This window comes from Aquitalea sp. USM4 (assembly GCF_004328945.1).
Classification (GTDB): domain Bacteria; phylum Pseudomonadota; class Gammaproteobacteria; order Burkholderiales; family Chromobacteriaceae; genus Aquitalea; species Aquitalea pelogenes.
In genome coordinates, this window is record NZ_CP029539.1 from 3,033,937 (window position 1) to 3,258,874 (window position 224,938).

Annotated in this window: 212 protein-coding genes, 5 tRNA genes and 1 pseudogene (2 of these 218 running past the window's edge); 108 read left to right on the forward strand and 110 right to left on the reverse strand. The window is 59.1% G+C overall.

Going from position 1 to position 224,938, the window contains the following annotated elements:
* The 4 genes in view from DKK66_RS13980 to DKK66_RS13995 are tightly spaced (at most 21 nt apart) and all read right to left on the reverse strand, a layout consistent with a single transcriptional unit that may run on beyond the window.
* On the reverse strand, positions 1 to 872 hold the 5' portion of the coding sequence (locus DKK66_RS13980) for an MgtC/SapB family protein (protein WP_131359153.1). It extends 421 nt beyond the left edge of the window; the window shows 872 of its 1,293 coding nt (coding positions 1-872); its start codon is at positions 870 to 872; its stop codon lies off the left edge, out of view.
* Positions 873 to 893: 21 nt separating this feature from the next.
* Positions 894 to 2,744 carry a 1-deoxy-D-xylulose-5-phosphate synthase gene (dxs, locus tag DKK66_RS13985; protein ID WP_131359156.1) on the reverse strand — a complete coding sequence of 617 codons (1,851 nt, stop codon included), beginning with the start codon at positions 2,742 to 2,744 and terminating at the stop codon, positions 894 to 896.
* A 16-nt stretch (positions 2,745 to 2,760) separates the two neighbouring features.
* Entirely contained in the window at positions 2,761 to 3,657 is an 897-nt protein-coding gene (locus DKK66_RS13990) for a polyprenyl synthetase family protein (protein ID WP_131359159.1), read from the reverse strand.
* Positions 3,647 to 3,880, reverse strand: coding sequence for an exodeoxyribonuclease VII small subunit (locus DKK66_RS13995; RefSeq protein ID WP_045845349.1), 234 nt, complete (start codon positions 3,878 to 3,880; stop codon positions 3,647 to 3,649). Before DKK66_RS13995 ends, DKK66_RS13990 begins: the two co-directional genes overlap by 11 nt.
* Before the next feature lie 162 nt (positions 3,881 to 4,042).
* Between DKK66_RS13995 and DKK66_RS14000 the strand changes: the two genes are divergently transcribed.
* Both DKK66_RS14000 and DKK66_RS14005 read left to right on the forward strand, forming a co-directional pair.
* Entirely contained in the window at positions 4,043 to 4,876 is an 834-nt protein-coding gene (locus DKK66_RS14000; RefSeq protein WP_045845275.1) for an SDR family oxidoreductase, read from the forward strand.
* 453 nt (positions 4,877 to 5,329) lie between these two features.
* Positions 5,330 to 6,580: pseudogene (locus DKK66_RS14005) on the forward strand (PAS domain-containing methyl-accepting chemotaxis protein); the annotation flags it as partial.
* Positions 6,581 to 6,647: 67 nt separating this feature from the next.
* Here the strand turns inward: DKK66_RS14005 and DKK66_RS20185 are convergent.
* Both DKK66_RS20185 and DKK66_RS14020 read right to left on the reverse strand, forming a co-directional pair.
* A complete protein-coding gene (locus DKK66_RS20185; protein ID WP_165494180.1) occupies positions 6,648 to 7,325 on the reverse strand; it encodes a hypothetical protein in 678 nt (225 codons plus the stop codon).
* 1,242 nt (positions 7,326 to 8,567) lie between these two features.
* Positions 8,568 to 9,530, reverse strand: a complete 963-nt coding sequence (locus DKK66_RS14020) for a hypothetical protein (RefSeq protein WP_131359170.1) — start codon at positions 9,528 to 9,530, stop codon at positions 8,568 to 8,570.
* A gap of 404 nt (positions 9,531 to 9,934) precedes the next feature.
* Between DKK66_RS14020 and DKK66_RS14025 the strand changes: the two genes are divergently transcribed.
* Positions 9,935 to 10,465 carry a transposase gene (locus tag DKK66_RS14025; protein ID WP_045845272.1) on the forward strand — a complete coding sequence of 177 codons (531 nt, stop codon included), beginning with the start codon at positions 9,935 to 9,937 and terminating at the stop codon, positions 10,463 to 10,465.
* Positions 10,466 to 10,622: 157 nt separating this feature from the next.
* Here DKK66_RS14025 and DKK66_RS14030 read toward each other — a convergent pair whose 3' ends face one another.
* Together DKK66_RS14030 and DKK66_RS14035 are read right to left on the reverse strand one after the other, a co-directional pair.
* Positions 10,623 to 12,572: a methyl-accepting chemotaxis protein gene (locus tag DKK66_RS14030; protein WP_131359173.1), complete on the reverse strand. Its 1,950-nt coding sequence runs from the start codon at positions 12,570 to 12,572 to the stop codon at positions 10,623 to 10,625.
* Positions 12,573 to 12,978: 406 nt separating this feature from the next.
* Positions 12,979 to 15,795: a valine--tRNA ligase gene (locus DKK66_RS14035; protein WP_131359176.1), complete on the reverse strand. Its 2,817-nt coding sequence runs from the start codon at positions 15,793 to 15,795 to the stop codon at positions 12,979 to 12,981.
* 220 nt (positions 15,796 to 16,015) lie between these two features.
* Between DKK66_RS14035 and DKK66_RS14040 the strand changes: the two genes are divergently transcribed.
* On the forward strand, positions 16,016 to 17,242 hold the full coding sequence (locus DKK66_RS14040) for a diguanylate cyclase (RefSeq protein ID WP_242673496.1): 1,227 nt from the start codon (positions 16,016 to 16,018) through the stop codon (positions 17,240 to 17,242).
* Between the two features lie 52 nt (positions 17,243 to 17,294).
* On the opposite strand, the gene DKK66_RS14045 is transcribed toward DKK66_RS14040, so the two are convergent.
* Both DKK66_RS14045 and DKK66_RS14050 read right to left on the reverse strand, forming a co-directional pair.
* Entirely contained in the window at positions 17,295 to 17,630 is a 336-nt protein-coding gene (locus DKK66_RS14045; protein WP_045845268.1) for a multidrug efflux SMR transporter, read from the reverse strand.
* Positions 17,631 to 17,646: 16 nt separating this feature from the next.
* Positions 17,647 to 18,102: a multidrug/biocide efflux PACE transporter gene (locus DKK66_RS14050; RefSeq protein WP_131359182.1), complete on the reverse strand. Its 456-nt coding sequence runs from the start codon at positions 18,100 to 18,102 to the stop codon at positions 17,647 to 17,649.
* 98 nt (positions 18,103 to 18,200) lie between these two features.
* Between DKK66_RS14050 and DKK66_RS14055 the strand changes: the two genes are divergently transcribed.
* Positions 18,201 to 19,064: a LysR family transcriptional regulator gene (locus tag DKK66_RS14055; RefSeq protein ID WP_131359186.1), complete on the forward strand. Its 864-nt coding sequence runs from the start codon at positions 18,201 to 18,203 to the stop codon at positions 19,062 to 19,064.
* A gap of 48 nt (positions 19,065 to 19,112) precedes the next feature.
* Here DKK66_RS14055 and DKK66_RS14060 read toward each other — a convergent pair whose 3' ends face one another.
* The 3 genes from DKK66_RS14060 to DKK66_RS14070 are packed head-to-tail and all read right to left on the reverse strand — an operon-like array spanning position 19,113 to position 22,275.
* Positions 19,113 to 20,903, reverse strand: a complete 1,791-nt coding sequence (locus DKK66_RS14060) for a hypothetical protein (RefSeq protein WP_131359189.1) — start codon at positions 20,901 to 20,903, stop codon at positions 19,113 to 19,115.
* Positions 20,903 to 21,295, reverse strand: a complete 393-nt coding sequence (locus tag DKK66_RS14065; RefSeq protein WP_165494181.1) for a GtrA family protein — start codon at positions 21,293 to 21,295, stop codon at positions 20,903 to 20,905. Before DKK66_RS14065 ends, DKK66_RS14060 begins: the two co-directional genes overlap by 1 nt.
* An 8-nt stretch (positions 21,296 to 21,303) precedes the next feature.
* Positions 21,304 to 22,275, reverse strand: coding sequence for a glycosyltransferase (locus tag DKK66_RS14070; RefSeq protein WP_233160831.1), 972 nt, complete (start codon positions 22,273 to 22,275; stop codon positions 21,304 to 21,306).
* Positions 22,276 to 22,477: 202 nt separating this feature from the next.
* Between DKK66_RS14070 and DKK66_RS14075 the strand changes: the two genes are divergently transcribed.
* The gene (locus DKK66_RS14075; RefSeq protein WP_131359193.1) at positions 22,478 to 23,182 is read left to right on the forward strand and encodes a glutathione S-transferase N-terminal domain-containing protein; all 705 of its coding nucleotides are present in this window, start codon (positions 22,478 to 22,480) and stop codon (positions 23,180 to 23,182) included.
* A 42-nt stretch (positions 23,183 to 23,224) separates the two neighbouring features.
* Here the strand turns inward: DKK66_RS14075 and DKK66_RS14080 are convergent, their stop codons facing one another.
* Together DKK66_RS14080 and DKK66_RS14085 are read right to left on the reverse strand one after the other, a co-directional pair.
* On the reverse strand, positions 23,225 to 23,467 hold the full coding sequence (locus DKK66_RS14080) for a GlsB/YeaQ/YmgE family stress response membrane protein (protein WP_131359194.1): 243 nt from the start codon (positions 23,465 to 23,467) through the stop codon (positions 23,225 to 23,227).
* A 143-nt stretch (positions 23,468 to 23,610) separates the two neighbouring features.
* On the reverse strand, positions 23,611 to 24,345 hold the full coding sequence (locus DKK66_RS14085; RefSeq protein WP_045845263.1) for a peptidylprolyl isomerase: 735 nt from the start codon (positions 24,343 to 24,345) through the stop codon (positions 23,611 to 23,613).
* 254 nt (positions 24,346 to 24,599) lie between these two features.
* Here DKK66_RS14085 and DKK66_RS14090 point away from each other — a divergent pair, with 254 nt between their 5' ends.
* Complete coding sequence (locus DKK66_RS14090; protein ID WP_165494182.1) at positions 24,600 to 25,901, forward strand: ferric reductase-like transmembrane domain-containing protein; 1,302 nt, start codon at positions 24,600 to 24,602, stop codon at positions 25,899 to 25,901.
* Between the two features lie 13 nt (positions 25,902 to 25,914).
* Here the strand turns inward: DKK66_RS14090 and DKK66_RS14095 are convergent, their stop codons facing one another.
* From DKK66_RS14095 to coaBC, 3 genes are all read right to left on the reverse strand, one after another.
* Positions 25,915 to 26,898, reverse strand: coding sequence for a GGDEF domain-containing protein (locus DKK66_RS14095; protein WP_165494183.1), 984 nt, complete (start codon positions 26,896 to 26,898; stop codon positions 25,915 to 25,917).
* Between the two features lie 146 nt (positions 26,899 to 27,044).
* Positions 27,045 to 27,497: a dUTP diphosphatase gene (gene dut / locus DKK66_RS14100; protein WP_062791246.1), complete on the reverse strand. Its 453-nt coding sequence runs from the start codon at positions 27,495 to 27,497 to the stop codon at positions 27,045 to 27,047.
* 78 nt (positions 27,498 to 27,575) lie between these two features.
* Positions 27,576 to 28,754 (reverse strand): bifunctional phosphopantothenoylcysteine decarboxylase/phosphopantothenate--cysteine ligase CoaBC, encoded by a 1,179-nt coding sequence (coaBC, locus tag DKK66_RS14105; RefSeq protein WP_131359201.1) that lies wholly within the window; start codon positions 28,752 to 28,754, stop codon positions 27,576 to 27,578.
* A 170-nt stretch (positions 28,755 to 28,924) separates the two neighbouring features.
* On the opposite strand from coaBC, the gene radC reads away from it, so the two are divergent.
* The 3 genes from radC to DKK66_RS14120 all read left to right on the forward strand — a co-directional run bounded on the left by radC (position 28,925) and on the right by DKK66_RS14120 (position 30,501).
* Positions 28,925 to 29,599: a DNA repair protein RadC gene (radC, locus tag DKK66_RS14110; RefSeq protein ID WP_045845259.1), complete on the forward strand. Its 675-nt coding sequence runs from the start codon at positions 28,925 to 28,927 to the stop codon at positions 29,597 to 29,599.
* Between the two features lie 119 nt (positions 29,600 to 29,718).
* Entirely contained in the window at positions 29,719 to 29,970 is a 252-nt protein-coding gene (locus DKK66_RS14115) for a hypothetical protein (protein ID WP_045845258.1), read from the forward strand.
* A gap of 156 nt (positions 29,971 to 30,126) precedes the next feature.
* On the forward strand, positions 30,127 to 30,501 hold the full coding sequence (locus tag DKK66_RS14120; protein ID WP_131359203.1) for an oxidoreductase: 375 nt from the start codon (positions 30,127 to 30,129) through the stop codon (positions 30,499 to 30,501).
* Between the two features lie 77 nt (positions 30,502 to 30,578).
* On the opposite strand, the gene DKK66_RS14125 is transcribed toward DKK66_RS14120, so the two are convergent.
* The 4 genes from DKK66_RS14125 to DKK66_RS14140 all read right to left on the reverse strand — a co-directional run bounded on the left by DKK66_RS14125 (position 30,579) and on the right by DKK66_RS14140 (position 35,542).
* On the reverse strand, positions 30,579 to 31,187 hold the full coding sequence (locus tag DKK66_RS14125) for a 3'-5' exonuclease (protein ID WP_062791242.1): 609 nt from the start codon (positions 31,185 to 31,187) through the stop codon (positions 30,579 to 30,581).
* On the reverse strand, positions 31,187 to 32,992 hold the full coding sequence (locus DKK66_RS14130) for a putative nucleotidyltransferase substrate binding domain-containing protein (RefSeq protein WP_131359205.1): 1,806 nt from the start codon (positions 32,990 to 32,992) through the stop codon (positions 31,187 to 31,189). Before DKK66_RS14130 ends, DKK66_RS14125 begins: the two co-directional genes overlap by 1 nt.
* Positions 32,993 to 33,130: 138 nt before the next feature.
* Positions 33,131 to 33,907, reverse strand: coding sequence for a class II glutamine amidotransferase (locus tag DKK66_RS14135; protein WP_131359207.1), 777 nt, complete (start codon positions 33,905 to 33,907; stop codon positions 33,131 to 33,133).
* A 177-nt stretch (positions 33,908 to 34,084) separates the two neighbouring features.
* The gene (locus DKK66_RS14140) at positions 34,085 to 35,542 is read right to left on the reverse strand and encodes a PLP-dependent aminotransferase family protein (RefSeq protein ID WP_045845253.1); all 1,458 of its coding nucleotides are present in this window, start codon (positions 35,540 to 35,542) and stop codon (positions 34,085 to 34,087) included.
* Positions 35,543 to 35,782: 240 nt separating this feature from the next.
* On the opposite strand from DKK66_RS14140, the gene DKK66_RS14145 reads away from it, so the two are divergent.
* Positions 35,783 to 36,415 carry a LysE family translocator gene (locus DKK66_RS14145; RefSeq protein WP_131359209.1) on the forward strand — a complete coding sequence of 211 codons (633 nt, stop codon included), beginning with the start codon at positions 35,783 to 35,785 and terminating at the stop codon, positions 36,413 to 36,415.
* Positions 36,416 to 36,556: 141 nt separating this feature from the next.
* On the forward strand, positions 36,557 to 37,942 hold the full coding sequence (gene gltX, locus DKK66_RS14150; RefSeq protein WP_131359211.1) for a glutamate--tRNA ligase: 1,386 nt from the start codon (positions 36,557 to 36,559) through the stop codon (positions 37,940 to 37,942).
* An 87-nt stretch (positions 37,943 to 38,029) separates the two neighbouring features.
* On the opposite strand, the gene kynU is transcribed toward gltX, so the two are convergent.
* A complete protein-coding gene (kynU, locus tag DKK66_RS14155) occupies positions 38,030 to 39,280 on the reverse strand; it encodes a kynureninase (RefSeq protein ID WP_131359213.1) in 1,251 nt (416 codons plus the stop codon).
* 137 nt (positions 39,281 to 39,417) lie between these two features.
* Here kynU and DKK66_RS14160 point away from each other — a divergent pair, with 137 nt between their 5' ends.
* The 4 genes from DKK66_RS14160 to arfB all read left to right on the forward strand — a co-directional run bounded on the left by DKK66_RS14160 (position 39,418) and on the right by arfB (position 42,435).
* Positions 39,418 to 39,879: an Lrp/AsnC family transcriptional regulator gene (locus tag DKK66_RS14160; protein WP_131359214.1), complete on the forward strand. Its 462-nt coding sequence runs from the start codon at positions 39,418 to 39,420 to the stop codon at positions 39,877 to 39,879.
* A gap of 186 nt (positions 39,880 to 40,065) precedes the next feature.
* A complete protein-coding gene (locus DKK66_RS14165) occupies positions 40,066 to 41,310 on the forward strand; it encodes a nitronate monooxygenase (protein WP_045845249.1) in 1,245 nt (414 codons plus the stop codon).
* Between the two features lie 137 nt (positions 41,311 to 41,447).
* Positions 41,448 to 42,053 carry a hydrolase gene (locus DKK66_RS14170; RefSeq protein ID WP_131359215.1) on the forward strand — a complete coding sequence of 202 codons (606 nt, stop codon included), beginning with the start codon at positions 41,448 to 41,450 and terminating at the stop codon, positions 42,051 to 42,053.
* Complete coding sequence (gene arfB / locus DKK66_RS14175) at positions 42,034 to 42,435, forward strand: alternative ribosome rescue aminoacyl-tRNA hydrolase ArfB (protein WP_242673497.1); 402 nt, start codon at positions 42,034 to 42,036, stop codon at positions 42,433 to 42,435. Before DKK66_RS14170 ends, arfB begins: the two co-directional genes overlap by 20 nt.
* A gap of 15 nt (positions 42,436 to 42,450) precedes the next feature.
* Here the strand turns inward: arfB and DKK66_RS14180 are convergent, their stop codons facing one another.
* Together DKK66_RS14180 and infA are read right to left on the reverse strand one after the other, a co-directional pair.
* The gene (locus DKK66_RS14180) at positions 42,451 to 43,650 is read right to left on the reverse strand and encodes an EAL domain-containing protein (RefSeq protein WP_165494184.1); all 1,200 of its coding nucleotides are present in this window, start codon (positions 43,648 to 43,650) and stop codon (positions 42,451 to 42,453) included.
* Between the two features lie 369 nt (positions 43,651 to 44,019).
* Entirely contained in the window at positions 44,020 to 44,283 is a 264-nt protein-coding gene (infA, locus tag DKK66_RS14185; RefSeq protein WP_045845245.1) for a translation initiation factor IF-1, read from the reverse strand.
* 607 nt (positions 44,284 to 44,890) lie between these two features.
* Here infA and DKK66_RS14190 point away from each other — a divergent pair.
* Complete coding sequence (locus DKK66_RS14190; protein ID WP_131359218.1) at positions 44,891 to 46,411, forward strand: amino acid permease; 1,521 nt, start codon at positions 44,891 to 44,893, stop codon at positions 46,409 to 46,411.
* Between the two features lie 213 nt (positions 46,412 to 46,624).
* Positions 46,625 to 47,320: a MarC family protein gene (locus DKK66_RS14195; RefSeq protein ID WP_242673498.1), complete on the forward strand. Its 696-nt coding sequence runs from the start codon at positions 46,625 to 46,627 to the stop codon at positions 47,318 to 47,320.
* On the opposite strand, the gene DKK66_RS14200 is transcribed toward DKK66_RS14195, so the two are convergent.
* Complete coding sequence (locus DKK66_RS14200) at positions 47,306 to 47,899, reverse strand: ACP phosphodiesterase (protein WP_131359220.1); 594 nt, start codon at positions 47,897 to 47,899, stop codon at positions 47,306 to 47,308. The two genes, DKK66_RS14195 and DKK66_RS14200, sit on opposite strands and share 15 nt — an antisense overlap.
* Positions 47,896 to 48,486, reverse strand: coding sequence for a HutD family protein (locus DKK66_RS14205; RefSeq protein WP_131359221.1), 591 nt, complete (start codon positions 48,484 to 48,486; stop codon positions 47,896 to 47,898). Before DKK66_RS14205 ends, DKK66_RS14200 begins: the two co-directional genes overlap by 4 nt.
* A 276-nt stretch (positions 48,487 to 48,762) precedes the next feature.
* Between DKK66_RS14205 and yiaY the strand changes: the two genes are divergently transcribed.
* Positions 48,763 to 49,893 (forward strand): L-threonine dehydrogenase, encoded by a 1,131-nt coding sequence (gene yiaY, locus DKK66_RS14210; protein ID WP_131359223.1) that lies wholly within the window; start codon positions 48,763 to 48,765, stop codon positions 49,891 to 49,893.
* Positions 49,894 to 49,950: 57 nt separating this feature from the next.
* Here the strand turns inward: yiaY and DKK66_RS14215 are convergent, their stop codons facing one another.
* Positions 49,951 to 50,865 (reverse strand): LysR family transcriptional regulator, encoded by a 915-nt coding sequence (locus DKK66_RS14215; RefSeq protein ID WP_131359224.1) that lies wholly within the window; start codon positions 50,863 to 50,865, stop codon positions 49,951 to 49,953.
* A 96-nt stretch (positions 50,866 to 50,961) separates the two neighbouring features.
* Between DKK66_RS14215 and DKK66_RS14220 the strand changes: the two genes are divergently transcribed.
* Positions 50,962 to 51,738: a TSUP family transporter gene (locus tag DKK66_RS14220; protein WP_197077105.1), complete on the forward strand. Its 777-nt coding sequence runs from the start codon at positions 50,962 to 50,964 to the stop codon at positions 51,736 to 51,738.
* A 280-nt stretch (positions 51,739 to 52,018) separates the two neighbouring features.
* On the opposite strand, the gene DKK66_RS14225 is transcribed toward DKK66_RS14220, so the two are convergent.
* Positions 52,019 to 52,327, reverse strand: a complete 309-nt coding sequence (locus DKK66_RS14225) for a glycine zipper domain-containing protein (protein ID WP_131359226.1) — start codon at positions 52,325 to 52,327, stop codon at positions 52,019 to 52,021.
* Positions 52,328 to 52,617: 290 nt separating this feature from the next.
* On the reverse strand, positions 52,618 to 52,947 hold the full coding sequence (locus tag DKK66_RS14230) for a DUF2249 domain-containing protein (RefSeq protein ID WP_045845342.1): 330 nt from the start codon (positions 52,945 to 52,947) through the stop codon (positions 52,618 to 52,620).
* A gap of 241 nt (positions 52,948 to 53,188) precedes the next feature.
* On the opposite strand from DKK66_RS14230, the gene DKK66_RS14235 reads away from it, so the two are divergent.
* From DKK66_RS14235 to DKK66_RS14270, 8 genes are all read left to right on the forward strand, one after another.
* A complete protein-coding gene (locus DKK66_RS14235) occupies positions 53,189 to 53,827 on the forward strand; it encodes a paraquat-inducible protein A (protein ID WP_131359229.1) in 639 nt (212 codons plus the stop codon).
* A complete protein-coding gene (locus DKK66_RS14240; protein WP_045845236.1) occupies positions 53,809 to 54,450 on the forward strand; it encodes a paraquat-inducible protein A in 642 nt (213 codons plus the stop codon). Before DKK66_RS14235 ends, DKK66_RS14240 begins: the two co-directional genes overlap by 19 nt.
* 64 nt (positions 54,451 to 54,514) lie before the next feature.
* Positions 54,515 to 56,107, forward strand: coding sequence for an intermembrane transport protein PqiB (locus DKK66_RS14245; RefSeq protein WP_131359231.1), 1,593 nt, complete (start codon positions 54,515 to 54,517; stop codon positions 56,105 to 56,107).
* Positions 56,104 to 56,706 carry a membrane integrity-associated transporter subunit PqiC gene (locus DKK66_RS14250; protein WP_131359233.1) on the forward strand — a complete coding sequence of 201 codons (603 nt, stop codon included), beginning with the start codon at positions 56,104 to 56,106 and terminating at the stop codon, positions 56,704 to 56,706. Before DKK66_RS14245 ends, DKK66_RS14250 begins: the two co-directional genes overlap by 4 nt.
* 255 nt (positions 56,707 to 56,961) lie before the next feature.
* The gene (locus tag DKK66_RS14255; RefSeq protein ID WP_131359235.1) at positions 56,962 to 57,924 is read left to right on the forward strand and encodes a DMT family transporter; all 963 of its coding nucleotides are present in this window, start codon (positions 56,962 to 56,964) and stop codon (positions 57,922 to 57,924) included.
* Between the two features lie 424 nt (positions 57,925 to 58,348).
* Complete coding sequence (locus DKK66_RS14260; protein ID WP_045845232.1) at positions 58,349 to 59,077, forward strand: pseudouridine synthase; 729 nt, start codon at positions 58,349 to 58,351, stop codon at positions 59,075 to 59,077.
* Between the two features lie 74 nt (positions 59,078 to 59,151).
* Positions 59,152 to 60,126, forward strand: coding sequence for an alpha/beta fold hydrolase (locus DKK66_RS14265; RefSeq protein ID WP_131359237.1), 975 nt, complete (start codon positions 59,152 to 59,154; stop codon positions 60,124 to 60,126).
* 58 nt (positions 60,127 to 60,184) lie between these two features.
* Positions 60,185 to 61,243 carry a hypothetical protein gene (locus DKK66_RS14270; RefSeq protein ID WP_131359239.1) on the forward strand — a complete coding sequence of 353 codons (1,059 nt, stop codon included), beginning with the start codon at positions 60,185 to 60,187 and terminating at the stop codon, positions 61,241 to 61,243.
* Here the strand turns inward: DKK66_RS14270 and DKK66_RS14275 are convergent.
* Both DKK66_RS14275 and DKK66_RS14280 read right to left on the reverse strand, forming a co-directional pair.
* Positions 61,235 to 61,615 carry a putative zinc-binding protein gene (locus tag DKK66_RS14275; protein WP_131359241.1) on the reverse strand — a complete coding sequence of 127 codons (381 nt, stop codon included), beginning with the start codon at positions 61,613 to 61,615 and terminating at the stop codon, positions 61,235 to 61,237. The genes DKK66_RS14270 and DKK66_RS14275 overlap by 9 nt on opposite strands.
* A gap of 58 nt (positions 61,616 to 61,673) precedes the next feature.
* Entirely contained in the window at positions 61,674 to 62,891 is a 1,218-nt protein-coding gene (locus DKK66_RS14280; RefSeq protein WP_242673499.1) for an alkaline phosphatase family protein, read from the reverse strand.
* Positions 62,892 to 62,966: 75 nt separating this feature from the next.
* On the opposite strand from DKK66_RS14280, the gene DKK66_RS14285 reads away from it, so the two are divergent.
* A complete protein-coding gene (locus DKK66_RS14285; RefSeq protein ID WP_045845228.1) occupies positions 62,967 to 63,314 on the forward strand; it encodes a YkgJ family cysteine cluster protein in 348 nt (115 codons plus the stop codon).
* A gap of 217 nt (positions 63,315 to 63,531) precedes the next feature.
* Here DKK66_RS14285 and DKK66_RS14290 read toward each other — a convergent pair whose 3' ends face one another.
* Complete coding sequence (locus DKK66_RS14290; RefSeq protein WP_045845227.1) at positions 63,532 to 64,713, reverse strand: acetyl-CoA C-acetyltransferase; 1,182 nt, start codon at positions 64,711 to 64,713, stop codon at positions 63,532 to 63,534.
* Between the two features lie 82 nt (positions 64,714 to 64,795).
* Positions 64,796 to 66,496: a PHA/PHB synthase family protein gene (locus DKK66_RS14295; RefSeq protein WP_370303009.1), complete on the reverse strand. Its 1,701-nt coding sequence runs from the start codon at positions 66,494 to 66,496 to the stop codon at positions 64,796 to 64,798.
* A gap of 447 nt (positions 66,497 to 66,943) precedes the next feature.
* On the opposite strand from DKK66_RS14295, the gene DKK66_RS14300 reads away from it, so the two are divergent.
* Genes DKK66_RS14300 through DKK66_RS14310 form a run of 3 tightly spaced genes read left to right on the forward strand, consistent with a single transcriptional unit; the run spans position 66,944 to position 69,243 of the window.
* Complete coding sequence (locus tag DKK66_RS14300) at positions 66,944 to 67,597, forward strand: fumarylacetoacetate hydrolase family protein (RefSeq protein ID WP_131359245.1); 654 nt, start codon at positions 66,944 to 66,946, stop codon at positions 67,595 to 67,597.
* Complete coding sequence (locus DKK66_RS14305; protein ID WP_062789956.1) at positions 67,594 to 68,004, forward strand: RNA-binding S4 domain-containing protein; 411 nt, start codon at positions 67,594 to 67,596, stop codon at positions 68,002 to 68,004. The genes DKK66_RS14300 and DKK66_RS14305 overlap by 4 nt, the downstream gene beginning before the upstream one ends.
* Before the next feature lie 57 nt (positions 68,005 to 68,061).
* Positions 68,062 to 69,243 (forward strand): MFS transporter, encoded by a 1,182-nt coding sequence (locus DKK66_RS14310; protein ID WP_131359247.1) that lies wholly within the window; start codon positions 68,062 to 68,064, stop codon positions 69,241 to 69,243.
* On the opposite strand, the gene DKK66_RS14315 is transcribed toward DKK66_RS14310, so the two are convergent.
* Positions 69,230 to 70,009 carry a helix-turn-helix transcriptional regulator gene (locus DKK66_RS14315; RefSeq protein ID WP_131359249.1) on the reverse strand — a complete coding sequence of 260 codons (780 nt, stop codon included), beginning with the start codon at positions 70,007 to 70,009 and terminating at the stop codon, positions 69,230 to 69,232. The two genes, DKK66_RS14310 and DKK66_RS14315, sit on opposite strands and share 14 nt — an antisense overlap.
* A 240-nt stretch (positions 70,010 to 70,249) precedes the next feature.
* On the opposite strand from DKK66_RS14315, the gene leuC reads away from it, so the two are divergent.
* The 15 genes from leuC (at position 70,250) to DKK66_RS14390 (ending at position 88,204) form a co-directional block, all read left to right on the forward strand.
* Positions 70,250 to 71,656 (forward strand): 3-isopropylmalate dehydratase large subunit, encoded by a 1,407-nt coding sequence (gene leuC / locus DKK66_RS14320; RefSeq protein WP_131359251.1) that lies wholly within the window; start codon positions 70,250 to 70,252, stop codon positions 71,654 to 71,656.
* A gap of 21 nt (positions 71,657 to 71,677) precedes the next feature.
* Positions 71,678 to 71,830: an entericidin EcnAB gene (locus DKK66_RS14325; RefSeq protein ID WP_131359253.1), complete on the forward strand. Its 153-nt coding sequence runs from the start codon at positions 71,678 to 71,680 to the stop codon at positions 71,828 to 71,830.
* Positions 71,831 to 71,856: 26 nt separating this feature from the next.
* The gene (leuD, locus tag DKK66_RS14330; protein WP_045845220.1) at positions 71,857 to 72,501 is read left to right on the forward strand and encodes a 3-isopropylmalate dehydratase small subunit; all 645 of its coding nucleotides are present in this window, start codon (positions 71,857 to 71,859) and stop codon (positions 72,499 to 72,501) included.
* A gap of 13 nt (positions 72,502 to 72,514) precedes the next feature.
* Complete coding sequence (locus DKK66_RS14335) at positions 72,515 to 73,276, forward strand: class I SAM-dependent methyltransferase (protein ID WP_131359255.1); 762 nt, start codon at positions 72,515 to 72,517, stop codon at positions 73,274 to 73,276.
* A gap of 44 nt (positions 73,277 to 73,320) precedes the next feature.
* Complete coding sequence (leuB, locus tag DKK66_RS14340) at positions 73,321 to 74,385, forward strand: 3-isopropylmalate dehydrogenase (protein ID WP_045845218.1); 1,065 nt, start codon at positions 73,321 to 73,323, stop codon at positions 74,383 to 74,385.
* 142 nt (positions 74,386 to 74,527) lie between these two features.
* Complete coding sequence (gene asd, locus DKK66_RS14345) at positions 74,528 to 75,634, forward strand: aspartate-semialdehyde dehydrogenase (RefSeq protein ID WP_082086297.1); 1,107 nt, start codon at positions 74,528 to 74,530, stop codon at positions 75,632 to 75,634.
* A 139-nt stretch (positions 75,635 to 75,773) separates the two neighbouring features.
* Complete coding sequence (locus DKK66_RS14350; protein ID WP_131359257.1) at positions 75,774 to 76,775, forward strand: aspartate-semialdehyde dehydrogenase; 1,002 nt, start codon at positions 75,774 to 75,776, stop codon at positions 76,773 to 76,775.
* A gap of 153 nt (positions 76,776 to 76,928) precedes the next feature.
* On the forward strand, positions 76,929 to 79,274 hold the full coding sequence (locus DKK66_RS14355) for a FimV/HubP family polar landmark protein (protein ID WP_242673500.1): 2,346 nt from the start codon (positions 76,929 to 76,931) through the stop codon (positions 79,272 to 79,274).
* A gap of 152 nt (positions 79,275 to 79,426) precedes the next feature.
* Positions 79,427 to 82,108 carry a FimV family protein gene (locus DKK66_RS20355; protein ID WP_207389787.1) on the forward strand — a complete coding sequence of 894 codons (2,682 nt, stop codon included), beginning with the start codon at positions 79,427 to 79,429 and terminating at the stop codon, positions 82,106 to 82,108.
* A 198-nt stretch (positions 82,109 to 82,306) separates the two neighbouring features.
* Positions 82,307 to 83,095 (forward strand): tRNA pseudouridine(38-40) synthase TruA, encoded by a 789-nt coding sequence (gene truA, locus DKK66_RS14365; RefSeq protein WP_131359259.1) that lies wholly within the window; start codon positions 82,307 to 82,309, stop codon positions 83,093 to 83,095.
* A 1-nt stretch (position 83,096) separates the two neighbouring features.
* Positions 83,097 to 83,720, forward strand: a complete 624-nt coding sequence (locus tag DKK66_RS14370) for a phosphoribosylanthranilate isomerase (protein ID WP_131359261.1) — start codon at positions 83,097 to 83,099, stop codon at positions 83,718 to 83,720.
* Entirely contained in the window at positions 83,707 to 84,909 is a 1,203-nt protein-coding gene (gene trpB / locus DKK66_RS14375; RefSeq protein ID WP_045845215.1) for a tryptophan synthase subunit beta, read from the forward strand. The genes DKK66_RS14370 and trpB overlap by 14 nt, the downstream gene beginning before the upstream one ends.
* Positions 84,910 to 84,927: 18 nt before the next feature.
* Complete coding sequence (gene trpA, locus DKK66_RS14380) at positions 84,928 to 85,716, forward strand: tryptophan synthase subunit alpha (protein WP_045845214.1); 789 nt, start codon at positions 84,928 to 84,930, stop codon at positions 85,714 to 85,716.
* A gap of 83 nt (positions 85,717 to 85,799) precedes the next feature.
* Positions 85,800 to 86,669, forward strand: a complete 870-nt coding sequence (gene accD / locus DKK66_RS14385) for an acetyl-CoA carboxylase, carboxyltransferase subunit beta (protein ID WP_045845213.1) — start codon at positions 85,800 to 85,802, stop codon at positions 86,667 to 86,669.
* Between the two features lie 125 nt (positions 86,670 to 86,794).
* On the forward strand, positions 86,795 to 88,204 hold the full coding sequence (locus DKK66_RS14390) for an FAD-binding oxidoreductase (protein WP_131359263.1): 1,410 nt from the start codon (positions 86,795 to 86,797) through the stop codon (positions 88,202 to 88,204).
* A 364-nt stretch (positions 88,205 to 88,568) separates the two neighbouring features.
* Here DKK66_RS14390 and DKK66_RS14395 read toward each other — a convergent pair whose 3' ends face one another.
* Together DKK66_RS14395 and tsaD are read right to left on the reverse strand one after the other, a co-directional pair.
* A complete protein-coding gene (locus tag DKK66_RS14395) occupies positions 88,569 to 90,482 on the reverse strand; it encodes an ATP-binding cassette domain-containing protein (protein WP_131359265.1) in 1,914 nt (637 codons plus the stop codon).
* A gap of 42 nt (positions 90,483 to 90,524) precedes the next feature.
* The gene (gene tsaD, locus DKK66_RS14400) at positions 90,525 to 91,550 is read right to left on the reverse strand and encodes a tRNA (adenosine(37)-N6)-threonylcarbamoyltransferase complex transferase subunit TsaD (RefSeq protein ID WP_045845210.1); all 1,026 of its coding nucleotides are present in this window, start codon (positions 91,548 to 91,550) and stop codon (positions 90,525 to 90,527) included.
* A 122-nt stretch (positions 91,551 to 91,672) separates the two neighbouring features.
* Between tsaD and DKK66_RS14405 the strand changes: the two genes are divergently transcribed.
* From DKK66_RS14405 to flgL, 12 genes are all read left to right on the forward strand, one after another.
* Positions 91,673 to 92,089, forward strand: a complete 417-nt coding sequence (locus DKK66_RS14405; RefSeq protein WP_131359267.1) for an OsmC family protein — start codon at positions 91,673 to 91,675, stop codon at positions 92,087 to 92,089.
* 254 nt (positions 92,090 to 92,343) lie between these two features.
* Positions 92,344 to 92,754: a flagellar basal body rod protein FlgB gene (gene flgB, locus DKK66_RS14410; RefSeq protein ID WP_045845336.1), complete on the forward strand. Its 411-nt coding sequence runs from the start codon at positions 92,344 to 92,346 to the stop codon at positions 92,752 to 92,754.
* Between the two features lie 2 nt (positions 92,755 to 92,756).
* Complete coding sequence (flgC, locus tag DKK66_RS14415; protein ID WP_045845208.1) at positions 92,757 to 93,167, forward strand: flagellar basal body rod protein FlgC; 411 nt, start codon at positions 92,757 to 92,759, stop codon at positions 93,165 to 93,167.
* A gap of 15 nt (positions 93,168 to 93,182) precedes the next feature.
* Positions 93,183 to 93,878, forward strand: a complete 696-nt coding sequence (locus DKK66_RS14420) for a flagellar hook assembly protein FlgD (RefSeq protein WP_131359269.1) — start codon at positions 93,183 to 93,185, stop codon at positions 93,876 to 93,878.
* A gap of 40 nt (positions 93,879 to 93,918) precedes the next feature.
* The gene (flgE, locus tag DKK66_RS14425; RefSeq protein WP_131359271.1) at positions 93,919 to 95,157 is read left to right on the forward strand and encodes a flagellar hook protein FlgE; all 1,239 of its coding nucleotides are present in this window, start codon (positions 93,919 to 93,921) and stop codon (positions 95,155 to 95,157) included.
* Between the two features lie 39 nt (positions 95,158 to 95,196).
* Entirely contained in the window at positions 95,197 to 95,937 is a 741-nt protein-coding gene (locus DKK66_RS14430; RefSeq protein ID WP_045845205.1) for a flagellar basal body rod protein FlgF, read from the forward strand.
* Between the two features lie 51 nt (positions 95,938 to 95,988).
* Positions 95,989 to 96,771: a flagellar basal-body rod protein FlgG gene (gene flgG / locus DKK66_RS14435; protein WP_131359273.1), complete on the forward strand. Its 783-nt coding sequence runs from the start codon at positions 95,989 to 95,991 to the stop codon at positions 96,769 to 96,771.
* A gap of 126 nt (positions 96,772 to 96,897) precedes the next feature.
* Positions 96,898 to 97,578, forward strand: a complete 681-nt coding sequence (locus DKK66_RS14440) for a flagellar basal body L-ring protein FlgH (protein ID WP_207389788.1) — start codon at positions 96,898 to 96,900, stop codon at positions 97,576 to 97,578.
* Positions 97,579 to 97,599: 21 nt separating this feature from the next.
* Positions 97,600 to 98,697 carry a flagellar basal body P-ring protein FlgI gene (locus DKK66_RS14445; RefSeq protein ID WP_131359275.1) on the forward strand — a complete coding sequence of 366 codons (1,098 nt, stop codon included), beginning with the start codon at positions 97,600 to 97,602 and terminating at the stop codon, positions 98,695 to 98,697.
* A gap of 89 nt (positions 98,698 to 98,786) precedes the next feature.
* Positions 98,787 to 99,752: a flagellar assembly peptidoglycan hydrolase FlgJ gene (gene flgJ, locus DKK66_RS14450; RefSeq protein WP_131359277.1), complete on the forward strand. Its 966-nt coding sequence runs from the start codon at positions 98,787 to 98,789 to the stop codon at positions 99,750 to 99,752.
* Between the two features lie 46 nt (positions 99,753 to 99,798).
* On the forward strand, positions 99,799 to 101,598 hold the full coding sequence (gene flgK / locus DKK66_RS14455) for a flagellar hook-associated protein FlgK (RefSeq protein WP_131359279.1): 1,800 nt from the start codon (positions 99,799 to 99,801) through the stop codon (positions 101,596 to 101,598).
* A gap of 15 nt (positions 101,599 to 101,613) precedes the next feature.
* Positions 101,614 to 102,528, forward strand: coding sequence for a flagellar hook-associated protein FlgL (flgL, locus tag DKK66_RS14460; protein ID WP_131359282.1), 915 nt, complete (start codon positions 101,614 to 101,616; stop codon positions 102,526 to 102,528).
* 72 nt (positions 102,529 to 102,600) lie between these two features.
* Here the strand turns inward: flgL and astE are convergent, their stop codons facing one another.
* The 3 genes from astE to DKK66_RS14475 all read right to left on the reverse strand — a co-directional run bounded on the left by astE (position 102,601) and on the right by DKK66_RS14475 (position 105,321).
* Positions 102,601 to 103,608 carry a succinylglutamate desuccinylase gene (astE, locus tag DKK66_RS14465; protein WP_131359284.1) on the reverse strand — a complete coding sequence of 336 codons (1,008 nt, stop codon included), beginning with the start codon at positions 103,606 to 103,608 and terminating at the stop codon, positions 102,601 to 102,603.
* Positions 103,609 to 103,708: 100 nt separating this feature from the next.
* Positions 103,709 to 104,494, reverse strand: coding sequence for an enoyl-CoA hydratase-related protein (locus DKK66_RS14470; protein WP_045845199.1), 786 nt, complete (start codon positions 104,492 to 104,494; stop codon positions 103,709 to 103,711).
* 38 nt (positions 104,495 to 104,532) lie between these two features.
* Positions 104,533 to 105,321, reverse strand: coding sequence for an alpha/beta fold hydrolase (locus tag DKK66_RS14475; RefSeq protein WP_045845198.1), 789 nt, complete (start codon positions 105,319 to 105,321; stop codon positions 104,533 to 104,535).
* A gap of 207 nt (positions 105,322 to 105,528) precedes the next feature.
* Here DKK66_RS14475 and DKK66_RS14480 point away from each other — a divergent pair, with 207 nt between their 5' ends.
* From DKK66_RS14480 to speA, 4 genes are all read left to right on the forward strand, one after another.
* Complete coding sequence (locus DKK66_RS14480; RefSeq protein ID WP_239689498.1) at positions 105,529 to 107,316, forward strand: GGDEF domain-containing protein; 1,788 nt, start codon at positions 105,529 to 105,531, stop codon at positions 107,314 to 107,316.
* A 586-nt stretch (positions 107,317 to 107,902) separates the two neighbouring features.
* Entirely contained in the window at positions 107,903 to 109,084 is a 1,182-nt protein-coding gene (locus DKK66_RS14485) for an ABC transporter ATP-binding protein (RefSeq protein WP_131359286.1), read from the forward strand.
* A gap of 110 nt (positions 109,085 to 109,194) precedes the next feature.
* Positions 109,195 to 110,484 carry an FAD-binding oxidoreductase gene (locus DKK66_RS14490; protein ID WP_131359288.1) on the forward strand — a complete coding sequence of 430 codons (1,290 nt, stop codon included), beginning with the start codon at positions 109,195 to 109,197 and terminating at the stop codon, positions 110,482 to 110,484.
* 356 nt (positions 110,485 to 110,840) lie between these two features.
* Positions 110,841 to 112,721 carry an arginine decarboxylase gene (gene speA / locus DKK66_RS14495; protein WP_045845195.1) on the forward strand — a complete coding sequence of 627 codons (1,881 nt, stop codon included), beginning with the start codon at positions 110,841 to 110,843 and terminating at the stop codon, positions 112,719 to 112,721.
* A 71-nt stretch (positions 112,722 to 112,792) separates the two neighbouring features.
* Here the strand turns inward: speA and DKK66_RS14500 are convergent, their stop codons facing one another.
* Together DKK66_RS14500 and DKK66_RS14505 are read right to left on the reverse strand one after the other, a co-directional pair.
* A complete protein-coding gene (locus DKK66_RS14500) occupies positions 112,793 to 114,127 on the reverse strand; it encodes an APC family permease (protein WP_131359290.1) in 1,335 nt (444 codons plus the stop codon).
* 85 nt (positions 114,128 to 114,212) lie between these two features.
* A complete protein-coding gene (locus DKK66_RS14505) occupies positions 114,213 to 115,028 on the reverse strand; it encodes a carbon-nitrogen hydrolase family protein (RefSeq protein WP_131359292.1) in 816 nt (271 codons plus the stop codon).
* A gap of 180 nt (positions 115,029 to 115,208) precedes the next feature.
* Between DKK66_RS14505 and DKK66_RS14510 the strand changes: the two genes are divergently transcribed.
* The gene (locus tag DKK66_RS14510) at positions 115,209 to 115,985 is read left to right on the forward strand and encodes a helix-turn-helix transcriptional regulator (protein WP_131359294.1); all 777 of its coding nucleotides are present in this window, start codon (positions 115,209 to 115,211) and stop codon (positions 115,983 to 115,985) included.
* A 45-nt stretch (positions 115,986 to 116,030) separates the two neighbouring features.
* Here the strand turns inward: DKK66_RS14510 and mnmA are convergent, their stop codons facing one another.
* Genes mnmA through DKK66_RS14525 form a run of 3 tightly spaced genes read right to left on the reverse strand, consistent with a single transcriptional unit; the run spans position 116,031 to position 118,131 of the window.
* Positions 116,031 to 117,107 carry a tRNA 2-thiouridine(34) synthase MnmA gene (gene mnmA, locus DKK66_RS14515; RefSeq protein ID WP_045845191.1) on the reverse strand — a complete coding sequence of 359 codons (1,077 nt, stop codon included), beginning with the start codon at positions 117,105 to 117,107 and terminating at the stop codon, positions 116,031 to 116,033.
* Positions 117,104 to 117,661: a hypothetical protein gene (locus tag DKK66_RS14520; protein WP_052693739.1), complete on the reverse strand. Its 558-nt coding sequence runs from the start codon at positions 117,659 to 117,661 to the stop codon at positions 117,104 to 117,106. The genes mnmA and DKK66_RS14520 overlap by 4 nt, the downstream gene beginning before the upstream one ends.
* A gap of 23 nt (positions 117,662 to 117,684) precedes the next feature.
* On the reverse strand, positions 117,685 to 118,131 hold the full coding sequence (locus DKK66_RS14525; RefSeq protein WP_131359296.1) for an NUDIX hydrolase: 447 nt from the start codon (positions 118,129 to 118,131) through the stop codon (positions 117,685 to 117,687).
* A gap of 81 nt (positions 118,132 to 118,212) precedes the next feature.
* Here DKK66_RS14525 and DKK66_RS14530 point away from each other — a divergent pair, with 81 nt between their 5' ends.
* On the forward strand, positions 118,213 to 118,413 hold the full coding sequence (locus DKK66_RS14530; protein ID WP_045845189.1) for a (2Fe-2S)-binding protein: 201 nt from the start codon (positions 118,213 to 118,215) through the stop codon (positions 118,411 to 118,413).
* An 87-nt stretch (positions 118,414 to 118,500) separates the two neighbouring features.
* On the opposite strand, the gene DKK66_RS14535 is transcribed toward DKK66_RS14530, so the two are convergent.
* On the reverse strand, positions 118,501 to 120,102 hold the full coding sequence (locus DKK66_RS14535; protein ID WP_242673501.1) for a YdgA family protein: 1,602 nt from the start codon (positions 120,100 to 120,102) through the stop codon (positions 118,501 to 118,503).
* 142 nt (positions 120,103 to 120,244) lie between these two features.
* Between DKK66_RS14535 and DKK66_RS14540 the strand changes: the two genes are divergently transcribed.
* A complete protein-coding gene (locus tag DKK66_RS14540; protein ID WP_131359300.1) occupies positions 120,245 to 121,420 on the forward strand; it encodes a fatty acid desaturase in 1,176 nt (391 codons plus the stop codon).
* Between the two features lie 65 nt (positions 121,421 to 121,485).
* On the opposite strand, the gene DKK66_RS14545 is transcribed toward DKK66_RS14540, so the two are convergent.
* The 3 genes from DKK66_RS14545 to DKK66_RS20190 form a co-directional block, all read right to left on the reverse strand.
* Positions 121,486 to 122,190 (reverse strand): MgtC/SapB family protein, encoded by a 705-nt coding sequence (locus DKK66_RS14545; RefSeq protein WP_045845186.1) that lies wholly within the window; start codon positions 122,188 to 122,190, stop codon positions 121,486 to 121,488.
* 120 nt (positions 122,191 to 122,310) lie between these two features.
* On the reverse strand, positions 122,311 to 123,951 hold the full coding sequence (locus tag DKK66_RS14550; protein WP_131359302.1) for an NRAMP family divalent metal transporter: 1,641 nt from the start codon (positions 123,949 to 123,951) through the stop codon (positions 122,311 to 122,313).
* 383 nt (positions 123,952 to 124,334) lie between these two features.
* On the reverse strand, positions 124,335 to 124,481 hold the full coding sequence (locus tag DKK66_RS20190; protein WP_165494185.1) for a hypothetical protein: 147 nt from the start codon (positions 124,479 to 124,481) through the stop codon (positions 124,335 to 124,337).
* 657 nt (positions 124,482 to 125,138) lie between these two features.
* Between DKK66_RS20190 and DKK66_RS14555 the strand changes: the two genes are divergently transcribed.
* Complete coding sequence (locus DKK66_RS14555; RefSeq protein WP_062788479.1) at positions 125,139 to 125,486, forward strand: RidA family protein; 348 nt, start codon at positions 125,139 to 125,141, stop codon at positions 125,484 to 125,486.
* Positions 125,487 to 125,549: 63 nt separating this feature from the next.
* Here the strand turns inward: DKK66_RS14555 and miaA are convergent, their stop codons facing one another.
* The 9 genes from miaA to tgt form a co-directional block, all read right to left on the reverse strand.
* A complete protein-coding gene (gene miaA / locus DKK66_RS14560; protein WP_131359304.1) occupies positions 125,550 to 126,527 on the reverse strand; it encodes a tRNA (adenosine(37)-N6)-dimethylallyltransferase MiaA in 978 nt (325 codons plus the stop codon).
* A gap of 70 nt (positions 126,528 to 126,597) precedes the next feature.
* On the reverse strand, positions 126,598 to 128,025 hold the full coding sequence (sbcB, locus tag DKK66_RS14565; protein ID WP_131359306.1) for an exodeoxyribonuclease I: 1,428 nt from the start codon (positions 128,023 to 128,025) through the stop codon (positions 126,598 to 126,600).
* A gap of 78 nt (positions 128,026 to 128,103) precedes the next feature.
* Entirely contained in the window at positions 128,104 to 128,658 is a 555-nt protein-coding gene (locus tag DKK66_RS14570; protein WP_045845181.1) for a thymidine kinase, read from the reverse strand.
* 29 nt (positions 128,659 to 128,687) lie between these two features.
* Positions 128,688 to 130,586, reverse strand: a complete 1,899-nt coding sequence (gene mutL / locus DKK66_RS14575; protein WP_131359308.1) for a DNA mismatch repair endonuclease MutL — start codon at positions 130,584 to 130,586, stop codon at positions 128,688 to 128,690.
* A gap of 78 nt (positions 130,587 to 130,664) precedes the next feature.
* Positions 130,665 to 131,309, reverse strand: a complete 645-nt coding sequence (locus DKK66_RS14580) for a DedA family protein (protein ID WP_045845179.1) — start codon at positions 131,307 to 131,309, stop codon at positions 130,665 to 130,667.
* Between the two features lie 80 nt (positions 131,310 to 131,389).
* The gene (secF, locus tag DKK66_RS14585; protein ID WP_131359310.1) at positions 131,390 to 132,325 is read right to left on the reverse strand and encodes a protein translocase subunit SecF; all 936 of its coding nucleotides are present in this window, start codon (positions 132,323 to 132,325) and stop codon (positions 131,390 to 131,392) included.
* A gap of 14 nt (positions 132,326 to 132,339) precedes the next feature.
* Positions 132,340 to 134,181, reverse strand: coding sequence for a protein translocase subunit SecD (secD, locus tag DKK66_RS14590; protein ID WP_062788492.1), 1,842 nt, complete (start codon positions 134,179 to 134,181; stop codon positions 132,340 to 132,342).
* Positions 134,182 to 134,253: 72 nt separating this feature from the next.
* Entirely contained in the window at positions 134,254 to 134,577 is a 324-nt protein-coding gene (gene yajC / locus DKK66_RS14595) for a preprotein translocase subunit YajC (protein ID WP_045845176.1), read from the reverse strand.
* 120 nt (positions 134,578 to 134,697) lie between these two features.
* Positions 134,698 to 135,813, reverse strand: a complete 1,116-nt coding sequence (tgt, locus tag DKK66_RS14600) for a tRNA guanosine(34) transglycosylase Tgt (RefSeq protein WP_131359312.1) — start codon at positions 135,811 to 135,813, stop codon at positions 134,698 to 134,700.
* 223 nt (positions 135,814 to 136,036) lie between these two features.
* Between tgt and DKK66_RS14605 the strand changes: the two genes are divergently transcribed.
* The 10 genes from DKK66_RS14605 (at position 136,037) to DKK66_RS14650 (ending at position 143,866) form a co-directional block, all read left to right on the forward strand.
* Positions 136,037 to 136,113, forward strand: a tRNA-Val gene (locus DKK66_RS14605).
* A 164-nt stretch (positions 136,114 to 136,277) separates the two neighbouring features.
* A complete protein-coding gene (gene thrS, locus DKK66_RS14610) occupies positions 136,278 to 138,179 on the forward strand; it encodes a threonine--tRNA ligase (RefSeq protein WP_131359314.1) in 1,902 nt (633 codons plus the stop codon).
* Positions 138,180 to 138,217: 38 nt separating this feature from the next.
* On the forward strand, positions 138,218 to 138,742 hold the full coding sequence (gene infC, locus DKK66_RS14615) for a translation initiation factor IF-3 (RefSeq protein WP_082086295.1): 525 nt from the start codon (positions 138,218 to 138,220) through the stop codon (positions 138,740 to 138,742).
* A 156-nt stretch (positions 138,743 to 138,898) separates the two neighbouring features.
* Positions 138,899 to 139,096 (forward strand): 50S ribosomal protein L35, encoded by a 198-nt coding sequence (gene rpmI / locus DKK66_RS14620; RefSeq protein ID WP_045845173.1) that lies wholly within the window; start codon positions 138,899 to 138,901, stop codon positions 139,094 to 139,096.
* A gap of 12 nt (positions 139,097 to 139,108) precedes the next feature.
* Positions 139,109 to 139,465 carry a 50S ribosomal protein L20 gene (gene rplT, locus DKK66_RS14625; protein WP_045845172.1) on the forward strand — a complete coding sequence of 119 codons (357 nt, stop codon included), beginning with the start codon at positions 139,109 to 139,111 and terminating at the stop codon, positions 139,463 to 139,465.
* A gap of 210 nt (positions 139,466 to 139,675) precedes the next feature.
* The gene (pheS, locus tag DKK66_RS14630; protein WP_045845171.1) at positions 139,676 to 140,659 is read left to right on the forward strand and encodes a phenylalanine--tRNA ligase subunit alpha; all 984 of its coding nucleotides are present in this window, start codon (positions 139,676 to 139,678) and stop codon (positions 140,657 to 140,659) included.
* Positions 140,660 to 140,678: 19 nt separating this feature from the next.
* Positions 140,679 to 143,051, forward strand: a complete 2,373-nt coding sequence (gene pheT / locus DKK66_RS14635; RefSeq protein WP_131359316.1) for a phenylalanine--tRNA ligase subunit beta — start codon at positions 140,679 to 140,681, stop codon at positions 143,049 to 143,051.
* Between the two features lie 71 nt (positions 143,052 to 143,122).
* Complete coding sequence (locus DKK66_RS14640) at positions 143,123 to 143,425, forward strand: integration host factor subunit alpha (RefSeq protein WP_045845169.1); 303 nt, start codon at positions 143,123 to 143,125, stop codon at positions 143,423 to 143,425.
* The gene (locus DKK66_RS14645) at positions 143,406 to 143,759 is read left to right on the forward strand and encodes a MerR family transcriptional regulator (RefSeq protein ID WP_045845168.1); all 354 of its coding nucleotides are present in this window, start codon (positions 143,406 to 143,408) and stop codon (positions 143,757 to 143,759) included. Before DKK66_RS14640 ends, DKK66_RS14645 begins: the two co-directional genes overlap by 20 nt.
* A 30-nt stretch (positions 143,760 to 143,789) precedes the next feature.
* Positions 143,790 to 143,866: transfer RNA gene (locus DKK66_RS14650), tRNA-Pro, on the forward strand.
* A gap of 253 nt (positions 143,867 to 144,119) precedes the next feature.
* On the opposite strand, the gene DKK66_RS14655 is transcribed toward DKK66_RS14650, so the two are convergent.
* The gene (locus DKK66_RS14655; RefSeq protein WP_131359318.1) at positions 144,120 to 144,443 is read right to left on the reverse strand and encodes an HdeA/HdeB family chaperone; all 324 of its coding nucleotides are present in this window, start codon (positions 144,441 to 144,443) and stop codon (positions 144,120 to 144,122) included.
* 300 nt (positions 144,444 to 144,743) lie between these two features.
* On the reverse strand, positions 144,744 to 145,397 hold the full coding sequence (locus DKK66_RS14660) for a response regulator transcription factor (protein WP_231588788.1): 654 nt from the start codon (positions 145,395 to 145,397) through the stop codon (positions 144,744 to 144,746).
* Positions 145,398 to 145,741: 344 nt separating this feature from the next.
* Between DKK66_RS14660 and nosP the strand changes: the two genes are divergently transcribed.
* The 4 genes from nosP (at position 145,742) to DKK66_RS14680 (ending at position 151,703) form a co-directional block, all read left to right on the forward strand.
* A complete protein-coding gene (gene nosP, locus DKK66_RS14665; protein ID WP_131359320.1) occupies positions 145,742 to 146,905 on the forward strand; it encodes a nitric oxide-sensing protein NosP in 1,164 nt (387 codons plus the stop codon).
* A gap of 2 nt (positions 146,906 to 146,907) precedes the next feature.
* Positions 146,908 to 149,505, forward strand: coding sequence for a PAS domain-containing hybrid sensor histidine kinase/response regulator (locus DKK66_RS14670; protein WP_131359323.1), 2,598 nt, complete (start codon positions 146,908 to 146,910; stop codon positions 149,503 to 149,505).
* Positions 149,506 to 149,637: 132 nt separating this feature from the next.
* A complete protein-coding gene (gene adh, locus DKK66_RS14675) occupies positions 149,638 to 151,158 on the forward strand; it encodes an aldehyde dehydrogenase (RefSeq protein WP_131359325.1) in 1,521 nt (506 codons plus the stop codon).
* 185 nt (positions 151,159 to 151,343) lie between these two features.
* Positions 151,344 to 151,703, forward strand: a complete 360-nt coding sequence (locus DKK66_RS14680) for a DUF779 domain-containing protein (RefSeq protein WP_045845163.1) — start codon at positions 151,344 to 151,346, stop codon at positions 151,701 to 151,703.
* Between the two features lie 149 nt (positions 151,704 to 151,852).
* Here DKK66_RS14680 and DKK66_RS14685 read toward each other — a convergent pair whose 3' ends face one another.
* Positions 151,853 to 152,104, reverse strand: a complete 252-nt coding sequence (locus tag DKK66_RS14685) for a hypothetical protein (protein WP_045845162.1) — start codon at positions 152,102 to 152,104, stop codon at positions 151,853 to 151,855.
* A 96-nt stretch (positions 152,105 to 152,200) separates the two neighbouring features.
* Here DKK66_RS14685 and DKK66_RS14690 point away from each other — a divergent pair, with 96 nt between their 5' ends.
* The 3 genes from DKK66_RS14690 to DKK66_RS14700 all read left to right on the forward strand — a co-directional run bounded on the left by DKK66_RS14690 (position 152,201) and on the right by DKK66_RS14700 (position 155,220).
* Positions 152,201 to 152,593: a DUF1289 domain-containing protein gene (locus DKK66_RS14690; protein WP_082695993.1), complete on the forward strand. Its 393-nt coding sequence runs from the start codon at positions 152,201 to 152,203 to the stop codon at positions 152,591 to 152,593.
* Between the two features lie 21 nt (positions 152,594 to 152,614).
* On the forward strand, positions 152,615 to 153,205 hold the full coding sequence (locus DKK66_RS14695) for a methyltransferase domain-containing protein (protein ID WP_131359327.1): 591 nt from the start codon (positions 152,615 to 152,617) through the stop codon (positions 153,203 to 153,205).
* A gap of 191 nt (positions 153,206 to 153,396) precedes the next feature.
* On the forward strand, positions 153,397 to 155,220 hold the full coding sequence (locus DKK66_RS14700) for a methyl-accepting chemotaxis protein (protein WP_131359329.1): 1,824 nt from the start codon (positions 153,397 to 153,399) through the stop codon (positions 155,218 to 155,220).
* A 66-nt stretch (positions 155,221 to 155,286) separates the two neighbouring features.
* Here the strand turns inward: DKK66_RS14700 and mscL are convergent, their stop codons facing one another.
* The 4 genes from mscL to DKK66_RS14720 all read right to left on the reverse strand — a co-directional run bounded on the left by mscL (position 155,287) and on the right by DKK66_RS14720 (position 156,220).
* On the reverse strand, positions 155,287 to 155,748 hold the full coding sequence (gene mscL / locus DKK66_RS14705) for a large conductance mechanosensitive channel protein MscL (protein ID WP_045845158.1): 462 nt from the start codon (positions 155,746 to 155,748) through the stop codon (positions 155,287 to 155,289).
* Between the two features lie 194 nt (positions 155,749 to 155,942).
* Positions 155,943 to 156,018: transfer RNA gene (locus DKK66_RS14710), tRNA-Asn, on the reverse strand.
* 18 nt (positions 156,019 to 156,036) lie between these two features.
* A tRNA-Asn gene (locus DKK66_RS14715) sits at positions 156,037 to 156,112 on the reverse strand.
* Positions 156,113 to 156,144: 32 nt separating this feature from the next.
* Positions 156,145 to 156,220 (reverse strand) — tRNA-Asn (locus tag DKK66_RS14720).
* A gap of 226 nt (positions 156,221 to 156,446) precedes the next feature.
* Between DKK66_RS14720 and DKK66_RS14725 the strand changes: the two genes are divergently transcribed.
* The 3 genes from DKK66_RS14725 to DKK66_RS14735 all read left to right on the forward strand — a co-directional run bounded on the left by DKK66_RS14725 (position 156,447) and on the right by DKK66_RS14735 (position 159,780).
* Positions 156,447 to 157,472: a folate-binding protein YgfZ gene (locus DKK66_RS14725; RefSeq protein ID WP_131359331.1), complete on the forward strand. Its 1,026-nt coding sequence runs from the start codon at positions 156,447 to 156,449 to the stop codon at positions 157,470 to 157,472.
* Positions 157,473 to 157,577: 105 nt separating this feature from the next.
* Positions 157,578 to 157,886: an H-NS family nucleoid-associated regulatory protein gene (locus DKK66_RS14730; RefSeq protein ID WP_131359332.1), complete on the forward strand. Its 309-nt coding sequence runs from the start codon at positions 157,578 to 157,580 to the stop codon at positions 157,884 to 157,886.
* Between the two features lie 175 nt (positions 157,887 to 158,061).
* On the forward strand, positions 158,062 to 159,780 hold the full coding sequence (locus DKK66_RS14735) for a hypothetical protein (RefSeq protein WP_131359334.1): 1,719 nt from the start codon (positions 158,062 to 158,064) through the stop codon (positions 159,778 to 159,780).
* A 70-nt stretch (positions 159,781 to 159,850) separates the two neighbouring features.
* Here the strand turns inward: DKK66_RS14735 and DKK66_RS14740 are convergent, their stop codons facing one another.
* Together DKK66_RS14740 and DKK66_RS14745 are read right to left on the reverse strand one after the other, a co-directional pair.
* Entirely contained in the window at positions 159,851 to 160,978 is a 1,128-nt protein-coding gene (locus DKK66_RS14740; RefSeq protein WP_045845154.1) for a M14-type cytosolic carboxypeptidase, read from the reverse strand.
* Between the two features lie 122 nt (positions 160,979 to 161,100).
* Complete coding sequence (locus DKK66_RS14745; RefSeq protein ID WP_045845153.1) at positions 161,101 to 161,646, reverse strand: phasin family protein; 546 nt, start codon at positions 161,644 to 161,646, stop codon at positions 161,101 to 161,103.
* 200 nt (positions 161,647 to 161,846) lie between these two features.
* Between DKK66_RS14745 and phaR the strand changes: the two genes are divergently transcribed.
* Together phaR and DKK66_RS14755 are read left to right on the forward strand one after the other, a co-directional pair.
* Entirely contained in the window at positions 161,847 to 162,413 is a 567-nt protein-coding gene (gene phaR, locus DKK66_RS14750) for a polyhydroxyalkanoate synthesis repressor PhaR (RefSeq protein ID WP_045845152.1), read from the forward strand.
* Between the two features lie 86 nt (positions 162,414 to 162,499).
* Positions 162,500 to 163,249, forward strand: a complete 750-nt coding sequence (locus tag DKK66_RS14755) for a hypothetical protein (RefSeq protein ID WP_131359336.1) — start codon at positions 162,500 to 162,502, stop codon at positions 163,247 to 163,249.
* Positions 163,250 to 163,335: 86 nt separating this feature from the next.
* Here the strand turns inward: DKK66_RS14755 and DKK66_RS14760 are convergent, their stop codons facing one another.
* The 3 genes from DKK66_RS14760 to DKK66_RS14770 form a co-directional block, all read right to left on the reverse strand.
* Positions 163,336 to 164,829 carry a CoA-acylating methylmalonate-semialdehyde dehydrogenase gene (locus DKK66_RS14760; RefSeq protein ID WP_131359338.1) on the reverse strand — a complete coding sequence of 498 codons (1,494 nt, stop codon included), beginning with the start codon at positions 164,827 to 164,829 and terminating at the stop codon, positions 163,336 to 163,338.
* Between the two features lie 46 nt (positions 164,830 to 164,875).
* Entirely contained in the window at positions 164,876 to 166,216 is a 1,341-nt protein-coding gene (locus DKK66_RS14765) for an aspartate aminotransferase family protein (protein ID WP_045845150.1), read from the reverse strand.
* Positions 166,217 to 166,334: 118 nt separating this feature from the next.
* Positions 166,335 to 167,207 carry an AraC family transcriptional regulator gene (locus tag DKK66_RS14770; RefSeq protein WP_207389789.1) on the reverse strand — a complete coding sequence of 291 codons (873 nt, stop codon included), beginning with the start codon at positions 167,205 to 167,207 and terminating at the stop codon, positions 166,335 to 166,337.
* A gap of 118 nt (positions 167,208 to 167,325) precedes the next feature.
* On the opposite strand from DKK66_RS14770, the gene DKK66_RS14775 reads away from it, so the two are divergent.
* The 3 genes from DKK66_RS14775 (at position 167,326) to rimO (ending at position 169,884) form a co-directional block, all read left to right on the forward strand.
* Complete coding sequence (locus tag DKK66_RS14775; RefSeq protein WP_131359342.1) at positions 167,326 to 167,751, forward strand: organic hydroperoxide resistance protein; 426 nt, start codon at positions 167,326 to 167,328, stop codon at positions 167,749 to 167,751.
* A gap of 259 nt (positions 167,752 to 168,010) precedes the next feature.
* Positions 168,011 to 168,448 (forward strand): hypothetical protein, encoded by a 438-nt coding sequence (locus tag DKK66_RS14780; RefSeq protein WP_131359344.1) that lies wholly within the window; start codon positions 168,011 to 168,013, stop codon positions 168,446 to 168,448.
* Positions 168,449 to 168,567: 119 nt separating this feature from the next.
* The gene (gene rimO / locus DKK66_RS14785) at positions 168,568 to 169,884 is read left to right on the forward strand and encodes a 30S ribosomal protein S12 methylthiotransferase RimO (RefSeq protein ID WP_062788522.1); all 1,317 of its coding nucleotides are present in this window, start codon (positions 168,568 to 168,570) and stop codon (positions 169,882 to 169,884) included.
* Positions 169,885 to 169,952: 68 nt separating this feature from the next.
* Here the strand turns inward: rimO and DKK66_RS14790 are convergent, their stop codons facing one another.
* Positions 169,953 to 171,314, reverse strand: coding sequence for an ATP-binding protein (locus DKK66_RS14790; protein WP_131359346.1), 1,362 nt, complete (start codon positions 171,312 to 171,314; stop codon positions 169,953 to 169,955).
* 367 nt (positions 171,315 to 171,681) lie between these two features.
* Here DKK66_RS14790 and DKK66_RS14795 point away from each other — a divergent pair, with 367 nt between their 5' ends.
* Both DKK66_RS14795 and DKK66_RS14800 read left to right on the forward strand, forming a co-directional pair.
* Positions 171,682 to 172,173: a DinB family protein gene (locus DKK66_RS14795; protein ID WP_131359348.1), complete on the forward strand. Its 492-nt coding sequence runs from the start codon at positions 171,682 to 171,684 to the stop codon at positions 172,171 to 172,173.
* A 74-nt stretch (positions 172,174 to 172,247) separates the two neighbouring features.
* Positions 172,248 to 173,057 (forward strand): hypothetical protein, encoded by an 810-nt coding sequence (locus DKK66_RS14800; protein ID WP_131359350.1) that lies wholly within the window; start codon positions 172,248 to 172,250, stop codon positions 173,055 to 173,057.
* 49 nt (positions 173,058 to 173,106) lie between these two features.
* Here the strand turns inward: DKK66_RS14800 and DKK66_RS14805 are convergent, their stop codons facing one another.
* From DKK66_RS14805 to DKK66_RS14885, 17 genes are all read right to left on the reverse strand, one after another.
* Complete coding sequence (locus DKK66_RS14805) at positions 173,107 to 174,546, reverse strand: nickel-dependent hydrogenase large subunit (RefSeq protein ID WP_131359352.1); 1,440 nt, start codon at positions 174,544 to 174,546, stop codon at positions 173,107 to 173,109.
* Entirely contained in the window at positions 174,543 to 175,544 is a 1,002-nt protein-coding gene (locus DKK66_RS14810) for a HupU protein (RefSeq protein ID WP_131359354.1), read from the reverse strand. Before DKK66_RS14810 ends, DKK66_RS14805 begins: the two co-directional genes overlap by 4 nt.
* Positions 175,528 to 176,967, reverse strand: a complete 1,440-nt coding sequence (locus tag DKK66_RS14815) for a sigma-54 dependent transcriptional regulator (protein WP_045845138.1) — start codon at positions 176,965 to 176,967, stop codon at positions 175,528 to 175,530. Before DKK66_RS14815 ends, DKK66_RS14810 begins: the two co-directional genes overlap by 17 nt.
* A 94-nt stretch (positions 176,968 to 177,061) precedes the next feature.
* Entirely contained in the window at positions 177,062 to 178,102 is a 1,041-nt protein-coding gene (gene hypE / locus DKK66_RS14820; protein ID WP_131359356.1) for a hydrogenase expression/formation protein HypE, read from the reverse strand.
* The gene (gene hypD / locus DKK66_RS14825) at positions 178,099 to 179,217 is read right to left on the reverse strand and encodes a hydrogenase formation protein HypD (RefSeq protein ID WP_045845136.1); all 1,119 of its coding nucleotides are present in this window, start codon (positions 179,215 to 179,217) and stop codon (positions 178,099 to 178,101) included. The genes hypE and hypD overlap by 4 nt, the downstream gene beginning before the upstream one ends.
* Complete coding sequence (locus tag DKK66_RS14830; RefSeq protein WP_045845135.1) at positions 179,214 to 179,441, reverse strand: HypC/HybG/HupF family hydrogenase formation chaperone; 228 nt, start codon at positions 179,439 to 179,441, stop codon at positions 179,214 to 179,216. The genes hypD and DKK66_RS14830 overlap by 4 nt, the downstream gene beginning before the upstream one ends.
* A gap of 45 nt (positions 179,442 to 179,486) precedes the next feature.
* Positions 179,487 to 181,799, reverse strand: coding sequence for a carbamoyltransferase HypF (hypF, locus tag DKK66_RS14835; protein WP_207389790.1), 2,313 nt, complete (start codon positions 181,797 to 181,799; stop codon positions 179,487 to 179,489).
* 3 nt (positions 181,800 to 181,802) lie between these two features.
* Positions 181,803 to 182,840: a hydrogenase nickel incorporation protein HypB gene (gene hypB / locus DKK66_RS14840; protein ID WP_131359358.1), complete on the reverse strand. Its 1,038-nt coding sequence runs from the start codon at positions 182,838 to 182,840 to the stop codon at positions 181,803 to 181,805.
* A 72-nt stretch (positions 182,841 to 182,912) separates the two neighbouring features.
* A complete protein-coding gene (gene hypA / locus DKK66_RS14845) occupies positions 182,913 to 183,254 on the reverse strand; it encodes a hydrogenase maturation nickel metallochaperone HypA (RefSeq protein WP_197077103.1) in 342 nt (113 codons plus the stop codon).
* Positions 183,247 to 184,260, reverse strand: coding sequence for a hypothetical protein (locus DKK66_RS14850; RefSeq protein ID WP_131359360.1), 1,014 nt, complete (start codon positions 184,258 to 184,260; stop codon positions 183,247 to 183,249). Before DKK66_RS14850 ends, hypA begins: the two co-directional genes overlap by 8 nt.
* Positions 184,257 to 184,721, reverse strand: a complete 465-nt coding sequence (gene hybE, locus DKK66_RS14855; RefSeq protein WP_131359362.1) for a [NiFe]-hydrogenase assembly chaperone HybE — start codon at positions 184,719 to 184,721, stop codon at positions 184,257 to 184,259. Before hybE ends, DKK66_RS14850 begins: the two co-directional genes overlap by 4 nt.
* The gene (locus tag DKK66_RS14860) at positions 184,718 to 184,942 is read right to left on the reverse strand and encodes a rubredoxin (RefSeq protein WP_131359364.1); all 225 of its coding nucleotides are present in this window, start codon (positions 184,940 to 184,942) and stop codon (positions 184,718 to 184,720) included. The genes hybE and DKK66_RS14860 overlap by 4 nt, the downstream gene beginning before the upstream one ends.
* Entirely contained in the window at positions 184,942 to 185,805 is an 864-nt protein-coding gene (locus tag DKK66_RS14865; protein WP_131359366.1) for a hydrogenase expression/formation protein, read from the reverse strand. The genes DKK66_RS14860 and DKK66_RS14865 overlap by 1 nt, the downstream gene beginning before the upstream one ends.
* Entirely contained in the window at positions 185,802 to 186,242 is a 441-nt protein-coding gene (locus tag DKK66_RS14870; RefSeq protein ID WP_131359368.1) for a hypothetical protein, read from the reverse strand. Before DKK66_RS14870 ends, DKK66_RS14865 begins: the two co-directional genes overlap by 4 nt.
* Positions 186,242 to 186,565, reverse strand: a complete 324-nt coding sequence (locus tag DKK66_RS14875; RefSeq protein ID WP_131359370.1) for a HypC/HybG/HupF family hydrogenase formation chaperone — start codon at positions 186,563 to 186,565, stop codon at positions 186,242 to 186,244. The genes DKK66_RS14870 and DKK66_RS14875 overlap by 1 nt, the downstream gene beginning before the upstream one ends.
* Positions 186,565 to 187,173 carry a HyaD/HybD family hydrogenase maturation endopeptidase gene (gene hybD, locus DKK66_RS14880; protein ID WP_131359372.1) on the reverse strand — a complete coding sequence of 203 codons (609 nt, stop codon included), beginning with the start codon at positions 187,171 to 187,173 and terminating at the stop codon, positions 186,565 to 186,567. The genes DKK66_RS14875 and hybD overlap by 1 nt, the downstream gene beginning before the upstream one ends.
* Before the next feature lie 156 nt (positions 187,174 to 187,329).
* Positions 187,330 to 187,542, reverse strand: coding sequence for a hypothetical protein (locus DKK66_RS14885; protein ID WP_131359374.1), 213 nt, complete (start codon positions 187,540 to 187,542; stop codon positions 187,330 to 187,332).
* A 440-nt stretch (positions 187,543 to 187,982) separates the two neighbouring features.
* On the opposite strand from DKK66_RS14885, the gene DKK66_RS14890 reads away from it, so the two are divergent.
* Positions 187,983 to 189,941 (forward strand): hypothetical protein, encoded by a 1,959-nt coding sequence (locus tag DKK66_RS14890; protein ID WP_131359376.1) that lies wholly within the window; start codon positions 187,983 to 187,985, stop codon positions 189,939 to 189,941.
* Positions 189,938 to 191,662, forward strand: a complete 1,725-nt coding sequence (locus DKK66_RS14895) for a hypothetical protein (RefSeq protein ID WP_131359378.1) — start codon at positions 189,938 to 189,940, stop codon at positions 191,660 to 191,662. The genes DKK66_RS14890 and DKK66_RS14895 overlap by 4 nt, the downstream gene beginning before the upstream one ends.
* A gap of 176 nt (positions 191,663 to 191,838) precedes the next feature.
* On the opposite strand, the gene DKK66_RS14900 is transcribed toward DKK66_RS14895, so the two are convergent.
* The 6 genes from DKK66_RS14900 to DKK66_RS14925 all read right to left on the reverse strand — a co-directional run bounded on the left by DKK66_RS14900 (position 191,839) and on the right by DKK66_RS14925 (position 197,145).
* A complete protein-coding gene (locus DKK66_RS14900; RefSeq protein ID WP_131359380.1) occupies positions 191,839 to 192,036 on the reverse strand; it encodes a hypothetical protein in 198 nt (65 codons plus the stop codon).
* 90 nt (positions 192,037 to 192,126) lie between these two features.
* Positions 192,127 to 192,396, reverse strand: coding sequence for a hypothetical protein (locus tag DKK66_RS14905; protein ID WP_131359382.1), 270 nt, complete (start codon positions 192,394 to 192,396; stop codon positions 192,127 to 192,129).
* A gap of 466 nt (positions 192,397 to 192,862) precedes the next feature.
* On the reverse strand, positions 192,863 to 193,150 hold the full coding sequence (locus DKK66_RS14910) for a HigA family addiction module antitoxin (RefSeq protein WP_045845126.1): 288 nt from the start codon (positions 193,148 to 193,150) through the stop codon (positions 192,863 to 192,865).
* Positions 193,151 to 193,331: 181 nt separating this feature from the next.
* Positions 193,332 to 194,039 (reverse strand): Ni/Fe-hydrogenase, b-type cytochrome subunit, encoded by a 708-nt coding sequence (cybH, locus tag DKK66_RS14915; RefSeq protein WP_045845125.1) that lies wholly within the window; start codon positions 194,037 to 194,039, stop codon positions 193,332 to 193,334.
* A gap of 194 nt (positions 194,040 to 194,233) precedes the next feature.
* Positions 194,234 to 196,024 (reverse strand): nickel-dependent hydrogenase large subunit, encoded by a 1,791-nt coding sequence (locus tag DKK66_RS14920; RefSeq protein WP_131359385.1) that lies wholly within the window; start codon positions 196,022 to 196,024, stop codon positions 194,234 to 194,236.
* Entirely contained in the window at positions 196,024 to 197,145 is a 1,122-nt protein-coding gene (locus DKK66_RS14925) for a hydrogenase small subunit (RefSeq protein ID WP_045845123.1), read from the reverse strand. Before DKK66_RS14925 ends, DKK66_RS14920 begins: the two co-directional genes overlap by 1 nt.
* Between DKK66_RS14925 and DKK66_RS14930 the strand changes: the two genes are divergently transcribed.
* From DKK66_RS14930 to DKK66_RS14940, 3 genes are read left to right on the forward strand one after another with little or no spacing between them, the layout of a single operon-like run.
* Entirely contained in the window at positions 197,144 to 197,461 is a 318-nt protein-coding gene (locus tag DKK66_RS14930; RefSeq protein ID WP_131359387.1) for a hypothetical protein, read from the forward strand. The genes DKK66_RS14925 and DKK66_RS14930 overlap by 2 nt on opposite strands.
* Before the next feature lie 43 nt (positions 197,462 to 197,504).
* Positions 197,505 to 199,991: an EAL domain-containing protein gene (locus tag DKK66_RS14935; protein ID WP_242673502.1), complete on the forward strand. Its 2,487-nt coding sequence runs from the start codon at positions 197,505 to 197,507 to the stop codon at positions 199,989 to 199,991.
* A gap of 54 nt (positions 199,992 to 200,045) precedes the next feature.
* Positions 200,046 to 200,900 carry an AraC family transcriptional regulator gene (locus DKK66_RS14940; RefSeq protein ID WP_062789270.1) on the forward strand — a complete coding sequence of 285 codons (855 nt, stop codon included), beginning with the start codon at positions 200,046 to 200,048 and terminating at the stop codon, positions 200,898 to 200,900.
* A gap of 1 nt (position 200,901) precedes the next feature.
* Here the strand turns inward: DKK66_RS14940 and DKK66_RS14945 are convergent, their stop codons facing one another.
* From DKK66_RS14945 to DKK66_RS20605, 9 genes are all read right to left on the reverse strand, one after another.
* Positions 200,902 to 201,483: a LysE family translocator gene (locus DKK66_RS14945; RefSeq protein WP_045845121.1), complete on the reverse strand. Its 582-nt coding sequence runs from the start codon at positions 201,481 to 201,483 to the stop codon at positions 200,902 to 200,904.
* Positions 201,484 to 201,640: 157 nt separating this feature from the next.
* Entirely contained in the window at positions 201,641 to 202,423 is a 783-nt protein-coding gene (locus DKK66_RS14950) for a peptidylprolyl isomerase (protein ID WP_045845120.1), read from the reverse strand.
* A 32-nt stretch (positions 202,424 to 202,455) separates the two neighbouring features.
* Positions 202,456 to 203,244, reverse strand: coding sequence for a peptidyl-prolyl cis-trans isomerase (locus tag DKK66_RS14955; protein ID WP_062789268.1), 789 nt, complete (start codon positions 203,242 to 203,244; stop codon positions 202,456 to 202,458).
* Between the two features lie 19 nt (positions 203,245 to 203,263).
* On the reverse strand, positions 203,264 to 203,530 hold the full coding sequence (locus tag DKK66_RS14960) for a BolA family transcriptional regulator (RefSeq protein ID WP_131359389.1): 267 nt from the start codon (positions 203,528 to 203,530) through the stop codon (positions 203,264 to 203,266).
* On the reverse strand, positions 203,527 to 203,829 hold the full coding sequence (locus DKK66_RS14965) for a YciI family protein (protein ID WP_045845117.1): 303 nt from the start codon (positions 203,827 to 203,829) through the stop codon (positions 203,527 to 203,529). Before DKK66_RS14965 ends, DKK66_RS14960 begins: the two co-directional genes overlap by 4 nt.
* The gene (locus tag DKK66_RS14970; RefSeq protein WP_131359391.1) at positions 203,829 to 204,362 is read right to left on the reverse strand and encodes a septation protein A; all 534 of its coding nucleotides are present in this window, start codon (positions 204,360 to 204,362) and stop codon (positions 203,829 to 203,831) included. Before DKK66_RS14970 ends, DKK66_RS14965 begins: the two co-directional genes overlap by 1 nt.
* A gap of 68 nt (positions 204,363 to 204,430) precedes the next feature.
* Complete coding sequence (locus tag DKK66_RS14975) at positions 204,431 to 205,372, reverse strand: SPFH domain-containing protein (protein ID WP_131359393.1); 942 nt, start codon at positions 205,370 to 205,372, stop codon at positions 204,431 to 204,433.
* A gap of 2 nt (positions 205,373 to 205,374) precedes the next feature.
* A complete protein-coding gene (locus DKK66_RS14980; RefSeq protein WP_062789259.1) occupies positions 205,375 to 205,815 on the reverse strand; it encodes an NfeD family protein in 441 nt (146 codons plus the stop codon).
* Positions 205,816 to 205,882: 67 nt separating this feature from the next.
* Positions 205,883 to 206,011 (reverse strand): hypothetical protein, encoded by a 129-nt coding sequence (locus DKK66_RS20605; RefSeq protein ID WP_255434146.1) that lies wholly within the window; start codon positions 206,009 to 206,011, stop codon positions 205,883 to 205,885.
* Between the two features lie 95 nt (positions 206,012 to 206,106).
* Here DKK66_RS20605 and DKK66_RS14985 point away from each other — a divergent pair, with 95 nt between their 5' ends.
* Together DKK66_RS14985 and DKK66_RS14990 are read left to right on the forward strand one after the other, a co-directional pair.
* Complete coding sequence (locus tag DKK66_RS14985; RefSeq protein ID WP_131359395.1) at positions 206,107 to 206,697, forward strand: YigZ family protein; 591 nt, start codon at positions 206,107 to 206,109, stop codon at positions 206,695 to 206,697.
* A gap of 89 nt (positions 206,698 to 206,786) precedes the next feature.
* A complete protein-coding gene (locus DKK66_RS14990; RefSeq protein WP_131359397.1) occupies positions 206,787 to 207,716 on the forward strand; it encodes an exopolyphosphatase in 930 nt (309 codons plus the stop codon).
* 82 nt (positions 207,717 to 207,798) lie between these two features.
* Here the strand turns inward: DKK66_RS14990 and DKK66_RS14995 are convergent, their stop codons facing one another.
* Positions 207,799 to 208,458 carry an HAD family phosphatase gene (locus DKK66_RS14995; RefSeq protein WP_131359399.1) on the reverse strand — a complete coding sequence of 220 codons (660 nt, stop codon included), beginning with the start codon at positions 208,456 to 208,458 and terminating at the stop codon, positions 207,799 to 207,801.
* A gap of 103 nt (positions 208,459 to 208,561) precedes the next feature.
* On the opposite strand from DKK66_RS14995, the gene DKK66_RS15000 reads away from it, so the two are divergent.
* The 3 genes from DKK66_RS15000 to DKK66_RS15010 all read left to right on the forward strand — a co-directional run bounded on the left by DKK66_RS15000 (position 208,562) and on the right by DKK66_RS15010 (position 212,128).
* The gene (locus tag DKK66_RS15000) at positions 208,562 to 209,212 is read left to right on the forward strand and encodes a ParA family protein (RefSeq protein ID WP_045845111.1); all 651 of its coding nucleotides are present in this window, start codon (positions 208,562 to 208,564) and stop codon (positions 209,210 to 209,212) included.
* Between the two features lie 183 nt (positions 209,213 to 209,395).
* Positions 209,396 to 210,346, forward strand: coding sequence for a GMP reductase (locus DKK66_RS15005; RefSeq protein ID WP_082086291.1), 951 nt, complete (start codon positions 209,396 to 209,398; stop codon positions 210,344 to 210,346).
* 174 nt (positions 210,347 to 210,520) lie between these two features.
* Positions 210,521 to 212,128, forward strand: coding sequence for a PAS domain-containing methyl-accepting chemotaxis protein (locus tag DKK66_RS15010; RefSeq protein WP_131359403.1), 1,608 nt, complete (start codon positions 210,521 to 210,523; stop codon positions 212,126 to 212,128).
* Positions 212,129 to 212,181: 53 nt separating this feature from the next.
* Here DKK66_RS15010 and DKK66_RS15015 read toward each other — a convergent pair whose 3' ends face one another.
* The 4 genes from DKK66_RS15015 to lptF form a co-directional block, all read right to left on the reverse strand.
* Positions 212,182 to 212,637 carry a MaoC family dehydratase gene (locus DKK66_RS15015; protein ID WP_131359405.1) on the reverse strand — a complete coding sequence of 152 codons (456 nt, stop codon included), beginning with the start codon at positions 212,635 to 212,637 and terminating at the stop codon, positions 212,182 to 212,184.
* 91 nt (positions 212,638 to 212,728) lie between these two features.
* Positions 212,729 to 215,299, reverse strand: a complete 2,571-nt coding sequence (locus DKK66_RS15020) for a [protein-PII] uridylyltransferase (RefSeq protein WP_131359407.1) — start codon at positions 215,297 to 215,299, stop codon at positions 212,729 to 212,731.
* 1 nt (position 215,300) lies between these two features.
* Complete coding sequence (lptG, locus tag DKK66_RS15025; protein ID WP_045845107.1) at positions 215,301 to 216,377, reverse strand: LPS export ABC transporter permease LptG; 1,077 nt, start codon at positions 216,375 to 216,377, stop codon at positions 215,301 to 215,303.
* A 6-nt stretch (positions 216,378 to 216,383) separates the two neighbouring features.
* A complete protein-coding gene (gene lptF, locus DKK66_RS15030) occupies positions 216,384 to 217,484 on the reverse strand; it encodes an LPS export ABC transporter permease LptF (protein WP_045845106.1) in 1,101 nt (366 codons plus the stop codon).
* A gap of 202 nt (positions 217,485 to 217,686) precedes the next feature.
* On the opposite strand from lptF, the gene DKK66_RS15035 reads away from it, so the two are divergent.
* From DKK66_RS15035 to DKK66_RS15050, 4 genes are read left to right on the forward strand one after another with little or no spacing between them, the layout of a single operon-like run.
* Positions 217,687 to 219,252, forward strand: a complete 1,566-nt coding sequence (locus DKK66_RS15035) for a leucyl aminopeptidase (RefSeq protein WP_045845105.1) — start codon at positions 217,687 to 217,689, stop codon at positions 219,250 to 219,252.
* Complete coding sequence (locus DKK66_RS15040) at positions 219,239 to 219,661, forward strand: DNA polymerase III subunit chi (RefSeq protein WP_045845104.1); 423 nt, start codon at positions 219,239 to 219,241, stop codon at positions 219,659 to 219,661. Before DKK66_RS15035 ends, DKK66_RS15040 begins: the two co-directional genes overlap by 14 nt.
* A gap of 2 nt (positions 219,662 to 219,663) precedes the next feature.
* Complete coding sequence (locus DKK66_RS15045) at positions 219,664 to 222,123, forward strand: hypothetical protein (RefSeq protein ID WP_131359409.1); 2,460 nt, start codon at positions 219,664 to 219,666, stop codon at positions 222,121 to 222,123.
* The gene (locus DKK66_RS15050) at positions 222,123 to 222,674 is read left to right on the forward strand and encodes a cob(I)yrinic acid a,c-diamide adenosyltransferase (RefSeq protein WP_131359411.1); all 552 of its coding nucleotides are present in this window, start codon (positions 222,123 to 222,125) and stop codon (positions 222,672 to 222,674) included. Before DKK66_RS15045 ends, DKK66_RS15050 begins: the two co-directional genes overlap by 1 nt.
* A gap of 273 nt (positions 222,675 to 222,947) precedes the next feature.
* Here the strand turns inward: DKK66_RS15050 and DKK66_RS15055 are convergent, their stop codons facing one another.
* Together DKK66_RS15055 and DKK66_RS15060 are read right to left on the reverse strand one after the other, a co-directional pair.
* Positions 222,948 to 223,781, reverse strand: a complete 834-nt coding sequence (locus DKK66_RS15055) for an alpha/beta hydrolase (protein ID WP_131359413.1) — start codon at positions 223,779 to 223,781, stop codon at positions 222,948 to 222,950.
* 4 nt (positions 223,782 to 223,785) lie between these two features.
* A protein-coding gene (locus DKK66_RS15060; RefSeq protein ID WP_045845100.1) for a PhoH family protein crosses the window boundary here: on the reverse strand, positions 223,786 to 224,938 show its 3' portion. The gene runs 251 nt beyond the window's last position; 1,153 of the gene's 1,404 nt are visible here — the last part of the coding sequence; its start codon lies off the right edge, out of view — the gene reads right to left on this strand; the stop codon is at positions 223,786 to 223,788.

Sequence of the window (224,938 nt, forward strand, 5' to 3'; positions counted from 1 at the left end):
GCGGCGCTCAGCCCGCACAGCAGGCCGGGCAGCAGCACCCATGCCGCCGCGGGCAACACACTGGTTTGCACCACCGCAGCCAGCACCATCAGCCGCACGAACAGCACCAGATTGGCCAGCAGGATGACGGCCGTGCCCAGGTTTAGCGACAGCGGATTGGCGCGTGCCTCGCGGGCGTAGATCAGGCTGGTGGCGGTGGAGGAAACCAGCCCGCCCAGAATGCCCAGCAAGGGGCCGCCCACGCGCTGGCCCAGTAACTTCACTGCCAGATAGCCGGACAGGCTGATGCCCACGATCAGCGTCACCATCAGCCACACCTGATGCGGGTTCACCGCTTGATAGGGGCCGAAGGTGCGGTTGGGTAACAGTGGCAATACGATGAAGGACAGCGCGGCAAACTGCAGCAGCGACAGCAGGTCGCGCCGCTCCAGCTTGTGGGTGAGGCCGGAGAGCTCGGGCTTGAGGTAGAGCAGGGCGGTAGCGACAATGCCCACTGCCACGGCAACGCCGCCATAGCCGTGCCAGATCAGCGCGCCCAGGCAGTAGATGACCAGCAAGGACGCCACGGTGGTGGTACGCGGTTCGGTCTTGTCGCTGTCGGCGCAGCGTTCCGGCAGAAAGCCGAAGGAGGCCACCGCCAGCAGGCCGATGGCTTGCAACAGCACGCCATGCGCGGGGGCATCCAGCATGGCGGCCAGGGTGCCGAAAATGGCGGTGAGCGGAAAGGTGCGGATGCCTGCCAGGGTGTGGTGCTTGCGTTCGCGCTCCACCCCCATCAGCAGGCCGATGGCCAGACTGGTGACAAACAGCGGCAGCGCCTCGAAAGGGCTGCCTTTGAGGTTGAGCCAGGTTGCCAGATCAAAACTACCCATGACTCCACCCCTTATTGTTTTTTACTGGGGCAACCAGTTACGGATGCTCGCTTCAATCCCGGCAGCGTTCAGGCCGCAATCGGCCAGCAATACCGCCGGGTCGCCATGTTCAACATAGTCGTCCGGCAGGCCCAGCAGCAAGGCAGGCTTGATGATGCCCATGGCCTGCATGGCTTCCAGACAGCCGGAGCCTGCACCGCCCATCACCACGTTTTCTTCCACGGTGACAATGTAGTCATGCTGTTCGGCCAGCTGGCGGATCAGCCCGGTATCCAGCGGTTTGACAAAACGCATGTCGGCGACTGATGCATCCAGTGCCTCGGCCGCGGCCAGCGCCGGGGTCACCATGCTGCCAAAAGCCAGAATCGCCACCTTGCCCTTGCCACTACGGCGCAGCACACCCTTGCCTAGCGGCAGGGCAGTCATTTCCTGCTGGATTTCCACGCCGGGGCCGACGCCACGCGGGTAGCGCACGGCGGTGGGGCTGTCCATGCAGAAGGCGGTGTACAGCAGCTGGCGGCATTCGTTTTCGTCGGACGGAGCCAGCACTGTCATGTTGGGAATGCAGCGCAGGAAGGAAATGTCGAAGGCACCCGCATGGGTGGGCCCGTCGGCACCCACCAGACCGGCGCGGTCGATGGCAAACAGTACCGGCAGGTTTTGCAGTGCCACATCGTGGATCAGCTGGTCGTAACCGCGCTGCAGGAAGGTGGAGTAAATCGCCACCACCGGCTTGGCGCCATCACAGGCGAGACCAGCAGCAAAGGTGACGGCGTGCTGCTCGGCAATCGCCACGTCGAAGTAGCGGTCCGGGTGTTCCTTCTCGAAACGCACCAGGCCGGAACCCTCGCGCATGGCCGGGGTGATGCCCACCAGACGCTTGTCCAGCTTGGCCATGTCGCAAATCCAGTCGCCAAACACCTGGGTGTATTGCGGCTTGCCACCACTCTTGCCACCGGCCAGGCCATTGGCCGGGTCGAACTTGGTGACGCCGTGGTATTTCACCGGGTCGTTCTCGGCCAGTTTGTAGCCGTGGCCCTTCTTGGTGACGATATGCAGGAACTGCGGCCCTTTCAGGCTGCGGATGTTCTTCAGCGTATCCACCAGCACGTCCAGATCGTGCCCGTCGATGGGGCCGATGTAGTTGAAGCCGAATTCCTCGAACAGCGTACCCGGCGTGAAGAAGCCCTTCACGTGCTCTTCCACCTTGCTGGCAATTTCTTTCAAGGGCGGGGCCATGCCCAGCACCTTGCTGGAGCCCTCGCGCATGGCGGCGTAGAAGCGGCCGGACATCAGCTTGGCCAGATAATTGTTCAGCGCACCGACATTGGGCGAAATCGACATGTCGTTGTCGTTGAGGATCACCAGCAAATCGGTATCCATCGCCCCGGCGTTGTTCAGCGCCTCGAAAGCCTGACCGGCAGTCATGGCACCATCACCGATGATGGCCACGCACTTGCGGTCCAGCCCTTGCAGCTTGGCGGCGGCCGCCATGCCCAGCGCCGCACCGATGGAGGTGGACGAATGGCCCACGCCAAAGGTGTCGTAAGGCGATTCTTCGCGCTTGGGGAAGCCCGCCAGCCCGCCTTTCTGGCGCATGCTGCCCATGCGCTCACGGCGTCCGGTGAGGATTTTGTGCGGGTAAGTCTGGTGGCCCACGTCCCACACCAGACGGTCGTCCGGGGTGTTGAACACGTAGTGCAGGGCGATGGTCAGCTCGATGCTGCCCAGGTTGGAGGCAAAATGGCCACCGGTCTTGCTGACCGTATCGACCAGGAATTCGCGCAGTTCCGTCGCCAGTTGCGGCAGTTGCTGGCGGCCCAGCGCACGCAGGTCGGAGGGCTGATGAATGGTGTCGAGCAGCGGAGTCATTGTTGTTCTTCTGCGGTTAAAACGAGCGGGCCACGATGTAGTCGGCCAGTTGTTTCAGTCTGTCGGCAGCCGGGCCAAAGTCTTCCAGCGCGGCAAAGGCCTGTTCGCGCAATTCGCGGGCAAATTGCTTGGCCTCGGCCAGGCCCATCAGGCTGACATAAGTAGGCTTGTCATTGGCGGCATCCTTGCCGGCGGTCTTGCCCAGCGTGGCGGTGTCGGCTTCGCAATCCAGCACGTCATCCACCACCTGAAAGGCCAGACCAATGCGCTTGGCAAAAATGTCCAGCTGTTCGGTCTGTTTGGCCGACAGAGGCTGGCCTGCCATTGCACCCAGCAGCACGGCAGCGCGAATCAGCGCACCGGTCTTCAGCATGTGCATGAATTCCAGCTCGGGCAGGTTCAGCGTCTGGCCCACGCTGGCCAGGTCAATCGCCTGGCCACCGGCCATGCCGCCGTGACCGGAAGCACGTGCCAGCGTGTGGCACATGGCCAGCTGGCTGGCCGGGCTGACACCTTCCATCGGGGTGGCAATCAGCTCGAATGCCAGGGTTTGCAGCGCATCACCCACCAACAGGGCGGTGGCTTCGTCGAACTCCACATGGCAGGTGGGCTTGCCACGGCGCAGCACATCGTCGTCCATGCAGGGCAGGTCGTCGTGGACCAGCGAATAGGCGTGGATCATCTCCACCGCCGCCGCCACGCGTGCCAGGTTTTCTGCGCTGGCACCGCTCAGCTCACCTGCGGCAAAGGCCAGCAGCGGGCGCACCCGCTTGCCGCCTTCCAGCGTGGCATAGCGCATGGCCTGATGCAGGCGCTGCGGCAAGGTGTCTGCCGAGGGTAGAAAGCGGGCGAGGGCGGTTTCCATGGTTTGCTGGATCTGCGTCATCCAGCCGATGAAGGATTCATTGGCCATTACTGAGGTCCAGCGGTTTGAGTTCGTCGTTTTCCAGAATTTTCAATTGCTGCTCGGCGTCGGACAATTTGCCCTGGCAGAACTTGATCAGCTCCACGCCTTGCTTGTAGGACGCAAGTGCAGTCTCCAGCGGCACATCGCCGCCTTCCATCGCCTGGATGATGTCCTCCAGCTGGGCCAGCGCGGTTTCAAAGCTGGCCGGGGCTTTGGCGGATTTCGCCATGGCGTTTTCCTTGTCGCAAAATCGGTAGTCGGCCATTTTATTCCATTTCCACGGCAACACGATATTTTTGTCTGCGCGGCAAGGGGCAGGAAACTGCTTCAACAATGCCCGTCGTATGGTGTAGGGTTCCGCCTGTTTGCCTGATTTTGACGAGGTTGTGACGTGTCCCACCCCCCCTGCATTCTGATTACCGGCTGCTCCAGCGGCATTGGTTACCACACGGCAAAACTGTTCGCCCAGCGTGGCTGGCGCGTGTTTGCCAGCTGCCGCCGTGCCGAGGACGTAGCCCGGCTGCAGGCCGAAGGGCTGGAAAGCCTGCAACTGGATGTCACCGACAGCGCCTCCATCCACCGCGCTCTGCAAACCGTGCTGGCGCAGACCGGCGGGCGGCTGGATGCCCTGTTCAACAATGCAGGTTTCGGTCAGCCCGGCGCGGTGGAAGACATCCACCGCCAAGCCATGCGCGAGCAGTTCGAAACCAATCTGTTCGGCCCGTGGGAACTTACCAACGCCGTGCTGCCCGTCATGCGTGCCCAGGGCCATGGCCGCATCATTTATAACAGCTCCATCCTGGGTTTTGCCGCCATGCGCTGGCGTGGTGCCTACAACGCCAGCAAGTTCGCCATGGAAGGCATGTGCGACACCCTGCGACAGGAGCTGCACGGCACCGGCATTTTTGTCTCGCTGGTGGAGCCGGGGCCGATTGAAAGCCGCTTCCGCCCCAATGCCCTGCAACGCTTCTTGCAGAATGTGGATGTGGCTGGCAGCGTGCACCGCGAGGAATACGAAGCCCAGCTGGTGCGCCTGAAAAAAGAAGGCCACGCCGCGCCGTTCACCCTGCCCGCCACCGCGGTGGGCGAGGCGGTATGGCAGGCGGTCAACGCCAGCCGCCCCAGGGCGCGCTATCGCGTTACCAAGCCCACCAAGGTGTTCTGGGTGCTACGCCGCGTGCTGTCCACCCGCGCTTTTGACTGGGCGCTGCGCAAGGCGGTGTAACTCTGTGCAAGGGCCGCTGGCAGGAGCGGCCTGACGGCACGACGGGTATCTGGTGAATATCGCCCAGAGATGAGGCATGCATGGCTGGTGGTATTTACGCTTGCCGCCATGTTTTGCCAGTACTACGGCTTCAATCGGCAATAAAACTTCTGTTTTTGAATAAAGTATCGCTTGCGATGCTACAACTAATGTTGAATTGTTTTATTTGTAAATACTTTAAAAGTAGCGCAAGTGCTGCCTTAATTCCGCCCTTCATCTTCAACCCAAAACTTTCCCCTGAAAATTCTTTACTGTAATGAATGCGTGGTTATACTTATACCCATGCTTGCGCTATTGCTTTAACGATTTATTAATAAAAGCAGCCATCGGGGGTAGTGAATGTTTAATAAAAAACTGCATGAAAAAATTGACCAGCAAGCAGCCATGCTGGATCAGCAAAAAGCGATACTGGATGCCATCCATGCCTCTACCGCCAGCGTCACATTCGATTTGAATGCCAATGTGGTGGAGTCCAACGCCTTGTTTCAACAGGTGATGGGTTATAGCGCATCCAGCTTGTCAGGCATGAACCACCGCGCCTTCTGTGAACCCGGTTATGCCGGGTCGCCAGCTTACCAGGCATTCTGGCAATCGCTGCGCGAAGGCAAGCCCTTCATCGGCCGGGTCAAGCGCCTGCGCAGCAATGGCGACGAGGTGTGGCTTGAGGCCACCTATAACCCGATCAAGGATGCCAGCGGCAAAATCACCGGCTTTATCAAGTTTGCTACCGACATCACCCAGCGCGTGCAAGAAGCCTCGCGCAACCGGGCGGTGCTGGATGCGGTGAACCGGGTGATGGCCAGTATCGAATTCACCCTGGATGGCACCATCACCAAGGTCAATCAGAACTTCCTCAAGGTCATGGGCTATCAGGAGTCGGAATTGATCGGCCAGCCCCACCGCCGACTGTGTTCGCCAGAGTTTGCCAATAGCCGGGAATACGCCCAGCTGTGGGACCAACTGCGCAGCGGCCACTTTTTCTCCGGCCAGATCAAACGCATTGCCAGGGATGGCAGCGAGCGCTGGCTGGAAGCCAGCTACAACCCGGTGTTTGATGAAAGCGGCAAGGTGGTATCCGTCATCAAGTTTGCCACCGACATCACCACCAATGTGCAGACCCAGAAACAGGAACGCGACAGCGCCTTGTTTGCCTTCAACACCTCGCAGCAAACCCGTCACTGGGCAGAAGAAGGCGTCAACAACATCAGCGACAGCGTCAGCAATATCGAAAACATGGCCAACGAAATTGCCACTGCCGCCCAAAGCGTGCAGTCACTGGGCAAGCACTCCCAGCAAATCGGCACCATCGTGCAAACCATCAAGGACATTGCCGACCAAACCAATCTGCTGGCCCTGAATGCCGCCATCGAAGCCGCCCGCGCCGGTGAAACCGGCCGTGGCTTTGCCGTGGTGGCGGACGAAGTGCGCAAGCTGGCCGAGCGCACCTCGCTGTCCACTGCAGAAATTTCCGGCATGGTTACCGCCATCCAGAACCAGACCGGTACTGCGGTGAACAATATGGACCAGATCAAGACCCTGGTGGAAGGCAGTGTCGATCAGGTCAACAAGGTGGGCGATGTCATCAACCAGATCCGCCAGGGTGCGGATTCGGTGGTCACTGCCATCCAGCAAATGGCGCTGGACAAGGGCGTACAGGCAGGCTGATTCCGCTTTCCTCCACTAGCTGCAACACGCCGCAGTCACCATCACCGCGTTGATGGGCTGCGGCGTTTCAGTTTGCCTCTCCTGTGCGTGCCATCTCCCGCCACGCCTGCTTGTTCATGCGCTGTGCCAGCTGCGCATGGCAGGCCGCCACCAGTTTCAGCAAATCCCCGTTCTGCATGCCCAGGCCCTTGGGATGTGCAATTTCATCTGCCAGCGCCTGCAAGGGCGTGGCGCTGCATTCCAGTGCGCTGAGCCGGCCATGGCTATGGCGGCGCGGGTGGTCCGGGGTGTAATCCAGCGTCAGCAGCCAGTGGGTGTGCTGCCAGTTTTCTTCCTGTTGCAGCACGGTTTGCAGTACGGCATGGCTGATTTGCTGACCGGCTTCAGCGGCCATGGCCAGTGCCTGTTCCCAGCGCGGGGCATGGGGTGGCAACTGGTGCAGGGCGGGGAGCAGTTCGCGGCTTAGCCAGCGGCGTAGTTGGCGGGCGGCGGGTTTGCGGCTGCGGCGCAGGGCTTGCAGCAGTGCGGGCAGTGGCCAGCTGGGTGGGGTGTGGTCGTCGGGCTGGTGTGCGTGTGTTTGCAGTTGCTGGCGGAGTTGTTCGGTGCAGCGTGGGCCGATGGCGGCGGCGAGGTCGGCGATAGCGAGCAGGGGCGGGGTATGGTGGAGGGTGAGGCGGATGGGTTTGCCGAGGTAGTGGAGGGTGAGGGGTGGTGGGGGCAGGGTGGTTTTGGTGTTAGCGGACATGGTGATGTCTCCATCAATATGGTGGTAGAGGATTTCCTGTCCGGATAATCAGGTCGCCAAACCCGGTTGCGCTGTTTAAGTGCAACTCGCAAAGGCTAAACAGCAAGCGGGTGAGTCGCAAGGGTTGGCGGCATGGAGAAGGCTGGCAAGTGGTGCAGGTGGTGTTCTTGCATCCGCTGCTGCGGATGATGTGTTGAGTGCCGCTTCCGCGCGGCGGACGGGAAGGAGGGCTTGCCTGGCCAAGCCCTCCTTCACCTCCCAGGCCACCCCGGCAAGCATGGCCTGCGGCTGCCCTCCGGGGCCTGACACTGCTGCGGCACGGCTGGAACTCGCGATTGGCTAACATCCAATCGCTCAAACAGCCAGCCGCTTAAAACCGCAGCAGCGCCACCCGTCGGCATGCTTGACGGGGCCAGGGGGTGGCATCGGTGCGGTGGAGAATCGGGTGATGTGATGATGATTTGCATTGCCGCGTCCGCGCGGCGGCGGGGAAGGGACCTTTGCTTGGCCAAAGGCCCCTTCCAACCCCAAAGGCCACCCCACAAGCATGGCCTGTGGCTGCCCGACAGGTCCCGCCCGGAGCGAGGCGCGCCTGAACTCGCGATTTGCTAACGTCAAATCGCTCAGACATTGCAGGCGCTTAAAACCTCGCCCCGGCCACCCGTCGGCATGCTTGACGGGGCCGGTGGGTGCATTGGTGCGGTGGTTTTTTGATATGAGTTCTCGCTGAAGCATCACGACTTGTAGGGCGGAAGCCCCCGGTTGTATCGGGGGCGTTCCGCCGAGGCCGGCTCCTTCCAACCCCCTTAGGTCCTGAGGCAGGCATGGCCTGCGGCTGCCCGACAAGTCCCGTCCGGGGCGAGGCGCGCCTGAACTCGCGATTTGCTAACGTCAAATCGCTCAGACATTACAGGCGCTTAAAACCTCGCCCCGGCCACCCGTCGGCATGCTTGACGGGGCCGGTGGGCGCGTTGGTGCGGTGGTTTTTTGATATGAGTTCTCGCTGAAGCATCACGACTTGTAGGGCGGAAGCCCCCGGTTGTATCGGGGGCGTTCCGCCGCTGCGCGAGTACTCTGTATCCAGGGTTTTCGTACAACTTTTACTGACGCGGCACATGCTTTTCGCTGCTACGAATTACCTTCCCATTCACCGTGGAAGAAAATGAAAGTACCACGATGGTGTGAAAAATCCTACGGAGTTAATTTTAAAGAGCTTTGGGTCTTTATGGGCTGCTGTATATGCTATTTCACTTTGAGTGATTTAATTAGATTTGCTAGCTGGTCGATGCCGTCAAAGGCTGATGGAATTTTTGAGTCGTCTGTGACTATTCCAGAGAAAATTAATGATTCGAATTTGTCAAAATTATCAATTTGTTTGTTGCTTTTAAAGTCGATGTAGTTCTCAATAAATTGCAAGCATGCTTTTTTATTTTTTAATTGTAATATTTGACCGGAGGTGCTCTTCCATGATTGGTAAGATATTCTGAAGAAGTAAAATAGTATCAATTCTATGGTTATGGTTGGTAGTGTGTGGATTGCCATTGAGTAAAAATCAGTCTTTGCAATGGAAAGTACTGCCGTTGTTGCTGCTGGTATCAGTAACATGAATAATCCAATTATCTTTATTTGCATTGATTCTGATTTTAGTCTGATTTCACTCGCGTCTATAAGTTCGGAGAAGCCTGCTGATAGATTGACAAAGTTTGCTCTTTGTATGTATGTGGTCAATTTCTCGATTAATTCATCGCATGTTGCTAATTTCTTTTTTAATGGTTCTTCGGATAGCGTTAATTTTTTATCTAATTGATTTATGCTATTGGTGGTTGTGGATGTCTTTTCGAAAAGTAGCTCTTTGGTAAAGTTGCTGGCTCTGGCATTTAAGAAAAATACAACGCTAGAAGAGCTGAGGCAATTTTGTGCCCAGGTGTGATATATTTGATCAGACTCGCTGTGAGTTGATATTTCTGAGCCGGCGTCACTTTCGATTTGATCTTTGAAGTAGGGCCATGCGCAGTCTGCGATAAATTCAATTACTGATATTTCTAAATGCTGAGGGACCAATCTGCGAAGAGCTGTTTCCAGTTTGTTACTAACTAGTTTGCTACTTAATATTGAAATCAGCCCGTCTATTAGTTTGATTAAGGCGGGGTCTGATGTGAATTTTTTTAAATTTTCAATTTCCTCAATATCAACTGGAACTTTCATAAAAACCTCATTGCTTTGTGGTGATGAATTTTTAGCATGAATGACAATCGGGTATCAAGCCTGCTAGACGTCTGTCCATTCCCTTGATCTTCCACCGCACTCAATTTGTCCACCTTTCCTTCCGCTTACCACCGAAAATTGATCGATGTTTTGCACCGCACCGAGGCGGAACGCCCCCGGTAAATCCGGGGGCTTCCGCCCTACAGAGTAGGCAGTGATGGTGGCGGTGCGGTGTGTTCTGGCTTGTGTGGGAAATTCCCATATGGTGGAAGCCCTGAAGGGGCGATCCTGCGCTGACGGTCACTGGCAAATCATGTGACTGACTTGGTCGCTAGTCTTTTGACAGATTGGGTGGTGGGTGCCTGTTGCCTTATGGTCTGGCTTTTGCTCGCTCAGGAGTGGCCATGCCCAACTATCGGCGCTGGCGTGTGCCGGGTGGAACCTATTTTCTGACCTTCACGCTGCTGGATCGCGGCTCTGGTTTGTTGGTGGAGCATATTGATGCGTTGCGTAATGCGGTGCGCTTGACCAAGATCGAGCGTCCATTTCACATTGATGGTTGGGTGGTATTACCAGATCATGTGCACTGCATGATTACCTTGCCAGTTGGGGATGACGACTATTCAAACCGTATCAAGGCAATCAAAATCCGTTTCGTTCGAGCCTTGCCTGCACAAGAGTTCCGCAGTCCGACTCGATGCCGCAAACGGGAGCGTGGTATCTGGCAACGGCGCTTCTGGGAACATTGCATCCGCTCCGATATGGACTACGCAGCACATCTTGATTACATCCATATCAATCCACTAAAGCATGGTTTGGTTTCACGCGTTCTGGATTGGCCATTTTCCACATTCCATCGGGCGGTTGAGCAAGGCTTGTATCCCCCAGAATGGGCGGGAAGTGATGGCTTGATGTCGCTATTGGTATCTGAGTGATGTCTGGTTGAGGGCAGGACGGTGTACTTGATATCCAGTACTAGGGGTGGTCGCAGATGTATCACCACTGACCCCGGCCACAAAAAAGCCCACCATCCGGTGGGCTTTCCCGTTTAGACAAGGCAAGCCAGCCATGGCTTGTCATTGCGCCAACCCGCTACACTGAAAACCTCCCCGCCAGCTGCGTCAACTGCGATGACAGGGTTTTCAGGCGGTTGACGGTTTCGCTGGAGCTTTGCACCACCCGGCTGTTTTCCTCCGACATCCGCGCCACTTGCTCCACATTCCGCGCAATATCCTGGCTGGTCTGGCTCTGCTCGCTCAGGCGGGTGCGGATATCGGCCACCGCCACGCATGCCTGGTTGATCTGCTCCCGGATGGCATCCATCACCTGATGCGCCTGGTCAGCCTTGCTTTGGCCTTGCTCCACCGTGCCTCGGCTGCTGCTCATGTGCCCTGCCACATGCTGGGTGGTGCCCTGGATTTCCTGCACGATGGTGGTGATTTCGGTGGTGGAGTGGGCGGTGCGTTCCGCCAGTTTGCGTACTTCGTCGGCGACTACGGCAAAGCCGCGTCCCGCCTCGCCGGCGCGGGCAGCTTCAATGGCGGCATTCAGGGCCAGCAGATTGGTCTGGTCGGCCACTTCGTGAATCACATCCACAATGGTGACGATGGACTCGGACTGGCGGGTGAGCTTGTCGATGGTGCTGGCCACTTCATTGATGGAGGCCACAATGCTGCTCATGCTGTGGCCTGCATCACCTATCACTTCCACCCCGGTGAACGACTGGCTGACTGCATGGCGGGTCAGCTGGTCGGCCTGTGCCGAACGGTCGGCACTCACTGACAGGCTGGTGCTCAGTTGCTCTACTGCGGCGGCCATGTCCGAGGCGGCGTCATGTTGCTGTTCACTGCCGCGCGCGACATGGCGGGCACTGCTGGCCACTTCGCTGGCTGTTTCATCCAGCTGATGCGCTGTGGCAATCAGGCTGCTGACGGTTTCGTGCAAGTTGTTGCGCATGGTGCGTATCTCGGCCAGCAGGCTGTCTGTTGCTTGGTCACGCAGTTTGATTTCGGTATCCAGCCTGCCGCTGGCAATCTGTTGCACCACTTTTTGCACGTAGAAGGGGTCGCCACCCAGTTGCATGGTGATGGACATGTAAAGAGTGACAAACAGATAGGCCGACAGCAGCAGGGTGAACAGGGCGCAGGCCATGTAGATGTTGCGCTGGAGCAGGATGTGTCCCAGCCGTACATGCAGCAGGGATTCAAGCTGATCCAGGGTCACTTGCTGCAGTGCCAGTGCGCTTTGTATGGTGCCTTCTTGCAGGCCGCCCGCAGCTGCTGCGCTACCGCTGATGGCCTTGTCCAGCTGCAGGCCGTTGGTTTTGGCCTGGGCAACATGCTGTGCCTGCTTGCCGGTGAGCGCATCTTTCAGGCCGGGGTTGTAGGCGATGGCTTTGGCAAGGTCGTCCTGCATGCCGGACAGCGCATCATCCAGCAGGATGCGCAGCTCCACGGCGGTGTCGTGGTCCTTGGCACCAAGCGGCTGGCTGGCCGAGCGCTCCAGCAGGGCATTGGCGCGGGTGGCGCGTATCAGCCAGTTGGGCCATTTCACCGTGACGGTGTCCATCAGATAGTAGGTGTCGATGTCCGGGTCCAGGGTGAGGTTGGATTGGTCGCTCACCTTGCCGATATGGTCATTCAGCGCGTCGGTCAGCTTGTCCAGATTGTCGGTGGAGGGGCTGGTCCTGGCGGTCTGCCAGGCGGCATTCAGGCTGTTCCAGCTGGTTTCCACACCCAGTTGCGGGCCAATTCCGGTTTGCACGGCATTCACCGCGCCCCAGGCTTGTTCCAGATTGGCCGCGCGGGCCTGTCCTTTTTCTGCCAATACCCGTTGCTGCTGGATTTGCGCCAGCAGGGCCATGGCTGGTTTCAGGTATTGCGTGCCTATCAGTTCCTTGCTGGAGAAGTCGGCATTGTCCTGATTGCTGCGGTACAGCCCATAAGTCAGATAGGACAGCGCAATGGCAAATACCGCCGCGATGATGGCAAACCGGTTTGGGTAACTCATCCGCAGCATGGCTTTGGCTACGATCTGGAACATGGCATTCTCGCTAAGGGCTGTGATGGTGATGCTTGCTCAGGTTATGCGGTACATTCGTCGGGACGAATCTGTGCGGTGAATGTCAATCATTTTTTATCAGAGCAGATTGATTTAAAGAGGCATAACGGAACAGATGGTTGATTGCGTGTCTCCTTTTAAATATCAATGAATGATGCATTGGCTGATTTGATTTTTATGTGGCGGTCTTCCCCAGCATAGGAAAGATTGCAAAAGAATGCAGGGCGTGCGAGTTTTTTCTGTTATTTTCTTGAATGGTTAGGGACAGTTTGTAAATAATTTGATAAATGAATTGGCTAGTCAGCAGGATAAAGCCAAGGCACTTATTACTGGAATGAGCCATAAAAAAAGCCCACCGGTGGTGGGCTTTTGTCTAAGTGAGGAGCAGTCAGGCCAGCTTGGCCAGCTGACCTTTCACCTTGTCCATCTTGTCGTTCAGCTCGGCCAGTTGCGCCTTGTCACGCTCCACCAGATGTGCCGGAGCCTTGTCCACATAGCCCGGTTTTTCCAGCTTGGCGGTCAGCTTGGCCAGTTCGGCGTCCAGCTTGCCCAGTTCCTTGGTGAGGCGGGCGGTTTCGGCGGCCTTGTCCACTTCCACCTTCAGCATCAGGCGGGCGTTGCCGGAAATGGCCACCGGGGCGTCGTCCGCCGGCAGGGTGGCAACAATGCTGCCTTCGGTCAGGCGGGCCAGCAGCTTCAGGTAAGGGATGAAATCCGCTACCGAGGCATCGCTGGTTTCAATGAACAGCGGGGCTTTCACAGCCGGGCCGATGCCCATTTCGCCACGCAGGTTGCGCACCGCGTTGACCATGTCCTTGAAGGCATCCATGCGCGCGTTGGCCGCGGCATTGATTTTCTCCGGCACGGCTACCGGCCATTGCGCCAGCATGATGGAGTCGGTCTTCTTGGCATTGGCCAGCGGGGCGACGGTTTGCCACAGCTCTTCGGTGATGAAGGGCATCAGCGGGTGGGTCAGGCGCAGGGCCACTTCCAGCACGCGCACGATGGTGCGGCGGGTGGCGCGTTGCTGGGCTTCGTTGCCGTTTTGCAGCTGTACCTTGGCCAGTTCCACGTACCAGTCGCAGTACTCGTTCCAGATGAATTCGTAAATCACCTGGGCGGCCAGGTCGAAGCGGTAGGTTTCCAGCGCATTGGTGACATCGGCTTCGGCCTGTTGCAGACGGCCGATGATCCACTGGTCAACAAAGCTGAATTCCAGCGGCAGGCTTTCGTCCTGACCGCAGTCCTTGCCTTCCACGTTCATCATCACGAAGCGGGTGGCGTTCCACAGCTTGTTGCAGAAGTTGCGGTAGCCTTCGGCGCGTTTGAAGTCGAAGTTGACGCTGCGGCCCAGGGTGGCGTAGCTGGCCATGGTGAAACGCAGGGCGTCGGTACCATAGGCCGGAATGCCTTCCGGGAACAGCTTTTCGGTGGCCTTGGCAATGGCCGGGGCTTTTTCCGGGCGGCGCAGGCCGGTGGTGCGTTTTTCCACCAGCGGTTGCAGCGCGATGCCGTCGATCAGGTCCACCGGGTCAATCACATTGCCCTCGGACTTGGACATCTTCTTGCCTTCGTGGTCGCGCACCATGCCGTGGATGTACACGTCGCGGAACGGCACCTTGCCGGTGAAGTGCTTGGTCATCATGATCATCCGGGCTACCCAGAAGAAGATGATTTCATAACCGGTCACCAGCACATTGGAGGTGACAAAGGCGTTCAGTTCCGGGGTTTCTTCCGGCCAGCCCAGGGTGGAGAAGGGCACCAGCGCGGAGGAGAACCAGGTATCCAGCACGTCCTGTTCGCGGCGCAGGGTCTTGCCCGGGGCCTTGGCCTGGGCTTCGGCTTCACTGCGGGCAACCACGATATTGCCGTCTTCGTCGTACCAGGCCGGAATCTGGTGGCCCCACCACAGCTGACGGGAGATACACCAGTCCTGGATGTTCTTCATCCACTGGTTGTAGGTGTTGACCCAGTTTTCCGGGATGAAGCGCACTTCGCCGGATTCTACGGCTTCAATGGCCTTCTGGGCGATGGACTGGCCGGTAGCGTCGCCTTCGCCCACCTTGCTCATGGCCACGAACCACTGGTCGGTCAGCAAGGGTTCGATGACGGTGCCGGTACGGTCGCCACGCGGCACCATCAGCTTGTGCGGTTTGGTGTCCAGCAGCAGGCCCTGCGCTTGCAGGTCGGCCAGCATGGCCTTGCGTGCTTCCTGGGTGGTCAGGCCGGCGTAGGCGGCCGGCAGTTCGATGCTGCCCTGGGCGCTGCCATCAAAGCCGAAGATCTGCGCCTTGGGCAGGATGGTGGCTTGCAGGCTCATCACATTGATGAGCGGGGTGTTGTGGCGCTTGCCCACTTCGTAGTCGTTGAAGTCGTGCGCCGGGGTGATCTTGACGAAGCCGGTGCCGAATTCCTTGTCCACATAGCTGTCGGCAATCACCGGAATGGTGCGGCCGGTCAGCGGCAGTTGCAGCTGTTTGCCCAGCAGGTGCTGATAGCGTTCGTCTTCCGGGTTGATGGCCACGGCCACGTCGCCCAGCAGGGTTTCCGGACGGGTGGTGGCGACGGTGACAAATTCGTCGCTACCGACTACCGGATATTTGATGTGCCACATGTGGCCATCTTCTTCCTCGGAAATCACTTCGAGGTCGGAGATGGCGGTACCCAGCTTGGCATCCCAGTTGGACAGGCGCTTGCCACGGTAGATCAGGCCTTGTTCGTACAGGCGCACAAATACTTCGGTCACCACTTCGGCGCGCACGTCGTCCATGGTGAAGTATTCACGGCTCCAGTCCACCGAGCAGCCTACGCGGCGCATCTGGCTGGTGATGGTGCCGCCGGATTTTTCCTTCCATTCCCACACCTTGGCGGTGAACGCTTCGCGGCCCATGTCGTGGCGGTTGATGCCTTGTTCGGCCAGCTGGCGTTCCACCACGATCTGGGTGGCAATGCCGGCATGGTCGGTGCCGGGAATCCATACCGTGTTGTCACCCTTCATGCGGTAGTAGCGCGTCAGGCCATCCATGATGGTCTGGTTGAAGGCGTGGCCCATGTGCAGGGTGCCGGTAACGTTGGGCGGCGGCAGCTGGATGGCGAAGGACGGCTTGGAGGTGTCCATGCTCGGCTTGAAGTAGCCGGCCTGTTCCCAGTGTTGGTACCAGCGGCGTTCGATATCGCCCGGTTCAAAGCTCTTGGCAAGTTCCATGGTGGTGAATGGTGCGTCTTATGCTGAAAAAATGGGTCGATTATACTCTTTTTTGCGGTGTTCTCCGAGTCACGGCTCGTGGATGCCCGCTTGTCGGTTTAATCCAACCGTTACTGACATATAGGCTCGCTTCGTCAATAATGAAGCCAACTTTCTTGATGGACAGTAATTCGCCATGCCTAGCGTTGCACCCCGGATTCTAGTAATCGAGGACAGCCAGATGCTGATCCGCCCGCTGTGTCGCCTGGTCAACAAGCAGGGCTTTACTGCCGTGCCGGTGACCAGCCTGGCCGAGGTGCGGCAGGCACTGGCCGAGGACCCGCGCTTCATGGCGGCGGTGGCCGATTACTGCCTGCCCGATGCCCCCAACGGCGAGGTATTGCCCTTGCTGCTGGAAAACCGCATTCCCACCGTGGTGCTGACCGCGCACAACGACATGGAAACGCGCGAGCGGGTGCTGTGTATGCCAGTGGTGGATTACATCCCCAAGGAAAGCCCGTCCGCCTTTGAATACGTGATGAAGATGCTGCGGCGCATTCGTGTCAACCCGGGTATCAAGGTGCTGGTGGTGGACGATTCACAGGCGGTACGCCAGTTTTTGCGCATGCAGCTGGAGCGCCATCTGTATCAGGTGATCGAGGCGCCGGATGCCGAGCAGGCACTGGCGCTGTTGCGGCGCGAGAGCGATATCCGGCTGATTCTGACCGACCACGACATGCCGGGCATGGATGGTGTGCGCATGACCAGTACGGTGCGCCGTTTCCTGGACCATACCCGGCTGGCCATCATCGGCATTTCCGGCAGCCAGGACCCCACCATGACGGCCCGTTTCATCAAGGCCGGGGCGGATGACTACCTGCAAAAGCCTTTCAATTACGAAGAGTTTTTCTGTCGCGTCACGCGCAATGTGGAGTTCGTGGAAAACCTGCAGGCACTGCAACAGTCCGCCAACAAGGATCACCTGTCCGGCCTGTCCAACCGGCGACACTTTTTCGAACAGGCCAGCGGGCTGCGCCACAATATCGGCGTGGCGGTGCTGGACATCGACCTGTTCAAGCGCATCAACGACAGTTATGGACACGATATGGGCGACCGGGTGATCTGCCAGACGGCGCGCTTGCTGGAGTCCTTTTTTCCGGATGACATCATTGCCCGCTTCGGCGGCGAGGAGTTTGTCATCCTTACCCAGCAGGTTGACCCCGCAGTGATGCTGGCGCAGCTGGACAAGCTGCGTCGCGCACTGGGGAATCTGGCCATCACCACCCCGCAAGGGGATTTGCGCTTTACCGTCAGTATCGGCATGGCTGCGATGGAAGAGGGCGATCTGGGCAGCCTGCTCAAACAGGCGGACAACTTCCTGTATCAGGCCAAGCATGGCGGGCGCAATCAGGTGTGTGGTGGCATGGTGGGTATGTCGCAGGGTGCCTCGCCCGCTACGCCAGCCTGAGCGGACCGGCTGCTGCTGCGCAATGCCGCAGCAGCTTTGTGCTCAGCGTTTATTAATGAACGGCAGAGCGGGAAAACAGGTTCAGCACCAGCACGCCGCCAATGATCATGGCCATGCCGATGATGGCGGGCAGGTCCAGCTTCTGGCCGTACAGCTGCCAGGCCACCACAGAGACCAGCACGATGCCCACGCCGGACCAGATGGCGTACACCACCCCCACCGGCACATGGCGCAAGGTCAGCGACAGCATGTACAGCGACAACATGTAACCGGCGGCTGTCAGCAGCGAAGGCCCAAGCCGGGTAAAGCCTTCGGTCAGTTTCATCGATGAGGTGGCCACCACTTCAGCCAGAATGGCAATGCTCAGGAAAATCCAGGCGTTGTTCATGTCGGTCTCCCTTGGTTTATTTGCTTTGTGTTGCCACAGTTTGCCTGCCTTGCATGACACGCTGACGTAGCCGGTCATAAGCCAGGTTGAATACATAGGTGTAAGGCAGGAAGAAGGCGAAAAAGCCCAGGTCCAGCAGCAGGGCCTGCCATAGCGAAACCTGCAGCCACCACGCGGCCAGCGGCACCAGCATCACTACCAGTCCGCCTTCAAACAGCACGGCATGGGCACTGCGCACCCACACCGTCCGCTGCAGGCCCCAACGTCGTTCCGCTCGCTCGAACAGGGCGTTGAACAGCATGTTGAACAACATGGCCACGCAGGACATCATCAGCGCCAGCACGCCCATCTGGCCCATGCCGCTGCCGGTCAGCAGGGCGGCCAGCGGCACCAGCATCACCATGGCGCAGACTTCATACAACACGGCATGCAGAATGCGTTCGCCGACGTGCTTGTTGTTGCTGGCAGACATGGTGCGGTCCTTTCCCGTAGTGGTGTCAGGTGGGTTCGGGTGACATTCTGATTGGTTTGTCGGATAGTTAAAAAATAAAATCCATCGGAGAAATCGATATGTCCTGGTCGCTAGATGCCATTGCCGCCTTCAGCGCCGCGGCCGAGCTGGGCTCGTTTTCTGCTGCTGCGCGCCGTCTGGGCAAGAGTCAGTCCACCATCAGCGAGGCGATTGCCAACCTGGAAATCGACCTGGGCGTCAGCCTGTTCGAGCGCAGTGGCAGGCAGCCGGTGCTCACCCCGGCCGGGCAGCAATTGCTCAGCCATGCCCGCCAGTTGCTGGAGGCGGGCGATGCGCTGAGCCGGGTGGCCGGGCTGTTGGCAGGCGGACTGGAGCCGCGGCTCACCATTGTGTTGTCCGATACCTTTCAGTCCGAATCACTGGAGCAGATGCTGCGGCTGTTCGAGCAGCAATTCCCGGCGCTGGAGCTGGAAACGCTGGTAGCGGAAAAAGAAGACGTGATAGACCTGGTGGAAAGCGGTCGTGCCCAGCTGGGTTTTGTTTCCGGGCTGGCGCGCTATCCGGCGGATATCGGCTGCTACCCCATGCCGGATGCCAGCCAGAGCAGCCTGTATGTCAGCAGCAACCATCCGCTGGCCGGCCTCGCCAGCGTCAGCCGCGAGCAACTGGCCGCCGAGCGCGAGCTGCGGCTCAACACCTACTACGGCCCACCCAGCGCCACGCTCAGTGCGCGTTGCTGGTCCGCTCCCAGCTACCTGCTGCTGCTGGAAATGACGCGGCTGGGCTTTGGCTGGTCGGAGCTGCCCAGCTGGCTGGCCGTCAACTTTGGCGGGGATGAACTGACCGAGCTGAAAGTGGCCGGCTGGCCCAAGGCGGTGCAGGTGGATCTGGTGTGGTCGCAAGCGCGCCAGCCCGGCCGGGCGGCATCCTGGGTGCTGGCGCAGTTGATGGGCGATCAGTAAGTGGAACAGAAAGTCTTGAAGGGTTTTCTCTGCCACAAATATGGTTGGTCAGCGCAGGGCCAGTACCATTCCATTTTTAGACTGGTATAGCGTGGTGAACAGCCTGTTGTAATCAGCCGGGTCTGGCATCATGCCGTTGGGGGTGATCAACATCTTGCTATGATGACTTTGCAGATACTGTTTCATTTTATTGGCAGGAATAAGGTGGCATTGTTCCCGCTTACATTGGAGTAAAGCAGAAAAGCGGCCAGGGCCAAAAAGCTGACCATAAACCATGCCATCAAAATAAAAGGTTAGGGTTTCTAGGTTAATATTTACCAGACTGTTCCCGTATTTGGCCCGCTGTGTATTAGCAAACGCAAACAAGTCATAACCGGAGCGCGATTCTAGAATCTGTTGCCATTCATTGTATTGATCACGGACTTGCAGGGCAGTTTTATGAACAAGATTGACAAGAACGGCAACCATCAGGAAGGTGCCAATCCATCCCCAGTTGTATGCTTTGCTCCCTGATTTTTTCTCCCGGTACTGGGCCAGCCAAGCAGCAATATCAGCAGCCATCAGACATAGCAGATAAATGCCAATGCCACTGATCGGGGCCAGATAACGGTCTACCTGAGTTACAAAGAACCAGAACATGAAGTACAAGATGATACTGAGCAATGCCGCACGCTCACCCTTGTTCAATCGTGGCCAGCGATAGAGGATGCACGGAATCAACAGCATGGATTTCATTCCGGCCTTGGCGATGGCACTGGGGATGTATTGCGGGGCGCGGTGAGTACCATAGGTGGCTTGTTCTGCTTTTTGAGCCAGCAAGTCCTGCGCATTCCACAGGTAGTAGCCAAAGATATTGCCACCCGCGGGGTGGATGGGGTCACCTGAAATCAGGAAGGCGCGCAGATACCATCCACCGCCAACAACCAGTGACAGCATGCCACTGCCGAGTACGCTCCGCAGATCTCGCCCGAACAGCAGTATCGCGAGATAGGCTCCTGCCACATAAACCACACCAAAGTATTTGGTTCCTATAGCCGCGCCAGCATACAGGGCGACCAAGAGGTACCAGCGTTTGTTGAGCTGCGGTGCATTGAACAGGCAAATGAATGCTGCCGACATGGCAAAGCAGTACAAGGCAAGCACTTGGTCGATATAGGCGTAACCCAGCGTATGTTTCAGCGGGGCCAGAACGCCCAGCATGGTGAGGGCGATGAAACCGGGCCACTTGCCGGATACCTTGCTATCCAGCAAACCTTTCACTCCCAGCCACATGATGAAGACCGGCATGGCCATCCAGCTTTGGGCTACCAGTGTGCCTTGTTCTTTATCCAGAAAAACAAAGCCGGTTGACATCAGTAGTTCGGAAAATTGTGGAAAGAGCGGAAACCGGATGTAAGGGTTGATATACAGCGCAGCATGGTGAGCATAGCCAAGTGCCAATGGCAGGTGATACATGGTGTCATCACTATGGCCGGAAGCACGAGCGGGCAGCAGTAGAAAACAACCCAGTCCCAGCAGAATCAGGACCGCTTCCAGACGGCTGTACTGTCGGAGGAGATTTCCCAATGCAAGGCAACTGCGGTCAAACAGCAGCGCCAGTAATATTGCAAGCCCTGCAGTGATGCCAAGCGGGGTCAGCAGTTGAAAAAGCCCCAGCACGAAGAGGAGCAGACTGAAGCAGACGTAGCCGGAGGTAGCTGCAAGTGACAGGGTCAGGCTTGGGTTGTCGATCTGAATGTCAGCTTGCCGAAGAATTCTTTTGTTTGCCAGCAGGCCGATCAGCATGCAGGTAAGTAGCAGTGCCAGAAAGGTTGCAATTGGTAGCAGAAGATTGGGCATTAGAGTCCCTTGGCCCTTGTGTTGAATATGATCCTGCTGCTGAGCAGGTAGTTGGATATCAAACCTGCAATGCTGCCAGCGGCCAATGCGAACAAGGCAATGTGCGGTAATTGATGGAAGAAATTGAGAAGTAGCAAAGATACGCCCAGATTGAATGCACCACCCAGTGACATGGACACAAAGTAGAACAGCAACTCCTTTGGCCACGGATGACGTGACGGGCGTTGCTTAAAGGTCCAGGATCGGTTCAGCAGCCAGGTTGTGCACACGGCCACGACGAATGAAAGTAGCCTTGCCAGATAAAACGGCATGAATGAGCTGAAGAGTAAATAACTGCCATAGTCAGCCAGAAAGCCGGCAACACCTACAATACCAAACTGCAGGAAACGCATGCTGGGCATCATGTTTTTGGAATCGCCAGATAAGACAGCCGCTTGCTTTCGTGTCGGCCCTTGGTGACGTTATCCAGAATCAAGCCAGTTACGCAGGACAGTAATGCACAAATCATGATGGACGCGCTGAGGACAGCCGTGGGGAAGCGCGGAACTTGTCCTGTTTGTATGAACGTCAGCAAGAGCGGCAGGGCCAATAGTACCGACAGCATGCACAGGAACAATGCGGTAAGACCGTAAAACTGCATCGGGCGCTCATGTACATACAGTTTGATGATGGTCTTCAGAATGCGCCAGCCATCGCGATAGGTAGACAGTTTGCTGCTGGAGCCTTCAGGGCGCGATCCATAAGGTGTAGCGACTTCGGCATAGGGCATGCGTAATTCCAGTGCATGTACGGTGAGTTCGGTTTCGATCTCGAATCCCTGCGAAATGGCGGGGAAAGACTTCGCATAACGTCTTGAAAAAGCACGATAGCCTGACAGCATGTCAGTAAACTGCCCGCCAAAAATTTTTTGTACGCTGCCCGTCAGCATTTTGTTTCCAAGCTGGTGGCCATTTCGATAAGCAGCTCGACTGATTTCCTCTGTTACCACCCTGCAACCGACTACCATATCGACACCTTCATCTATTACCTTGTCGATAAGCTTGTGCACGGACGCTGCATCATAGGTGGCATCACCGTCCACCATGACATAAATATCGGCTTCTACATCGGCAAACATGCGACGAACCACATTGCCTTTGCCCGGCAAATTGACATCAATCACCGTTACCCCTAGCTCTAGCGATACTTCTCTGGTTTTGTCAGCTGAATTGTTGTTGAAAACGTAAATGTCCATTTCAGGCAGGGCCTGGCGAAAATCTCGGATGACCAAGGGAATGGCAACTTCTTCGTTATAGCAAGGCACGACCAAGGCAATTTTACGGTCTCTGTACATGATGTGTCGCGTGTCCAAATCCTGATGATTGGTGGTCATTTTATTGTGTGAGGAGAATTTCGCAAAATGATTAAGGTAAATTTACTTCCCTTGTCTTGCTACTACCCGTTGATCAGCCAGCAAAACACTGCGTTCTGCCGATTGTTCTTGTTGCACCGGGCTTTGCCCATACTATGCAACCACGCTGGTTTACTTTCGCAATCCTCCGGTCAGCCCGGCTGACCCTTACCAAGGCGCACTCATGACTGATTTGTCCTCTTTTGCCATTACCGGCAAATGGCCGGCGCAACATCCGGACCGTCTGCAACTGTATTCGCTGCCCACGCCCAATGGTGTGAAGGTGTCCATCATGCTGGAGGAGTGCGGCCTGCCGTATGAGGCGCATCTGGTCAGCTTTGAAACCAACGACCAGTTCAGTCCGGCGTTCCTGTCACTCAATCCGAACAACAAGATTCCGGCCATCCTCGACCCCAACGGGCCGGATGGCAAGCCGCTGGCCTTGTTCGAATCCGGCGCCATCCTGCTGTATCTGGCGGAGAAGACCGGCAAGTTCCTGCCTGCTGACGCGGCGCTGCGTTATGAAACCATCCAGTGGCTGATGTTCCAGATGGGCGGGATTGGCCCGATGTTTGGCCAGCTGGGTTTCTTCCACAAATTTGCCGGCAAGGACTATGAGGACAAGCGTCCGCGTGACCGTTATGTGGCGGAATCGCGCCGCTTGCTGGGTGTGCTGGACGCCCGCCTGAAAGGGCGACGCTGGATCATGGGCGATGAATACACCATTGCCGACATGGCCATCCTGCCCTGGGTACGCAATCTGGTGCAGTTTTATGGTGCGGGCGAGCTGGTGGGCTATGCCGATTTTGTCGAAGTACAGCGTGTGCTGGAGGCCTTTGTTGCCCGTCCGGCGGTGCAGGCCGGGCTGAACCAGCCGCCGCGCGCCTGATGCTGTATGGCGGGCTGGCAGCCAGCCGGCCCGCTTGTGGCTTTATATCCGCTTGAGCAGGCGTACTACCAGCAGCAGTGCGCTGGCTCCGGCGGTGGCCATGATGATGTTGCCCAGCATGCCGTGGACGCTCAGGCCCAGCACACCAAACAGATAGCCGCCGATATAGGCGCCGATGATGCCGATGAGCATGTCGCCCAGCAGTCCGAAGCCTTCCCCCTTGATCAGCAAACCTGCCAGCCAGCCGGCGACAACGCCGACAATCAAGAACCAGAACAAGTGCATGGCCGTGTCCTTCTGTTACCGGAGCGCTGTTAACGCTTTCCGTTTTGTTTGAAACAGTTTTCTGCTTTTGTTTAATTGCCTGGTAAAACAAAGCCGGGCAAGCCCGGCTCTGTCTGCATGCAGCTAAATGCGTGGCCGCTGCCTTACAGGGCAGGCATGCTGTAGCCTTCGATCTTGGCGGCTTGCACCAGGCCAGCCAGGTATTCGTGCATGGCCTTGTTGCCGGCCATCTGGGTCAGGTATTGCTGCAGACGCTGCTTGATGTCGTCAAAGCTGATCTGGCCGCCCTGATTGCGCTCGTTCACCTGGATGATGTGGTAGCCAAACTGGGTTTGTACCAGGTTTGGGGTGATCTGGCCGGCTTCGGTGCTGAATACCGCTTGTTCGAATTCCGGCACCATCTGGCCACGGCCAAACTGGCCCAGGCTGCCGCCTTGCTGACCGGACGGGCAGGTGGAGTGTTCACGGGCCAGGTCGGCAAAGCGGGACGGGTTGGCTTGTACTTCGGCCAGCACGCCTTCAGCCTTGGATTTGGCCAGCATATTGCCCAGTTCGTCACCGCCACCCAACGGGAACAGGATGTGGCTGGCCACGGCGGATTCGCCGCTGGCAAAGCGTTCCGGGTATTCGTCGTAGAAGGCGCGGCAGGTGGCTTCGTCCACCGGCTCTACCTGGATTTCCTTTTCCAGCAGGGCGCCAATGGCGGCATTCGGGTTGGCAGCGTCCAGGCCTTCGGCCTTGGCTTTTTGCAGCAGCAGTTCACGCAGCACCAGTTCCTGGATGGTGGCATCGCGCGGGTTGGGCGCATCTGCGTGGTTTTCCTGTTCTGCTTGCACCATGGCTTCAGTGATTTCGACGCCGTTTACGGTAATGGCCATGAGATTTTCCTGTTCGGGGAGAGTAAGTGAGACGCTGCAAAGTATACGGCGCGCTAAAAGTGGGAATTAAATGGGGCCGCCGGGGTGGATGTCAATAGCGCTGCATGGTAGGGGGCCGGTTTTGCGCTGATTTGCGAACATTTGTTAAGGCAGCTGGCCCGATTATCAATCAGCAACATTTCCGGCTGCGGGCGACAACACTGCGACATGCCTGCTTAGTTAAATGTCCTGAATCTTATTTTCGGGGCGATATCGTGAAATCATTCCGCTGGACAGACTATCCGCTGGCGTCCGCCATGTTGCTGACGGCACTGGCCTTCGTGCTGTGTCACGCGCTTTATATTCCCTGGCCGGACAATTATTTTGCCTGGCGGCATGAGCTGATGCTGCTGAGCGGCGTGGAGCTGATCATGCTGATGTCGCTGGGCATGCTGCTGGGCATCCGCCCCTTGTGGTTGGAAAAGCTGTGGGGCGGGCTGGACAAGATGTACCGCCTGCACCGACGGCTGGGGATTGCTGCCGGCCTGATGCTGGCAGGCCACTGGTTGCTGGATTTGTCGCCGCGCTGGTTGATGCAGCTGGGCTGGCTTGCTCCGCGCCACAAGCCGTTTCATCCGCATGTGTTTTCCTGGACCGGTCTGGCCAAACAAGTGGGGGAATGGGCAGCCTGGGTGATTCTGGGCCTGGTGATCATTGCCTTGCTGCGCATGGTGCCGTATGGCTTCTGGCGCAAATTGCACCGCCTGTTTGCCCCGGTCTACCTCATGGGGGTGTTTCACAGCGTCATCCTTACTCCGCAGGCCTTCTGGTGGACGCAGCTGGGTTGGGGCCTGGCCATTGCCATGTTGGCTGGTGTATTTGCTGCTCTGGCTTCGTTACAGGGTAAAACCGGCAGTCTGCAGCGTTACGGCGGCAGCATTACCGCGCTGCGCCCCCTGCCCGGCAATATGCTGGAGGTAAGCTGCCTGCTGCCGCGCTGGCCTGGGCATCAGGCCGGGCAGTTTGCCTTGCTGCGACTGGATGCAAAAGAAGGGACTCACCCCTTCACCATTGCGTCGGCCTGGCCAGGTCATGGCGAGCTGCGTTTTGTCATCAAGGCACTGGGCGACTACACATCCAGCCTGGCCGGTCGCTTGCAAGTGGGGATGGCGGTCGAGGTGGAAGGGCCGTATGGCGGCTTTACCGGTGCAGTGGATGGACGGCCGCTGGACGGCCCGCAAGTGTGGGTAGCTGGCGGTGTGGGTGTGACGCCGTTTCTGGCCTGGTTGCAGGCCGCCTGGCGGCCACTGACGGTGCCGGTCGATTTCTACTACTGTGTGCGCCATGCGGCAGAAGCTGCGGCGCTGGAAGAAATACGCACGGCATGCCGCCAGCTGGGTATCCGTCTGCATGTACTGGAAAGTGACAAAGGACAGCGCTTGCAGGCTGATGCCTTGCCCGCGGCCAGTGATGTCTGGTTTTGCGGCCCGGAAGGCCTGGGGCGCAGCTTGCAGCAGCAACTGGCCGCACGTGCCGTACCGCCGCGCTTTCACCACGAGGCATTTTCGCTGCGCTAAGGCTGTATTGGTTTCAGAACAGGTCGATATCACCGCTGGCGACTTCGGCCTCGCTCACCATACCCAGTTGTTGCAGGGCTTCAAACTGGTTTGCCTGATTGCGGCCATGGGATTTGGAGTGGTACAGCGCCTTGTCGGCACGTTCTATCAACTGGGCTGGCACCATGCAGCTGCCCAGTCTGGTAAAGCCGATGCTGACTGTGACCTGGCCGACTTGCGGAAAGGGCTGGGTGGCAATGCGGGTGCAAAAACCTTCCAGAATGGCCTGTGCCTTTTCATCACTGACCGCGCTGAACAGGATGGCGAATTCTTCGCCGCCATAGCGGAACAGGCCGTCATCTTCGCCAAAGAACTGCTGCATCCGTTGCGCCAGCATCAGCAATACTTCGTCGCCAATGATGTGGCCGTAGGTATCGTTCACTTGCTTGAAATGGTCGATGTCCAGCAAGGCCAGATACGGCAGCCGTGGCGTGCCTGCCTGCTGCTGGGCAACCCTGGCAAACAGCTGGTTGTCAAACTTGCGCCGGTTGAAAAGCCCGGTGAGGGTGTCACTGTCCGAGGCGTGCAGCAGGTTGAGAAAGTTTTCATGGATGCGTGCCAGCGCCAGCAGCAGGGTGTGATCCACCTGCACCCCTTCATGCGGTGTGATCATCAGTACCGCCACCACCTGATTAGCCTGATACAGCGGCAGGCACAGGCCGGTATCGGTGGAGTAGACGTCCTGGCGTTCATCCTGTTGCAGCAGGATGCGCAGCATTTTGCTGCCGGGCAGGGTCCATGGCTGGTTTTGCTGGGGTAACTCGTCCAGGCTGTCCAGCTGGATGCGCCACCAGGGATGGCCGTCAATCCAGCGGCAGTTGTACAACGCCACCGTGCAGTCCTTCAGCAGCTCGCGCAAGGTAGTGAGCAGGCTGATTTCCAGCGTACGGCGCTCCCGCTGGGCGGTCAGCGCCACCAGGCTGTCGAGGATGTCTGGCAAGGGGTGGGCGGATGGCATGTTCAGTGTGCTAGTGCTACGCATGTCCTGTGAAGCAATGTCTGCTGCGCTTGGGTTCATTCATGACAAATGCTGTCCCAGTATAGATATCCCAAGCGGTTTATGCCATGAAGAAGGCCGGTCAGAGTCTGACCGGCCTTGATCCATCAACTGCGGCCGGTACTGCCAAAGCCGCCTTCGCCACGTTCGGACTGGTCGAAGTCATCTACCAGATTGAACTGCACCTGAACCACCGGCACGATGATCATCTGGGCAATGCGTTCCAGCGGAGTCAGGTGGAAGGCGGTGTGGCCCCGGTTCCATACCGAAACGAAGAGCTGGCCCTGGTAGTCGGAGTCGATCAGGCCGACCAGATTGCCCAGCACGATGCCATGCTTGTGGCCCAGGCCGGAGCGCGGCAGGATCATGGCGGCCAGTTTGGGGTCGGCAATGTGAATGGCCATGCCGGTGGGCACCAGTTGGGTTTCACCCGGTGCAATCAGCAAGTCCTTGTCAATGGCAGCCCTGAGGTCCAGGCCGGCAGAGCCGGGCGTGGCGTAATCGGGCAGGTTGTCGTGCAGGCGCGGGTCCAGCACTTTGACGTCTACAACAGGTTTCATGATGGTATTCCTGCGAATCAAATGGGCAGGCAGGCCGCGCGGGCCTGCCTTGGGGCAAGGTCGGATTGTGGTTGCGACTTAACGGGGCAGCAGACGGGTCAGATGCTCGACAATGGCCCGGGCCACGGCGGGCTTGGGCATGTCCGGCAGCGCATGGGCTCCGGCATCGTCCAGCAGCACAACCTGGTTGCTGTCCGCACCCATGGCGTGTTGCGCCAGATTGGCCACCAGCAGCGGCAGCCGCTTTTTCTTGCGTTTGGTCTCGGCAAATTCCAGCAGGTTCTGGCTTTCGGCGGCAAAGCCGACACAGAACGGCGCAGCGGGCAGGCTGGCTACCGTGGCCAGGATGTCCAGGTTTTCTTCCAGTTCTATCACCGGCAGGCCCGCGCCTTTCTTGATCTTGTGCTCCGAGCGGTTTTTCACCCGGTAGTCAGCCACCGCAGCCACACTGATGAAAATGTCCGCGGCGCCGACAGTCTGCATCACGCTATCGTGCATTTGCCGTGCGCTATCCACATTGATGCGGGTCATGCCCTGTGGTGCGGGCATGCCGGTTGGGCCGGAAATCAGCGTTACGTCGGCACCGGCGTCGCGGCAGGCGCGTGCCAGTGCATAGCCCATTTTACCGGAGCTGATATTGGTGATGCCACGCACGGTGTCGATGGCTTCATAAGTGGGGCCGGCGGTCAGCACCACTTTTTTGCCGGCCAGGGTTTTGGCTACAAAAAAGCCTTCCAGCATTTCGGCAAGTGCTTCCGGCTCCAGCATGCGTCCTTCGCCCACTTCGCCGCAGGCTTGTTCACCGCTGTCCGGTCCCCAAACCGACACCCCGTCTGCCTTCAGCTGGGCGACATTGCGCTGGGTGGGCGGGTTTTGCCACATCTGGCGGTTCATTGCCGGAGCGACGATCAGCGGACAGGTGCGGGCGGCGGCCAGGGTGGAAATCAGGTCATCGCTCACGCCGTGAGCCAGCTTGAACAGCAGGTTGGTGCTGGCCGGGGCAATCAGGAAGGCATCTGCCCGGCGCGACAGTTCGATATGCGCCATCGCATTGTCCGGTCGCGGATCCCACAGGTCGGTGTAAACCGCGTGGCCGGACAGGGCCTGAAAAGTGACCGGGGTGACAAAGCGGGTGGCGGACTCGGTCATCACCACTTCCACCGTATGACCGGCCTTGACCAGCAGGCGGGTGAGTTCGGCTGCTTTGTAGGCGGCAATGCCGCCGCTCACACCTAGCAGGATGCGTCGGGCTGTCATGGCTGTCTTGAAGGAGTGTGCAATAAAGAGCGCATTTTAGCGGAAATCGGCCAAGGTCGCGCAGCGCTTTGCAACTGGTCCTTGGCCAGCACAGAGAAGTACCGCGACATGGATATGATGTTTGCTCACTGCGTGCAAACAGGCTATAGCCAAAGTAAGGAAGATAATTGATGTCCATTAATGATTGGCCCCTGGCAGAACGCCCGCGCGAAAAACTGCTGGCCCGTGGCGCTGCTGCGCTATCCGATGCCGAATTGCTGGCCATCTTCCTGCGCACCGGCATCAAGGGAATGACGGCGGTGGACATGGCCAGGCATTTGCTGGCCGAGTTTGGCTCGCTTGCCGCGCTGCTCAATTGTGATCTGGCAGCGTTTGAGCGTTGTCCCGGACTGGGCGCGGCAAAATATGCCCAGTTGATGGCCAGCAAGGAACTGGCGCGCCGCGCACTGGCCGAAGAAATGAACCTGAGTGATGCGCTGAGCAGCCCGGATGCGGTCAAGGACTATCTGCGCTGGGTGATAGGCCGGCGTGATATCGAAGTATTTGTGGTGCTGTTCCTCACTGCGCAGCACCGGGTGATTACGGTGGAGGAGGTGGCTAGCGGTACCTTGACGGAAACCAGGGTCTACCCGCGTGAAGTGGCGCGTCGCTGCCTGCAGCACAATGCGGCCGCGGTGATTGTGGCGCACAACCACCCGTCCGGGGTGGCAGAACCTTCTGCGGCAGACCGTGCGCTGACCGGCAGCCTCACGCAAACCCTTGCTCTGGTGGACTGCCGTTTGCTTGATCATTTTGTGGTAACAGGCAGCCAGGCGGTGTCGTTCGCCGAACGTGGCTGGCTGTGATGAAGGGTGCGTACTGATGCTGCATCGGCCTGACAGTGCTGTGGCGGCAAACGGTTGCATCACTGCAGGTGACTGTCGGCTGTGACCTTGTCTCTCAACTGCATTACACGGAGGCTGCCATGAACATCCTGCGCTTGCTCAATGAGTCTGATTACATTCAGGTCAACAACCAGTTCATCAAACCCGATCAACACGGCGCATCGGAAGAATTTGCCGACGAAGACGACATCGTGCTGGAGGCGCATGTCGATGGCCAGGATCTGGTCCTGACGCTGGGTGAGCTGGAAGACGCTACGCCGCTGGCTGATGGTGGATTCTGGCTGGAAGGCGTGGGCTATCTGCGTTTTCTGTCACGGCAGAGCCTGCATTGAATCTGTTGGTCGTGTGCATGTCCGGTCCGGATGCCAGGTGTTTTCCTGCCGGTCTGCCTGCTGTTTGATTTGCCTCAAATCCGGGTTCGAAGTCAGCTGCTAGAGTATGCGCTCTTATTCTAAAGGCATAATCAGCTGCCTGGCTTCGAGGGTGAAATGGAAAAATACCGAATCGGCATGATTGGCGCAGGTGTCACTGGCACTCCTTTGTTGCAGCAGTTGCTGGATGCGCCGTTTGTTGAGATGGTGGGTGTGGCAGATCTGGATCTGCGTCTGCCCGGTATAGCACTGGCGCGCGAGCGCGGTGTTCCGGTGACCAGCAACTTCATCGAGATTGCTGAACAGGGCGATCAGGTGGACATCATCATTGATGTCACCGGTTCGCGTAAGGTACGCGAAGATTTGCGTCGTTTCATGCAGTTTTCCGGTAATAGCCATACCGTGATCGTGCATGAGCGCATCGCCTTGCTGATGATGTCACTGGGCGCTGGTACGCAGGTGGAAACCCAGCACGAGGAAATGGGCTACTGAGCCTGCGCTTACAGCAGGCATGCAAGACAAACCCGGCTTCGGCCGGGTTTTTTGCATTTCACGGCATAAGGGGCTTGTCAGCCAAAACCGCGCTGTTTCAAGGCCAGGTACAGCATGCCGGCGGTAATGGCGTCGTTGAGCGCATCGTGACGCGGCAGGGCCGGTACTTGCAGGTCAGCAATCAGCTCGGCCAGCCGCAGGTCGATGTAGGCACCGGGGTTTTGCTTGAACTTGTAGTCGTAATAGCGGCCGGAGACTTCGATCTGCCGGTTGGGCAGGCTGATGCCGGTGATGCCGCGCACATATTTGTTGAGCACGGCCACATCGTATTCCAGGTAATAGCCCACCAGCGGCCGCCCGCCGATGAAGTCCAGCAATTGCCGTACCGCGTCGTCAGCATCCAGACCTTCCGACACATCCATGGGCCGCAGCCCGTGAATGCTGATATTGCGGCTTTCCAGCTTGCGCGTGGGTTTGACCAGCACATAAAAAGACTGGCTGGACAGGATGCGGTTGCCGCGCAGCTTCACCGCGCCAATCGACAACAGCTCGGCTTCCTGCACTTTCAGGCTGGTGGTTTCGCAATCCACGCTCACCACCTCCTGCGTGTCATCGACAAACAGGCTGGCATAGCGCGGGTCTTTCAGCATGCGGCGCTGCCACTGGCGTTTGAGATTGCCCAGCATCAGAAGCTCCCCAGGCGGAAGTGATGACGCAGCTGGGTGCGGAATTTCTTCACCACCGCCAGGGCATCTTTCAGCAGGTCGCGTTCCAGTGTGGAGAGTTGGTCCGGTTCAATCTGGTTGCCCGGCAGTTTGCCCAGCGACAGCTGCTGCAAACCCTGGCTCAGTTTGAGCGTAAGCAGGAAAGACAGCGATTCGGCAATTTCAATGGCCAGCTCCTTGTCCAGATGACCGGCTTCGGCCAGTGCGTGCAGCCGGTCGAAGGTGTTGCACTGGCTGATTCCGTGTTCCAGCGAAAGCGAGCGCACGCCATGCACCAGCGGGAAAATGCCGCCTTTTTTCAGGTCCAGCATGGCCTTGCCGTTACGCTCCTTGGTCAACAAGTGAGAGAACAAGCCCAAAGGGGTGTCGAACTGTTCGATGGCGCGGGCAAAGCGGGAGAAAAAGCTGGCATCGTCGCGCAATTGTTGCAGCAAATAGGCATGGCTGCGTTCCAGCAGGCTGGCATCGCCTGCGACGGCTTCGGCATCCACGTAAATGGCCAGGTTCATCAGCGCGGCACCATCCGGCTGGTACACCCATTGGTGAATCTGCTGTTGCAGCTGGCTTTCGGTCAGCCGCCAGGCGGCATTGTTGACCATGATCTGGCCCTGGCAGGGCGGGTAGCCAAAGCGTGCCAGTGCGGCGGAAAAGGCTTCGCAGATGGCGGGCAGCTCCGGGTGGTTGAAGCCGTTGCGCAGGATCAGCGCATTGTCCTGATCGGTCTTGAGAATCTGCTCGCCACGGCCTTCCGAACCCATTACCAGCAGACAGCTGTTGTCCTGCACTTCTGCCGGGGCCAATAGCTGCCAGGTGCGGGAGAACAGCCGGGCATTGAGCGTTTGCACCAGCCGTCCCAGTTGCGGTGCTTTTACGCCGTGGCTGAACAGGATTTGCACCAGACGGGTGATCTGCCCGGCGATTTCCGCCAGTTCGTCCAGCGTGTCGGCGCGCTCCAGCCGCTGGGCAATCAGGTGCGAGTGGTTGGAGAAGTAGGACAGGATGTCCACCTGCGACAAAATGCCGATGGCCTGGTCATTGTCGGTGACCACCAGGCGGCGGATATTGCGCCGGGTCATGATCAGCAGGGCGTTGAACAGGAAGTCACCCACATCGACGGTCAGCAGTTCGAAGCGGCACAGCGTGGCAAGTGGCGTGCTGCCGGGAACCTCGTTCAGCACGATGTCGCGAAAATCGGTGGTGGTGAAAATGCCCAGCTTGCCTTCATGGCGTACCAGTACCGATTTGACCTTCTTGTCCTTCATCACCCGCGCCGCTTCGCGCACGCTGGTGCTGCCGTCCACGAATACCGGGGTGCGGCTGCCGACGTCGCGCACCGTGGCGGTGAGCAGGGTTTGCAGTTCGCGGTTGCCGGCGCGCTGCGCCATGCTGCCGAATTTTTCCGACACGCTGGCATAAAAGTATGCGCCAAAACGCGGGTTCTGTTCGGTCAATGCCAGCACTACGTCGCGTGGCAGGGTGTAGAGCAGGGCTTCTTCATGCACCACAAAGCGGTGCGGCGTCTGCCCGGCCACCATGGCTCGTGCGTCGAAGGTATCGCGTTCGCGGTAGAGGGTGATGACTTCGTCGCCTGCCATTTCGCGCACGCTGCCCTTGAGCACCACGTACAGGGCATCCACCTTGTCGCTGGGGCCAAGCAGGCATTCTTCCTCGGCAAAAAACTGGATGTCGGCGTGTTTTTCCAGCGTTTGCTGTTCGCCGGGCGTCAGGGTGTCGAAGGGCGGATGGCTGAAGTCAAAACGGCTCATGATGTCTCTCCGGTGGCGCTATTGTTATCCATCTTGCAGAAGTGGCCTTTCAAACAGCATAACGCGGAAGTGACGGGCCGCAAACGAAAAAGCCGTTTCCACTGGAAACGGCCGAGCATTGCGATAAACCCCTTGTCTTCAGTTGCCGCTGGTCAGCAGCGGTGCGCCGTCACGGAACAGCAACAGCTGGCCGGGCTGTAGCTGGGTCCAGCTTTCGTTGTCGGTCAGCGGCTGGGTGGCTACCACGGCCACGCGGTCGTACGGCGTGGTGACGGTGGAAAAATCCACGGTGACATCGTCGTCCACCAGATGGGCCTTGTTGAACGGCGCCTGGCGGATGATGTAGTGCAGATTGGTGGCGCAGTGGGCAAACAGCACTTCGCCATTGCTCAGCATGAAGTTGAATACGCCGTGCTGGCGGATTTCAGCCGCCAGCCGGTCGATTTCGGCAAACAGCTCATCCAGCTGCGGTGCGCTGCACCACTTGCTGCGCAATTGCTCCAGCAGGTAGCAAAAGGCGCGTTCCGAGTCGGTGGTGCCCACCGGGTTGAAGTGGCAGCCGGCTTCGGGCTGGAAGGTTTTCAGGTCGCCATTATGGGCGAAAATCCAGTACTGGCCCCACATCTCGCGCATGAAGGGGTGGGTATTGGCCAGATTCACCTCGCCCTGGGTGGCCTTGCGGATGTGGGCGATGACGTTTTGCGACTTGATCGGGTAATTGCGTACCAGATGGGCGACGGCGGATTCCACCGAGGGCTTGTCGTCCAGAAAGATGCGGCAACCCTTGCCTTCAAAAAAGGCAATGCCCCAGCCATCGGCATGGTGGTCGGTGAGGCCGCCACGGCGGTGGAAGCCTTCAAAGGAAAACAGGATGTCGGTGGGGGTGTTGCAATTCATGCCTAATAGCTGGCACATGGGGTCATCACTCGCTGCTATGGGGTGTTTCGGGGGTGTCGGCCGGGCTGTCCTGGCGTCCAGGGTGTTCCGAGCATAGTCGATTCATCCCGCAGCGACAATTGTCCGACACCGGGCCGGGCAGCTTAGCCATGCGGTGGGCAACAGGCTCTGATCAGGATCAGACATGCCGAGGGTTCACTCCCCCAGTGTCACCAGGCCGTTTTCTCCCAGGTTGGCCCCCATGTCGGAGGCCAGCTCTCCCACCCGCACCAGCGCCCGCTCGTAGGCTTCGTTCCACGGATAGCAGCAGGACAGCCGCAGGCAGTTGCGGTAGCGGCCACGCGCCGAATACATCACCCCGGGCACCACGGTGATGCGTTCGGCCAGCGCAGCGTGAAACAGCTCCAGCGTGTCTACCCCGGCGGGCAGCTCCACCCACAGCAGGCAGCCACCGGAGGGCAGGGTGGCGCGGGTGCCTTGGGGAAAGCGGCTGGCCACCGTACCACGCAGTCGTTCCATCTGGCTCATGAAATGGCGGCGGATCAGCCGCAGGTGGTGGTCGTAACCGCCGCTTTCCAGGTATTCGGCCAGGGTTTCTTCCAGCAGCCGTGGCTGCCCCAGCGAGCTGGCGCATTTCAGTTGCAATACTTCGCGGGCAAAGCGTCCGGCGGCAATCCAGCCAATGCGAAAACCCGGTGCCAGTGTCTTGCTGTAGCTGGAGCACAGCAGCACCCAGCCATCGCGGTCGAAGGCCTTGACCGCATCCGGCGTCTGGCTGCCGTAGTGCAGGTCGGCGTGTGGTGCGTCTTCGATCAGCGGAATGCGGTAGTCGTTGACCAGTTGCGCCAGCCGGCGCTTGGCTTCCGGCGGCATGGTGCTGCCCAGCGGATTGTGCACGGTGGGCATGGCCACGATGGCTTGCAGCCGCTTTTCCGACAGCAGCAATTCCAGTGCATCCAGCGACAACCCGCTATTGGGGTGAGTAGGAATCTCGATCACTGACAGGCCCAGGCTTTTGAGCAAGGGCAGCAGGTAAAAATAGGTGGGTGATTCCAGCCCCACCGTATCGCCTGGCTTGCACACGGCGCGTAAGGCCAGTTGCAGCGCTTCGGAACAGCCATTGGTGATGACGATATCGTCCGGTGCCAGCACGCAGCCCCAGCTGACGGCGCGCTGGGCAATCTGGCGGCGCAAGCGGGCAGAGCCGGGCGGGAAGGGGTAGTCGGTGGTCAGCTCCGGTTGCTGCCGCAGCAAGCGCCCCATGATGTGCTTGAAGCGGTTGGTGGGGTAGAAGTCGCTGCCGCGCGGGCTGGCCAGGGACAGGTCGATGAAATCAGCTGACGTCTGCACCCGCATCACCGCTTCGATATGGTCTACTACTTCGCCGGTGGGGGCGGCCTCGCTCTGGCGGCGCATGCGTGGCAAGGGCAGGCTGGCGGCGGCTTTGACATAAAAGCCGGATTGCGGCCGCGCTTCGATAAAGCCGCGGTCTTCCAGTGTGCGGTAGGCCAGCAGGATGGTGGACGGGCTGACCTTGTGGATGTCACAGGCCTTGCGGACAGAAGGCAGCCGTTCGCCAGCCTGCATTACGCCGTTCTGGATCAGCGTGATCCATTCATTGACCAGCTGCTGGTAGAGCGGCTCCTGATTCATGGTGCATTCCTTGGGCGGCGGACGGCTGTCCGGCACAGTTTTTGGCAAAGTGGACCATAACAGTTTGGAGATTGTATAACTGTTATGGTCTCAATTGTATTTTTCTGAATCTGTTATTGTCCAGTCGCTTTACGTACCATGACAGCATCAAAAACATGGTGCGGTGGCAGGGTTTGCCTGTCGGGCCACAAGCCGGATGACGGCAAGCCTGTCCATCGCCAGCACTGCCCTGGAGTTGTCATGAATCTTGTTGCCCTGGTTACCTATCTGCTGGTGATGTCCATCACCCCCGGCCCCAACAACCTGGTGCTGGCCTCGTCCGGCGTCAATTACGGTTTCAGCCGCACGCTGCCGGCCTTGCTGGGCATGGCGCTGGGACTGGCCGTGCAGATCGGCCTGATGACGGTATTCCTGGGGCAGGTGGCCGGATTGATCAGCAGCGTGCAGCTGTATCTGGCACTGGCCGGTTGCAGTTATCTGTTGTGGCTGTCCTGGGGCATGGCGCGGGCAGGTGCGGTGGACAAGGCTGATGGCGCGACAGCGCCGATGGGCTTTTCTGGTGGCTTGCTGTTCAACTGGCTCAACCCCAAGGTGTGGCTGATGGGTTTCAATATCGCCGTGGTGTTCTTGCCCAAGCATATGGACCCGCTGGCTGCCGGCCTGTTGTTTGCCCTCATCACCTTTGCCGTGGGCCTGCCCTGCATTGCGCTGTGGGCGGGTAGTGGCGTGGCCATCCGCCGCTGGCTGGCTTCCCCGCGGCGCTTGCGCGCCTTCAACTGCGGCATGGCCGCCATGCTGGCCGGTACGGCCTTCTGGCTGATGGCGCAGATGCTGCCTGCTCATATGTTGCCGGTGGTCAGCGCGCTGATCTGATCTGTTCTGAACCGTTCTCCGGCTCTCCCTCAGTCTGGCAAGCGGGAGGGCGTGGCCGATAATCCGAGCCCGCATTTGCGGGCTGTTTTGTTGGCGGCGTACAATAGCGCCTTTCTTCATCCGGCTGGACCTCATTCCATCATGATCCGTACCCGCTTTGCCCCCAGCCCCACCGGCTATCTGCACATTGGTGGCGTGCGTACCGCACTCTTTTCCTGGGCCTATGCCCGCAAGAACAACGGCGTTTTCGTGCTGCGCATCGAGGACACCGACCTTGAACGCTCCACGCCGGAGTCGGTCAAGGCCATCATGGACGGCATGCACTGGGTAGGCCTGGATTATGACGAAGGTCCGTTCTACCAGACCCAGCGTTTTGACCGCTACAAGGAAGTCATCCAGCAGCTGCTGGAATCCGGCCATGCCTACCGCTGCTATTGCAGCAAGGAAGAGCTGGAAGCCATGCGCGCCGAGCAGGAAGCCAAGGGCGAAAAGCCGCGCTACGACCGCCGCTGGCGTCCGGAAGAGGGCAAGACCCTGCCGGCCATTCCGGCTGATGTGGAGCCGGTAATCCGCTTCCGCACCCCGCTGGACGGCACCGTCGCCTGGGACGACGCGGTGAAGGGCCGTATCGAATTCTCCAATACCGAGCTGGACGACCTGATCATCGCCCGCCCGGATGGCAGCCCCACCTACAACTTCTGCGTGGTGGTGGACGACTGGGACATGCAGATCACCCATGTGATTCGCGGTGACGACCACGTCAACAACACCCCGCGCCAGATCAACATCCTGAAGGCGCTGAATGCGCCGCTGCCGGTGTACGGCCATCTGCCGATGATCCTGAATGAGGACGGCCAGAAGATGTCCAAGCGCCGCGACGCGGTGAGCGTGGTGGATTACGCCGACAAGGGCATCCTGCCGGAAGCGCTGCTCAACTACCTGGCCCGTCTGGGCTGGGGCCACGGCGATGACGAATTCTTCGACATGAAGCAGTTTGTCGAATGGTTCAGCCTGGAAGCGGTCAGCGCCTCGGCCAGCCGTTTCAACCAGGAAAAATTCCTGTGGCTGAACGCCCAGCACATCAAGGCCGCTGACAACAGCCGCCTGGCAGCGCTGATTGCCCCGCGTCTGGCTGCCGCTGGTGTGGATACCACCACCGGCCCGGCTATCGTGGACGTGATTGCACTGGTGAAAGAGCGCATCCAGGACCTGAACGCGCTAGCGCTGGAAGTGGATTACTTCTACAAGAAGCGCGAAGCCGCTGCTGCCGATGTGGAAAAGCACCTGGCAGGTGATGCCATTGCCCGCATGGGCCGCTTTGCCGACAAGCTGGCAGCACTGGACAGCTGGACGGCAGAAAGCATCCACGAACTGTTCAAGCCCTTCTGCGCCGAAGAAGGCATCAAGATGGGCCAGCTGGGCATGCCGCTGCGCGTGCTGGTGTGTGGCACCACCCAGACTCCGTCGGTGGATGCCGTACTGGCGCTCATCGGCAAGGAAGAAGTGCTGCGCCGCCTGCGCGGCTGAGCGGTTTTTCAGACGAACCCAATCACTTTCTCAGCAGCCTAAAAGCCACCCTCCGGGGTGGCTTTTTTTGTGCGCATGGGCAGGGAGTCAGGTCACCGCATGGCGTTGCTGGAACTGCGGCTGATCCCAGCTGGCGCCATCCAGAATGTCGCGCAGGGTTTCCACGGCGTCCCACACGTCAACATGGCGCAGGTAGAGCGGGGTGATGCCAAAGCGCAGCACTTCCGGTTCGCGGTAGTCGCCAATCACCCCACGGGCGATCAGCGCCTGCATCACCGCATAGCCTTGCGGGTGACGATAGCTGACATGGCTGCCGCGCTGTGCGTGATTCCGCGGGGTGATCAGGGTCAGCGGATGGTGGCCGCAGCGCTGTTCCACCAGCTGGATGAACAGGTCGGTGAGTGCCAGCGATTTTTCGCGCAGTGCCGTCATGCCGGTTTGCAAGGTGGCATCCAGTCCGCACTCCACCAGCGACATCGACAGGATGGGCTGGGTGCCGCACAAAAAGCGGCGTATACCATGGGCAGGCTGGTAGTCCGCCGCCATGTCAAACGGACGAGAGTGCCCCCACCAGCCGGATAGTGGTTGCCAGAAGCGGTCCTGATGGCGTGCCGCCACCCAGATGAAGGCCGGGGAGCCCGGTCCGCCATTCAGGTATTTATAAGTACAGCCCACGGCAAAGTCGGCCTCGCAGGCATTCAAGTCCACCGGTACGGCACCGGCCGCATGGGCCAGGTCCCAGATGGTAAGGGCGCCATGACGGTGTGCCTGCGCCGTCACTGCCGCCATGTCATGCATGGCACCGGTACGGTAATTGACGTGCGACAGCAGCAACACCGCCACGTCTTCGTCCAGTGCCTGCGCCAGCGGCAGGCGGTCGTCGATCAGCCGCATTTCATAGCCTTGCTGCAGCAGGTCCATCATGCCCTGGATCATGTACAGGTCGGTAGGGAAGTTGTCGCGCTCGGACACAATCACCTTGCGCTGCGGAGCGGCTTGCTGCTGGATGCGGATGGCGGCAGCCAGTGCCTTGAAGATATTGAGCGAGGTGGTGTCGGTGATGACCACTTCGTCGCCGCCGGCGCCGATCAGCCCCGCCAGCTTGTTGCCCAGCCGACGCGGCAGCTCGAACCAGCCGGCCGTATTCCAGCTGCGGATCAGTCCTTCGCCCCATTCTTCGCGCAGCACTTGCAGGCTGCGCTCTTCCGCAGAGCGAGGCAGTACGCCCAGCGAGTTGCCATCCAGATAGATGACATGCTCCGGCAGGCTGAATTGCTGGCGCAGGCTGGCCAGTTCGTCGCTGGCATCGGCTGCCAGACAGTGTTCGCGCGTCAGCATGGTGTTCTCTCCTTGGTGGGTGGTGAACAACATGGTAGCACTGGTGCTATTGTGAATTATTGCAAGTTCTGCTTGCTGCTTGCTGATATTTTGCAGATTATTCGAATTTTCAGATTAGCAATGAAAGAAACGTGCAAATGCAACTGGACGCAATTGATCTGCGCATTCTGCGCGCCTTGCAGGATGATGGCCGGCTGAGCAATCAGGACCTGGCCGACCAGGTGGCGCTGTCGCCATCGGCCTGCCTGCGTCGTGTCAGGGCGCTGGAAGAGGAGGGACTGATCCGCGCCTACCGTGCCGAGCTGGACGCGGTGGCGCTGGGGTTCGAGCTGGAAGCCATTGTGCAGGTGACGCTGGACCGCAGCCGGGAAGATTGGCATGGCGAGTTCCTGCAGCAGATGCAGGCCTTTGAGGAGGTGACGGCAGCCTATGTGGTGACCGGGCCGTGCAATTACATCCTGCAGCTGCGTTGCCGTAATCTGGCGGCGTTTTCCGACTTTATCGTGGAGCGGCTGAACAAGGTGCCGGGCATGCGCGATATCTGCTCGCACATCGTGATGAAAACCCTGAAAGACAGCCGCCATCAGCTTCCGCTCTGATCAGGGCCTGCCATGCACTTGGCGTAACAAAGCCGGTTTATCCTGCATGTGGATGCTTGCGTGCCGGTCCTGCATTGCCGCTGTCCTGCACCACTTACCTTGGGTGTGAGCAAAAACTCTAGAAAAGTGGATTTTGTGGCGGAGGATGGGGGATAATGCCGCCCAGCCAAACTGAGGTGCATCAAAATGAAGTGTGTTGACGATTTCCGCCTGCGTCTGGGCAAGCATGAACTGGTTCCCATCATGGTGGGCGGCATGGGTGTGGACATTTCCACTGTCGCCTTGTCGCTGGAGGCTGCCCGTCTGGGTGGTATCGGCCATATCTCCGATGCCATGGTGCCCACGGTGACGGACCGTCGCTTCAACACCAAGTTCGTCAAGGACAAGCTCAAGCAGTACAAATTCAACGTCGAGAACGCCGACAAGTCGGTGGTGAAGTTCGACCTGGACATCCTGGCCGAGGCAACCAGGTTGCACGTTGGCTCCGCCATGGAGGCCAAAAAGGGCGATGGGCTGATTTTCATCAACTGTATGGAAAAGCTCACCATGAACGCGCCCAAGGAAACCCTGCGCGTGCGTATGCAAACCGCCATGGATGCCGGTATCGACGGCATCACCCTGGCGGCCGGTCTGCATCTGGGCTCTTTCTCGCTGATTGAAGATCACCCGCGTTTCCGCGACGTGAAGCTGGGCATCATTGTTTCGTCCCTGCGCGCCTTGCAGCTGTTCCTGAAAAAATCGTCCCGTACCGGCCGTCTGCCGGACTACGTGGTGGTGGAAGGCCCGCTGGCTGGCGGCCATCTGGGTTTCGGCATGGACTGGGCGCAGTACGATCTGGCCACCATCGTGGCGGAAATCCGCGCCTGGATGCAGGCCGAACAACTGGATATCCCGCTGATTCCGGCCGGTGGCATCTTTACCGGCAGCGATGCAGTCGGCTTCCTGGAAAACGGTGCCGGTGCCGTGCAAGTGGCCACCCGCTTTACTGTTACCCGCGAATGCGGCCTGCCGGAAAAAGTGCAGCAGGAATACTTCAAGGCCACCGAGGACGACATCGAGGTCAACCAGTTGTCGCCGACCGGTTACCCGATGCGCATGATCAAGTCCTGCCCGGCCATCGGCGATGGCATTCGCCCCAATTGCGAGGCTTATGGCTATCTGCTGGATGCCAATGGCAGCTGTTCGTACATCCAGGCTTACAACCGCGAAGTGGCAGCCCATCCGGGCGAGCGCCGCATCAAGGTGATGGACAAGACCTGTCTGTGCACCCATATGCGTAATTTCGATTGCTGGACCTGCGGTCAGTACACCTACCGCCTGAAGGATACGACCCGTCGCAATGAAGACGGCAGCTACCAGATCCTCAGTGCCGAACACGTGTTCAAGGACTACCAGTTCAGCAAGGATGGCAAGGTCGCCCTGCCGGACTGATAAGCTACACAAACCCGGTCTGGCTGGACTGGTGGTGGAGAATGGCGAATCGCTGCGGCGCTTCGCCATTTTTCTTGTTGAAGCGGCACTGGCAGTAGTATCGTCAGAGCCTGTCTTGTCACTGTTTGAGGATTGCCATGCCGGAACGTCTGGACCCCGCCACCACCGCCCTGATCCTGATTGATTTGCAGCAGGGCATCCTGGGTTTTGCCAAACAGCCTTATGACTCGGAACATGTACTGGAACATTCTGCGGCACTGGCCAGGGCATTTCGTGCTGCCGGTGCGCCGGTGGTGCTGGTGCGGGTAGGGTGGTCGGCGGATGGTGGTGACGCATTGCAGCTGCCGACCGATCTGGTGCCGCCGGCCACGCCGGTGCCGGATAACTGGCTGCAACAACCGGCCGAGCTGGAGGTGGCTGCCAGTGATATCCAGATCATCAAACGGCAATGGAATGCCTTTTACGGCACCGAGCTGGATTTGCAGCTGCGCCGTCGCGGTGTTCGCACCGTGGTGCTGGCGGGCATCTCCACCCATATCGGCGTGGATTCCACTGCCCGTTCCGCCTGGGAGCGCAATTATGCGGTGGTGCTGGCCGAAGACGCCATGAGCTGCCAGGTGCTGGAGTGTCACCAGTTCTCGGTCAAGCATATCTTCCCGCGCCTTGGCCGGGTGCGCAGTACGGCCCAGGTGTTGCAGGCCCTGGAAGCAGGGAAGGATGGCAGTGAGTCGTTATCCGCTTGATCCGAAGCAGATTGAACTGACGGCCATCCGGGCGCAGGGTGCTGGTGGCCAGAACGTCAACAAGGTGTCTTCTGCCATTCACCTGCGTTTTGACGTGATGGCCTCCAGCCTGCCCGACCACATCAAGCAGCGTCTGCTGGCAATGGCCGACACCCGCTTGAGCAAGGATGGGGTCATCATCATCAAGGCACAGCAGCACCGGACGCAGGAGTTGAACCGGGACGATGCGCTGGCGCGCCTGCAGGCCATGGTGGATGCCGTCTCGCACCAGCCCAAGGCCAGGCTGGCCACCCGTCCCACCTATGGCTCACGTCAACGCAGGCTGGAAGGGAAATCCCGGCGCAGCGGTATCAAGGCCCTGCGTGGCCGGGTGGATGACTGAGGTGGCTGGAAAGGATCAGGCGCGACGGCTGGATTGGCAGCTGGGGTAGATGTGTCTGGCCAGCTCTTCTGCCGGAACCGGTTTGCACAGCAAAAAGCCTTGTAGTTCGATATCCGGATGGTGCGCGCACAGGTAGTCCAGGTCCAGCGGGCTGTCTATGCCTTCTGCCACCATGCGCAAGCCCAGTTCACGGGCGATATTGGCCATGCCGGCAATGATGCTCTGGCTGCGTGCATCCTGATGGATGTCCTTGATCAGGATGCGGTCGAACTTCAGCTCGGTCAGCGGCAGGTTCTTGATGTGTTCCAGCGTGGTGTGGCCGGTGCCGAAGTCATCCAGTGACAACTCGAAACCGCGCATGCGCAGGCGCAGCAGGGTTGCCAGCGTGTGGCCGAAATTGGTGAAGGCCATGGTTTCGGTGATTTCCAGCACGATGCGGTCAAACGCGAGCCCGCGCGATTCCACTTGTTCCACCAGCCAGTCCAGAAACTCCCTGTCATCCAGCAAGCGGCGCGACAGATTGATCGACAGCCGCAAATCCTGTGTCTCCGGACCGCGCATCAGCAGGTCCAGGCTGGTTTGCACGATGCGGTGGGTCAGCAGTGAAATGAAGCCCTCGTGTTCCAGCATGCCGATGAACTGGTTGGGTCCCAGAATGCCCATGGTAGGGTGGCGCCAGCGCGCCAGCGCCTCGATCTGCACTGCCTTGCCCTGGCGCAGGTCATAGATGGGCTGATAAAACGCACAGAACTGGTTGTGTGCCAGCCCGGTGATGATGTCGATCAGCGGCAGGCTGCTCTTGTTGTCGATGATGTCCTGCGGCAAGTCCAGCAAGCGGGTGATTTCGGTCAGGAACAGATTGTCATCAATCGGTTTGGCCAGATGGCCAATGCCGGTGAAGCCCAGTTCCTGGGCAGCGCGCACGCTATTGGCCAGCAACTCGGGCGAGTGCCCGCTGATCAGCAGCAAGGAAGGAATATGCGGCTGACGCGATAACTGCTCGACCAGTTCGATGCCATCCATGCCCGGCATGTTCAGGTCGGTGATTACCAGGTCCAGCTTGGGTATCTTGCGGCTGAGCTGGAATGCCCAGGTGCCATCGGCAGCTTCATGGATGACGGCATTGGGAATTTGCAGGCACAGCGCTTTGAGTAGCTTGCGCTGACTGCTACTGTCTTCTGCGAGCAGGATCTGTCTTGGCGGTTTGCTGGTCATGGCAGGCGCGCACATCAATGGGTATTTCTCAATCTAAGCAGGTGTCATGCGATCTTTCCAGTGAAATAAACATGAAAGTTCGGCTCCTGTAAGCATGTCTTGATTTTTATTGCGCACTTTTCAACTGAAAACCAGGCAAAGATGGCATTGGCAGCAACGCAATTGTGTTTATGCAGAGGGGGTAATGCGGGGTGGGTAGCGGATGAAATGACGTACGCCCGGCATGTCGCCACCAGGGTGGGGCGAATGATTCCGGGCGGTGCGTGATGCGATGCTGTTGCCTTGGCGGGCTTTGTGCCCGCTAACCAGCGGCAAAAGACTACGCGACCTGCTCAGGTGGGCTGAAGGTCGCGAGACGTGATGGCTTGCTTAGCGACGCTTGAAGTGCTGCGGTGCCTGGCCGCCGACCGGAGCGGTCGGGTGGCGGAAGTTGATGCGACCCTTGGTCAGGTCGTACGGCGACATTTCCACGGTCACACGGTCACCCACCAGTACGCGGATGCGGTGCATTTTCATCTTGCCCGAGCCATAGGCCAGGATTTCAACATTGTTGTCCAGACGAACGCGAAAGCGCGATTCCGGCAGCATTTCAATTACGACGCCTTGCAGTTCGATCATGTCTTCTTTGGACATTAACGATTCCTTTCAGTGTAACGGGGTGGGCCAATAGCCCATGCGGCAGTCCCTCACGGAGCGCCGCATGATCTGTGATAACAGATTGCTTCTATCGATAACCAAGCAGGTAAGACTGGCAGCACACACGCTAATGTGCCGTTACCAAGGCAAGGCAGACGGATTGAAACCCCGGTTTGGGGAACGGTCCGGAAGGAGGCAGCGCGCATTATACGGCTAAATGGCTGATTTGTCAGCATAAATGAACAGTGAAGCTGTATTTGCTGCGGTATGTGCGGTGTTGGCGGCAAAAACACTTATGCATCCGCAGCTTAGCCGCTGTTGCTTGCATGCCGCACTGACTGTGGGAAAGGGGGTTGGGCCGGGCCGGGCCGCATGGTTCCGGCCGCTCTGGTGCGAGTGGGTTGTGACAGGCTGGCACAGGCAAATTATTGATTTATGTCACAAAAGGAAAATTCTATATTCATATTCTTACAATTCAATACAAAAATGCACTGGATTATTCTTTCTCGAGCTGACATCCTGTAGGGTTTCGATTATCACGTTTTGCTGATATTTGATCCGGGCAAAACGTCACCAGTTGTAAACTCTGCAGTAGGACAGACTTATGGAAAACAATAGAGAAGGCGAAGGACTCCGGCGCAGCCTGCAGGCGCGTCACTTGTCCATGATCGCCATTGGCGGCTCCATCGGTACCGGGCTGTTTCTGGCATCCGGTGCCACGGTAGCCTCGGCCGGGCCGGGTGGGGCCTTGCTGTCATATGCCCTGATCGGGCTGATGGTGTATTTCCTGATGACCAGCCTGGGGGAAATGGCGGCATTCATGCCGGTGTCCGGTTCTTTTCAGGTATACGGTTCGCGCTTTGTCGATGCATCCTTCGGTTTCGCCCAGGGTTGGAACTATTGGTATAACTGGGCAGTTACCATTGCGGTGGAACTGGCTGCGGCAGCCATCGTGATGCATTACTGGTTTCCGCATGTGCCGGGCGTGGTGTGGAGTGCGCTGTTCCTGGCCATCATCTTTGCCCTCAACTATTTCTCGGTAAAGGGCTTTGGCGAGGCCGAGTTCTGGTGCTCCATGCTCAAGGTGGTCACCATCATCGCCTTCATCATCGTGGGTTTCATGATGATTTTCGGCATCATGACCAATCCGGACAGCAGCCGTTATTCCCCCGGCCTGAATGTATTCATGCATGGTGACGGCCCCTTTGTCGGCGGCATGGCGGCTTTTGTCAGCGTGTCGATGATTGTGGGCTTTTCCTTCCAGGGTACCGAGCTGATCGGCGTGGCTGCGGGGGAGTCCAGCAACCCGGCCAAAACCATTCCGCGCGCCGTGAAGCAGATTTTCTGGCGCATCCTGATGTTCTACATGCTGTCCATCCTGATCATCGGTTTCATCCTGCCGTACAACGACCCGATGCTGCTGAAGAACGATGTACAGGATGTGGGCGCCAGCCCGTTCACCTTGGTGTTCAGCCGTGCCGGCCTTGCCTTGTCGGCCAGTCTGATGAATGCCGTCATCCTGTCGGCCATCCTGTCGGCCGGTAATTCCGGCATGTATGCCTCCACCCGCATGCTGTACGTGATGGCACACAACAAGATGGCCCCGGCCTGGTTTGGCAAGCTGTCGGATAGTGGCGTGCCGCGCAATGCCCTGTATGCCACCACGCTGGTGGCGGCCTTGTGCTTTCTTTCCTCGCTGTTTGAAAGCAATGCGGTTTACCTGTGGCTGCTCAATTCTTCCGGCATGACCGGCTTCATTGCCTGGCTGGGCATTGCGGTCTGCCATTACCGTTTCCGCCGCGCCTATGTGCAACAAGGCTACAGCCTGGCTGACCTGCCTTACCGTGCGCGCTGGTTTCCGCTCGGGCCGCTGTTTGCCTTTGCGCTGTGCATGCTGATCATGCTGGGGCAGAACTATGCCGCCTTCACCAGTGCCAAGGTGGACTGGAACGGTGTGGTGGCCACCTATATCGGCATTCCGCTGTTCCTCATCCTGTGGCTGGGCTACAAATGGAAGCATGGCAGCAAGCTGATTGCGCTGGACAAGATTGCCCTGGCAGAAGCCCACGCCCAACTGGAGCGTGCCGAGCCGAAGGCGCGACTGGCCGGACAGATGGCAGACTGATAAGCGTTTGCCGCCAGACGAGGCCCGGTTCTGCCGGGCCTTTTGCATGTTGGCGGCCTGCCTCGGCATATTTTTTGTCTGACGGCGCTGTGCAGTGACAAGGGGCAAGTTACAATCGCCGCGCATGGCACTGCACGACAAGATGCAAGACACGCGATACACCACCCCCACCAAGCAGGCCAAACCTGCCCGGAGAACAACAACATGGCCCTGATGTCTCTTTTTTTCAGCAAGTACCTGTTTGTACTGGCTGCCTTGCTTCCCATCATCAATCCACCAGGATTGGTGCCCATTTTCATTTCGATGACCGCGCGCAACAGCAAGCAGCAGCGGGCTTTTCTGGCGCGCCGCATTGCGCTGTACTGCTTTTTGCTGCTGCTGGGCAGCATGTATGTGGGCAGCTTTGTGCTGGAGTTTTTCGGTGTTTCACTGCCGGTGGTGCAGTTGTCCGGTGGCTTGCTGATTTCGCTGGCCGCCTGGCGCATGCTCAATGACAATCCGGCAGAGGGTAACCAGCCTTCTGCCGAAACCACTCGTCAGGAAAACCGGGATGAACTCAAGCAGCGGGCTTTTTATCCGCTGACTTTCCCACTGACCGTGGGGCCTGGTTCCATTTCGGTGTCCATCACCCTGGGTGCATCGATGTCGGTTGCCGGCAAGCCCATGGTCAAGTACATGCTGGTGCCGATGGCCAGTCTGGCCGCCGTGTTGTCCCTCGCCGTACTGGTGTACATGTGTTATCGCCACGCTGACAAGCTGCTGGGCTATCTGGGGCAGACCGGCTCGGTGGTCTTCCTGCGTCTGTCGGCCTTCATCCTGATGTGTCTGGGGGTGCAAATCATGTGGGAAGGGGTGGAGCAGCTGTTTGTCGAGCTGATCCAGAACAACGCCAACCTACTGCATCGCTAGGTCAAGGCCTTGCGCCACGGCTTGCTGCAGTTGCGGATAAAACGCCAGGAAGTCTGTTTCCAGCGCAGCGTAGTGCTGTAGCAGGTCGTCAATGCCATTGGCAACCGGGTTGTCACGCTTGATACGGTGACGGGAAAAACCGCACAGCACGGCGGCGATTCCTTCGGTTTCTGCATAAGAACCCAGCCAGTCCTGTGCCTGCATGCGCGGCAGGATTTCCAGCAGGCGGGGCGGCAGCCATTGGCGATGCGCCTGCAGTTCTGCGTAGCTGCGCGCGGTGAAGTCGGTCAGCGGCATGCTGGAAAAGGACGTCCAGTGCCGTGCCAGGAAGTGGTCGTAAAAAATGTCCACCAGAATGCCGGCATAGCGGCGGCGTATCGGCGCAATGCGGTTCTTGCTTTGCATCACCAGCGGGTGGCTGTCGGTATGGCTGTCGATCTGTCGGTGCAGCAACATGCCCTGCTGCAAGGGAACAGGCAGGTGCCCGGCCCTGGATGGCTTGAGGAAGTCACCCAGCAGATTCCCCACCCGCGCCGCCGGATTGTCCGGTGCCAGATGCAGGTGGGCCAGGTAGTTCATGCGGCACCCTGGCGGTTGAGCCTTACCACGATAACGTCAGCTCCTTCTGCGCTGAACAGGGTGAGGCCCACGGCCAGCGCTTGCCACACGGCATCATGTGTCCGCAGCTGGCAGTGCCGGCCATCTTCACGGTATACCTCCAGCGTGCTGCCGGCGGCCAGCATCAGCAGCAATACTTCATCATCACTGTGCACATTCAGCTTGCCTTGCACGGTCAAGCGTTCTGTTTGTTGACGGTAACGTCCGCGACGGGTCATCACGTTGAAGTCGGTCACCGGCCCATCCTGCAACTGGCTGGTGATGGCTTCTTCACCGGGAAAGGCCAGTGGCTGGCTGTCGATTTGCAGCAGGCTGTTGCTGCCATCGCCGCGTTGCAGGAGCAGGCCCTTGCCATCCAGCAGCAATAGCTGGCGATCCACCCCGGGAAAATATGAAAAAGGGCCATCGCTGGCCACGCTGGCCATGCTGATGCGGTAGTCAAAATCTTCCAGTGTGGCACCGGGGGGCGCAATCAGGATCTGACGCGTGGTACCACCACCGTTTTTCCACGGCGTGGTGGGGTAATCGCAGGCTGACAGGATGTGCATGGCAGTCTCTGGCGGGTAAAAGCGCGATTATCCCCCCATGCTGCGGCATGTGCACCTGCTGTCTGGCGGTCATGCTGGCAAGCTCTTGTTATGGCTGGTTTTTGTAGTGCGCCGACTACATGCAAATCCACTTGATCTGCCGCAATATGCCATTCCACTGTAGTGCCAAGATGGCATCAAACCTTACAGGCGCAGCAGGCAGGACCGGACGGTTCTCCTGAGTGCAGCTTGCCAAAAGCAATGCTGCCTGTGCCACCCCACCTTAAGGAGATCATCATGGCTACCAGTGCTTTCTTCATCCCTTCCGTCAACCTGATGGGTGCCGGCTGCCTGCAACAGGCCGTCGACAGCATGCAGGCCCAGGGCTTCAAACGTGCGCTGATCGTCACCGATGCCGGCCTGGTCAAGACCGGTCTGGCAGACAAGGTAGCAGCGCTGCTGGCTGCGGCGGATATCCAGTCTGTCGTTTTCGACGGTGTGCATCCCAACCCGACCAGCGCCAACGTCAATGCCGGCCTCGCGCTGCTGCAGGAAAAACAATGTGATGTGGTGATTTCGCTGGGTGGCGGTTCGCCACACGACTGTGCCAAGGGTATTGCGCTGGTAGCGGTCAATGGCGGCAAGATCCAGGACTACGAAGGCGTGGACAAGTCGGCCAAGCCGCAGCTGCCGCTGGTGGCCATCAATACCACGGCTGGTACTGCCAGTGAAATGACGCGTTTTTGCATCATCACTGACGAGGCACGCCATATCAAGATGGCCATTGTCGACAAGCACACCACGCCGATTCTGTCGGTGAACGACCCGGAAACCATGGCCGGCATGCCGCCTTCGCTGACGGCTGCCACCGGCATGGATGCGCTCACTCACGCTATCGAAGCGTATGTATCGACCATCGCCACGCCGATTACCGACGCCTGCGCGCTGAAGGCCATCAGCCTGATCGTGGCCTACCTGCCGCGTGCCGTGGAAAACGGCCAGGACATGGAAGCGCGCGAACAGATGGCCTATGCCCAGTTCCTGGCCGGCATGGCCTTCAACAACGCTTCGCTGGGTTATGTGCATGCCATGGCGCACCAGCTGGGTGGCTTCTACGACCTGCCGCACGGGGTGTGCAATGCCGTGTTGCTGCCGCATGTGCAAGTGTTCAACAGCAAGGTGGCTGCTGCCCGTCTGGCTGATGTTGCAGTGGCACTGGGTGCGAAGGCAGAAGCGGCGGAGGCAATTGCAGCCATTCGCCAACTGGCTGCCCGCGTGGGCATTCCGGCTGGTTTGACCCAGCTTGGCGTGAAAGAAGAGGATATCCCGGTACTGGCTACCAATGCCCTGAAAGACGCGTGCGGCTTTACCAATCCGGTTCAGGCCACGCACGAGGAAATCTGCGCCATCTACCGTGCCGCCATGTAAACCCTGTCTGGCCTGATGTACAGTGACAAGAGCCGGCTTTGCCGGCTCTTGTTCATTTCAGCGGCAGGCAAAACCTGCGGCAGTGGCGGCGCTGCGGATGGCTTCCAGCACCAGTCTGGCCTTGCGCGGGATACGCCGGCTGGCGAATACCGCGTGCATCTGCGCATCCTCCCCCCGGCTGGACACAATGCGGTAATCCGGGCATAGCCGCACCAACTGGCCGTTTGCCACCAGTGGCTCGGCCAGCCAGTCGCCCATGCGTGCCACGCCCCAGCCAGCCAGGGCGGCCTGTAGCACCGCATTGCCGGAACTCACCCGATGGCTGGCATTCAGGTTCAGGCTGACCTGATGGCTGTCCGAAACGAAATTCCAGGCTTTGAGGATGCGTGGCGCGGCATGAATCAGGATGGCGTGTTCGCTCAGTGCTTCCGGTTCGGCAGGCAGGCCATGGCGTGCCACATAAGCCGGGCTGGCGTACAGGCGGCGTTGATAAGGCCACAGCGGAAAGCCGATCAGTTCGCTGGAGGCGGGATAGGCACCACGGATGCTGAAGTCCAGCTTCTCGCGGATGGGCTCCAGAATGGTGTCGCTGTACAGGATGTCAAAGCGCAGCTGCGGATTGTGCTCGGCCAGTTGCTGCAGGATGGGCGGCAGGAAATGGCTGGCCATCACCTCGGGTGCGGAAAAGCGCAGCCAGCCGCGTGGCGCACTGCCCAGCGCCGCCAGGTCGTCTTCCACTTCTTCCTGCAATTGCAGGATTTGCCGCGCGGTATCGTAGTAGGCTTCGCCTGCCATGGTGAGGCTGACCTGCTTTTGCGAGCGGGCCAGCAGGCTGGTGCCCAGGTTTTCTTCCAGCGCCTGCACCGCACGGGTCGCAGTGCTGGGCGAGGTGCCCAGCTGACGGGCTGCCGAGACAAAGCTCTTGCGCTCCACCACGGCGCAGAATACCTGCAGTTCCCATAACAGTTTCATGATGCCCGCTTCTTGTATTGCAAAAACTGCAATACGGTATTGCAACAGCAAGGGCAGTGCAAGTCCTACAATGGCAAGCATTACTGGGAGGCAGGCATGTTGTTGACTTTAGGATTTCTGTGTTTCTTTTCTTTCATGGCCGGTCTGATTGACGCGGCCGTGGGTGGCGGTGGCCTGATCCAGACCCCGGCACTGTTCAATTTCTTGCCGCAGTATTCTGCTGCCACGCTGTTTGGCACCAACAAGATGTCCTCGGCCGTGGGCACCTTGTCCGCCACGCGCTCGTATTTGCAGCGGGTGCGTCTGCCGTGGAAGCTGGTGATTCCGGCGGCCATCACGGCCTTCGTGATGTCGTTTGCCGGTGCTGCCACGGTGAACGCCATCCCGAAGTCGGTGATCCGCCCGCTGGTACTGGTACTGCTGGTGCTGATGGCCATGTACACGTTGTGGAAAAAGGACTTTGGCAAGCTGCACAAGCCGGTGACGATAGGTCGCCGTGAAATGGCTGTCGGCATGGCCATTGGCGGGGCCATCGGCTTTTACGATGGCTTGTTCGGGCCGGGCACGGGCAGCTTCCTGATCTTCCTGTTCATCCGCTTTTTTGCCTTTGATTTCCTGCATGCCTCGGCGGCGGCCAAGGTGGTGAACCTCACCACCAATGTGGCGGCGCTGGCCTTTTTCATTCCTACCGGCAATGTGCTGTTCCAGTACGCCATCCCGATGGCCGGTTTCAATGTGCTGGGCGCGATGACCGGTTCCTGGGTGGCCATGAAGAAGGGGGCAGGCTTTGTCCGTATCCTGTTCCTGCTGCTCACCACGGTGCTGATCGGCAAACTGGCCTGGGACATGCTGCAGCCCTGGCTGCATGGCTGAACGGGTTTTGCTGGCTGAAATGAAAAAGACCATGCTCTATTGCGTGGTCAGCTTATTGACAAACCCCTCTCGCTTTCTGGATAGAAAGCGAGGCTCCCCTTCTTCAATTGGCGGGGCAAGGGTAGGGGGATAGGGAATAGATGGGAAGGCTGCGGAATCCAAGAGTTAGTCGAAAGGCCCGGCTTTGCCGGGTCCGCTGAAATCTCAGCAAATTACTTTGTCAGCAGCCTGATCACGCCCTATTGCGTGGTCTTTTTTTGTCTTGCTGCGTGCTGGGGGCTCAGTCGTGCTTGTACCAGCCGCGGTGATGGCCATTGTCGTGGTGGTGGTGGCGATGATGGCGGCGTCCTTCATCACGCGCCGGGGCTGCCGGGCTCTCTTCACGCTGGTTCTTGGTGGTGATGGCCACGCCGGTGGCCCCGCCAACCGCGCTGCCGATGATGGCGCCATTGCGGCCACCTACTGCATTACCCACTGCGGCACCTGCTGCACCGCCTACTGCACCACCAAGAATCGCATCCGTTGTCGAGCCGGCCTGAGCGGTAGTGGCTGCCAGGCAGAGGGTAATGACCGAAATCCACTTGTTCATTTGCATGGTTTGCTGCTTTCACTAAGTTAGTGGCGGCAGTCTAGTAATGGTGGGGCAAATCGGACAAGTGGTGAAATGTTAGCAAGTATTGAAAAGCGTTTGCCATGGAATGACTTATGCATTCATTGGTGATTTATTTGTTGCAAATCATTGAATTGTATTGGTTATTTATTCCATGTTTTGGTGGTGGTTTTATAACAATCTGTTACAGAGTCAGGCCGGGTAAACCGGCCGACCCTGCAACAGCCATTGTCATGCCGCCAGTCTGTCGTTGCCAGTCAGGCTGTACATCACTGCCCGGAACAGCCGCAACCGCCGCCGCCACCACAGCCACCACCGCTGGCCGGTGCGGCTTCCTGTACTTGGCTCAGGCTGATGCGAAATTCGATCACGATCATCTCCGGCTGGCGCTCGGCATAGTGGAAGGTGACTTGCTGGCCATAACGCTGGCGAACCTGTTCCAGCAAGGGCAGGGGGTCGTGGTCGTTGACGAAGCGCATCACTTCACCATCGTGCAGTGATTCGAGTGCGCCAAAAATGGCCGCATGGCGAAAGCGCTTGGCAATGCCGCGGGCGTCGAACAGGTAGCTGGTATTGAGCTGTGGAGAGAGCGTGGTCATGATGTATTCCTGCTTGAGGGTGGTGAAGCCCGGATTTTGTCGCCATCCGGCATGGCCCATCCTTGAGTCAGGATAAGAAAATCGGCATCGACTACTCCTCTGTACGCCATGAACTTTGCCTGACTACACGCCCCATCAAGCCTGGTCATCCTCCACAAGCCGCTACGGTGTTGTCGGGCGGAATGCAGGCGATGCGGAGCAGAGATGCCGCCGCTGCCATCCCTCTGTACAATGAAGCGCCATGAAGCTACAGCCCTCCCGGCCGGATGCGGCCACTCCCTTGCTTGCCTGCCATGAGTGCGACCTGTTGCAAGCTGCACCTGCCAATAGTGTGCAGGGGGTGAGCTGTTGCCGTTGTGGCAGCCAGTTATTGCCTGGGCCTGCCTATCGGCCCAGTACCTCGCTGGCGCTGGTGCTGGCCGGCCTGCTGGTGTTTGTGCTGGCCAATGCCTTTCCCGTGGTGGGGCTGGAGGCCAACGGGGTCAAGACGGCCACTACCCTGTTGGGGACGGCCTGGCAGCTGTCCCAGCAGCAGATGGAGCCGGTGGCCTTGCTGGTGTTGCTCACCGGGGTACTGACGCCGGGGCTGGAGCTGCTCTGCCTGCTCTACCTGTTGTTACCCTTGTCGCTTGGCCATGCGCCGCGTGGCTTTGCGCGGGTGATGCGGCTGGTGCATGTGCTGCATCCCTGGGGCATGGTGGAAGTCTTCCTGCTGGGTGTGCTGGTGTCGCTGGTGAAGCTGGCGCATATGGCCGAGGTGCATCCCGGTATCGGCTTGTGGTCGTTTTTTGCCCTGATTGTGCTGCTGGCCGGTAATGCCAGCCGTTTTGATCCGGGCATGCTGTGGGAGCGCTATCAGGCATGTCGCGGCCGCACTTGAAGAGCGCAGCCAGCCAGGGGGTGTGGCGCTGCCACGCCTGTGGCCAGCTCAGCCGGGTCAGCTCCCCGGCGGCAACGGCAGTCAACTGCCCGCGCTGCGGCGGCAGCCTGCACCGGCGCAAACCGCACAGTCTGCAATATGCCTGGGCTTTTTTGCTGGCCGCCATGTTGTGTTACATCCCGGCCAACCTGATGCCCATCATGCTGACGGAAATGCTGTCCGGCACCCAGCGCGATACCATCATGAGCGGCGTGGCCTATTTGTGGCGCAGCGGTTCCTGGCCGCTGGCGCTGGTGGTGTTTGTGGCCAGCGTGCTGGTGCCTTTGCTGAAAATACTGTCCATGTTGTTGCTGCTGCTCACCGTGCACTGGCGTTCGCGCTGGGCACCCCGCCAGCGCACCCGGCTGTACCGGTTGCTGGAAGTGGTGGGGCCGTGGTCGATGCTGGATATCTATGTGGTGGGCTTGCTGGTGGCCCTGGTGCAGCTGCAATCGCTGGCCACCATCAAGGCCGGGCCTGGTGCCATTGCCTTTGGTGCCGTGGTGGTACTGACCATGCTTTCTGCCATGCATTTTGATCCCAGACTGATCTGGGATGTATTCGAGGAAGATGATGAGCGATAAGCCTTCAGCACAAACAGAACAAAACCGCCCACCGCAGAATGATGGCGCTCAGGAGGCCCTGCCGATGGCCGTTGCCAGCCCGGCACGGCAAAGCCGCTGGTCGCCCTCGCTGGTATGGCTGATACCGCTGCTGGCTGCCTTGATCGGCGGTTATCTGGCGGTGCAGGCCATTTTGTCGCGCGGGCCCACCATTACCATTACCTTTCGCAGTGGCGAGGGGCTGGAGGCCGGCAAGACCCGTATCAAGTACAAGGATGTGGATATCGGAGAGGTGACTGCGGTACGCATCAGTCCGGACAGCAAGAATATTGAAGCCACGGCCCAGCTGAGCAAGGAAGCCGAGCGCTTCCTGGCGCGCGACAGCCGCTTCTGGATTGTGCGGCCACGCATTGCCGGTGGCAGCGTGTCCGGCCTTGGCACCCTGCTGTCCGGTGCCTATGTCGGCATGGATGCCGGCAAAAGCAGCGAAATGAGCCAGCATTTTACTGGCCTGGATGTCCCGCCCATCATTACCGGTGATTTGCCCGGTCGGCAGTTCGTGCTCAAGGCGGCAGAGCTGGGTTCGCTGGATATTGGTGCGCCGGTGTATTTCCGCCGGGTGCCGGTAGGGCAGGTGGTGGCATATCAGCTGGACAAGAGTGGCAGCAATGTCGACATCACGGTGTTCATCTACTCTCCTTACGACCACTTTGTCACGGCGGATAGCCGCTTCTGGCACGCCAGTGGTATCGATTTGTCCATTTCTGCCAACGGGCTGAAGGTGAACACTCAGTCGCTCAGCGCCATCATGCTGGGCGGTGTGGCCTTCGAAACGCCGGTCAGTCCGGCCGAGGACAAACCGGCCACGGCTGGCTCGGTGTTTACCTTGTCCAATACCCGTGAACTGGCCATGCAATCGCCGGATCATGAAGTGGTGCCGCTGCTGCTGAAGTTCCAGCAATCGGTGCGCGGGCTCACTGTTGGTGCGCCGGTGGATTTCCGCGGCATCGTGATTGGCGATGTCACCAGCATCGGCATGGAATACGATGCACCACGCAAGGACTTCAACATGCTGGTGAGCATCCGCATCTTCCCCAGCCGCCTGCTCAGCCTGTCGCGCAATCTGACTGCCGAAAAACTGCACCAGCTGAAACTGGACAAGATGGTGGAGCACGGCATGCGGGCGCAGCTGCGTTCCGGCAGCTTGCTCACCGGCCAGCTGTATGTGGCGCTGGATTTCTTCCGCGATGCCAAGCCAGCCCAGTTGCTGCATCGTCAGGGCATGGATGTGCTGCCTACCATCCCGGGCGACCTGGAAGAGCTGCAAGGCGTGCTGCAACGCATTGCCCGCAAGCTGGACAAGGTGCCGTTCGACAGCATAGGCCAGGAGCTGGACGGCACCATCAAGGAATTGCACGCCACCCTGAATACCGTGCAACAGCTGGGCAACAGCCTGGATGGCAAGGTGGTACCGCAAACCCTGCAAACGCTGCAGCAGTTGCAGCAGACACTGGACAGTGCCAGCCAGGCCCTGCAAGCCAACTCGCCATTGCAGCAGGATGTGCGCAAAGCCGCGCAGGAAGTCACGGAAACAGCGCGCAGCTTCCGTGCGCTGAGTGATTATCTGGACCGTCACCCGGAAGCCCTGATCCGTGGCAAACAGGAGAGCAAGCCATGAAAATGCGCAACCTTGCCCGTGGTATGTGTTTGTGCGCCGTATTGCTGACGGCCTGCACCTCGGTGCCATCCCGCTTCTACCAGTTGCAGGCCACCAGCATGCCGGGCCAGAACCAGCGGCCCGGAGCAGTATTGCTGGTGGAGCAGGTTACGCTGCCGGCCGGGATGGACAGACCACAATTACTGCTGGAGAACGCCGAAGGTCGCCCGCAGCTGCAAGAGCAGGATTACTGGACTGCCAGCCTGAGCCGCCTGTTGACCCAGGCAGTGGCAGGCAATCTGGCCGCGCAACTGGGCTTGTCCACCATCTATGCAGCACCGCAACTGAGCCTGGGGCGGACGGACCTCAGCTTGCAACTGGATATCCGAGAATTCCGCTTGCGGCATGGGCAGGGCGCGTCGCTGGCTGCGGCATGGCGTCTGGTACAGAGCGCCTCGCACAAGGTGTTGCTGCAAGGTTATTTCAACCAGCAGCAAGCGGTGACTGTGCCGGGCAATGCGGCGCTGGTGGCAGCGCAGCAGCAGTTGCTGGATGCGTTGAGCCGGCAAATCGGCACTGAGATGGCAGCGCATCCGGACTACTTGCATCCGGCGGCTTGAGTATCCGGGCGGGCTGGCGCCTTCCTGTCCGGCAGCTGACGCTCGCTTGCGCTCAGGTCCAGGCTGGTCTACTTGGGATGCTGCCGGTTTTATTCTATTTTTTATATTGATTGCCTTAAAGTCTGTTGATGTGATTTTTTGTTTTTATTTGTCAGATTTAATGGCATTAAAATTGCAAAATAGCAGCAAATTTTGGCTTAAGTTAACGTTGCAGCTGGATAGAATGAACCGCATTCATTCTTTCCGACTTTTGCCATGTCATCCAGCACATCCACTCCAACTGCCACATCAGGTAATGCCTATTTGCTGCTGGTGCTGACCATGCTGTTGTGGTCCACCAATTTTGTCATTGCCCGTGCCATCCATGGCCAGATCGGCCCTTTCGGCCTGGCTTTCGGCCGCTGGGCCATCGCCTTGCTCTGCCTGCTGCCATTTGGCCTGCCACGTCTGGGCCGGGCCTGGCCCTTGCTGCGACAGCAATGGCGCAAAATGCTGCTATTGGGTGTGTTTGGCATCGGACTGACCAATACCCTGGTGTATGTGGCCGTGCGCACCACGACTGCCACCAACGCCGTCATTCTCAATAGTGCAACGCCCATGATGGTGCTGGTACTTGGCTCGCTGTATTTCCGCCAAAAGCTGGCCCGACGCCAGTGGCTTGGCATGCTGGTGGCCATGGCCGGGGCATTGCTCATCGTATTGAAGGGCAATGTGCTGGGGGTGGGCGCTTTCCAGTTCAGCCACGGAGACCTGCTGGTGTTGGCTGCAGGCTTGTGCTGGGCGGTTTACACGCTTGGCTTGCGTACCTTGCTGCCAGGGCTGGATGCGCTGGTTATGATGATGGTCCTGTTGCTGGTGGGCGAGCTGATGTTGCTACCGGCCTTTGTGCGGGAAACCTGGCAGGCTGGCGGTTTTCATCCCCTGTCGCTGTCCGCCGCGGCTGCCTTGTTGTATCTGGGCATCTTCCCTTCTGTCTTGGCTTTCCTGATGTATAACCGCGCCATTGCCCAGGTGGGGGCGGCCAAAGCTGCAGGCTTTCTTTACCTGATGCCTGCGTTTGGTGCGGTGCAGTCCATTGTCCTGCTAGGCGAGGAGCTGCATTGGTATCATGTGGCTGGCCTGGCGGCGATTTTTGGCGGCATCGTGCTGTCTTCGCTCAGTCGCAAGCCTGCTGCCGGGCGCGTTGCCAGTGCGGTGAAGCTGTCTACTGCAGATTGATGCGGTGTTGACTACGGATTTATACGGATGGTGCAAAGCGGCATCCGGCACTAAAGTACACATTGTTGGCAGTGCCCGTACTTATTGGATCTCCCGCAGTACCTGCCAACCTTAATTTTGTTTGTAGTTGAAGTACCTCTGGCTTTTGTTCCTCTTCAGTATTGGCTTAGCTCGGCCCGGTGATTCCTCCCCGTTTCACCGGGCATTTTCTTGTCTGTCTTTCCCGTTTTCTTCCTGTCAGTACCATCAAACGCACCAGGCAAGGCCGCTTGGCGGCGGTAATCATGGTCAGCCTGCGGTCTATCCCCTACAATAGCGCCAGATCAACAGCGGCTGTGCCGGTGGTGACGCGCTGCCCGGGACGATTTTGCACTGGCAGCGTGCAACCGGTGCTATCCGCTTTTTTTATTACAGGATGCTTTACATGGAACCCGTACGCCTTTCCAAGCGGATGGCCGAACTGGGTATTTGCTCCCGTCGCGAGGCGGACAGCTATATCGAACAAGGCTGGGTCAAGGTAGACGGCGAAGTTGCCGTGCTTGGCCAGAAAGTGCTGCCGCACAACACCATTGAAGTGCTGAAGAAGGCACAGGATGCCCAATCGTCACGTGTGACCATTCTGCTCAACAAGCCGGTGGGGTATGTGTCCGGTCAGGCAGAAAAGGGCTATCTGCCAGCTGTCACGCTGGTCAAGCCGGAAAACCACTGGTCGGAAGACCCCAGCAAGAAGCGCTTCATTCCGGCGCATTTGCGTGGTCTGGCACCGGCTGGCCGACTGGATATCGATTCGGTAGGTCTGTTGGTTCTGACCCAGGATGGCCGGGTGGCCAAGCACATCATCGGTGAGAACTCCACGGTCGAGAAGGAATATCTGGTCCGGGTGACCGGTGAACTGAGTGACCGTGGGCTGGCCTTGCTCAACCATGGCCTGTCGCTGGATGGCGAAGCACTGAAACCGGCAGAAGTGGCCTGGCAGAATGAAGACCAGCTGCGTTTTGTGCTGCGTGAAGGCAAAAAGCGCCAGATCCGCCGCATGTGCGAGCTGGTTGGTCTGCGTGTGGTGGGCCTCAAGCGCATCCGTATCGGCACCATCAAGTTGGGCAATTTGCCTACCGGTCAGTGGCGTTATCTGCGTGATGACGAGATGTTCTGACCCATCCGGGCAAGACTTGGGCAGTAAAGTGTGACGGCGACCAGTGGTCGCCGTTGTGCATTGCACGATACAACTTGGATTTGTCCGCCCACCATGACATCATCAAGGCCATGAACCTATTGCTGATCTGTTTGCTCATTGCGCTGGCTGGTCTCGTCTTGCTGTGCGCTTATCCCTCTGCATTTGGTCAGCGGCTGTTGCGCTGCGGTTTGTGCTTATCCGGGTTCCGCCAACGCCGGCTGTCCTTGCCTGCAGGCGAACTGGCATATCTGGAAGCGGGTACCGGCCCGGCTGTCATGCTGATTCACGGCTTTGGCGGTGATGGCCCTACCAGCTGGGGGAGGGTGATGGCGGCATTGGCAAAACAGCATCAGGTGCTGGTGCCGGACTTGCTCTGGTTTGGTCGCAGCCATGCCGCAACGGCCCCTTCGCTGCACGCACAGGCGGATGCACTCGAAGCGCTGATCCGTGCCCGCGTGGCGGACAAGGTGCAACTGGTGGGCTTGTCCTACGGTGGTTTCGTTGCCCTGGAGCTGGCCCGGCGCATGCCGGAAAAAATTGCACAACTGGTGATCATGGCCTCGCCGGGCATGGTCTACACCCCGGCCGACCAGCAAGACCTTCTGGACCGCGCAGACGTAAAATCTGCAGAACAACTGTTTGTGCCCAATGATGCACAAGCACTGGCGCGCATAATGGCGCTGGTGGGCAGCCCGCTGGCGCGCGCACCACGGTTTTTGCTGCAGGATGTCTGGCTGTTTTATTACCGGGACCGTGCTCCGCAGTTGCATGCCCTGATGCAGGAGCTGGCCAGCAGCCAGCAGGCCCATGTTGAGCGTCTCAGCCAGCCACTGGTCATGCCGGTAGCTGTGGTATGGGGTACGCAGGATGAGGTTTTTCCCTTGCCTATTGGTCAGCGGCTGGCCAGTTCGCTGGATGCGCCGTTGTTCACCATCGATGGTGGAACCCATGTCTTGCCTGTTGTGTCTGCCCCTCAGACCGTAGCCGTGTTGCAGACCATCTTGCAGCAGGTGCCTGCCTGGCAATGATGCTGTCGCAGACCTGAACGGGCCAGGTGCGGTGATCTGTTTGAAGGAGAGTTGAGCGATGCTGGGCTGGTTGTGGCAAAAACTGGGGCTGGACAAGGCGTCCCAGCAAGAGAAGGCAACTGCCTTGCACGCCATCGAGATGGTGATTGACGGCTGTGACGGGCGCTTGCGCTTGTTACCCGCTTATCAGCAACGCCTGTTGCCTGGTGTCCGGCTGACGCTGGATTATCTTGCCGGATTACCCTGGCAGCGGATTGACCCGCTAGAGCTCTCCTTGCGCAGTTTCAGCACCGACCGTCGCCTGGGTTTGCTGTTTTCCAGCCCGCTCAGCCTGCTGCTTTGTCTGAAAAGCAGTGAGTCTTTGCAGTCATTTTTCCTATCCGCCAGTCAGGGCGATCAAGCCTGGGCCATCCTCAGCATGAGCCGCAGCGAAACCGTGCGCTTTGGCATGGTGGAACATAATGGAGAAGTCCGCAGTGATGTTGCCCAGCAGATTGTCAGTTTCGACCAGCATAGGCTGATCGAACCGTCCGCCACACCCGAAGACCTGCAACAGAGTGCCCGTCGGCGCGGCCTTGCCGTACTGGTGGAGGTGATAGACCGGCGCATCAAATTGCTGCAACAAATGCGGCTGGACCTGCAGACCGAACTGGAGAAAATCCAGTTGAAGCTGGCGACCTTCGGGCATGCCGGCAGAGTGATCATTGACGCAACGGGCGGCACGGACAACATGGCCAGCCTGTCGCCAGAGGATGCCGAAAGCCTGCGCCAGCGCGAAGCGGAACTTCAGCAGCAATTACAGCCATTGGCCCGGCTTGCCGAACTGGAAGGCATTCTGGATGTGGTATGCGAAGTACTGGAGCAGCCCGCCCGCTTTTTTCATGTTGAAGCACAAACCATCTACCTCAACCGCATGGGTGTATTGCATGAACGCCAGGATGCGGATGATGTCACCGCCTTGCAGTTCGAGCAGGTGGTGATGGGGCAGTTGCAACCCATCTCCCGTGTACTGATGCCGGTGCAGGTCCAGCGTCAGCAGGTGCAAGAGCTGGAGCAGCAGTTTGCCGATGAGCTGGCAGCGTTGCAGCAGCAACAAATGCAGGGCGGCTTATTCTGATTGGCCGCTTGCCAGCACCTCGGCACTCAGCTTGACGCGTGGCCAGACTTCCTCAGCCTGGCTTACCGCATAAGGCTGATGCTTGTACTTCACCACGCCTTGGTCTGACAGCAGCAAAACCCGGTTTGCCTGCACCCCTGCCTGACGCAGGCAAGCCTGGACGCAGGACAGGCGACAGCCATCCAGTGCCAGAATGGGACGGCCTGACTGGGCCAGTTTCACCAGGCCGGGCACGCCGCCACCCACACCGGCAATGCACGACATTTCAGCCAGGCCTTCGCGATCCAGCCGCAATGCAAGGTCGTTTGCCATCTGCGCGGCGCTGGAGCAGCCGGAACAGGCGTAAACCAGTGGGAATTTGTTCGCTGTCATGCATCCATTGTGCTGCGCATACCATCCGGCAAGATATCCGTCGCAAGAGGAAGCCGGCCTAGCTCTTCCGGGGGAGGTGCAGGATCAGCGGGACGGTCATCTCGGCAGCGCTTACCCCACCATGCTGGCCTGGCAGGTGCAGCGGCCTTTCCTGCGGCAGGGTGTCGCGGATACTCCAGTCCTCGCGCGCCAGCAAGGTGACATCACCGCAACGGCTGGCCAGTTGCGGATGTGGTTCACCCGGTCCAAAAGCTCCATCTTCCAGTAGCAGTTTGCTGTCCAGTACCCAGCAAGCATCTTGCAGCTGTTGCTGGGCTTGTCGCATGAAGTCGTTTTTCAGCCCCGGTTTGACATGACAGAACACGGCCCGGCGCTCGCCGGACAATGGTTGTGCCAGCATGGCATATAGCGCGGGGAAGTCCTGGTCCAGGCTGATCATGCGCGTGCGCGGTGTGTCGATAAACCCATGATCGGCGGTGACCATGATGGCAGTGTCTGTCTGCTCCGCCACGTTCACCAACTGGGCGAAGGCCGTATCCAGCTGGTCAAACAGGGAATGAACGGCAGGGGAGTGACAGCCCTGGCGATGCATCAGGCTGTCAAGCTGAGGCAGGTAAAGATAATGGAACGCCGGCGCATCACTCTGCTGCAGGCAGCTTGCTAGCTGTGCAAACGCATCATCGACATCTCGATAGCCGGTGCGTTGCACGCTTCCTGCATGGTGCAGGCTATAGGGTGAATCGGCGATGTACTGCGGTTGCAGAATGTGTGCCGACCGGCCAAGTCGTGGCAGCAAAGGCGGGCAGACCAGTAACTGCGCGGCCAGTTGCTCCGGTCGCAGTGTGCTGTCATCCGGGTAGCGTACCGACATGGGCAATGGGGCAACAATGTGCTCCTGTCTGTCCGGTATTGTCTGGCAATGCAGATGCCAGCCAATCAAGCCGTGGCTGGCGGGGGGCTGGCCGGTCAGCAGTGTGGTGATGGCTGCAGCCGTGGTTGCCGGAAACACGCTGCTCAAGGTCGTACACTGCTTGCGTTGCAGTACGCTGTCCGGGCCAAGCGTGCGCAATTGCTGCTCGCCCAGCCCGTCGATGAGCACCAGAACCACATGCTTGTGCTGGCCGATGCCTGACAGCCAGGGTTCAGATAATCTGGCATGTCCGCTCTGCGGCCCGCCAAGCTCATGGCTCAGGCTGGTCATCAGGTTGAGCAGGCTGCCACCCTGATAGTCGGGCCAATGGCTGCCGGGGCAAAAACGGCTCAGTGCAGAGGGCATGGGGGCTCGCATGACGGCTGAAATTCAGCCAGCTTACAGGCATACTGTGCCGACTTGAATCCCTGGTTTTTTCATATGACCCAAGCCGAGCAAAACATCTGCCAGCGCTGCGGTGCCTGCTGTGCAGCCTTTCGCGTGAGTTTTCACTATTCCGAACTGGACACCGAACCGGGAGGGCGTGTGCCGGCACGCCTGGCCGATGAGGAGACTTCCACCATCATGCGCATGCGTGGAACCGACTATGCGCGTCCGCGCTGCATTGCCCTGGTTGGCAAGGTTGGTGAGTCGGTCAGCTGTGGCATTTACAGCGACCGCCCTTCGCCGTGTCGTGAGTTCGGTGCGCGTGCCAGCATTGGTGTGTATGAAGAAGCCTGTAATCGCGCTCGGGCTCAAAACGGATTGCCGCCATTGCAACTGGACTAAGTGCCACTATTCAGACTGGGAAAGAATTTTTCACCAGCTATCCTGAAACCATGCCGAACATGCGATCTGATCCAGCCGCTGTTTGGTGTCTTGTCTCCACCTCGGCCAGCCAGCAGGGCGGTTGACCGAAGCTGCCCCGGCCAGTATGCCGGGGCTTTTTTGTGCCAATAAAAAACCGGGCCATGGCCCGGTTTTGTCGTCAGCTCTGGGTGCTTGCTTAGCGACGTTCCACTGCCAGCGCCACGCCCATGCCACCACCGATACACAGCGTAGCCAGGCCCTTCTTGGCATCGCGACGCTGCATTTCGTGCAGCAGGGTAACCAGTACACGGCAGCCGGATGCGCCAATCGGGTGACCCAGGGCAATGGCACCACCGTTGACGTTGACCTTGTCGGCAGACCAACCCAACTCGCGTGCCACACCCAGGGCCTGGGCGGCAAAAGCTTCGTTGGCCTCCACCAGATCCAGCTCTTCCACGGTCCAGCCAGCTTTTTCCACGGCCTTGCGGGTGGCGGCAACCGGGCCGATACCCATGATTTCCGGAGCGCAGCCGGTGAGGGAGTAACCACGAATCACAGCCAGCGGTTTCAGGCCCAGTTGATCTGCCTTGGCAGCGGTCATCAGCATCACGGCAGCAGCACCATCGTTAATGCCCGAGGCATTGCCGGCGGTCACGGTGCCGTCCTTCTTGAAGGCAGGGCGCAGCTTGGCCAGGGTTTCGGCCGTGGTGCCGGCCTTGATGTATTCGTCGGCATCAACGGCAACCGGGTCGCCCTTGCGTTGCGGCACCAGCACCGGAACGATTTCGTCCTTGAACTTGCCTGCTTTCTGGGCAGCTTCGGCACGGTTTTGCGATGCCAGAGCCAGCGCATCCTGTTCTTCACGGCTGATGCCGTATTTTTCTGCCACGTTTTCCGCAGTAATGCCCATGTGGTACTGGTTGTACACATCGGTCAGGCCGTCGGCCACCATGGTGTCCACCAGCTGGGCATTGCCCATGCGGAAACCATCACGCGAACCCGGCAGGATATGCGGGGACAGCGACATGTTTTCCTGACCACCGGCAATCACGATTTCAGCATCGCCATTGGCAATGGCCTGGGCTGCCAGATGAACTGCACGCAGGCCGGAGCCGCATACCACGTTCAGGGTCGTGGCCGGGGTGGTGATCGGCAGGCCGGCCTTGAGCAAGGCCTGGCGGGCCGGGTTCTGGCCGACACCAGCGGTCAGTACCTGACCCAGAATCACTTCACTCACGTCTTCCGGCTTTACACCGGTCTGGGCCAGCAGGCCCTTGATGACGGTGGCGCCCAGTTCGGGGGCCGGAACTTTGGACAGTGCACCACCAAAGCTGCCTACAGCGGTACGCAGGGCGGCAACAATCACGATTTCTTGCATAGCTAACTCTCCGTTATGGTTCTGCGGTGGGGGCCCCTGTCAGGAGCATGTGCCCGGCATGCGTGTGCCGGGCATCGGAAGATTATTGCAGGCTGGCTACCGTGCTGGGCATGGCTTTGGCCAGGACATAAGTGCCAGGTGCGGCTACCAGCGCCGGGAACTCCTTGCTGCCAGCCACTTTGGGCGCGGCAATCTTTTTGCCGGATTGCGGGGCCAGCCAGCTGTCCCAGTCCTTCCACCAGCTGCCCGGACGGCTTTCTGCGCCTTCCAGCCAGACTTCCGGGTCGTCCACCAGGTTTTCATTCACCCAGTAGTTGCGCTTGTCCTTGGTGACCGGGTTGATGGAGCCGGCAATGTGGCCGGAAGCGCCCAGCACGAAGCGGCGCGACGGTGCGCCAGTCATGTACTTGATGCCGGAGAAGGCCGATTTCCACGGCACGATGTGGTCTTCACGGGCGGCAAATACATACAGCGGGATGTCCAGCTTGCTGATGTCGATGGGAACATCGCACAGGGTGATGGCATTTTTCTTCACCAGCGCATTGTTCAGGTAGAACTGGCGCAGGAAGAAAGTGTGCATCGGCAACGGCAGATCGACGGCGTCGTTGTTCCAGTACAGGAGGTCGAACGGTGCCGGGGTTTTGCCCAGCAGGTAGTTGTTGACCACGTAGTTCCATACCAGATCGTTGGCGCGCAGGCTGGCAAAGGTACGACCGATTTCCTTGCCGCTGACAATGCCGCCGCTGGCGATCTTTGCTTCACGACTCTTGACCAGGTTTTCGTCGATGAAGACCTTGATTTCACCCGGATCGGCATGATCAACCAGCGAGGTCATGAAGGTGGCGCTGTCAATCAGCTTGATGCCCTTGGCCTGCATCACACACAAGGAGGTGTTGAGGATCACGCCACCAACGCAGAAGCCCAGGGCGTTCATGCTTGGTTGCTTGGTGATTTTCTTGACAGTTTCGGCTGCGGCAATCACGCCTTTTTCGATATAGCTTTCCCAGGTGAAATGCTTCATTTCCGGGACAGCCGAACGCCAGCTGATCAGGAATACCTTGTAACCCTGGGCGACGAAGTGGCGCACCATGGAGTTGTCCGGCTGCAAGTCCATCAGGTAGTACTTGTTGATGCAGGGCGGAACGATGAGCAGCGGCTTTTCGTATACCTCGGTGGTGGTCGGGGTGTACTGGATCAGTTCGATCAGCTCGTTACGGAAAACCACCTCGCCCGGTGTCGTGGCGATGTTCTTGCCGATCTCGAACTTGCTTTCGTCCGACATCGAGATATGGCCTTTCTGGATGTCCTCGGCCATGTTCTTCATGCCTTCCACCAGGCTTTCGCCCTTGGTTTCCAGTGCCCGCTTGATGACTTCGGGGTTGGTCAGCATGAAGTTGGTCGGTGCCATGGCATCCAGATACTGGCGGGTGGCAAATGCCAGTTTTTCCTTGGACTCGTCTTCCAGTTGCGACTGGTCAACCAGCTCTGTCATCCACTTCGATGTTTGCAGATAGCTTTGTTTCAGGAAGCTGTAGAACGGGTGCTCGTTCCATTCCGGTGCGGCAAAACGGCGATCGCTGCTGGCGGCAGGCGCTGCGGCGGCCTCGGCCGGTTTCTGGCCAAGGAATTGCAGCCACATGTTCATTTGCTGCTGGTAAAGATTGGTTTGCATGGCCAGCATCTGGTTGGTGTTGCTCACCATCTGGTTCCAGGCGCCGGAAATGGGATTGGCTGCTGCGTCCAGCGGCATGCCTGCGGTCATCGAATTGACAAACTGCTGCATCCACTGCTGGTTGGCCTCGGAGAGGCTGGAGAAGAAACTCTCCAGAGAAGCGGTCGTTTCCTGAGTCAAGGTACATCTCCTTAACATGCCGTAAGAGGTGGGTGGATACGTGCTGCCCGGGTGGCCTCTTGGTGTTGCCACCGTCGGGATACCTGCTGACTGTAACAGGACTGTATGACAATTTCACCGGGAGGCGGTAAGCCGCCATGAAAAAATCCATGCAGGGAGTCGGGCTGTTGCGGCAATGCACAATTCATGTCCATGTCCTTAACCCAATACCAACGGGAGTTTCGCCCGCCTTGGCGTGTAAAGGCCATCAGGTCAGTCATGGCGGGCGGCATGGTAGCAGGGAATGCCCATGTGATGACATACGTATAATTATCAATCAGCTCCCGCAAGCATGTTACATCTGGGATAATCGGTCGCTTGAATCGTAAGGAGTACATCATGGCCGTTGTCATGCTGGATGGCGTAGCGCAGCAAGTCAGCAATATTTTCTGCATTGGCCGCAATTACGCGGCACATGTGGCTGAATTGGGCAATCAGCTGGAGGAAGAGCCGCTGGTGTTCCTGAAGCCCACTTCGGCGCTTACGCTGAGCGGGCAGCCCATGCGTTTGCCGGCCTATTCTGCTGATGTGCACCATGAGTGCGAGCTGGTGTTGCTGATCGGCAAGGATGGCAGTGATATTCCCGCTGCGGATGCCTTGTCTCACATTGCGGGCGTGGGCATCGGCCTGGACCTGACCGCGCGTGATGTGCAAAGCGAGGCGAAGCAAGGCGGCAAGCCGTGGACCAAGGCCAAGGGCTTTCGCCATGGGGCTTGCGTGTCCGATTTTGTCGGCAGTTCCCATGTGGATCTTGGCCAGCCCTTCAGCTTCAGCCTGCAAGTGAATGGTGAAACCCGTCAGCAGGGTGATACCAGCCTGATGCTGTATCCGCTGGCCACCATCATCAGTTATCTGTCGCAGGTTTATGGCCTGACCGCAGGCGATCTGATCTACACCGGCACACCGCAAGGCGTGGCAGCCCTGCACGCGGGGGATGTGCTGCACCTGCAACTGGACGGTGTGGTAAGTGCCGACTGGACGGTGAGCGCATGAGCCGCCAGCGCGAGCAGGACGAAGACGACGGCAAAGTGCGGCTGGACAAATGGCTGTGGGCTGCGCGTTTTTACAAGACGCGCCAACTGGCCCACGAGGCGCTGGAACTGGGCCGGGTGCTGGTGAATGGCGAGCGGGTGAAGGCTTCGCGCATCGTGCGCGAGGGTGATGAACTGCTGTTGCGCATCAACCAGCTGGAATACCGCATTACCGTGCTGCAACTGGCCACCCAGCGTCGTCCGGCCAAGGAGGCCGTGCTGATGTATCAGGAAGACGAAGCGGGCAAGGCTGAGCGCGAAGAGCGCATGTTGCTGCTGAAGGCAGAACATGCCAGCTTTCCGCATGGCGAAGGTCGCCCCACCAAAAAGGCCCGGCGCGATATTTCCCGCTTCAAGGGCTCCCTGTAATGACCATGCCACCGTTGCTGATGCCGGGCGGTGGCAGCTTTATCTGATTGTGTATTGATGTCTGCCTCATCTGCTGTTGCTGCGCCCTCCCTGCGTCCTTTTGCGCTGTTCTATTTTGCCTATTTCGCCTTTCAGGGCTTGTTCGGCCCGTTCTGGGGTTTGTATCTGGAGTCCCTGTCTTTCTCTGCCTTGCAGATTTCCGTGCTGATGGCACTGTCCACGCTGGCGCGTATCGTGGCACCCGGCTTTTGGGGCTGGCTGGCGGACCGGCAGGGGCGACGACGGGCCATCATCATCAGTACCTCGCTGTGTTCGGCGCTGGCCTTTGCGCTGGTGGGGCTGGGCAATGGCTTCTGGTGGATTTTCACCAGTCTGGCGGTATCGCATTTCTTCTGGGCCGGGGCCTTGCCGCTGGTGGAAGCCAGCACGGCCTACCTGACACGTGCCCAGCCGGGCCGCTACAGCCGGGTACGGGTGTGGGGCTCCATCGGCTTTGTCTGCCTGTCCATGGTGGGTGGTTATGTGCTGGACCTGATTCATCTGGCCAATCTGCCCTGGGCCTTGCTGCTGCTGCTGGCATTCATCGTGTTGGCTGGCTGGTTCGTGCCGGATGTCAGCAATCCTCGTCATCACCAAGCGGCCGGGCCGATCTGGCAGACCTTGCGCCAGCCGCGCGTACTGGCCTTGTTTGCCTGTTGCTTCCTGATGGCTTATGCCCACGGGCCTTATTACACCTTTTATTCCATCGGCCTGCGCCATGCCGGTTATGACAAGGGTGCCATCGGCTTGTTGTGGTCGGTAGGGGTGATCAGCGAAATCCTGGTGTTCCTGCTGATGCCGCGCATCATGGGGCGCTTTTCGCTGGAGCGGCTGATGCTGGCCTCGCTGCTGACCGCGGTTTTGCGCTTTGTGCTGATTGCCTGCGCGGTGGAACAGCCGGTGCTGGCAGTACTGGCGCAAAGCATGCATGCGCTGACCTTCGGCCTGCACCATGCCACTTCGGTGGGCTTGATTCACCGCCTGTTTGCCCAGCAGCACCAGGGCCGGGCGCAAGGCTTGTACATCATCGCCTCGTTTGGTGTGGGCGGCAGTTCCGGCGGGCTGGTTGGCGGTTTGTTGTGGCCGCATGGCGGCATGTTGCCGACGTTTGGCATGTCGGTAGTGGCTGCCGTGCTGGGTGTGCTGGTATGCCTGCGCTGGTTGCGTCCGGAACCCTGCGCCAAGCCTACAGCAGCATGATCAGCTTCAATTCCGGTGCTGCAGCCAGATTCAGCGTCAGCTGCTGATACACCAGGCGGCCGCGCTGCGGATGGTTGAAGGCGCGCTCGCCGCCTTCACGGCCTTGCACGTCATGCTGCTGCCACAGCGTATCGAATTCCGTACTGCCCTGACGCAGGGTGTCCAGCCATTGCCGGATGCTGTTTTCTTCCAGCCGCTCACCCGCATCGGCGCGAAACTCTGCCACCATGCGCCGCGCCCGTACCGGCCAGTCTTCCACCAGCTGGCGTGACTCGGTTCGCAAAAACATGAAGTCCAGCAAATTGTGCCGTGTCAGCGGCTGGTCCAGCCAGCCGCTGAACAATTCGGCCGCCAGTGTATTCCAGGCCAGCGCATCCCAGTTGGCATCCAGTACATAAGCCGGTGCACCGATGACATTTACCGCGTCACGCAAGGCCTGACGGGATTGTGGGTTGCGTTCGACAGGCCTGTCCTGCGGGTTTTTCAGTCCGGCCAGCTTGAACAGGTAATCGCGCTCGGCATGGGTCAGCAGCAGCGCATCGGCCAGACGTGACAGGGTGGGGGCGGATACCGACTGGCTGCGCCCCTGTTCAATCCAGGTCAGCCAGGTGGGACTGATGCCGCACAGGGCAGCCACTTCCTCGCGCCGCAAGCCCTTGGCGCGGCGTCGGCTGCCTGCTGGCAAGCCAGCCTGTTGCGGGCTGACCCGTTCGCGATGGGCGCGGATGAATTCGCCCAGCGGGCTGGTGGTTTTGCTCTGGCTCATGTTGATTCCTGATTGAATTTCCACTTTAACGTGGTAGTGCCAGTACTAGTATAAATGCTTATCTTGTACTAGGAAAAAAGCTGCGCGATGATGTGTGCCAACAGCAGCCAAACACTGTGGCGCACAACGGCCAGGGCAAGCAGGACAGCCTTGTGGCGGTAATGATCAGCGTGACAGAATGGCTGCCTTGTATCCGGCAAACCGGTGGTGTTGCAACCGCCATTTCACGAGCAGGAAGCCATGACAGCACAAACTCTTTACGACAAGCTCTGGTCCAGCCATGTAGTGCGGGAAGAGGCCGACGGCACGGTTCTTCTTTATATCGACCGCCATCTGGTGCATGAAGTCACCAGCCCGCAAGCCTTTGAAGGCCTGAAACTGGCCGGTCGCGGCCTGTGGCGTGTGGATTCGGTGGTTTCCACCGCCGACCACAACACCCCGACCGACCACTGGGACGAAGGCATCAAGGACCCGATCTCCCGTCAGCAGGTGGAAACCCTGGATGCCAACATCAAGTCCTTTGGCGCGCTGGCTTACTTCCCGTTCAAGGACAAGGGGCAGGGCATTGTGCATGTGATGGGGCCGGAGCAAGGCGCCACGCTGCCGGGCATGACTGTGGTCTGTGGTGACAGTCACACCTCCACCCACGGCGCCTTCGGTGCGCTGGCACACGGCATCGGCACTTCGGAAGTGGAGCACGTGATGGCCACCCAGTGCCTGGTAGCCAAGAAGTCCAAGAACATGCTGGTGAAGGTGAATGGCCCGCTGCCTGCCGGCATTACCGGCAAGGACGTGGCGCTCGCCATCATCGGCAAGATCGGCACCGCCGGCGGTACCGGCTATGCCATCGAATTCGGTGGCGAGGCTATTCGCAGCCTGTCGATGGAAGGCCGCATGACCTTGTGCAATATGGCCATCGAAGCCGGTGCCCGTTCCGGCATGGTGGCGGTGGATGAAAAGACCATCGACTACGTCAAGGGCCGTCCGTTTGCCCCCACCGGTGCACAGTGGGATGCTGCCGTGGCTTACTGGAACACCCTGCATTCCGATGAAGGCGCGCATTTCGACGCCGTGGTGGAGCTGGACGCCAGCGACATCAAGCCACAAGTGACCTGGGGCACCTCGCCGGAAATGGTGACCGATATCGACGGCATCGTGCCGGACCCGGCTGCCGAAGCCGACCCGGTGAAGAAGGGCAGTATTGAACGCGCGCTGGCCTATATGGGTCTGACTGCCAATACCCCGGTGAAAGACATTCCGGTCGACATCGTGTTTATCGGCTCCTGTACCAATTCCCGCATCGAAGACCTGCGCGAAGCCGCTGCGGTAGCGCGTGGCCGTAAAAAGGCAGCCAGTGTGAAGCAAGTGCTGGTGGTGCCGGGTTCCGGTCTGGTGAAGGCGCAGGCCGAGGCCGAAGGGCTGGACAAGATTTTCATCGCGGCAGGTTTCGAATGGCGCGAGCCGGGTTGCTCCATGTGTCTGGCCATGAATGCCGACCGTCTGCAACCGGGCGAGCGCTGCGCCTCCACCTCCAACCGCAACTTCGAAGGCCGTCAGGGGCAGGGTGGGCGTACCCATCTGGTGAGCCCAGCCATGGCAGCAGCGGCAGGGGTGACCGGCCATTTTGTTGACATCCGTCAGCTTTAATTCTGCGAAAGGAATTCATCCATGAAAAAAATTGCACTCAGCCTGTTTGTGACCATCCTGCTGTCTGCCTGCAATACCTTACACGGCGCGGGTGAAGACCTCAGACAAGGCGGCCAGGCTGTCGGCCATGGCATCCAGAAGGCCGGTCAGGCCATCGAAAACGCTGCCCAGTAAGGGCAGCCTGATTCGGAAAGAATCTCATGAAAGCATTCAACAAACTTGACGGGCTGGTGTGCCCGCTCGATCGCGCCAATGTCGATACCGACGCGATCATCCCCAAGCAGTTTCTCAAGTCGATCAAGCGCTCCGGCTTTGGCCCCAATCTGTTCGACGAGTGGCGCTATCTGGACCATGGCGAACCGGGCATGGACAACAGCGTACGTCCGCTCAATCCGGACTTCGTGCTCAACTTCCCGCGTTACGCCGGTGCGCAAGTGCTGCTGGCGCGCGAAAACTTCGGCTGTGGTTCCAGCCGCGAACACGCGCCGTGGGCACTGGACGACCAGGGCTTCCGCGTGGTGATCGCCCCCAGCTTTGCCGACATCTTCTTCAACAACTGCTACAAGAACGGCCTGTTGCCCATCGTGCAGCCGGCTGAGGTGGTGGACCAGCTGTTCCGCGAATGCGAAGCCAGCGAAGGCTACCGCCTGACGGTGGATCTGCAAGCACAGACCATCACCACCCCGTCCGGCCAGTCGTTTGCCTTTGACATCACCGAGCACCGCAAGCACTGCCTGCTGGGTGGTCTGGATGAGATCGGCCTCACCTTGCAGCACGCGGAAGAAATCAAGTCTTACGAGGCGGCCCGCCGCCAGTCCCAGCCCTGGTTGTTCCACCAGGCCTGAACAGGAGAATGACATGAGCCAGAGCGCACACGCAGAACACGTCCAGCAACAATTCGGTGCCCAGGCGGCAGCCTACCTGCACAGCCAGGTACACGCCCAGGGCGCGGAGTTTGCCCAGCTACAGCAAGCCGTGCGCGAGCACGGTGCTGCGCGGGTGCTGGACCTGGGCTGCGGTGCCGGCCATGTCAGCTTCCAGCTGGCCGAATACGCTGCCAGCGTAGTGGCTTACGACTTGTCCGCCAGCATGCTGCAGGTGGTGGCGGACGAGGCGGCATCCCGTGGCCTTGGCACGCTCACCACCCGGCAAGGCGCGGCCGAACAACTCCCGTTTGCCGATGGTGAGTTCGACTTCGTGTTCAGCCGCTACTCCGCCCACCACTGGGGTGATCTGGGCCTCGCGCTGCGCGAGGCGCGCCGGGTACTCAAACCCGGTGGCAAGCTTGCCTTCATCGACGTGATGTCGCCCGGCCAGCCGCTGCTGGATACCTATCTGCAAGCAGTGGAAGTACTGCGCGATACCAGCCATGTCCACAACTACGCCATGGCCGAATGGCTGGCTGCGTTAAGCGGTGCCGGCTGGCAAGTACAGCAGGTGACGCGGCAAAAGCTGCGGCTGGAATTTGGCGTGTGGGTGGAGCGCATGCGCACACCGCAAACCCTGCGCGAGGCCATTCGCCTGTTGCAGCAGTCGGTGGGGCAGGAAGTGCGCGACTACTACGCCATCGAGGCCGATGGCAGCTTTACCGTCGACGTGATTGTGCTGTGGGCGGCGTGAAGATTTCAAAATACTCAGTAATCAGAGACAGCAAAGGATAAATCATGAAAATCGCCGTATTGCCGGGTGACGGCATTGGTCCGGAAATCATTGCCCAGGCACGTCGCGTGCTGGATGTACTGCGTCAGGACGGCCTGCCGATCGAGCTGGAAGAAGCCCCGCTGGGTGGTGCTGGCTACGATGCCTACGGCGTGCCGTATCCGGAATTCACCCAGAAGCTGTGCCGTGCAGCCGACGCCGTATTGCTGGGCGCGGTAGGCGGCCCGCAATACGACACGCTGGATCGCCCGCTGCGTCCCGAGCGCGGTCTGCTGGCCATCCGCAAGGACCTGAACCTGTTTGCCAACCTGCGTCCGGCCATCCTGTACCCGGAACTGGCCAATGCCTCCACCCTGAAGCCGGAAGTAGTGTCGGGTCTGGACATCATGATCGTGCGCGAACTCACCGGTGACATCTACTTCGGTCAGCCGCGCGGCATGGGTGTGAACGAGCAGGGCGAACGCGAAGCCTTCAACACCATGCGCTACAGCGAAAGCGAAGTGCGCCGCATCGCTCACGTTGCCTTCGGCATTGCCATGAAGCGCAACAAGAAGCTGTGTTCGGTGGACAAGGCCAATGTGCTGGAAACCACCGAGTTCTGGAAAGAAATCATGATCGACGTGGCGCGCGAATACCCGCAGGTAGAGCTGAGTCACATGTATGTGGACAACGCCGCCATGCAGCTGGTGCGCAACCCCAAGCAGTTCGACGTGATGGTGACCGGCAACATCTTTGGCGACATCCTGTCCGACGAAGCCTCCATGCTCACCGGCTCCATCGGCATGCTGCCGTCGGCCTCGCTGGACCAGAACAACAAGGGCCTGTACGAGCCTTCGCACGGTTCCGCCCCAGACATCGCCGGCAAGAACCTGGCCAACCCGCTGGCCACCATTCTGTCTGCCGCCATGATGCTGCGCTACACCTTCGCCCAGGAAGAAGCCGCCCAGCGCGTGGAAAATGCGGTCAAGAAAGTATTGGCCCAAGGCTACCGTACCGGTGACATCTATGAGGAAGGCTGCCAGAAAGTCAGCTGCTCCGGCATGGGTGACGCAGTGGTGGCAGCGCTGTAAAAAAAACTTCACCCTGATAGGGTTGACCCCATTGCCACCTGCGCTATCGCGCTGCACAATGGGGTAATAAAAATACTTGGCCCGCTGGCGCTTGCGTTAACGGGCCAATCGCAACTTTAGAGACAGATCCCAGGAGAAACCCGTGAAAGTAGGCTTTGTAGGCTGGCGTGGCATGGTTGGTTCCGTGCTGATGCAACGTATGCGTGAAGAGAACGATTTCGCTGTCATCAACGAACCGGTGTTCTTCACCACTTCCAATGTCGGCGGCAAAGGCCCGGACATCGGCCGTGATGTACCGGCGCTGAAAGACGCCAAGAACATCGACGAACTGAAGGCAATGGACGCCATTGTCACCTGTCAGGGCGGCGATTACACCAGCGACATCTATCCGAAACTGCGTGCCGCCGGCTGGACTGGCTACTGGATCGACGCCGCTTCCACCCTGCGCATGGCTGACGATGCCGTCATCGTGCTGGACCCGGTCAACCGCAATGTGATCGACAGCGCACTGGCCAAGGGCGTGAAAGATTACATCGGCGGCAACTGTACCAACTCCATCATGCTGATGGGCATGGGCGGTCTGTTCCGTGAGGGTCTGGTGGAGTGGGTTTCCTCCATGACCTACCAGGCAGCTTCCGGTGGTGGCGCCAACCACATGCGCGAACTGATCAAGGGCATGGGCGTGGTACACGCTGCCGTGGCTGACGAACTGGCTACCCCGTCGTCCGCCATTCTGGAAATCGACCGCAAGGTGGCTGCTGCCATCCGCGAAGATGTGCCGACCGAATTCTTCGGCGCCCCGCTGGCTGGTGGTCTGATCCCCTGGATCGACAAGCAGCTGGACAACGGCCAGTCCAAGGAAGAATGGAAGGGTCAGGCTGAGGTCAACAAGATTCTGGGTACCGACGCCACCATTCCGGTTGACGGCCTGTGCGTACGTATCGGTGCCATGCGCTGCCATAGCCTGGCACTGACCGTGAAGCTGAAGAAAGACCTGCCGCTGGAAGAGATCGAAGCCATCATCAAGTCTGGCAACGACTGGGTGAAATGGGTGCCGAACGACCGCGAAATCAGCGTCAAGGAACTGACCCCGGCCGCCATCACCGGTGGCCTGGAAGTGGGCGTCGGCCGCGTACGCAAACTGAACATGGGTGGTGAGTACCTGTCCGCTTTCGTGATTGGTGACCAGCTGCTGTGGGGCGCGGCCGAACCGCTGCGCCGCATGTTGCGTATCCTCATCGAACGCTGATTCGGGTTAAAATAGTCGCAACGCTTTTTTTCAGACGGTAATCTGCCGTTGTCGACTACACTGCAAAGGGCGCTTCATGCGCCCTTTGCTATTGGCTGAGGTAATATCAGCCTTTTCAGGAATGTAAGGATTTATTCGGATGATGCAGCTTGCTGTAGTAGGTGCCGCTGGCCTAGTTGGCCAATCTGTTCTCGAACTGCTGGCCGAACGCCAGTTCCCGGCAGAACGTGTGTTTGCCGTTGATGGCCCGGAACATGAGGCGTCTACCGTTGCTTATGGCAATCTGGAACTGGACATCCGCCAGCTTGATGAATTCGGTTTCGAAAATGTGGCGCTGGCCATTTTTGTCGCCGGCAGCGCTGTTGCGCGCGAATATGTCCCGCAAGCCCGCGCCGCAGGCGTGACCGTGATTGACTTCAGCGATGCCTACCGGCTGGATGCGGAAGTGCCGCTGGTGGTGCCCTCGGTCAATGGCAGCCAGCTCGAAGGGCTGGAAGCCGGTGCGCTGGTGGCTGCACCCAATTGCACCGTCACCCCGCTGGCCATGGCGCTGCAACCCTTGCTGCCATTGCAGCCGCGTCGTCTGACTGTTTCCACCTATCAGTCGGTATCCGGTGCAGGGCAGAAGGCGCTGGAAGAACTGGCCGAGCAAACCACCGCGCTGTTTTCACAGCGGGATTCCGAAAATACCGTTTTTGCCAAGCGCATTGCTTTTAATGTCTTGCCGCAGATTGGCGATGCCGATGCCGATGGTCATTCGGATGAAGAACGCTCATTGAGTGCCGAATTGCGCCGTCTGCTGCAGCAACCCGAACTGCAAGTGGAGGCCAGTTGTATTCGCGTGCCGGTATTCTTTGGCCATGCCTGGTCGGTAAACCTGGAAGTGGCGGGTGATATTGATCTGGCCCAGGTACGTAATCGTTTGCTGGCAGCCGGCTTGCAATTGATTTCGGCAGATCAGCACGGCGGTTACATTACCCCGATGGAAGCAACCGGTAATGATGGCGTCTGGATTAGCCGTTTGCGCAAAACCGGAAATTCCATCAGTTTCTGGCTGGCTGCCGACAATGTCCGGGTGGGGGCCGCACTCAACTGTGTTCTGCTGGCCGAGTCCTTGTATAAAGCAGGACTGTTTGAATAAATGTAAAGCCCCGGGTTATCCGGGGTTTTCTTGTTATGTTATCTAGCTAAAAGCTTGGCTAGGGCCTAATATGGCACTAGTTGCCAGTTTTGTGCCTGTGCGGGTAGAGCAGGCGATATAAAATCAAGATAAATGAGTGCCGGAAGGTAGACTGTGAATAATCAGGCAAAATTCAAGCTGAGCGTACTGGCAGTAGCCATGCTGTGTTCGGCAAATGTATGGGCCGGTCTTGGCAGGATCAATGTGCGATCCTACCTCGGGGAGACCTTTCACGCAGATATCGAGTTGACCGGCGTGCGCGCAAGCGAGCTGGAAACGGCGCGTATCGGGCTGGCCAGTCCGGATACGTTCAGGGACTTGAATGTCGATTACAGCGGCAGCATGTCGGCACTGCGCTTTCATGTTGTCCCTTCTGCACGTGGTGCAGTCATCCGGGTAAGCTCTGCCACACCCATCAACGACCCTTACCTGAGGTTTGTGGTAGAAGCCAAGACCAGTTCTGGCCGTTCGGTCCGCGAATACACGGTGCTGCTGGATCCTGCCAGCTATAACGCGCCACAAGCCAAGTCCATCGTGCAGGACATGCCGCAGTATGCCGAGGACAATCTTTCCAGTCGCTATGCCGGCAAACAGGCCAAGGCTGCACATGCCGCTGCCGCCACCCCCGGTGTGGTGCAAACCCGCTCCGGCTCCACCCTGCGTGGCATGGCCGCACGCATCAAGCCGGCTGGCGCCACGACTGAACAAACCATGGCGGCCCTGGTACAAGCCAATCCGCATGCGTTCAATGATGGCAATCCCAACAAGTTGAAGGCCGGTGTCACCATGAAGGTGCCCGCTGCCGGCAAGATCAAGGCGCTGAGCGCCGAGCAAGTCAATGGCATCCTGCATGCGGATGGCACTGCTGCACCTGCGGCTGCTCCGGCTGCCGAGCCTGCAGCGGCAGTGGCCAAAGCGCCGCCAGCAGCCAAGGGCAAGAATGGTGATGTACTGAAACTGGTGCCTGCCGAGGCTGCCGGTGCACAGCCTGATGGCAAGCTGTCGGTATTGGAACAACAGGTTTCTGCGCGCGAACAGTCGCTGAAAGATGCAGAAGCGCGCATTGCCGCCCTGGAACAACAACTCAAGTCGCTGCAAAGCGGTAAGCCCATGGCATCGCAAGCTGCTTCTGCGGTACCGGCTGCATCCGCTCCCGTCGTCGATGCAACTGCAAGCACGCCGGCTGTTGCCCCGGCACCGGTTGCTGCGCCGGCACCCAAACCGGTAGTTGCGCCCAAGCCGGTAGCGCCGCCCCCGCCGCCGCCGGAGCGTTCCTGGCTGGATGGCCTGATTGACAACCTGCCGTTGATTGGCGGCGGGGTTGCCGGTGTCGGTCTGCTAGGCGCTCTGGGCGTGCTGATCTCCCGTCGCCGCAAGGCTGCATCCGGTTCCTCCCTTCAGCTTTCCACCCAGGCCAGCAATGCCGTGCTGGGCCGTTCTGCTGTGGGTAGTGGCCCCAGCTCGGTCAGTGGCGGTCATTCTTTCATGACCAATTTTACCCAGTCGTCCGGTGCGATTGATGCGGCCGAAGTGGACCCGGTAGCCGAAGCCGAAGTGTATATGGCTTATGGCCGTGATGCGCAGGCTGAGGAAATCCTGAAGGATGCGCTGGCCAAGGATCCGTCCCGTCAGGAAGTGCGGCAAAAACTGCTGGAACTGTATGCTGCCCGTCCTGATACTGCCAACTTCGAGAAGCTGGCACGGGAGTTCCACGCCAGCACCGACGGCAAGGGCCAGGCATGGGCCAAGGTTGCGGCCATGGGGCTGGGAATCGATCCTACCAATGCGCTGTATCAACTGGCTGCTGATGAACTGCCTGCCGAAGCACCCGCACCTGCCAGTGATGGATTGATCGATCTGGACCAGGAGTTGTTTGGCGCTGCCGAGCCTGTTACCGCCAGCCCGGCACCCGAGCCGCTTGCTGCCCCGCAAGGTGCGGAAGATCCTTTGCGTGCTGCACTGTTTGAAGAAGAAACTGTAGCGGAAAAACCGGCCGAAGTTTCCAATATGCTGGACTTCGATCTGGACGCCGAGCTGGCAGCACCGGCACCTACAGCCGCCGAAAAACCGGCAGCGGAACCGGAAGCCGAGACCAATCTCCTCGATTTTGATTTCAATCTGGATAGCGTGGCTAGCGAGCCAGTAGCCAGCAAGGCTGCGCCGCAGCCGGCAGCGGCTCCGGCAGCCTCGCCTGCCAGCGATGGATTTGAATCCTTGTATGAGGACATGGTAGCGGCCACGCCTGCACCGGCAGCACCAGCACCAGTGGTGGAGCCTGCTCCAGCCGCTGATGGCATGCTGCTGGATGATCCGTTGTCCACCAAGCTTGATCTGGCCAAGGTATATCTGGACATGGGCGACCGCGACGGTGCCCGTGAAGTACTGCAGGACCTGGTCGGTGAGGCGCAAGGAAGCCTGAAAGAGGAAGCCGAGGCTTTGCTGGCCAAGATCAGTGCATGATGTCTGCAGTGTACTGACTGGTTAGTTTGTGTAGCGGGCGGTGCCATGGTGCCGCCCGGCATTTTCCGTTTGCCTGATGCAAGCGCACGTTTAAGCCGGGTAGTTCATTCGTAATAAAACCTGCCAGAGCAGGAATCAGGGAAGTCCGCATCATGGCTTCAACACATCGCATGACCTTGCTGGCCCTGTTGCTGGCCGGTATGGGTGCCGCAGGATCGGCGCTGGCAGGGTTGGGGCCCATTCACGTCCTGTCTTCCGAGGGCCAGCCCTTCGAGGCAGAAATCCCGGTGATGGACGAAGATCCGCAAGGGAATGTGCTGGTGGGCCTGGCTGATCGCAACAAATATCCCTTGGTTTCTACCTATAGCCAGTCGGCACCGGTGCTGAAGTTCTCGGCCATTCGCAAGCCTGACGGCAGTATTCAGAAGATTCTGGTCAAGGGGCCCAGCCATTTCGATGAGCCCTTGTTGCGCTTTGCGGTGGAAATGAGCTGGCCGGCCGGTCGTCTGGTGCGTGAGTTTGAAGTGGACTATCTGCGCGATGGTCCGCCGCGCAAGGACAAGCAGCCGGCTCACGACGATACCGTCAAAAAGTCGGTGGTGGCACCGGACCAGATGCCGCGGCTGGGCAGCCTGGGCCTGGGGCAGCTGAAAGTGAACTCCAAACTGGGCGAACCACTGGTGGCCGAGCTGGAGTTGTTTGGCACTGCTGCAAGGCAAACCGACAATATCCATGTGGCGCTCACCGCCGACAGCTTGCAAGGCAGCCCCAGTGCCGAGCAGAGCCAGCTGATTGCCTCCATCTCGCACCAGCTGACTCGTGTGGCCGACAAGTCGGTATTGCAGCTGCGCAGTACCCGCCCGCTGAATGAGCCTGTACTTGCCTTCCGGCTGGACGTAGGGGCTGCCAATGTACATGCCCAGAAGCGCTATACCCTGTTGCTCGATCCCAATGGCTACACGGTAGAAGAACATGCCGTCACGCCTGCGCCTGACAGCAAGCTTGCCGCCACTCAGGTACAGCCCTTGAAGGTTTATCGTGTGCGCCATGGCGATACCCTGTCGCGCATTGCCTCCCGCATGAAAGGTGGCGGTTCGGCCGTTGAAACGGCAGGGCGCTTGTATGAGGGGAATCCCGATGCCTTCATCGGCGGTGATGTCAATCGCCTGCGTGCCGGTACCGCGTTGAAATATCCGGCGGCATGGCATCTGGCCGCAGCACCGGCCAGTCATCAGCTGAAACAAGCCGAGGGGGAAGAAAAGCCTCTTGGCAAGCCGGTGGCGGCTGCAGCGCCAGCGGCACCGGTGGCCGCGCCAGCAGCCACTCCGCATGAGGCTCCGGCCAAGCCGGTTGTGCCGCCCGATGCGGTAAGTCTCAAGCCCATGGTGAAAGTGCCGGCAGCAACGGCCAAGCCAGCTGCATCGGCCTCGGCGGCATCGGCACCACAGGTTTCCGCCATCAAGGGCGTCAGTCCGGGTGCTGCAACCAATGAGCAAGAGGCTCGGCTGAAAAATATCCTGCAACGTCAGGATCAGGTCTTGCAGCAGGCACAACAAAAAGCGCAAGAACTGGAACAAAAGATTCGCATCATGCAACTGGCCAAGGCTGCAGAGGCCAGTGCTGCAGCCATTGCAGCCCAGAACAAGCCGGTTGCCAGTCAGGCTGCTGCCGAGCCCGCAGTCAGCCATGCTGCAGCATCTGCGCCGCAAGCAGCAGCGCAGCCCGTAGTCGCTTCGGCGCCGCATGCAGAAGCCAGCAAGGCAGCCACGCCAGCCAAGCCTGTCGTCAGCAAGGCGCCTGAGACGGAAAAACCAGCCAGCTTCCTGGTGGATGATGTGCTGGCCGTCTTGCATGACAATACCGCAGCCCTGGCAGGTGGTGCGGCGGTAATCGGTTTGTCCGGCCTGTTGCTGGCCCAGCGCAGACGCCGCAACAAACAGGAAGCCGAGCAGCTGCCTGCCGAGCCCTTGCCCGCAGCGGATAATCCTTCGATGTTGACCATGGGCCCCTTGACCACACTGATGAGTGGCATCAAGCGCGGCGAGGGTATCGATCTGGCTTCGGTCGACCTGATTGCCGAAGCCGAGGTGTATCTGGCTTATGGTCGGCTTGATCAGGCGCTGGACATTTTGCGCGAAGGTCTGGTGCGTGAACCCATGCGGCAGGATTTGCGCTACAAACTGCTGGAAGTGCTGGCCATGATGCCGGACAAGGATGGTTTCATTGCCGAGGCCACCACGGCGCGCGGCATCTTTGGCAAGGACAGCACGCTGTGGATGCGGGTGTGTGAGCTGGGCCGTACCCTGGCACCGGAGCACCCCTTGTTCGATATGCAGCCAGTGGCGGTGGCCAGCCCGATAGACCTGCAACCGGTCAGACTGACGCCTGCCACTGAGCACACCGCGGCGACTGCCGTGGCCGCGGAAGGCGGGATTGATCTGGCTACCGAACTGGGAGCCGTGGAACCGCCGCCAGAGCCGGCACTGGATACGGAGTTCCTGCAAAAACCACCGGCAGGCCCGGCACCATTACCACCCGCCGCCGAGCATAATGACCCGCTGAGCGGACTGGATGCCTTTGCTTCCCTGGGTGAGCAGGAGCTGGAAAATGCGGTAAAGCAGGCACCGGAACCCATGCTGGACATGGATTTCCTGTCCGAGCTCCCCGCGTCGTCAGCACCGGAGGCCCCGGTCAGCAAACCGGTACCGCAGGCAGTAGCGCCAACACCGCAGTCTGAAGCCAATGACAAGATGGAGCTGGCCAAGCTGTATCTGGAAATGGGCGACAAGGAAACTGCCGAAGCGCTGATGAAGGAAGCCGGGCAGACTGTCTAGCTTCCGGGGCGCGCAACAGATACGGGGATGCAACAGCATCCCCGTTTTTCATGGCCCGCCCGGCAACGCTGCCTTGCCGGCTTCTTGCATGTCAACATGGCGTAAACCCTGCCGGATAGGGTAGAGTTGATGCTTTGAATACTTGCAGCCTGGGTTAGCCACCCGGACTGTGCGATGTTTGCTAGTGAAGGTGTGGGCATGAGAATAGCGCTCGGCATCGAGTATGACGGTCGGGCATTCTCCGGTTGGCAGACTCAGCCGCATGGCAATACCGTTCAGGACAAACTGAACCAGGCCATCAGCCGGATTGCCGGTCATGAAATTACAACGCTGGCCGCTGGCCGTACCGATGCCGGTGTGCATGCCGCCATGCAGGTGGTGCATTTCGATACGCAGACGGTACGTCCGCTGACGGCATGGGTGCGTGGCGTGAATGCGCTGCTGCCGCACGAAGTGGCTGTGGTGTGGGCGCGTGAGGTGTCTGACGACTTTCACGCCCGCTTCTCCGCTTTTTCGCGTTCCTACAGCTATTTCCTGCTGACTCATCCGGTACGCCCCTGTCTGCTGGCTGGCAAGGTAGGCTGGTATCACCAGCAACTGGATGTGGATGCCATGCGCTGTGCAGCACAGTGCTTGCTGGGACAGCATGACTTTTCCAGCTTCCGTGCTGCCGAATGTCAGGCCAAGAGCCCGGTGAAGAACTTGCAGCAGCTGGATGTCAGCGAGCAGGGCGGTTTGATCCGCTTTGACCTGATGGCCGATGCCTTCCTGCACCACATGGTGCGCAATATCGTTGGCGCGCTGCTGTATGTGGGCAAGGGCAGCCTGGATGAGGCCGACTTGCAAGCCCTGCTGGCCGCACGGGACCGTACCCGGGCACCGCCCACCTTCATGCCGGACGGTTTGTACCTGACCGGTGTGGGTTATCCCGCGCAGTTTGCCCTGCCGACGCTGGCTGAACCGGCGCGCCTGGCTTTGTGGAGATGAAGTGACAGTCAGAATCAAGATTTGCGGTATTACCCGCCCGCAAGATGGTGTCGAAGCCGCCCGCCTGGGTGCCGATGCCATCGGCCTGGTGTTTTATCCGAAAAGCCCGCGCAATGTCAGCATCGCCCAGGCGCAGGCGGTAATTGCCGCCCTGCCGCCCTTTGTCAGCGTGGTGGCCCTGTTCGTCAACCCGGAACGCAGCTGGGTGGAAGAAGTGCTGGGCGCCTGCAGCATCGACATCCTGCAGTTTCATGGTGAAGAAAGCGCTGAGTTCTGTCGTTCTTTCCAGCGGCCTTATCTCAAGGCAGTACGGGTAAAGCCAGGCCTCGACCTGAGCGCCGCGGCAGCCCAATACCCGGATGCGCGCGGACTACTCACCGACGCCTTTGTCGAAGGCGCACATGGTGGCACCGGTACCATGTTTGACTGGACCTTGCTGCCGGACAATCTGCCCCTGCCGTTGATTTTGTCCGGCGGGCTGGATGACAACAATATCGGACAAGCCGTGGCCGCAGTGCGGCCGGCGGCGGTGGATGTTTCCAGCGGAGTGGAAGCAGCCAAGGGAATCAAAGATGCTGCCAGAATGGCAGCGTTCATATCAGGAGCAAGGCATGGAGCGGTATGATCTTCCGGATGCAAAAGGCCATTTCGGCCCGTATGGTGGCGTCTATGTTGCCGAAACCTTGATGGCGGCACTGGACGAGCTCAAGAACGAATACGAGCGCGTCAAGGCCGACCCCACCTTCTGGGAAGAGTTTCGCCAGGAGCTGAAACACTATGTGGGCCGTCCCAGCCCCATCTACCACGCCAAACGCTGGTCGGAACAACTGGGCGGTGCGCAGATTTTCTTCAAGCGTGAAGACCTCAACCACACCGGTGCACACAAGATCAGCAATGCCATCGGTCAGGCCCTGCTGGCACGCCGCATGGGCAAGAAGCGCGTGATTGCCGAAACCGGTGCCGGCCAGCATGGCGTGGCCACTGCTACCGTGGCGGCACGTTATGGCATGGAATGCTTTGTCTACATGGGCTCGGAAGATATCAAGCGCCAGTCGCCCAATGTCTTCCGCATGAAGCTGCTCGGTGCCACCGTGGTGCCGGTGGAGTCCGGTTCCAAAACCCTGAAGGACGCATTGAACGAAGCCATGCGCGACTGGGTGACCAATGTCGACAGCACCTTCTACATTCTGGGGACCGCAGCCGGCCCGCATCCTTACCCGATGATGGTGCGTGACTTCCTGTCGGTGATCGGCGAAGAATCCAAAGAGCAGATGCCGGAGTTGACCGGTCGTCAGCCCGACGTGGTGGTCGCTTGTGTGGGTGGCGGCTCCAACGCCATCGGCATGTTCTACCCCTACATCAATGTGGACGGTGTGCGCATGGTGGGTGTGGAAGCCGGTGGTCACGGCATTGACAGCGGCATGCATGCCGCCCCCTTGTCCGGTGGTGCTGGCGTGGGCGTGCTGCACGGTGCCAAGAGCTATCTGATGCAGGATGCCAACGGCCAGGTGGTGGAAACCCATTCGGTATCTGCCGGTCTGGATTACCCTGGTGTCGGTCCTGAACACAGCTATCTCAAGGACATCGGCCGCGCCGAATACGTTGCCATCGACGACAAGGAAGCCCTGGCTGCCTTCCATGACTGCTGCCATCTGGAAGGCATCATTCCGGCGCTGGAGTCCAGCCACGCGCTGGCCTGGGCTGCCAAGGTTGCGCCCACCATGGGCAAGGACAAGGTGATTCTGGTCAACCTGTCCGGCCGTGGCGACAAGGACATCAATACCGTGGCCGGCCTGGCCGGTATCACGCTGTAACAAGGCGAAGGAAGGCTTATGTCACGTATTGCTGCATGTTTTGCTGCCCTGCAGGGCAAGAAGGCGCTGATTCCCTTCATTACCGCCGGTGATCCGCATCCGTCCCGCACCGTCGAGCTGATGCACGGTCTGGTGGATGGTGGTGCCGACATCATCGAACTGGGCGTGCCGTTTTCCGACCCGATGGCTGACGGCCCGGTGATTCAGCGCGCATCGGAACGCGCACTGGTGCACAAGGTTGGCTTGCGCGATGTGCTGGCCATGGTGGCGGAATTCCGCAAAACCAACACCACCACGCCAGTCGTACTGATGGGTTATCTCAACCCGGTATTCGTCATGGGCTATGCGGCGTTTGCCGCAGCGGCACGTGAGGCAGGGGTGGATGGTGTGCTGACCGTGGATTGCCCGCCGGAAGAAGCGGCAGATCTGTCTGCCGCGCTGATCGCGGCAGACCTCGACCCGGTATTCCTGATTGCCCCTACCACGCCAGAGGCACGGGTGCGCGAAATCGCCCGTCACGCACGTGGTTATGTCTATTATGTGTCGCTCAAAGGCGTCACCGGTGCAGGAAATCTGGACATTGACGATGTAGCGCGTAAAATTGCCGCCCTTAGAGCACATATTCAGGTTCCCATCGGCGTTGGCTTCGGCATTCGCGATGCCGCCACAGCCAAGGCCATCTCCGTGACGGCCGATGCCGTGGTGGTGGGGAGCCGACTGGTGCAGGAAATCGAGGCGGCTACAGAACAAACTGCCAAAGAGCGGTTGACCGGTCTGGTAGCGGAATTGAAAGCTGCCATTCTTTAAGGAACACGCAAACGGGGTGACACCACCCCGTTTTACTGACAACCCGGCTGGTCTGGCCGGGTTGTGTTGAGCAAGGAGTCAGCATGAGCTGGTTGAACAAGCTCCTGCCGCCGAAGATCAAGCGCGATTCCCGCGCCGACAAGCCTTCAGCGGTACCGGAGGGGCTGTGGAGCAAGTGCCCGGCATGTGAAGCCGTACTGTATTACACCGACCTGGAGAGCAATCTGCAGGTTTGTCCGAAATGTAATCATCACCATCCGCTGAATGCCCGTCAGCGGCTGGACATGCTGCTGGATGACGAAGGCCGCCGTGAAATCGGTGCCGAAGTCAAACCGGTGGACATTCTGAAGTTCAAGGATGGCAAACGCTATCCCGATCGCCTGGCAGCCGCGCAAAACAGCACAGGCGAAGACGATGCGCTGGTGGTGATGCAAGGCAGCATCCACTCCATGCCGGCCGTGGTGGCAGCCTTTGAGTTCCGTTTTATTGGCGGCTCCATGGGTTCGGTGGTGGGTGAGCGCTTCGTGCGTGGCGTACAAGCCGCCATCGAAGCCAAGGCCCCGTTCATCTGCGTGGCGGCATCCGGCGGTGCGCGCATGCAGGAAGGCCTGAACTCACTGATGCAGATGGCCAAGACCAGTGCCGCGCTGCAACTGCTGACCGATGACCAGCTGCCTTTCATTTCGGTTCTGACCGATCCCACCATGGGTGGTGTGTCCGCCTCCTTTGCCTTCCTGGGCGATGTGGTGATTGGCGAGCCGGGCGCGCTGATCGGCTTTGCCGGCCCGCGCGTGATCGAACAGACCGTGCGTGAAACCCTGCCGGAAGGCTTCCAGCGTTCCGAATTCCTGCTGGAAAAGGGTGCCATCGACATGATCGTTGATCGTCGCGAACTCAAGCGCAAGATTGCCGAACTGGTGGCCATGCTGCAAAAGCAGCCTGCTGTCGCCTGATTTCCGGCCAGCAAGCCACAAGCCGCTTCCATTGGGAGCGGCTTTTTTCATGCCTGCTGCTTGTGCTAGGCTGGAGCCCAACTCCGGCATGACCATGCCTGTTCCCCTTATCAGAAAGCCTCGCCGTGCTTACCGCCGCCCAGTTGACCAGCTTGCAGGACATCCTGCCTGCCGATCGTATTCACCTTGATGCAGAAACGTGTGCGCGCTATGGCCAGGACTGGACGCGCTACACCACGCCGCAGGCGGCTGCCATCGTGTTTCCGGTGAGTATCGACGAAGTGCAGGCCGTGGTGCGCTGGGCCAATGCGCAGGGAGTGGGTATTGTCCCCTCTGGCGGCCGTACCGGCCTGTCTGGCGGTGCGGTTGCCGTGCAGGGCGAGGTAGTGGTGTCACTGGAGCGCATGAGCCGGATGGACGGTTTTGACCCGCTGGCGCGCACCGTGCGCTGCCAGGCCGGGGTAGTCACTGCCGCCTTGCAGCAGTTTGCCGCCGACCACGGTCTTTATTATCCGGTGGACTTTGCTTCCAGTGGTTCCAGCCAGATTGGCGGCAATATCGCGACCAATGCAGGCGGTATCCGGGTGGTGCGCTATGGCATGACCCGTGACTGGGTGGCTGGCCTTACCGTGGTGACCGGTAGCGGCGACGTGCTGGAGTGCAATCTGGGCCTTGCCAAGAACAATACCGGCTACGACTTCCGCCATCTGTTTGTCGGGTCGGAAGGCACGCTGGGGCTGGTGGTGGCTGCCACCATGCGCCTGACCGACCCGCCGCCGTCCTCCACGGTGCTGTTGCTGGCCTTGCCCGGGCTGGCGGACATCATGGCGGTGTTTCACGCCTTTCGCAGCGCACTCACGCTGCAGGCTTTCGAATTCTTTTCTGATCTGGCGCTGACCCACGTGCTGGCTGCCGAGCAGTCGGCAGCGCCGCTGGCAGAGCGGCAGCCATTTTATGTGTTGCTGGAGCTGGAAACGCCTACCCAGTCGCAGGAAGAAGCTGTCTTGCAGGTATTTTCTGCTTGCCTGGAGCAGGGCTGGGTGTGTGATGGCCTCATTGCCCAGTCACAGCAGCAGGCCAGGGCCTTGTGGCGCTTGCGGGAGGGCATCAGCGCCGCCATCACGCCTTATACGCCGTACAAGAATGACATCTCGGTGGTACTGAGCCAGCTGCCGGAGTTCGTGGCGCGCTTGCAAGGCGTGCTGGCCCGCGATTACCCGGACTTCGAGGTGTTGTGGTACGGCCATATCGGCGATGGCAACCTGCACATCAATGTGTTGAAACCGGCCAGTTGGGCGCTGGCGGATTTCCGCCATGCCTGTGAGCAGGTCAATGAGCAGGTGTTTGCGCTGGTGGCGGAGTTTGCCGGCAGTATGTCGGCCGAGCATGGCGTGGGCTTGCTCAAGCGCGATTATCTGGGCGTAACACGTTCGGCAGCGGATATCGCCCTGATGCGCGGTGTGAAAGCAGTTTTTGATCCGAACGGCATCATGAATCCTGGCAAGCTGTTGCAGCAGGCAGGCCCGGATGCATGAGCTGGCAGTGAAGTTGATGTGGAAAAGTTGTGGCAATGAAGTTGTTATGCTTATGGAATTTTAATTATAATTAATGCAATTAAATTTCTCATATAAATTATATATAATTAATTAAAAACAATGACTTAGCCGAATTTTTCAATATCCTGGCTTGCCTTGTTTGCAGACTCGTCTAATTAGGCATTGAATCTTGCTGATCTGCCTTTTTTCTAGGCAGCGCCAGCAAGTGGCTCATGGCAAAAGACTTTTTTTATTTGTTCAGTACTTATCCACAGAGTTATCCGCTGATTGCTGTGGATAATTGCAGCCAGCTGCAAGGTTGTGGCCGTGGTGGCGTGGCCACAACCCTTGGCAGTCAATGGTTTCAGTCGGCCTGGGCGCTGCTCTCCAGCGCTTCCAGCTCTTCTTGCAACAGCATCCAGTCTTCCTCCACCTGCGCCAGTTCGCTGCTGACCACGCCCAGTCGCTTGACGGCTTCGGCCAGCTTGCCCTTGTTGGCATCGCTGTAGGCATCTTCAGCGGACATGAAGGCATCCAGCTGGTTTTTTTCGCTGCTCAGTTGCTCCAGCTGTTTTTCCAGCTTGGCCAGTTTGCTCAGCAGGGGCTTTTTCAACTGGGCCAGTTTCTGGCGGGCTTCGGCTTCCTGGCGCTTCTGCTCCTTGCGGTTGACCGACTGGGCGTCGCCACTGGACGGTTTGTTGCCTTCTGCCAGCTGGGCCAGACGCCACTGACGGTAATCTTCCAGATCGCCATCAAACGGCTTGACCGTGCCGTCGCTCACCAGCCAGAACAAGTCGGTAGTGGATTCCAGCAGGCTGCGGTCGTGCGATACCACAATCAGCGCGCCGGAGAAATCCTGCAAGGCCAGTGTCAGTGCATGGCGCATTTCCAGGTCCAGGTGGTTGGTGGGTTCGTCCAGCAGCAGGAGATTGGGCTTTTGCCAGACGATCATTGCCAGTGCCAGACGGGCTTTTTCGCCACCGGACATCGGGCCGACCAGATCGGTGGCGCTGTCGCCGCGGAAGTTGAAACCGCCCAGAAAGCTGCGCAGTTCCAGCTCGCGCACCGTCGGTGCCAGCCGCTGCATGTGCTGCAACGGCGATTCGTCTTCACGCAGGGTTTCCAGCTGATGCTGGGCGAAATAGCCAATCTTCAGTGTTTGTGCCTTGATCACCTCGCCCGCCTGCTGCGGCAGGTCGCCCGCCAGCAGTTTTACCAGGGTGGATTTACCGGCACCGTTCACCCCCAAGAGGCCGATGCGGCTGCCGGCTTCCACCGACAGCGACAGCCCGCGCAGGATGGTGGTGCTGCCATAGCCGATATCCACCTTGTCCAGCCGCAGCAGCGGGTTGGGCAGGTTGTCCGGGCTGTCGAAGTGGAAATCAAATGGCGAGGCGACGTGGGCCGGGGCAATGCGCTCCAGCTTTTCCAGCGCCTTCACCCGGCTTTGCGCCTGCCTTGCCTTGCTGGCCTTGGCCTTGAAACGGGTGATGAAGGATTCCAGATGGGCGATCTGGCGTTGCTGCTTGTCATATTCGCCCTGCTGACGCGCCAGTTTTTCCGCCCGCATGGTTTCAAACTGGCTGTAATTGCCGGTGTAGAGCGTCAGGGTCTGGTTGGCCACTTCGGCAATATGGCTGCAAATGCTGTCCAGGAAGTCGCGGTCGTGCGAGATGATCAGCAAGGTGCCCGGATAGCTTTGCAGCCAGTCTTCCAGCCACAGTACGGTTTCCAGATCCAGGTGGTTGGTGGGTTCGTCCAGCAGCAGCAGGTCGGAGCGGCACATCAGTGCCTGGGCCAGGTTCAGCCGCATGCGCCAGCCGCCGGAGAAGCTCTTCACCGGGTTACGGTGTGCTTCCACGGCAAAGCCCAGGCCGGTCAGCAGCTTGGCGGCACGGGCCGGGGCGGAATAGGCTTCAATGCGTGCCAGTTCGCCATGCAGATGACCAATGGCACTGCCGTCATCACGCGCTTCGGCGGCGGCCAGCTCAGCTTCCAGCTGGCGCAATTCCTGATCGCCATCCAGCACATAGTCGATGGCAGCAGTGTCCAGCGCCGGGGTTTCCTGTGCCACGTGTGCCATCACCCATTGCTTGGGAATGTCGGCATCGCCGGCATCAGCATGCAATTCGCCCTTGAGCAGGGCAAACAGGCTGGACTTGCCCACGCCGTTGGCCCCGACCAGGCCGGTCTTGTAACCGGGGTTGAGGGTGAGGCTGGCGTCGATCAGCAAGTCTTTCAGCCCGCGACGCAGGCTGAGGTTTTTCAATTGGATCATGTCTGGTTTCTGTGCGGCACAGCGCGCCGTGCCGACGGGATATTAAGCAGCGGGAAGGGTGGACAGGTCCCAGCGTGGTTTGATGGAGTAGCTGCCCGGTGCAGTGGCATGGCGCAGGCGCATGGCGCCGGCAAAGGCAATCATCGCGCCGTTGTCGGTGCACAGTGCCAGTGGCGGGTAGTACACCTCCAGCTTGCGGCGGCTGGCGGCCTGATCCAGCGCGGCACGCAACTGCTTGTTGGCACCGACACCGCCAGCCACCACCAGCTTTTTCATGCCGCTCTGTTTCAGCGCCTTGAGCGATTTGCTGACCAGCACTTCGACAATGGCTTCCTGAAAGGCGCGGCAAATGTCCTTGCGGGTTTGCTCGTCAATCTGGCCGTGTTCGGCTTCAACCTGCTTGCTGAGCGTCAGCACGGCAGTTTTCAGGCCGGAGAAACTCATGTCCAGGTTGTCGCTGTGCAGCATGGGGCGCGGCAGATTGAAACGGTTCGGGTCGCCTTCCTCGGCCAGGCGTGACAGCAGCGGGCCGCCGGGGTAGGGCAGACCCAGCAGCTTTGCCGTCTTGTCGAAGGCTTCACCTGCGGCATCGTCCAGTGTTTCGCCCAGTACTTCATACTGGCCGATGCCATGTACCGCCATCAGCTGGGTGTGCCCGCCGGAAACCAGCAAGGCAATGAAGGGAAAGTCCGGACGCGGGTCGGCCAGCAGCGGCGACAGCAAATGGCCTTCCAGATGATGCACGCCGATCACCGGAATGTTCAGGCCGAAAGCCAGCGCATTGGCCACGCTGGCTCCCACCATCAGCGCACCACCAAGACCGGGGCCCTGGGTGTAGGCAATGGCATCCACATCGGCCAGGGTTTTGCCAGCGTCGGCCAGGCAGGCTTCGGTGAGCGGGATGACGCGGCGGATATGGTCGCGGCTGGCAAGTTCTGGCACCACGCCACCGTATTCGGCGTGCATTGCCATTTGTGTATGCAGTTGGTGGGCAACCAGGCCCGCCGTGAGGTCGTACAGTGCAACGCCGGTTTCGTCGCACGATGATTCGATTCCAAGTACCAGCATGATGGCTTTATAACGGGGCAATCTTTCCATTTTACCGGCTAATCTTTGTCTGCCCAAATCCGGAATGATAGTCTGTGCCAATCAGGCGCACCTGCGCGCAACAAAACAGGAAGGGACTGGTAGTGAAAGCAAGACTCAAATGGGTGGATGGCGTGTGTTTCATGGGCGAAAGCGGCAGTGGCCATGCGGTGGTGATGGACGGCGCGCCGGAAGGTGGTGGCCGGAATCTGGGCCCGCGGCCGATGGAACTGCTGTTGCTGGGTACGGCTGGCTGTACCAGTTATGACGTGATTTCCATCCTGAAAAAGTCGCGCCAGCAAGTGACCGACTGCTGGGTGGAAATGGAAGCCGAGCGGGCCGATACCGAACCCAAAGTGTTCACCAAGATTCATTTCCACTTTGTGGTGACCGGGCGTGAGCTGAAGCCCGAAGTGGTGGAACGTGCCATCAAGCTGTCGGCAGAAAAATACTGCTCGGCTTCCATCATGCTGGGCAAGACTGCTGATATCACCCACGACTTCGAGGTGCGAGAGGGCTGATGCCTGCTCCCGGTGCCCCGGTGCCCGGTTCGGTAACTCCAGACCGCCGCTGCCATCAGGTAGCGGCGGTCTTGTTTTTGCCGCTGGCGGCAGTAGCGAAGACGTGGCGGCAAAACTTGCCGCCTGTCCGGGCTTGTGCCGTCCTCATGTGGAGCTCTACAAGGCTTCCAGTCAATAAAATCAGGCATCTACGGTTTTGGATCTGGCTGGCATGATTCCTGCTAATGAGAGTGCACATTCAGGGAGGCATGGTCATGTTGGACAAGATTGGCAAGGAATTCGATTTTCAGCAGCGGGCGCTCAATTTGCGCGCATACCGCCAGGAAGTCATTGCCAGCAATATTGCCAATGCCGACACCCCCAATTACAAGGCAGTGGATTTTGATTTCAAGCAGGCCTTGCAATCGGCACAGGGCAGCCAGAACAAGCTGGCCATGAATGTGACCGATGCGCGTCACTTGCCGGGCGATGCCGCAGGTGCCGCCGGCAAGCCTGCCGTGCAGTATCGCAATGCGGTTCAGCAAAGCCTGGACGGTAACACCGTGGACATGGACGTGGAGCGTGCCGCATTTGCCGATAACGCGCTGCAGTACCAGTCCACGCTGACTTTCCTGAGCAAGCGCATTTCCACGCTGAACAGCGCCATTACCGGTGGAGGCCAGTAAGCATGTCTCTTGCCAATATTTTTGCCATTTCCGGTTCCGCGCTGACCGCCCAGTCGATGCGGCTTAACGTGGTGGCCAGCAATATCGCCAACGCGGAAAGTGCCACCAGCTCCACCGGTCAGCCTTACAAGGGCCGTCATGTGGTGTTTACGGCCTTGCCGGTCAGTGCCTCCCAGCCGCAAGTGGCGGGGGTGCGGGTGACTTCGATTGTGGAAGACCAGACGCCGCCGCGTCTGAAGTATGACCCCAGTAATCCTCTGGCGGACGAAAAGGGCTATGTGAACATGCCCAATGTCAATCCGGTCGAGGAAATGTCCGACATGATTTCCGCTTCGCGCTCGTATCAGACCAATGTGGAAATGATGAATACCGCCAAGACCTTGCTGCAGAAAACCCTGCAGCTGGGTCAGTGATGAAAGGCCCATGCCATGACCAGCTCGGTTAATTCCTCGTCCAATCCGTATGCAGTGCTGAACGGCAATTCCAGTAGCGGCACCAGCTCGACCAATGCCAATACCGATACCAGTGCCCAGGGCATTCAGGACCGCTTCCTGAAATTGCTGGTGACCCAGTTGCAGGCGCAGGATCCGATGAATCCGATGGACAACAGCCAGATCACCAGCCAGATGGCGCAGATCAGCCAGGTGTCCGGCATGCAGACCCTCAACACCGCCATGCAAAGCCTGGTGCAGTCGCAGGCCGCCAACCAGTCGCTGATGGCTGCCACCATGATTGGCAAGCAGGCGCTGGTACCGGGCAATGCGCTCGACCTTACCAGCGGCAGTTCGGTGCAAGGGGCGGTCAATCTGAGTGGCGCGGCAACCGATTACACCGTCAGCATCAAGGATGCCAATGGCACGGTGGTGGATACCCTCACGGTGAAGAGCCCCAGCACTGGCCTGAATTCCTTCAATTGGGATGGCAAGGATGCCAATGGCAATCAGCTGCCTACCGGTAAATACACCTTCTCTGCCCAGGCGACCAGCGCCAGCAGCACCCCCGTCACGGCCACGCCTTATGCCAATCAGGCGGTGACTGCAGTGAGCTGGGCCAGCGGTTCGCCGCAGTTGATCATGAAGGATGGCACCAGCGTTGGCCTTGCCAACGTCGCCCAGCTGTCTTAAATCCGTTCATTAGCGTAATCAGGTTTCGGGGAGTAGTACCATGGGTTTTCAACAAGGTCTGAGTGGTCTGAATTCGGCGTCCTCGCAGCTGGATACCATTGGCAATAACGTATCCAATGCCAGCACGGTGGGTTTCAAGAGCTCGCGTACCGAGTTCAGCGATCTGTTCTCCACCAGCTTTTACGGTGTGGCCAGTACCAGTGCCGGTATCGGCTCGCAGGTAAGTGCGGTAACCCAGTCCTTCAGTGCCGGCAACATTACGCCTACCGGTCGAAGCCTGGATCTGGCCATCAACAATAATGGCTTTTTCATCGTACGGCAGAACCCTACCTCCTCTACCGGCTCGCTGGCTTACACCCGTAACGGCCAGTTTCAGGTGGACAAGGATGGCTACATCGTTAATGGTAACGACCGCCTGCAAGGCTGGATGGCCAATAACGGCGTGGTGACCCAGGGCCCGGTGACCGACCTGAAACTGCAAACCAACCTGATTTCCCCGGCAGCAACCACCAAGGTCACCATGGGTGTCAATGTGGATTCGCGGCTGACTACCCCGACAGTCACCCCGCTGGACCCCACCAATACCAACACCTTCAACTGGTCCAATGCCGCACAGGTATACGACAGTCTGGGTAATCAGCACAACCTGACCCTGTACTACGTCAAGGGCACGGCTACCACCAGTGGCACGCCATGGACGGTAACGGCTTATGTGGACGGCAACCCGGCTACCACGCCCAATACCTACACCATGAATTACGACACGTCGGGTAATCTGACCAACACCACGCCGTTCAGCGTTACCTTCAGCCCCACCCCGGTGAACGGTTCGTCTTCGCCAGTTACCCTGAGCATTGACTACACAGGCTCCACCCAGGTGGCCCAGGCTTCCGGTACGCCGACCGAAACCGTGGATGGCTATGCGCCAGGTACCCTGAGCAGCATGAACATCGACACCCACGGCAATATCATGGCCAGCTTCTCCAATGGTCAGAACAAGATCATCGGGCAGGTGGCACTGGCTACCTTCACCAACTCGCAAGGCCTGCAGAATGAAGGCGGCAACCGCTGGCAGCAAACCTTGCAATCCGGCGTGCCGGCCTACAATGCGCCGGGTTCCGGCAATGCCGGCACCGTGCAGTCGCAGGCGCTGGAAGATTCTAACGTCGACCTGACGGCGGAACTGGTCAACATGATCACGGCGCAGCGCTTCTACCAGGCCAATGCCCAGACCATCAAGACCGAAGACACCTTGATGCAGACCATCATCAACCTGTAACTGATCACAATCACCACAGCCTGAAGAAGCGGGGATTCAATGGATAAGATGCTGTACCTGGCCATGACCGGTGCCAAACATGTTGATTTGCAGCAGGCAACCACGGCCAATAATCTGTCCAATGCCCATACCAATGCCTTCAAGGCCGATCTGGCATCATTCCGTGCCTTGCCGGTGGTGGGGCCTGGTGCGCCCACCCGCACCTATGTGGTGGACAACACCATTGGCCACGACATGAGTCAGGGCAGCCTGATGCATACCGGCAGCCCCAGCGATTTTGCCCTGGGCTCTCCCGGTTTCTTTGCCGTACAGGCTGCCGATGGCAGTGAGGCCTATACCCGCGACGGTGGTTATGTGCTGGACGCCAACGGCATGATGCGTACCCGCAGTGGCCTGCCCATCACTGGTGATGGCGGCCCGATTACCATTCCTACCGGCTACCAGGTACAGCTGGGACAGGATGGTTCGGTGGTCGGCGTACCGCAAAACGGCAAGGACCGTACCCCGCAGCTGCTGGGCCAGATCAAGCTGGTCAACCCCGGTGCCAAGGAAGTGTACAAGGGGCCGGACGGCTTGTTCCGCATGAATAATGGCGACACCGCCACCGCCGATACCAATGTCAAGCTGGTACCGGAAACGCTGGAAGCCAGTAATGTCAATGCGGTGGAAAGCCTGGTGCAGATGATCTCCCACGGTCGCCAGTACGACATGAATATCAAGCTGATGCAGAACGCTGATCAGAACGATCAGAAAGCCACCCAGTTGCTGGCCATGGGCTGATCTGCATTACGCCAAACCGAATACCAACAAGAATACTGAGGAAACACCGCCATGATGCGTGCGCTTTATGTTGCCAAAACCGGGATGGACTCCAGCCAGTTCAATCTGGATGTAATCTCCAACAACCTGGCCAACGTCAATACCGTCGGTTTCAAGCGCGGGCGCGCTGTGTTCGAAGACCTTTACTACCAGACCCTGCGTCAGCCGGGCGCCCAGCTGGCCGATGGCAGCACCACGCCTACCGGCCTGCAAGTGGGTACCGGTGCCACTGCCGTTGCTACCGCCAAGAACTTTACCCAGGGCAACATGACGCAAAGCAGCCAGCCGCTGGACTGGGCCATTACCGGTGACGGCTTCTTCCGCATCCTGCGTCCGGATGGCACCACGGCCTATACCCGTGATGGCGAATTCAAGCGCAATTCCAGTGGTGACATCGTCACCTCTGACGGCTATCAGCTGAACCCCAATATCAACATCCCCAGCACGGCTACCCAGATCACGGTATCCAATGCCGGGGTGGTGCAGTATTTCCTGCCCAATAACCCGTCTCCGCAAACGGCCGGCACCATCCAGCTGACTACCTTCATCAATCCGCAAGGTCTGGAGAGTGTGGGCAATAACCTGTATCTGCAAAGTGCTTCGTCCGGCGACCCGCAGGATGGCGACCCGGGTACCGACAGCCGCGGGGTGGTGATGCAGGGTTTCCTGGAAGGTTCCAATGTGAATGTGACGGAAGAGCTGGTCAACATGATTACCGCACAGCGCTCTTTCGAAATGAATTCCAAGGCCATTACCACGGCCGACCAGATGCTGCAGAAACTGACGCAGATGTAAGTTTGAACAAGGACGTTGACCGTCACGCAGAAAGTGCGCGACCAACAACGTCCTGATGCAGGTGCTTGTGCAATCAAAGGGCAGGCATGGCGTAATGAAACAGGTGCCATGCAAGAGGAGGGCGATATGAACATGCTGAAATGGATGACGCTGGTCCTGGTGGCCGTACTGGCCGGGTGTGCAGCTCAGGAGCCCCCGCTGGTGACCCTGCCAATGACTGCGCGGCCGCAACCTCAGGCTGCTACCCTGCCTGCCAACGGTTCCATCTTCCAGTCGGGTAGCTATCGCGCCATGTTCGAGGACAAGATGCCGGCGCTGGTGGGTGATACCCTCACCATCAACATCCAGGAAAAGTCGTCCACCTCGCAGTCGGAACAGACCACGGCCACCCGTTCTTCTGCCTTGTCGGATACCCTTTCCAGTGGCATGCAGCTGCCCTTTATTCCCGGCAGCCTCACTAAGGGACTGGGGGCATCGCTTAATGGCAGCGGTTCGGCCAGCAATACCGGCAAGGGTACCAATCAGGTAGCCACTACCTTTGTCAGCTCGATTACCGTGACGGTGATCGAAGTGCTGTCCAATGGCAACCTCATTGTCAGTGGTGAAAAAGTGGTGCGAATCAATGGCGATACCGAATCCATCCGCCTCTCCGGTGTGGTCAATCCGCGGGATATCGCCGCGGATCGTTCGGTATCTTCACTCAAGGTGGCAGATGCCCGCATCGAGCAGGAAACCAAGGGCAATAACCGCCTGTATAATGAGCCGGGTTGGCTGGCCAAGTTTTTCCTCAGCATCATTCCCATTTGATGGCCAGGACTGGATGACATCATGAAAAAATTCCTGCTTGCACTGACTTGCCTGATGCTGGGGGCGCAAGTGCTGGCGGCCGAACGGCTGAAAGACATCACCAACATCGCCGGCGTGCGTTCCAACCAATTGCTGGGTTACGGCCTGGTGGTGGGTCTGGACGGTAGTGGTGACAAGGTGACGTCCTCACCGTTTACTGGCCAGTCGCTGTCCAATATGCTCACCCAGCTGGGCGTGCAGATTCCGCCCGGAACCAAGGTTGACCCCAAAAACGTAGCGGCAGTCAGCCTGACCGCCACGCTGCCGCCATTTGCCCGCAAAGGCCAGGCGCTGGACGTGACAGTGTCGTCCATCGGTGATGCCAAGAGCCTGCGTGGCGGCACCTTGCTGCTGTCTCCGCTCAAGGGTGCGGATGGCCAGATTTACGGTATGGCCCAGGGTAATGTACTGGTTGGCGGCGCGGGAGCCTCCGCCGGTGGCAGCAAGGCGCAGGTGAATCAACTGAGCGTAGGGCGTATTGCCGGTGGTGCTACGGTGGAGCGTGAAGTGCCTACCGCGCTGGGTAATGGCGAATTCATCAACCTGGAATTGCAGGAAGCCAATTTCACCATGGCCAATCGCGTGGTGCAGGCCATCAACAAGGCGTTTGGCAGTGGCACTGCCCGTGCGGTGGATGGTGGACTGGTGGAAGTGCGTGCGCCGTTTGATTCCAACCAGCGCGTGCAGTTTCTGTCGCGGATGGAAAATCTTGCCGTAGACCCGGCAGAAGTTTCCCCTCTGGTTATTATCAATGCCCGTACCGGCTCCATTGTGATGAACCAGGCGGTGCAGCTGGAGCCATGTGCAATTGCCCACGGTAACCTGACAGTCACCATCAGCAACAACCCGCAGGTCAGCCAGCCACCAGCCCTGTCCGGTGGTCAGACCGTGGCCACCAATCAGGCCAACGTCAGCGTCACCAGCGATGGCGGCAAGGTGCTGAAAGTAGCCAAGAGCGCCAATCTTAACCAGGTGGTATCGGCATTGAATGCGCTTGGTGCCACCCCGCAAGATCTCATTTCCATTTTGCAGGCGATGAAGGCTGCAGGCTCGCTGAAGGCTGATTTGCAGATCATCTGAGCACCTGATTTCATGCTGGCAAAAGGCCCCGCAAGCGGGGCCTTTTTCGTTGGCCCGCTTCTTGCTATGTGAGCGGCAAGGAGCGAGACATGACGACGCAGTTTTCCCCTAGCTATACGGCAGCAGATGCACAGAACCAGCAACTGGCGGTAGACCCGACCCAGATGTCCGGCCTGCGTGCGCGTATGGCCAAGGACCCGCAAGGTGCTGCCAAGGAAGCCGCGTCGCAGTTTGAAGCCCTGTTGATGGGGACCATGCTCAAGACCATGCGTCAGACCAAGTTTGATGACGAGCAGGATTCCGACATGGACACCTACCGCGGCATGCTGGACCAGCAACTGGTGCAGTCGCTCAGCAAAGCCGGAGGGATGGGCATTGCCAACCTGGTTTACCAGCAGATTGCCAAGCAGCAAGGTCTTGACCCCGGCGCGGATGCCACACAGTTACGGCCTGCTTCATCCGGTCCGGTGCTGGTTAGCCGCTTCAGCCAGTCCTCTGCCTTGAAGGCCTATCAGGCAGCACAGGCCGAGGCGGCCACTGCCAGCAGCAGTACGACAACACCGGCGACAACGGTTACGGCAGGCGGTGACAGCAAGAGCTTTGTACAGGGCTTGTTGCCGCATGCGCGGCAAGCTGCAGCGCAACTGGGTGTGGCGCCGGAGTTTGTGGTGGCCCATGCCGCATTGGAAAGCGGCTGGGGCAAGCGCGCCATTCGCAATGCCGATGGCAGCAACTCGCATAACCTGTTTGGTATCAAGGCGACTGGAGACTGGCAAGGCAAGTCCACTAGCATTACTACCACTGAATACGTCAATGGTGTGCCGCAGAAACGGGTGGACAGCTTCCGCTCCTACGATTCCTATGCCGATGCATTCAGCGACTATGCGCGCATGCTCAAAGAGTCGCCACGTTACCAGGCTGTGCTCAACCAGGGCCGTAATGTGGCCGGTTTCGCGCAAGGTTTGCAAAACGGTGGTTACGCCACCGATCCGCGCTATGCGCGCAAGCTGGTGGATGTTGCCGCCACGCTGGCGCAGCAGTCGGTCCGGTCCTGATTAAAGTTTAAGCAGTTGCAGTCGATATAACAGCAGAGAGGAAAAAATGGGCTCAAATATATTTTCCATTGGCGTCAGTGGCCTGAATGCGGCACAAACCGCCCTGTCTGTTGTTGGCCAGAACATTGCCAATGGCAATACGCCCGGATATAACCGCCAGGTGATGAGTCAGGCTGCGCGCATGCCGCAACAGGAAGGCTTCGGCTACCTGGGTCAGGGCGTGGACATTACCGGCATCAGCCGCATCTACGACAAGTATCTTGATACCCAGGTGCTCACTGCCCAGGCTGGCAGTAATTATTATTCCAGCCAGCTCTCCCAGCTCAACCAGATCAACAACCTGTTGTCTGATCCCACAGTTGGCCTGAGCAATTCTTTCCAGAGCTTTTACAGCAGTCTGCAAACCCTGTCGCAAGACCCGTCCTCGGTGCCCAGCCGGCAGACTGTGGTCAATATGTCGCAGGCGCTGGTTTCCAATTTCACCGCCATTGGCAACAACCTGTCGCAAATGCAGGCCGGAGCCAATTCGCAAATTACCAGTACGGTAAACAGTATCAATGCACTGGCACAAAATATTGCCGACCTGAACAATCAGATTGCTGCTGCCGCTGCCGCCAATACCCAGCAACAGCCGAACGACCTGATGGATCAGCGCGACCAGGCCATGGAGCAGCTGAACAAACTGGTCAGCGCCAAGGCCGTGCCGCAATCGGATGGTACCTACAGCGTGTTCATCGGTAATGGCCAGGCGCTGGTGATGGGCAATAATGTCACCAAGCTGGGAACACAGAACGACCCCACCAACCCCCTGAACGTGCAGGTTACCTATCCCAACCCGAATGGCACCAATACCGTGGTGCCCAGTACCGCCCTGGCGGGTGGTCAGCTGGCGGGTTATCTGGATTTCCGTGACGGTACTTTGTTGTCTACCCAGCAGAAGCTGGGCACGCTGGCCATCGATTTCACCACGGCCATGAATTACCAGAACCAGCTGGGACGTGATTTGTCCGGCAATCAAGGCGGATTGATCTTTGCCGACATGACCAGTTACGCCTCGCATCCGCAGGATGCAGTGGCCAATATGCAGTTGCTGTTGTCCGATCCTACCAAGCTGGCTGCCTCGTCTTCTTTGCAACTGGGCAGTGGTGGCATCACCCCGTCCGGTACCGGCGTCACGCTGTCCGGCGTGTGGGCCAGCATGCCCGGTACGTATGGCTGGGCCAGCACATCGTCGCCGCCTTCGGTATCGACGCACCCGGTTACCGGCCTGACCGGCATGACCATCAATGCCACCACTGCAACCAGCATTACTGCCACGCTGACCGGTGGCCCGGACAACGGTCAGACCTTCAACGTAGTGCCGGACCCGACGGTATCCAACGGTTACAAGCTGGTGGACAATGCCACGCCTGCCAACGACCTGGGTATCAAGTTCCAGCTGTCCGGCCAGATGAAGGCCGGCATGACCATCAATGTCTCTCCGGTGCCCACCGGCACGGCAGTCAGCGGTAACGGTAACAACCTGGGCGAGATGATGGGTTTGCAGACCCGCAAGATTGTTGACGATAACAAGAATGGCACCAATACCGGCTTGCAGTCTTTCCAGACTTACTATTCGACCACCGTCAGCTTTGTGGGGAATGCCACCAATACGGTGAAACTGGCATCGTCGTCGCAGACCACCTTGCTGCAACAGGCCACGACTTCCCGCTCCAATGTCAGCGGCGTGAATATGGATCAGGAAGCCGCCGACCTGATCAAGTACCAACAGGCATATCAGGCATCTGGCAAGGTTCTCCAGATTGCACAGACACTATTCCAGCAAATCCTGCAAATGGGTGGCTGAGGCGAGGGTTGAATCATGAGAATCAGTACCGCTACTTCCTACCTGACCGGCACCTACGACATGCAATCGCTGCAGTCGCAGTTGCAGTCCTTGCAATCCCAGCTCGATACGCAGAAGCGTGTGGTCACCCCGGCCGATGATCCGGTTGCTGCTGCACGCATCCTGCAGTTGAACCAGTCTGACGGGATGAATACCCAGTTCATCACCAACACCAAGGCGGTGGAGTCCACCTTGTCGCTGGCCGAGTCGCAGCTGACCAATGCATCAAACTTGCTGACCAGTCTGAAAGCTTCCGCCATCCAGGCGGGTAACACCGTCCTGTCGTCCGACCAGTTGCTGATGATTCAGAAGCAGGTGCAGGAGGGCATTTCCGAAATGACCGGTTACGCCAATGCTACCGACGGCAAGGGCAACTACCTGTTCAGTGGCAACAAGGTGGATACGCCGCCCTTTGTGCTGGATGCAACATACGCTGCGACTTATCAGGGGGACACCGGTCAGCGCAATGTCCCCATCAGTGCCTCGCGCAGCATGCAGATTTCCGATGCGGGCAGCAATATCTTTGGCAATGCAACGAGCCCGACGGCAGTGTTTGATGCGCTCAAGTCGCTCAATGACCTGCTGGCGCAGAACCCCAAGCCATCTACTTACAGTACCGACATGGGTAATATTATTTCTGCACTGGATACAGCGCAGAAAAACCTGGCCACCAATATTGCGTCGATTGGTGCGCGGCGTCAGGAAAACCAGAACGTTCAGGACATGGGTACCCAGCTGGGTTTGCAGTACAAGAGTGGCATCAGTGACTTGCAGGATCTGGACATGCCCAGTGCCATCACCAGCTTTACCCAGACCCAGACTTCGCTCAAGTACAGTCAGCTGGTGTACAACAAGGTGACCAGCCTGTCCCTGTTCAACTACATGTCCTGAGCCCGGCCTCAGGCAGCACAAAACCAGAACGGCTACCACAAGGTAGCCGTTTTTAATGGTTCTGCCGGGCTGTTACAGGGTGGCAGGTTCCACCACGATGCCTGCCCGCAGGCCGGGTTTGACGCCGGGGTTGGGGAACAGGATGCGTTCCGCCCCGCCATCAGCGACATAGCGTTCTGCACCATCTTCGGCAATCAGGAAACCATCAGGCAGGGCCGTGAAATTTTCCACCTGCGCATCCAGGTGCAGGCGGAAGGCCTCGCTGTGTTTGATCAGGTCGTACTTGGCCCGGAACAGCGGATAGTCACCCGGCTGATAGTCAGCCAGCGGCGGCGTGGTATCACTCACCAACTGGCGCAGGGCCTGGTCGATACCGGCAAAGCGGGACAGATCGTTATGGCCAAACGGGCGGGCCTTGCCCAGTTCCAGGGTGAAGGCATGTGCCTGATACGCGTGGCTGGTGTAATAGCTGAAGGTGTTGGCCGGTTTGCTGTGCAGCAGTACCGCCTCGATGCCGCAATGTTTCAGCCAGGCAAGTTGGGCCGGATCATGCGCGCGCTGGTGCAGGAAGGGGTAGATGGCAAACTTCTCATATACCGAACCACGGATGGCGGTGTGCAGGTCGTAATGCAGGCGCAGTGCATGGGACGGAGCCTGGGCAAAGAAACGGCCGGCTTCTTGTTCCAGCAAGGCGGCACAAGCGGCCTCCTGCGCGTCAGGCTGCTGCTGGTGGGCGCCATTGAACAGACGATTGAGGTCGTAATCCAGATAGCGCTCGCCCTGCTGCATGGCTTTTGGATTGCCAAATGCCACCAGCAGCCGGTGGTGCAAGGGCAGGGTGCCGCTGGCAATATCGGCCAGCATGGCGTCGATTACTTCGATGGGTGCGGTTTCATTGCCGTGGATGCCGCAGGACAACAGAATGAATGCGGGCTTGCTGTGCTGGCCTGCTGGGAATAGTTCCACCACATTGGCGGCATGCCAGCGCGCAGTCACGCCAGCGGCCAGTTGCCATTCCGGCAGGGTGGTTGTGTTGGCTTGCAGCACGTGTTGCAGAAAACGGGATGGCTGAGTGGTCATCGGCAGTCCAGGCAAGAAACGATATCTGATTGTAACCATTTCCGCCCGGCGTGCAGCCGGCATGCCGCGCTGATGAACGGGCATGCCGTTTCTGGGCAATTCAGTCTATCCAGCCGGGTTTGCGCATTTCCAGGAATGCCCTGACGCCTTCCTGTCCCTCATCGCTGCGCCGCAAGGCCACCATGCGGTCTATGGTCAGGTCGATGACAGCGGGGGCAATGTCGCGGTGTTCGATGTCGCGGATCAACTGCTTGGCTGCCACCATGGCGTGCGGGCCGTTCAGCAGCAGTTGGCGGCACATATGCTCCACCGCGTCATCAAGTTCATCGTTTTCCACCGTCTGGTGAATCAGTCCCAGGCGACGTGCCTTGCCTGCGTTGATGCGTTCTGCCGTGACAAAGTAGCGGCGCGCGGCACGCGGGCCGATGGCACGCATGATGTAGGGCGCTGCCAGTGCCGGAATGATGCCCAGCTTCACGTCGGAGAAGCAGAACAAGGCTTCGGATACGCTGATGGAAACATCGCAGCAGGCAACCAGTGCCGCACCGATGCCAAAGGCCGAGCCTTGTACCCGTGCAATGGTGGGCTTGGGCAGGTGGTCCAGCGTTTCCAGCAAACGGGACAGACGCTGGGCATCCCGTCTTTGCTGGCTTTCATCAAATTCGGTCAGGCGTCGTAGCCAGGCGCTGTCATGGCCTGCCGAGAAACTGATGCCCTCGCCAGTCAGTACCACAACACGAACGCTGTCGTCTTCAGCCAGTGTTTCCAGGGTGGCGGTCAGCAAGTCCACCATCTTGTCATCCAGCGCATTGTGCAATTCGCCACGATTCAGGCTGATGGTGGCAATGCCTTGCGGGCTTACCTTGAGCAGTACGGCCTCTTCCATGGGGGTTCTCCTTTGTTGTTGTTTGACTGTTGGCCCCGTCAGGGCTGGCAGAAGCGGATGATGCTGCGGCTGAAGGCTTCTGCCGCTTCGATATGCAGGACATGCGCAGCGTGCGGAATTTGTTCCAGCGTGGCATGTGGAATGCGTTGCTGCAAGATTTCTGCCTGATACAGCGGGGTGAGCCGGTCTTCCGCACCTAGCAGGATGTGACAGGGAATCTGCAGTTGTGGCAGCCAGTTGCGGGCATCATGCTCCTTCACGCCGTTGATCAGGCGGATGACTGCGTCCCAGTCCACCATGCCGGCCAGGGTTTTCATGTCCTCCAGCATGGCCGCGTTGGCGGTGAGAAAACGGCTGGAAAACAGCCAGGGTATGCTGGCGCTGTAACGCAAATCCAGCCCGCCTGCCTGGTTGCATTCTATCCAGCTCTGGCTGATGCGGTTGTTGGCCTCATCCGACCAGGCCAGGGTTGAGGCCAGCAACAGCTTGCGCACGCGCTGGCCGTGCCGGTGGGCAAAGTGCTGGGCCACCATGCCGCCATAGGACAGCCCCACCAGAAAGACCTGCGACAGCTGCAAGGCATCCAGCAGGGCGGCAGCCAGGTCCGCCTGCTCTGCCAGCGTGTATTTCTCGGCGACAGGCTTGTCGGTTTGCCCCTGGCCCAGAAAGTCGAAGCGGATTACGCGATACTGGCTTTCCAGTGCCGGCATCATCAGGCCCCAGGCCGGTGTGGACATGGTGATGCCGTTGAACAGCAGCAAATCCTGCTGGCCATGACCGCTGATTTCATAAAAAACCGAGTGGCTGCCGAGTGCGAGGTGGGGCATGGAAGGCTCCTGCGGTTGATGGCTTGCGCGGATGGTCGTTTCTGTCATTCTAGGCCGCATTGCTGATGGAGAGCCAGCAAGCGGCCGTTTTGTTGAGATTTACCCGTGGCCAGGTAAAGAGATTGTCATTTGTACGGTTTAAAGTACCGGTTTGTACATTGGCCGGATAATCAAACCATCGCTATGGACTGTACGCCGCAAAGGGAAGTGACCGAACTGGCCCAGCTGGCTTCGCGCTGTCACGAACTGGAAGAAATCATCAGCGAGCGACGCCTGCAGCCGGTATTCCAGCCGATTGTCGATCTCACCACCGGTGGGGTGCTGGGTTACGAGGGCCTGATCCGCGGGCCGTCCAACAGCCCGCTGCACTCGCCGGTCAGCCTGTTCGACCAGGCCGAACGCTGCCAGCTGACAGTGATGCTGGATCGAAGCTGCCGCCAGGTCACCATGGAACGTTTTGTCGAACTGGGACTGTCCGGTTTGTTGTTCCTGAATATCTGTCCGGCCACCTTGCTGGCGCCCGAACATCGTCAGGGTGAAACGCTGGCCTTCCTGCAGAAAATCGGTCTGTCGGCCGAGCGCATCATCATTGAGGTCACCGAAACCACGCCTGCCGCGTGCTACGACAGTTTGCGCCTTGCCACCACGCATTACCGCGACAACGGCTTTCGCATTGCGCTGGATGACCTTGGCGAAGGCTTTTCCAATCTGAGGCTGTGGTCCGAGCTGCGGCCGGACTTTGTCAAACTGGACAAACACTTTGTCCAGCAACTGCATCTGGACCCGCTGAAAGAGCAATTTGTCCGCTCCATGGTGGACATTGCCCGCCAGTCCGGCGCCATGCTGGTGGCCGAAGGCATTGAAACCCAGGCCGAGCTGCGCACCTTGCAAAGGCTGGGCGTGCGCTATGGGCAGGGCTATCTGCTGGCGCGGCCCAGTGCGGTGCCGGCGCTCGATTTGCAGATTCACGTCAACGGCGTGGTGTGGGAGGGCGGTCGCAACCGCATGCCCTGGCAAATGCAGGCCACGGCGCGGGATTTGTTGCAGGAAGTGCCCTGCCTGACGCCGGATGTGCCCAATGAGGCGGCCTATCGCCTGTTCGACCGCGATCCGGCACGTTTTGCCATCCCGGTGGTAAAGGATGGCGTGCCGGTTGGCCTGCTGCGGCGTCATCACCTGCTGGAAAGCTTTGCCCGGCCATTCAATCGCGAACTCTACGGCAAGAAGCCCTGCACCACGATGATGGACAAGCAGCCCTTGATCGTGAATGCCGATTTGAATGTGCATGATTTGTCCACGCTGGTGGTGGCATCCGAGCAGCGTTATCTGGTGGATGGCTTCATCATTACCGAAAACGGGCAGTATCTGGGCATGGGGACCGGCTTTGCCCTGATGCGCAAAATGACCGAATTGCAGATTTCCGCTGCACGTTATGCCAACCCGCTTACCGGCTTGCCCGGTAATGTCCCCTTGTCCGAAGCGATAGACCGCTTGCTGGAAGCGCAGCTGCCTTTTGTGGTGGCCTATGCCGACCTGGACAATTTCAAACCCTTCAATGATCTGTACGGCTATGCGGCAGGAGACGAGATGATCTGCCTGTTGGCCCGGCTGCTGGTGGATTGCGTGGATGCCGACCGTGACTTTGTCGGTCATGTCGGCGGGGACGATTTTGCCTTGCTGCTGCAATCGCCAGACTGGCGGCCACGGCTGGAGCAGATGTTGCAGCAATTCGACGCGGCAGTGCGAGGCATGTTTGACCCCGTGCATCTGGCCAGTGGTGGTTTTGACATGCCGGGCCGTAATGGCGAGCAGATGCATTTTCCGCTGACGTCCCTGTCGGTGGGCGTGGTCAGGGTAGCGCCGGGCCAGTTTCCCACGCATTACGAAGTCGGTGCTGCCACGGCGGAGGCCAAGAAGCAGGCCAAGAAGCAGCCGGGCAGCAGCCTGTTTGTCGAGCGACGCCTGGCGCATCCTGCCGGTGGACTTGTTCGATGAATTAAACATGCCGGCCCGGAAAGCCTGTTTTGTATCAAATGTGAAGTCCCTATTCTGGTTTTTTTTCCCAAATGCAGCACTGTGAGGCCTGAAAGCCACATTGCTCGCTCACTTTTGATCAAGTTTCGTTTTGAGGCTTGTCAAATTTATTAAACGTAAGCTAGGCTTCTCTCCAGCAAAAGAGCAGCGTATAGACTGCTTTGGGCAGTAATGCTGGCATGACATGACGGGATGTTTAAGCCCATTTGTGATCAATGCACAGTGCTGACCAGATCGTTCGGGAGAGTAGGGGAGGAGCCAGCATGAATTTTGTCGCAGCACGCATTGCCGTTCATCACGGCAATACAGGCTACGCCCGCTTCAGTAGGCCCCCCCATGAAGGTATCGTTTCCGGTTTGACCGTTTTTCCCGCTTTTTCTTTGCCAGACACTGCCCATTCACGGTGGGGACTGGTATTGTTTTGAAAGCGGATTTAGGTGCGAGTGAAAAGGTGGCAAACCTGCCTTTTCTGTAAGCTGACCGTTATTCAGGTCGCGGACACGCGAAATCAGCCGCCTGGGCTGGAATAGTAGGAGGGAGCAAAATCATGACGGATGCTGTAGCGGCCAACAAGCCGGTTCAATCAAATGCTGGTACACAGGCTGCCAAGCAGGTTCAGAAAGTGCAAGCCAATGACAAGCCTTATCTGAAAATCAGTGGGGTGGTCAAAAAATTCGGCGACCACGTTGCTGTCGACCATGTTGATCTGGAAATCAGACAACACGAAATTTTCGCGCTGCTGGGTAGTTCCGGCTGCGGCAAGTCCACCCTGCTGCGCATGCTGGCAGGCATGGACAACCCGACTTCGGGCAAGATCATCCTCGATGGCGAGGATGTGATCGGCCTGGCGCCGTACGAGCGCCCGGTCAACATGATGTTCCAGAGCTATGCCTTGTTCCCCCACATGACCGTGGCCGAAAACATTGCCTTTGGCCTGAAACAGGACAAGCTGCCCAAGGCGGAAATCAGCGCCCGTGTGGATGAAATGCTGGACCTGGTGCAGATGCGCAAGTACGCCAACCGCAAGCCGCATCAACTCTCCGGTGGTCAGCAACAGCGTGTGGCACTGGCGCGTAGCCTGGCCAAGCGTCCGAAGCTGCTGCTGCTGGACGAACCGCTGGGCGCACTGGACAAGAAACTGCGTCAGCAAACCCAGCTTGAACTGGCCAGCACCATCGAAAAGGTGGGCGTAACCTGCATCATGGTGACGCACGACCAGGAAGAAGCCATGACCATGGCAGACCGCATCGGCATCATGTCCGAAGGCAAGCTGCTGCAAGTGGGCACCCCGACCGAAATCTACGACTACCCCAACTGTCGCTTCACCGCCGAATTCATTGGTGAAACCAATATGTTCGAAGGTGCGGTGACTGTGGATGAAGCCGACCGCGTGGAAATCACCTCGCAGGAACTGGGCGGTGTGGTACGTATCGACCACGGCATTACCGGTCCCAAGGGCATGCATGTGTGGGCCAGTGTCCGTCCGGAAGACGTACGCCTGGACCGCAAGACCGTGGCAGCCGGCCCGAACATGGCCTCCGGCGTGGTGGAAAACATTGCCTACATGGGCAGCTACTCCGTGTTCCACATCAAGCTGGCCAGTGGCAAGGTAGTGAAATCGGTTGTGCCGTCCTCGCGCTGGTACGATGCCGACGAAACCGCTCCCACCTGGGGCGATCCGGTATTTGTCAGCTGGCGTGCCGATGCACCGGTCATCCTGACCATGTAAGGTCAATCCAGCAGGTAAAAGCGGATACATCATCAGTGTGTCCGCTTTTTTTACGCCCGTAGTCATGGCTTTTGTTTCACGCAATTCAACTTCCTGTCACCGAGGTTCTCATGCTCCGCTTCGCCCATCAGCCTGCCGTGCCGTCCTACTACCAGGCCAGTGCCAGCCACTGGGAGGCCTGCCCGCCACTGCAAGGCGCGGTCAGTGTCGATATCTGCGTGGTGGGCGGCGGACTGGCCGGTTTGTCCGCCGCGCTCAACCTGGCCGAGCGCGGTTTTTCCGTCACCTTGCTGGAAGGCAGCGCCATCGGTTTTGGTGCTTCCGGACGTAATGGTGGACAGGTGATTGCCGGTTATGCCTGCGGCACCGACACCTTGCGTGCCCAATTGGGTAGCGAACTGGCGCGGGTGATGTGGGATATGTCGGTGGAGGCGGTGGACATCATCGATGAGCGGGTAAGAAAACACGGCATTGACTGCGACTGGGCACGTGGGTTTTGCAATGCCGCCATCAAGCCGCGCCACATGCAGGAGCTGGAAGCCTGGCAGCACGAAGCTGAAACCGAATACGGCTATGGCGGCATGCAGCTGTGGGACAAGGCTACACTGGCGCAGCAACTGGGCAGCGAACGCTATCAGGGTGGTTTGTTTGATCCGCGTTCCGGCCACTTGCATCCGCTCAACTACACCTTGGGTCTGGCGCGTGCCGCCATCGCCGCCGGGGTGAAGATTTACGAACAGTCCCCGGTATTGCGACTGGAGCAGGGCGCACAACCGGTGGTGCATGCCGAACAGGGGCAAGTGCGTTGCCAGCACGTGGTGCTGGCCTGCAATGCCTATATTGGCCAGCTGCTGCCGCAGCTGGAGCGCAAGATCATGCCGGCCGGCACTTATGTGATTGCCACCGAGCCACTGGGACGTGAACGCGCGGCCAGCCTGATCGCCAACAATATGGCGGTGTGTGACACCAACTTCGTGCTGGATTATTACCGCCTGTCGGCGGACAACCGTCTGCTGTTTGGTGGCAAGGTCAGTTACTCCGGGCGCGAGCCGCACGATCTGGCCGGGGCAATGCGCAGCGATATGTTGCGGGTGTTTCCGCAGCTGGCTGATGTGAAGGTGGACTATGCCTGGGGCGGTTTTTGCGACATCACCGTCAATCGCGCGCCGGACCTGGGCCGTCTGGCCGGTAATATCTACTACATGCAGGGCTTTTCCGGCCACGGGGTCAATGTCACCGGGATTGCCGGCAAGGTGATTGCCGAAGCCATTGCCGGCACCGCAGGCCGGCTGGATGTGTTTGCCCGCGTGCAGCACCGCGACTTTCCCGGTGGCAAGCTGTTGCGCACGCCAGCACTGGTGCTGGGCATGGCCTATTATCGGATGAAGGACGCGCTGTAAAGCGCGTTGTTGGTCTGCCTTTGCATGCCAGTTGGATGATGATTATCGTGTAGCACCACAAAATGGAAGATATGCTGTCAAAAGACTGATCGGGCAGCATATTTGCCGTTTTTTTGCCGTCACGCCGGGCTGTGCCGGACACGGCTTTGCCCCAAAAAATGCCGCTGTGGTTCCGTCATCAAATTTTTACTTGTCAAGCTGCGTGATGTTGTTAAAATCCGCGCTCGTTTTGCAATGCAAAACACCGACAATCAATTGTTTCGCTCCGACATCCCAGGCCCACATAAAAGCTTTGTAGCCCGAAAGCCGCGCACTAAGGAGCGGGGTTATCCATCGAATCATTGAGGGAAAATCTCATGGCTTGGACTGTGGCTGATAGCCGGAGCCTGTACGGCATCCGGCATTGGGGGGCGGGCTATTTCGACGTGGGCGACAACGGATGCATCCAGGTGCAGCCGAATGTGCGCCATGCCACACGTATCGATCTGCACGAATTGAGCCGTCAACTGGGAGCAAAAGGGCTGGATCTGCCGCTATTGGTGCGTTTTCCGGACATCCTGCAAGACCGCGTGACCCGCCTGTGCGGCGCATTTGACAACGCCATTGCCACGCAAAACTACGGCAATCGCTACACCGCCATTTACCCCATCAAGGTGAATCAGCAAGAAGCGGTGGTGAAAAGCATCATCGCCACCCGCGACGTGTCCATCGGTCTGGAAGCCGGCTCCAAGCCGGAACTGATGGCCGTGCTGGCGCTGGCTCCCAAGGGCGGCACCATCATCTGCAATGGCTACAAGGACCGCGAGTTCGTGCGTCTGGCGCTGATCGGCCAGAAGCTGGGTCATCAGGTGTTCATCGTCATCGAAAAAGAATCCGAAGTTGACCTGGCCATTGAAGAAAGCCAGAAGCTGGGCGTGCGCCCGATGCTGGGCATGCGCGTGCGCCTGTCCTCGCTGGCCAGCAGCAAATGGGCGGATACCGGTGGTGACAAGGGCAAGTTCGGCCTATCCGCGGCCCAGCTGATTTCCGCTGCCGACAAGCTGGCTGCTGCCGGCATGTCCGACTGCGTGCGCTTGATGCACTTCCACATGGGTTCGCAGATTGCCAATATCGGCGACTACCGTGCCGGCTTCCGCGAAGCGGTGCGTTACTTTGCCGAATTGCGTGCGCTGGGCCTGCCGATTGACCACGTCGATGTGGGCGGTGGTCTGGGCGTGGACTATGACGGCACCCATTCGCGCAATGCCAGCTCCATCAACTACGACATGGACGAATACGCCCAGGTCATCGTGTCGATGCTGGCCGAGTTCTGCGACGAAAACGGCATTCCGCACCCGCGCATCCTGTCCGAATCCGGCCGCGCCATGACCGCGCACCACGCGGTGCTGATCATGAACGTGACCGACGTGGAGCGCCTGCCGGAAAGCGTGCCGGAAGTGGAGGACCTGTCGGTACTGGCCAAGCCGGTGCGCAAGCTGTTCGAGCTGATGGAGCTGACCGACGAAGAAATGGTGACGGAAATCTATTACCGCGCCAGCCATTACGCGTCCGATGTGTCCGATCTGTACTCCGCCGGCCGCATTTCGTTGAAAGAAAAGGCCATGGCCGAGGACGTGCACGCCACACTGTGCCGTCGCCTGCATCGCCAGTTGCAAGCCAGCCAGCGTTCGCAGCGCCAGGTGTATGACGAGCTGACCGACAAGCTGGCGGACAAGTATTTCTGCAACTTCTCGGTATTCCAGAGCCTGCCGGATACCTGGGCCATCGACCAGATCCTGCCCATCATGCCGGTCCACCGGCTGGACGAGCAGCCCACCCGCCGCGCCGTGCTACAGGATTTGACCTGCGATTCGGACGGCAAGGTGAAGCAGTATGTCGACCAGCAAAGCATCGAATCCAGCATGTCGGTGCATGATGTCGAACCCGGCAAGGAATACCTGATTGCCGTGTTCATGGTGGGTGCCTACCAGGAAATCCTGGGTGACATGCACAATCTGTTTGGCGATACCGACTCGGTCAACGTTTATGTGCGCGACAATGGCCAACTGGAATTTGCCGGCGTGGAAGAGCATGACACCATCGAAGACATGCTGCGCTATGTGCACCTGTCGCCGGAGGAAATCCTCAACCGCTACGAGGAAAAAGCCCGTGCGGCCGATCTGTCCAGCGACGAGCGCAATGTATTCTTTGCCGAGTTCTGCCGTGGTCTGAAGCAGTCGTCCTATCTGTCGGTGTAAGCCGTGCAGGTTTGATGCCAAAGAAAAAGCCCTGAGTGATCAGGGCTTTTTTGCGTCTGCAAGGGCTGGAATCAGCCTTCGGCTTCGACAAAATCCAGTTCCGGCGGCTCGCGGCGGAAGAAGCCGGTGAGCTTGGCCAGATAGGCAATGCCCAGTGCCAGCCAGATCAGGCCCAGCATGATGGCACGGCTATCCAGGCTGACTAGCAGCCACAGGTCGGCCAGCATGCCGATCAGCGGAAACAGCAGGAACAGGAAGAAGTCACGCGGGGCGCGGCGACGCTGGCGCACGTAGTAGTGCGCAATCACCGACAGATTGACGAAGCTGAACGCCAGGAAAGCACCAAAGTTGATGAAGGAAGTCGAGGTGGTCACATCCAGCTTCAGCGCCAGCAAGGCCACCACGCCGCAAATCACCAGATTGTTCACCGGGGTGCGAAAGCGCGCATGCAGCTTGCCGAACACGGACTGCGGCAGCACCGCGTCGCGGCCCATGGCGTACAGCAGACGCGAGGCGCTGGCCTGCGCCGACAGGCCGGAGGCAAACTGGCCGATGATCAGGCCGATCAGGAAGATGCTGGCAAACAGGTCGCCGCCGATATTCTTGGCAATCTCGAACGCAGCATCATCCACGCTCTTGAACTGGCTGGACGGATGGGCCAGCTGCACAAAGTAGGACGCCACCACGAAAATCAGCCCGCCGATGATGGTAATCCACATGATGGCGCGCGGAATGGTATGGCGTGCATCGCGGGTTTCCTCGGTAAGCGTGCTGACCGCATCAAAACCCAGAAAGGAATAACAGGCCACGGCGGCACCAGCCATGATCATCGGCAGCTTCATGTCGCCACGGAAGAAGGGCGCCAGATTCCACAAGGGCTTGCTGGCATCGCCCGCCACATAGTGGATGCACAGCGCGACAAAGGCCAGCAGCACCAGGAATTGCAGCAGCATCATCAGGTAATTGACGGTATTGGCCATCTTCAGCCCGACGATATTGATCAGCGTGGTGAACACGATGAAGGCAATCACCCATACGGCCATCGGAATACCGGGGAAGGCCGAGGCCAGATAGGCCGCGCCGATCAGCCAGATGGCCATTGGCAGGAACAGATAGTCCAGCAACACCGCCCAGCCCACCAGAAAGCCCAGCTTGGCGTGGATGGATTTGCGGGTGTAGGTGTAGGCCGAACCGGCCACCGGAAAGGCCGCTGCCATGCGGCCATAGCTGTAGGCGGTAAACAGCATGGCCACCAGCGCCACCAGATAGGAGGCGGGGACCATGCCATCGGTCATTTGCGCCAGGATACCAAAGGTACCCAGCACGATGATGGGCGTCATGTAGGCTAGGCCAAACAGCACCACGGAGCCCAGCGTCAGCGAGCGCTCCAGTTGTTTCGTTTCCATTGTTTCTCCTTTGTTGCTCATGTTTGTGTTTGTTGTCATGAGCCTGTCTCTTTTGTTTTGACTGCCAGTGATTGCTAGGGCGTGGCTAGTGCCGGATACGGAAGCTGCGCTGGCCGTTTTCGCCGTTGATGACTTCACCTGCCAGGGCAATGCGCCGGTCGTGCAGATAACGGTAGTCGCGGCGGCTGGCCTCAAGTTGCTTCAGGTCCAGTGCCACACGCAGCTGTTGCGGGTCGCGTCCGCAACTGGCCACCACTTGGCCAAAGGGGTTGATCACCGCGCTTTCGCCGGCAAATTGCAGGCCGTCACCGCTGCCGCAGCGGTTGGTCATCACTGCGAACAGCTGGTTTTCCATGGCACGGGCGGTAATCGCAGTGCGATGCACCGGGCCGTAGGGGTCCATATTGCCGTTGGTGACAATCAGCAGGTCCACCTCTTGCTGCGCCAGCGCGCGGGCTGTTTCCGGGAACTCGATATCGAAACAGATGAGGATGCCGACGCGCAGGCCTTCCCATTCGCAGCTCACCAGTGCATCGCCGGGGGTGAAGATGCCGTGGTCGGATGCCCACAAATGGGTTTTGCGGTAAGCCAGTGCCACACCTTGCGGGGTGAGCAGGGCGGTGGTGTTGTAAAAGCGGCCTTCATGCGCCTCGGCAAAGCCGATGGCGATGCTGATGTTTTTCTCGCGTGCCGCCTGCTGGATGGTGCGGATGGCTGGGCCGTCGATGGGCTGGGCCAGCGCGGTGATATTGTCGGTGGTGGGAAAACCGCTGAGATAGGTTTCCGGGAATACCAGCAGGCGGGTATCGGGCCCGCAACGGGCGATGGCGTCCAGGGCGCTGGCGGTGTTGGCCGGGATGTCGCCATCGACACCGGGCAGCTGGGCCAGTTCTACAATCATGCTGTCTCCTTGGTTGAATGTTGTCAGACTACATCGCTGGCGCTGCCCCGTTGTCTGCAGGGAGGCTGTTGGAGAGTCTGGAAGCGTGCTAGCTTGAGAAGCTGTCAGCGCAGGGCTCAGTATCGGCTGCTGTCAAGCGTATGAAAATTACATCAAGTGGGTAACCAGATTGGGGTAGTCGTGGCCTTGGAAATACAGGATATCGCCTGGCATCGCACGGTGGGGCGTTTGATTGATCAGCTGGACAAACCGGTGTTCTGGCCGTCCCTGCTGGGGGTGCTGGCCGATTATGTGGCTTTTGACAGCTGGGTGGTGCTGCTGTTTTACCCGGACCGCCCGCCCACGGTGCTGGCCGAGCAGGCCATGGCCGATGGCGGGGTGGATACGCTGTTTCAGGATTATCTGCAGGGCCTGTACCGGCTGGACCCGTTTTATGTCGCCAGCCTGGAGTACCGCCATGCCGGGCTGCTGCGGCTGGACGAGGTGGCACCGGACCGTTTCCCGTTTACCGATTACTACCAGCGCTATTTCCGCCTGAACATTGTCGAGGACGAGGTGCAGTTCAACCTGCCCGGTGAGGATGGCAGCACCTTGTGCCTGTCGCTGGGGGCAGGGCAGCGCTTTAGTCCCGAACAAATGGCGACCTTGAGCCTGTTGCAGCCATGGGTGCTGGCCCTGATGCGCCAGCGCCTGCATTTCGAGCAACTGGCGGCCAGCAAACCTGTTGTGCCCGCGCCGCAGGCAGCCCCGGTCGGGCTGGAGGGGCAGGGCCTCACCCTGCGCGAGAACGAGGTGGCGCAGCTGATGCTGGGTGGTCATTCCAGCAAGGCGATTGCCCAGCGCTTGCAGATATCGGTGGAAACCGTTCGCGTGCACAAGAAACACCTGTACAGCAAGCTGGGCATCAATTCGCAATCCGAGCTGTTTTCGGTGTTTCTGCGCGCCAGCCGGGCGTGAAAAAGCCTGCGCGTGGCAGGCTTGGTGTGATGCCGGGCTTGCTTACTACTGAATGATGCCGCCGCCCAGACAGATATCACCGTCGTACAGCACGGCAGACTGGCCAGGCGTCACCGCCCACTGCTTTTCGCGGAAGGTGAGGGTGGCCTGGCCATCCACTACCGGCGACAGCGAACAGGCAGCATCGGCCATGCGATAGCGGTTCTTGGCCGCGTATTCACCAGCGGCTGGTGCGCCGTTCAGCGTCCAGGACAAATCGCTCATCGCCAGCGTGGGCTTGAGCAGCAGCGGGTGGTCATGCCCCTGCACCACGATCAGCTTGTTACCCGGAATATCCTTGCCGGCAACAAACCACGGTTCGCCGCTGCCATCCTTGCTGCCGCCTATGGTCAGGCCCTTGCGCTGACCCAGTGTGTAGTACATCAGGCCCATGTGCTCGCCCACCACCTTGCCCTCTGCCGTCACCATCTGGCCAGGCTGGGTGGGCAGATAACGTTGCAGGAACTCGCGGAACGGGCGCTCGCCGATAAAGCAGATGCCGGTGGAGTCCTTCTTGGCTGCTGTCGGCAGGCCGGCTTCCTCGGCCAGTTTGCGCACCTCGGTCTTGCGGATGTCGCCCAGCGGGAAGATGGCTTTTGCCAGCTGGTGTTGCTGCAGGCGGTACAGGAAGTAGCTTTGGTCCTTGGTGTGGTCCACTGCCTTCATCAGGTAGTGCAGGCCGTCCTTTTCCATCTTGCGCGCGTAGTGGCCGGTGGCGATGCAGTCGGCACCCAGTTCCAGCGCGTAGTCCAGAAAGGCCTTGAACTTGATTTCGGCATTGCACAGCACGTCCGGATTGGGGGTGCGGCCAGCCGAGTATTCCTTGAGGAAGTACGAGAACACGCGGTCCTTGTATTCCTTGGCGAAATTGACGATTTCCATGTCGATGCCGACGATGTCGGCCACGCTCATGGCATCCAGTGCGTCCTGCTTGATGGAGCAGTATTCGTCGTCGTTGTCGTCTTCCCAGTTCTGCATGAATACGCCGATGACTTCATGGCCCTGTTGCTTGAGCAGCCAGGCGGTTACCGACGAATCCACACCGCCGGACATGCCGACGACAATACGTTTCTTACCCGTCACGGGGAAAATCCTTCTTTCCAGAGAGCCAGGGGCACCACTACGGGTGGTTCCCCGAATGAATTGAACCAGCTGTCCACCACCCATTCCTGGCCGGTGTCCTGCTCGGTGATATGACTGGCAAAGTGTTGGGTCACCAGCCAGCGGGTACGTCGCACAATGGGGTCGACCCGGTGAAAATGCAGCCAGCCCTGGGTTGCCAGGAACTGCAGGAAGGCTGAGTCGTTATGGCTGTGATCGATGCAGTCCATGCGGCCGTCGGCATCGTTGTCGAAGCGGTCGCCACCCTTGTCGTGCCACAGCGGGCTGTCTTGTGCCGACAGCCAGTACAGGGCCTGGACGGCACGCTGGATCTGGCTGCGTTCGGTACTGGCATCCTGCGGATGCTCGAACAGCCGGGCCAGCCAGTCGCGGGCTTCTTCGGAAATTTCCACTTCCAGCTGTTTGGCGCAGCCGTAATCATAACAGAGCTGCAAGGGGTCCGCATGTAGCGTCCCGGCGGCAAGCAGCATGCCAAGCCACAGGCAGCGGCGCAGCAGCAGGTGAAGGTGGCGCAAGGTTTCCTCCCTTGCCGCCAGCTTCAGGGTTGATGGTGAATCAGGTCCAGTGCAAAGCGTTGTCCCAGCCGGTAGTCATCCAGGCATTGCATGACAACCGGGCTGCGGTGTTGCGACAGGCGGGCGGCGATTTCATCGTAAGTAAGCCAGTGCGCGCTGACAATCCCTGCATCCAGTTTTTCTGCCGGGTGATGTTGCACCGCACGCGCGGCAAAGGCAAAACGCAGCCAGGTAATGTCGCTGTCCGGTTTGTCCACCATGTAAATGCCCACCAGGTGTTGTAATTCCACCTCCCAGCCGGTTTCCTCGCGCGTTTCGCGGATGGCGGCCGCAAACAGGGTTTCACCGTGTTCCAGATGACCGGCGGGCTGGTTGAAACGCAGGCCTTGCTCGGTTTCTTCTTCCACCATCAGGTAGCGACCATCCCGTTCCACGATGGTGGCCACTGTGGTATTCGGCTTCCATTGCATGTGACTGCTCCTAATGTAATTGACAATCGTTATTATTTGAAAATACCATACAGAGAATTATTCTCATTCAGGGTTTGTGCCATGTATGTCTGCTTGTGCAACGCGGTAACCGACAGCCAGATCCGTCAGGCAGTAGAAGACGGTGCCACTCGCATGTGTGACCTGCGGGCAGAGCTGGGTGTGGCTTCCGAGTGCGGCAAGTGTGCCTGTTGTGCCAACCAGCTGCGCAAGGAAACGCTGCAGCAGATGAGTGCCTGTCATCCGGGGCGTGCTGTTGCCTGAGTGGGCAGGGCATGTTGTGATGAAATGACGTCGGCAGTGGCGTAAAAAAAGGGGGCCTTGGCCCCCTTTGCTATTTGTGCCGATTGCTTATTTGCCAGCACTGGACTGTTTCTTGGCTGCCGGTGCCGAGGCGTCCGGCGCCGGGTCTTCCTGCTCTTCCCATGGCAGGGCAACCTTCTTGCTGTTGATGGTGAGATTGCCGCCCTTGTAATTCAGCTGGGTGGAAATCTGCCCCTTGTCTTCATTGATGAATTTTTCATCCTTCCACTGCGTCAGCTGGCTATCCAGCAGATTGCGCGCCAGGTCTTCCACTTCACCCATGTTCGGCTGCACTTCCGCGCTCTGGTCCACCATGAACAGGGTGCGGGCTTGCGCCACCACCAGGTTTTCCAGGGTCTTGCGCGGCAGGCTCAGCTTGGCTTCCACTTCAAAACGCTTGAGGAAGGCGGTGGAGTTGTTCAGGTCGGCCTGCTGCAGTCCGTTCAGCCCCAGGCTGCCTTGCAGTGTGGTTTCGCCGCTGGGCATCTTCAGGTAGAAGTCGTTGATCACCAGCTTGGGATTGTTGGTGAGCAGCGGAATGCCGGTCTGCTTGATGGTGTCGATATACTGCTTGCGCAACACCGCCGGGTCCACGCCTTCGAACGGAATCTGGCTGATGGCCTGATCCAGTTTCAGCAGGGTGGGGCCGTGCAGATGGTTGGCCGACACGTCCAGTCGCATCGGGCCGTAGTGCTGGTCGTTGTAGTTGAACTCGGCAAAGTCCAGCTTGCCGCGGGTATTGACGAATTCGTCCTGCTCGCTGCTGACAATCTGGTAGCGGAAATTCTTCAGCGACACCGCCGACGGCTTGAATTCGCCGGACGGGTTGATGAATTCACCCACCCGCATGCGCGTCATCAGGTAAACCAGCTCGTTCAGCTTGATGCTGTAAGGAACGCTGTCTTTCCAGTTGAGCTGCACATTGCCCACGGTCAATTCGCTGGTGCCCAGTTTGATGCCGGTGGCGCCGGGGCGGATGTCGGACACATAACGCACGCCGTCAAAGGCCAGGCTGCCCTTGCTGGAGGCTTCCAGCAGGAAGCCCGGCGAATTGGCTTCGGTCTTGTATTCCTTGTAGCCCGATGCATAGTCCAGCTTCAGGTCGAAGCCTTTCCATTTCATCTTCACGCCGGATAGCGCTTCTTCATAGTCGAAGGACGGCACATTGATGTTCAGTGCGCCACCGCCGCCAAAACCCAGCCGGTTGGTGATGGTGATCGGGTCCTTGTCGCCAAAGAAGGTCTTGAGCGTTTTGCGGGTGGCATCGCTCATGGCGAATTCCGTGGTGACCAGCGCGCGTGCAGGACGGAAATCCAGGCTGGACAGGCCGGGGAAGGGGCCATGCTTGATGTGGTTGGTGAACTTGATGGTGGAGTTCAACAAGGGCTTGAAGTTGTCCGGCAGCATGCTCTCGTACGGCCCGGACAGGCGGCGATTGAATTCCAGCTCGGTGGTTTCGGTGGAGGAGAACCAGCCGCGGTCATAGCTGTGGGACTTCACCTTGAATACGGGCAGGCTGGCCAGCATCTTGTACTGTTCTTCCAGCGTGTCTTCGGCTTTCATGCCGGCCCAGAAGGCAGCCGCGCCATTGAACACCAACAGGCCACCAAGGGTGGCTCCCGCAATAATCAGACGTCGTTTTGGCAACACAAGCGTTTTTCTGAAGGGTGTGTGGAATAAGGCCCTATGGTACACCATGCACGCCGCAAGTCGAACCTTAGAAAACACCCTGACACTGCCATGTCTATTGGTTAAAATGGAGGATTGCCCATTTACAAGGTTGTCTGCCCGCATGTTTTGGCTTAACGGTTTGCTGGATCTCCCGTGGTGGGGGTATATCGTCGTTGCCCTGGTACTGACGCACATCACCATTGCCTCGGTCACCATTTTTCTGCACCGCCATCAGGCGCATCGTGCGCTGGACCTGCATCCGCTGCCCAGCCATTTCTTCCGTTTCTGGCTGTGGCTGACCACCGGCATGGTGACCAAGCAGTGGGCCGCCATCCACCGCAAGCATCACGCCAAGTGCGAAACCCCGGAAGACCCGCACAGCCCGCAGATCCTGGGTATCAGGAAGGTGTTGTGGGAAGGCGTGGAGTTGTACCGCGCCGCCTGCAAGGATCAGTCCATCATGGACAAGTTCGGTCACGGTACGCCCGATGACTGGATCGAGCACAAGCTGTACACACCACACTTTGGCAAGGGCATCTTCCTGATGCTGGCCATCGACCTGTTGCTGTTCGGCCCGGCCGGCTTGTCCATCTGGGCGGTGCAAATGGTGTGGATTCCGTTCTGGGCGGCGGGGGTCATCAATGGCCTGGGACACTGGTGGGGTTATCGCAATTTCGAGAACGAAGATGCGTCCACCAATATTTTTCCCTGGGGCATCATCGTGGGTGGTGAAGAGCTGCACAATAATCACCACACCTTCGGCACCTCGGCCAAGCTGTCGTACAAATGGTACGAGTTTGATATTGGCTGGATGTATATCCGCATGCTGGAGATCTGCCATCTGGCCAAGGTACGCCGCGTGGCACCGCGTCTGGCTCAGGATGCCAGCCGTCCGCAGCTGGACCTGGAACATCTGCAGGCCATCATTTCCAACCGCTATGCCATTGCCGCACGTTATGCGCGCGAGCTCAAAGAGGTGTATCGCAAGGAGCTGGAACAAGTCAGCCTGCCCGATATGGACGATCTGTCGCGCAAGATGAAAATCTGGCTGAAACAGGATGCCAAGGACACGCCGGAGTGTGACAAGGCGCAACTGGAACTGTTGTTGCAGCACAGTCCCACCCTGCAAACGGTGTATACCATGCGTCAGGAGCTGTGCCGTTTGTGGGAACGCTCCTCGCTGACGCGTGAGCAGCTGCTGCACGAGCTGCAGGACTGGTGCCTGCGAGCCGAGCAATCCGGCATTGCCGCGCTGGAGCGTTTTGCCCTGAATTTGCGTACGACCGCCGTGGCCTGATGCGTTTGGTCTGGCACAAGAAAAACCCGCCTCCTGGCGGGTTTTTTTATGGGCAAACAAGATGGTTATTCGGTAATGCTCTGGTTCCAGTAGGCCTGCTTGATGTAAGGCATGGCAGTCAGTTGGGCGGCAATCCCTTCCAGTACCGCGGAGTCGGCCGAAGTCGACAGCAAGGTGGCGGTGATTTCCACATCGTCATCACCAAATGGCTCGACATTCATATCACCCAGCGGGTACTGCGCCCGCTCCAGCAGCGCGTCTATCATGGAGAAAGCCAGCTTTTGCTGTTCCTCGTCGCTGATCACGCACAGCTGGTAGGTGACTTCGCTGTGCTCATCATCCAGCGGAGTGCGGTTGATGGAATTCACCACCGGGCGCAGCAGGGTGTTGGCGGCCAGCACAAAGATGGCATCCAGTAAGGCCGCATCCAGCAGGCCTGCTCCGGCGCAGGCACCGGCAGCGGCCGAACCCCACAAGGTGGCGGCGGTATTCAGCCCGCGTACATTCAGGCCTTCCTTCATGATGGTGCCGGCACCCAGAAAACCGACGCCGGATACCACATAGGCCACCACGTGAGTGGCGCCTTCATTGCCGCCCAGCCGCATGGCCAGATCAACAAAAGCAGCTGCGCCCACCGCAACCAGTGCATTGGTGCGCAGGCCGGCAGTACGCTGACGCACCTGGCGCTCGTAACCGATGGCCGAGCCCAGCAAAAAGGCAGTGACCAGCGCGATAAAGGAATGGGTAAAGACAGAAAATTCGAAGTGCATGCAGCCTCCTGTTGTTATGGTCTGGTGCAGGCGTATGTGTAACAGCTGGCGGTTGCAATCTGACGAAACCGCCAGCTGTCATGCGAGGGGAGGGCAGGACCATGGCGTCCTGCCAGGGTGTTACAGCATGGAGGCGACAACCTTGTAGATCACCATGCCCATGGCCACGACCAGATAGCCACGCAGCACGGCCATCCACAGCTTGTTACGCTGTGACAGCACCAGCGGGGGCAGCTGGTCCAGCGCCGGCATGCGCCAGGTATGCATGTGATGCAAATCCACCTTGCGTGCCTTGTGATGCGGAGCCTGGCCCTTTTCCATTTCTTCGCGGGCATGCAGCACGTTCACCACGATGGCGATGATCAGGCCGATCACGCTGCCACCAATCAGGATATTGCTGATGGTTTCGCCTGACATGTCGGGGAAGACCACGGCCGCAGTCAGGATGATGGACAGCAGCACCAGTACCGCCACGATGATGGCCGACAGCACATTGAAGAAGCGGCCATTCACCCACGGGCCCAGTACATCCTTGTCATTGCACAGCAACAGCAGGAAGACGGTGGCGCTGGGCAGCAGCACGCCGGCCAGGGTTTGCACGGCATTGGTGAGCAGGCCCAGCGGTACGCCCGGAATCAGCACCAGCGCGGCAGCCAGCACGATCAGGCCGCAATACATGGCATAGAAGCCCTTGGCGTCACCCGGCTTGCGGTGCAGCGAGTGTTTCAGGCTCAGTACATCGCCCAGCGCATAAGCGGTGGACAGCGATACCGCCATGGCGCCGATGATGCTGGCGTCAATCAGGGCGATGGCAAACAGCGTGCCGGGCAGGCGGCCATAGTATTTGGCCAGCCCATTGGCGACCGCGCCGGCATCCTGGAAGTTGCCGAACTCCGGATGACCCATGAACACCTGGGCGGTGAAGGCAATCATGGCTACCGCACCAATCACCACCAGTGCAATGCCCAGCCACAGATCGGCACGCTCATAAGAGATGAAACGCGGGGTGATGCGCTTGTCGATCAGATAGCTTTGCTGGAAAAACAGCTGCCACGGTGCCACCGTGGTGCCGACAATACCGATGATCAGCAGCATCACGTCGGCCAGTTTGCCGCCAGCCGGCATTTGCGGCACCAGGAAATCATGCGCCACCTGGGTCATCGGCGGGTGCACCATCACCAGGATGGGAACCAGCAGCAGGCTGCCGGCCACCAGAATCAGCGAAAAGCGCTCGAAGCGGCGGAAGTCGCCGGTACTGGCCGACAGCATGATGAATACCGCAGCCAGGCCCACGCCGACAATTTTGGGTACACCCAGAAAATCCATCCCCAGGCTGATGCCGATGAATTCGGTGACGATGGTCAGCGCATTGAGCAGGAACAGGTCGATGGCGCTGAAGGCACCCCAGAACTTGCCAAAGCGTTCGAGGATCAGCCGGGCATGGCCCACGCCGGTGACGGCCCCCAGGCGCAGCACCATTTCCTGATTCACGTACAGGACGGGAATCAGCAGTGCCAGCGTCCACAGCAGCGAGGTGCCGTAGTTTTGTCCGGCCTGGGCGTAGGTGCTGAAGGCACCGGCATCGTTGTCTCCCACCATCACGATGAGGCCGGGGCCGAGAATGGCCAGCAGGGTCTTGAATTTGGCCATCCAGCCATGGCGGGCATCGGTGTCGTTGTGACGGATGGTGCCCAGTGCGCCGCGGATGTCTCCGATGTGGGCGCTATCCAGTACGGCGGTGCGGTTATCTTGTTTGGACATGTGTTACTCCCTGAAACTGTTACTGCATAAGCATTCTGGTGCGGTCCGACGGCTCGGATCTGCCTTTCAGGGGGTATGGATGTCTGGTCTCATGGCAGGCATGAAACGCGAGATATCCAGGCATCCTGCTGGCTTGTCGTGGCGAGGTCGGTACGGCAAAACGGCGTGGCACAAGGGCCGGGTCGGGGAGGTCACACAGAGGGGAGGCGGGAGGAGAAGGGGATGTCAGTGGCGATAGGGCATCCTCATCGTACTGCTCGCCGTCATGCTGCTCTGTGCGACCGCGCTACTGGGGTAGGGGTCCATGTTTGTCCTTTTCCTGGTCTTGGCATCTGGCGATGCCGGTCAATCACTGTTTGCCGGACGTCGGCGGGCAGGCAGTCTCAAGCCTGCTTGCGGCCGCGTAGGGCGATGCGCAGGTGGCGGTACAGCCAGCTCCACACGCTTTCATCGTGGCAGACGAATTCATAGTGGTCCGGCAGTTGCCGGGCCTGGTTCTGTTCTGTGGACAGCAGCATTGCGTAGTGCATGATCAGGCTCCTGAAGTGGCTTCGGGCGCTGCCTGATGGTGTCGGATGCAGACGGATCAGGCATTACCCGTGAAAGATTTCATGGGCAAAGAAGGACATCGATTGCTGTCTGATGGCATGGCGGCTCCTTTCTCGTCTGTGGCCGGGTCGGACGCAGAGGCTGCGGAGTCAGCAACGCAATGCGGCATCTGGCTGCAAGCGCAAGCTGGGCGACAAGGCAGGGCTTAGCGACAGCACAATGCTGCACGGGCAACTGGTAGGGCGGGGTGCACGGGGATAAAACAAGGGGGGTGAAGCAGGTGCGCACCATCTTGATCTGACAAGACGGCGGCGGGGGAATACGGCGCAGGTCTTGGCGGATCAGCTCAAAACAGTTTGTTGATGACTGGGGCAGTCCAAGGCAGTAGACCTGAATTAAAAAGATGCGCGGATTCTAGTCCCCGCTGTTTGCGGGTGTCAATCGCGATTGACGGCTTTTTGTGCCATCGCAGCAAAAAAGTTCGGCGACTGTATCATCACCGTTGCAGCGGTGCGTTCTTGCCGTTTTTACGCCGGTTTTTTGCAGCTGGCACCATGCTCGCCCAGGGGGAGGCACTGTGTACCGCCTGCTTTAGCGGTAAAATCTGCGCTTTCCCACCTTGCAGCAAAGGAAGCAGCATGAGCATCTATCGTCACAAGCAGGGCGCCCGTCTGGCCGAAGCCGCCGTGTGCAACGGCATGATTTTCCTCGCCGGTCAGGTGCCGGAAAACACCGATGCCGACGCCCAGGCGCAAACCGCCAATGTACTGGCCCAGATCGACACCCTGCTGGCCGAACTGGGCTCGGACAAGAGCAAGATTCTGGATGTCACCATTTTCCTGGCAAGCCTGGCGGACTACGATGCAATGAATGCTGCCTGGGACGCCTGGGTACCGGCTGGCAATGTGCCGGCGCGGGCCACTGTGGAAGCCAAGCTGGCCAACCCGGCATGGAAAGTGGAAATCAAGCTGGTGGCTGCCAGCTGAGCGCTGTCTGGCTGAATGTAAAAAACCCGCTACGGCGGGTTTTTTCTTGTGTGAGTCTGGTACTCAGAAACTGCCTGTGTAGCGCAATGTATCCGCCACCGGCTTACCGGTGATGAAATCGCTACAGGCCTGCAGCACGCTATCAGTCAGGTCGGCGCGTTGCGCGCTGACCGGCAGCACCGGCAGGCTGCGCATCCACGTGAGCTGGCGCTTGCACAATTGGCGGGTGGCAGCCACGCCGCGTTCGATGAATTCCGCCTCACTGCATAGCCCGTCCAGATAGTCCCATGCCTGGCGATAACCCACGCAGCGCATGGAGGGCAGGTCGGGCGTGAGCGTCGGGTAGTCCTGGCGCAGGCGGCGAACCTCGGAGAGAAAGTCTTGCTGCAGCATCAGCTCGAAACGCTGGGCAATGCGCTGGTGCAGCCAGCTGCGCTCTTCCGGCACCAGTGCCAGCGGCAGACAGTTAAAGTCGGCGGCGGCTTCCTTGCCGCGGGCAATCAGGCTGGACATGGTCTGGCCGCTGAGCAGGCAGATTTCCAGCGCACGGTGAATGCGCTGCGCGTCATTGGGGTTCAGGCGGGCGGCGGTGTCCGGGTCCAGTACGGCCAGTCTGGCGTGCATGGCGGGCCAGCCGATACGGCCGGCTTCGGCATCCAGTTCGGCGCGCAGGGCCGGGTCGGCTTGCGGCAGGTCGGACAAGCCTTCCAGCAGCGCCTTGTAGTACAGCATGGTGCCGCCCACCAGTAGCGGCATATTGCCGCGCGCACGGATTTCAACGATCAGCCGGTTGGCATCGGCATGAAACTGCGCAGCGGAATAGGTCTCCAGCGGGCTGATGATGTCAATCAGATGGTGCGGACAGACAGCCATTTCGTCTGGTGTGGGTTTGGCGCTGCCGATATCCATGCCGCGATACACCAGGGCCGAATCCACGCTGATGATTTCCACCGGGAAATGGCGGGCCAGCGCCAGCGCGAGGCCGGTCTTGCCGGAAGCGGTGGGGCCCATCAACAGAATGGCATCGGGTGTGAGTGACATGGTGTGGTCTTTGTGCTGGCAGGGTCTGGGGCGGGATTGTCGCACAGCTGCATCCGCCCCGGAACTGCTTTTACGGCTGTGGCGCCAGCAGGCTGGCGGCGTAGTTGTCCAGCTGTTGCAGGATGTCCTGTTGGGCCGGTGTCAGCTCGCGCTCGCGTACGGCGGCCATTTCCTGCTGGAACTGCGCCAGGTTGCGCCCGCCCACGCCATCCTGCAGCTTGTGCTGGCACCAGTCGCGCCAGCGCTGGCTTTCTTCATCTGACAGGCTGCTGGGGAAGTTGCGTGCGCGGTAGCGGAACAGCAATTCACCCAGTTGGGCGTCTTCGAAAAAGGCCATCTCGCCCGTCAGTTGGGCGGCGGATTTCAGTCGCAGCTTGTTCAGCACCTTGCGGTCGTTATTGCTGACAAAGCCGCCGTACAGGTTTTCGTCCACATCGCGCGGCTCGCCCGCTTCGCGGCGATACACCTGCCGCCAGGTGTGGCTGAGGTCGGGCAGGGCGGCGGCGCTGGCGGCGTGCTGTTGTATCTGCACCATGTCCACGCCCCAGTGCGCTGCCCGGTCTGCACCCAGTACCTTGAGGTTGGCCACGACAAAGGGCGATTTGTTGATGTGGATGGTCTTGAGCGGCAGCCGTGTAATACCTTCCGGCAGCTCTTCGGTGCGGGTGTAGATACGCTGGCGGATGTCGTCGGCACTCAGGCCGCGCAGCATGGCCGGGTCGAAGGCCAGGTCCCATACAATCACTTCATTGCTGTTGGTGGGGTGCTGGGCCAGCGGCCAGACAATGGCCAGATTGCCGCGCTCGGCACCGTACATGCCGGAGATGTGCAGTAGCGGCTGCGGTTTGTGCAGGTTCAGTTGTGCCTTTACCGCGTCTTTCTTGCGCAGGCTGAGGTAATAGTCGAACAGCTTGGGCTGCTTTTGCCTGATCAGCCGCGCCAGGGCAATGGTGGCGCGCACATCGGACAGCGCGTCGTGGGCGGCTTCGTGCAGCAGGCCATTGGCGGCGGACAGGTGTTCCAGTTTGAAACTGGGGCGGCCGTCTTCGTGTTGTGGCCATTCAATGCCTTCCGGCCGCAGCGCATAGGTGGCGCGCACCAGGTCCAGAATGTCCCAGCGGCCGCATTGGTTCTGCCATTCGCGGGCATAGGGGTCGATCAGGTTGCGCCAGAACAGAAAGCGGCTGACTTCATCGTCAAAGCGCAGTGTGTTGTAGCCCACGCCGATGGTGCCGGGGGCGGCCAGTTCGCGTTCGATCACCGCGGCGAACTCATGCTCGGCCACTCCGTGTTGCAGGCAGTGCTGCGGGGTGATGCCGGTGAGCAGGCAGGCTTCCGGTGCGGGCAGGTAGTCTGGCGCGGGCTGGCAGTACAGCATGACGGGTTCGCCGATTTCGTTCAGCTCGGCATCGGTACGTACCCCGGCAAATTGCGAGGGGCGGTCCTGGCGCGGCACGGCGCCGAAGGTTTCATAGTCGTGCCAGAAGAATGTATGCATGGCGGTAGCGTCATGGTTGAACGAGGCGGAGGCTGGCAGTCTGGGGCAAGGCTGCCGGGCGGCGCAAGGGCCGGCGGGTCAGCCCTGATGGAAGCAGCGGCCGCACACGGCGCGATAGCGCGCCTCGCCGCCTATCTCTACTTGCGGGCCTTGTACCACGCGGCTGCCATCGGCATTGATGCGGATATGCATGGTGGCTTTCTTGCCGCAGGCACAGATGGTCTTGATTTCTTCAATCTCTTCGGCGCGCGTCAGCAGCCAGGTGGACCCGGCAAAGGGGTGGCCCTGAAAATCCACCCGCAGGCCAAAGCAGATCACCGGGATATTGCGGGTGTGGGCCAGCCGGTGCAGCTGGCAGACCTGATCCGGCGTCAGGAACTGGGCTTCGTCCAGCAGGATGCAGCTGATGCCGGCCCAATCCAGTGACAAAAAGTCGGTATCACCGGCAAAGGTGTGTGCCTGACGCTGGATGCCCAGCCGGGAGGAAATCATGCCAACGCCAAAGCGGTCGTCAATGGCGGCGGTATACAGGGCAACCTGCTTGCCCATGGTTTCGTAGTTGTTGGCGATCTGCAGCAACTGGGTGCTCTTGCCGCTGTTCATGGCGGCGTAGCGGAAAAACAGTTTGGCCATAGGTGTTCTGTCTTGTGGTCCGGTGTGGTTCAGCGCCCGCGCATGAACAGATTGTCCAGGTCTTTCATGCTCAGGCGCGACCAGGTGGGGCGGCCATGATTGCACTGGTTGGAGCGTTCGGTGTTTTCCATGTCGCGCAGCAAGGCGTTCATCTCGGTCAGCGTCAACTGGCGGTTGGCGCGTACTGCGCCGTGGCAGGCCATGGTGGCCAGCAGCTCGTTACGGCGCTCGGTCAGTACCTGGCTGAGGCCGAATTCGCGCACATCCTTCAGCACGGCGCGGGCCAGATCAACCGGGTTGCCATCCTGCAGCCACACCGGTACACCGCGCACGGCAACCTGGGTGGGGGACAGCGGTGCCAGTTCCACGCCAAGTTGCTTCATCTGCTCGCCATGCTCGTGCACGGTGGCCACTTCCATACGGTCAGCGGCAAACGACACCGGCAGCAGCAAGGGCTGCATCGGAATGGTGTCGGCTTCCAGTGCGGTTTTCAGCCGTTCGTAGACAATGCGTTCGTGGGCAGCATGCATGTCCACCACGATCAGCCCGTCCTCGCACTGGCTGAGGATGTAGACCCCATGCAGCTGGGCCAGTGCAAAGCCCAGCGGCGGAATGCCCTCGCTGGCTTGCGGCAGGGCTTGCAACTGGCTTGGCGACAGCATGGCGGGCAGGGGGCTGGCTGGTACTGCTGTTTCCTCGGCCAGGCGGCGGCTTTCTTCTTCACGCAGGCCGCCAAACATCTTGTCGTAAGTGCCAATGGCTTCACGCGCCACATGCAGCGGCATGCTCTGCTGCTGGTAGCTGAAAGGTCGCGCCGGGGTGTGGCTGCTGCCGGATGCCGGGGCCGGGCTACGCGGCGGAAACAGTGTGGCTTGCGGTTCGCTGACATTGGCGCTGGTGTTGATGTCGCCCTGCGCCGGTACCGGGCTGATGCTCCCAGCGGTGGTGGCGGCCAGTGCCTTGTTGATGCTGTGAAACAGAAACTGGTGGATGGCCTGGCTTTCGCGAAAGCGCACTTCGATCTTGGTGGGGTGGACATTCACGTCCACGCCGGCCGGGTCCATAGACAAGAACAGCGCATACACCGGGTGGCGCTCGTGATGCAGCACATCGCGGTAGGCCTGACGCAGCGCGTGCTGGGCGGTCTTGTCACGCACAAAGCGGCCATTCACATAAAAATACTGTGCGTCGCGGCTGGCCTTGGAGTAGGTGGGCGAGCCGACAAAGCCGTTCAGCGTCATGCTGCCGGCAGCGGTTTCCACCGTGATGGCTTCGGCAATGAAGTCCTTGCCCAGCAGGGCTGCCACCCGCGCCTGCATGTCTTGCGCCGGCAGGCGCCAGATCACCTTGCCATTGTGGCGCAGCATGAACTCCACCTGCGGATGGGCCAGCGCAATGCGCTCGAAGGTGGCCTCGCAGTGGGCGTATTCGGTGTTTTCACTCTTGAGGAATTTGCGCCGCGCCGGGGTGTTGAAGTACAGGTCCACCACTTCCACGCTGGTGCCGGGCGCGTGCGCGGCGGGCTCTACCGGATGCAGTGCGCCGTCAATGGCGATGATCTGGTGGGCGTGTGCACTGTCGGCGGGACGGCTGGTAAGGGTGAGGCGCGAGACCGAAGCCACGCTGGCCAGTCCTTCACCGCGAAAACCCAGTGTGCCCACCTGCTCCAGGTCGTCCAGCGAGGCAATCTTGCTGGTGGCGTGGCGGTCCAGCGCCAGCGGCAAATCATCGGCTGCAATGCCGCCACCGTTGTCGGTGACGCGGATCAGCTTGATGCCGCCCTGGGCCAGGTCGACGGTGATCTTGCTGGCACCGGCATCCAGGCTGTTTTCCAGCATTTCCTTCAGGGCAGAGGCGGGGCGTTCCACCACTTCGCCAGCGGCAATCTGGTTGACCAGGTGATCAGGGAGCTTGTGAATGCGTTTCATAGGCCGTCGATGATAATGCCGGACTGGCAGGAAGGGTAGGGCAATGCTCCCGCCGCAGCGTGCGGGAGCGGGCAAGGCTTACTGGCGCTGTGCGGCGCGCTTGTGCCGCCAGAACTCGATGATGGCGGGCAGGAAGGACACAAAGATGATGCCGAAGATCAGTAGCTCCAGGTTCTTGCGCACGAAGGGCAGGTTGCCAAAGAAGTAACCGGCATAGCAGAAGCCGGCCACCCACAGCACCGCACCGGCCACGTTGTACACGGTGAACTGGCGATAGCCCATGCTGCCGATGCCGGCCACAAACGGGGCGAAGGTGCGGATGATGGGCACGAAGCGGGTGAAGATGATGGTCTTGCCGCCATGACGGTCGTAAAAGGCGTGCGTCTTGGCCAGGTATTCCGGCTTGATCAGGCGCGGGAAGCGTTGCAGCAGCCGTGCGCCCAGCAGTTTGCCGATGGTGTAGTTGACGGTATTGCCCAGGATGCCGGCCACGGTCAGCAGAAGCACCAGCATGTGCACATCCATCTTGCCCATGGCAGCCAGCGCACCGGCGACAAACAGCAGCGAGTCGCCCGGCAGGAAGGGCGTCACCACCAGGCCGGTTTCGCAAAAGATGATGAGGAACAGGATGGCGTAGATCCATACGCCGTACTGGGCCACCAGCTGGGCCAGATGGACGTCGATGTGCAGGATGAAGTCGAGCAGAAAAGTGATGGCTTCCATGGGACACCGGTTTGTTCTGTGGGGGATGAAAAACTGGCCGGACAAGCCGGCCAGTCATTACAGCAGATGCAGGGTCAGGTTCAGACCACCGCTTCTTCTTTCGGTTTGGTCGGCTTGATCATGTGCTCGCGGCTGACACCCAGCCACAGCGCGATCGGGCTGGCCACCAGTACCGACGAGTAAATGCCGAACACGATGCCGATGGTCAGTGCCATGGCAAAGCCGTGCAGTGCCGGGCCGCCGAATACCAGCATGGACACCACCATCATTTCGGTAGAAAAGTGGGTGATGATGGTACGGCTCATGGTGGCGGTAATGGCATTGTCGATGATACTGGCCGTGGTCTTGCCGCGCAGGCCGGGCTTGCGGAAGTTTTCACGGATACGGTCGAACACCACCACCGATTCGTTCACCGAGTAGCCCAATACGGCCAGCACGCCGGCCAGTACGGTCAGCGAGAATTCCCAGCGGAAGAAGGCAAAGCAGCCAAGGATGATCACCACGTCGTGCATGTTGGCAATGATGGCCGACACGGCAAAGCGCCATTCAAAGCGCAGGGCCAGGTAAGCCATGATGCCCAGACACACCAGGATGGCAGCGGTCAGGCCGTGGGAAACCAGCTCCTCACCCACGCTCGGGCCGACAAAGTCCACCTTGCGCAGTTGCACGGTGCCGTCCTTGGCCTTGAGCAGGCCCATCACCTTTTCCGACAGCTGGGCAGAGGTGGTGCCCGGCTTGTTCGGCAGGCGGATCATCACGTCGCTGCTGCTGCCCAGGCTTTGCACGGTGGCTTCGCCCAGCTTGAGGCTGTCCACGGTATCGCGGATCAGGTTCAGGTCGGCCGACTGCTGGTACTGCACTTCCAGCACGGTACCGCCGGTGAATTCAACACTGTAGTTGAGCCCGCGGGTAGCCAGGAAGAACACGGCAAGAATGAAGGTGACCAGCGAAATCGCCGTGGTCAACCTGCCGTAGCTCATGAACGGGATATCCCGTTTGATGCGGAAAAGCTCCATTGTCTGTCCCGTCCTTATTTCTCAGGTTTCCACACCTGGCCAATGGCCAGCGAGGTCAGTTTGCGACGGCGGCCGTACCACAGGTTCACCAGACCGCGCGATACCAGTACGGCGGAGAACATGGAAGTCAGGATGCCGATGCAGTGCACCACGGCAAAGCCGCGTACCGGGCCGGTGCCGAAAATCAGCAGGGCCAGACCGGCAATCAGGGTGGTGACGTTGGAGTCCAGAATCGTCGCCCAAGCATGGCCGTAACCGGCCTGGATGGCCGAGTGCGGCGGCACGCCATTGCGCAGCTCTTCACGGATACGCTCGTTGATCAGTACGTTGGCATCAATCGCCATACCCAGCGCCAGCGCAATGGCGGCAATGCCGGGCAGGGTGAGCGTGGCCTGCAGGATGGACAGGATGGCCAGCAGCAGGAACACGTTGACCGCCAGCGAGATGGCGGAGAACACGCCAAACACGCCGTAGTAGATCACCATGAACACCGCGATGGCAGCAAAGCCCCACAGGGTGGAGTGGAAGCCCTTCTCGATGTTTTCCTTGCCCAGGCTCGGACCGACGGTACGCTCTTCGATGATGTTCATCGGCGCGGCCAGCGAACCGGCGCGCAGCAACAGGGCGGTGTCATTGGCTTCTGCCGGGTTCATGCTGCCGGAGATCTGCACGCGGCCACCGCCGATTTCAGAGCGGATGACAGGTGCAGTCACCACTTCGGCACGGCCTTTTTCCACCAGGATCATCGCCATGCGCTTGCCGATGTTTTCCGCCGTTACCTGACGGAAGATGGAAGCGCCGGTGGAGTCCAGATTGATGTGTACTGCCGGAGCACCGTTTTCATCAAAGCCCGCTTGCGCATCGTTGATGTTGTCGCCGGTCAGTTCCACGTCCTTCTTCACCAGAATCTTGCTGTCGCCGCGCGAGGTGGCTTCGTCCAGCAGGTCGTAACCGGCCGGGATATTGCCGGCCAGTGCATCGCTGACCTTGCCCTGGTCGTCTTCCACCATGCGTACTTCCAGCGTGGCAGTACGGCCGATGATGTCCTTGGCGCGGGCCGTGTCCTGGATGCCAGGCAGTTCCACCACGATACGGTTGGGGCCGGCTTGCTGGATGATGGGCTCGGACGTGCCCAGTTCGTTCACCCGGTTATGCAGGGTGGAGATGTTCTGCTTGACCGCATCGCTCTGGATCTTGGTGACTTCTTCCGGCTTCAGCGTGGCGGTCAGCTTGTAATTGGCATCGTCGCTGTTCAGCACCAGGGTGGGCAGGGTGCGGCTGACTACGTTCTGCGCGGCCTTCAGGGTGTCGGCATCACGCAGCTGGACTTCCAGCACATTGCCATTGCGCTTGATGGTGCCGTAGCGCACTTGCTTGTTCTTCAGCTCGCGGCGGATGTCGCCGGCGTAGCGTTCCATGGTCTTGTCGATGGCAGCCTGCATGTCAACCTGCAGCAGGAAGTGCACGCCACCGCGCAAGTCCAGGCCCAGGAACATGGGGTAGGCTTTCAGGTCGGCCAGCCACTGCGGCGATGCCGGCAGCAGGTTCAGCGCAATGATGTAGCTGTCACCCAGCGCACGCTGGATGGCGTCCCGCGCCTTGATCTGGGTGTCGGCGTCCTTGAAGCGGATCTTCAGGCTGCTGCCGTCCAGATAAAGACCGTCCGGGCTGATGTTCTGGGCTTTCAGAGCCTCTTCCACGCGGCCCATCAGGGCGGTGTCCACCGGAATGGACTGGCGGGTGCTGGAGACCTGTACCGCAGGAGTCTCGCCGTAGAAGTTGGGCAGCGTGTAGATCGTGGCAATGATCAGGGCTACCGCAATGACGAGGTATTTCCAGAGAGGATAGCGGTTCATGAGTGATATCGGAGGTAGGAAACGAAACTGGCCGTCACCCGTTATGACCGGGCTGACGGCCGTCCTGGGGAATTACAGGGACTTCAGCGTGCCCTTTTCCACCTTGCCGGTAACGGCCGGGCGCTGCACATTGATTTCCACGCCATTGGCGATTTCCAGGGTCAGGAACTGTTCGCCGGCTTTGACCACGCGGCCCAGAACACCACCTTGGGTAATGACTTCGTCACCCTTCTGGATTTCCGACAACATCTTCTGGTGCTCTTTCATTTTCTTCTGCTGCGGGCGAACCATCAGGAACCAGAACAGAACGAAAATGACGATCATGGGCAGGAAAGACATGATGTCGAAACCGGCCGGTGCGGCACCGGCGGCGAAAGCTTTATCGATGAAGGGCATTGTTTGCTCCCTTGTTATTTAGGTGTTGTTGATACAAACCGGCCATTGTAGCCACGCTATGTGGGTTTTTCCAACCGTCGGGCATGTCTGACCTGTGCGTGAGCGGGGCGGTTCCCCTTGTCAGGCGACGCCGCGCGCACGTTTGGCTGCGAATTCCAGGCGGAAATCCTCAAAGCGGTCTTCTTCGATCGCCTTGCGCATTTCGCGCATCAGTTCCTGGTAGTAGTAAAGATTGTGGATGGTGTTCAGGCGCGCACCCAGGATTTCACCCACGCGGTGCAGGTGGTGCAGATAGGCGCGGCTGAAGTTGCGGCAGGCGTAGCAGCCGCATTCTTCGTCCAGCGGCTTCTTGTCATCCTTGTAACGTGCGTTCTTGATCTTCACGTCGCCGTACTGGGTGAAGATCCAGCCATTACGGGCATTGCGGGTCGGCATCACGCAGTCGAACATGTCGATGCCGTTGGCCACGCCGTGCACCAGGTCCTCCGGTGTGCCCACGCCCATCAGGTAGTGCGGCTTGTCAGCCGGCAGCATGCCGTTCAGCTCGTTCAGCATGCGGTACATTTCCGGCTTGGGTTCGCCCACCGACAGACCGCCAATGGCATAGCCGTCAAAGCCCACATGCAGCAGGCCTTCCAGCGACTCCTGACGCAAGTCGGTATACAGATTGCCCTGCACGATGCCGAACAGGGCATTGGGGTTTTTCAGGTCGTCAAACGCACGGCGCGAGCGCTCAGCCCAGCGCAAGCTCATCTGCAGCGATTTCTGCGCGGTGGCATGATCCACCTGGCCCGGCGTGCATTCATCCAGTTGCATCACGATGTCCGAATTGAGCACGGTCTGGATCTTCATCGAGATTTCCGGGCTCAAAAACAGCTTGTTGCCGTTGATCGGGCTCTGGAAGGTGCAGCCTTCCTCGGTCAGCTTGCGCATGTCGGCCAGGCTGAATACCTGAAAGCCGCCCGAGTCGGTCAGAATGGGTTTGTCCCAGCCGATGAATTCGTGCAGGCCGCCAAACTGCTCGATCACCTCCAGACCCGGGCGCAGCCACAGGTGGAAAGTGTTGCCCAGAATGATCTGCGCGCCGATGTCGTTCAGCTCCACCGGGCTCATGGCCTTGACCGAGCCATAGGTGCCCACGGGCTGGAAAACCGGGGTTTCCACGGTGCCGTGGTTGAGTTCCAGTGTGCCGCGCCGTGCGCCGCCGGATGTTTTGTGTACGGTAAACTTCAGCATGGGGTGTATTTGTTATGCAAAATCAGCGCGCTAGTATACAGCAAGCGGAGGAGGCTGTTGCTTAAGCAGGGAAAATCCCCGCAGAGATGTCAATGGACGGGGCAGTTGAGGCTGGCCGGGTGCTTATGGCCGGGCGGCCTTTGCGGCAGCCGGTCTTGCTGAATCATGCGGTCAGGGGCTTGCATTTTCGCGGCCAGGCCTTTAGTATTGCCAACTCGACGACAGGCACGTAGCTCAGCTGGTTAGAGCACCACCTTGACATGGTGGGGGTCGTTGGTTCGAGTCCAATCGTGCCTACCAATACACAGCATGGAGTTATCCCAGGTGAAAAACTGGCGAACTACCACAACCCGACATTCTCACGCTAGCTGAGCCTTGCGGGTTGTACCATGCAAAAAAAGAGCGGCTCAGGCCGCTCTTTTTTTTTACCCTCGTAACGATATTACGCCCTGTTTGGAGTTGACATGCCTGACATTCGCCTGCCTGACGGCTCGGTTCGATCCTTCGACAAGCCGGTAACGGTTCATGAAGTGGCTGCGTCCATCGGTACCGGTCTGGCGCGTGCTGCGCTGGCAGGTCGCGTCGATGGCGTGCTGGTGGATACCTCGTACAGTATCGATCGTGATGCCGATCTGGCCATCGTGACCGACAAGGATGCCGATGGCCTTGGCATCATCCGCCACTCCACCGCCCACTTGCTGGCTTATGCGGTGAAGGAGCTGTTCCCGGAGGCGCAGGTGACCATCGGGCCGGAAATCGAAAACGGTTTCTACTACGACTTCGCCTACAAGCGCCCGTTTACCCCGGAAGACCTGACGGCCATCGAAAAGAAGATGAGCGAACTGGCCAAGAAGGATATCCCGGTCGAGCGCTACGAACTGCCGCGTGATGAAGCCATCGCTTACTTCAAGAGCATTGGCGAAGCCTACAAGGCCGAAATCATCGAATCCATTCCGCAGGGTGAGGTGCTGAGCCTGTACCGCGAAGGCGAGTTCACCGACCTGTGTCGTGGCCCGCACGTGCCGTCCACTGGCAAGCTCAAGGTGTTCAAGCTGATGAAGGTGGCCGGTGCCTACTGGCGCGGCGACAGCAAGAATGAAATGCTGCAGCGTATCTACGGTACGGCCTGGGCCAAAAAGGAAGACCTGGAAGCCTACCTGTACATGCTGGAAGAGGCGGAAAAGCGCGACCACCGCAAGCTGGGTGTGCAACTGGATTTGTTCCACTTGCAGGACGAAGCGCCGGGCATGGTGTTCTGGCATCCCAAGGGCTGGCAGCTGTGGCAGAACGTCGAGCAATACATGCGCGGCAAGCTGGTGAAAGAGGGCTATCAGGAAGTTCGCACGCCGATGATGATGGATGTGGAATTGTGGAAGAAGTCGGGTCACTGGCAGAACTACAAGGAAAACATGTTCATCACCGAATCGGAAAAGCGCGACTACGCTGTTAAGCCGATGAACTGCCCGGGCCATATCCAGATTTTCAACAGCGGCCTGCGTTCCTATCGTGACCTGCCGCTGCGCTATGCCGAGTTTGGTTCCTGTCATCGTAACGAGCCGGGCGGTGCGCTGCACGGCATCATGCGTGTGCGTGGCTTTGTGCAGGATGATGGCCACATCTTCTGTACCGAAGACCAGATCAACCAGGAAGCCAAGGCTTTCCATCGTCTGGTGATGGAAGTGTATGAGCGCTTCGGTTTTGACAAGGTGTCGATCAAGCTGGCGCTGCGTCCGGAAAAACGCCTGGGTGCGGAAGAAACCTGGGACAAGGCCGAGCAAGGCATGCGCGAAGCGCTGCAGGCTTGCGGCGTAGCCTGGGAAGAGCTGCCGGGCGAGGGTGCCTTCTACGGGCCGAAGATCGAATACCACGTCAAGGATGCGCTGGGTCGCTCCTGGCAGTGCGGTACCCTGCAGCTGGACTTCATGCTGCCGGAAAGTCTGGGCGCTGAATATGTGGCCGATGACAACAGCCGCAAACGTCCGGTGATGTTGCACCGCGCTGCACTGGGTTCGCTGGAGCGCTTCCTGGGTATTCTGATCGAAAACCACGCAGGCGCCTTCCCGTTGTGGCTGTCCCCGGTGCAGATGGTGGTGATGAATATCACCGAAGCGCAGGCGGATTATGCTGCACAAATCGCTGAAGCATTGAAGAAACAAGGCTTCCGCGTCGATCTTGACTTGAGAAACGAGAAGATCGGCTATAAAATCCGCGAGCACAGTCTGCAAAAGCTGCCGTACCAGATTATCGTGGGCGACAAGGAAAAAGCAGGCGAACTGGTTGCCGTGCGCGCCCGTGGTGAAGACCTGGGTCAGCTCACGCTGGATGCATTCATTGCCCGCCTCAAGGCTGAGATGCCCGGGGCCTGATCCGGCAACGGCAGGCATTTGATAGATTAATAGGAGATTTGGCTATAGCTCAGGAACGCGAAGCACGGATCAACGGCGAGATTACCGCTCGCGAGATTCGTCTGGTAGGCATGGAAGGTGAGCAGATTGGTGTTGTCAGTCTGCGTGAAGCAATGGCGCTGGCCGAGGAAAATGATGTGGATCTGGTGGAAATTTCCCCGACTGCTCAGCCTCCGGTCTGCAAGCTGATGGACTACGGCAAGTTCAAGTACGAACAGTCGAAGAAGCGTCACGAAGCCAAGCTCAAGCAAAAGCAGGTCCAGATCAAGGAAATCAAGTTCCGTCCGGGCACTGACGATGGTGATTACAACGTCAAGCTGCGTAACCTGATCCGTTTCCTTAATGATGGCGACAAGGCCAAGATCACCCTGCGTTTCCGTGGTCGTGAAATGGCTCACCAGGACATCGGCCTGGCATTGCTCAAGCGTGTTGAAGCCGATTTGGCTGAAATTGCGACAGTCGAGCAATTCCCCAAGCTGGAAGGTCGTCAAATGGTGATGATGATTGCCCCGAAAAAGAAATAATCGGGTATAATCATTTTCTCAATACGGCAGGGTCTACCCTGCCGTGTTGATTTTGTAGGGCGGTAACGCCCTGCGCAAAAGCGTGACGCAGTGGTTTCAAGTACCTTCGGGTCACCCTGTGTCTAATCTAACTCAGAAATTCTGCAGGAGTTTTCCATGCCGAAAATGAAGACCAAGTCGAGCGCGAAAAAGCGTCTCAACGTGCTGGGCAATGGCGGTGTAAAGCGCTCTTATGCGTTCAAGCGTCACATCCTGACCAAGAAAACCACCAAGAACAAGCGCCAGTTGCGCGGTACCACCATGGTACACGCCACCAACATGGCTTCTGTTCGCGCCATGATGCCCTACGCATAAGGAGACTGAATAATGCCACGCGTTAAACGCGGTGTAACCGCACGTGCTCGTCACAAGAAAATCCTTGCCCTGGCGAAAGGCTATCGCGGCCGTCGCAAGAACGTCTATCGCATCGCCAAACAGGCGGTGATGAAAGCCGGTCAATATGCATACCGCGACCGTCGTCAGAAAAAGCGTCAGTTCCGCCAGCTGTGGATTGCCCGTATCAACGCCGCTGCGCGTGAAAACGGTCTGCCGTACAGCAAGTTCATGAACGGCCTGAAAAAAGCTGCCATCGAAATCGACCGTAAGGTCCTGGCCGACTTGGCCGTGTTCGACAAGGCTGCCTTTGCTCAGATCGTTGAAAAGGCGAAAGCTAGCCTCGCTTGATAGCAAGACTGTAAAAGGGGAGGCTGATGCCTCCCTTTTTTTTCATTTGCCTGTAGTAAACATGTTGCAAGAGCGTTGACCAGACTGCCATGAGTGTGGTCAGCCTTTTTGTTCCGGTCTGCCGGTTGGTGCAGGGTGCCGCTGATGTCATGCAACGGTTGCCACATCGCTGGCCGATGGGCCGGAAAGACGCATACGGTGTGAGACCCAATGACTAACGTTGACGCGATTCTCCAAGCTGGTCTGGCTGCCGTCGAGGCAGTGTCCGACCTCATCGAACTGGAGCAGGTCAAGGCGCGCTATCTCGGCAAGAGCGGCGAGCTGACCGAACTCCTCAAACAATTGGGCAAGCTTCCTCCCGAGGAGCGCAAGGCTGCCGGTGCCACCATCAATGTGGCCAAGCAGGCTTTCGAAACCGCCCACAATGCCCGCCGTGACCTGATCAATGCGCAGAAGCTGGAAGCCCAGCTGGCAGCCGAGTCGCTGGATGTGACCCTGCCGGGCCGTGGCTTGTCCACTGGCGGCCTGCACCCGGTGGCGCTGACACTGGAGCGTATTGCCACCCTGTTCCGTTCCATGGGTTTCCAGGTGGCGGACGGTCCGGAAATCGAAACCGACTTCCACAACTTCCAGGCACTGAACATTCCGGAAAACCACCCGGCCCGCGCCATGGCCGATACCTTCTATGTAGAAGGTGGTGATGTGCTGCGTACCCATACCAGCCCGATCCAGGTGCGTTACATGCTGAACAACGAGCCGCCGATCAAGATCGTGGCTCCCGGTCGTGTGTATCGCGTGGATTCCGATGCCACCCATTCGCCGATGTTCCACCAGATGGAAGGCCTGTGGGTGGAAGAGGGCGTGTCCTTTGCCGACCTCAAGGCGGTGGTGACTGATTTCCTGCGCCGCTTCTTCGAGCGTGACGACCTGCAAGTGCGTTTTCGTCCGTCCTTTTTCCCCTTCACCGAGCCGTCCGCCGAAATCGATGTGCTGGGCGAGCGTGGCTGGCTGGAAGTGGGCGGCTGCGGCATGGTGCACCCCAATGTGCTGCGCAATGTGAATATCGATCCGGAAAAGTACAGCGGTTTTGCCTTTGGCATCGGTCTGGACCGTTTCGCCATGCTGCGTTACGGCGTGAATGACCTGCGACTGTTCTTTGAGAACGATCTCAACTTCCTCAAACAGTTCAATTAAGCGCAGGCAGGGATAAACAATGCAATTCTCCGAACAATGGCTGAGAAACTGGGTTAATCCTTCCCTTTCCAGCGAGGAACTGTCCTATTTGCTGACCATGGCGGGTCTGGAAGTGGAAGAAACCACTGCCGCTGCGCCGGCGTTTACCGGTGTGGTGATTGGCGAGGTCAAGGAGTGCGTCAAGCACGAAAACGCTGACCGCCTGCGCGTGACCAAGGTGGATGTCGGTACTGGCGAACTGGTGCAGATTGTTTGTGGCGCACCGAACGTGGCCGTGGGTGTGCGCGTACCGTGCGCACTGCCGGGCGCGGTATTGCCGGGCGACTTCAAGATCAAGCCCACCAAGATGCGTGGCGTAGAATCCGGCGGCATGCTGTGCTCCGGCAAGGAGCTGGGCGTACCGGAAGATGTGGATGGCCTGATGCTGCTGCCGGCTGATGCGCCTGTAGGCCAGAACATCCGCGATTATCTGGGTCTGGATGATCAGCTGTTCACGCTGAAAATTACCCCCAATCGTGCTGACTGCTTGTCGATCAAGGGTATCGCCCGTGAAGTGGCTGCCCTGACCGGTGCTGCACTGCAGCCGCAAGCCATCAGCGCCGTTGCGCCGCAAATTGACGATGTGGTGCCGGTTGCCATCGCCGCCCCGCAAGCCTGCGGTCGCTATATCGGCCGCGTGATTCGCAATGTCAACGCCGCTGCGCCGACCCCGGACTGGATGAAGCGCCGTCTGGAGCGTTCCGGTCTGCGTTCCATTTCAGCCATCGTTGACGTCACCAATTACGTGCTGCTGGAACAAGGTCAGCCGATGCACGCCTTTGATCTGGCCAAGCTGAACGGTGGTATCACCGTGCGCATGGCCAAGGCTGGCGAGCAACTGCTGTGCCTGAACGAGAAAACCGTCACTCTTGCCGAAGACAATCTGGTAATTGCCGATGACGCCAAGGTGCTGGCCATTGCCGGCATCATGGGTGGCGAGGAAAGCGGTGTTACCACTGCCAGCACTGACATCATGCTGGAAAGTGCCTTCTTTGCCCCGGCAGCCATTGCCGGCAAGGCCCGCGCCTGGGGTTTCGGTTCCGACTCTTCCTTCCGCTTCGAGCGTGGCGTGGATTTCGAATTGCAACGCGACGCCATGGAGCGCGCCACCGAACTGGTGCTGTCCATCTGTGGTGGCGAAGCCGGCCCGCTCAACGAGCAAGTTGCCGAGCTGCCTGTCCGCAAAGGCGTGAAAGTCCGCACTGCACGCGTAGCACGTCTGCTGGGCATCACCCTGTCTGCCGAGCAGATCGCCACCATCCTCACCCGTCTGGGTCTGGCTTTCGATACCCTGGAAGACGGTTTCCTGGTGCATGCACCTTCCTTCCGCTACGACATCGAGATCGAAGAAGACCTGATCGAAGAAGTGGCCCGCGTACATGGTTACGATGCCATTCCCTACGAAGCACCGGCTGCTCGCTTGCGCATGCTGGCGTTGCCGGAAGAACGTCGCCCGCGTGAAGACATCCGCCATTTCCTGGCTGGTCGTGACTATCAGGAAGTGGTCAGCTACGCCTTTGTCGAGGAAGCCTGGGAGCGTGACTTTGCCGGCAATGCCGACCCGGTACGCCTGATCAACCCGATTGCCTCGCAAATGAGCATGATGCGCTCGTCGCTGATTGGCGGTCTGGTCAATGTGCTGCAAGGCAACCTCAACCGCAAACAGCCGCGCGTGCGGGTGTTTGAAGTCGCCCGTGTATTCGGCAAGAATGCTGCCGGCAAGGCCGACGAAACCACCCAGCCGGAAAAAGTGGCCGGTTTGGCATGGGGCCCGCGTGTTGCCGAGCAATGGGGTGCCAAGGCCGAGCGCATCGATTTTTACGATGTGAAAGCCGATGTGGAGGCCCTGCTGCTGCCGGCGCAAGCCAGCTTTGCCAAAGCCACTCATCCTGCCTTCCATCCTGGCCGTTGTGCTGAAATCAGCCTGAATGGCAAGGTAATTGGCGTGATGGGCGAGCTGCATCCCAAGTGGGCGCAGCAGTATGGCCTGCCAACGCCACCGGTACTGTTTGAGCTGGACCTGGCCGCTGTCGAACAGCGCAATGCCATCAAGGCCCAGCCGGTCAGCAAATTGCAGCCGGTACGCCGTGATCTGGCGCTGGTGGTTGACGAGCAGGTAACGGTTGCTGCTATGCTGAACACTTTCCGTCAGCATGCGTCCGCGCTGGTGAAGGAAGTTGCCTTGTTTGATGTCTATCGTGGCAAGGGTGTGGAAGAGGGCAAGAAGAGCCTGGCTTTCCGCGTGGTGTTGCAGGATGATGCCCGCACCCTGACCGACGAAGATGTCGAGCCAGCCATCCAGAAGCTGCTGGATGCCGTGGCTGCCAGCCATGCGGCACAGCTGCGACTGTAAGCCATTATTGCCGGAAGGCGTGGCATAATGTCCGCCTTCCATATTTGCATTCAAGAAGTTAAGGGGTAGTCATGACTTTGACCAAGGCTGAGTTGGCCGACCTGTTGTTTGACCAGGTAGGTCTGAACAAGCGTGAAGCCAAGGACATGGTTGAAACGTTTTTCGAGGAAATCCGTATCGCACTGGAAGCTGGCGATTCGGTAAAGCTGTCCGGATTTGGCAATTTCCAGCTGCGTGACAAGCCGCAACGTCCGGGCCGCAATCCCAAGACCGGGGAAGAGATTCCCATCACGGCACGCCGCGTGGTGACCTTCCACGCCAGTCAGAAACTCAAAGGAATGGTTGAGCAATACCATGCTAACAAGCAAGGCTGATTTGCCGGCAATCCCGTCCAAGCGCTACTTCACCATTAGCGAAGTGAGCGAACTGACCGGGGTGAAGCCGCATGTGCTGCGTTACTGGGAGCAGGAATTCTCCCAGTTACGCCTGGTCAAGCGTCGTGGCAACCGTCGCTATTACCAGCACCACGAGGTATTGCTGGTGCGGCGTATTCGCGGCTTGCTTTACGATGACGGTTTCACCATTCAGGGTGCGCGCCAGCGCCTGGGTGCGGGCGGAGAAATGGAGCGCCCGATTACCGCTCAGGAAGTCCGTACCGAATTGGAAGCCATTCTGAATTGGTTGGATTCAGGTGTTGGCAAAAACTAAATAAACAGTTACAATGTGTTTCTCTTGAGTCGGGGTGTAGCGCAGCCTGGTAGCGCACCTGCATGGGGTGCAGGGGGTCGGAAGTTCGAATCTTCTCACCCCGACCACAAGAACAAAAGCAGCACACACTCATTAAAGCCACCAAATCATGGTGGCTTTTTTGTTGCCTGTAATAATGTACTGCCTGTCATTGGTCATTCACCATTGGATACAAAAACGAAAGCCACCCGAAGTCGGGTGGCTCTTTTCATGGGCGTTCAGCCAATAGCCCGCGGCAAGATTATTGATTCAGTCCTGGCCATCCCCATCAAATATTTTCCGGATACTGGTCAGCCAATCTGGCTGGTATGTTCAGCCGGATCAGAGTGCGCTCTTGATCTTTTGCCAAACGGTCTTTTCTTTGTTTACCTTGCAGTATTCATCTACATCCGGGCGAACTTTTTCAACATTGGCAATCACTTCAGCGGCGCTGACCTTGCCATTTTTATGTTTGCTGATTTCGTAGCCAATAATGACCGGTTTGTCGGTTTCCTTGAGCACGAGATATTCGTTGCAGGTAATGGTGTATTTGCCACTCGGCTTGCTGCCAGAGGCATTATGTTTGCTTGCATTGCCAGATGCAGCGGCAAATGCAGAACTGCCCATCAATGCGACCATGATCATGATTTTCAGTTTTGCAGACATGCTTGATTCCTTGGGAGTTGATTCCCGAAAAATGAAAGTGCTTCGGGTTTGGCTATCCTCCAGTGATGCATTTTTCCGGTCAAGGCAAGCTGCTATGGATATTTTGTTTCTATCTGATGAGTTTTCCTGCTCGCGCCAAGATTAATCAGTGGGTATGGTAATAAGACATCCATATATTTGAATTCATTGCCATTATTTGTATGGAATCAGCAGCGTGATGTGCGTGGTTTGATGGCGTGCCTGCTGCTTTGGCTACTACGGGGTACGGAGGTGACATCAGCAGCAAGCGCAGTGGATGGATTATCCACCCAAAACCGGGCCGGCCTTGATGACGGCCTGAGTACGGCTGCTGACTTCCAGCTTGCGCAAGATGGCCGATACATGTGCCTTGACGGTACTTTCCGCAATATTCAATTCAATCGCCACAATCTTGTTGGGTTTGCCAGCAATGATGGCATCCAGTACGCAACGCTCCTGCTTCGTCAGGCTGGCAATGCGGCTGCGCATGGCTTGTTGTTCCACGGACAGGGGCAATGGAGTGAGGCTGTTGGTGTCGTGCCCGGCCAATTGTGCTGGCTGGTAGATTTCCCCGTCTTCGGCAATGCGTCGTACTGCATCCGCCATTTGCTGCCGTGGCGTGGATTTGGGAATGAAACCACACACGCCCAGTTGCAAGGCGGCGGCGACCACTTCGCTGCGTTCATCCGCCGACACGATCACCAGCGGCACCACCGGTGCGCTTTCCCGTAACAGGGCTATGCCTTGCAGCCCGTGCATGCCCGGCATGTTAAGGTCCAACAGTGCGAGCTCAAGCGTGTCATCATGAATGGCGGCCTGGACTTCTGCCAGTGATGTGCACTCGATCAACTGCACCGAACGGCCAAATGCATCCAGCACAACATCTTTCAATGCTTCACGAAACAGTGGATGATCATCGGCGATCAGAATACTCATTTCCATCACGACCCCAACTTGTGAGTAAAGCTGCCTGATTCGGCCAGCGAACAAGACTATAGCCTGAAATGCACAATGCTGGCAGCATGGCCTTGGCGACGGGAGCGTATTGCATTCTGTTGAGCTGCGACCTCTTGCCCTTGCCAGCCAGTGGATGCCGGCTAGAGCGGCGGGTGAGGCCGGCACGCCAGAATGTATGGCCGGTATGGCTGTGCAAACGCTGTCTGCCATACAGCCTGCCAGTGTTGGTGATGGCTGACCATGCAACAAAAGTAGAAGCCAGCGCAGACTGGCTGACACAGAACAGGGTTGCCCAGCCATCTGCGCAGCCCGGTGGAGACAAGATGAAGCAGTCTTCGGTACTGCTGGGTAGCACCCAGCAGCAAGAGCCGGCGCAAGCCGCGGCAGAATTGTTCGAGCAGCTGCATCAGCCATCACTGGCCCTGGTGCTGTTGTTCATCTCCCCAGCCTACGACCTTTCCTTGCTGGCCCCTGCCTTGCAGCAGCATTTCGGCGCTGCCCTGGTTGTCGGCTGTACCACGGCAGGCGAGATCGGCTGCCATGGCTATCAGCAGGGCAGTATCAGCGGAGTCAGTTTTGCCGAGCCGGACTTCTTTGCCGTTGCAGCCAGACTGGAGCGGCTGCATGACTTCGAACTGGCGGATGCCTTTGAAGCGGTGATGACGGCCCGGCATGAGCTGGCGCGCAAGAGCGGTTGTGCGATTGATCGCAACAGTTTTGCCCTGATGCTGATAGATGGCCTCGCGGCATGTGAGGAGCGGGTGGCCAGCAGGCTTTCTTCTGCGCTGGGGCATATCCCGCTCTTGGGTGGGTCGGCCGGTGACAATATGCGCTTCGAAAATACCGCAATATTGCTGGATGGTCGTTTCCACACCCAGGCAGCCGCCTTTGTCATGGTGGCCAGTCGGCATCCGTTCGAAATGTTCAAGTCCGAGCACGCTGCGCGCAGCGGTGAACGCATGGTGATCACCGAGGCTGATGCCGATAGCCGGCTGGTTACCGAGATCAATGCGGAGCCGGCAGCAGTAGAGTACTGTCGCACCCTGGGCCTGGACCCCGAGCAACTGGATGCCAATACCTTTGCCGCGCATCCACTGGTGCTGCAAGTGGGTGGCGTGCCGTATGTGCGCTCCATCCAGCGGGTGAACCCGGATTTGTCCTTGTCCTTCTTTTGCAGTGTGGATGAGGGCGTGGTGCTGTCGGGCACGCAGGCGCAGGACCTGGTGGCCAGCCTGGACCAGACCTTTGCCCGGGTACGCAGCCAGCTGGGGCCATTGCAGGTGGTGCTGGGATGTGACTGCGTATTGCGCCGCATCATGATCAGCAATACCGCTGCACAAAGCCGGCTCTCCAGCCTGCTGGTGCAGAACCGGGTCGTGGGCTTCAATACCTATGGCGAGCAGTTCAATGCCATGCATGTCAACCAGACCTTCACCGGCATCGCCATCGGCTATGCCGGACATCAGGGCGCGCTGCATCAGGGGTAATCATGGAACCGGCTGTCGATCTCTCCCGGGCAGATTCAGCCACGCTGCTGCAATACGTCGAGCAGCTGGAAAAGGACAATGCCAAACTGCGCAAGATCAATAACGCATTGATTTACCGCGTGGAAAGCGGCATGGCCGACAATGGCAATTCCTTTACCATTTTCCAGGTGTCTGCCGAGCTGGAAAAGCGCATCCAGGAGCGTACTCACGCGCTGGAACGCGCCATCAACGACCTGAAGACCAGCAATATCGCACTGGAAGAGGCGCGGCTGGCGGCAGAGCAGGCCAATAACCGTCTGGGCGTGGCGGTGGACACCATTGCCGACGGCTTTGCCCAGTGGGACCAGCACGACCGCCTGGTACGCTTCAACCAGCGCATTGTCGAATTGCTGCCGGTACTGCGCGGGCATGTCCGCACCGGCATGCACTTTGCCGAATATCTGGATCATCTGGCCGAATCCGGCGCCGTGCTGGACGCCATGGGCCAGGCCGATGCATGGCGCGCATTGCGTCGCAACCAGCACCACGACTGCAACGGCAGTTATCTGGAGCCATTGAGCGATGGTCGCTGTCTGCGCATCAGTGAACGGGCGACGGCCGATGGTGGCCGGGTAGCCATTTATACCGACATCAGCGAAATCAAACGCCAGGAACAACTGCTGCGTCAGCAAGACCAGGCAGCACACCGCCAATTGCTGGCTGCCACCGTCAACAGTCTTCGTCAGGGGATTGCCGTATTCGACCAGCATTCACAGCTGCTGGCCTGGAATCATCGTTTTTGCGAACTGGCAGGTTTGCACCCGGCCACGCTGTCCATTGGCCATGCCTTGCCGGAAGATGCCGAAATTCCGCTGCTTTGTCCGATCAGTGGCAGTTACGAGGTAGAGACTTGCCACGGACTGGTGCTGGAAATCGAATCCTGCCCGATGCCCAATGCCGGCTTCGTGATTACCTGCAGCGATGTCACCGCGCGCAAGCATGACGAACGGGCGCTGCGTGAAAGCGAATCCAAGCTCAGGCTGATTACCGACGCCTTGCCGGCATTGATTTCCTATGTCGACAAAGACCAGGTTTACCGCTTTACCAACAAGGGCTATGAGGACTGGTTTGGCAAACCGGTCAACGAGATCAACGGCCATACCCTGCGTGAAGTGCTGGGGCCTGACTTGTACGACCCGCGCCGCCATTTTGTCGAGCAGGCACTGGCTGGTGTTTCCTCCGTCTTTGAACTCAAGATGCCTGCACCCAAGCGTTCGGTCGAATATGCCCAGGCGGCATTCATACCGCACATTGGCGAAGATGGCGCGGTACATGGCTTTTACGCGCTGATCCAGGACATCACCCAAACCCGTCGCGCCGAACAGGTACTGCAACAAGCCAAGGAAGAGCTGGAACAGAGCGTGATGGCACGCACTGTTGAATTACGTGATGCCAATACCCAGTTACGCGCCGCCATTGTGGCTGCAGAAGAAGCCAATCTCAGTAAAACCCGGTTTTTTGCCGCCGCCAGCCACGACCTGTTGCAACCGCTGAATGCAGCGCGCCTGTTTGTGGCCAGCCTGGCGGAGCGCGAGGGCAATGCGGACAGCATGCGGCTGGCACAGCATGCCGCCAGCTCGCTGGAAGCCGTGGACGACCTGATCAACACCCTGCTGGAACTGTCCCGCATTGATGCCGGTGCCTTGCAAATCACCCCCAGCCACTTTCATCTGGACCAGTTGCTGCGTCAGCTGAGCATCGAGTTCAGCCCGCTGGTGGCAGAGCGGGGCCTGAAACTGCGTTGCCATCCCTTGCCGGTGGTGGTGCACAGCGACTGGGTGCTGCTGGGGCGCATCTTGCGCAACTTCCTCAGCAATGCCCTGCGCTATAGCGAGCAAGGCAGTTTGCTGCTGGGGGCCCGCCGGGTGCGCGACGGCGTGCTGGTGGGCGTGTGGGATCAGGGGCAGGGTATTCCGGCCGGCAAATTGTCGCTGGTGTTCGAGGAATTCCAGCGGCTGGCCGAGCACAGTGGCATGTGCAGCAAGGGCCTGGGCCTGGGGCTGGCCATCGTCAAACGCCTGGCCACCCGCCTGCAGCACCGGCTGGTGGTGCAGTCACACTATGGGCGCGGCTCATTCTTCGGCATTGTCCTGCCCTATGGTCAGGCCGAGGCTGCCAGCCTGTTTCCGCGCCAGCAAGAGCGTGTCACTTCGCCGGGTCCATCCGAACTGCAGGGCCTGTCCGTGCTGCTGATTGATAACGAACCGGCCATCCTGGCCGGCATGAGTACCTTGCTGTCCGGCTGGGGTTGCCTGCCGCTGGTGGCGGCCAACACCGCGCAGGCCGTGTCCTTGCTTGACCAGCTCAGCCGTCCGCCCGACGTGATTCTGGCGGACTATCACCTGGACAACGAAGAACGTGGCCCGCAAGCCATACTGGCCTTGTACGCAGCCCTAGGGCAGCGCATACCTGCGGCCATCATCACCGCGGACAGAACGCCGGAAGTTGCTGCAGAGATTGCGGCAGAAAGCTGGGCCATCCTGACCAAACCGGTACGTCCGGCACGACTGCGTGCACTGATCGGTCATCTGGGGCGGCTGGCGCAGTCCGGTGCTGACTGACCTGACTGCCGGGGCAGAGCCCGGGTTTCTAAGACCAAAGTCGAATAGAGAAGGGCGAGACAATTTCGCACAATGACCTGGCTGCCGGTAGATACGCCGGCACCCCGATTCTAATAGCCAGGAGGCAACGTCATGTATCAGCAAGCACTCGCCGCAATCAGCAAGAAAATTCCGCTGAAATCCCGCTACGAAAACTTCATCGGTGGCCGCTGGGTGGCCCCGGTTCAAGGCCAGTACTTCACCAACATCAGCCCGATTGACGGCAAGCCGCTGTGTGACATTGCCCGCTCTAGCGCTGCTGATATCGAACTGGCGCTGGATGCTGCACATGCCGCTGCCGACCGTTGGGGTCGCACTGCGCCGGCCGTGCGCGCCAATGTGCTGCTGAAAATTGCCGACCGCCTGGAAGAATACCTGCCGTTCCTGGCGCTGGTGGAAACCCTGGACAACGGCAAGCCCATCCGTGAAACCAATGCTGCCGACCTGCCGCTGGCAGTCGACCACTTCCGCTATTTCGCCTCCTGCCTGCGTGCGCAGGAGGGCTCGCTGTCCGAGATCGACGACGACACCGTGGCCTATCATTTCCATGAGCCGCTGGGCGTGGTCGGACAGATCATCCCGTGGAACTTCCCCCTGCTGATGGCCGCGTGGAAGCTGGCTCCGGCACTGGCTGCCGGTAACTGCATCGTGCTCAAGCCGGCCGAACAAACCCCGATGGCCATTCTGGTGCTGATGGAAGTGATTGCCGACCTGTTGCCGGATGGCGTGCTGAACGTAGTGAACGGCTTTGGTGTGGAAGCCGGCAAACCGCTGGCCACCAACCCGCGTATCGCCAAAGTGGCCTTTACCGGCGAAACCGGCACCGGCCGCCTGATCATGCAGTACGCTGCCGAAAACATCATTCCGGTGACGCTGGAACTAGGTGGCAAGTCGCCCAATATCTTCTTCGAAGACATCATGCGCGAAGACGATGACTTCTTTGACAAGGCACTGGAAGGCTTCGCCATGTTTGCCCTGAACCAAGGTGAAGTATGTACCTGCCCGTCGCGTGTGCTGGTGCAGGAATCCATCTACGATGCCTTCATGGAACGCGCCGTGGCCCGCGTCAAGACCATCAAGCAGGGCAATCCGCTGGACATGTCCACCATGATCGGTGCGCAGGCTTCGCGTGAGCAGCTGGACAAGATCCTGTCCTACATCGACATCGGTCGTGCCGAAGGTGCCCAGGTGCTGACTGGTGGTGGTCAGGCCAATCTGGGTGGTGCGCTGTCCGAGGGCTTCTATGTGCAGCCGACCATCCTGGCCGGCCACAACAAGATGCGTGTATTCCAGGAAGAAATCTTTGGCCCGGTTGTTGCCGTGACTTCCTTCAAGGACAAGGAAGAAGCCCTGCACATTGCCAATGACAGCGCCTTTGGCCTGGGAGCCGGTGTCTGGACCCGTGACGGTAACACCGCCTACCGTATGGGCCGCGAGATCAAGGCCGGTCGTGTCTGGACCAACTGCTACCACCTCTACCCGGCACATGCTGCCTTTGGTGGTTACAAGAAGTCCGGTATCGGCCGTGAAACCCACAAGATGATGCTCGATCACTACCAGCAAACCAAGAACCTGCTGGTGAGCTACAGCCCGAAAGCTTTGGGCTTCTTCTAAGCGGCGGGTTTCCTCCGCCAGGGGCCGACGGTGTGGTGCGCTGTGCTGCACCGTCGGTTTGCAAACTGTCCATCTCACGGTCATCACCTGTAACTGGTGGTGACCGTGTGCAAGCAGCGGTCCTCCTTGGGGGTGGCGCGAGCCGCTCTCGCTTTGGCGCCGCCGGTTTTTCACAAAGGGGTGACATGATTTCCCGCGTCAACATGACAGAGCGTGCTGCGGAACTATTGTCGGTGTTGTGCCAACGCCATGGTTCCTTGCTGTTCCATCAGTCTGGTGGGTGTTGTGATGGCAGTGCGCCACTGTGTTTTACCCAGCAGGAATTCCGTGTTGGCGATCATGACATCCTGCTGGGCGAAATCGGCGGCTGCCCTTTTTACATCAGCGAATTCCTGTACGGTTATTGGCAGAACTGCCAACTTACCATCGATGCCCTGCCCGGACGCAGCAGCAGCTTTTCGCTGGAAGGGAGTGAAGGCATGCGCTTTGTCACCCTGTCGCGATTGTTCAGCGACGAAGAACTGGCGGAACTCGCCCAGCAATAAAGTCAGCCAGGCGGCTTGGCAGACTCAGGCTGGTCCAGTCATCCACTGCAAACATGCAGACAAAACAAAACCCCCGGTCGGGGGTTTTTGCATTTCTGCTCAGGAAAAATCCTTTGCCGGTCTTGTCTGCCATTAAAATGACCGCAGTTTCAGGAGGCGTCCAGATAGTCGTAGCCGGCCCAGTCCAGTGCGTAACCGTTCCCATGGCGCTTGAGGTTGACGGGCTTGAGCAGGCCGTGCTGCTGCATATAGCGCAGATGTTCCTGGATGATGCTCTCGTTGACCTCATTCCCCATCTCGCGGCGCATGGCAGTCATGATCTGCTGTTCATCCAGATACTGAACCTGACGTGTGCGCAGGATGCGCAATATACGGAAAATCAATAATTCGTTGCGAGGCATTGGTGTATATCATGTTGCAGCGATCTTTCATTTATCTGACATTTTTATTGCCTTCGTCAAGAAAGATGACAGATATGTTTCATACAGGAGTATTCAATGGCAACACAACGACCCGATTCCCCATGCATTGCACGCTGTACAACTGCGGTTGGTGACAATGTTTGTCGGGGATGTGGCCGTAGCTTTGCCGAAATTTCCAACTGGTGCTTCATGGATGGCACCGAGCGCGAGCAAGTATGGCAAACCCTGCCACAGCGCATGCCCTTGCTGGAAATTGCCGAGCGTCTGGGCGTGCTGCTGGACTTGCAAGTGCAGGATGGTCAGGAGTGGGGCGTATTGCGACTGGATGGCCGTATCCTGATGCTGCGGATGAGTGCGGGGCAACTACAGTTGCGTCTGCCGGACGGGCGAGGTTTGCCTCTTGGTCTGGAGCAAGGGCTGGACGGGGTATTGGCGCAACTTTCCCAGTATGTTGCATTAGCAAATTAGCATTAAAAGGAAGACTGACGGATGGCTCAGGATAGTTCACTGCCCGCATTTTGGGATCAGCGCTACGAGCAAGGCGTAACGCCATGGGAGGGTGCTGCTGGCGATGAGCAGATGCGGCAGTTTTTTGCCGGGCTGGAACCTGACAGCAAGGTACTGCTGCCTGGCTGTGGCAGTGCGGCCGACGTCCCCTGGCTATTGTCGGCAGGCATGCAGGTGGATGCGATTGATTTCAGCCACGAGGCGGTCAAGCGTGCGCGTCAGGCTTTGCTGGGCAGTACCGCGCGGTTGTGGCAGGCCGATTTCTTTGCCCTGCAAGCCGATGCACACTATGACGCCATTTTCGAGCGTGCTTTCTTGTGTGCCTTGCCGCCCAGGCTGTGGGAGAGCTATACCCATAAGGTCAGCCAACTGTTGCGAACCGGAGGTTTTCTGGCAGGGGTGTTTTTTCTGGCAGACAAGCCCAAAGGCCCGCCCTACGGAACCAGCCTGGCGGATTTGCACCAGCGGCTGGATCCATCCTTCAGCTTGCTGACTTGCCAGCCCGTGGCTGCGGCCATACCTGTTTTCGCCGGGAAAGAGTACTGGATGGTGTGGCAGAGGCTGGCAAACTGAGTTTGCTTGCTGCCAAATTGATCAATTTTTGTGTTGATAGTTTTCAATTGTTTTGGTGCGAATGGTAATGCTTCTTGATTGCTATCAGGTTTATCCTAAATTTGATTGGTTAATTCACTAAATTCGGGTAAAAATGTAGCGCCCGCTTTAAACATATAACAAGCAATAGCAGCAGGTTGTAAGGAGAGAGCATGGAGTGGTTCTGGCGCGTCTATACCCTGATCGAGAAAACATTTTTCTTTACCCTGACCCGGAAGCTGTGCAGTTTCTTTGTTCTGAGTCTGTTCCAGCTGATCATGGTGGTTTACGTCTATCTGGTGCTGACTGGCATTCGCAGCCAGCTAGCCGGTTCTGGTATCAATGCGACCAATCTGGCGCAGATACAGTCCAGTATTGATGGCGCCATTTTCTGGTCATCGGCACTGTGGCTGGCCGGCTTCGTCTTCATCAGTTTCATGGTCTGGTATTTGCGCTATCTGATTGTGCGTCCGCTCAAGATGATTATCGGCATTTTCAATGAGATAGGTGCTGGTGAGGGTGATTTGTCACGGGATATTCCCACCGTCACGCATGACGAAATCCGCGAAGTTTCGATTTCCTATAACCGCTTCCAGCTGAAAATGCGCGAAATCATCAGCAATGTACGCCTGATGACAGTACGCATTGCCATGGATTCGGCACGTACCCGCAAGAATGTCAGCGAATCGCTGGGCAGTGCAGTACGCCAGGACGAGTTTGCCACCCGGGTGCGCGATGCCAGTGACCAGACTACTACCGGCATCAATCAGGTTACCGGGCAGACGCAATCCATTTCAGCTTCCACCTTGTCCAATCTGGATGTGGCTCGCGAGTCGTATGACGAACTGAAAACCGTGGCGGACCGCATTTACGACATCAGTCAGAAGGTGGGACATTTCAACCAGACGGTTGAAGACCTGAGTCAGCGTTCGGCCAGTATCAAAACCATTGTTGACCTGATCAAGGATATTTCCGATCAAACCAATCTGCTGGCACTGAATGCCGCCATCGAAGCTGCGCGTGCAGGTGAAACCGGCCGTGGTTTTGCCGTGGTTGCCGATGAAGTGCGCAAACTCGCGGAAAAGGTGAAGAACGCCACCGATGAGATTTCCAGCAATATTGATGGCATGCTGGGCCTGGTTTCCGATACCCAGGTTGAAACCAATGAAATCACCACGGACACACACAAGGCACGCGAGGTGGTATCACGTGCCTCGCAACATTTCGGCCGCATGATGGGCGATTTTGAAACCACGGCCAGCAGCCTGACCCAGATTGCCGGCACCATGGAAGATTTTGCCGAAACCAACCGGCAGGTGAATCGCCATGTATCAGAGATTCATGGCCTGGGCCAGTTGGTGACAGAGCGACTGAATCATACCGAGCATGTGGCAGACGAACTGTCCGGTGTGGCAGAGCAAGTGCAGGAAATGGTGTCGCGCTTCATCATCGGCGAAGGCGAGTTTGACCGCATGATCAGCCTCGCGCGCAAGCAGCGTGATGTGCTGCAGGATATTCTGCAGCAACAGCTGAAGTCCGGTGTCGATGTCTTTGACAAGCGCTACCAGCAGATTCCCGGCAGCAAGCCGCCCAAATACCATACTGCTTACGACGAAAAGCTGGCAGGCCTGGTGCAACCGCATTACGACGCCTTGGTGCGAGATGTAGTCGGCGGGCGTTTCTGCTTGCTGGTGGATGGCAATGGCTATGCCCCGACGCATAACAGCTGGTATAGCCAGGCTGTGACGGGTGATGAAGAGAAAGACCTGATCAACAGCCGTGACAAACGGATTTTCTCGGACCCGGCAGGGCTGAAATCGGCGCACAACACCCAGCCCTTCCTGCTGCACACCTATATGCGTGATACCGGTGAAATCCTGTCCGAACTGACCTTGCCGGTTTATCTGGATGGGCGTCACTGGGGCGCATTGCGGCTGGGGTTTGATCCCAGCAGCTTGCTGGAAGCGGCTGGTTTGAAGAGCAAGAACAAGCGCTGAATCAGCGTGCAGCAAAAAAAAGAGGCCTTTTGAGGCCTCTTTTCACTTGTTTGCCGATGCGTGGCATCAATCCAGCTGTGATGTGCAGCAGGGGCAGCGGGTGGCCTTCAGGGGTACGCTGGACAGGCAGTAGCGGCACTCCTTGGTGGCGGGTGCGGCCGGTGCTTCTGCCGGTGCTTCGCGTTTGAGCCTGTTGATTGCCTTGACCAGCATGAAGATGGCAAAGGCGACAATGGTAAAGCTGACCAGAGAGTTGATGAACAAGCCGATATTCATGGTGACGGCACCAGCCTGTTTGGCGGCGGCGACCGAGGCATAAGGTCCGGCCTGTTTGACGCCTTCCTTGAGAACCAGGAACAGATTGGCAAAATCGACATTCCCGACCAGAAGACCGATAGGCGGCATGATTACGTCATCAACCAGCGATTTGACGATGGAACCAAAAGCACCACCAATCACCACACCGACGGCCAGATCGATTACATTACCTTTAACGGCAAATTCCTTGAATTCCTTCAGAATGGACATGGCTGATCCTTTAGTTTTTGTTTAATACAGTGTTAACCAAACACTAGTTTAGCATGAATATGCTGGTATGTTGTGTGGCATATTCTTGCACCATCATTGACCGATCTGTCAAAGCACAAAGAAAATACAGGAATCATGGCGGAGTCAAAACAAAAAGCCCACTTTATATAAAGTGGGCTTTTGCTTGAATAAGGTGGCTCCCCGAGCAGGGCTCGAACCTGCGACCTGCGGATTAACAGTCCGTCGCTCTACCGACTGAGCTATCAGGGAATTGAATGCATTGCTGGGTGGCTCCCCGAGCAGGGCTCGAACCTGCGACCTGCGGATTAACAGTCCGTCGCTCTACCGACTGAGCTATCAGGGAATAACCGGGCAATGCTGATCAATGGTGTCTTGTGGCTCCCCGAGCAGGGCTCGAACCTGCGACCTGCGGATTAACAGTCCGTCGCTCTACCGACTGAGCTATCAGGGAACATCAAGAGAGTGCGAACTATACCGATGAGAGCCAGGCGTGTCAACGGTTTGGCCGTCGAATATTACACATTCCATGCAGCTTGTTTCTTGCTGTTGGCTAAGTGTATGAAGGCAAAAGAATATCCTGTTGTTGATGCTGGTGGTCAAGCATGAGGCTGGCAGAACAGGGCCGGAAAAAGTAGAATTCCTGACTAATTTGGTGTGCTAATTACAGGTGTTGCAAGATGAACAAGTCGTGGCAAGTTTGGGTAGATGATAATCGCGGGTGTGTTGGCCAGGATGGCCTGCTGCAATTTCCGGATTTGTTCGGGCAGGTTGCTGCGGTCCGCTCAGGCAATGCACTTGCAGTACTGGATGGTTTTGCCCTGATCCGTCTGGAAGGCGAAGATGCCGAATCATTCCTGCAAGGACAATTGTCCGGTGATATTCGTGAGGTAGGCGAAGAGGCGCGCTTCACCACCTATTCCACGGCCAAAGGACGCATGCTGGCCAGTTTCCTGGCCTGGCAGCTGCAAGGCAGCTATTACCTGATGGTTTCAGCGGATATTTGCCAAGCCATTGCCAAACGTCTGACCATGTTTGTCATGCGCTCCAAGGTCAAGGTTACGGTGCTCAATGGCGCTGATGCCTGTTTGCTCGGTGTACGCGGTGCGCAATTGGAGGCCGTCATTGCGCAGTATTATGCGAAACCGGCAGCAAGCCCGCTTGCCGTGCAGGAACAAAATGGTGATGTGGCCATTGCATTGCCAGGCGGTGGTTTCATTCTTAATTTGACGGCTGATTCGCCATTGGCAGCGCAGCTTGTAGCCGAAAAAGCAACAGCAGTATCGTCACAAGCCTGGGGTATTCGGGATATAGACGCGGGCATTGCCTGGGTGACACTGGCAACGCAAGAGCAATTTGTTCCGCAAATGGCGAATATGGATTTGATTGGTGCTGTCAGCTTCAAGAAGGGTTGTTATCCGGGGCAGGAAATCGTTGCGCGTACCCAATATCTGGGTAAAGTAAAACGGCGTTTATTCAAGGCAAGCCTGGCAGTTAGCGCGCGAGCCGGCGACAAGCTATTCAGTCCGGAACTGCCGGAACAATCAATTGGTATGGTTGCCGCAGTTTGTCCGGTGAATGAAGTGCAGCAAGAAGCGCTGGTGGTTGTGCAGACAGTTTGCTGGGGGAAGGGGATTTATCTGGAAGCCGAATACCAGCATCGCCTGGAATGTCTGACATTGCCTTATCCTATTCAGGATGAATAAATACTGGCTTTGTTTACAGAAATTTAGCACTTCTGCCTTGACGTTTCTGTCTGCTTTTGGCTAAATTGAAACTGTTGTGGTCAAACTGAATAATAAGGGCGGAAAATGGACATTAGCACTCTGAGTTTTACCGAGCTGGTTGCTTTGAAAAGCGACGTTGAAAATGAAATCAAGCGTCGCGAATCGGAAGAAAAAACCAAAGCCAAAAAGCAGATCATCGAACTGGCCAAGGCTTATGGCCTGAGCGTTGAAGAAGTGCTGGGCAAAGTAGGTGGCGCCGTGCGCAAGCCGGTTGAAGCCAAGTACCGTCACCCGGAAAATGCCGACCTGACCTGGACTGGCCGCGGTCGCAAGCCGGTATGGGTACAGGAGCTGCTGACTGCTGGCAAAACGCTTGAAGATCTGGCCATCTGATGTAACATGGCCTGCCAAGTGGCTGTTCCAAAGCGCCTGCATGGGCGCTTTTTGTTTTTGCATGCAAGTTCTTCTTGCCCAATCGGCTCCGTGTATAAATACTGATAACAATCTACACCGCAACGGCAGTCTATCTTGCGGCTTCCCGTTACCTTGATCGCCCGAAAGCTACGACATGTTGGACTTTTTCTCCCGAGGCACCAAGAGCAAGTCAGATCCGTTGGCCAATGCTGCCGCTGCCAAGGCTTATGCCGATGCACTCAAGCAGGAATACGGCGCTGCTGCTCACGAGAAAATGACCGAGATGCTGGCCGAGGTGAATGCCCAATCAAGTCGGGTGACGGCCGATTTACTGGATGCGGTGTTGACGCTCAATCTGGAAATACAGCCACTGCACGATAATCTGTGTACACAGTATTTCCTCAACTCCCGCATGCCCAAGGTATTGGAAGGTCAGCTGCGGGCCCAGATACTGTCTTTTGGCAAGGAATTGCTGGATTTTTACCAGCGCGCACTGTCATTTGATGTCGATGTCCAGCAGGAGGAGCGCCTGCGTGCCATGCTGCCTTTGGTGCTGGTGCGCATGATGCATTATTTTGGCGAATTCGCCCGCTGGCAGTATTTGCGGCATTTCAGTCCTGATGATGTGTTCTGGTTAAATGTAAATCAGCTGTACCGTTTCGCTGAGAAAATGCGGGTTGATTCCACGCCTGTTTTTCTATTCGGCGAGGAAAGTCCGGGTACGACAGTACAGGATCAGTATCTGATCATGCTGATGCTGTCCTTGCTCAGTAGCGGTAATCTCACCCAGCGCCAATTCAATTTTTCCTATCATATTCTTTGCCTGGTCTCCAATCGCATGTCGCTGCACCCTGAATATGCAGAGGATGCCAGTTTTGCGGTTGTGCTGAATGAGGCAAAGCCCGCCATGCGCCCATTGGGGGATATGGCTGGCGACGCTGCGCGTTACTGGTCGACGGCAGACATGGTGGAAATCATCCATGGCTGGGCAACCGTGATGGAAGGTGGCCGTTTGCCGCCCGAGCTCAAGCCCCTGATCGAACCCGGCATTGATGCAGGCCTGCTGCGCATGTTGTGCCGTGAATGGGCTGCGCAACCGGTACGCTTTGAGCGGGCAGAGCGCACGGCGGTGACCAATCGCAATCTTGAGGTAGCGCACCGTCTGTCTTTGTTGCATCGCCTGATTCGCCAGCCGGATGAGGCCAGTCAGGTGCAAACCCGTCAGGCCGACACCGACAGTTTTGACGACGCGGCAAATATCCGCATTTACGGTTTTGTCACCAGTCGCAAGCGTGATCGCAGCACGCTGGCACTGGCGCCGCTGTCCGGCGATGCTGCGGTACCTGCAGCACAGGCACGCGACGAGTTCTTGCGCTGGTCGGTGGATAATGTCAGCCAGACAGGCCTTGGCGTCACTCTGGATGCGCTGGGAAATGAATGGGTCAGCCTGGGTGGCCTGGTGGGTTATCGCGATGTGGACAGCAACAACTGGAGCCTGGGCCTGATCCGCCGCGTCAAGCGTGCCAATCAGCGCGAGCGTATTTACCTGGGCCTGGAGACGCTCTCCAGCCGTCCGGTCGCAGCGTCCCTTCGTCCGGTGGACAGCAAGCTGATCGACCCCACTTTGCCGCAGGAAATGGTGTGGTTGTCCGGTCACATTTCCTTGTTTGTTCCTTTTGATCGTGGTGGACGGCGCATCAACGCACTGATCATGCCGATTTCCTGCTATACCCTTGGCAAGCAATACTATATGACGGCCCGCGGCAAGCATTTCCAGATTGCCTTGGGCAAGGTGCTGGAAAAGGGGAGTGACTGGTGTCTGGCCGAAATCGAACTGGTGAAGGCGCTGGAAAAGCTGCCAATCGTCATGTAATGCCTGTCTTGCTGGATCACAACAAAAAAAGCCGGAGATTGTCTCCGGCTTTTTTATTACTCAGGCGCGGTCAGCGCAGTTCGTTAATCACCGCGTAAATCGGGGTGAGGACGGCCTCGCCCATGCGCAGGCTGCGTTGGCCATTCCAGCCGTAGTCGTCGTCAGGCAGGTTGGCATTGTCCTTGAACGGCATTTCCAGGGTAAAGGCGAGGCACTTGAAGTTTTCCCCTACCCAGTTGGTGGCCAGGCTGAGGTTGGCGCTGCCCGGGGCGTCCTTTTCGTAACCCACTTCATCCTGGAAGTCGGGGTTGGCCACCATCAGGTAGTGTTTGAACTTTTCTTCCAGCTGGCGGATGGTATCCGTATAAGAGGGCACGCCTTCAGTGCCGGCGACAAACACATAAGGCAGCGACTCGTCGCCGTGAATATCCAGGAACAGGTCAACGCCGGTTTCCAGCATCTTGTTGCGCACCAGCTGCACTTCCGGGCTCTTTTCCGCCGAAGGCTCCAGCCATTCGCGGTTCAGGTTGGCACCGGCGGCATTGGTACGCAGATTGCCCAAAATGGAACCGTCCGGGTTCATGTTGGGCACGACATAAAATGTTGCCTTGTCCAGCAGCGCACGCGAGGTGGCATCCAGCGGGTCGAGCAGACGGTTGAGGAAACCTTCGACAAACCATTCCGCCATGGTTTCGCCCGGGTGCTGGCGGGCGGTGATCCAGATTTTCAGGTCGGATTCAACCTCGTGGCCGATGGTCAGCAGATTGATGTCACGGCCCTGCACGGTGAAGCCAAGATCGTGGATCTGGCACAGGCCCGAGCCTTGTGCCTGGCCCAGCAGGTTCAGGTGCTGCTCGTGCGAATAGGGTTCGAAGTAGGCGTAGTACACGCTGTTGGCCAGCGGCACGTGCTCTACCGTCATCACCTGGCCATCATACTGCGCCGGTACGCGGAACCAGTTGATGCGGTCGTAGGAGGCCATCAGCTGGTAATTGGTCCAGCCTTCCGGGTAGGCGCACTCACCGGCATTCAGAAAGCGCAGGGTACAAGCCTGGTAGGCAGCACCTTGCAAGCGGAAATAGAACCACTGGGCAAAGTCCGCGGCATTGTCATGGGGGATCCGCAGCTGAATGTCGTCGAAACTCTCCATCGAAACGATTTCGATACTGCCTGCGTCAAAGTTGCTGCTGATTTTCATGCGTTGAACCTGTCGTCTTTGCCGGAACTCAAAAGAGGAATTGTAAACCCGCCGCGCTGGCTGTGCATCAGACAATAGAAAAAACCCCGCCTTGGCGGGGTTTTGACTGGATATCAGCGTACTCAGGCGCGCTTGGTAGCAGTTTTCACAGCGTCGGCAGTGGCGCTGCTGGCAGCCTTGATGCTGCTGTCGGTGAATTCGGCAACCTGTTGGGCAGCCTTGCTGAAGCTGTTAACGGCGGCGGCGGCAGCAGCCAGCGAAGTCTTGACGGCGTTCAGGGCATTGTCCGAACCTGCGGGTGCGTTTTTGGCGGCACCTTCCAGAGCGGTGATCAGGTTCTTGTTGAAGCTGCCCAGGTTTTCTTCTGCCAGTTTGGACAGTTCGCTTTGTGCAGCGGATACGATTTCGTAAACGTTGCGGGAGTTGGCAACTGCCTTGTCCACGGATTGGGTGGCCAGTTGGTTGATTTGCTTCAGGGCTTCCTGGGCATCAGTGGCGCCGGCCAGAGCCTTGGCAACCTTGACGTTTTCTTCCAGGGTTTGCTTGGAGGCTTCCAGGTTCAGCTTGACCAGGCGCTCGGCGCTGTCCAGGGAGATTTGTGCTACACGCAGGGCCGCTTCAAAGCCGGACAGGGAGACTTTGCTCAGTTGATCGTTAGTATTGAACATGTAATTACCCTCATCATTAGATTTCGTGGAAAAGACCGACAAGCTCTGTATTGATTGTATCTATTTTTATATTGCACTGCACAATGCAGGCGGAATGTAGCATGGTCCGTGCAAGGACGGTAGAAGTTTTGCTCTAGCTTGTTGTATTTATGATAAATTGCGGGTGCACAACACCAACGACAATAATCCGGGAGTGTTACATGAGTGTTGAAAAAAGGGTCATCAAGAAGTACCCGAACCGTCGCCTGTATGACACGGCGACCAGTTCCTACATCACTTTGGGAGACGTAAAGCAGCTGGTGCTCGAGAACGTGGATATCCAGGTTGTCGACGCCAAGACGCAGGATGACATCACCCGCAGCGTGCTGCTGCAAATCATCCTGGAGGAAGAAAACGGCGGCATGCCCATGTTCAGCTATGAAGTGCTGACCCAGTTCATCCGCTTTTATGGTCAGGCCATGCAGGGCATGATGGGCCCGTTCCTGGAAAAGAACCTGCAACTGTTTGGTCAGATGCAGCAGAAATTGCAGGAACAAACCCGTGCACTGTACGGCGACAAGGCGGTGTTCAATTCCACCATGTGGGGGGAGTTCATGAAGCTGCAGGGCCCTGCCATGCAGAACGTGATGTCCAGCTATATGGAGCAGAGCACCGGCATGTTCCTGGAAATGCAGAACCGCATGCAAGAGCAAACCAAGCAGCTGTTCAGCGGCTTTGGTTTCCCCGGCTATGTACCGCCGGGCAAGGACGATACTGACAAGTCCTGATGTCAGCGTCCGTCACAACCCGCGTGAGTGCGGGTTTTTTTGTGTCTGCGTTCCTGCTGCTCACCGGTTGTGGTGGCCCCCGTGATATGACGGAAGAGCAACTGGCCGAGCTGGTGCAGGATGTGTATGTGCGTGTGGCCGATCACCCGCTGGTGCTGCCACGCGTTGCTGTGGGTAGTCAGTATGCAGGAGGGCAGAGCTTTTCTCTGGGTACGGGTAAGGCAGAAGCTATCGCAGCCGATGCCGCGCGGCAGCGCCTGCGCGATGCCAGTGCAGCTGCTGCCGCGCTGGAGCTGCCGCAGTTGCGCATCCGCATCAGGAATTATGGCTGGGAAGAGGACATTCCCCAGTCGCAGGTGTTTTGTAGCCAGTTGCGGCGGCAATGGTCGCGTGCACTGTGTAACAACGCTTCGCCGGAGCTGATACAGGCACTGCCAGTTAATGGATTCAGCCTGCTGGCCTGGCCGCTTGCGCCGGAGGCGCGTGCAAGCGTCTGGAGTGCGGATTGCCCGCCCGCCGGGCAGCCACTGCCGGATCTACCGGGCGACGGTCAGGCAAGCATACTGTGCTGGCTTGCAACTTCGAGCAAGGAACGCCCGCTGTTTCACGCGGTGGTCCGTATTGATGGGGCCTTGGCTGCCACCTGGGTGGTATGGCCCGAAGCGGAGACGGGTGAAACTGCGGCTGCCAAGGCGCAGCGTGAAGGGCAGGCAATTATTGCCCTGGTACAGCTGGGCATGGGGCCAGCGGAGGATTTCGCCCGCCTGCATCAGCGCATGTGCCAATTGCGGCGTCCGGCAGTCACGGATTCGTCGGATCGCCCGGATTGCCCATGACCGCGCTTTACCCGGCCTGAATTAACACAGCCCCTGTCCACGTGGTGTGGGCAGGGGCTGTGTTGTTTCAGTCTGCTGTGCGGCGATTACAGGCTGGGGAAGGCGAACTGCGAAGCCTCGTGGCTGGCACGTTGCGGCCAGCGCTGGGTGATGGTCTTGCGCTTGGTGTAGAAGCGCACGCCATCCGGGCCGTAGGCGTGCAGGTCGCCAAACAGCGAACGCTTCCAGCCGCCAAAGCTGTGGTAGGCCACCGGTACCGGCAGCGGTACGTTGACGCCCACCATGCCCACTTCGATTTCGTCGCAGAACAGGCGAGCTGCTTCGCCATCACGGGTGAACAGGCAGGTACCGTTGCCGTATTCGTGGTCGTTGATCAGCTGCATGGCGTCTTCCAGGCTGTTCACCCGCACGATGCACAGCACCGGGCCGAAGATTTCTTCTTCGTAGACCTTCATGCCGGGCTTGACGTGGTCGAACAGGGTGCCGCCGACGAAGAAGCCGTCCTCGCAGCCGGATACTTTCAGGCCACGGCCATCCACCACCAGGGTTGCGCCTTGTTCCACGCCACTGTCGATATAGCCCACCACCTTGTCGCGTGCCGCACCGGTCACCAGCGGGCCCATGTCCAGACCGCAGGAGGTGCCGGCGCCGATTTTCAGCTCGGCAATCTTGGGCTTGAGTTTTTCCACCAGCTTGTCGGCCACCTGGTCGCCTACTGCCACCACTACCGAAATAGCCATGCAGCGCTCACCGCAGGAGCCATAAGCCGCACCCATCAGTGCATTGACGGTGTTGTCCAGATCGGCGTCCGGCAGCACCACGGCGTGGTTTTTGGCACCACCCAGCGCCTGTACGCGTTTGCCGCGCTTGTTGGCTTCGGTGTAGATGTATTCGGCAATCGGGGTGGAGCCGACAAAGCTGATGGCTTTCACTTCCGGTGCCTGGATCAGGCCATCAACGGCTTCCTTGTCACCGTTCACCACATTCAGCACGCCCTTGGGCAGGCCGGCTTCATGCAGCAGCTGGGCAATGTACAGGGTGGAGCTGGGGTCGCGCTCGGACGGCTTCAGGATGAAGCAGTTACCGCAGGCGATGGCCAGCGGGTACATCCACAACGGCACCATGGCCGGGAAGTTGAACGGGGTGATACCGGCTACCACGCCCAGCGGCTGGAAGTCGCTCCAGCTGTCGATATTGGGGCCGACATTGCGGTTGTATTCACCCTTGAGCAGTTCCGGCACGCCGCAGGCGTATTCCACGTTTTCGATGCCGCGTTGCAGTTCGCCCACCGCGTCTTCCAGCGTCTTGCCGTGTTCTTCGCTGATCAGCTGGGCAATCTTGTCGCGGTTGGCTTCCAGCAGCTGCTTGAAGCGGAACATCACCTGGGCGCGCTTGGCCGGCGGGGTTTTGCGCCATTCCGGGAAGGCGGCCTTGGCACTGTCGATGGCAGCACGCAGGATGGCCTGGTCGGCCAGGGCCACTTCGCGTACCGGCTTGCCGAGCGAGGGGTTGAAGACGGGAGTGCTGCGGCCTGTCTGCTGGACAAGCTCACCGTTGATCAGATGGGCGATGGTGCTCACGTTGGATTCTTTCTTGCTATGCACGGTATTGGTTTGAGTATCAGGCTCAGGCCAGATTGTTCAGTACGCTGCCCACGGCATCGAACAGGGTGTCGAGCTGTGCCGGGGTGGTGTTGAAGCTGGGGCCGAATTGCAGGGTGTCGCCACCGAAGCGCACGTAGAAACCAGCCTGCCACAGTTTGAGGCCTGCCTCGTAGGGACGGATGGTGGCATCGCCGTCACGCGGGGCCAGCTGGATGGCACCGGCCAGGCCGCAGTTGCGGATGTCCACCACATGCTGGCTGCCCTTGAGCGCATGCAGCTTGTCCTCGAATACCGGTGCCAGTGCCAGCGATTGTTCGATCAGCTGTTCGCGCTTGAGTACTTCCAGCGTGGCCAGACCGGCGGCGCAGGCCACCGGGTGGCCGGAATAAGTGTAGCCATGGGTGAATTCAATGGCGTGCTGCGGCAGGTTCTGCTGCATGAAGGTGTTGTAGATTTCCTTCGAGGCAATCACCGCACCCAGCGGTACTGCGCCGTTGGTCACCTGCTTGGCGGTGTTCATGATGTCCGGGGTAACGCCGAAGTAGTCGGCACCGGTCCACTTGCCCATGCGGCCGTAGGCGGTGATGACTTCGTCAAAAATCAGCAGGATGTTGTTCTGGTTGCAGATTTCGCGCAGGCGTTGCAGATAACCCTTGGGCGGCACAATGACACCGGCGGAACCGGACATCGGCTCGACGATGACGGCGGCAATATTGGACGCGTCGTGCAGTTCGATCAGCTTGAGCAGCTCGTTGGCCAGCTCCACGCCGCCGGTTTCGGCCATGCCACGGGTAAAGGCCATACCCGGCTGCAGGGTGTGCGGCAGGTGGTCGGCATCCATCAACTGGCCGTACAGCTTGCGGTTGCCACCAATGCCACCCAGTGCGGTGCCGCCGATGTTTACGCCGTGATAGCCACGGGCGCGGCCGATAAAGCGGGTTTTGCTGGGCTGACCCTTCAGGCGCCAGTATGCCTTGGCCATCTTGATGGCGGTATCGGCACACTCGGAGCCGGAACCGGTAAACAGCACGTGGTCGAGGCCATCCGGCATGATGCCGGCGATTTCCTCGGCCAGGCGGAAGGCCAGCGGGTGGCCGTACTGGAAGCCCGGTGCGTAGTCCAGCGTGCCCAGCTGACGCGCTACCGCTTCCTGGATTTCCTTGCGGTTATGACCGGCACCACAGGTCCACAGGCCGGACAGACTGTCGAAAATGCGGCGGCCCTTGTCATCGATGAAGTAATTGCCGTCAGCAGCCACGATGATGCGCGGGTCTTGCTTGAATGCACGGTTGGCAGAGAAGGGCATCCACTGTGCGTCGAGTTTCAGATCGCTAGGGGTGAAGACAGAATGCGGTGCAGACATGATGGCTCCTGGTGCCATGGTTGATGTGCACAGCATGCATCAAACAATAGGTGAGTTAAATTGAAAGTTATAAACGTAAAGGTGAGTTTTTTTGAACGTAATGCCTGCCACCACAGTACTACTGATTGACGGGCTGGCCGGTAGTCAGGCTGGCGGGCTGCTGCGCCAGCCGCCACGCGCGCGGGGTCTGGCCGCAATGTGCCTTGAATGCCCGAGCCAGCGCGGCTTCGCTGCCATAACCCACCGCATCGGCAATCAGCTTTAATGCTTGTCCCCGACGCAGCATTTGCTGGGCCAGACTGATGCGCCAGCCTTGCAGGTAGGCCCCCGGCGTACTGCCCAGCGTACTGCGGAAGCTATTGGCAAACACGCTGCGTGACATGCCGCAAAGTGCAGCCAGTGCATCCAGCGTCCAGTCCTGCTGCGGTTGTTCATGCATGGCAACCAGGGCCCGGCGCAGCCTGGGATGGGACATGCCCGCCAGCATGCCGCCGCGGATGGCCCCCGTTTCCATCAGATAGCGCAGCAGCTGGATGAAGACCGCCTCGAACAGGCGGTCCAGCAGGGCCTCTCGTCCGCAGTAGTGGTTGAAGGCCTCGGTAAACAGCAACTCCAGAATGGCTTGGGTGCCGGGAATGTCCTTCAGCGATACGCAGACCACATCCGGCAGCGCCCCGGCCAGCGGGTTGTCAGCACCGCCGTCGAATTGCAACTGGGCGCAGGCGAGGGTGGCACCGGCTTGAGGATCGCTGATAAAGCGGCGTGCCAATGGGCGCGGGTAAAACAGCAGGCTGGGTTCGCCAATATGCAGCGCAGCCTGGCCCGGGTGTTCCACGGTCAGCTCACCGTGCTGCACCAGATGTAACTGCCCGCCGCTCTCCGGCGTGTCAAAGCGGGTCACCCCGCACAGGCTGCCGGAATGAAACAGGCGCGCACGCACCGGGAAGTGATGCAGCAAGGCGTCCAGCCTGTCGGTACAGGTATCCAGCACTTTGCGACTCCTGATCAATTTATCAATACTTTTTGTAGCATATCGTATTGGCAAGCGCGGTAAAGTGGTTTCTGCCAAACGGCTTGATCCCCCACTCATGCAATACAAGGAATCCACCATGTCCATTGAAAAAGTTCTCTACCGCGCCAATGCCACTGCCACCGGTGGCCGTGAAGGCAGTGCCGAATCTTCTGACGCTGCATTGAAGGTGCAATTGTCCACCCCGCGCGAACTGGGTGGTGCCGGTGGCCCGGGTACCAATCCGGAGCAGCTGTTCGCCGCTGGTTACTCGGCCTGCTTTCTGGGGGCGCTGAAATATGTGGCGATGCAAGACAAGGTGGCCTTGCCTGCCACCACCACGGTGAACGCTACCGTAGGCATCGGCCCGATTCCGACCGGCTTTGGTATTGAAGTGGATCTGCAGATCAGCATTCCCGGTGTCGATGCGGCCAAGGCACAAGCGCTGGTGGACAAGGCGCACATTGTCTGCCCGTACTCCAATGCCACCCGTGGCAATATCGACGTGCGCTTGCAGCTGGTGTAAGCCGACGTCCGATTCACGGCATCACGAAAACCCCCGGTCTCGCCGGGGGTTTTGTATTTGTCCGCCATGAAGCATGACTTTGGCTTATGCAGGATTTGTATTGCAATGCCAATACCGACCCGGCTGGCCCGGCGTTGGCTGGTCTTTACACTTGTTGACAGAATCATGATCAAAATTAACGATAATTAATAAACAAAACAATAAGATAGGAAGCTGACAACAGGGTGTCTGCGCATGTCAGACAAACAGAAGCGTGAAGATGGACCACAAGCAAGCACCAGCACCACAAATACAATTCGACATGATGGCACTCAGCCGCTGGCAGATCCGTCTGCTGCGGATGATGATTCCGCTTGTATTGCTATTGATCCTCATCCTGCCACCGTCCATCACGCCAACCCTGCTGCCCGCTGGCTGGCTGGGGCTGGCACCACTCACGCTGGGTATCCTGCTGTCCATGTTTCTGTGGTCGGGTTGTGGTTTTTTGCTCTGGGCCTTGTTCCGTGGCTGTGCCATGGCCAGTGCAGCGCAACAGCAGGAGCTGCAGCGGCTGTTTGCGGATCACCCGGAACTGCATGCCTACCGTGACCGGGTAGCAGCGCTGGGCCGTGGTTTTACCGTAGGCGAACATGAAACCCTGATGGCCTGGCCAGCCATGAAGGCAGCGATTGCTGACGATCTGGATTCGGCAATCTGAAATGCTGCTCATGCCCGGCAGCATTTGCCCGCGGCAGGGTGTTTTGACGGAAGCTGCATGGGTATGCACCGGCAAATCGCTGTATAATCTGGCGTTTTTCATTTTTTGCACTACGCCACATGTCCAAAGCTCCTCGTATCGGTATGGTTTCCCTCGGCTGCCCCAAGGCCCAGAGTGATTCCGAACACATTCTTACCCGCCTGCGCGCGGAGGGTTATGAAATCTCGTCCTCCTATGACGGGGCTGACCTGGTGGTGGTCAACACCTGTGGTTTCATCGATTCGGCGGTGACCGAATCGCTGGATGCCATTGGCGAAGCGCTGAATGAAAACGGCAAGGTGATTGTTACCGGCTGTCTGGGTGCCAAGGATGGCGTGGTGCAGAATGCCCACCCGTCGGTACTTGCCGTCACCGGCCCGCACGCTACCGACGAGGTGATGGATGCGGTACACAACTACCTGCCCAAGCCGCACGACCCCTTTGTCGACCTGGTGCCGGATATCGGCATTCGCCTGACCCCCAAGCATTACGCCTATCTGAAAATTTCCGAAGGCTGTAATCACCGCTGCACCTTCTGCATCATCCCGTCCATGCGCGGCGATCTGGAAAGCCGTCCGGTACACGATGTACTGCGTGAAGCGGCCAATCTGGCCCGCGCCGGGGTGAAGGAGCTGCTGGTGATTTCGCAGGACACCTCGGCCTATGGCGTGGATGTCAAATACAAGCTGGGCTTCCACGACGGCCGTCCGGTGAAAACCCGCATGACCGAGCTGTGCGAGGAGTTGGGCAAGCACGGCATCTGGGTGCGCCTGCACTATGTTTACCCCTACCCGCATGTGGATGAAGTGATTCCGCTGATGCGCGACGGCAAGATCCTGCCTTACCTGGATATCCCGTTCCAGCATGCCAGCCAGAAAGTGCTGAAGCTGATGAAGCGTCCGGCCAACAGCGACAATGTGCTGGCGCGCATCAAGAAATGGCGCGAGATCTGCCCGCAGCTGGTGATCCGCTCTACCTTCATTGTCGGCTTCCCCGGCGAAACCGAAGAAGACTTTGAAGAACTGCTGCAATTCCTGCGTGAAGCCCAGCTGGACCGCGTGGGCTGTTTCACCTATTCCGCAGTCGAAGGCGCTACCGCCAACGACTTGCCGGATCAGGTGCCGGAAGATGTGAAAGAGGCGCGCAAGGAGCGCTTCATGGAAGTGCAGGCTGAAATCAGCGCCCGCAAGCTGGAAGCCCGTATCGGTCAGCGCCTGACCGTGCTGGTGGATGAAATCGACGACGAGGGCACTGCCATCTGCCGCAGCTATGCCGATGCGCCGGAAATCGACGGCCTGGTGTTTGTGGAAGATGCCACCGGTCTTGAAGCCGGCCAGTTTGTCGAGGTGGACATTGTCGATTGCAGCGAGCACGACCTGTGGGGCGAGCGCGTCTGATTCCGTGCTGCGGATGACAAGTTGAACAAACGGCGTTCCTGCGGGAACGCCGTTTTTGTTGGTGCAGCCTAGTCCTTGAACGCGGGCAGGCTCAGCGTGAAGCAGGCACCGCCATCCGGGTGATTGTCGGCGCTCAGTTGCCCGCCATGGCGTTCGACAATGCCATAGCTGATGGACAAGCCAAGCCCGGTGCCCTTGCCGATGGGCTTGGTGGTGAAGAAGGGATCGAAGATCAGCGGCAAGGCTTCCTCGCTGATGCCGCTGCCATTGTCGTGCAGTTGCAGTTCCACGCTGTGTGTCTGACGGGTGATGTTCAGTTCCAGCCGGGGCTTCATGGTTTTTTCGATGGCATCAAACGCATTCTGGATCAGGTTCACCAGCACCTGTTGCAACTGGTTGGCCGAACCGCACACCCAGGCCGGGCTGTCCAGCCCGATATTGATGACTTCCACCCGGAATGGCGCGGCACGGCTGACCCAGTGCAGCGCGCGCTGGGTAAGGTCGGCCAGATCCACCCGTTGCCGGGTATTTTCTTCCACCGCAGAAAAGCGTTTCAGTGCATCCACGATATGCCCGCTACGCTCGGCTCCTTCCATCAGCCCCTCGCTGAGCGAGGGCAGGTCGGCAATCAGACGGTCGATTTTCAGCTCGATACGCAACGCCTGGTTTTCCGGACTCAAATCATGGGCGTGAATGGCGTTCAGGTAACGGGTGAGCTTGGCGGCATAGCGCTGCATGGCGTGGGCATTGCCCAGTACAAAGCTGATGGGGTTGTTCAGCTCGTGCGCCACACCCGCCACCAGCCGGCCCAGCGAGGCCATTTTCTCGGCTTGCACCAGCTGGGCCTGGGCGGATTTCAGCGCCTGATGCGCTGCCTGCAGCTGGGCATAGGCGCGCTTGAGTTCGCCCACCGGCCGCCCGACGGCCACAAAGCCGCTATAGCGCCCTTCGCCGTCATACAGCGGGCTGACATTCCAGGTAACCGGTACCGGCTCGCCCTGCTGGCGCGGCAGAGCGATTTCCACATCCTGCACATCGCTGCGCCCGGCTGCCAGCAGGCTGGCAATCTGTTGCCGGGACTGGCTGTCCTGCACCAGTTCGGTCAGATCGCAGCCGACCAGTGCATTTTCCGACCGGCCGGTCAGCTGCAACATGGCGCGGTTGACCTGGCGCACCTTGCCCACGGTGTCGCACACGATCAGCACGTCGGTCATCGCCGCCAGCACGCCCTCGGTGAAGTGATGGGCCTCGGCCAGTTCCCGGTGTTTGGTCTCCAGCGTTTCCTGTGAGGCCACCAGTTCGCTGTACACCTCATCCATGCGCTGGATGACATCAATCCAGGCTGATTCGGCCAGTTCCTGTCCGGCTGCAGCAATGCTGTCGTCCGGCAGGCTGACTGGCGCATGCAGGGCATGGTGCGATACGGGCATGACGGCGGTTTCCTGTAAGGAGTGGTGGTTTCATCCGATGGATTGTCCGGCAGGCATGTCTGCCGGGCGAGAGCGGCAGCCTGGCGGTCCGGCTGTACTGATTTTATGCCGGGAGCCAGCTGCCCGGCATTTTTCTTTTGTTGTAGCGGCTCATTGCCCGCAAGACGCTGGGTTTTACCTGCATGTATGGTTTGCGTGTGGCGGTATCGAGCCGCTTACCTTGGGCTGAGTGCTTTTCCTGTTCATCTGCAACCCCGTCAGGCCTGGCAAGGCCGGGCGGGGTTTTTTGATGGCAGAGCGGGCTTGCGGATGCCGTACGCGCAGTCGCATGGCATGATATGGCATTCACCATCACCGGACTCACACCATGTTTGCCCATGCTTTTGCCTACAAACAATGGGCGGACCAGCGCACCTTGCAGGCCGTCGCCACGCTGGATGCCACCCTTCAGTCAGCCACCCTGGCCTTTGTCTGCCAGCAACTCAATCACATGCTGATAGTGGAAGAGTTGTTCCGCGCCCGCTTGCTGGGCCTGCCTGCGCCGCATGCTGCCACCAATAGTGCGCAACTGCCTGAACTGGCCGAGCTGGAGCGCCGTCTGCTGGCGTCCGACGCCTGGTTTGCCAGCCATGTTGCCGGCATGGAGCCGGCAAGCGCGGCAGAAATCATCCGTTTCGTGTTTGCCGATGGCCTGGCAGGCAGCATGAGCCGTGAGGAAATCCTGTTTCACATCCTCAATCACGGCACCTATCACCGTGGTGCCATTGGTCATGCGTTGGAGCAGGCCGGGGCACAGCGCCCGGCGGATACCTATACTGTTTACATTCATGCTGCACAGCCAGAGCGAAGACTCAGCTAATCCAGATTGATCGCTGTTGTCTGACTGAGCGGCGGGGCAAGCCGTAGTGAGTGGAGCTGATACAGGGGGATGTCATGACGCGGTGCTCAAGCCTGCTGCTGACTTTGCTGGTACTGATGCTGTCAGCTTGTCAGCTGACACCCGATGAGGGCAGCCTGGGACGTGTTCTGGTCAGCGAGGTACCGACGCAACGCGCCGCGCTGCATCAGTTTGCGCAACTGGAACCATGGCTGGAGCAATTTGACAGTGAAATCCGCGCCGGGCGGCTGGTGCAGGTGCGGTGTGTGATTCCGGATGAAAATGCATATGATGGCTATCGTCAGTGGCAGCGCTTGCTGTTGTTACCGGCGCGTGGCACGGTGCAGGAGAAGGATTATGTCCGGATCAGCAAACACGCTGATCCGGCATTGAGCGGGAAGTTGTTCCAGTACCAGGCCACCATCGACGATGCCTCCGCCCTGCCGTTTTATCTGCATAGCTATCGCCCCGGTGGCACGGTATTCCGGGAACTGGAGTGCCGCTTCGGTGCGGATGGTGTGCCGCAAGCGGTTGAAGCAGGCATGGCTGTCCAGGCATGGACGCTGGACTTTGCCCGAGCCGAGCGGGCCAGGCACCAGCAGTTTTCCGATGCGGACTTTGCTGCCGGTCGGGTAGGGGTCGGGACCTGTGCGCTGCGCGACATCTTTGGCGAATATTACTATCAGCCAATATGGCTGTTTCATGTAGCTGAGGGCAGCCAGATCCGCAAGGGCGACGTGGTTGAGCTACGGTTTGGCGAGACCGAGTCGGGTGGCGGTGTTGGCCATGTTTCCACCATGACGCGCAAGCTGGGCAAGCGCGAGGACTTTGTCAGCAACACCAACCCGCTGTTTACCTGCCGTTGATCCCGGAACCGGGCAAGCGCACATGGCCGGACATGAAAGATAAGCTGCGCTAGTGCGTGGTACACACCTGACAGGGGTCGAAGCTGCGCACGATGTGCTGCACGTGCAAGGCTTGCGGGTCGCTGGCTTCCACCCCTTCCAGTGCCTTTTCCAGCGGGCCGGGCAAGCCCTGGCTGTCGCGCGGCGAGAAATTCCATGTCGTCGGCGCGATGATCTGGTAGCGGCTGATGCGCCCGGCATCCAGTGCCACCCAGTGCCCCAGCATGCCGCGTGCCGCCTCGGTCAGGCCGATGGCCTGGCTGTGTTGTGGCTGTGTGGGGGTGGCCAGCTGGAACGCATCGTCCAGTTGCAATGCCGCCAGCCATTGTTCCATCTGCGGCACGATGCGTGCCACTTCGGTAAGGCGCGCCACCACCCGGCTCAGTACATTGCCACCATGTTCTGCCACCAGGGCAAGCAGCAGTGGCTCGCCACGCAGCAGGCCGCGCGCCAGTGCGCCGGTTTCGGCGGCGGCACCGGCAATGCGCGGGGCCTTGCTCCAGCTGTAGCCCTCGGCCTTGTCCGGCAGCGGTACCGTGTCGTTATGCAAGGGCGTTGCCGAACCCTCGCCAGCCAGCCAGCTGCTGTGGTTGTCCTCGCTGATGTCGTCCAGTTCCAGCGGCAGGCGACTGCCGTCCTGCCATACCCCGGCCGGGCTCCAGCAGCCATCCGGCGCGGCATAGGCGTCGGCCGTAATAAAGCGGTCGTAGCTACGGCCCAGTTGGTGCAATTGCAGCTTGTCGGCAATGTGCAGAAAACAGGCAAAGTCCGCATTGGGGGCTTGCTGGCGGTAGTTTGCCAGTGCCTCTGCCGAGTCCAGTGCCGCGATGGCTTCCAGCGGCAGGCCGAAGGTGTGCTGTTCCAGATAGCGGCGGAAGGTGCGCAACCATTGCTGCAAGCGCACCCGTTCGGCCGCACTGACCACCTTGGTGACGCCACCCGGTTGCAGGCACAGCGTGTGCGGCCAGTGGCCGGCCAGGCTGCCCATGAAACGCATCAGGATGGCGCGTGCCTCCAGCATGGGGGCGACGCTACTGCCGCGCTGGGCCTGGAAGCGGGCGAGGGTGTCCGCATGCCAGGGCCGGGACTGGTAGTCGGCGCGGGCAAAATCCGGCATGAAGAACAAATAGAAATGGCTGAGATGGTCGGCAATGTTTTCCACCGCATGGACCAGATTGCGCACATGCAGGCCATTGGCTGGCGGGCTGATGCCATACAGGGCAGACAGCGCATTGGCCGCCGCCACCGATTGCGATACCGAACAGATGCCGCAGATGCGCGGCACGATGGCCAGCGCGTCCAGCGGCTCGCGGCCCAGCAATATCCGTTCGAAACCGCGAAACAGCGGGGCGGTGACGCGGGCGGCGCTGACCTTGCCATCGGTAAAGTCCAGCGTGATGTTCAGATCGCCCTCGACACGGTTGAAGGGACCAAGAATGCGGCGGCTCATGCTTTGTTCTTTTTCGGCAGGGAGGGTGGCACGGTCAGGCGGTCGCGGGTGGCATTCTGCCGTACCCGGGCCGGCGTGGCGGATTTGGACAGCGTGGCCAGTGCGACAAACCAGGCCTTGGGCATGTCGGTGGGCAGGCCTACCGGGAAACCGGCCACCTGCGGTGTGCTGAAGAAACCATGGCCGGGGTCGGCAAAGTCCGGCGCAGTGCAGTTGATGCAGGGGTAGCCGCCGGTGAGGCAGGAACCCTCGCCATTCCAGCCACGGCTGTTGCAGTCGGCATGGGCCTGGGTGCCCTTGCAGCCCACGTGTTCCATCAGGCAGCCCATCTGGCCCGGTGCTGTGGCGCTGGCCTTGAATTCGTAGAATTCGTTCTTGTCGCAGCCGTGGTGTACCAGCTTGTCGGCGTAAAAGCGCGGGCGGCCCAGCGGGTCGAGGTCGCTGGCCTTGAGGCTGTCACTGGCCAGCAAGGCCAGGGTTTCCAGTACCCAGCCCGGATGGGTGGGGCAGCCGGAGATGTTCACCACCGGCAGTCCGCCTGCGGCGTGGAAATCTCCGCCCAGCAGTCCGCCCGGATGATTGCCGCTGTGGTTCAGCCCCACCGCACCGGTCAGGTTGTCGCCCGCCGCGCTGATGCCGCCATAGGCAGCGCAAGTGCCCACGGCGATGACTTGCCGGGCGCGGCGCGCCAGTTGTTCGATCAGCGTGCTCATGCTTTGGCCGTCCGGCAGCAGGTGGAAGCGCCCGGCGGCACCGGTCATTACCGATCCTTCCAGGCAGAGCATGTCCAGCGGCTCGCTGCCATCGGCCAGGGCTTGCAGCAAGTGCATGGCTTCATCCAGGCTTTGCTCGGCAAAGCTCGGGTGCCAGATCAGCTCGATGCCGATGTCCTCCAGCGTGGTAAACAGGCTGGGTGATTCGGCATTCAGCAGCGACAGGGTACAGCCGCCGCAGCCGCCGGATTGCAGCCACAGCAGGCGCTTATTTTTCGAGGCCATAGCGGGTCAGCTTGTTGCGCAGGCCGACGCGGGACAATCCCAGCTCGGCCGCCGCGCGGGTTTTGTTCCAGCGCAGCCGGGTGAGGGTTTCGCGCAGGATCTGTTTTTCCAGTTCTTCCATGCGGGTTTTCAGATCGCCCGGCAGGCCGGAAAGAAAGGCCAGCTCGGCGACTTGCTCTTCGGCCGCAGCCTGCAGTACTTCGGCCGACAGCAGCTCGGCTCCCAGCCGGTCTTCGTCGCTCAATACCAGCATGCGGTTGATCTCGTTGCGCAGCTGACGCACATTGCCCGGCCAGCGGTAGTCCTGCATGGCTTGCAGGGTGTCCGCGCCAAAGTGGGCGGCCGGGCGCTGATAGTGCTGGCAGGCTTCTTCCAGCAGGCTGTGGGCAATCAGCGGAATGTCCTGTGGCCGGTCGCGCAGCGGCGGTACGCTGACGGTAAAGGCGGACAGGCGGTAGTAGAGGTCTTCGCGAAACTGACCGGCGCGTACCAGCTCCGGCAGTTGCTTGTTGGTGGCGGATACCACGCGCACATTCACCTTGAGCGGGCGCGGGCTGCCCACCGGGCGGATTTCGCCCTCTTGCAGCACGCGCAGCAGCTTGGCCTGGAAGGCGGGCGAGGTTTCGCCGATTTCATCCAGGAAAATGGTGCCGCCATCGGCTTGCTGGAACAGGCCGATGCGGTCCTGGTAGGCCCCGGTGAAGGCACCGCGCTTGTGGCCGAACAGCTCGCTTTCCAGCAGTTGTTCCGGCATGGCGGCGCAGTTTTCCACCACGAAGGGGCGGTCGCGGCGGTGACTGGCATAGTGCAGCGCACGCGCCAGCAATTCCTTGCCCACGCCGGATTCGCCTTCAATCAGCACGGCGATGTCAAACGGTGCCACCCGCGACAGCAGCGCGCAGATCTTGCTCATGCTGCTGTCCGGCGCACGCACGATATTGTCCATGGCCGAGCGTTCGCGCATTTGCTCGCGCTTGCTGTCCACCCGCACCTTGAGCCAGGGTTCGGACGATTTCAGCTCCACGTTCAGCAGTTCGTTTTCCTGCTGCAGGCGGAACAGCTCCACTGCGCCCTGCACGGTGAGCAGCAGCGATTCCGGCCGCCACGGCTTGAGCAGGTATTGATAGATACCCGCTTCGTTGACGGCGGCAATGATGTCGGCGTTGTCGGTGTAACCGGACAGGATGATGCGGATGACTTGCGGGCAGCGTTCGCGCACCTGCTTGAGAAACTCCACGCCGCTCATGTCCGGCATGCGCTGGTCGCTCACCACGACCTGAATGAATTCCGAATCCAGAATGGCCAGCGCCTCGGCAGCGCCATTGGCGGTAAACAGGGTGAAGTCGTCTTCCAGTGTGCGTTCCAGGGCTTCCAGAGAGCGGATTTCATCATCCACCAGCAAGATGGCGGGTTTGGCGCGCATTGTTGTTATTCCCCAAGGTGTGTTCGGTACGTTGTGTTTGCTATGGTGCGGGCAGGCCCGGCCTGTATGGTTGCTTGCAGTATCGGACAAGCACTCAACAAATGCGCGGCAGCATTTCGCCGCTCAGCCAGTCCAGCAGGCGTTCGCCGCCAAAATCGGTCTGCACCCGCACAAACTGGTGGGCGTCGGCTACCACTTCGCCAATGATGGCCGCCTGCTTTCCCAGCGGGTGGGCATGCAGTGCCGCCAGCGCCGCGTTTGCCTCTGCTGCCGGGCAAATGGCCACCAGTTTACCCTCGTTGGCGATGTAGAGCGGGTCCAATCCCAGAAATTCGCAGGCGGCGCGCACGCTGGCCTGTACCGGGATGGCGCTTTCCTGCAGCCGCATGCCCACGCCGGACTGCTGGGCGATTTCGTTGAGCGTGGTGGCCAGGCCGCCACGGGTGGGGTCGCGCATCAGGCGCAGGCCGGGGCTGGCAGCCATCAGTGCGGCAGCCAGCGTGTGCAGGGCTGCGCTGTCGGACAGGATGGGGCTGGCAAAGCCCAGCCCTTCACGCTGTGACATCACCGCCATGCCATGATCGCCCAGCGTGCCGGACAGCAGGATCACATCGCCGGGGCGGGCCTGATCGCCGGACAGGTTCACCCCGTCGGCCACCACGCCCACGCCGGTGGTGGAAATGAACACGCCATCGCCCTTGCCGCGTTCCACCACCTTGGTGTCGCCGGTGACAATGGCCACCCCGGCTTCGCGTGCGGCGGCCGCCATGGAGCGCACGATGCGCGCCAGATCAGCCAGCGGCAGGCCTTCTTCCAGAATGAAACCGGCGGACAGATACAGCGGCGTGGCACCGCCCATGGCCAGGTCGTTCACCGTGCCATGTACCGCCAGGCTGCCGATGTCGCCGCCGGGGAAGAACAAGGGCGAGATGACATGGCTGTCGGTGGCAATGGCGATGCGTCCGCCCGGTGGCGGCAGGATGGCCTGGTCATTACCCTGCGCCAGCCAGTCGTTGGCAAATTCGGCGGCAAACAGCTCGCTCACCAGCTGGGCCATGGCACGACCACCGCTGCCGTGGGTAAGGTTGACCAGACCGTGCTTGAGGTCGAGCGGACGGGTGTAGGGCTTGCTCATGCCGTGGCTCCCTGTACGAAACGGCCATAGTGGTAATGGGCGGCACAGGCCCCTTCGCTGGACACCATGCAGGAGCCCAGCGGGTTGTCCGGGGTGCAGACAATGCCGAATACCTTGCAGTCTTGCGGCTGCTTCTGGCCACGCAGGATGGCACCGCACTCACAGGCCTTGTGGTCCGGCACGTGACGATACGGCAGGGCAAAGCGCAACTCGGCGTCAAATTCGGCAAAGTCGGGGTGAATGGCCAGCGCGGAGTGCGGCACCTGGCCCAGGCCGCGCCATTCAAAGCTGTCGCGCAGCACCATGGTTTGCGCCACCCGCTCGCGGGCTTTCTGATTGCCTTCATGGGTGACGGCACGGGTGAACTGGGTTTCCACCTCGGTGCGGCCCTGGTTGATCTGTTCCACCAGCATGGCCACCGCCTGCAGCACGTCCAGCGGTTCGAAACCGGCAATCACCACCGGCTTGGCAAACTCTGCGGCCACGGCGGCATAGGGTGCGCTGCCAATCACGGTGCTGACGTGGGAGGGGCCGATAAAGCCGTCCAGCTGTACCGCATCGCCAGCGGCCAGCAGATGGCGCATGGCGGGCGGGGTGAGCACGTGGTTGCAGAACACACTGAAATTGGCCAGTTGTTCCTGCCGCGCCTGCAATAGCGCCAGTGCGGTGGGCGGGGTGGTGGTTTCAAAGCCGATGGCAAAGAACACCACCTGCTTGTGCGGGTTGTCGCGGGCAATCTGCAAGGCGTCATTGGTGGAGTACACCATGCGCACGTCTGCGCCCTTGGCACGCGCCTGGTACAGGCTCATCTTGTTTGATGCCGGTACGCGCAGGGTGTCGCCATAGCTGCACAGGATGACATCCGGACGCAGCGCCAGCTCGATGGCGGAATCCACCCGGCCGATGGGCAACACGCACACCGGACAGCCGGGGCCGTGGATCAGCCTGATATTGTCCGGCAGCAAGCCGGTGAGACCATAGCGGGCAATGGCGTGGGTGTGGCCGCCGCAGAACTCCATCAGCCGGTATTCACGTGCCGGGTCCACCAGACGGCTGATTTGCGCAGCCATGCCACGGGCAACATCGCCACGGCGGAATTCGTCTACATATTTCATGCCTGCTCCCCCGCTGCCAGTTGATCCATCAAGGCCAGGGTGCGGGCTGCTTCTTCCGGGTCCAGTTTGCCGATGGCGTAACCGACATGCAGGATGACGTAATCGCCTTCCTGCGGGCTGTCGATCAGGGCGACCGATACTTCACGGCTGACACCGTCCACGTCCACTACGGCCATCTCGTCGGGCAGTAGCTGGCTGATTCTTACCGGCATGGCCAGGCACATATTGTTTCTCCTTGTTATTGTGTTTGCGCTGCAAGGGCAGGCGCATCAGCGCCATTGCTGCGCATTACCCTGCAGCAGCCGCTGGCGGGCCACCCAGGCCTGACCCAGGCTCAGGCCGCCATCGTTGGGCGGCAGGGCATGGGCGGTGTGTACTTGCAGGCCGGCATCACGCAGCAGCGGCAGCAGGCCTTGCAGCAATTGGCGGTTGGCGCAGCAGCCACCGGCCAGCAACAGTTGCCGTATGCCGGTGGTGCTGGCGGCACGTGCGGCCCAGTCGGCCAGCGCATGCGCCAGCGTGGCGTGCCACAGGCTGGCAATGGCCACCGGGTCGTGCAGTTGCAGCAACTGGCGCGCCAGCGGGGTGAGGTCCAGCAAATTGGCGGCAGATACCTGCCAGCCACCGGCCAGCGGCGCACAGGGCGCGGCCAGCGCTTCCAGTTTTTGTGCGGCTTCGCTCTCGAAGCTTTGTTCCGGGCAGATGCCAGTCAGGCCGGCAATGGCGTCAAACCAGCGGCCCATGCTGGTGGTGTCCGGGCAGTTGAGCCCGGTTTCCAGCTGGCGCAGCAGCATGGGCAGGCCGGGGCGCTCGCTCAGGTGCTGCGGCAAGGGCAGCTCGCCGGTCAGCCGGTGCCACAAGCCCACCGCCATGCGCCAGGGCTCGCGCGCGGCCTTGTCGCCACCGGGCAGCGGCAAGGGGGTGACATGACCCATGCGTTCGCAACTGGCCCCTTCCAGCATCATCAGTTCGCCGCCCCAGGCGCCGCCGTTCTTGCCCAGGCCATAGCCGTCCAGTGCCAGACCCAGCGTCGGGCCTTGCAGGCCATGCTCGGCGATGACGGCAGCCAGGTGGGCATGGTGGTGCTGCACCGGCAGCACCGGAATCCCCAGCTGTTGCGACCATTGTTGGGCCAACTGGCTGGAAAAACTGTCCGGTTGCAGATCGCAGGCAATGGCCTGCGGGCTGACGCCGGTCAGGTCCAGCAGATGCTGGGCGGTGTGTTCCAGTGCCTCGCAACTGAGCGGGTGGTCCAGGTCGCCCACATATTGCGAGACAAAAGCCTCGTTGCCGCGCAGCACCGTTGCCGTGGTCTTGAGATAAGCGCCCAGCGCCAGCACGTCCGGCCCGCTGTCGGCCAGCGGCAATGGGTCCGGCACAAAGCCGCGCGCCCGGCGATAGAACAGCGGCTGGCCGCCTTGCAGCGCCATTACGCTGTCGTCGCAGCGGGTGACGATGCTGCGGTTGTGCAGCAGGAACACGTCGGCCACCTTGTTCAGCCGTTCACGCGCTTCCTGATTGCTGGTGACAATGGGTTCACCGGACAGGTTGGCACTGGTCATCACCCAGGTTTGCTCACAGGCTTGCTCGCGCCATTGCTCGCCTTGCGGGCGACCCAGCGCTTCGTGGAACAGCAGCCATTGCAGCGGGGTGTAGGGCAGCATCACGCCGATGGCGGCAATGCCGGGCGCGATGTCCGGCATCCGCTGGTCGGCTTCCGGTTTCTTTTGCAGCAGCACGATGGGCCGTTCCGGGCGTTGCAGCCAGGCGGCTTCCTGCGGGCTGACTTCACAAAAGGCGCGGACGGATTCCACATTGAGCGCCATCACTGCCAGTGGCTTGCCGGGGCGATGCTTGAGCTGTCGCAGCCGCGCCACGGCCTCAGGATTGGTGGCGTCGCACACCAGATGAAAACCGCCCAGGCCCTTCATGGCAATGCTGCGGCCCATCTGCAGGATCTGCCATGCGCCGTGCAGCGGGTCGCCATTCAGGGCAATGCCAAAGCGGTCGGTCAGTTGCAGCTGCGGGCCACAGTCCGGACAGGCGGTAGGTTCGGCATGAAAGCGGCGGCTGTGCGGGCTCTGGTATTCGCTGCGACAGGTCGGGCACAGCAAGAAGGGCAGCATGCTGGTGTTGGCCCGGTCGTAGGGCAGGCGATGGGTGACGGTGTAGCGCGGGCCGCAATCGGTACAGTTGATGAAAGGGTAGCGATAGCGGCGGTCAGCGGGGTTGAACAATTCGGCGAGGCAGGCCGGACAGGTGGCGCTGTCGGCAGGCAGGCGTGCCTGGGTGGTGCTGCCGCTGCTGCTGCGGATTTCAAAACCGTCTTCGTCCGGCAATGGGTCCAGCAGGGTTTGCTGCATGCTGTCGATCTGGGCCAGCGGCGGCAGGTGCTGTTGCAGTTGCAGCTGGAAGGCGGCCAGCTGGCTACTGCTGCCTTGCAGTTCCACCGTCACGCCCTCGCCACTGTTGTGTACAAAGCCGGACAGGCCTTCCGCCTGGGCGGTGCGCCAGATGAAGGGACGGAAGCCCACTCCCTGAACCCGGCCGCGGATGGCCAGTCGCAAGCGTTGTGTCGGCATGATTCAGCGGCGCTCCTGCAACTGCTGTTCCAGCGCGGCAATCTGCTGGCGCAGGCGGGCCACTTCACGCTGCTTCACCAGCTGGGCATCGTTCATTTCCAGCAACAGCCAGTCAATCCACAGGTCCATGCCGTCGCCGCTCTTGCTGGACAGCTGCAATACCTTGATTTTGGGGTTGATGCGGCGGGCGTTGGCAATGCACACGTCCACGTCGAAATCCAGATGGCGCAGCAGGTCTATCTTGGTCAGCAGCATGATGTCGGCGGCGGCAAACATGTCCGGATACTTCAGCGGTTTGTCCTCGCCTTCGGTCACGGAGAGGATGGCCACCTTGTGCGCCTCGCCCAGATCGAAAGCGGCCGGGCACACCAGATTGCCGACGTTTTCGATCAGCAACAGGCTGTCGTCGGCCGGGTTCAGCTGTTCCAGCGCCTGGCCCACCATGTGGGCGTCCAGATGGCAGCCCTTGCCGGTGTTGATCTGGATGGCCGGTGCGCCGGCCGCGCGGATGCGCTCGGCATCGTTGCTGGTTTGCTGGTCGCCTTCCACCACGTATACCAGGGTGTCGCTGCCCAGCTGGCGGATGGTTTCGGCCAGCAGGGTGGTTTTGCCCGAACCGGGGCTGGACACCAGATTCAATGCAAAGATGCCGCGGTCACGCAGCCACTGGCGGTTTTGCGCGGCATAGCCATCGTTCTTGGACAGGATGTCCTGCTCGATCTTCACCATGCGCGCCTGGCTCAGGCCCGGCGCATGGGCATGGGCCGCGCCCTGACCGTAATGCAGCGCCGCGCCACCCGCCTGCTGGCTGAGCGTGGGCTGATGTTCTGCCGCCTGGTCTGCCGGGCTTGCCGGTGCCGGGCGGGCGTGGACATGATGATGGTCGTGGTCGTGGTCGTGGTCGTGGTCGTGGTCGTGGTCGTGGTCGTGGGAATGGCCATGATCATGCGCATGGTGCGGGCGATACGGAAACTTCACGCCGCCGGGAGCCCGGCCTTCAATCTTCACATTGCTTTTGCTGCAGCCGCAAACGGTACACATTGCTGCCTCTCCTTGTTTTTCATTCTGATGGCAGCGGCCGGTGGCCACTTGCCGGTATTCATGGGGCGGGGCTTATTCCACTTCCAGTTCGCTGACGCGCATTTCATCGCCACCGGTTACTTGCACCTGATGCTTGCCGCACAGTGGGCAGGCATCAAAGCGGGCATGGACAGCCACGCTCTGGCTGCAGGCCAGGCACCAGCCTTCACCGGGCTGGCGCACAAAGTGAAAGCGCGCGCCATCGGCCAGCGTGTCGCGGCTGACCACTTCCAGGCAAAAATCCAGGGCTTCCACTTCCACCCCGGCCAGCTCGCCTATGCTCAGCCACACCTGTTTGACCCGGCTGAAGTCCTGGGCCCTGGCCTGGTCTTCCAGCAACTGGACGATGCCTTCGGCCAGTGACATTTCATGCATATTCGGTTTCCTTGCTCACGCTGTACGCCACACAGGGGTCGATCAGGCTGATCTGGCGCTGCCATTCTGCGGCATTGGCCTTGGCCAGAAAACCCAGGCTTACCCGCAATACCCCTTCCGGATGCGCATGCCACAGTGTGGGCGGCAGCACCCGGTAACGGCTGATGCGGCCTGCTGCATCCAGCGCCGCCAGATGCAACAGCGGCCCGCGTGCGGTTTCCACCAGCGCCAGCGCGCCATCGGGCAGGCTGGCGACACTGGCTTGCAGTTGCTGTGTGCCGCTCAGCCAGCGCGCCAGTTGCAGCAGCCGCGCCAGCAGCCGTGCGCGCGGACGTAAATTCATTTCCAGCATGCCGGGCAGTTGATCCGCCTCGCGTGCCAGTGCGCTCACTTCACATGCCTGTCCCTGCCACACCGGCCCGCCGGGACGCAGCCAGTCGGCCAGATGCGTCGCCAGCATGCCAGCGCCAAGCGGGGGCAGCAGCGTACAGCCCGGCAGCGGCTGATCCAGCATGCGCAGCCAGCGCGCCGGTGCGGTATCGCTTTGCATCAGCCAGGCCAGCCAGCCGTCTTCGCCGCGTTGCAGCCAGTGCTGGCAGTCTTCGCCGTAGACAAAGGCTTCGGCCAGACTGCGCAGGGTGGGCAGATCCTGTGCCGCGCGCCATTGTGCGGTCCACTGTGCCGCCGCCGGTGCACCGTCAAAAGCCTGCGACCAGTCCAGCAGCAGCTTGCGCAGGGTTTCCCGCACGGCTTCCAGTGTCAGCATGGCATGCTGTTCATCACTAGCAATGGCCTGCTGACCGGCCGCCTGTTGCAGCACCAGTCGGGCGGCCAGGCTCTGCGCCCTGGCACACAGGGTGAACAACAGGGGCGTCATGGCCTCGACCTGTGCCACGGATTGGCCGATGAACAGGCGCTCGGCCTCCATGCGCGGCCAGCTTACGCGAACGGCAGTCGTGCTGTCCTTGTTCTGGCTCAGGACAATGTGAATCCGGTCGGTATTCATCGGCTCAGTCCAAACAGGCGACGGCGGGACATATCCGGTGCGGCGGGCTGTGCCGGTGGAAACAGCAGCTTGAGTACTTCTTCTGCCGTAGCACAGGCACTGGCCTGATCGGCAAATTGCAGCACCGGCGAAAACAGCGAGCACAGCCGGTAGTCGCCCAGTGCGTCTTCATGGCCAGCCATGAAGGGCAGGGCGTCACCCGGCAGTTGCACCACCACCTCGCCCCCCGGTGGCACCGGCGGCAGGCTGTCGGCTGCGGCAGGCAGCAGCAACAGGTTCATGAACCAGGGGGTGAGCAGCACGCCCACCCATAGCTGGCCATGCGGGCCGTCCCACTGCTGAAAGCCGATGGCCTGTACCTGCAAGGCCGGGTTGAGGATGGGAATGCCCTGCATGCGGGTGTCGGCAATCTGGCGGAACAGCTGTTCCAGCCGGAGGCCGGGGTTGTGGGCTGGGTTCATGCCGGGCTGTCCAGCACCATGAACTGGTCGCGTGCGCCATCGCATACCGGGCAGCGCCAGTGTTCCGGCAGGGCGGAAAACGGCGTGCCGGGCGGAATCTGCCATACATCGTCGCCCTGGGCCGGGTCGTACACCCACCAGCAGATCTTGCATTCCATGCGCGCATCGTCCGCCAGGCTGTCATCGCGCCCCAGATAGGAGCCTTCAAAGCGCCCGTCCATCAGTATTCCCCTTGCAACCACTGCCAGGCTTCCTGCAGGCGGTCCAGCGAGTCGGCCAGATCGTCTTCCGAGGCCAGCGCCACTTCCGGAATGCGGGTGATTTCCAGCGTATCCAGCAAGATGCTGTTCATGCCGTTGAAGTACTGCACGCGCCAGACATTGCGTAGTGAGGTGGCCATGATGCGGCATTTGCCATAGCCACGGGAAAACACCCCGCTATTGCCCGGCCCCAGGATGGCATCCAGGCAGTCCATGTCGGCCGGGCTCATCGGCAGCAAGGAAAAGTTGATGATATGGGCCTCGCTGCCGGGGTTTTGCATGGCGGCGGCAATTTCGGTCAGTACCGGCCCGGCATTCATCAGCTGGTCGGGCAGGGTGGGGATGTCCAGCTCACCTTTGCCAAACGCGCGGGCAGCCTGCCATACGGGGGCGGGAATCGGGCAGGCTTCGATGCGGTCGGCCAGCAACTGGCCATCGGCGCTGCTTTCCAGCACGCGCCAGATACCGGCGAATACCGACTCCTGCATGTCCAGTTCGCGTCCGTCCAGCAGTTTCACCCGACAGGACACCTCGCCTTCGCCCAATAGCTGGTTGATCAGCTGGCGGTTGGCGGCATCAAGCTGGCTGATGTCCTGCACCGGGTAAACCTCGGCATCACCCTGATAGCCCTGCAACTGGGCAATCAGCTCGGCAATCACCTGTTTGGCGGCATGCAGGTGTTCCACCTCTTCCGAGGTGGGCAGGGTGGGCTGGTCGAAGCTGTCGATTTCACGCGGCAGCGGCATGTAGGCCAGGTCCGGGTCTTCCGGTTGCGAACCGGGGCCAAGGCCCACCACGGCGACGGGGAAGGGTTTGATGTTCATGCGCAACCTTTCTCGCTGCTGGCACTGGTGACCGGAATGCCGACCGAAGGCGGGCGACGGGTGGGGGCGGTCAGCTTGTCGGCAAAGCTGTGCACGATGTCCGGCCAGTCCTGCAGGCCGGCGATGATGCCCACGTATTCGCCCTGACGCAGAAACAGCAGGGCGGGGAATTTCAGGATGCCAAAGCGTTTGGCAATGGCCTGGCTGGCGGGCAGGTCGGCATAGGCCACACGGAAGGTATCGGCGGGGAATTCGCGCAGCACTTCCGGCACGATCACCACATTGTCCAGCACTTCCGGGTATTTCACCGGGTCGGCATTCAGCATCACGATCAGGTTTGGCGTGGTAGCGGCCAACTGGTCCAGGCTGGCGGCATCAACGGCCTGGTAGCCGCTGTCAGCCAGCCGTTGCAGTAGATTGTCTTGCGGGTTGCTCATCAGGAGGTTTTCCTTTGTGCGTCCAATTGCGCCTGCAGATGCGGTGGCAGCTGAGGTTCGCGCTGATTGAGGTCGGCCAGATGGATGGCCGGGTCGAAACGGCCGTTCATGGCGGCATCCAGTGCGGCCAGCGCGTCCAGAATGTCGGCCGCACGTTCGGCGCTTAGCACCTCGCGTGCCGCGCCCATGAATACCAGCAGCCAGTCACCGGGCTGTACTTCGCCCACCAGCGACAGGTCTACCGTTTGCCATTGCCCGGCGTGCTGACAGTCGGCCACCAGTTCGTGACAGCGTTCCACTTGCATGGGAATGCCCAGACACATCAGCCTTCTCCTTGCAGCACGCGGTCGTCGCCGATGCGACAGGCCAGTTCGGCTGACGGGCGTTCGTCTTCATAGCGCTGCATGTCCAGGCTGGCGTGATTCAGCCGGTCGTCGTCCTGGCGGGGTGACAGGCTGACGCCCCAGTCCTGCAACTGCTGCACGGCCAGTTGAATGGCCGGTTCCAGCTGTGCACGCACGGCGTCGGTCAGGCTGCCGCCATAGTCTTCCAGCTGCACCGGTTGCACGCCGATCAGCACAATCTGGCCGGGCAGATTGCCCTTGAGGTCGGCCAGAGCCAGCACCTCGGAAAAACCGGTCTGGTGCAAGCTCATTTTCTTGGCGGTGAGATAGGCCGGTACGGCATCGTCGCGGTACACCTTGAGCGTGCCGGGCGTGAGGCCGAAGTCGATGGCGTCGAACAGGATCAGCCGGTCCGCTTCTTCCACATAGGGCAGCAGCAACAAGCCTTGGGTGCCACCGTCCACAACGTCGACGTTGGCAGGGAGCTGGTAGCGGGCAAACAGCTGCTCGGCGGCGCGTACGCCAAAGCCTTCGTCAGCCCAGAGCAGGTTGCCCAGCCCCATGATGGTGATGTGTGCGGTGTGCATGGTTTCGATACTGCTGTAACGGAACGGGTTACAGATCAAGATTCATGCCAGTGCCGGGCTTGCGGGGAATGTGTGTCAGATCAGTGGCTTGAGGCGTATTCCATATGCGATGCAAGGACATAGCCCTGACAAATGGAAAGTAAAAGTGCAAACCATCTAACCAGTAGTGATCAGGTAGCTGCCATGCATGGACGCGTTCCCGGAAATGGACAAGGCTGTTTCGGGAATGGCGGTCGACTGGCGGTGAGAACCGCGTTGGGCATGCCACTGGTCAATGAAGGCTGCGGCAGTCCCGGACGCAGCGCCAAGCATCTTGCCATTGGGGCTGGCAGCGCAGTGGATGACGATCAGCTTGATGGTGCGGGACACGATATTTCCTCATGCAGGACATGAGGCAAATCGTAGGGAAAGTCAGGACGGGGGAAGATCGGGAAGGGGTTCGGTACAGCCAGGTGGCGATGAGTGATATCTGAGATTGGTAGCCCGCTAAGCCATTGCATTTTCATGCAATATGGGTATTGTCATGGTAAGGTATGTCAGGCTGCTAGTAATCGGAAAGAGTCAGCTTTCGACCAGGAGCGGCCATTGCCGAGATATGGGGCCAAGGTCTCAAATTTGGCCTAAGCGGTCATTCCTTGATGGGATCAGCAATGACCGCTTCGTAACTGAATTCCGGACGCGCTCCCTATCGGAAAGAGACGCTCACAGCATTTCTAGATCCTAAGTACACCTTTTTCATCATGCTTGGCCAGAAAATACACTCAGAATAAACAATCTTAGTTTTGCTACGCTGCTATATACCTAGAGATATGAACCTACTGCTTAAGCATGAACTAGAAGGCCCTCCGGCATCTGCTGCACAACTCGCACTTCGGCTCCATATGAATAGTAGTTCAGAGCTGGTAGTTGATCTTCCTGAAGAATGGGAAGGGGTTGTCAAAGAGTATACCGCAACCCATGAAATCTCTGCCGGGCAATTAATACTTCGGTCCCTTGTTGCTCGCAACGAACTGCTTGCTAAGTATCTTTTTGATCGCCACTTTGACAGGGACGAAATTGATGCTGCGGCCCTGTTCTCGATCGCACATACACTGTGGGTTCGAGAAATTGGTCACGAAGACTTTGTTTCTGGAAGACTGGTCTCCGCTACTCAAGTCCATCATGACTTCTTTGATCTCGCAACAAAAGCTCTTGAGGCTGGCGAACACTGCTTCGACATATTCAATGTACTCGAAGCAACTCTTCGGTACACCACAAGCATTTCTTTTGAAAAATTATTGAAGTTTTGCAAGGTTCAAGCCATCGCAATCAAAGGTGATCTGGCTTCGGGTAGGTTCTATAGTATTCTTGAAAGTTGGTTGTCGCGATATCCAGAGGTTGCGAGAGAAGTCCTCCAAAGGGAATGGAGTAGTATTAATGATGACACAGTGAATTTATTCGCAGCCTCCCTGTTGGCCTTGGCTCCCCATTTTCCTCGGGAGGCCGTTAGTCTGCTATTAGATGAGGGAAACAAAGGCGATTTTTTAGAGCAGCATCACAAGGTTTGGATATGTGGGCGACTACTACTTTTACCCGATCTTTCTGCTACGGAAAGAAATCGCCTACAACTCTTCATACTCAACGGTTTCGCTCAGTTTGATGAGGTAACTCGTCTCCAGGCAATTGGATCTGCAACAACAGTGCTGCATTTAACCGACCAATTCGACGAAGCACTGTGTGAGGCCGCTGAAAAAAACAAACAAGCTGTGTTAGTGGCAATTGGAGATTCCTTATTTCAGCATTCAACCGAGCTTTACGAACAAGGAAGATTTCTGATTTGGCTCCCTTTACTCACCCAGCTAGAGTCAGAGCATAGCTTGGATGGACTTGATTTAGCGCTTTCCAAGATTTTTGAAAGATCTGTTGAAGCCCAGGACCTCATAATCGAGTTTTTATCTTCCTGGGCTATTCAAAACGCTGACGATTTCCCGATTGATAAGAAATTTGCTATTAAATTTGATCAATGTTTGTTGAAAATTAGTGGGCAGGCAGCCCTTTTTGCCAAGGTCATCACGAACTGGCTTAATCACGACGACCCAAAACTGGCTGCCGTGGTAGCTGGAATGCTGGGAGAGCTAGAATTAAGGGGTGGGCCTCCGGTGCATTTCGACCCAATAATCATTGAGAGCATGTCTGTAGAGGATCTGATATTCATCGGAGGACGTTTACTCGGCTTTGTACACAGTACCAAACAACTGTTGTCGCTTAGCCTGTCTATGCTCGATGTTGCCCCTGAAAGTTTCCCGCGAGTTATTCCACTACTGCATACCCTTATTGTTGATGAGATCGGATACGACTATCCAAGTACTACACTTAAGGCGCTGGAGAGCTTGATTGAAAATGATTGTAGGTCGGAAATACTAGAAGTGCTCAATCAGTGGAAAACCTCTCTAGAGAGTCGGATCAAAGAAACCGAAGAACTTCCTCGATTAAACGAATTAAAGCCATCGACACATCTCCAACGTCAATTTGCACTTGCCCGCGCAAAACAAATGGAAAAGTCAAGAGAAGAAGCTGCCAAGCAATCAATTTTCAGGAAAATTGCAACGCAAATATCCCTTAAGGCGGGAAAAGGATGCTTTAGTTATCACGATGGAAATTTTCGGGAGCCTAGCCAGCTATCAAGCTTCTCGTACTCAATAGAATTACCTCGGCGAGAAGTTCTTGATCCTGTCGGTTATGCCATCCGTGGATATCGATTGAGAACAATAAAAAGGTCGGCTAAATGAAACTGATCCTGGCGCATTACCTTCGCACACTTCGCGAGCGGGATGAATTTGATCGTTTGCTACCTGAACTTGTTATCGAAATGGGATATGTCCCTTTGGGCAAGCCACAGACCGGAGTAAGGCAGTATGGAGTAGATTTTGCCGCTGTTGGGCAATCTCTTGAGGACGGAGTAAGAGAGATCCTGCTGTTCGTTATTAAGCAAGGAGACATTGGGAGAAATGATTGGCATGGAGACCCTAGAACTAGCGTGCACCCAACGTTGATCGAAGTACTCGAAGTTTATCTAACAACGCACCTTGCTCCTGAACATCAACAGCTCAGGAAAGTCGTAATCGTAGCAACAACTGGTGATCTAAAGCAGGAGCTACATCTTAACTGGAAGGGCTTTGTTGAAAGTAATCATGCAAGAGCCAAGTTTGAATTCTGGAGCGGAGACCACGTTGCATCCCTCTTGGAGCGTCACCTCTTGGATGAGCACCTTTTTGCTGAATCAGACAGAACAGATCTGCGCAAAGCCCTTGCCCTTGCAGGAGATCGAGATTATGACTTTCGCGATCTCCAGAAAGTCTTGCGTCGGCAACTTGGTTTGAACAACGATGGAACTGTTTCCGAGCCCTCGTCAAACATCCGACAACTCACTAAAGCGATCTATCGTGCGAACCTTGCAGCTCAGGTATGTGCTCATTGGGCGCAAAGTGATGGAGATCGAAAGCAGGCACTGTGGGTTGCGGAGCGAACCCTTCTTTGGACATGGCATCGCATTCAATTTACCGATCCAGCTAGCCGAAAAGAATTGTACAAAGCGCTTGGCGATCCTTGGGCCTCCTATTCGAATGCAGCAAAAGAATACGTAGAAGCAATTCAGCTACATGCATCGGTTCGCGATGGGATGGCAGGATATTGCAGAGAGAATGTTGAGTTCTCCTTGGTGTTGTTCGAGCATATCGGGTTGCTGGCAACCATTGGATTAAGCCAAGTGCTCACCCCTGTGGAAGGCGACGCCGCTAAAGAAATACAACAAAATAATGTTGAAATTGTCGGTCAGACTCTACTGAATATCATAAACAATAATAACGCCACATCGTCTCCTCGGCTGGATAGAAATGTTTGTGAACTTTGTTTGGCATTGATATTTCTCATCAGTATCGGAAGGGATGCCGAGGCGGAATTATGGTTAACAGAAATTGCGCATAGATTACATTTCAGTTTTATCACAAAACGTTCATTTCCAATTGGAACTGACTCTCTTGATGACTTAGTTGAGTTTGAAGTATCGCCAAACGAAGAGATGGCTAAAAAAATGATGAGCACTTCCTGGATGCTCGCGACGGTTGCATCATGGTGCGCTATTGGTCATTTGGAAGAACCATATTCACTACTAACTAATGGGTATGAAAAAGCGTATTCCGAAATTTGCCCTCAGCTTTGGCATCCAACGGAAGACTGGCCAAGATATTGGTATTACCAAACCTCATACTACGAGCATGGAGAGACAGAAGCACCATATTCACTTCCCAAGAATTCTGATGAGCTTCGGGCTAGGGTCGGTAAATTTAATGGATTAGAAAAATACAATTGGGCAAAGCATTCTCAAACGGCTCCAATAGGTTTGTGGCCGATTGACTTCATCGCTGCCCGACATTTCCAGTTGCCTGTTCCTGCCCATTTTTGGTTTCAAATTGCTGACTTCAGAAGTGGTCGCGTCCAGAGTTTTGTGTAAAGCTGCTATTGGCACTGTTCTGCTGAACGGCTGCTTTGGCCGATATGGGGGCTATGGGCCGATATGCTCTGACTTCCGTTTTGTGTGGTTCGCCGATGTAGTAGAAGTAAAAATGGCCCATCAGGGCCATTTTTTATTCAGAACAACGAGCCTTGTCCGGTATCACTCAGCGGTACTCAGTCATCTCCCTTATCCAGAATCTCCTCAATCCTGCGTTCACACAGCCGGTATTTCGTCACCAGCACGTTGTTGATGGTGGCGTTGTTGCCCAGCTTCAGGCAGTTGCTGCCGCCGTAGGCTTCCATCAGTTTGATGGTGGCACTCCGGCTGATCCGGTCGATGATGGTGCCGACGTATTCCGGGACCAGATGCAAGGCACGCCGCTATTGAGTAAAAAGCTTCAAGCCAACAGCCCTCCTATCCATTAAATAGCCGGGCTGTTCTGCACGGGTGACTACGCGGGTTCAAGCCTGCAATTGCTGCTGCAAACCCAGCAAGCCCTGCATCAAGTGATTGCGATAGGCATCAGACGGGTGCAGGGCCAGCAAGGCCATCACTGCCTCCAGCGTCTGGGCCTGTTCCCGCAATGCGGATTCCAGCTGGGCAAAGCCATGTGCCAACTCCTGCACCGGGCTGCGCAGCGCGGCAAAGCGGTCCTGCTGGAGCATGGCTTGCAGCAGGACGATGTGTTGGCGCATCAGGGGGAGGACGGGTGTGGTGGTTTGGTGTGTCATGGGTGTTGCTCCTGAGATGGTGTATAGAGCAACGACGGGGTGGCGGAAGACCTGCTTAAGGCGGTAAACGGTGCAATACAGGATAGGAAGATACGCATCAGAAGGCTCCAGAAAGCAGCTGGAATCTGCTCCCTACGACGCCAATCGCGGGTGGCAGGCGCATGGCGGGATTGGCGTTACCGGCTTCCTTCCCGGCGCCTCAAAAGAGGCTCCCACCATGGCCCGCCATAAAAAAGGCAAAGCAATGGTGTGTGGACTGGTACGCAAGCGCGTAGCAGTCCGGGAAGCTCGGGACGCCAATCCCGGTGCCGCTATTGAACGGCACGGAGGGGATTATCTAGTGCTGCGGGTGGGAAGGCAAGAAACATGGGGGTAAGGCGAGCGGGGCCAGGTGGGGCATGGTGTACGGAGCGCGGGTCGTGGATGGCAACGCAGTGCAAGCTTGCGTCAGCGGGTGACGCAAGGTTTAAACGCGACGTGCTTGCCTTAGCTGGCGGCGGGCCTGCGCCAGGTCCCAGGCGCTTTGCAGCGCCATCCAGAACTGTGCGTCCTGGCCGAACACGCAGGCCAGCCGGATGGCGGTATCCGGGCTGATGCCGCGCTTGCCGCCAATCAGTTCGTTCAGCCTGCGCCGCGAGATGCCCAGTCGTCGTGCGGCATCGGTCTGGCTCATGCCGGATGGCGCAAGAAAGCGGCTATCCAGAAAACGGCCGGGGTGCAGCGGGGTGCGGGCACTGACGAGCGGAGTGGACATGGTGGTGGGTGTGGATGGGGTTTGAGGCTGAGTTGATTTGCCGCCAGCGCGAACTGGCGGCAGTTCGAAAAATCTCAGAGTTATATCAGGAAAATGAAAACGTCAGGGACAAGGCGCGCCGACGCAGACAGTACACTGAGTACGGCAAGGAGGCGCAACGCAGTAGCTGACGTTTTTTGTCCTAATCCTTGAACATGCGGAAACCGCTGATCATGGTCGACACCATGCTCTGCTTGGACATGATGTCCTCGCGGATGGCGGCATACACGTGAATCATCACGAACAAAATGATGGACCACATGCCCAGACGGTGCCAGTTGTGTACGGTAAGGCTGTTGCCGCCAAAGGCGGAAATCACCCAGCCAAAGCCCTGATAGGCCCAGCTCTTGGTGCCCAAGCCTTCGCCGTACAGCGCAAAGCCGGTAAAGCACATGAAGACGGCCACCCACAGGAAGCTGGCCATGGCGATCTGCCCTACCGGGTTGTGGCCGATGTATTTTTTCGGATAGCGCTCCAGAAACAGATACCAGCGCACTTCAAAGAAAAATTCCTTCCACCAGCCCTTGTCCCACACCGGCACCAGGATGATCTCGCGTGCATGGTGATTACCCACCAGCGCCCAGTACAGCCGGCCTATCAGGCCGATGGCCAGAATGTAGCCGGCGGTGAAATGGGCAAAACGGATATAGCCCATGACGAAGTTGAAGGTGGCCTCACCGGGTACTGAAGGCAGGGGCTTGCCAATCAGGTAGCCGGTTACCGACAGGGTGATGATGCACAGCACGGTAATCCAGTGCCAAAGGCGTACCGGTGCCTCGTAGACATAAACCGACGTGACCTTGCGGCCCAGGCCCTGCGGGGCGTTGCCGTCGAAGCCGTAGCTTTTCATGTTGAATCTCCTGTTTTCCCGCCGTACCGCCACGCTGCCGGCCATCCCGGGAGTGATGGGCACTCCGGCCAGCGTGGCGGACGATCAGGAAGTTCGCCAGCACCGCCTGCGGGGGGAGCGGGGGGTGCCGACTGGTCAATCGTCGTGCCGTCTGCCGGGCAGGGGGTGCCGCCGGGCGGACGGGCGCGACGAACTCAACGTACTTTCACACTCACCAGCTCGCCGCCGTCCTCGCCGATCACATGGGTGGAGCAGGCAAGGCAGGGGTCGAAGCTGTGCAGGGTGCGCAGGATTTCCAGCGGCTGATCCGGCACTGCCATCTTGGTGCCCATCAGCGAGGCTTCGTATGCGCCGATCTGGCCCTTGGCGTCACGCGGGCCGGCATTCCAGGTGGTCGGTACCACGCACTGGTAGCTGTCGATGCGGGTATCGGCAATTTTCAGCCAGTGGCCCAGTGCTCCGCGCGGTGCCTCGGTAAAGCCCACACCCTTGGCGGCGGCCGGCCAGCTGGCCGGGTCCCACTTCTCCACGTTGGCAGTTGCCGTGTCGCCGTTCTTGATGTTGCTGATCAGGCGGTCGAAGAAGTAGCGCATCTTGTTGGCAGCCCAGGATGATTCCAGCGCACGGGCGGCGGTACGGCCCAGGGTGGAGAACAAGGCTTCCTTGGGTGCGCCCAGCGCATGCAGCAGCTTGTCCACCGGCTCCTTGAACTCCGGCTTGTTCTGGTGGTAGCCGATCAGGTAGCGCGCCAGCGGGCCCACTTCCATGGCGTGGCCCTTCCAGCGCGGCGACTTGATCCACGAGTACTTGGCCGATTCGTCCAGTTGCTCGATGCGGGTCTTGCTGCCCTTGTGCTTGGCACCCAGCTCGAATTTGGGCGCGGTGATGCCATCGAAGGGGTGCAGGCCCTTGCTGTCGTCGCCATAGCTGTACCAGCTGTGGGTGACGAATTCCTGGATTTCATCCGGGGCGTACAGGTCGATCGGGTGGATTTCGTTGAACTTGCCGTTGATGATGGCACCACGCGGCAGCAGCAGGCTGCTTTCGCTGTAGTCATTGGCATGGTCGGGGAAGTCGCCGTAGGACATCACGCTCTGGCTGGCCAGGCCGCCGCCGATGGCTGCCCAGTCCTTGTAGAAGCCGCCGATGGCGATGACGTCCGGAATGTAAACCTGCTCGCAGAAGGTGATGGTGCGGTCGATGATCTGCGATACCAGGTTCAGCCGCTCCATATTGATGGCACCGACTGCGCCCACGTCATCGATATTGATGGCGCAGGGCATGCCGCCCACCAGCCAGTTGGGGTGGGGGTTCTTGCCGCCGAAGATGGTGTGGATCTTGACGATTTCCTTCTGGAAATCCAGCGCTTCCAGATAGTGGGCCACGGCCATCAGGTTGGCTTCCGGCGGCAGTTTCATCGCCGGGTGACCCCAGTAGCCATTGCGGAAGGGGCCCAGCTGGCCGGATTCGACAAAGCGCTTCAGCCGCGATTGCAGGTCACGGAAATAACCGGGGCTGGACAGCGGCCAGTCGGAAATGCTCTGCGCCAGCTCACTGGTTTTCTTCGGGTCGGCCTTGAGGGCGGACACCACGTCCACCCAGTCCAGCGCGTGCAGGTGGTAGAAGTGCACCAGGTGGTCGTGCACATACAGCGCCGCCTGCATGATGTTGCGGATCAGGTTGGCGTTTTCGGGAATCTTGATCTTCAGCGCGTCTTCCACGGCGCGCACCGAGGTCAGCGCGTGGGTGCCGGTGCACACACCGCAGATGCGCTCGACAAAGGCCCAGGCGTCACGCGGGTCGCGGCCCTTGAGAATCACTTCCAGGCCGCGCCACATGGTGCCGGTGGAGACGGCATTGGTGATGATGTTGTTGCTGTCGATGTTCACTTCGCAGCGCAGGTGGCCTTCGATACGGGTGACCGGGTCCACCACCACGCGGCGGCCGCTATTGTCCAGGGTAAAACCTTGGGTCTGGTAGGACATCAGACTTTCTCCTCGTTCTTGTCTTTATTCTGTGCGGCGGCCTGGTCCAGCGGCTGCAGGTCCTGCTTTTTCAGCATGGTGCTCTTGATGGCGCTGACCGCGGCATGGGCGGCAATGGCAGCCCCGGCGGTGCCGGCCACGGTAAAGCCGATCTTGTCGGCATTGGCTTCCACGCCGAACTGCGGAATGGAAGTGACGCGGTCGTAGAAGGAACCCTTGTCCCAGAAGCCTTCTTCCGAACAGCCAATGCAGCCGTGGCCGGACTGGATGGGGAAGGACACGCCGTCGTTCCAGCGCACGGTGGAACAGGCGTTATAGGTGGTGGGGCCTTTGCAGCCCATCTTGTACAGGCAGTAGCCCTTGCGCGCGCCTTCGTCGTCCCAGCTCTCGACAAACTGACCAGCGTCAAAGTGCGGGCGGCGATAGCATTTATCATGGATGCGCTGGCCGTAGAACATCTTCGGCCGGCCCTGGCGGTCCAGTTCCGGAATCTTGTCGAAGGTGACCATATAGGTGATCACGGCGGCCATCACTTCCGGGATGGGCGGGCAGCCCGGCACCTTGATGACCGGCTTGTCCAGAATCACCTGATGCACAGGCGTGGCGCGGGTGGGGTTGGGCTTGGCGGCCTGCACGCAGCCCCAGCTGGCACAGGAACCCCAGGCGATCAGCGCCTTGGCATCGGCCGATACGCGCTTGAGTTTTTCTACAAAGGGTTCGCCACCGGGGAAGCAGTACATGCCGTCCTCATTGAGCGGTGGGTTGCCTTCCACGGCCACGATGTAATTGCCTTTGTGGTTCTTGATCAGGTCGTCAAGAATGGCCTCGGCCTGATGCCCGGCAGCAGCCATGATGGTGTCGTCGTAATCCAGCGAGATCAGCGACAGGATGGCGTCCTTGGCCAGCGGGTGGGCCGAGCGGATGAATGACTCGGTACAGCAGGTGCATTCCAGGCCGTGCAGCCAGATCACCGGCACACGCGGTTTGGTTTCCAGTGCATAGGCAATGCGCGGGACAAAAGCCGAGCCCAGGCCCAGCGAGGTGGCGGTCAGGCTGCAGAACTTCAGGAAGCTGCGTCGGGTCACGCCCTGGCGACGCATGGCTTGATAGAAAGTCTCCATGTGGTTACGCTCCTCCATGCCATGCAAATGGCATTCGATGTGTTTTAATTGTTGTGCCGGATCTGCGTTGTTCGTGGTCTGTCCGGACAGGCTGGCGGTGTTGCAAGCTGTCAGTGGGTTTCAAATTCCGTGCCAGGCTTTGGGTTGTGACAAGTCTTTTAAAATCAGTGAATTGCTTTGGCGGCAAAGAAAAGTACTGCAAACTTTGTTTTCGGTTTTGCGGCAAAGTGGAAAATATCGTGCAGCTGACCGGCTGCAATTAAATAGCCAGATTCGTTTTATGGTGTTAAGTGAAAAATGTATAATGCCGCTGTAATGAACAGTAAATTGCTTACAGGTCTAGGATGATGTCTCCGCTGATGCAGCCCATAGAGCAGATTGCCTCCTCGGATATTCTCAGTTGCACGCCCGAGACGCCGGTGCATCAGGCTGCCGCCATGATGATGGAGAGCGGCTGCGGTTCCATCGTGGTGTTTGATGCGCCCGGTCATGCGTTGGGTATCTGGACCGAAACCGATGCCTTGTCGATCGACCTGACCGACCCGGTGGCACGTCGCCAGCCGATCAGCCAGGTAATGAGTACGCCGGTGGTGACCCTGTCACACCAGTTGAGCGTGCATGACGCGGTGGGGCGCTTTCGCAGCAACGGCATCCGCCATGCGCTGGTAGAGAAGCATGGCGACATTGTCGGCCTGGTTTCCCTCTCCGACGTAGTGCTGTGCCAGGGCACCGAGGCCTTTCTCGGCCTGAAGCGGCTGGATGGCATCCTGGCCCCGCCGGCAGCCATCCTGCAGGCGGCTGACAGCCTGACAGCCGCCTTGAGCTGCATGCGCGAACAACAGCTGACCGCCATTGGCATACAGTTTCCCGACGGCAGCTACGGCATCCTCACCCAGCGGGATGTCGTCGGCATGGTGGCCAGCGGCCAGGTGGATGCCGACCTTGGGCGCATTTGCACCAGGCCGGTGATTGGCGTGTCGGTCAGCACCAGCCTGCTGCAGGCCCGGCGTGTCATCCTGCAGCACCAGATCCGCCACCTGGCGGTTTTCGATGGCGATCAGCGTCTGGTTCACATTGTCGGTTTCCGCGAAATCATCCAGAGCATCGAGCACGAGTTCCTGCTGGAGCTGCATGGCGCACTGCGCGAGCGTGACGAAGCGCTGATCCAGTCGCGCCAGAGCCTGCTGCTGGCTGACAAGGTATTTGAAGCCACCATGGAAGGCATTGTCATTACCGATGGCAACGGCATCATCCAGTCGGTCAACCCGGCCTTCACCCGCATTACCGGCTACAGCCGTGAGGAAGCCATCGGCAAGACCCCGGCCTTGCTCAAGTCCGGCAAGCAATCACCGGAATTCTACGAATACCTGTGGCGCTGCCTGCGACACGATGGTGCCTGGCAGGGCGAGGTGGTGAACCGCCGCAAGAACGGCCTGTTGTATACCGAGCACTTGAGCATTACCGCCATCCGTGACGAGCGTGGCGAATGCCTGCATTACGTGGCCGTGTTTTCCGACATCACCCAGCGCAAGCAGGCCGAGGAACGCCTGCACTTCCTGGCCAATCATGACGCGCTGACCGGCCTGCCCAACCGTACCTTGTTCATCGAGAAACTGCAGTCGGCGGTGGAGCAGGCGCGGCAGTTCGATCGCCGCTTTGCCTTGCTGTTCATCGACCTGGACCGCTTCAAGATGGTGAACGACACCCTGGGGCATCATGCCGGTGACGAGCTGTTGGTGCGCATTGCCAGCGAGCTGCAACGCATCGTGCCCAATCTGTCCACCGTAGCGCGCCTGTCCGGCGACGAATTCACCGTGCTGCTGGAAAACATCGTCACCGTGCAGCAGGTGGCCAGCCGGGCGCAGAGCATTCTGGATGCCATTTCCGCCGAATCCACCGTGGCCGGGCAGGGCGTGTTCATTTCCGCCAGTATCGGCATCAGCATGTTCCCGGAAGACGGTGCCATGGCGGATGCCTTGCTGGTGAATGCCGACACCGCCATGTACCGGGCCAAGGAGCGCGGCAAGAACAATTTCCAGTTTTACACCGCCGACATGAATGCGCGGGCGATAGAGCGGCTGAAGATGGAATACAGCCTGCACCGCGCACTGGCGCAGGATGAACTGGAAGTGTGGTACCAGCCCAAGGTGGAACTGGCCTCGGGCCGCATCATCGGCGGCGAAGCCTTGCTGCGCTGGCAGCATCCGGACATGGGGCTGATCTCCCCGGCGCAGTTCATTCCCATTGCCGAGGAAAGCTCGCTCATCACCAGCATCGGCGAATGGGTGCTGGACAACAGCTGTGCATCCATCCGCCGCTGGCGTGACGCCGGGCTGTTGCAGGGGCGTATTGCGGTGAATGTATCCGGCCGACAGCTGAAGTATTCCAGCATTGTCGACACGGTAGCCCAGGCGCTGGAACGTCATGGCCTGCCCAGCAGCGCGCTGGAGCTGGAAATCACCGAAAGCGTGGCCATGGATGAAGACAGCGGCATGGTGGAGGTATTGCACCGCCTGCAGGCGCTGGGCATTTACCTGTCGATTGACGACTTCGGCACCGGCTATTCCAGCCTGTCCTACCTCAAGCGCCTGCCGGTTCGCGGCTTGAAGATTGATCAGAGCTTCATCATGGACCTGCATCAGGACCGGGACGATGCCGCCATCACCCAGGCCATCATTTCCATTGCCCGCAGCCTTGGGCTGGATCTGGTGGCCGAAGGCGTGGAGCTGGATGAGCAGCGTCGCTTCCTGGTAGAACAGGGCTGTGAGTGCGGGCAGGGTTATCTGTTTAGCAAGCCGGTGCCTGCCGCTGTATTCGAAAGCCTGCTGCGCGCCCAGCAGGGCTAGACATCACCAGCTGCCGGGCTGGCATGCCGGCAGTGGCTGCGATATGCTGAGCGGATGCCTCGTTCGCCAGCCACGCCTTCTTCTGCCTCCAGCCAGTCACAGCCCTTGTTCTGGCGTGACCCGGCCTTGCCCTTCCTGGAAATCCGCACGGTACAGGACGGGCGGCAGGTGTGTTACGCCCGTCACTCGCACGAGCATTTTTCCATTGGTGCCATCACTGGCGGTGTCAGCACTTACCTGAGTCTGCAAGACCGCTATCAGGTGGCGCATGGCAGCGTGGTGCTGATGAATCCGGGTGAGGTGCATGCCTGCAATCCGATTGCCAATCAGGCATGGTCCTACCACATGCTGTATGTGGATACCGCCTGGCTGGCGCAACTGCAAGTCGAACTCGGGCTGAGTGCCAATCAGGATTTCCATTGTTTTTCCCCGCGCTTGAGCGAGGATGCACGCCTGTTTGGCGAACTGCAGCAACTGGTGGCTACTTGCCGGACCCCGGATATGGCCCTGCTTGGCAAGCAGGAGGCGGCCACAAGCTTCTTTGCGCAGTTGCACAGCCGCTTGCACACCGTGACGCCGGACAGCACGGAGCAGCACCGGCGCTTGCAACGGGTGGCTGAGTTCATTGACGATCAATACGCCAGTGATTTGCGGCTGGAAGATATCTGCGCCGCGTCCTCCTTGTCTGCTTCTTATCTGATTCGCGCCTTCCGCCAGCGCTATCACATGACGCCGCATGAATATCTGCTGGACCGGCGCATCCGGCGCGGCAAGACACTGCTGCGCAGTGGCCAGTCCATCGCCCAGGTCGCGCAGACCCTGGGCTTTGCCGACCAGGCCCACTTCCAGCGCACCTTCAAGCGGCTGGTGGCGGCTACGCCCGGTCAGTACTGTCGCAGCAGCGGCTGAATCACTCCAGTAGCAAGTAGAGCGCGCTGCCAGCCAGCAGCAAGGACAACAGGCGGTTGAACAGCCGCACATGCCTGGGCTCGCGCAAATACGGCTGCAAGCGCGCTCCCGCCCATGCCCAGCAGGCAATCGACCCGTAGCAGATGACAAAATAAATGGCGGCAAAACGCCATACCAGCAGTGTGTCACCCTGGCTGGCAAATGCCCCCATGCCGGCCAACGAAGCCAGCCAGGCCTTGGGATTCAGCCACTGCATCAGTGCGCCCTGGCGAAACGAGGGTCGCTGGCTGCTGGTGTGCAGTTCGCCATTATCCCGGGCCAGTTTCCAGGCCAGATACAGCAAAAACGCGACCCCGGCATACTGGATCAGCCGGGCAGCGGCAGGCAGTCCGTCCAGCAGTTCGGCAAGACCAAGGCCGGTCAGCAGAAACAGCACGGTAAAGCCGATGGTGGCGCCGCTGACATGGCGCAGGCTGGGCAGGAAGCCATGGCTGACGCCACAGCCGAAAGCCACGATATTCACCGGACCGGGTGAGATGGAAGCGGCCAGCGCAAAGGCGGCCATGGAGAGCAGGACTTGCATGTCTATCCTCGACAGGTGGGAACAGTCTGAGAAGATAGAGCGCCAGTTGCGTCCGGTATTGAAGAAAATTGCCCACTGCATGGGGTAAGGACAACTGCGGCAGGCAAGAAAAAAGGGATGCCGGAGCATCCCTTTTTGTCTGCCAGAGGGCAGGGTATTACTGCTGGATCTTGGCCTGGGCCTTCAGGTCACCAACGAATTTCTCGATACGAGCACCCATGATGCGCTGGGTCAGCTGCGGACGGGCATCGTCCAGCGACGGCACGTTGCGTTCGGTGCGGACGTCGTCCAGCTTGATCACGTGCCAGCCAAACTGGGTTTTCACCGGCTTGGCAGTAACCTGACCCTTGCTCAGCTTGGCCATGGCGTCAGAGAATTCCGGCACGAAAGTGCCAGCTTCCTGCCAACCCAGATCGCCACCATTACCCTTGCTGCCCGGGTCCTTGGACTTTTCCTTGGCCAGTTGGTCGAAAGCCTTGCCCTTGCGCAGGGCTTCGATCACGGCCTTGGCTTCGGCTTCGCTGCCTACCAGGATGTGGCGGGCGTGGTATTGCTTGGTTTCCGGTACCGATGCAACCAGCTTGTCGTATTCGGCCTTCAGTTGCTCATCCGTTACCGGGTTGGCTTTCTGGAAGTCGCGGATCACGCGGTTGGCCAGGGCCATGGCTTCCATGTTCTGCAGCTCGGCCTTGAATTCCGGAGTCTTGTCCAGACCCTTCTTCACGGCTTCCTGACGCAGTACTTCGGCGGTGATCAGTTGATCCTTCACCATGTCCTTGGTCTTGTCGTCAGCAGCCTGGCCTTGGGAGGCCATCATCTGTACCACGGCGTCGATACGCGCCTGGGAGATCTCATTGCCATTCACGGACGGGCCGGCAGCGAGGACGGCAGTGGTGCTCAGGGCGGCCAGCAGGGCGCTTGCCAGCAAAGTCTTGCGCATATTGTATTTCCTGTTGTTACGACGGGGTGGTGTTACTGGATTTTCGCCTTGCTGCGCAAATCATCCACTGCCTTGGCAATGGCTTCTTCCTGCAGCTGACGCTCGATTTGCGGCTTTACCTCAGCCAGCGGCGGCAGTTTGGCATCACGGATATCTTCTACCTTGAAGATGATCCAGCCTACGCGGGTCTGCATCGGCTTGCTGCTGAACTGACCCTTTTTCAGGTCTTTCAGGATGTCAGCCAGTTGCGGCTCCATGCGTGCGAGATTACCCCAGCCCATGTCACCGCCATTTTGCTTGGCTGCCGGGTCCAGTGAGCGGGTTTTGGCCAGCTCGTCAAACTTGGCACCCTTTTTCAGGCTGTCGATGATCTTCATCGCATCAGCTTCGCTGCCAACGGTAATCTGGCGGGCGTGGATGTCCTTGGTACCGGCAAACTTGCTCTGGGTCTGGTTGTAGCGTTCTTGCAGCTGGGCATCAGTGATCGGGATGTTCTTTACCAGATCGGCAAACAGCGCTTCACGCAGCATGTCCTGACGCACTTCTTCCATGCGCTTGATAAAGGCCGGTTGCTGGTCCAGCTTGCGGTTCTGCGCTTCTTGCAGAATCACTTCACGGTTGATCAGGGTGTCTTTTACTTGCTGACGCAGGGCAGGGGAATCCTGCACATTGCCATTGCTGTTCTGTACGACAACGGCCACAGCGTTGTCCAGATCGGTCTTGTCGATGGACTTGCCATTGACGGTGGCAATGGATTCGGCCAGGGCCGGAACACTGATGGTTGCAGCCAGCAGCAAGGCGGCGATGTGGTTCTTTTTCATTGACGGTTCTTCCTCGGAATCAAAGTTCTTCAGGTGTCAGTGCGCGGATGGCCAGCGCATGCACCCGGGTTTTCATCAGATCACCCAGCGTGGCGTAGACCAGGCGGTGACGGGCGACGCTGTTCAGACCGGCAAAACGGGTGGAGACAATCAGGACATCGTAATGACCACCGCCCGAACGCGCACCGGCATGGCCGGCATGTGCCGCGCTGTCGTCATGGATTTCCAGATGTTCCGGGTCCAGCTGCTGCAAAGCTGCCTGCAGCAGCGCGACGGTATCGATCATGCCGGGAATACCTTGCGGAAGGGCTTCACCTCCACCGCAGCATAAACGCCAGCGGCGACATAGGGGTCGGCATCAGCCCAGTTGCGGGCTTCTTCCAGGCTGGCAAATTCAGCCACGATCAGGCTGCCGGTAAAACCGGCGCTGCCCGGATCCACGCTGTCGATGGCCGGGCAGGGGCCGGCCAGTACCAGGCGGCCTTGTTCCTGCAAGGCGGACAGACGGGCCAGATGTTCCGGACGTGCAGCAAGACGCTTTTCCAGGGAGCCGGGGTGATCCTGGCCGCTGATGATATACAGCATTATTTCTTTTCCTCGATGTATTTGGACAGGAACAGGCTTTGCGCAATGACGAACACCACCATCAGGCCCAGACTGCCAAACAGTTTGAAGCTCAGCCAGATTTCGCGGCTGAAATTGAAAGCCACATACAGATTGAGTGCGCCCATGGAGGCAAAAAACACGGCCCAGGCATAGGCCAGCTTGCGCCAGATGGCCTGCGGCAACTGGATTTGCTCACCCATCAGCAGTTTCAGACCGTTCTTGCCCATGAAGTCACTCACCAGCAAGGCGATGGCCATCAGCCAGTACAGCACGGTGAATTTCCAGATGATGAACAGGTCGTTGTGGGAAATCACGGTAGCCGCACCCAGCACCACACTGAGGATCAGGTTGATCCATTGCATGGCATCCACCTTGCGGTGCTTGAACCAGGTCCAGGCAAACAGCAGGGCGGTTGCTGCCACCAGCACCTTGGTGGCCAGGAACATGTCGTGGGTAATCAGGTAACTGCCGAAGAACAGGGCTACCGGAAGGAAGTCGGATAAGAATTTCATGCGGCTGATTATGGGGGCAGCCTGCCTGTTATACAAGACAGGAGCAGGCTGCGAAAATGACATAAGTGTTAACGATTGCTTTGCTTGACCACGCTCAGCGCCGTGGCCACCAGGGCGCTGACATCGGCCACATTGGCCGGCAGGATGACGGTATTGTTCTGCTTGGCCAGCTGGGCAAAGGCCGCCACGTACTGTTCGGCCACTTTCAGGTTGACGGCTTCCATGCCGCCTTCCACCTTCACGGCTTCGGCGACGCGCCGCACTGCGTCTGCCGTGGCATCGGCCACCAGGCGCAGTGCTTCGGCTTCGCCCTGTGCCTTGTTGATGGCAGCCTGCTTGTTGCCTTCCGAGTTATTGATGGTGGCCTGCATTTCGCCCTGGGACTTCTGGATGGCCGCTTCACGCGCACCGTTGGCCAGGTTGATCTGTTCCATCTTCACCCCTTCGGACTGGGCAATGCGGGCGCGTTTTTCCCGCTCGGCGGTAATCTGTGCCTGCATCGAATGCAGGATGTCCTGCGGCGGTACCAGGTCCTTGATTTCATAGCGCAGCACCTTCACCCCCCAGTTGATGGCGGCTTCATCCAGCGAGGCCACCACGATCTGGTTGATCTCGTCACGCTCTTCGAAGGTCTTGTCCAGCTCCATCTTGCCGATTACCGAGCGCAAGGTGGTTTGCGACAGCTGGGTGATGGCCAGCAGGTAGTCGCTGGTGCCGTAGGAAGCGCGTTGCGGGTCGGTTACCTGGAAATACAGGATGCCGTCCACCTTCAGCTGGGTATTGTCGCGGGTTATGCAGATCTGGCTGGGGACATCCAGCGGTACTTCCTTCAGGCTGTGCTTGTAGGCTAGCCGGTCAATGAAGGGGATGAGGATGTTCAGCCCCGGTGTCAGGGTGGCGTGATAGCGGCCCAGCCGCTCCACGATATAGGCATGCTGTTGCGGCACCACCTTGACCGACTTGATGATGAAGATCACCACGGCAGCAAACAGGACAATGACGAATTCCATGATTATCGGCTTTCTTGTTGTGGGGTGGTAAGGAGCAGTACATTGCCGTCGCGCCCGGCGATGGCGGCGCTGTCACCCGGTGCCAGCGCGCTGGCATCCTGTGCACGGGCCTGCCATTCGGTACCGCGATAATGCACACGCAGGTTTTGCTTGTCGATCCGGCTGATTACGCGCACTAGCTGGCCGATGTCCGGGTCGTCCGGGGCTGCCTTGCCTGGCAGCGCAGCAGGTGGCTGTCGTTTGCGCCAGCGGCTTACCGCCACCACACCGGCAATGCCGCCCAGGCTGGCCAGTGTCCAGCACAATGCCTCACTGCCGCCCAGCAGGCTGGCAACGCCACCGGCGGCCAGCGCCACCGCGATGACCAGCAAGTAGAACGTGCCGGACATGAATTCGGCCATCAGCGCCAGCAATGCGCCGATCAGCCACAGGGTAGGAGTCAAGGTTAGCCTGCTTTCATGACGAAAGATTAGGCATTCTCATGCCGAAACGGGTCCAAGACAACTGCTTTCAGCGGTGGTCCGGGTCAGGGAGGGTAGCGCGCAAAGCGACAGCTTGCGCTGGATCAAGCCAGTACTTTTCCAGTGCCAGCCAGCAGGCTTCCAGCAGCAGGGTCAGGCAGATCAGTAGCAGGTTCATCGCATGACTTCCGGAGGGTTGAACGGTTAATGGCGCACGCTGGCGGGAAAGCACGCTACCATGCGCTAATGACTAAGACTTCAGGACAGGTATAAATGTTTCAACTGGCAGCCCCTGTTGCTGCAGAAATCGAAATCAAAAAAAGCCGCTTTCTTGCCTTTGTGTACCCGGTTTCCCGGCGTGAAGAAGCCATGCAGCATCTCGATGCACTGCGCGCCCGCTATCCCGATGCCCGTCATTACTGTGCAGTACTGTTGGTGGATGGCGACTCCATGCTGGATGACGATGGCGAGCCTTCCGGTACGGCGGCCCGTCCCATGTATAACGTACTGATGCACAAGCAATTGCATAATGTGCTGGCCGTGGTGGTGCGCTATTTTGGTGGTGTCAAGCTGGGTGCCGGTGGCCTGGTGCGGGCATATACCCAGGCCCTGAACGAAGCGCTGTTGCTGTCGCAAGCAGTGCCGGTGGTGGTGATGAGCCAATGCCGCGCCCGTATTGCCTTTGCGGACGAGGCACGCTTTCGCCGGCATTGTGAAGCCTTGCAGATTGCCGTGCTGTCTGCCGACTATGGTGAACAGGTGGAGCTGAGCCTCAGCCTGCCTCAAAACCAGTGCACCAGCCTGCAAATGCGCTTGCACGACCTGTTGGCCGGTGAGGTATATTTCATGACGCACGAAAATTAATCTCGCTGCCGGAGTGGTATTTGCATTTCCGGTGTAGCGGTCCATCACAGTATTCAGGCCGGCTTGTCTGGCCAAGCGGGGAGAATGACATGTCGCAGCAGCAATACCGTCTGGTGACGCGCAGTGATTTTGACGGCCTGGTGTGTGCCGTGCTGTTGAATGAGCTGGGTATGGTGAATGACATCAAGTTTGTCCATCCCAAGGACATGCAGGATGGCAAGATTGAAATCACCGAGCGGGACATCACCACCAACCTGCCGTATGTGCCGGGTGCGTATCTGGCGTTCGACCACCATTTTTCCGAAACCCTGCGCAACGAGCAGCATGCCAATCACATCATCGACCCGGCCGCGCCTTCCGCAGCCCGCGTGGTGTACGACCATTTTGGTGGCAAGCAGGCCTTTCCGCGCATCAGTGACGAAATGATGGCGGCGGTGGACAAGGCCGACTCTGCCCAGTTCTCCCGCGAAGAAATCCTCAACCCCACCGGCTGGGTGCTGCTCAATTACCTGATGGATGCGCGAACCGGTCTTGGCCGCTTCCGTAATTTCACCGTCAGCAACTATCAGCTGATGATGGATTTGATCGGCTATTGCCGCGACCACAGCATCGAGGAAATCCTGGCCTTGCCGGATGTGAAGGAGCGGGTGGACCTGTACATGCAGTATCAGGACCAGGCGCGCGAACAGATCGCCCGTTGTGCCAAGGTGCATGGCAACCTGGTGCTGCTGAACCTGTTGCTGGAGGAAACCATTTACCCGGCCAACCGCTTCCTGGTGTACGCCATGTACCCGGAATGCAATATTTCCATCCACATGATGTGGGGCCTGAACAAGCAGAACATCGTGTTTGCTACCGGCAAATCCATCATCGACCGCAGCTGCCGTACCAATGTCGGCGCGCTGATGTTGCAATACGGCGGTGGTGGCCATGAAGCCGCCGGGACGTGCCAGGTCAGCGTGGATCAATACGAAGATATTCGCGACGAGCTGATTTCGCGTATCCGCGCACAGGGTTGATACGCCGGGCACGGTACAAGAAACAAGGCCGCCACTCAGGCGGCCTTGTTTTTGCTGCGACTGGCTGCTGGCGGGGCTGGTCTTACAGTGTCTTTAGCAGTTCAAGTGCCTGGTGCAGGTCGTCACATACCGCCAGTGCTCCCGTGGTCTGGTGGGCTTGCGGTTTCACCATATCCGGCACCAGGATCACCCGCATGCCGGCGGCCAGCCCGGCTTGCATGCCGGTGAGCGAATCCTCCAGCACCACGCAATGCTGCGGATCGATCTGCAGTCTGCTTGCCGCAGCCAGGTAGACATCGGGCGCCGGTTTGGTGTTGGCTACTTCATCGCCGGCGACAGTGTGGTGGAAATAAGGGCCAAGCCCGCTGCGACGCAGTTTCAGGTCACACATCTGGCGCTGGGTGGAGGTGGCCACGGCGCGCGGCAGCTCCCGGCTTTCCACCCAGTCCAGCACCTCGATGATGCCGCTCTTGAGCTTGAGCTCGCCATGGGTCAGCAGTTCGCGATAGTGATGACGGCAATGCTGGCTGAGTGTTTCTGCCAGCGTGCGGTCCTGAAAGTGCTGGGCCACATAGTCCAGGCTTTTGGTGACCGACAGGCCCACCATGCCCAGGATCACCGCTTCGGGAATCTCCACGCCCACCTCGGCTGCGGCGCGCAGCCAGGATTGGCCGCTGATGCTTTCGGTGTCGATCATCAGCCCGTCCATGTCGAACAGGATGGCTTGCATGCTTGGTTTCATTGGTTTGCTTTCCTCCGGCGTGTCAGCCTAATGCGGCAGGCAGCTGCCTGCAAGGGTAATGACTCTGGTATAGTGGTTCATCACCAAGCAATCGGGGGTCTGTGTGCAGTCTGTGCTGGTAGCGAATCCCAAGGGCGGGAGCGGCAAGTCCACTCTAGCCACCAACCTGGCTGGTTACTTTGCCAGTTCCGGCCGCAATGTCATGCTGGGCGACGTGGATCGCCAGCAATCTTCCTTGCGCTGGTTGCAGCAACGCGCTGACAGCCTGCCGCGCATTCAGGGCTGGGAAGTAGCAGCAGGCGCCCCGGCCAAGCCGCCCAAGGGCACCGAGGTGGTCATCCTGGACAGTGGTGCCGGTCTGCATGGCAAGAAAATGGCGGCGCTGGTGTCCCGGGTCGAACGCATCCTGATTCCGATTCAACCTTCCCCTTTCGATATGTGGGCCAGTGGCGAGTTTTTCGAACAATTGCTGGCGGAAAAAGCGGTACGCAAGAACAAGGTGTTCATGGCCGTAGTGGGCATGCGGGTCGACCCGCGCACCCGCTCGGCAAAAGAGCTGGAACGCTTTCTGGCCGAACATGATGTGCCGGTGCTCAGCTGGTTGCGTGACACCCAGTTATACGTTCAGGCGGCCGCATCGGGCATGACCTTGTTCGATCTGCCTGAGTCGCGTACCAGAAAAGACCGCGAAGCCTGGCAGCCCATCCTGAGCTGGCTGGGTGAGCAGGATGAATCCTGCTGGTTTGATAAATAAATCTTCACGTGAAGCATTTATTTCTTGACGTGAAGATATTTCCGGCGTAGAGTCAGCCGGTAATTGCGTGCGAGCCAACAGAACGGCGGCGCAGGAGAATCCGTAAGCGGGAGCCCATGTGGCTCCCGCTTTTTATTGGGGCCCCTGCATTTTTATCGTCTACAGCCTGAAGGGAATACTTGCATGATGAATACCGAACTGAACTATGGCGACGTGTACCTCGTCCCGAGAAAAACCATCGTCGACAGCCGCAAGGAATGCGATACCTCGGTTCAATTCGGGCCGCGCCGTTTTGACATGCCCATCTACCCCTCCAACATGAAATCGGTGGTGGACGAAGAAACCTGCGAGGCTTTTGCCCGGCTGGGCTGGTTCTACACCATGCACCGCTTCAATGTGGATGCCTGCCGTTTTACCGCGGCCATGCAGGAGAAGGGCCTGTTTGCCTCCATCAGCGCCGGTGTCAACGAAGACACCCTGCAACAGCTGGCAGAACTGAAAGCCGCTGGCCTGACGCCGGAATACATCACCCTGGATGTGGCCAATGCCTGGTGCGTCAAGGCCGAGCGCATGATCAAGCATATCAAGGACACTTTCCCAGGCAGCTTCCTGATTGGCGGCAATATTGCCACGGCCGACGCCGCCCGCGACCTGGAAAGCTGGGGCTGCGATGCCATCAAGGCGGGTATTGCTGGTGGTCGGGTCTGCATCACCAAGAACAAGACCGGTTTTCACCGCCCGATGGTTTCCACCGTGCGTGACTGTGCAGCAGCTGTCAGCGTACCGGTGATTGCCGATGGCGGCATTGTGGAGCATGGCGACATGGCCAAGGCCCTGGCCTGCGGCGCCAGCATGATCATGGCCGGTTCGCTGTTTGCCGGCTATGACGAATCGGCGGGAGAGATTGTCGAAATCAACGGCAAGCATTACAAGGAATACTTTGGCAGCGCCTCGCAGTTCAACAAGGGTGCCTATGTCAATGTGGAAGGCAAGAAGATTCTGGTGGAGTACAAGGGCAGCATTGGCAAACTGCTGCGTGAACTGAAAGAGGATCTTCAGTCGTCGGTCAGCTATGCCGGCGGCCGCGATCTGTCAGCCTTGCGAGATGTCCAGATGATTCAGGTTTATCGCTGAGAACCGGGAGAGAACATTCATTGCAACAGCCCGCATTTTGCGGGCTTTTTCATGTGCAAATGGATTGGTAAATAGTGGTGGCTTGCATATTCTGAAGGATGACTTTGTTGTTAGAATGGTTGGATTCAACAGAATCTTACAAATAATTAAAACTATCAAAAGAACGCTCATCAAATGAAGATCAATCTGCCGGTTACCACCAACGAACTGATGGTCGATCCTGTCAATCCCATCGTCACCAAGACCGATGTAAAAGGCAGCATCACCTACGCCAACCGGGCATTCATCGACATCAGCGGTTTTACCGAAGACGAGCTGCTGGGTAAAAACCACAATATCGTGCGCCACCCGGACATGCCGCCATCCGCATTTGCCGACCTGTGGGACACGGTAAAGGCAGGCAAGCCCTGGCGCGGCATTGTGAAAAACCGTGCCAAGAATGGCGATTTCTACTGGGTGGAGGCCTATGTCACCCCCATCACCGAACATGGCCGTATCGTGGGTTACATGTCGGTGCGCTCGCGCCCGAGCCGGCAGGATGTCGACGCCGCCGCCGCCCTGTATCGTCAGGTACAGGACAAGAAGGCTACTCTGCCGTCCACGCTGCAACGCTATGCGCGCCAGCCGGATGTCTTCAAGCTGGCACCGGTGTTCTCGCTGGTCGGTTTGTTGCTGGCTATTGTGTCTTTCTTCCTGCCGGACTCCATCAGTGCCATCCGCGAAATGACGGGCATTGCCGGATGCCTGCTGGCCCTGGGTGCAGGGGTATGGGCCTGGGTGCGCTTGCGCGCGGTGCTGGGCGTGCTGGATCAACGTTTTCAGGATTTGCAGGAAGGCCGGCTGGATCAGGCGGTCGAGGCCCGTGAAGGCGGCCTGGCAGGCAAGGTGCTCTCTTCAATGGAGGCGCTGCGCATTCACTATCGTGCCACCATTGCCGATGTGATGCGCGCCAGCCAATACACCAAACAGCAGGCGCACGGTTTGCTGGATGACATGCACGCGCTGGCTTCGCGCTCGGTGGAGCAGCGCGAAGGGCTGAACCAGATCAGTCACAATATGGAATCGCTCAGCGTGGCCATTCAGGACGTGGTGCAACTGGCCGAGCATAACCAGCAGGATTCACAGCATACCCAGCGCGTGGCACGCGAGGGACGGCAGACCATGGATGCCGCCACCACAGCTGCTGAGCGGGCTGTTTCGGTGGTATCGCAGTCACGCACTGCCATGGTGGAACTGGACGAGGCGATGACACGGATTCGCAGCATGACGGCGCTGATCCGTGAAATTGCCGATCAGACCAATCTGCTGGCACTGAATGCAGCCATCGAAGCTGCCCGTGCCGGTGAAATGGGCCGTGGCTTTGCCGTGGTGGCCGATGAAGTGCGCAAGCTGGCCGAGCGCACTACCAATACCACTGATTCGATTGGCGGCATTGTCGAGGAAATCGGCAAGATCACCCATAGCGCGGTCAGCAGCATGGATGCCACGGTGGAGGAGGTGGGCGAGGTGAATGGCCAGATCCGCCTGTCATCCGGCAATCTGCAGGGCCTGATTGAAGCAGCCGAGCAATCCAGCCGTCAGGCAGCGCAACTGGCGCAGGAAATGGGCAGCAAGTCCGACTCCATCAATGTGATGGCCGCTGCACTGGAGCAGTTGAATGCCTTGTCGGAACAAGACCTCAATACCACTCATTCCATTGGTGAAAGTGCCAGTCATCTGGCGGAAACTTCGGTCGATCTGGCGCAACTGACCGATAACTTCAGCAAGTGGCACAAGCGCTAAGTATGTGATGTGCGTTACAAACGCCTGCCGCCGTGTGACGGGGCAGGCTTTTTTCATGCTTGTTCAGTCGGGCGGCGGGCAACCCAGATGGAGGTTTCCAGCTGCATGGCAATCTCGTCATGCTGGTTCAGCGTGGTCCAGCGCAATTGCACCACGCCGAATCCCGGTTTGCTACCAGAGGCTTTTTGCGCCAGCACTTCGATGGTTGCGCGCAAGGTGTCACCCACACGGGTGGGCTGTGGCCAGCGCATGTCCTTGATTCCCATGCCGATCAAGCCATTGGCCACGTTTTTCAGCTCGCTGGCGGTAATCAGGCGCATGGTAAGGCTGCTGGTATGCCAGCCGGAGGCAGCCAGTCCGTCAAACACACTGGTTTTGGCGGCTTCCGGGTCGGTATGAAACGGCTGCGGGTCGAACTGGCGGGCAAAGCTGATGATTTCGTCCTGGGTCAGCGTATGGCTGGCAGTTTCGAACCGGCGGCCCGGTGTCAGGTCTTCGAAGTAGAGCATGATGTGACGTTAACGTAAGTTAATGGCTCAGCATACGTGCTTGTTCCCTGACGGTCAAAAACAGTTAACGGGCCGGGTGGCTGCTGCCAACTCAGATGCGCAAGGCGGCAATCAGCTCGCTTTCCAGTGCCAGTACCGTCTTGTCGTCTTTCAGGCCGGGTCCGCTCACCAGGAAGGAGTCTTCCGCGCGGCTGCCCAGAGTCATGATCTTGGCGGACTGCACGCTCAGCCGGTAGTCCGCCAGCACCTTGGCAATGCGTGCCAGCAGTCCGGGACGGTCGCCAGCCACAATGGACAGCACGTAGAAGTTGTCCTTGTCGTCCGGGCGAATCAGCACCTGCGGCGCAATCGGGAAGTGCTTCAGGTGACGGCTGATGCGACCGTTGGCCGGGGGCGGCGGCGGTGTTTCCAGCCGCAGGCATTCGGCCAGTTCGAATTCGATGAAGTTGATCATGTCGCGGTAATCCCCGTCGTGATGCTCGGGGATAAAGACATGGAAGGTATCCAGCGCGTAGCCGTGACGCGTGGTGTACACCTTGGCATCGGCAATGCTGTAGTTGGTGCGGCCAAAAAATGCGCAGGTGCGGGCAAACAGTTCCGGCTTGTCCGGGGTGTAGACCAGTACCTGGATGCCTTCGTGATCGTCCGACAGACGGGCGCGCACCATCGGCGTTTCAATATTGACGAAACGGTTGAGGATACGTGCATGCCAGGCAATTTCCTTGGCCTCGTGGCGCAGGAAGTACACCATGTCCAGCTGCGACCACAGCTTTTGCTCCACGCCGGCCGGAACCGCATAAAGGCGCAGCAGGCTGAGCGCCTGGGTTTTGCGCTCTTCCAGTTCCGAGTTCAGGTCCACCTCGCCGCCACGCAGCAGCACGCGCAGGGTGGCGTTGTACAGGTCTTCCAGCAGCTTGGCCTTCCAGGCATTCCACACCTTGGGGCTGGTGCCGCGGATATCGGCTACCGACAGCAGGTATAGCGCCGCCAGGCGGCGCGGGGTTTGCGTCAGTTCGGCAAAACGCTGGATCACGTCCGGGTCGTAAATGTCCTGCTTCTGCGCAATGCTGGACATGGTCAGGTGCTGGCCTACCAGCCATACCACCAGCTCGGTGTCCTCGGCGGACAGTTCGTGCTGCTCGCAGAACTCGCGCGCATCCACCATGCCCAGCGTGGAGTGGTCTCCGCCACGCCCCTTGGCAATGTCATGAAACAGGCCGGCGACGTACAGCACTTCCGGTCGTTCGAAATCATTGATCAGCCGCGACAGGAAGGGGTATTCGTGATTGAAGGCGCTGATGGCGAAGCGGCGCAGATTGCGCACCACCATCAGGATGTGTTCGTCCACGGTATACACGTGGAACAGGTCATGCTGCATCTGGCCGACAATACGGCCAAAGCCGGGCAGATAACGCCCCAGCACGCCGTACAGATTCATGCGGCGCAGGCAGCGGGTGAGGCCAGGTTCGCGCAGCATCTGCATGAACAGGCGGCGGTTTTCCGGGTTCTTGCGGAAACGGTCGTTGATGTGGCTGCGCGCATGCCACAGGGCACGCAGCATGCGTGGCGCAAAACCGGTGAGTTCCGGATTGCGTTGCAGCATGAAAAAAGCCTCCAGAATGGCCGAAGGCTCTTTTTCAAATACATCGGGCCGGCGGATGCCCAGCATGCCGTTGACCGAATAAAAGCGTTCGTTCAGGTTTTGCGTGATGCGTGGTACTTGCGAATAGAGGCGGGCACGCAGATTGGGCAGCAAAATGCCATTGAGCTGGCTGACGGTCTTGGCAGCACGGAAATACAGCTGCATCACTTGCTCGCTGGCGCGCTTGGCCGGGGTGTCCTGCAGGCCGAAGGCCAGGCCCATGCTTTGCTGCAGATCGAAAATCAGCCGGTCTTCGCGGCGTCGCGCCAGGATGTGAAGATCGATGCGCAGGCGTTGCAACTGGCGGTCGCTGTGGTGAATCAGCCGTGCTTCAGCCTGGGTCAGGATGCCGCGCTGTACCAGGTCGCTCCAGTTTTCACCAAGACCAATGGCCTTGCTGATCCACAAGATGGTGTGCAGGTCGCGTAGGCCGCCCGGACTTTCCTTGATATTGGGTTCCAGGTTGTTGGTCACGCCAAAGTGGCGGTTGTGGCGCTGCTGCTGTTCCAGCGTCTTGCCTTCGAAGAAGGCCAGCGGGTCGCGCTGACAGTCCAGGCGCTGAATCAGCTGCTGATAGGGCGTGGCAGCCCCGGCAATCAGCCGGTTTTCCAGTAAATTGGTTTCAATGGTGATGTCTGCGGCCGCTTCTTGCAGGCATTCCTCCGCCGTGCGTACGCTGTGCCCCACCTCCAGACCGATGTCCCACATGTGGCCGATCAGCGCGGCTACCTGCTCGGGCAGTTCTGCCGGGCTGACGGCGGGCAGCAATACCAGCACATCGATATCGGAACTGGGAAACAGCTGGCCACGGCCATAACCGCCGACGGCAATCATGCTGGCCTGTTCTCCCAGCCCGGCATGCTGCCACAACTGTTGCAGCACACGGTCCACCAGCTGGCTGTGCTGGCTCAGGTAGCGTTGCGGGTCGCGATGGGACCGGTACTGCTCCAGCAGGGCAGTCCGTTCCTGGGCTAGTTGCTTGCGCAGTGCCTGGGTCAGCTCGGCGGAGAGAGGTTCCATGTCAGCGTCTTTCCTGCTTCAGGATGATGGCGATGCCGGCAAACAGAAACAGCAAGGTGGGCACCGTGGCGGAAATCACCGGGTTCCAGCTGTACAGCAAGCCCAGATGCCCGAACAGGCGGTTGATGAAATGGAAACCCACGCCCAGACAAATGCCGGAAAACAGTCGCACACCCAGCTGGCCATGGCGACGTTGCTGCGGGGTGAAGGCCAGTGCCACCAGGGCCATCGAGACACAGGCCAGCGGGTAGAACAGCTTGCTCCACAGCGCAATATCATAACGCTGGGTTTGCTGCTTGTTGGCGCTCAGGTGTTCGATGTACTTGATCAGGTTGAGTGCCGACATCTGTTCCGGTACCACCAGCAGCACGTTCAGGATGTCCGGTTCGATGATGGACGCCCATTGCGCCAGGGCCACGGTCTTGCTTTCCACATGGTCCGGGAACAGGCGGGTTTCCACCACATTGCTCAACTGCCATACATGGGCGTTGCGCTGGTAGCTGCCTCGCTCGGCATAGCGGGTGGTCACCAGCTGGTAGTTGTCGTCATAGGTATAAATGCGCACGCCAAGCAAGGTGGTGTCCGGCAGCATTTCGTGCACATTGATGAAGTTGTTGTTGTCCTTCACCCAGATGCCGGAGCGGAATTCCTGCGCCACCATCGAACGCATGGCCGACAGCTTCATGCGTTCGGCCTGCTGCAGCGCATAGGGACTGATGAACTCGCCCAGTGCGGTGGTGAGAACGGCAAAGCCCAGCCCGAACAGCAGCAGCGTGCGGGCAATCTGGCCCAGGGTGATGCCACAGGTGCGGATGACGGTGTATTCACTGGAGCTGGCCAGCTGGGTCATGGCCACCATGCCGCCAATCAGCACCGCCAGCGGCATCAGTTCGTAGGCGTGGCCAGGCGCTTGCAGCGCGATATAGCCCAGCATCTTGCCGATGGAGTAATTGCCATGGTTCAGGTCAGGCACTTCGTGAATGATGTCGAAGAAGCCATACAGACCCAGCAAGGCTGCCAGGGTAAACAGCGTGGACTGGGTCAGTGCGCTGATGATGTAGCGATAAATCAGTTTCATCTGGCTTCAGGGCTTGTTCAGGAAGTATTTCAGGGTCTGACGCACGGTATTGGCCGGACGGTCGCGATATTTGAGCAACAGCACGGCCAGGATCAGCACGATCACGTGAACGATCAGGATGCTGGCCATGCCCACCTTGCCCTGGGTAATCCAGTTACGTACCAGCGTCAGGCTGTTCTGGTACAGGAAGAATGCCAGCAAGGCCACCACCAGATTGTAGGCATGGCCGCTGCGCGGGTTGTAATAAGAGAGCGGAATGGCCAGCAAGGCCAGCACCAGACAGCTCAGCGGCATGGACAGGCGCCATACCAGTTCCGAGCGCAAGGCCGGGTCGCTGCTGCCGATCAGGCTGCCGGTACTTTGCGCCTGACGGTTGTTGGGCGGGGCGGCCAGCTTCTGGTTGGTGCCAATCAACACGCTGTAACGCTGGAAACTGCCCACCTCGTAGTCGGACTTGCCCGGTTCACCCACGTAGCGGCGGCCGTCTTCCAGCACCAGTACGCGTTCGTTGTCTTCATTCACCGAAATGTAGCCGCGCTTGGCAAAAATGCTGGACACTTTGCCCTCGCTCAAGTCCTGCATGAAGATGCGCGTGGCTGCGCCATGGTCGCCACCATAGCTTTCAATGAAATACACCTTGCTGCCCGAGCCGGTTTCCTTGAACACGCCCGGCGCGATGGCGCTGATTTCTTCCCGGCGCTTGAGGATTTCCGCATACACCTGGCTGCGCTCTTCCGCCCAGGGCGCGATGAACAGCGACACAATGCCCACCAGCAAGGCCAGCGGGATGGTAAAACGCATCACCGGCCACACCCAGTCACGCAAGGACAGGCCGGATGACAGCCAGACGGCCATTTCATGGTCGCGCCAGATACGGGTCATCACCACCAGTACGGTGACGAAAACGGTAAGAATCATCAGCAGGGGGAACAGACCCAGTGCCCAGAAGCCGATCAGCGCAGTGACGGCTTCGTTGGCGATTTGCCCCTCGGCCGCACGGCCAAGCAGGTTGATGGCCTGGGTCGAGAGAATGATGGCCAGCAGGACGACAAATACGCCCAGGGCGGTAAAAGTCAATTCTCGGGTCAGGCTTTTACGAAAAACCATTTATCAGTGCCTTTTTGACTTTTTATGACTAGCGTAGTGATAATTTGATTTGATAACTCTGAAACGCCGGTTTCGGCAAATTTCGGGATGGACGCAGCTTCTGTCTTTGCCTGCTACAGGCAGGGCCTTTAGGTAAGCCAGACATCGCTGGCAGCCTGCAGGAAGTGGAGCAACTGACACTCGCATTTCATGGGAGTACAAGATGGAATTTAACATAAAAAGCGGCAGCCCGGAAAAGCAGCGCGTTGCCTGCGTGATCGTGGGCGTCTATGAATCGCGCAAGCTCACCTTTGCTGCCGACTTGCTCGATCGCATCTCCAACGGTTTCATCAGCGACGTCATTCGTCGCGGTGACATGGAAGGCAAGCTGGGCAGCACGCTGATCCTGCATTCCGTGCCGCATACCCTGTGCGACCGTGTGATGCTGGTGGGTCTGGGCAAGGAACGCGACTTCCGCGCCAAGGAATACCGCGAGGCCGTGCGCAGCTCGGTACGCAGCCTGACGCAGACTTCCGCCACGGAAGCGGTGAGCTACCTCACCGAACTGACCGTGAAAAAACACGATGTCGAATGGATGATCGAGCAAGCCACCGTGGTGACGCTGGACGTGCTCTATCGCTTCGACCGCTTCAAGAGCAAGCAGGACGACAGCGCACGCGAGCCGCGCAAGCTCACGCTGGCCGTGCCGCGCCGCAGTGACCTGGCTGATGGCGAAAAAGGCCTGCTGCGCGGGCTGGCCATTGGCAATGGCATGAAACTGGCCAAGGACCTGGGCAACCTGCCGCCCAATGTCTGCACGCCTGCTTACCTGGCAGAAGAAGCCGAGCGCATTGCCGCAGAATTCGGCACCCAGGTGGAAATCTACGGCCAAAGCCAGCTGGAAGAGCTGGGTCTGCATTCCTTCCTGTCGGTTGCCCGTGGCAGCGTGGTGGAGCCCAAGCTCATCGTGCTGCAATACCAGGGTGCCAAGGACAAGAACGATCGCCCGCTGGCGCTGGTTGGCAAGGGCATCACCTTTGACTCCGGCGGTATCTCGCTCAAGCCCGGTGAAGGCATGGACGAGATGAAATACGATATGTGCGGCGCAGCCTCGGTACTGGGTGCCTTCCGCGCGGCGGTGGAAATGAAGCTGCCGATCAATCTGGTGACGATTGTTCCGGCTTGCGAAAACATGCCGGCCGGCAATGCCGTCAAGCCCGGTGACATCATCACCAGCCTGTCCGGCCAGACCATCGAAGTGCTCAATACCGACGCAGAAGGCCGCCTGATCCTGTGTGATGCGCTGACCTTTGCCGAGCGCTTCAATCCGCAAACCGTGATTGACGTTGCCACCTTGACCGGTGCCTGCGTGATTGCGCTGGGCCATATCGCCACCGGCCTGTACAGCAATCAGGACAGCCTGGCGCGTGAACTGCTGGCGGCTGGCGAGGAAGTAGCCGACCGTGCCTGGCACATGCCTTTGTGGGATGAATACCAGGAACAGCTCAAGAGCCCGTTTGCCGACATGGCCAATATCGGCGGGCGTCCGGGTGGCAGCATCACCGCCGCCTGCTTCCTGTCGCGCTTTGCCAAGGCTTATGACTGGGCACATCTGGATATCGCCGGCACCGCGTGGAAGAGTGGCAAGGACAAGGGCGCAACCGGTCGCCCGGTACCCTTGCTGGTACAGTTCCTGCAAGACCGTGCCGACATCGCCCTCGGTAATGTCGTGCGCCGTGGCCGCCCGCGTCGTGAATCGCCTGAAATCGTAGAAGATGACGCGGATTGATTTCTATACCAATGTGGCCCAGCCGCAGGAATTTGCCTGCAAGCTGGCCGCAACGGTATTCCGCAAGCGAGAGCGCCTGCTGGTCTGGCTGGAAGACGAGCGGGCGCTGGATACCTTCAGTAACCGGCTTTGGTGCATGGGTGATACCCAGTTCATCGCCCATTGCCGGATGGATTCTCCCGAAGCGGCCGAAACGCCGATCTGGCTGACCGCCAGTCTGCCGGCCGGTTTGCAGCACCCGGTATTGTTGAACCTGGGGCCGGAATTGCCGGTCGAGCCAGCGCAGTTTTCCCGTATCCTGGAAATCGTCGGTACCGATGAGCAGGCGCTGGCCACTGCGCGCCACCGCTTCAAGTCCTATCGCGCTCGCGGTTACGCCATTCAACATCATGACATGAGCCACAAGTGACCATGAACCAGTCGCCAACGCCTGATCTGCCCTCCTGGGACGAGCTGGACCTGCCCGTGCTGGACGAGGTGGTGGATGAAACCGCCATTCCCGTCCTGGCCGACGAAGTGCTGGATGTGCCGGATTTTGACTTTTCCAGCGAATTGGATGCCGCACACAGTGCCCTGTCTGCTCCGGCAGAAGGCGTGGCAGAACTGGATATTCCCGAGCTGACACTGGAAGACCTGGAGGTGGCAGCGCCGCCAGTCAGTGACAGCCCGGCGCTGGATCTGTCCGGCCTGCCTTCGCTGGACCTGAGCGAAGCGGCGGACGAGCTGGACCTGGGCCAGGTATTGCAGGGCAGCGACCCGCAGTCCCTGGCGGCCCCGCCTGCTGCGCAAAACTTACCCAGGCCCGAAGCACCCTTGATGGCGGTGGATGGCTTCGAGTTTGTGCTGGATGAGGCGGTGCCGGAATTACCTGCCGACAAGCCCGCCCAGCTGAATGCGACTGCGTCCGCCCCTCCAGCAGTTGCGACTATGCCGACAGCCATGCATGCACCTGAGGCTGTGGTGGTTCAGCCGCTGCCGGTGGTGGAGGACGCACTGGAGATTCCGGCGCTGACTGATGCGCTGGATGAGAATCTGCCTGTCCAGCCAGTAGCCACACCAGCTCCATCCGCCGTGAGTGCACCTGAGGCAGTGTCTGTTCAAGCTCTGCCCGAGGTGGAGGAAGAACTACAGATTCCCGATCTGTCGGACGAACTGGATATCGACTGGAACAGCATGGCGGAACAAGCGGCCCCGGTTGTGGCCGCTCCGCCTGACTTTGCCACGGCACCCGGCGAGTCAGTAGCCCCAGCGGAAGCAGCACCGCATGTGCAGGTGGTTGATGCGCAGCCCCCGGTGCAGCCTGATCAGGCTCCAATCCTGCCAGCCGGGCTGTCCATTTCCCTGGATAGCCTGCCCGCTGGCGTGCTGGGCGGGGGTATCGGGCGGCTGGAAGAGGAAACCCCTTCAGCCAGTGAGTTGCTGGCCCGTGCGCAGGCGCTGGTGGATGCCACACCCGCATCGCTGGATGAAGTATTGCGCGCAGCTGAGCAAACCCTGGCACAGCAGGATGCCCTGAACCAGTACCCGCAGACCGAAGCAGTGCGTGAGCAGAAGTCATTTACATCGCTGAGCGAAGCGGAGTTGATGGAAGCCATGGCGACCTTGCCCACCATGCAGCCCGCTACGCTGATCGACCAGGATTGGCCAGGGCTGGGTGATGATTCCATGGCCCACGATGTCAGTGCTGGTTTGCAGGACGATAACGATATTCAGGCCCCATCTGCCTTGCTGCAGGATGCCGGTCTGGATGACCTGGCTCCGGTAGCCGTAGCGGTTCAATCGCCCGAATTGACAACGCAGCACCTGCCGCTGCTGGATGAAGAGGAAAGCTGGCCAGGGCTGGGTGATGTCGATCGCGACAGTGAAACCGAGTTGCTGCCAGACGAGCCTGAAGTTGTCGTGCATGCAGTGCCTGAGCATGATGCAGAGTCAGGACAGGATGCGCCGGTATTGCTGACGCAGGACCTGCCCGTGCTGGATGAGGAGGAAAGCTGGCCGGGTTTGGGTGATGTCGATCGCGAGAATGAAACCGAGCTTAGCTTGCCGAATGAGGCTGATGCCTTGCAGCCTGTCGCAGCCAGCGCGGCAGTGATGTCTTCGCCAGTATTGCCGGTATTGGACGAGGAGGCGGACTTGCCGTCTGCGGCGGCCAGCCACGTGCCCTCTGTCAACGCAATGGAAGTTGCGCCGCCAGCCACAGGTATCAGCACCACGGTACAAGGCCTGTTTGCCGAGTCGCCCTTTGCCAGCGAACGCGAAGCCGCGCCGCAAGCAGCCAGTGCCGAGACATTGCCCGCCACTGAAGTGCCGGAGGTCGAGCTGGAACTGCCGGTGCTGAGGGATGCCGAACCGGTTGATCCATCCGTGGCCGAGCCACTTGACCATGTCACGGCTCCCTTGCCGGACAATAGCCCGGAGCCAATGCCGCCAGCCTCGCTGGAAACGCTGACCGGGGCCAGTTTTGCTGCTGCCATGCCACAGACGGAAGTCGCAGCCAGCACGGCAGCACCGGAAGCCGGCAAGTCGGTGGAGGTACTGAGTGTCGCCGCGGTGACCACCGCGGCGGCAGCGGCGGCCCTGATGAACCCGGCAGCCCGCAAGGAAGAGACCGTGGCCGTGGTGGACGAGCGTGCCCTGGTGGATGCCATGTATGAAAAGCTGCTGCCACGCATGAAGGTGGAGCTGTCGCTGTGGCTGCAGGATGCGCTGGAATTGCAGGCCAAGAACATGCTGTCCGGGGTGATGCAGCAATTGAAGGAAGACTACGACATGTTGTTTGGTGAAACATTGAAGGAGAGCCTGCGCCAGGCCATTCTGGCCCTCGGGCGCGAGCAGCAGGGCCACCATGGCTCGAACAAGGAGCAGGACTGATGGGGCATCGGCTTTCACGTATTGTCACCCGTACCGGGGATGATGGCAGCACCGGCCTTGGTGATGGCAGCCGCGTGGCCAAGGACAGCTTGCGGGTGCAGGCGCTGGGCGATGTGGATGAACTGAATTCGGTACTGGGGGTATTGCTGGCCGAAAGCCTGCCAGCCGATGTGGTGGACCGTCTGTCGACGGTGCAGCATGATCTGTTTGATCTGGGTTCCGAACTGGCGGTGCCGGGTTATGCCGCGCTCAAGCCAGAGCATGTGGCCGCGCTGGAAGAATGGGTGGCACAGATGAATGCGGACCTGCCCATGCTCAAGGAATTCATCCTGCCCGGTGGTTCGCGACCGGCGGGCCTTGCGCATCAGGCCCGTTCCGTCTGCCGACGTGCCGAGCGCGCCGTGGTGGCGGCGGCAAGGGAAGGGGAGATTTCACAGTCGGCACGTCAGTACCTCAACCGCCTGTCCGATGCCCTGTTCATTCTGGCGCGGCACCTCAACAAGGCACTGGGCCGGCCCGACGTACTCTGGCAGCCCAAGCGACACGGTTGATCATCAACACTGACAGGTATTGCCAATTAAGTAAGCCGCTGGACTCCAGCGGCTTTATATTTTTTACAACCCCTTCTCGCTTTCTGAAAGGAACGCGAGGCTCCCTTCTTTGACCAGCAGGGCAAGGGCGGGGGGATAGGGAATAGAAGGGAAGGCTGCGGAATCAATAAGTAAATCGAAGGGCCCGGCTGTGCCGGGTCCAGTGCAATCGCACCAGATCACTTTGTCTGCAGCCTGAAGCCGCTGGATTCCAGCGGCTTTTTTGCTTCCCGATCAAGCAGCAACGTGGCTGTCTGCGCTGGCAAGCACTTCGGCAGGCAAGTCCTCCAGCCATTGTTGCAAACGCTCTGCCGTACGTTCCCAGCGGGTATCCAGCATCATCATGTGCCCCATGTGTGGCAGGATTTCCGCGTTCACATCCAGCCGTTCGGCGGTGGCCACCACATCCTGCGGCGAAATCAGCATGTCCTCGGCTGCTCCCAGCACCAGCGCGGGTAAGGGCGGGATAGCCGCTATCCCGAGGGGGTTGACCAGGGTCATGTCCATCACCGCCCGCTGGCTTTCCAGTTGACAGCGTTGTACCAGCAAGTCGGTGGTGCTGTCCGGTGCGTCGGCAGAGAGCAGCAGGTCGCGCAATTCGCTTTGGGCCGGGTTGTAGCTGCCTTGCTGATACAGGTTCAGGTTCAGCAGCAAACCGGGTGCCTGGGTCAAAAGACGCAGGCTGGAGCTGGCCAGCCCGGTAGGCGGGACCGATGCCAGAAAAGCGGCAGCCGGCAGGCGATGACGGATCAGGTATTGCTGCAGCACGAAGCCGCCCATCGAATGCCCGATCACGATGGGCGTACGCTTGATGCGTTTGATGGCGGATGCAAGGTTGCGCACATAGTCGTCTATGCTGATGGCGGCCAGATACTGCCGCCCGTCGCTGTCGCCATGGCCTTCCAGGCTGAGCGCCCAGCAGTCATAGCCCAGGCGGGCAAACCAGGGCAGGAAGGTTTCCTGCCAGCACCATGCGGCACAGAATGCGCCGTGGACAAACAAAAGGGGCGGCGCCTGGCGCGCCGTCCCTGTTGCTGCCCCATGAATCAGTTCGAGGCGTGGTTGCATTGAATCAGAGTACCTCTCCGGCATGGTCTGCCAGTCGTGAACGTTCCCCGCGTTGCAGGGTGATATGGCCGGAATGTTCCCAACCCTTGAAGCGGTCCACCACGTAGGTGAGGCCGGAACTGCCTTCAGTCAGGTAGGGCGTGTCGATTTGCGAAATATTACCCAGGCAGACTACCTTGGTTCCCGGACCTGCACGAGTGATCAGTGTCTTCATCTGCTTGGGCGTCAGGTTTTGCGCCTCATCGATGATCAGGTATTTGTTGAGGAAGGTACGGCCACGCATGAAGTTGAGCGACTTTACCTTGATGCGCGAGCGCACCAGGTCGCGGGTGGCGGCACGGCCCCAGTCGCCGCCGTCGTCATCGCTCTTGTTCAGCACGTCAAGGTTGTCTTCCAGCGCACCCATCCACGGGGCCATCTTTTCCTCTTCCGTGCCCGGCAAAAAGCCGATGTCTTCACCTACCGGCACGGTGACGCGGGTCATGATGATTTCCGAATACAGCTTTTGTTCCAGCGTCATGGCAAGGCCGGCAGCGAGGGTGAGCAGGGTTTTGCCGGTGCCGGCCTGGCCCAGCAGGGTGATGAAGTCCACCTCTGGGTCCATCAGCAGGTTCAGCGCGAAGTTCTGTTCCCGGTTGCGCGCTGTAATGCCCCACACATTGTTTTTGTGGTGGCTGTAGTCCTTCAGGGTCTGGATGACGGCACTCTTGCCTTCCACCTTCACCACACGCGCCTGCAAAGGCTGCGGGCCTTCCTGCCACAGCATCTGGTTGATCAGCAGATTGGGAACATCCTGCCCCTTGACCTGGTAAAAGCTGCGGCCTTGTTCCTGCCAGGACTTCATGTCCTTGCCGTTGCGCTCCCAGAATGTTTCGTCGATTTCACGGGTGCCGGTATACAGCAGGTCGGAATCCTGCAGCACTTTGTCGTTGAAGTAGTCTTCGGCATCCAGGCCCAGCGCGCGGGCCTTGATGCGCATGTTGATGTCCTTGGAGACCAGGATGACCGAGCGCTCGGGATAGAGCTCCTTGAGGGCCATCACGATGCCGAGGATCTGGTTATCAGCCTTGCCCACGGGCAGTGAGGCGGGCAGTACGCTGTGAATGGCCTGGGTTTGCAGGATCAGCTTGCCGGTGGCGGCATCACGACTGGCATTT

What these genes read in the sequence shown, in the direction of transcription:
- DKK66_RS14875 (WP_131359370.1), bottom strand. Translation starts at nt 186,565, where the DNA reads ATGTGTCTGGGCATTCCCATGCAAGTGGAACGCTGTCACGAACTGGTG.
- DKK66_RS14190 (WP_131359218.1), top strand. Translation starts at nt 44,891, where the DNA reads ATGGAAAACAATAGAGAAGGCGAAGGACTCCGGCGCAGCCTGCAGGCG.
- flgJ (WP_131359277.1), top strand. Translation starts at nt 98,787, where the DNA reads ATGACGACGCAGTTTTCCCCTAGCTATACGGCAGCAGATGCACAGAAC.
- DKK66_RS14960 (WP_131359389.1), bottom strand. Translation starts at nt 203,530, where the DNA reads ATGATCGATACCGTCGCGCTGCTGCAGGCAGCTTTGCAGCAGCTGGAC.
- DKK66_RS14860 (WP_131359364.1), bottom strand. Translation starts at nt 184,942, where the DNA reads ATGGACGGGCGCTTTGAAGGCTCCTATCTGGGGCGCGATGACAGCCTG.
- DKK66_RS14685 (WP_045845162.1), bottom strand. Translation starts at nt 152,104, where the DNA reads ATGCCTCGCAACGAATTATTGATTTTCCGTATATTGCGCATCCTGCGC.
- DKK66_RS14965 (WP_045845117.1), bottom strand. Translation starts at nt 203,829, where the DNA reads ATGCTGTATATCATCAGCGGCCAGGATCACCCCGGCTCCCTGGAAAAG.
- DKK66_RS14970 (WP_131359391.1), bottom strand. Translation starts at nt 204,362, where the DNA reads ATGAAATTCTTATCCGACTTCCTTCCGGTAGCCCTGTTCTTCGGCAGT.
- DKK66_RS15045 (WP_131359409.1), top strand. Translation starts at nt 219,664, where the DNA reads ATGAACCAGTCGCCAACGCCTGATCTGCCCTCCTGGGACGAGCTGGAC.
- yajC (WP_045845176.1), bottom strand. Translation starts at nt 134,577, where the DNA reads ATGCCCTTCATCGATAAAGCTTTCGCCGCCGGTGCCGCACCGGCCGGT.
- DKK66_RS14115 (WP_045845258.1), top strand. Translation starts at nt 29,719, where the DNA reads ATGAACATCCTGCGCTTGCTCAATGAGTCTGATTACATTCAGGTCAAC.
- DKK66_RS14310 (WP_131359247.1), top strand. Translation starts at nt 68,062, where the DNA reads ATGTCTGCCTCATCTGCTGTTGCTGCGCCCTCCCTGCGTCCTTTTGCG.
- DKK66_RS14130 (WP_131359205.1), bottom strand. Translation starts at nt 32,992, where the DNA reads ATGAGCCGTTTTGACTTCAGCCATCCGCCCTTCGACACCCTGACGCCC.
- DKK66_RS14550 (WP_131359302.1), bottom strand. Translation starts at nt 123,951, where the DNA reads ATGTCCAAACAAGATAACCGCACCGCCGTACTGGATAGCGCCCACATC.
- DKK66_RS20185 (WP_165494180.1), bottom strand. Translation starts at nt 7,325, where the DNA reads ATGTCCGCTAACACCAAAACCACCCTGCCCCCACCACCCCTCACCCTC.
- DKK66_RS14890 (WP_131359376.1), top strand. Translation starts at nt 187,983, where the DNA reads ATGAACCTACTGCTTAAGCATGAACTAGAAGGCCCTCCGGCATCTGCT.
- DKK66_RS14080 (WP_131359194.1), bottom strand. Translation starts at nt 23,467, where the DNA reads ATGCACTTGTTCTGGTTCTTGATTGTCGGCGTTGTCGCCGGCTGGCTG.
- DKK66_RS14205 (WP_131359221.1), bottom strand. Translation starts at nt 48,486, where the DNA reads ATGCACATCCTGTCAGCCTGCGATTACCCCACCACGCCGTGGAAAAAC.
- DKK66_RS14645 (WP_045845168.1), top strand. Translation starts at nt 143,406, where the DNA reads ATGCTAACAAGCAAGGCTGATTTGCCGGCAATCCCGTCCAAGCGCTAC.
- DKK66_RS14865 (WP_131359366.1), bottom strand. Translation starts at nt 185,805, where the DNA reads ATGAACATCAAACCCTTCCCCGTCGCCGTGGTGGGCCTTGGCCCCGGT.
- flgB (WP_045845336.1), top strand. Translation starts at nt 92,344, where the DNA reads ATGTTGGACAAGATTGGCAAGGAATTCGATTTTCAGCAGCGGGCGCTC.
- DKK66_RS14490 (WP_131359288.1), top strand. Translation starts at nt 109,195, where the DNA reads ATGCTCCGCTTCGCCCATCAGCCTGCCGTGCCGTCCTACTACCAGGCC.
- DKK66_RS14830 (WP_045845135.1), bottom strand. Translation starts at nt 179,441, where the DNA reads ATGTGCCTGGCCATGCCGGTAAGAATCAGCCAGCTACTGCCCGACGAG.
- DKK66_RS14500 (WP_131359290.1), bottom strand. Translation starts at nt 114,127, where the DNA reads ATGGAAACGAAACAACTGGAGCGCTCGCTGACGCTGGGCTCCGTGGTG.
- DKK66_RS14505 (WP_131359292.1), bottom strand. Translation starts at nt 115,028, where the DNA reads ATGATTGTAGAACTGGCCCAGCTGCCCGGTGTCGATGGCGACATCCCG.
- tsaD (WP_045845210.1), bottom strand. Translation starts at nt 91,550, where the DNA reads ATGCTGGTACTTGGAATCGAATCATCGTGCGACGAAACCGGCGTTGCA.
- DKK66_RS14280 (WP_242673499.1), bottom strand. Translation starts at nt 62,891, where the DNA reads ATGCCCTCTGCACTGAGCCGTTTTTGCCCCGGCAGCCATTGGCCCGAC.
- hypE (WP_131359356.1), bottom strand. Translation starts at nt 178,102, where the DNA reads ATGAGCAAGCCCTACACCCGTCCGCTCGACCTCAAGCACGGTCTGGTC.
- adh (WP_131359325.1), top strand. Translation starts at nt 149,638, where the DNA reads ATGTATCAGCAAGCACTCGCCGCAATCAGCAAGAAAATTCCGCTGAAA.
- DKK66_RS14730 (WP_131359332.1), top strand. Translation starts at nt 157,578, where the DNA reads ATGGACATTAGCACTCTGAGTTTTACCGAGCTGGTTGCTTTGAAAAGC.
- DKK66_RS14670 (WP_131359323.1), top strand. Translation starts at nt 146,908, where the DNA reads ATGGAACCGGCTGTCGATCTCTCCCGGGCAGATTCAGCCACGCTGCTG.
- hypF (WP_207389790.1), bottom strand. Translation starts at nt 181,799, where the DNA reads ATGCCGACACAACGCTTGCGACTGGCCATCCGCGGCCGGGTTCAGGGA.
- coaBC (WP_131359201.1), bottom strand. Translation starts at nt 28,754, where the DNA reads ATGACAGCCCGACGCATCCTGCTAGGTGTGAGCGGCGGCATTGCCGCC.
- DKK66_RS14745 (WP_045845153.1), bottom strand. Translation starts at nt 161,646, where the DNA reads ATGTTCAATACTAACGATCAACTGAGCAAAGTCTCCCTGTCCGGCTTT.
- DKK66_RS14250 (WP_131359233.1), top strand. Translation starts at nt 56,104, where the DNA reads ATGAAAATGCGCAACCTTGCCCGTGGTATGTGTTTGTGCGCCGTATTG.
- DKK66_RS15040 (WP_045845104.1), top strand. Translation starts at nt 219,239, where the DNA reads ATGACGCGGATTGATTTCTATACCAATGTGGCCCAGCCGCAGGAATTT.
- DKK66_RS14735 (WP_131359334.1), top strand. Translation starts at nt 158,062, where the DNA reads ATGTTGGACTTTTTCTCCCGAGGCACCAAGAGCAAGTCAGATCCGTTG.
- DKK66_RS14990 (WP_131359397.1), top strand. Translation starts at nt 206,787, where the DNA reads ATGTCGCAGCAGCAATACCGTCTGGTGACGCGCAGTGATTTTGACGGC.
- DKK66_RS14070 (WP_233160831.1), bottom strand. Translation starts at nt 22,275, where the DNA reads ATGACCACCAATCATCAGGATTTGGACACGCGACACATCATGTACAGA.
- DKK66_RS14125 (WP_062791242.1), bottom strand. Translation starts at nt 31,187, where the DNA reads ATGCTGGGCAATCTCAAACGCCAGTGGCAGCGCCGCATGCTGAAAGAC.
- DKK66_RS14035 (WP_131359176.1), bottom strand. Translation starts at nt 15,795, where the DNA reads ATGGAACTTGCCAAGAGCTTTGAACCGGGCGATATCGAACGCCGCTGG.
- DKK66_RS14075 (WP_131359193.1), top strand. Translation starts at nt 22,478, where the DNA reads ATGACTGATTTGTCCTCTTTTGCCATTACCGGCAAATGGCCGGCGCAA.
- DKK66_RS14545 (WP_045845186.1), bottom strand. Translation starts at nt 122,190, where the DNA reads ATGCACTTCGAATTTTCTGTCTTTACCCATTCCTTTATCGCGCTGGTC.
- DKK66_RS14220 (WP_197077105.1), top strand. Translation starts at nt 50,962, where the DNA reads ATGTTGTTGACTTTAGGATTTCTGTGTTTCTTTTCTTTCATGGCCGGT.
- DKK66_RS14790 (WP_131359346.1), bottom strand. Translation starts at nt 171,314, where the DNA reads ATGCCCGTATCGCACCATGCCCTGCATGCGCCAGTCAGCCTGCCGGAC.
- DKK66_RS14755 (WP_131359336.1), top strand. Translation starts at nt 162,500, where the DNA reads ATGACGGAAGAGCAACTGGCCGAGCTGGTGCAGGATGTGTATGTGCGT.
- DKK66_RS14165 (WP_045845249.1), top strand. Translation starts at nt 40,066, where the DNA reads ATGAAGTGTGTTGACGATTTCCGCCTGCGTCTGGGCAAGCATGAACTG.
- DKK66_RS14255 (WP_131359235.1), top strand. Translation starts at nt 56,962, where the DNA reads ATGTCATCCAGCACATCCACTCCAACTGCCACATCAGGTAATGCCTAT.
- DKK66_RS14950 (WP_045845120.1), bottom strand. Translation starts at nt 202,423, where the DNA reads ATGCGCAAGACTTTGCTGGCAAGCGCCCTGCTGGCCGCCCTGAGCACC.
- lptG (WP_045845107.1), bottom strand. Translation starts at nt 216,377, where the DNA reads ATGAAACTGATTTATCGCTACATCATCAGCGCACTGACCCAGTCCACG.
- speA (WP_045845195.1), top strand. Translation starts at nt 110,841, where the DNA reads ATGGCTTGGACTGTGGCTGATAGCCGGAGCCTGTACGGCATCCGGCAT.
- DKK66_RS14305 (WP_062789956.1), top strand. Translation starts at nt 67,594, where the DNA reads ATGAGCCGCCAGCGCGAGCAGGACGAAGACGACGGCAAAGTGCGGCTG.
- leuD (WP_045845220.1), top strand. Translation starts at nt 71,857, where the DNA reads ATGAAAGCATTCAACAAACTTGACGGGCTGGTGTGCCCGCTCGATCGC.
- DKK66_RS15020 (WP_131359407.1), bottom strand. Translation starts at nt 215,299, where the DNA reads ATGGAACCTCTCTCCGCCGAGCTGACCCAGGCACTGCGCAAGCAACTA.
- mscL (WP_045845158.1), bottom strand. Translation starts at nt 155,748, where the DNA reads ATGTCCATTCTGAAGGAATTCAAGGAATTTGCCGTTAAAGGTAATGTA.
- infA (WP_045845245.1), bottom strand. Translation starts at nt 44,283, where the DNA reads ATGTCCAAAGAAGACATGATCGAACTGCAAGGCGTCGTAATTGAAATG.
- hypA (WP_197077103.1), bottom strand. Translation starts at nt 183,254, where the DNA reads ATGCATGAAATGTCACTGGCCGAAGGCATCGTCCAGTTGCTGGAAGAC.
- DKK66_RS14795 (WP_131359348.1), top strand. Translation starts at nt 171,682, where the DNA reads ATGTTTGCCCATGCTTTTGCCTACAAACAATGGGCGGACCAGCGCACC.
- DKK66_RS14695 (WP_131359327.1), top strand. Translation starts at nt 152,615, where the DNA reads ATGGCTCAGGATAGTTCACTGCCCGCATTTTGGGATCAGCGCTACGAG.
- flgE (WP_131359271.1), top strand. Translation starts at nt 93,919, where the DNA reads ATGGGTTTTCAACAAGGTCTGAGTGGTCTGAATTCGGCGTCCTCGCAG.
- DKK66_RS14295 (WP_370303009.1), bottom strand. Translation starts at nt 66,496, where the DNA reads ATGCAGCAGTTTGTCAATTCGATGACCGCAGGCATGCCGCTGGACGCA.
- DKK66_RS14540 (WP_131359300.1), top strand. Translation starts at nt 120,245, where the DNA reads ATGTTTTGGCTTAACGGTTTGCTGGATCTCCCGTGGTGGGGGTATATC.
- sbcB (WP_131359306.1), bottom strand. Translation starts at nt 128,025, where the DNA reads ATGCATACATTCTTCTGGCACGACTATGAAACCTTCGGCGCCGTGCCG.
- DKK66_RS14525 (WP_131359296.1), bottom strand. Translation starts at nt 118,131, where the DNA reads ATGCAATGGAAGCCGAATACCACAGTGGCCACCATCGTGGAACGGGAT.
- pheS (WP_045845171.1), top strand. Translation starts at nt 139,676, where the DNA reads ATGACTAACGTTGACGCGATTCTCCAAGCTGGTCTGGCTGCCGTCGAG.
- DKK66_RS14430 (WP_045845205.1), top strand. Translation starts at nt 95,197, where the DNA reads ATGGATAAGATGCTGTACCTGGCCATGACCGGTGCCAAACATGTTGAT.
- DKK66_RS14170 (WP_131359215.1), top strand. Translation starts at nt 41,448, where the DNA reads ATGCCGGAACGTCTGGACCCCGCCACCACCGCCCTGATCCTGATTGAT.
- DKK66_RS14215 (WP_131359224.1), bottom strand. Translation starts at nt 50,865, where the DNA reads ATGAAACTGTTATGGGAACTGCAGGTATTCTGCGCCGTGGTGGAGCGC.
- DKK66_RS14985 (WP_131359395.1), top strand. Translation starts at nt 206,107, where the DNA reads ATGTTTCAACTGGCAGCCCCTGTTGCTGCAGAAATCGAAATCAAAAAA.
- DKK66_RS14200 (WP_131359220.1), bottom strand. Translation starts at nt 47,899, where the DNA reads ATGAACTACCTGGCCCACCTGCATCTGGCACCGGACAATCCGGCGGCG.
- DKK66_RS14700 (WP_131359329.1), top strand. Translation starts at nt 153,397, where the DNA reads ATGGAGTGGTTCTGGCGCGTCTATACCCTGATCGAGAAAACATTTTTC.
- DKK66_RS14740 (WP_045845154.1), bottom strand. Translation starts at nt 160,978, where the DNA reads ATGAAAATCAGCAGCAACTTTGACGCAGGCAGTATCGAAATCGTTTCG.
- DKK66_RS14095 (WP_165494183.1), bottom strand. Translation starts at nt 26,898, where the DNA reads ATGCCATCCGCCCACCCCTTGCCAGACATCCTCGACAGCCTGGTGGCG.
- DKK66_RS14290 (WP_045845227.1), bottom strand. Translation starts at nt 64,713, where the DNA reads ATGCAAGAAATCGTGATTGTTGCCGCCCTGCGTACCGCTGTAGGCAGC.
- DKK66_RS14145 (WP_131359209.1), top strand. Translation starts at nt 35,783, where the DNA reads ATGAATCTTGTTGCCCTGGTTACCTATCTGCTGGTGATGTCCATCACC.
- hybE (WP_131359362.1), bottom strand. Translation starts at nt 184,721, where the DNA reads ATGAACCCAGCCCACAACCCCGGCCTCCGGCTGGAACAGCTGTTCCGC.
- DKK66_RS14805 (WP_131359352.1), bottom strand. Translation starts at nt 174,546, where the DNA reads ATGAGCCGCCGCATTCTTGGTCCCTTCAACCGTGTCGAGGGCGATCTG.
- mutL (WP_131359308.1), bottom strand. Translation starts at nt 130,586, where the DNA reads ATGAAACGCATTCACAAGCTCCCTGATCACCTGGTCAACCAGATTGCC.
- DKK66_RS14445 (WP_131359275.1), top strand. Translation starts at nt 97,600, where the DNA reads ATGAAAAAATTCCTGCTTGCACTGACTTGCCTGATGCTGGGGGCGCAA.
- DKK66_RS14800 (WP_131359350.1), top strand. Translation starts at nt 172,248, where the DNA reads ATGACGCGGTGCTCAAGCCTGCTGCTGACTTTGCTGGTACTGATGCTG.
- yiaY (WP_131359223.1), top strand. Translation starts at nt 48,763, where the DNA reads ATGGCTACCAGTGCTTTCTTCATCCCTTCCGTCAACCTGATGGGTGCC.
- DKK66_RS14230 (WP_045845342.1), bottom strand. Translation starts at nt 52,947, where the DNA reads ATGACCACGCTCTCTCCACAGCTCAATACCAGCTACCTGTTCGACGCC.
- DKK66_RS14160 (WP_131359214.1), top strand. Translation starts at nt 39,418, where the DNA reads ATGCAACTGGACGCAATTGATCTGCGCATTCTGCGCGCCTTGCAGGAT.
- DKK66_RS20355 (WP_207389787.1), top strand. Translation starts at nt 79,427, where the DNA reads ATGGCTTCAACACATCGCATGACCTTGCTGGCCCTGTTGCTGGCCGGT.
- DKK66_RS14085 (WP_045845263.1), bottom strand. Translation starts at nt 24,345, where the DNA reads ATGGCCATTACCGTAAACGGCGTCGAAATCACTGAAGCCATGGTGCAA.
- DKK66_RS14235 (WP_131359229.1), top strand. Translation starts at nt 53,189, where the DNA reads ATGAAGCTACAGCCCTCCCGGCCGGATGCGGCCACTCCCTTGCTTGCC.
- truA (WP_131359259.1), top strand. Translation starts at nt 82,307, where the DNA reads ATGAGAATAGCGCTCGGCATCGAGTATGACGGTCGGGCATTCTCCGGT.
- DKK66_RS14040 (WP_242673496.1), top strand. Translation starts at nt 16,016, where the DNA reads ATGCTGATCCGCCCGCTGTGTCGCCTGGTCAACAAGCAGGGCTTTACT.
- DKK66_RS14640 (WP_045845169.1), top strand. Translation starts at nt 143,123, where the DNA reads ATGACTTTGACCAAGGCTGAGTTGGCCGACCTGTTGTTTGACCAGGTA.
- DKK66_RS14260 (WP_045845232.1), top strand. Translation starts at nt 58,349, where the DNA reads ATGGAACCCGTACGCCTTTCCAAGCGGATGGCCGAACTGGGTATTTGC.
- DKK66_RS14020 (WP_131359170.1), bottom strand. Translation starts at nt 9,530, where the DNA reads ATGAAAGTTCCAGTTGATATTGAGGAAATTGAAAATTTAAAAAAATTC.
- DKK66_RS14325 (WP_131359253.1), top strand. Translation starts at nt 71,678, where the DNA reads ATGAAAAAAATTGCACTCAGCCTGTTTGTGACCATCCTGCTGTCTGCC.
- DKK66_RS15055 (WP_131359413.1), bottom strand. Translation starts at nt 223,781, where the DNA reads ATGCAACCACGCCTCGAACTGATTCATGGGGCAGCAACAGGGACGGCG.
- DKK66_RS14025 (WP_045845272.1), top strand. Translation starts at nt 9,935, where the DNA reads ATGCCCAACTATCGGCGCTGGCGTGTGCCGGGTGGAACCTATTTTCTG.
- lptF (WP_045845106.1), bottom strand. Translation starts at nt 217,484, where the DNA reads ATGGTTTTTCGTAAAAGCCTGACCCGAGAATTGACTTTTACCGCCCTG.
- DKK66_RS14895 (WP_131359378.1), top strand. Translation starts at nt 189,938, where the DNA reads ATGAAACTGATCCTGGCGCATTACCTTCGCACACTTCGCGAGCGGGAT.
- kynU (WP_131359213.1), bottom strand. Translation starts at nt 39,280, where the DNA reads ATGCTGACGCGCGAACACTGTCTGGCAGCCGATGCCAGCGACGAACTG.
- DKK66_RS14050 (WP_131359182.1), bottom strand. Translation starts at nt 18,102, where the DNA reads ATGTCTGCCAGCAACAACAAGCACGTCGGCGAACGCATTCTGCATGCC.
- DKK66_RS14440 (WP_207389788.1), top strand. Translation starts at nt 96,898, where the DNA reads ATGAACATGCTGAAATGGATGACGCTGGTCCTGGTGGCCGTACTGGCC.
- DKK66_RS14530 (WP_045845189.1), top strand. Translation starts at nt 118,213, where the DNA reads ATGTATGTCTGCTTGTGCAACGCGGTAACCGACAGCCAGATCCGTCAG.
- DKK66_RS14475 (WP_045845198.1), bottom strand. Translation starts at nt 105,321, where the DNA reads ATGCCCCACCTCGCACTCGGCAGCCACTCGGTTTTTTATGAAATCAGC.
- DKK66_RS13995 (WP_045845349.1), bottom strand. Translation starts at nt 3,880, where the DNA reads ATGGCGAAATCCGCCAAAGCCCCGGCCAGCTTTGAAACCGCGCTGGCC.
- DKK66_RS14045 (WP_045845268.1), bottom strand. Translation starts at nt 17,630, where the DNA reads ATGAACAACGCCTGGATTTTCCTGAGCATTGCCATTCTGGCTGAAGTG.
- DKK66_RS13990 (WP_131359159.1), bottom strand. Translation starts at nt 3,657, where the DNA reads ATGGCCAATGAATCCTTCATCGGCTGGATGACGCAGATCCAGCAAACC.
- DKK66_RS14420 (WP_131359269.1), top strand. Translation starts at nt 93,183, where the DNA reads ATGACCAGCTCGGTTAATTCCTCGTCCAATCCGTATGCAGTGCTGAAC.
- DKK66_RS14655 (WP_131359318.1), bottom strand. Translation starts at nt 144,443, where the DNA reads ATGTCTGCAAAACTGAAAATCATGATCATGGTCGCATTGATGGGCAGT.
- DKK66_RS14765 (WP_045845150.1), bottom strand. Translation starts at nt 166,216, where the DNA reads ATGTCTGCACCGCATTCTGTCTTCACCCCTAGCGATCTGAAACTCGAC.
- DKK66_RS14055 (WP_131359186.1), top strand. Translation starts at nt 18,201, where the DNA reads ATGTCCTGGTCGCTAGATGCCATTGCCGCCTTCAGCGCCGCGGCCGAG.
- nosP (WP_131359320.1), top strand. Translation starts at nt 145,742, where the DNA reads ATGAAGCAGTCTTCGGTACTGCTGGGTAGCACCCAGCAGCAAGAGCCG.
- rimO (WP_062788522.1), top strand. Translation starts at nt 168,568, where the DNA reads ATGTCCAAAGCTCCTCGTATCGGTATGGTTTCCCTCGGCTGCCCCAAG.
- thrS (WP_131359314.1), top strand. Translation starts at nt 136,278, where the DNA reads ATGCCTGACATTCGCCTGCCTGACGGCTCGGTTCGATCCTTCGACAAG.
- DKK66_RS14810 (WP_131359354.1), bottom strand. Translation starts at nt 175,544, where the DNA reads ATGGCCTCGAAAAATAAGCGCCTGCTGTGGCTGCAATCCGGCGGCTGC.
- DKK66_RS14815 (WP_045845138.1), bottom strand. Translation starts at nt 176,967, where the DNA reads ATGCGCGCCAAACCCGCCATCTTGCTGGTGGATGATGAAATCCGCTCT.
- DKK66_RS14780 (WP_131359344.1), top strand. Translation starts at nt 168,011, where the DNA reads ATGGACCACAAGCAAGCACCAGCACCACAAATACAATTCGACATGATG.
- DKK66_RS14945 (WP_045845121.1), bottom strand. Translation starts at nt 201,483, where the DNA reads ATGCAAGTCCTGCTCTCCATGGCCGCCTTTGCGCTGGCCGCTTCCATC.
- DKK66_RS14300 (WP_131359245.1), top strand. Translation starts at nt 66,944, where the DNA reads ATGGCCGTTGTCATGCTGGATGGCGTAGCGCAGCAAGTCAGCAATATT.
- dxs (WP_131359156.1), bottom strand. Translation starts at nt 2,744, where the DNA reads ATGACTCCGCTGCTCGACACCATTCATCAGCCCTCCGACCTGCGTGCG.
- DKK66_RS14270 (WP_131359239.1), top strand. Translation starts at nt 60,185, where the DNA reads ATGCTGGGCTGGTTGTGGCAAAAACTGGGGCTGGACAAGGCGTCCCAG.
- DKK66_RS14660 (WP_231588788.1), bottom strand. Translation starts at nt 145,397, where the DNA reads ATGAGTATTCTGATCGCCGATGATCATCCACTGTTTCGTGAAGCATTG.
- hypB (WP_131359358.1), bottom strand. Translation starts at nt 182,840, where the DNA reads ATGTGTACCGTTTGCGGCTGCAGCAAAAGCAATGTGAAGATTGAAGGC.
- astE (WP_131359284.1), bottom strand. Translation starts at nt 103,608, where the DNA reads ATGACCACTCAGCCATCCCGTTTTCTGCAACACGTGCTGCAAGCCAAC.
- secD (WP_062788492.1), bottom strand. Translation starts at nt 134,181, where the DNA reads ATGAACCGCTATCCTCTCTGGAAATACCTCGTCATTGCGGTAGCCCTG.
- DKK66_RS14570 (WP_045845181.1), bottom strand. Translation starts at nt 128,658, where the DNA reads ATGGCCAAACTGTTTTTCCGCTACGCCGCCATGAACAGCGGCAAGAGC.
- DKK66_RS20605 (WP_255434146.1), bottom strand. Translation starts at nt 206,011, where the DNA reads ATGAACCTGCTACTGATCTGCCTGACCCTGCTGCTGGAAGCCTGCTGG.
- trpA (WP_045845214.1), top strand. Translation starts at nt 84,928, where the DNA reads ATGTCACGTATTGCTGCATGTTTTGCTGCCCTGCAGGGCAAGAAGGCG.
- cybH (WP_045845125.1), bottom strand. Translation starts at nt 194,039, where the DNA reads ATGAAAAGCTACGGCTTCGACGGCAACGCCCCGCAGGGCCTGGGCCGC.
- DKK66_RS14225 (WP_131359226.1), bottom strand. Translation starts at nt 52,327, where the DNA reads ATGAACAAGTGGATTTCGGTCATTACCCTCTGCCTGGCAGCCACTACC.
- DKK66_RS14180 (WP_165494184.1), bottom strand. Translation starts at nt 43,650, where the DNA reads ATGACCAGCAAACCGCCAAGACAGATCCTGCTCGCAGAAGACAGTAGC.
- DKK66_RS14485 (WP_131359286.1), top strand. Translation starts at nt 107,903, where the DNA reads ATGACGGATGCTGTAGCGGCCAACAAGCCGGTTCAATCAAATGCTGGT.
- DKK66_RS14680 (WP_045845163.1), top strand. Translation starts at nt 151,344, where the DNA reads ATGATTTCCCGCGTCAACATGACAGAGCGTGCTGCGGAACTATTGTCG.
- flgK (WP_131359279.1), top strand. Translation starts at nt 99,799, where the DNA reads ATGGGCTCAAATATATTTTCCATTGGCGTCAGTGGCCTGAATGCGGCA.
- DKK66_RS14925 (WP_045845123.1), bottom strand. Translation starts at nt 197,145, where the DNA reads ATGGAGACTTTCTATCAAGCCATGCGTCGCCAGGGCGTGACCCGACGC.
- DKK66_RS14335 (WP_131359255.1), top strand. Translation starts at nt 72,515, where the DNA reads ATGAGCCAGAGCGCACACGCAGAACACGTCCAGCAACAATTCGGTGCC.
- pheT (WP_131359316.1), top strand. Translation starts at nt 140,679, where the DNA reads ATGCAATTCTCCGAACAATGGCTGAGAAACTGGGTTAATCCTTCCCTT.
- DKK66_RS14955 (WP_062789268.1), bottom strand. Translation starts at nt 203,244, where the DNA reads ATGAAAAAGAACCACATCGCCGCCTTGCTGCTGGCTGCAACCATCAGT.
- DKK66_RS14940 (WP_062789270.1), top strand. Translation starts at nt 200,046, where the DNA reads ATGCCTCGTTCGCCAGCCACGCCTTCTTCTGCCTCCAGCCAGTCACAG.
- flgG (WP_131359273.1), top strand. Translation starts at nt 95,989, where the DNA reads ATGATGCGTGCGCTTTATGTTGCCAAAACCGGGATGGACTCCAGCCAG.
- DKK66_RS14775 (WP_131359342.1), top strand. Translation starts at nt 167,326, where the DNA reads ATGTCCATTGAAAAAGTTCTCTACCGCGCCAATGCCACTGCCACCGGT.
- DKK66_RS14065 (WP_165494181.1), bottom strand. Translation starts at nt 21,295, where the DNA reads ATGCGTTTCCTGCAGTTTGGTATTGTAGGTGTTGCCGGCTTTCTGGCT.
- DKK66_RS14120 (WP_131359203.1), top strand. Translation starts at nt 30,127, where the DNA reads ATGGAAAAATACCGAATCGGCATGATTGGCGCAGGTGTCACTGGCACT.
- hybD (WP_131359372.1), bottom strand. Translation starts at nt 187,173, where the DNA reads ATGCACACCGCACACATCACCATCATGGGGCTGGGCAACCTGCTCTGG.
- DKK66_RS14725 (WP_131359331.1), top strand. Translation starts at nt 156,447, where the DNA reads ATGAACAAGTCGTGGCAAGTTTGGGTAGATGATAATCGCGGGTGTGTT.
- tgt (WP_131359312.1), bottom strand. Translation starts at nt 135,813, where the DNA reads ATGCTGAAGTTTACCGTACACAAAACATCCGGCGGCGCACGGCGCGGC.
- DKK66_RS14975 (WP_131359393.1), bottom strand. Translation starts at nt 205,372, where the DNA reads ATGGAATTCGTCATTGTCCTGTTTGCTGCCGTGGTGATCTTCATCATC.
- leuC (WP_131359251.1), top strand. Translation starts at nt 70,250, where the DNA reads ATGACAGCACAAACTCTTTACGACAAGCTCTGGTCCAGCCATGTAGTG.
- DKK66_RS14030 (WP_131359173.1), bottom strand. Translation starts at nt 12,572, where the DNA reads ATGTTCCAGATCGTAGCCAAAGCCATGCTGCGGATGAGTTACCCAAAC.
- DKK66_RS14995 (WP_131359399.1), bottom strand. Translation starts at nt 208,458, where the DNA reads ATGAAACCAAGCATGCAAGCCATCCTGTTCGACATGGACGGGCTGATG.
- DKK66_RS14850 (WP_131359360.1), bottom strand. Translation starts at nt 184,260, where the DNA reads ATGAATACCGACCGGATTCACATTGTCCTGAGCCAGAACAAGGACAGC.
- phaR (WP_045845152.1), top strand. Translation starts at nt 161,847, where the DNA reads ATGAGTGTTGAAAAAAGGGTCATCAAGAAGTACCCGAACCGTCGCCTG.
- flgL (WP_131359282.1), top strand. Translation starts at nt 101,614, where the DNA reads ATGAGAATCAGTACCGCTACTTCCTACCTGACCGGCACCTACGACATG.
- accD (WP_045845213.1), top strand. Translation starts at nt 85,800, where the DNA reads ATGAGCTGGTTGAACAAGCTCCTGCCGCCGAAGATCAAGCGCGATTCC.
- DKK66_RS15005 (WP_082086291.1), top strand. Translation starts at nt 209,396, where the DNA reads ATGATGAATACCGAACTGAACTATGGCGACGTGTACCTCGTCCCGAGA.
- trpB (WP_045845215.1), top strand. Translation starts at nt 83,707, where the DNA reads ATGGAGCGGTATGATCTTCCGGATGCAAAAGGCCATTTCGGCCCGTAT.
- DKK66_RS15010 (WP_131359403.1), top strand. Translation starts at nt 210,521, where the DNA reads ATGAAGATCAATCTGCCGGTTACCACCAACGAACTGATGGTCGATCCT.
- radC (WP_045845259.1), top strand. Translation starts at nt 28,925, where the DNA reads ATGTCCATTAATGATTGGCCCCTGGCAGAACGCCCGCGCGAAAAACTG.
- DKK66_RS20190 (WP_165494185.1), bottom strand. Translation starts at nt 124,481, where the DNA reads ATGCACTACGCAATGCTGCTGTCCACAGAACAGAACCAGGCCCGGCAA.
- DKK66_RS14275 (WP_131359241.1), bottom strand. Translation starts at nt 61,615, where the DNA reads ATGACAGCGAACAAATTCCCACTGGTTTACGCCTGTTCCGGCTGCTCC.
- DKK66_RS14060 (WP_131359189.1), bottom strand. Translation starts at nt 20,903, where the DNA reads ATGCCCAATCTTCTGCTACCAATTGCAACCTTTCTGGCACTGCTACTT.
- DKK66_RS14920 (WP_131359385.1), bottom strand. Translation starts at nt 196,024, where the DNA reads ATGTCCTACCAGACCCAAGGTTTTACCCTGGACAATAGCGGCCGCCGC.
- DKK66_RS15035 (WP_045845105.1), top strand. Translation starts at nt 217,687, where the DNA reads ATGGAATTTAACATAAAAAGCGGCAGCCCGGAAAAGCAGCGCGTTGCC.
- DKK66_RS14935 (WP_242673502.1), top strand. Translation starts at nt 197,505, where the DNA reads ATGCAGCCCATAGAGCAGATTGCCTCCTCGGATATTCTCAGTTGCACG.
- DKK66_RS14285 (WP_045845228.1), top strand. Translation starts at nt 62,967, where the DNA reads ATGACCCAAGCCGAGCAAAACATCTGCCAGCGCTGCGGTGCCTGCTGT.
- DKK66_RS14135 (WP_131359207.1), bottom strand. Translation starts at nt 33,907, where the DNA reads ATGTGCCAGCTATTAGGCATGAATTGCAACACCCCCACCGACATCCTG.
- DKK66_RS14555 (WP_062788479.1), top strand. Translation starts at nt 125,139, where the DNA reads ATGAGCATCTATCGTCACAAGCAGGGCGCCCGTCTGGCCGAAGCCGCC.
- DKK66_RS14245 (WP_131359231.1), top strand. Translation starts at nt 54,515, where the DNA reads ATGGCCGTTGCCAGCCCGGCACGGCAAAGCCGCTGGTCGCCCTCGCTG.
- DKK66_RS15050 (WP_131359411.1), top strand. Translation starts at nt 222,123, where the DNA reads ATGGGGCATCGGCTTTCACGTATTGTCACCCGTACCGGGGATGATGGC.
- DKK66_RS14350 (WP_131359257.1), top strand. Translation starts at nt 75,774, where the DNA reads ATGATGCAGCTTGCTGTAGTAGGTGCCGCTGGCCTAGTTGGCCAATCT.
- DKK66_RS14470 (WP_045845199.1), bottom strand. Translation starts at nt 104,494, where the DNA reads ATGGAAGAGGCCGTACTGCTCAAGGTAAGCCCGCAAGGCATTGCCACC.
- DKK66_RS14930 (WP_131359387.1), top strand. Translation starts at nt 197,144, where the DNA reads ATGTGGTTACGCTCCTCCATGCCATGCAAATGGCATTCGATGTGTTTT.
- leuB (WP_045845218.1), top strand. Translation starts at nt 73,321, where the DNA reads ATGAAAATCGCCGTATTGCCGGGTGACGGCATTGGTCCGGAAATCATT.
- DKK66_RS14910 (WP_045845126.1), bottom strand. Translation starts at nt 193,150, where the DNA reads ATGTCCACTCCGCTCGTCAGTGCCCGCACCCCGCTGCACCCCGGCCGT.
- DKK66_RS14395 (WP_131359265.1), bottom strand. Translation starts at nt 90,482, where the DNA reads ATGATCCAATTGAAAAACCTCAGCCTGCGTCGCGGGCTGAAAGACTTG.
- DKK66_RS14240 (WP_045845236.1), top strand. Translation starts at nt 53,809, where the DNA reads ATGTCGCGGCCGCACTTGAAGAGCGCAGCCAGCCAGGGGGTGTGGCGC.
- DKK66_RS14315 (WP_131359249.1), bottom strand. Translation starts at nt 70,009, where the DNA reads ATGAGCCAGAGCAAAACCACCAGCCCGCTGGGCGAATTCATCCGCGCC.
- DKK66_RS14580 (WP_045845179.1), bottom strand. Translation starts at nt 131,309, where the DNA reads ATGGAAGCCATCACTTTTCTGCTCGACTTCATCCTGCACATCGACGTC.
- secF (WP_131359310.1), bottom strand. Translation starts at nt 132,325, where the DNA reads ATGGAGCTTTTCCGCATCAAACGGGATATCCCGTTCATGAGCTACGGC.
- gltX (WP_131359211.1), top strand. Translation starts at nt 36,557, where the DNA reads ATGATCCGTACCCGCTTTGCCCCCAGCCCCACCGGCTATCTGCACATT.
- DKK66_RS14870 (WP_131359368.1), bottom strand. Translation starts at nt 186,242, where the DNA reads ATGAGCAACCCGCAAGACAATCTACTGCAACGGCTGGCTGACAGCGGC.
- hypD (WP_045845136.1), bottom strand. Translation starts at nt 179,217, where the DNA reads ATGAAATATGTAGACGAATTCCGCCGTGGCGATGTTGCCCGTGGCATG.
- DKK66_RS15015 (WP_131359405.1), bottom strand. Translation starts at nt 212,637, where the DNA reads ATGCTCTACTTCGAAGACCTGACACCGGGCCGCCGGTTCGAAACTGCC.
- miaA (WP_131359304.1), bottom strand. Translation starts at nt 126,527, where the DNA reads ATGTCACTCACACCCGATGCCATTCTGTTGATGGGCCCCACCGCTTCC.
- DKK66_RS14195 (WP_242673498.1), top strand. Translation starts at nt 46,625, where the DNA reads ATGTCTCTTTTTTTCAGCAAGTACCTGTTTGTACTGGCTGCCTTGCTT.
- dut (WP_062791246.1), bottom strand. Translation starts at nt 27,497, where the DNA reads ATGAAACCTGTTGTAGACGTCAAAGTGCTGGACCCGCGCCTGCACGAC.
- DKK66_RS14690 (WP_082695993.1), top strand. Translation starts at nt 152,201, where the DNA reads ATGGCAACACAACGACCCGATTCCCCATGCATTGCACGCTGTACAACT.
- rpmI (WP_045845173.1), top strand. Translation starts at nt 138,899, where the DNA reads ATGCCGAAAATGAAGACCAAGTCGAGCGCGAAAAAGCGTCTCAACGTG.
- rplT (WP_045845172.1), top strand. Translation starts at nt 139,109, where the DNA reads ATGCCACGCGTTAAACGCGGTGTAACCGCACGTGCTCGTCACAAGAAA.
- DKK66_RS14140 (WP_045845253.1), bottom strand. Translation starts at nt 35,542, where the DNA reads ATGAATCAGGAGCCGCTCTACCAGCAGCTGGTCAATGAATGGATCACG.
- flgC (WP_045845208.1), top strand. Translation starts at nt 92,757, where the DNA reads ATGTCTCTTGCCAATATTTTTGCCATTTCCGGTTCCGCGCTGACCGCC.
- DKK66_RS14905 (WP_131359382.1), bottom strand. Translation starts at nt 192,396, where the DNA reads ATGACACACCAAACCACCACACCCGTCCTCCCCCTGATGCGCCAACAC.